Source organism: Brevundimonas sp. TWP1-3 (genome assembly GCF_049896085.1).
Lineage (GTDB): Bacteria > Pseudomonadota > Alphaproteobacteria > Caulobacterales > Caulobacteraceae > Brevundimonas.
Genome location: NZ_JAFCTP010000001.1, coordinates 998724 through 1223634, shown reverse-complemented (window position 1 = coordinate 1223634; position 224911 = coordinate 998724). Strand labels below are relative to the sequence as shown.

Here is a 224911-nt window from a genome sequence, read left to right as displayed (position 1 = left end):
GGACCAGCGGCTGCGGATGTCGCTGATTAAGGCGATGAGCGCGGCGACCTGGCCCTCGGGAAAGGCGCGATAGCCGAATTCGTGGCCCGGATTGACGATCTCGATCCCGATGGAGGCGGCGTTGCAGTCGTCCTCGCCCTGCCAGACGCCGCGACCGGCGTGCCAGGCGCGACGTTCCTCGGGGACAAGCTGGAAGATGCGGCCGTCTTCCTCGACCAGATAGTGGGCCGAGACCTTGGCGTCGGGGTCGCGCAGGCGCGCCAGAGCGGCCTCGCCCGTCTGCATGCCCGTATAGTGCAGCACCAGCATGTCGGGCAGCGCACGACGCGCGTCAAAGTTAGGCGAAGGCGCGTCGATGTAGGAGGTCATGGCAAGGGCTGGCTCAGCGGCCGTTGCGTTCCCAGCCATAGGCGACCCAGGCGCCGTCCACCTTGTGCGCCTCGATCAGGTCTGGATCGCCGTTGCGGCGACGCGGCGTCATGTTGCGGCGGGTCCGCATGACCAGTCCGACCAGGAAGACCAGAACGCCCGCGAACAGGGCGATCACCGCCACGGCAGCGGCGGTGAAGATGGCCAGGACCGCACCCACGGCCATGGCGCAGACGGCGGCGATCATGCCGGCGACCCACATCACGGAGGCAACGATCCCATTGGGACGGCGGCGCGCGGCGAAACCGATGGTGGCGAGACGTTCAGGCTGGAACATGGATCATCCTTTCAGGCGATCCGAGGAACGCCTGACACGCAATGTCGGTCCATCGGGGCCTGCGGTCAATGGACCGCGACGCACGGTCGCGTGTGTCGCGGTCCCTCAGAAGATCGGCTGATCGGCCAGCACCACCGCGCCCTCGCCGCGCATCCGGTCGCTTTCGACGCGGCGCATCACGGCCTGGGCCTGGGGATCGGCCATGACGCCGCCCAGCATGACCAGGGCCTTGGCCGCCTCGGTCTGGACGCCGAACATTTCCGACAGGGCCTCGAAGGGCGACTGCTGCTTGGGGAAATGCTTGAAGCGCACGGGCTCGTTGGACGGGATCTTGGCCAATTCGCGGGCCTTGTTCACCGCCTCGGTGACGCCGCCCAGCTGATCGACCAGGCCCAGAGGCAGGGCCTGGGCCCCGGTCCAGACGCGGCCCTTGGCGATCTCGCGCACGCGGTCGGGCGACAGTTTGCGGCCCGTCGACACGCGGGCGATGAAGTCGTCGTAGATCCGGTCCATCGAGCCGGCGAAGGCCGCGCGCTGTTCCGGGGTGAACTCCTGCGTCGGCGAGAAGGCGTCGGCGTACTGGCCCCCCACCGTCAGTTCGCGCATGTCGACGCCGAATCGGCCCAGCGCATCGGCCAGCACGAACTTGCCGCCGAACACGCCGATCGAGCCGGTCAGGGTCGAGGGCTGGGCCACGATCCAATCGGCTTCCGAACTCACCCAGTAACCGCCCGAGGCGGCGTAGGCGCCCATGGAGACTACCACCGGCTTGCCCGCCGCGCGCGCCGCGCGCACGGCGGCCAGGATCTGTTCCGAGGCTTCCGGCGAGCCGCCGGGCGAAGAGACGCGGAAGACGATGGCCTTGACGCTCTTGTCCTCGATGGCGTCGTAGATGGCCTCGGCCGTGTCGTCGGAGTGGATCGACGAACCGCCGCCGAAGCTGCCCCCGCCGCCACGGCCGGTGACGATGGCCCCCTCCCCGCCGACGATGGCGATGGCGTTCTTGCCCGAGCCGGCGCGTTCGCCCTTCTGGTCGGCGTATTTGCCGAACTCGACGATCTCGGCGCCCTTGCCCGCGCGGGTCTTGATGGCGGCCTCGGCCTCCTCGACCTGGCCTACCTTGTCGATCAGACGGTTGGCCAGGGCCTGGGGCGCCGAATAGGGGCCGGCCTCAATGATCGTCTTCAGCGCCGGAGCGGTCGTCTTGCGATCCCTGGCGGCGTTGGCCAGGGCGCTGTCGTAGATGGACGTCATCCAGGCCGTCATGGCCTCGCGGTGCGGGCCGGTATAATCGCTCTGGGTGTATTCGTTGACGGCGTTCTTGTACTCATAGCGCTGTTCGAAGTCGGGTTTGACGCCGTATTTCTCGAAGGCGCGGCCCAGGAACAGACTGTCGGCCGAGAAGCCCGTGGCCTGGAAGCCGGCGGTGTTCTGCATCCACAGTTCCGACGCCGAGGCCCCGACCATATAGGTGGACATCACTGCGCCGACGGGCGCGAAGCCCTGGCTGTGGGCGATGACCGGCTTGCCCGAGTTGCGGAAGCGGTGGATGGCCTGGCGCAGTTCGTCGGCGGTCGCGGGCGTCATGCCGCTTTCCGGCAGGCGGACCAGCAGGGCCTTGACGCTGTTGTCGCCCTGGGCCTGATGCAGGCCGTCCACGACCTGAGTAAGGGCCAGACCCGAACCGCCGAAGGCCGCGAACGGATTGGACGACGGCTGGTCGCTGATCCCCTCGCGCAGGTCCAGTTCCAGCACCGTGTTCGCCGGCGTCGTCGGCTTGGACGAGGAGGCGACGGCGACGGTCAGCAGCACCACGGGAATGACGACGAGGAAGAGGATCAACCCGGTGAAGACACCAAGGACCGTCAGGAAGAATTGCTTCATCGGTGGGGAAACGCGCGCTCGCAGGCCGGAAATGGCCGAGCCAGCATAGGCGGACGCGGGCCGTCGTCAAATGAAGGCCGCGCAATATCCGACGGGCCTTGGCGTTCGCACCCGCAAACCGTTTGCTGCGGCGCGGCGCCCCGATTGATGCGGACGACGAAAATCCCTATATGAGCCGCCTGAGAGCGAGGGCCTGCGCCCCGCGTATATTTGGAGACCGCGCCATGCTGGTCACCCTGATGAAGTCCAAGCTGCACCGTGCGACGGTGACCCAGGCCGATCTCGATTACGAGGGATCGATCGCCATCGACATGGACCTGCTGGATGCGGCGGGCATCTATCCGCACGAACAGGTCGATGTGCTGAACATCACCAACGGCGCGCGCTTCACCACCTACGCCATTGAGGCCCCGCGCGGCTCACGCGTGATCGGCGTCAACGGCGCCGCCGCCCGTCTGGTCCAGAAGAACGACAAGGTCATCGTGGTCACCTATGGCCAGATGCCCCAGGAAGAAGCCCGCCAGTGGAACCCCAATGTGGTCCTGCTGGACGACGCCAACGAGATCAAACACTGAAGTCGTCTCCTCCCCGCTCTGCGGGGAGGGGGACCGCGAAGCGGTGGAGGGGCTCTCAACACCCCACAGAATGCAAAAAGGCCCGCCGTCGCCGGCGGGCCTTTCTTCGTTTCGGCCGATGCGATCAGCGGGCGATGTCGTAGACGCCCGTGATGTCGATCCGCACCGTCAGTTCGCCGGCGGCGACCGGGGTGCTTTCGGCGCGGTCCATCGACATGGCGCGGGCGGCGAACATCGGCATCGGCGGCTGGGGCGTATAGCCGCCGCCTTCGGTCAGGTTGCGGATGCCCGACAGCTGAACGTTCAGCGACTGGGCGTACAGCTGGGCCTTGGCCTGCAGGTTGCGTACGGCCAGCTGACGAGCCTGGTTCTCGGCCGCCGTCGGATCCTTCAGGCCAAAGCTGATGCCGTCGATCTGGTTGACGCCGGCGGCGACCACGGCGTCGGCCGTCGTGCCGACCTTGGTCAGGTCATTGATGACCACCGTCACGCGGTTGACCGCCTGATAGCCGCGCAGCTTGGGCGGTTCGTTCTGCACATAGTCATATTGCGCCGACAGGTTCAGCCCCGAGGTCTGGATGTCGCGCTCGGCGATGCCGGCGCGGCGCAGGGCGGCGACGACACGCGTCATCTGCGCGGCGTTGTCCCGCATGGCTTCTTGGGCGGTGACCGCCTCGGTCTGGACGCCGAAGGTGATTGTGGCCATGTCGGGCGCGGCCTTGACCTCGCCATAGGCCGACAGGTTCAGCGACGGCGCGGGCTGCATCATGTGCATGGCTCCCATGGCGGGTTCAGCTGTTTGGGCCATGGCGCGCGGCGTGGCGGCGGCCAGGAAGGCGGCGGCGGCGACGGCTCCACCCATTGCCAGGGTCTTGAAGGACACGGCTTTCATCGGGGCGGCCAGGGTGCGGGTCATGCGGTCTTCTCCGTAAGCGATCCAGGACGGCGCGTTCGCCGATCCGTTGCAACGACCTTGGCCGTTCTCGCCTGAATGAACGCCCGTGAGGCTTGGCAGTTTCCGTTCATCTTCGTGAAATCGCCGAAACATCGCCTTCTTGCCCGCCCCCGCTTGGCAAGCCGCGCCCGCGCCTGCTAGGCGAGACCCCTTCCGCCGAGGCGCGCCTTGGGGGCCTGTAGCTCAATGGTTAGAGCCGACCGCTCATAACGGTCTGGTTGGGGGTTCGAGTCCCTCCGGGCCTACCAACTTTCTATCGGGACCATCCATAAAGTGGCTCAACCAATCCCTGAATAACCATAACACCTTGGGCCAACGGATTGATCACGCTAGAGTCGGACCTCCCTGCCGGCGCACGCAAGCGAATCCTGGCCATGCCCCGGCAACTCGCAATGCCAGACCTTCCTGCAGCCTAGCCCACAAGACGTGGCGGCGCTCTGCCGGTGTCCGGGCAGGAAAGACCGAGAACCGAGACATCGGCTTCTCCCAGCTTGAGGCCTAGGACGTCGAGGATGGGCGAGATTGCGCTGTCCAGAACCGGTCCCAAGGGGGTGAGGAGGTGGCCGACGGCCGATGCGACGCCGCCAAGGGGCAGGCCGACGACGTCGAGCTCAAGGCGTTGCAGGAGGCTGGTCACAAGGCCCGTCGCCAGGTTCCGGCTCTTCACGGTCTTGATCCGGCGCGCGGCGATGTCATCGGCGTTGAAGGCGACGGACTGGGGCGCGACATCCGCAACCTCGACATCCGCCTTGCCCTTCACCGTCACAACACCCAACACGGCCGCGAGGGTCGCCTTCGCCGGCGCGATGGGCGCCTTGAAATCGTCCAGACGGTTTTCATCGACGGCGCCCACCGTGGCGTGGGCCAATCCCGGCCGGACGGCGACGCGCACGGCGCGCTCCGGCGCGCAGCTCAGCCTTTCGAGGCGGGCTTCGGCGGAGGCCAGTTCGACCAGGATCGGCAGATTGATCTGGACCAGACCCGACAATGACTGCGCCGTTCGCGCACGAAGATAGAGCCGCGCCTGCGCCGTGTGCAGGACGGGTTCACCCCGCGCGGTCACGGCGATCCACGGCGAGGTATTCGGCCGCTCGCCGATCGCCAGCGTCACCTTGAGATCCGCGACACCGGCCTGGGCGCCGAGCTTGAGATCGATCTGTCGGTCGCCGCCCGCGATCTCCGCGATGGCCATGACCAGATCCAGCGCGCTGACCTGAGCGTCCAGGCCATCACGCAAGCCCTGCTGGGCATCGACTTCGGCGCCGATCAGGCGATCGACCTTGAGGTCCAGGCCGGCCGCCGCTGCGGTCAACCGTCCCAGGGCGCCGCCGTCGCGTCCGCCCGCCAGCGCCTTCACCACGCCGAGCGCCTCTCCGGCGTCCACTTCCGTCGCCAGAAGGCGATCGTAGTCGCCCACCGTCACGCCCGCCTTGGTCGACAGGGCGTCCGAAAACTGAAGCAGATTGACGTCCAGATCCGCCAAGTTGCGGTAATCCATCACGCTCAACGAGACCTCGCTGCCCAGCAGACCGCTCAGCACCTGATTGGCGACGCCTCCATCCAGCCGAGCCAGTCGCGAGCCGAGGCTGATCATCGCCTTTGGCGTCTGCGGCGCAGCGGCCGTCGCCTGGCGGGTGACCAGCACCTCGTCGCGGCCGAGGAGCCACCGGCTGAAAAAGACCGGCGCCTTGGCCGTGACGGTCACGCGCGCCGCATCGACTTCGGGTGCGCCAGCTTCGAAGCGGTCCGCCGGCTCTCGCGCCGGATCCGGCACATACCGGCCTGTTTCAGTCCCGATTACGCGGACGTTCGTGAGATTGAGCGCGACCGTTGTCCGGGCGGCGGCGTCAGCGCCGTCCAGCCGCTGGGCGGCGGCCAGGGCTGCGAGATCCGCAGCGCCCTGGACCTTGCGGGTGTGGAGCGCCAAGGCTCCGAGATCGACGGCGACCGCCGCCGCGATGCAGGCCAGGGCCGCGCCAACCGCACTGATGACCGCAACGCCGCCGTCGCGGTCGGCCCACAGCGGATCGCGAGCCATCTTACTGATCCCCGATCTGGATCGCAGCAGAGCGCGCGATCGTCTTGGGGGGCTGAGGCAGAAATCCCCCGATGAGGAGCAGGGGGTGATCGCTGAGATCATAGGCGACCACGACACGCAATGAGGAGTGATCGGTCTGCACCTGCGAGGAGAGCCGGTCGGGCTGAAGTCCCATGTCGCGGCCTCGGGCCATCACCACGGCCTGGCTCAGTCGTGTCTGCTCCGCCGCATCCAGGCCGGCGATCCCCGCTCGGGCGCCCTCTGCGGCCAGGGATTGAACGGACTGTGCGCTGAGGAACCAGAACCCATAAACGACGATGGCGATGAGGATACCGATGAACAACGGGCCGACGAGCGCGAACTCCACGGCGGCGGCGCCTTGGCGCTCAGGACGACGACGGATTGAACGTTCCATTTGACGCGCTCCTCACACGTCAAAATAGTATCACGCGCCTGGATAACGACTCGTTACTCGCCATAGTTGCTCGTTGTGCTTGCCGTTTGCGCGGCAAGGCGCGTCAGGAAAACGCGCACGTCACCAAGATCTTGGTCCAGGGATACTCGTCTGACACGGACGCCTTCAGGCGCGTCATCCGAAGCGAAGCCAGCCTCAGGATTGAACAGGGTCCAGCGGCTTTCGATTCTGCGCGATGTTCTGAATGATCGCCTCAAGCCCGCGCTCAAGATCTTGGTCGTCCGGAAGTGCGACGTTGTACAGCCAGTCATCGATCGCTTTGCTGACGTCGCCAGGATCAACCTCGTCGGTCCACTGGACGCAAACCGGAGGGCGCTCGTCTTCATACTGGGGGTATCGCCGCCGAAAGGCCTCGACGTTGGCGCGATGAAGCGCCTGCGCAAAGGCTTCCGGGGACGAGTGTGACTGGAGGACCTCGGGATGAACCCTCGCATAAGATGCGATCAGGCTAAACGCGCGATCGTCCAGAATCACGACCGACATCGTCAGCCCGTCGCTTGAAGCGCCGGTATCGACTGCCGCTCGATCCATTCGATCACGCGCTCGACAGCGTGGACGTCCAACTCGTCGGGTCGCCCTCCGTTGCGGAGGTTGCCCAAAGCGGTGAACAGGACGATTCCGGCATCCTCGGCGCCGAGAGGTTTGTGTTTGAGGATCAATTGTTCGAGTCGTTCGATATGATCCATATCGTCGCCCTCGGTAGCGTGGCGGCAGGCGTTGAAGGCAGCATCGATCATCTGAAGTCTAGCGGCCATGGGTCTCTCCTATGGAAACAGCCGGGACTAGTAAGACGCGTATCTACGCACGCTCAGTTTGCTGGCGGACTGGTTAATTCGAGGTTTAAGGCGAAACAGACCATCCTGCTCCCTTCCCATAGAACTTTGCTCCAATCTGCCTTTCGAAACGATACTTGGACGTTCGGGCGAAGCGTTCCAGCGTAAGCAGGTACGGCGATCCTATGGATGATCGCGACTGCCCCCTCCCCTTCGCTCCAAGCCCCTCCTATATCGCCAACCTGTTCCCTCTCGGAGTTCCCCACATGGCCTATGTCGCCCGCACCGATCGTCCCTCGGACAAGGCCGCGCGGTATCTGGAGGTCGAGGAGGAGATCCTGGCCGTGCTGGAGGGGGAGCCGAACGTGACGGCGCGGATGGCGACCGCAGCCTCGATGCTGGCGGACGCGTTCGAGCATTATTTCTGGACCGGCTTCTATGTCGTGGCGCCGGACAAGGAAGACGAGCTGGTGGTCGGGCCGTATCAGGGGACGCTGGGGTGTCTGCGGATCGCGTTCGGGCGCGGGGTGTGCGGGACGGCGGCGGCGACGCGCCAGACGCAACTGGTCGAGGACGTTCACGCCTTTCCGGGCCACATCGCCTGCGACAGCCGCTCGGCCAGCGAAATCGTGGTGCCGGTGCTGGATGCGTCCGGCGCGCTGATCGCGGTGCTGGACGTGGATGCGACGACGCCCGCCGCCTTCGATACCGAGGATCAGGTCGCGCTGGAGCGGTTGATGGCGAAGGTGTTCTCCGCCGCTTGATCGGGGCCGGTTGATCCCGCCGCCCCCGGCTCTATGGTCCCCGGCGACATGGAGGATCGGATGACACAGCGGACAGTCGCAATCACGGGCGGGCATGGCGTCCTGGGCCGGGCGGTGCTGGAGGCGGCGCTGAAGGCCGGCTGGCAGGTCGCCGTCATCGATCATGCGGCGGGCCATGCGGTGCCGCAGGGCGTGCTGGAGGTCGGCGGGGTCGATCTGACCGACGCGGGCCAGGCGCAGGGCGCGATCGATACGGTCATCGCGCGGTTCGGGCGGCTGGACGCCCTATTGAACATCGCCGGAGGCTTCGTCTGGCAGACGACTGACGACGCCGAACCTGCCTGGGCGCGGATGCAGGCGCTGAACGTCACGACGGCCGTCAATGCCAGCCGGGCGGCTCTGGATGCGCTGAAGGCGTCGCCCGAGGGACGGATCGTCAATGTGGGATCGGCCGCGGCGTTGAAAGCCGGCGCCGGCATGGGGCCCTATGGGGCGGCCAAGGCCGGGGTCCACGCCCTGACCCAAGCGCTGGCGGAAGAGCTGAAGACCACCTCCGTCACGGTCAACGCCGTCCTGCCCTCCATCATCGACACGCCCGCCAACCGCGAGGACATGCCCGACGCCGATCCGGCGACCTGGGTCGCGCCGGCCGATCTGGCGGCGGTGATCCTGTTCCTCGCCTCGCCCGAGAGCCGCGCCATGACCGGCGCCCTGGTGCCCGTGACAGGCCGCGTCTGATGCGCAGCGACCGGGTCCGCAGCGTCCTTTACCTGCCGGCCTCCAATGCGCGAGCGATCGAGAAGGCGCGGACGCTGGATTGCGATGTCGCCGTGCTGGACCTGGAGGATGCGGTGGCGCCCCAGGCCAAGGCTGCCGCGCGCGCCGCCGCCGTCGAGGCGGTTCGGGGCGGCGGGTTCGGGCCGCGCCTGGGCGTGCGGATCAATGGCTTGGACACCGAGTGGGGGCTGGACGACCTGGCGGCGATGAAGGCGGCGGGGGCCAGGCTGGTGGTCGCGCCCAAGGTGGAGACGCCCGAGGCGGTCCACGCCCTGTCCGCCGGCCTGGCCAGGGGTTGCGCCTTGTGGGCCATGATCGAGACCCCGCGCGCCCTGATGGCCCTGGGCGACATCGCCACGGCGGACGGGGCGCTGGATGGGCTGATGCTGGGGGTCAACGACCTGGCCAAGGCGTTGGGCACCGGGGCGTCTGCGGATCGCGAGCCGTTCAAGCCTTGGCTGGCCCTGCTGGTCGCCGCCGCGCGGGCCAATGGCTTGCTGGCCATCGACGGGGTGTTCAACCGGATCGACGATGCGGACGGCCTGGCGGCCGAGGCATTGCAGGGACGGCTGTACGGGTTCGACGGCAAGAGCCTGATCCACCCGTCCCAGATCGCCGGGGCCAACGCCGCCTTCTCGCCGTCGGAGGCCGAGATCGACCAGGCGCGCGCCGTCGTCGCCGCATTTGCAGAGCCGCAGGCCGAGGGACAGGGCGCGATCCGCGTGGACGGCGCCATGGTCGAGCGGCTGCATCTGGACCAGGCGCAGGCGCTGCTGGCGCGGGCGCAAGGGGCCTAGCCGCCTTCACGCAACCGCCCTAAAGCTCGCGTCGAAACTCAGCGGACCCGCCTTGACCCTACCTGCCGACACGCCTTCGAAAATTCCCGCCTGGGTCTGTGCGCCCGGCGTGCTGAAGGTCCCGTTTCTCGACGTCTTCCTGCCCGACTACGACCTGCGTCGCCTGCCGGGGGACGAGGTGCAGGCGGTGCTGGGCTGGGGGATGAAGCCGACGGCGGCTGCGGGGCGGCGGTGGGCGCAGAAGAACGGGCGGCCCTATGTGGCGCTGGAGGACGGGTTCCTGCGGTCGGTCGGGATCGGCGAGGCGGGGGCGACCAGCCTGAGCCTGATCGTCGACGATCGGGGCGTCTATTACGATGCGACGCGGCCCAGCCGTCTGGAGCATCTGATCCAGACGGCCGACGACTGGTGCGACGCGGCCATGAGCGCCCGAGCGCGCGGGCTGATCGACCGGATCGTCGCGTCGGGTGTGTCCAAGACAAACATGGGCGGGCCCCTGGATCCGGGCCTGCTGAAGCTCGGTCGGCGTGTGTTGATCGTGGACCAGACGTTCGGCGACGCCTCCATCGGCTATGGCCTGGCGACGACGCAGAGCTTCGACGAGATGATCGCCGCCGCCCGCCGCGACGAACCCGACGCCCAGCTGATCGTCAAACGCCACCCGGCGGTGGCGGCGGGCAAGAAGCGGGGCTGCGTGACCGACCTGACCGGCGTGACCCTGGTCGATACGGACGTGCGGCCCGCCGACCTGCTGGCGGCGGTGGACGCGGTCTATTGCGTCACCTCGGCGTTTGGGTTCGAGGCCCTGCTGCGCGGCCTGCCGGTGCGGTGTTTCGGGGCGCCCTTCTATTCCGGTTGGGGCCTGACGACCGATGCGGTTCAGACCGGACGGCGCGGGCTGACGCGCTCCATCGAACAGGTCGCCGCCGCCGCCCTGATCGCCTACAGCCGCTATGTCGATCCCGTCACCGGCGAGCGGTGCGAGGCCGAACAGGCGCTGGAGCGGCTGATTGCGCTGCGCGACCGGGCCGACCGTCTGGCGGGGCCCTGGTCAGCGGTGGGGTTTGCGCCGGCCAAGCGTCCGCCCGTGCGCCGCCTGCTGAACTCGCCCAAGGCGATCATGCGATATTTCATGTCGCCGTCGCGCGCCGCGGCCCATGCGACCGCGACGAACGGCCGGCTGATCTGGTGGGCGGGCAAGGAGAGCGAGGCGACGCGTCAGGCGGCCGCCGATTTCGCCGGTCCGACCGTCCGCATGGAGGACGGCTTCATCCGCTCACGCGGCCTGGGGTCCGATTTCGTCGGCGCCCTGTCGGTCGCCCTGGACGATCAGGGCGTCTATTACGACCCGAGCCGTCCGTCGCGTTTGGAGACCCTGATCGAGACGACGGACGCGACGCCGCAGCAGCTGGCGCGCGCGGAAGCGTTGGGCGCGCGCATCGTCCAGGCCGGCCTGTCGAAATACAATCTGAAGGGCCAGGCGCCCGCGGATTGGCCTGCGGATCGCGAGATCCTGCTGGTCGTCGGCCAGGTCGAGAACGACAAGTCGATCCTGCTGGGCTGCGAGCCGGACCTGGCCACCAACTCCGCCCTGGTCGAGGCCGCACGCGCGGATCATCCCGACGCCTTCCTGATCTATCGCAACCACCCCGACGTTCTGGCGGGCAATCGGCCGGGTCGGCTGGACGCCTCGGCCATGGCCTCGGTGGACGCCAGCGCCGATGGGCTGGACATCGTGGACTGCCTGAACGCCTGCCGACGCGTGGCGACCCTGACCTCGTTGACCGGGTTCGAGGCCCTGATGCGGGGCAAGGCTGTGTCGGTCTATGGCCGGCCCTTCTACGCCGGCTGGGGCCTGACCGACGACCGGCTGGGGTTCGAGCGCCGCACCCGGCGCGCGACGGTCGATCATCTGATCCTGGCGGCCCTGATCCACTATCCCCTCTATGTCACGCCGACGGGCTGGCCCTGCGAGGCCGAGGATCTGGTCCAGGCCCTGATCGCCGCCCGCGACCAGCCGCCGCCCAAGGCGCCGCGCGGTCAGATCCAGCGCTGGGCTGCCGGGATCATCGCCAGTCTCGACCGCAGGCCGCCGCCGTCCTATTGACGCGTTCTGATAGGAAACGGACTGTCCTCAAGCAGACCAAGACATCCTCAAGCAGCGAGACGCCGCGCGTCGAGCGATAGGACAAGAACAAAGTGACCCACGCCGTCATCGCCGCCACCGGCCTCTTCACCCCCGAACAGTCGGTCTCCAACGCCGAGTTGGTCGACAGCTACAACGCCTGGGCCGACGGCTGGAACGCCCGCCACGCCGCCCAGATCGAGGCCGGCGAACTGGAGGCCAAGGCCCACTCCTCGCCCGAGTTCATCGAAAAGGCCTCGGGCATCAAGAGCCGGTTCGTGCTGGACAAGGCCGGGATCATCGATCCCGAGCGGATGGCCCCCAACCTGGCCGAACGCTCCAACGACGAGATCTCGATCCTGGCCGAGATGGCGGTCAAGGCCGCGCGTCAGGCCATCGAGGCCTGGGGCAAACCGGTCTCGGAGATCGGCGCTGTCCTGTGCGCCGCCTCCAACATGCAGCGCGCCTATCCCGCCATGGCCATCGAGGTTCAGCAGGCCCTGGGCATCGAGGGCTTCGCCTTCGACATGAACGTGGCCTGCAGCTCGGCGACCTTCGGCATCAAGACGGCGGCGGACTTCATCGTCGGCGGCTCGGTCAAGGCCGTGCTGATGGTGAACCCGGAGGTCTGTTCGGCCCACCTGAACTTCACCGACCGCGACAGCCATTTCATCTTCGGCGACGTGGCCACGGCGGTGATCGTGGAGTCCTCAGAGACGGCCGGACCGGGCGGCTGGGACGTGCTGGGCACGCGGCTGAAGACGGTCTTCTCGAACAATATCCGCAATAATTTCGGTTTCCTGAACCGCAACGCCCGCGACACCGACCATCTGGATTCGCCGATCGCCGACGACAGCGCCCAGAACGACAAGCTGTTCATCCAGCAGGGCCGCAAGGTCTTCCGAGACGTGGTGCCGATGGTGTCGGACATGATCGTCGATCACGCCGGCGAACTGGGCCTGGATCCGCACGAATTGAAACGGCTGTGGCTGCACCAGGCCAACATCAATATGAACACGATGATCGGCAAGAAGGTTCTGGGCCGCGAGCCGTCGTCGGACGAGAACGTCATCATCCTGGACGACTACGCCAACACCTCCTCGGCCGGCTCGATCATCGCCTTCCACCTGCACAACGACGGGTTCGAGCCGGGCGACACGGGCCTGATCTGCAGCTTCGGCGCCGGCTATTCCGCCGGGACGGTCTTCGTCAGGAAGCGCGCCTAAGACCTAGAGCCGGGGCAGGAACAGGACGAAGTCCAGGCTCCACAGCCCCGGCCCGTTGGCGATCAGCCAGATCAGGATCACCATCAGCAAGGTCTCCGGCAGGTCGAAATAGCTGGAGAGGCGATAGCCGAGACTGGTCCCCTCGACCGACTTGGACGCCACGGTCACAAGGGCGACCAGGCTGATGATCAGCAGCACCAGCGCCGCCAGGCTGGTGAACAGGCCCATGATCAGCAGGGCGCCGAAGGCGAACTCGCACACCGACACGAACCGGGCGGTCTGGCGCGGCGCGGCGATGCCGGCCTCGACCATCGTCTTCTGCATCTTCTCGGCCTGGGCCGGGGTGAACAGTTTGTAGAAGCCGGACAGGAAGAACATCCCCCCGACCACGACTCGCGCGATCAGGGGCGCGATGTCCATCAGAGCCGGGATGCCCAGGCCGAAGCCGCGATAGAGGTCGATCATCAGACAAGGGCTCCGCTGGATGGCGGAGCCTTCAATGCCTTACGGACGCGTCGGTTGCTGGGGCGGATGCGCCGCCTTCCATTCCATCGCCCGGCGGATGCGGTTCTCGACGCTGGGGTGATCGTAGAACAGGAACTCCTCCACCGCCGAGGGCGACGGGGCGCGGTATTCGGCCGTCTTGATCAGGGCCTTGGCCAGGCCGTCAGGCTCATTGGCGTGGACCAGCGAGAAGTGGTCGGCGTCTTCCTCCGTCGTCCGCGTCATGGTGGCGAAGACTGGGGTGCCGAGCACGCCCAAAAAGGCCAGGACCAGGAAGAGGATCGGAAGACCGGTGGGATCGGCGATGTCGCCAACGCGGTCCGCCCTCAGCAGCCTGTGCGCCAGCGGATAAAGCCGATCCGTCAGCCAGAAGGCCAGGGCCGACAGCAGCACCAGCACCCCGACCATCCAAAGGATGTGGGCGTGAACATAGTGACCCATTTCATGGCCGACGACGCCGCGCACCTCTGCCAGGTCCGCGCCCTGCTTGAACATGGTGTCGCTCATCGCCACGCGCGCCGTGCCGAACAGGCCCGAGACATTGGCGGTGTAGCGGTCGGACTGTTTGGAGCCGTCGTAGATGAAGATCTTGTCCGACGGCGTGCCGGTCTGTTTGGCCAGCGCCACGACGGCGTCGCGCACCGGCCCGTTCGGCGCGGGCGTATAGGTGTTGAAAATCGGCTCGATCACCAGGGGCGAGATCACCAGGCCGATGACGATGAAGGCCGCCGTCACCCCCGACGCCCAGGCCCACCAGAACCGTCGCGCGCGCCGGATCAGGGCGTAGATCGCCATCAGCAGTAGCGCGGTGACGACGACCGAGATGGCCGCCCCGATGACCGCCTCGCCCAGCCAGCCGCCCAGCGCCTGACTGCTCAGGCCATACTGTTTCTCGCGATACCAGCTTTCATAGATCGACCACGGCAGGGTCAGCACCCAGCTCATGATCGAATAGACCAGGGCGACGGCGAAACTGGCCATCAGCGGCCGGCGACGGCGGCGCTCGATCCGGCTGCGAATGGCGACCAGCAGGCCGGTGCGCACGATGATCCAGGCGACCAGGGCCGAAACCACGAAACTCCACAGGATCAGCCAGTGCGATCCGTGGGTATAGGCGACGGCGCGGGCCGTCTCTTGGGGCGACAGGGTCGCGAGCCACTGGGCCGTGGCGATGGCTGGATCGAAATTCTTCATGGTTTCTCCCTTAAGAGAACCAAAGCGCGTGACCCGCGTTATGTCAGGTTAATTCCCATCCATGATGATTCTTGCGCCGCCACGCTTGAAACTGTCACAGTATTTTGCAACGCATTCGATTGTCGAGAACAGGGGGTTTCCCAGATGGCTCACATGACACCGAAGCAGGTGCTGGAAAGCTTGGCTAACGATATCGCCGCCGTGCTGAAGAGCATGGGCGGTTCGGCCCACCAGAATATGGTGGTCGATTGCGTCGCGGCGATGAAACGTCAGCGCGGCGAGGCGGTGAATCCGCCCGATCTGCGCCAGAAGATCATCGAGACCTTCGAACAGTACCGCGACTGGTTCGTGCGTCCGTTCGGCGAAGGCTCGCAGCGCTGGGCCCTCGCAGGCGACTTCGCCTGACATCACTGTCCTGAACGCGAAAGGCGCGCCCCTCACGGAGCGCGCCTTCGTCGTTCTGGCTGACCCTAAAGATCAGAAGCGACGGATGTAGCTGACCGAATAGGCGTCGGCCTTGCCCGCATCGTCACGGTAGTCGCGACGGGTCCAGTCGGCCCGCACGCCGTTCACGCCATCCAGGTAGTAGTTGGCGCCGGCGCCGTAGTTCCAGCTGTCGCCGCCCACGTCGGTGTTGGCGCCGGGGAACTCCTGCTTCAGTTCGGTGTGGCCGTAGCCGCCGCGCGCGAACAGCTCCAACTTTTCGCCGACCGGATATTTGCCGACCACATAACCGGCGGCGTCCCACTCGTGCTTGATCGAGCCATCGACGCCCGCGACGGTGAAGTCGTCGTCCTTGACGCCGACCGAGGCTTCGGTTTCCAGCGCGATGTAACGGTTGAGGTTTACGCCCAGACGACCGGTGACGGCGCCCGTCGTTGCATTGTCGCCTTCAAGATGAGTGTAGCCCAGCGATCCGTAACCGCGCGGCTCAGGATTGGTTTGAGCAAAGGCCGGAGCGGCGATTGCGGAAACGGCGACGGCGGCGAGAAGAATGTTACGCATTGTTTCTTACTAACTCCTAGATGTGATGACCGAATCGATCATCAGCCCCATCCAGCGAGAGCTTAAATAGGTGACGCGTTCGTCTGTTCCAGAGGTTCAGAAACACTACGAATACCTGTGGACCCAATGACACATACGGCGTTCCGTCAAGGTTGTCGGTTTTGTGACAAAGAAAAAGGGCGGCCTCGTCAGAGACCGCCCTTTTCATGATCCGATGAGGAGAGGGACTAGCGGTCCTTCTCGCGCTCCACGTTCAGCGCCGCCTGCGCCGCCGCCAGTCGGGCGATGGGCACGCGGTAGGGCGAGCAGGAGACGTAATCCAGCCCGGCCTTCTCGCAGAAGGCGATCGACGACGGATCGCCGCCGTGCTCGCCGCAGATGCCCAGCTTGACCTCGGGCCGCACCGCGCGACCGCGCTCGGCGGCGATCTCGATCAGACCGCCGACGCCGTCTTGGTCCAGACGCACGAAGGGATCGGTCTCGAAGATGCCCTTGTCCAGATAGGCCTGCAGGAAGCGCCCCGAGTCGTCGCGGCTGATGCCGAACGTCGTCTGGGTCAGGTCGTTGGTGCCGAAGCTGAAGAACTGGGCGTATTCGGCCAGGTCCCCCGCGCGGATGGCGGCGCGCGGCAGCTCGATCATGGTGCCGACCAGATAGTCGATGGTCTCGCCCGTCTCCTCGAACACGGCCTTGGCGGTGCGGTCGGTCAGTTCGCGCAGGAACTTCATTTCCAGACCCAGGGCGACCAGCGGGTGCATGATCTCCGGCAGCGGGGCCTGACCCGACGTCTTCTGAACCTCCAGCGCCGCCTCGATGATGGCGCGGACCTGCATCTCGTAGATCTCGGGATAGGCCACGCCCAGGCGGCAGCCGCGGTGGCCCAGCATGGGGTTGGTCTCGTGCAGCTCCTTGGCGCGGCGCTTCAGCTTGTCGGCGTCGATGCCGGACGAGGCCGCCAGGGCGTCGATGTCTTCCTCGGTATGGGGAATGAACTCGTGCAACGGCGGGTCCAGCAGGCGCACCGTGACCGGCAGACCGGCCATGATCTCGAACAGCTCGACGAAGTCCGACTTCTGGAACGGCGCGATCTTGGCCAGGGCCGTGCGGCGGCCGGCCTCGTCGTCGGCCAGGATCATCTCGCGCACGGCGGCGATCCGGGTGTCGTCGAAGAACATATGCTCGGTCCGGCACAGGCCGATGCCCTCGGCGCCGAAACCGCGCGCGGTCTTGGCGTCCAGCGGCGTCTCGGCGTTGGCGCGCACCTTCAGGCGACGCACCTTGTCGGCCCAGGCCATCAGGGTCTGGAAATCGCCGGTCAGTTCCGGCTCGATCATCGGCACGGCGCCGTCCAGCACCTCGCCCTTCGACCCGTCGATAGTGATGATCTCGCCGGCCTTGAAGGTGCGGCCGCGCGCGGTGAAGGTGCCCTTGGCCTCGTCGATGTGGATCTCGCCGGCGCCGGAGACGCAGGCGCGCCCCATGCCGCGCGCCACGACGGCGGCGTGGCTGGTCATGCCGCCGCGCGCCGTGACGATGCCGCGGGCCGCGTGCATGCCGTGGATGTCCTCAGGCGAGGTTTCCTCGCGCACCAGGATGACCGCCTCGCCCAGGCCGGACATGCGTTCGGCCTCGTCGGCGTCGAAGACGATCTTGCCGGTGGCGGCGCCGGGCGAGGCCGGCAGGCCGGCGGCGACCACGGTGCGGGCGGCGTCGGGGTCCAGGGTCGGGTGCAGCAGCTGGTCCAGAGCCGACGGCTCGACCCGGCTGATGGCCTCCTCCTGGGTGATCACGCCCTCGGCGGCTAAATCCACGGCGATCTTCAGCGCCGACTTGGCCGTGCGCTTGCCGTTACGGGTCTGCAGCATCCAGAGACGGCCCTGTTCGACCGTGAACTCGATGTCCTGCATGTCGCGATAGTGGCTCTCCAGTTTGTTCACCACCGTGACGAACTGGCCGAAGACTTCCGGCATGGCCTCTTCCATCGAGGGGGCGGTCTCGCCCATCTCCTCGCGGCCGATCTTGGTCAGCGATTGCGGCGTGCGGATGCCCGCGACCACGTCCTCGCCCTGGGCGTTGATCAGGAACTCGCCGTACAGGCGCGCCTCGCCGGTCGAGGGGTTGCGGGTGAAGGCGACGCCCGTCGCCGAGGTCTCGCCCATATTGCCGAACACCATCGACTGGACGCTGACGGCCGTGCCCCAGCTTTCGGGGATGTCGTGCATGCGGCGATAGAATTTGGCCCGGTCGTTCATCCAGCTGGCGAAGACGGCGCCCACGGCGCCCCACAGCTGGTCCTTGGGATCCTGCGGGAAGGGATGGCCCAGTTCACGCTCGACCACGGCTTTGTAGTCGGCGACCACCTTCTGCCAGTCCTCGGCCTTCAGGTCGGTGTCGACGGTGACGCCCAGCCGGTCCTTGTGCTGGTCCAGCACCTCTTCGAAATCGTCGTGGCTGAGGCCCAGCACCACGTTCGAATACATGGTGATGAAGCGGCGATAGCTGTCGAAGGCGAAGCGGCGGTCGCCTGACAGTTGGGCCAGACCCTCGACCGTCTGATCGTTCAGACCCAGGTTCAGGACGGTGTCCATCATGCCCGGCATGGAGGCCCGCGCGCCCGAGCGCACCGAGACCAGCAGCGGGTTGTTCACGTCGCCGAACGTCTTGCCGACGATGCCCTCGACCTGATCCAGGGCGGCCTTCACCTGGGCTTCCAGATCGGCGGGATAAGTCTCGCCATTGGCGTAATAGTGGGTGCAGACCTCGGTGGTGACGGTGAAGCCCGGCGGGACCGGCAGACCCAGCGACGACATTTCCGCCAGGTTCGCGCCCTTGCCCCCGAGAAGGTTCTTCATCGACGCGTCGCCGTCGGCGGAGCCTCCGCCGAAGCCGTACACCCACTTGGTCATCTTGCAGTCCCTGAGCTTTTCGGATCGTCCGACGGGTTGGCCCCGCTCGCACATGCAGCACGATCTAGCGCGGAGGAACCGGCTTGACCATGGCGGATGTAACAATGCGTGAGCAGGTAACCGGTTTCCTCAATCGCCCAGCGCGTTGCGATGATGACAAGGCGGCGAAGCAAACCAAAAAGGGCCGGGCGATACGCCGCCCGGCCCTTCGGTCTTGTCGCTAAGGCGAACCGATCAGCTGTCGGCCTGCCAGCCGCCGGCCAGGGCGCGGAACAGGGCGATCTGGTAGGTGGTGACCAGGGCGTCCGATTGGGCCAGAGCGGCGTCGGCCGCCGCCTGAGTGCGTTCGGCGTCCAGCACCAACAGGAAGCTGTCGGCGCCGGCGTTGAAGCGCAGGCGCGACAGGTCGGCGGCGCGGGCCGCCTGGTCGCGCGCCTCGGTCAGGGCCGCACGGCGGTCCAGTTCGTTGGCGTAGTTGGACAGAGCGGTTTCCGTCTCCTGCAGCGCCGTCAGCACCGTCTGATCGAAGGTGGCCAGGGCGGCGTCCGAACGGGCGCCGGCGGCCTTGATCTGGGCGCGGGCGGCGAAGACGTTGGGGAACGACCAGCTGATCAGCGGACCGAAGCTGAAGCGGAAGTTCTGGTCGTCGCTGAGTTCGCCCGATTCCAGCGCCGTGGAGCCGATGGAGCCCCCCAGGCTGATCTGCGGGAAGAGGTTGGCGGTGGCCACGTTCACACGGGCGGCGGCGGCGGCCAGTTCAGCCTCGGCCTGACGGACGTCGGGGCGACGCGCCAGCAGGGCCGCGCCGTCGCCGACCGGGATCGGCTGGGTCAGTTGCGGCGGACGCACGCAGGCGGCGGCGGCCTGGCTGGCCTCGGCGGGAGTGACCCCGGTCAAGGTGGCCAGACGGAATAGCGCCTCGTTGCGGGCCGCGCGCAGGGTCGGCAGGGTCGAGGCCGTCTGAGCCAAGGCCGCGCGGGCGCTGGCCACGTCCAGCCCGGTGCCGGCCCCGCCGTCGAGCAGGGTCTGCGTCAGGTTGGCGGTATTGCGTTGCAGCTCCAGCGTCCGTTCAGCCACCGCGATCTGCGCATTGGCCGAGCAGGTGTCGGCATAGGCGCGTGTCGTCTCGGCGGCGACCGTCACCTGGACCGTGGCCAGGGCGGCCTCGGCGGCGCGGGCGTCGGCGCGGGCGGCGCGGATGGTAGATTCCACCCGGCCGAACAGGTCGATCTCGTACGACGCCTGAAGACCGACGTCGTAGGTGTCGATCTCTGGCGCTTTACCGTCAGTGCCTAGCGACGCAGGCGAAGTCGTAGAGGCCGAGGCGCGGCTGCGCTGGGCCTGGGCGCTGGTCGCTGTGGTCGGGAAGCGGCCCACGCGGGCCTCCGACAGCGACGCCCGGACGGCGCGCAGGTTGGCGAAGGCGGCTTCGAGCTCGTTGTTCTCGGCGAAGGCCTGCTGGATCAGGGCGTCCAGCGTTGGGTCTTCATACAGTCGCCACCAGTCGTCGCGCGCCGCAGCGGTCGAGACGGTGGGGCTGGCCGAGCCGATGAAGCCCCCCGTCCCGGCGACGGGCAGGTCGGCAGGCGGCGCCTTGGGCCCGACCGCGCAGGCGGCGAGCAGGGCGCTCGACGCTGCGGCGGTCAGGAAGCTGAGGGTCTTGTTGCGGGTCATCAGATGTCCCCTCCCCGGCCGGTCGCGGGCGCCGGAGCGTTCGGATCGGTCAGGTCGCTGGTTTCGTCGTAACGCACGGCCGTATCAGGGGTCGTGGCGGGTTTGGGCTTTTTGCCTTGCGGCAGTTTCGAGGACAGCCAGCGGCTGACCACATAGAAGACCGGCGTGAAGATCAGGCCGAAGAAGGTCACGCCCAGCATGCCCGAGAAGACGGACGTGCCCAGCGATTGCCTCATCTCGGCGCCCGGCCCCGTCGCCAGCATCAGCGGCACGACGCCGAGGATGAAGGCGAACGAGGTCATCAGGATCGGACGCAGACGGGTCTTGGCGGCGGCGACCGCAGCCTCGAACCGGTTCATGCCCTGGTCTTCTTCGGCTTGCTTGGCGAACTCGACGATCAGGATGGCGTTCTTGGCCGCGAGCGCGATCAGAACCACGAGCCCGATCTGGACCAGGATGTTGTTGTCCAGACCCCGCAGGTTCACCCCGATGATGGCCGCCAGCAGACACATCGGCACGATCAGGATGACCGCCAGAGGAAGCGTGAACGCCTCGTACTGAGCCGCCAGCACCAGGAAGACGAACACCACCGCCATCATGAAGATGGCCGTCGCGCCCGAACCGGCCGCCTTCTGCTGATAGGCCAGACCCGTCCATTCGTAGGAGAAGCCTTGAGGCAGGGTCTGCGCGGCCATGTTTTCCATGATCTGCAGCGCCTCGCCCGACGACACTCCTGCTGCGGCGTTGCCCTGAAGCTCGGCCGCCGGGAACAGGTTGTAGCGCACGATTCGGGCCGGACCCGAGTCGTTCACCAGGTTCGCCACCGAACCGATCGGCACCATGGCCCCCGACGACGACTTGGTCTTCAAGTTGGCGATGTCGGCGATGTCGTCGCGCGCCGTCGGCTCCGCCTGCGCCGTCACCCGGAAGGTGCGGCCCAGCATGTTGAAGTCGTTGACGTAGGACGAGCCGAGATAGACCCCCAGCGTGTCGAACACGGCGCTGGGCTGGACACCCATCATCAGCGCCTTGTTGCGATCGACGTCGGCGGTGATGCGCGGCGAGGCGGTGTTGTAGGTCGAGAAGACCTGGCTGACCTCGGTCGGGGCCTGGGCGGCGGCGCCCATCATGGCGAAGGTCGCGCCTTCCAACGGACGATAGCCGGCGCCTTCGCGATCCTGGATCATCATCGAGAAGCCGTTGCCGGTGCCCAGACCCTGAACCGCCGGGGGGGCGATGACGAAGATCTGCGCGTCCTCGATCTGACCCGTGGCCTGGGTGATGGCCCCGGCCAGGGCCGTGGCGGCCTCTTCCTTGGTGCGATCCTCGAACGCGTTCAGACGCACGAAGATGGTGGCGGCGTTGGAGCCGAACGAGAAGCTGGAGCCGTCCAGGCCGGCGAAGGCCACGGTGCCGTCTACCCCGGGCGTGTCCTGGATGATCTTGCTGGCGCGTTCCATCACCGCCTGGGTGCGATCCAGCGAAGCGCCGGCCGGCAGTTGGATGACGCCGATCAGGAAGCCCTGATCCTGCTCGGGAATGAAGCCCGAAGGCGTGTCGATCAGGCGCCAGGCCGTCAGACCCAGCAGACCGGCATAGATGATCAGCACCAGACCGACCGTGCGCACCAGACGCGCCGTCAGGCGGCCGTAACGGTCCGACAGCCAGTCGAAGCCTTCGTTGAACTTACGCCCGGCCCAGCCGGCGTAATAGACGACCGTGCCCAGGACGCCCGGCTTGCGGGCATGCTCGTGGTCCTTCTTGTGCGGCTTCAGCAGCAGGGCGGCCATGGCCGGCGAAAGCGTCAGGGATATGAACAGCGAGATGATCGAGGCCGAGGCGATGACCACCGCGAACTGACGGTAAAAGATGCCCGGAATGCCCGGCACGAACATGGTGGGCACGAACACCGACACCAGCACCAGGCCGATGGCGATCAGGGCGCCAGAGACCTCCTGCATCGATCGATAGGCGGCCTCCTTGGGAGTCAGGCCTTCGCTGATGGCCCGCTCCACGTTCTCGACCACGACGATGGCGTCATCGACGACGATGCCGACGGCGAGGACCAAGGCGAACAGGGACAGGGAGTTGATCGAATAACCCAGGGCCAGCTGCACCGCGAAGGCGCCGACCAGGGACACGGGAATGGCGATGATCGGGATGATCGCCGCGCGCCAGCTTTGCAGGAAGACCAGGACGACGATCACGACCAGAATGATGGCTTCCAGCACGGTATGCTGAACGGATTCCACCGAGGAGGCGACGAATTCGGTCGGGTTGTAAGGCACAGAGATGGCCATGCCGGCCGGCAGTTCGGCTTTGACGGCCTCGACCTCGGCCAGGACCCGATCAGCGGTGCCCAGCGCATTGGCGCCCGGCTGCTGCACGATGGCCAGACCGACGCCGCGTTGCCCGTCGAAGAAGCCGCGGATGCCGTAGTCCTGGGCGCCCAGTTCGATCCGCGCCACGTCGCGCAGATAGGTGACGCGCCCTTCGGCGTCGGTCTTGAGGATGACCTTGGAGAATTCTTCGGGGTCGGTCAGACGGCCCTGAACCTGGACCGGCAGCTGGAAGGAGGCGGCGCTGTTGGGGAACGGCGGCTGGCCGATGGAGCCGGCGGCGGCCTGGACGTTTTGGGCGCGCAGGGCGGCGACGATCTCGGAACCCGTCAGACCGCGCTCGGCCGCCTTGGCCGGGTCGATCCAGACGCGCATCGAATAGTTGCCGCCGCCGAACACCTGAACCGCGCCCACGCCTTCGATGCGCAGCAGGCGGTCCCGCAGTGTCGAGTTGCCGTAGTTGCCGACATAGTCGTTATCCAGAGTGCCGTCAGGCGACGTCAGCCCCAGGATCATCAGGAAGCCGCTCTCGGCCTTGTTGACCACGACGCCCGTCTGTCGAACCGCCTCGGGAAGGCGGGGTTCGGCCAGAGCCACCCGGTTCTGGACCAACACCTGAGCGGAATCGAGGTCCGTTCCGGGCTGGAAGGTCACGGTGATCGCCACCGCCCCGTCCGAGGTGGATGAGGAGGTGATGTAGAGCATGTTCTCGACGCCGTTCACCTCCTGCTCGATGGGGGCGGCGACGGTTTCAGCCAGGGTCTCGGCCGAGGCGCCGGGATAGGCGGCGTTGATGGTGATCGTCGGCGGCGCGATCTCCGGATACTGCGACAGGGGCAGCAGCGGATAGGCGGCGATGCCGATGATCGTGATCACCACCGCGATCACGGCCGCGAAGATCGGCCGGTCGATGAAGAAGCGGGAGATGTTCATGGCTTAGCCGGCGGGAATGGAGTTGGCGAACGAGGCGCTGGACGCCGGGGCCGCCTGGGTGACCGGGGCTTGCGACGCATCGGCCGCGACCGGCTGGATCTGACCGTTCTTGGGCGTGACCTTGGAGCCCGGCTGGGCCGCGCGTTGCAGGCCGGCGATGATGACGCGGTCGGTGGGGGCCAGGCCCGAACGGACGACGCGCAGACCCTGGACGATCGGGCCCAGCTGGACGGCCTTGTTCGTCACGGTGCCGTCGGCGTTGACCACGGCGACGGTGCGGCGGGCCTGATCCGTGCCGATGGCCGAATCCGGCACCAGCAGGGCGTCGTAGGCGCCCGCGCCGGCGACCTGGGCGCTGCCGAACATGCCGGGGCGGAGGAAGCCGTCGGCGTTCGGAAGGATGGCGCGCAGGCGGATGACGCCCGAGGCGGTGTCTACGGCGTTGTCCGAGAAGTCGAGACGGCCGGTGTGCTTGTAGGTGCTCTCGTCCTGCAGGCGGACGTTGACGGTCGCGCCCTGATTGGCGCCGCCCTCACGCAGATACTTCAGCAGCACCGCTTCCGAACCGTCGAAGACGAAGTGGATCGGGCCGCCCGAGATGATGGTGGTCAGGACGTCGCCTGCCGACGAACCGCCGGCGATGACATTGCCCGGATCAACGCGACGGTCGGATACGCGGCCCGAGGTCGGCGCGGTGACGCGGGTGTATTCAACGTTCAGACGTGCGTTGCGGACGGCCGCGTTTCCGGCGGCCAGATTGGCCTGCGCCGCATCGACGGCGGCCTTGTTGGAATCATATTCGGCCTTGGACACCGCCTGCGAGGCCAGAAGGGTCTCGCTGCGGGCCAGGTTGGCGCGGGCCAGCGACAGCTGCGACTGGGCCTGAGCGACCTGGGCCTGAGCCTGGGCCAGGGCGGCCTGGGCCGGGCGCGGATCCAGGGTGAAGAGCAGTTGGCCGCGCTGGACCATCTGGCCGTCGCGGAAGTGAACTGCCTGAATATAGCCGCCGACGCGGGCGCGCACGTCCACGCTCTCGACCGCCTCAAAGCGGCCCGTGAACTCGTCCCAGTCCCGGACCTGCTGCTTCAGCGGCGTCGCCACTGTCACCGGTGGCGCGCCTTGCGCCGGAGCTTCCGCCTTGGGGGAACAACCATAAAGCGCACCCGTCGCCATGACGGATACGGCCGCAATCTTCAGCCCGCGCATCTGCGCAATCTCCCTGTCGGAGGTAAAATCCCAGTCGTGCGGACAGAGGCCGATGGGGAGTCGGCCTTGTCAACGCGTGGTGACTTAATGGTCGGAGCCGTGGCGCTTGTCAACAGGCGTTGACAAAGCCATATGTGATCTACGGTTATTCACCTGTGGAGTGTCATCACCTTGTTATGTCCCGGCCCACGCCCGAGAAACGCCGCCGCAACCCGCACGGCCATTCTCGATGCTGCGCGTGAGAGATTCGCGGCGGACAGCTATGACGACGTGGGGATGCGCGACATCGCGCGAGACGTGGGCGTCGATGCTGCGCTGATCAGCCGATACTTCGGCTCCAAGGACGACCTGTTCCTGGCCGCGCTGGACAGCTGCGGCGACGGCAGCGCCCTGATGCAGGGCGAGAAGGCCGACTTCGGTCGGCGCGTCGCGCACGAGATCGTCTTCGAACCCAAGAAGGCGGAAAAGCTGAAGGGCATGTCGATCATGCTGCGCTCCATCGGCTCGGCCAAGGCTGCGGAGATGGTTCAGACCACTTGCACCCAGCGTTTCTTCGGCCCGCTGGAGGACTGGCTCAGCGGACCCGACGCCACGGTGCGCGCGCGTTTGCTGGCCGGCTTCATCATGGGCATGTCGGTCAGCCGCGAGCTGGGCGGCGGCAGCTTCAACATCGAACCGGCCCAGTGTGAAGAGATGCGCGACCGGCTGGCGCCGATCCTTCAAGCCCTGATCGACGGCTGATCACGTTCCGGAAATGAAGAAGGGCGCGGAGGTTTTCCTCCGCGCCCTTTGTCTTGTCCGGCGACCGGTCTCAGTGCGAGGCGGTCGTGGTCACCTCGGCCCGCGGCTTGGTGCGGATGCAGGCGATGGCGAAGACCGTCAGACCGACATAGCCCAGCATCGGCACGATGAAGGCCGGCTGAATTCTGCCCGCCGCATCGGCGATGTGCGCCGCGACCTGAGGTAGAAGCGCGCCGCCGATGATGCCGAAGACCAGCAGACCCGAGGTCGCCGACGTCGGCGCGGTCGAACGCTCCAGCGTCAAGGTGAAGATGGTCGGGAACATGATCGAGTTGAACAGGCCGATCGACAGGACGGCGTATGCCGCCGTGGGGCCGCCGATCTGGCTCACCATCAGACATAGGACGGCCGCCGCGACGGTGCAGCAGGCCAGAACGACGCCAGGGCGAACCTTGGTCAGGACGGCCGAACCGATGAAGCGGCCGACCATGGCGCCGCCCCAATACAGGGCGACCATCTTGCCCGCCGTCTCGATGGGCGCGTTCAGGATGTCGGGGCTTTCCAGGAAGTTGGTCAGCATGCCGCCGATGGCGACTTCCGAGCCTACATAAAGGAAGATGGCCAGGGCGCCGAAGACGGCCCAGGGCGAAGACAGGGCCTTCAGCGGCGACACGGCGTTGGTCGTGGCGGGGGCGGCGGCGTTGATCTTCTTGCGCGCCGTGAAGATGAAGACGGCGACCAGGGCGAAGAACGAGCCCATGCCCAGGAAGGCCATGTCGATGCTGCGCAGCGACTGGGTGCGGGTGGCGGCCGTGACCACTGCGCCCGCAGCGAAGACGCCGCCGGTCAGCAGGACGTGCGAGCCCAGCCACGGGCCGACCGTGGTGCCCAGCGAGTTGAAGGCCTGCGACAGGTTCAGACGGCTGGACGCGCCCTTGCGGCTGCCCAATTCGGCGACCAACGGATTGGCCGCGACCTGCAACAGGGTTACGCCCGAGGCGATGACGAACAGGGCGATCAGGACGCCCGGATACCAGTCGGCGGCCGTGGCGGCCGGCACGATCAAACACCCCGCGACCATCACGATCAGGGCGCCGATGATCGAGCGGCTATACCCCAGCTTGCTCAGCACCGAGGCGGCCGGCAGCGACATCAGCCCATAGGCGATGAACCAGGCGAATGTGGTCAGGAAGGCCTCGGCGTTGTTCAGGTCGAACACGCGCTTCACCGCCGCGATCAGCGGATCGATCAGCGAGGTGGCGAAGCCCCAGGCGAAGAACAGCGTGGTGACATAGGCAAAGGCCAAGCCTACGCCCTGGCGTTTTCCGGCGTCCGGAACGGTCATGGATGTGATCCCCCAGTGAACAAAAACGGCCGCGCTGTGCTCGCGCGGTTCTCGCAATGCGCTTGGTTCCGACATCACGGGATGCGCGTCCAGCCGAAAAGCGCGCTCTGTAACGAAACTTTTCCGCCCCGCTTCGGCTTCGGCAAAGAAAAGGGCCGCCTCGCGAACGCGGCGGCCCAAGTTTGCTCAGAAGAGAGGGGTAGAAATCAGAACCGGTAGTTCATGCCGACAGCGAAGGTCCGGCCGTAGCTCTGATAGTCGATGGTCCGGCGCTCATCGCCGTTTTCGAAGGTCTTGAACGGCTCGTCGGTCAGGTTGTTGACCTGGGCCAGGATCGACAGCCCCTCCAGAGGACCGGCCTGGAACTCGTAGCCGATCTGGGCGTCGACGACGGTCTCCGCCGCGACCGAACGCAGGGTGCGGCCGTTGCCGAAGCCGGCGACCTCGCCCAGGTAGTCCGACCGGTGACGGGCAGAGACCCGCGACTGGAAGCCGTAACGCTCATAGTAGAGCGAGCCGTTGATGACGTTCTCCGACAGACCCGGCAAGGCGGTCGGGGGCTGGGTCGGATCGGGCTGGACCTCGCTGTCGGTCGTCGAGGCGCTGAACTGGGCGCCGAAGCCTTCGAGCGCCGGGTGGAAGATGTCGAACGGCGCCGAGATCGAGAACTCCAGCCCCTTGATCCAGCCGCCTTCGCCGTTGTCGGGCGCGCCGACCAGGCCCTGCCGCAGAGCCGGTTCGGGGTTGGTCGGCGAGATCACACCAATGGGGTAGCCGGTGAAATCGACGATCTGGTTGCGGTTATAAACGTAGCTTTCCAGGTGCTTGTAGAAGGCCGCCAGCGAGACATACCCCTTGCGGTTGGCGAAATACTTCTCGAACGACAGGTCGATCACGTCGGCAATGAAAGGCTTGAGTTCGGGATTGCCGCCGCCGCCGCCCCACGGGGACTGATTGATGTCGGTCGATTGAGCCAGGCCGGCGTTGTAGCTGAAGTTCCGCGAAGCGCGCATGTCGTCCATACGCGGACGCGCCAGGGTGCGCGCCACGGCCATACGCGCGAACATGTCGTCGCCGACTTCCAGGATGAAGTTCGAGCTGGGCAGGATTTCCAGATATTCTGCACCGCCGTTGACGGCGATGGTCTCCGACACGCCAGGCCCGACCTGCCGCGCCGAGAAACCGTTCGAGCTCTGGTCGGTATAGACGAACTGCATGCCGACGTTGCCGGTCAGGGCGCGACCGAACAGGTTGTGATCGATGTTGGCGCGGACGTATGCCGTCGAGACCTTTTCGGTGACTTCCCAGTTGCCGGCGGTGACATCGGCGTTCGGGTTACGGATGCGGTTCAGGGCGCCGCTGTTGACCAGGCCGAGCGCGTCGTAGCTCAGCACCTGCGAAATACCGAGGTAGCCGAGATCAGTCGGATCCAGCAGGAAGGCCGTGGGCACGGTCAGGTCCCCGCCGCCGGGGACGCCGAGATAGAACTGGTCGTTGACGAAGCTCTTCTGGCGTTCGGTGTAGTTGGCGCCGAAATCGATCGACTTGAACGGGCTCTGGTGCAGTTCGCGTGTGACGGAGAAGCGAGCGGCCTTGATCTCGTCCTCGACGGACGGTGTGTTCATATAGCCGGCCTGGCCCTCGGGGATCACGTCGCCGCCCCAGCCTTGCGGGCTGGTGATCTTGATCAGGGCCGGATCGGCGTAGTTCAGGCGGCTGGTGAAACGGGTCACGCCGTCGTCGGTCAGCTCGAAGCCCAGGCTATCCAGGACGCCGTTGATGTTGCGGCCCGTGCCGGCGTTGGTTTCCAGGATGATGTCGTTACGCTCGACCTTGGAGTAGCTGAGGTCCAGGTTCATCGACCAATCGTCGTTCAGAACGAACTCGGTGTTCCAGCCCAGCGACGTGATGTTGCTGTCGCGCTTGTTTAGGTCGTTGCGGACGACACCCTTGATGTTGTCCCAGGTGCCGGCGACGATCAGACCGTCCTCGACCGTATAACCGGGACGCAGCGCCGGCGCCGGACGGCAGAGCGCGGATTGGACGTTGACCGTACAGTCGCCCGACGAACCGCCCCAGGCCAGCGGGAACTCGATGCCACGCAGGACCTGGGTGTTCTTGAACTCGGAATAGAAGGCGTCGATCGTGGAGTGGATGCGGTCGTTCGGGCGCCATTCCAGCACGCCCATATAGCCGTCGCGCTCCAGCTCCGACGACATGACATAGGGCTTCACGCCCCCGGTAATCAGATTGCCGTCGGTGTAGTTCGGATAGCCCCAGGCGTTGAACCGTTCGGACTGATAGGGCGAGCTCATGTGGGCGTAACCCAGCGCCACGCCCAGCGTGCCGTCCAGGAACTGGTCGATGTAGGAGATGGTGTAGCGGTCGCCCTTGTCGGTCGTGCCCGAGTTCAGGGCGCCGATGTCGTTCCACTCGTGGCGGTAGTTCAGGGCGATGGCCTGACGACCGTAGGCCAGCGGGCGCACGGTGCGCAGATCGACGGTGCCGCCCAGGCCCTGGCCGATAAGGGACGCATCCGGGGTCTTGTAGACGACGACGCTCGACAGCAATTCGGCCGGGAACTGATCGAACTCGACGCCGCGGTTGTCGCCGGTGGTGACCAGCTCGCGCCCGTTCAGCAGGGCGGTGGTGAAGTCGGGACCCAGGCCCCGGATCGAGATCGCCTGACTGCGGCCGTCCAGGCGCTGCATCGTCACGCCGGGCAGGCGCGCCAGGGATTCGGCGATGGAGACGTCCGGCAGCTTGCCGATGTCTTCCGACGAGATGACCTCGACGATCGAAGTGTTGTTGGCCTTGGCGTTGATCGACGCCTCGATGGAGCGACGGATGCCGGTGACGACGATCTCGCCGACCTCGGTCGCCTGATCGTCGGCCTGGGCCGTCGTGGCGGCGGTCTGGGCGTGCGCGGCGCCGACCGACATCATGGCGGCTGCGCCGAAGGCGACGCCGGATAGCAGGCGCGCGCGCCGGTTGAGACGTTGGAACATGGTCATCCTCCCTGGGGCTGATCGCGATTCTGAGCGTCGCAATCTGAAACCGTCGCAAAAATATGCAAATCTTTGGCAAGGTTGCAAGCAGTTAATGTGAGCGCCTGATCTCGGCCCTCCCCCGGCGTCGCTTCAAGCCCTTACAGACTGGACAGGCGGCAACGAACGGCGACGCTTGCGCTGCATTGCAGCAAATTAAACCCGCGTTGACAGGCCCGGCCATTGCTGCAAAATCTTGCAAATAGATCTGGAAAGCTTTGCACTTTCCAGACAGCAGGGAGCCAGCGTTATGAGGAAGAGGACCGCCGTCCGAAACGGACTGCACGCCATGGCGGCCGCAGCGAGCCTGCTGGTCGCCTCCAACGCCAGCGCCGACAGCCTCACCGACCTGCGCCAGCGCCTGCCTCAGGACGAGGTGATCTATTTCCTGTTGCCGGATCGGTTCGCCAACGGCGATCCATCGAACGACCACGGCGGCTATCCGGCCGAGCCGCTGAAGAGCGGCTTCGACCCGGCCGACACCGACTTTTATCATGGCGGCGACCTGGCGGGTGTGACCCAGCGGCTGGACTATATCCAGGGCCTGGGCGCCACGGCGGTCTGGCTAGCGCCCGTGTTCAAGAACAAGCCGGTCCAGTCGCATGGAAACTACACCGGCGCGGCCCACCACGGCTATTGGATCACCGACTTCACGGCGGTCGACCCGCATTTCGGCGACGAGGTGGCGATGCGCGCCCTGGTCGAGGCCGCCCATGCGAGGGGCATGAAGGTCTATCTGGACATCGTCGCCAACCACACGGCCGACGTGATCCAGTACCGCGAATGCCCCGAGGGGCGCTGCGCCTATCGCAGCCGCGCCGACTATCCCTACACCCGCCGGGGCGGCGTCGATGGGGTGACGATCAACGAAGGCTTCGACGGCCGCGACTTCTCCCGTCTGACCCGGCCCGACTACGCCTATACGCCCTATGTCCCGGCGGGCGAGGAGAACGCCAAGGTTCCGGCCTGGCTGAACGACCCGATCCACTATCATAATCGGGGCGAGAGCACGTTTTCGGGTGAAAGCTCGCTGGACGGCGACTTCGCCGGTCTGGACGATTTGCTGACCGAGGATCCGGTCGTGATCCAGGGCATGATCGACGTCTTCGGCGGCTGGATCGACAAATACGGCATCGACGGCTTTCGCATCGACACCGCCCGCCATGTGAACCCCGCGTTTTGGCAGGCCTTCATCCCCGCCATGATCGCCCGCGCCGAGGCCAAGGGCATTCCGAACTTCCACATCTTCGGCGAGGTCTATGACCCCGATCCGGCCGTGACGGCGCGGTTCACGCGGGTCGACGGCTATCCGGCCGTGCTGGACTTCCCATTCCAGAAACAGGCGGTGGACGCCGCCTCGGGCAAGGTCGGGACCGACGCCCTGGCCAAGCTGTTCGACGCCGACACGATTTACGACAAGGGCGCCGACACGGCCGCCATCCTGCCGACCTTCCTGGGCAACCACGACATGGGCCGGGTCGGCTTCTTCGTGAAACAGGCCAACCCAAACGCCGACGACGCGGAAGTGCTGGCGCGCATCAAGATGGCCCACGCCCTGATGATGTTCAGCCGGGGCGTGCCCACCCTCTATTACGGCGACGAACAGGGCTTCGCCGGCGCCGGCGGATACGGAAACTCGCGCCAGGACATGTGGGCTAGCCAGACTCCGGTCTATGCCAGCGAGACGCCGGTCGGCGGTCGCCAGCCGGCCTATTCCACTGACGCGCCCCTGTATCGCGCCATCTCCGAAATGGCCCGCATCCGCGCCGCCGAACCGGCCCTGCGACGCGGCCGTCAGTTGGTGCGCGCCTATGGCGACAAGCCGGGCCTGTTCGCCATTTCGCGCATCGACCAGGACGGGGGCGAAGACGGGAGTGAAATCCTGGTCCTGTTCAACACCTCGACCACGCCCGTTGACGCCCAGGTCGAGGTGGAGCCCGGCTCGCTTCGGTGGCAGGGTCTGCGTGGTGATTGCGCTGTCCAATCCTCTGCGCCCGCCAGTGTCGCCGTCCGCGTCCCTCCCCTCGATTACCTCGTCTGCAAGAGCGTCCCGTGACTGCCCAGCCTCTCGATCTTTCCACGGCTGACGCCGCCCCCGTTCTCGGCCAGGCCCTCGCCCACGACTGGTGGCGGGGTGCGGTCCTGTACCAGATCTATCCGCGCAGTTTCGCGGACTCCAATGACGACGGCGTCGGCGACCTGAAGGGGATCACCGAGCATCTGGATCATGTGGCCTCGCTGGGCGTGGACGGGATCTGGCTGTCGCCCTTCTTCACCTCGCCGATGAAGGACTTCGGCTATGACGTCTCGGACTATTGCGACGTCGATCCGATCTTCGGCGACCTCGCCGACTTCGACGCCCTGATCGCGCGCGCCCACGCGCTGGGCCTGAAGGTCGTCATTGATCAGGTCTTCTCCCACACCTCCGACGAACACCCCTGGTTCATCGACAGCCGCGCCAGCCGAAACGGCCCACATGCCGACTGGTATGTCTGGGCCGACGCCAAGCCGGACGGATCGCCGCCTTCGAACTGGCAGTCGGTGTTCGGCGGCCCGGCCTGGACCTGGGATGCGCGGCGCGGCCAATACTACATGCACAACTTCCTGGCCTCCCAGCCTCAGCTGAACGTCAGGAACCCAACGGTGCAAGACGCCCTGATCGCGGCGGCCCGCTTCTGGCTGGACAAGGGGGTGGACGGCTTCCGCCTGGACGCCATCAACTTCGCCATCCACGACCCGTCTCTGCGCGACAACCCGCCCATCGCCGACGGCAAGAAGCGGACCCGCCCGTTCGACTTCCAGGACAAGATCTACAACCAGTCCCACCCGGATATCATCGGCTTCCTGAACCGCGTTCGCGCCCTGACCGACAGTTACGAAGGCCGGTTCACGGTAGCGGAGGTCGGCGGCGATCACGCCGACCGCGAGATGAAGGAATTCACCGCCGGGAACGACCGCCTGCACTCGGCCTACGGCTTCCTCTACCTGTATGCCGATGCGCTGAAGAGCGAACTGATCGGCCTGGGCGACAGCATGTGGCCGGATCAGCAGGGCGAAGGCTGGCCGTCCTGGACCTTCTCGAACCACGATGCCCCGCGCGCGGTGTCCCGCTGGGCGCAAGGGCGCGACGAGAAGGCCTTTTCGGAAATGGCCCTGCTGCTGCTGATGTGCCTGCGCGGCAATGTCTTCGTCTATCAGGGCGAGGAGCTGGGCCTGCCCCAGGCGCAGGTGCCGTTCGAACGGCTGGTCGATCCCGAGGCCATCGCCAACTGGCCCCTGACCCTGGGCCGCGACGGCGCCCGCACCCCGATCCCCTGGGTGGCGTCGGCGCCCAACGCCGGCTTCTCGACGGTCGAGCCCTGGCTGCCGGTCGATCCGCGCCATCTGCCGCTGGCGGTGGACGCGCAGGAGGCGGACCCGACCTCGGTCCTGCACATTGCGAGACGCATCATCGCGCTGCGGCATGCGCACCCGGCGCTGCGCACCGGCGGGCTGGAGCTGGTCGAAGGACCGCAAGATCTGCTTGTCTTCCACCGCTTCGAACGCGTCGATGGCGGTGAACGCCTGTTGTGCGTCTTCAACCTCAGCCACGCCCCCATCGACTGGTCCCCGCCTGCGGGTGCGCGTCGCCTTGAGGCCATCAACTGGACCGAGGCGGACGGACAGGCCCTGCCGCCCCTCGCCGGCCTGTTGTTCGCGGTCTGAGGATGGGTTCAGCCGCCGCAGGTCTCGCGTACGATCAGCTCGGTGGGCACCCGCTCCGACCGGCCGGCGCCGACGTCGGCGCCGCCGTGGTCCAGCAGTTTGGACACCATCAGTCGTCCGGCCTTCATCGTGTCCTGGGCGATGGTGGACAGGGCCGGGCGCGAGTAGCGGCTGAACGGCACATTGTCGAAACCGATGACAGAGACCTGGCCCGGCACGTCGATACCGGCGTGCAACAGGGCGCGCACGGCGCCCAGGGCGATCTGGTCGGAGGCGGCCACCACCCCGTCGAAGGCGACGCCGCGTCGAATCAGGGCGTCAACCGTGGCCTCGGCCGACTCGACCTCGAAATGGGCCGATACGATCAGGTCCGGTTCGACCGCCAGCCCGGCCTGGGCCAGGGCGTCCAGATAGCCGCGATGCCGTTGCATCGACTCGGGCGGATCAAGGTCGCCAAGGAAGACGATGCGCTTTCGCCCCAGCCGCGCCAGATGCAGGGTCGCGCGCCGTCCGCCCGAGATATTGTCCGAGCCGATGGAGCAATAGTCCTGATCCGGCAGTTCGGCGCCCCAGACGACGAAGCGATGGTCGGCGTCCACCAGCCGGTTGAAGGCCGAATGCAGGCTGGACTGCCCCAGGAAGATCACCCCGTCCGCGCGGCTGGTGTTGAGCGCGCCCGACAGCTCGTCATAGTTGGCGGGCGAGATATGGCTCATCAGCAGATCGCAGCCGCGTTCGCGCGCAGCCTCGCCTACCCCAGCCAGCAGTTCCAGGAAGAAGGGATCGCTGAGGCGCCCTTCGCGCCCCTGCGGACGCGGCACGACCAGGGCGATGGTGCCCTGGGCGCCGATGGGGCCGGCGGGCATGTGGCGGCGGAACGGATAGTCGTGTTCCTTCGCCAGCTTCCAGATCGTCTGTTTGGTGCGGTCGTTGACGGCGGGGCTGTCGTTCAGCGCGCGCGAGGCGGTGGCGATGGACACCCCCGCCAGGCGGGCGATGTCTTCCAGACGGGTTGTCTTGCGGCTCAAGGTCGCGGGTCCTCACAGCAGCATGGCGACGCTGCAAATTTTTCTGCAAATATTTCAGCCACCGTTCGCGGCGGTTGGCAAGAGGCGGCGTAACGGAGTTCCCATGATGCAACGCAGATCCTTCCTGGCCCTTGGCGGCGTCTCGATCCTGGCTTTCGGAGCGACCGGCGTGCGCGCCCAGACCACGCCGACCCATGCCCGCGCCAGCTCGCCCGGCGGCATGCTGACGGTAGAGGCCTTCACCGACAACGACGGCCGGCCGATGTATTCGGTCCTGCGCCAGGGCCGGGTCGTGGTGGCCCCGTCCAAGCTGGGCTTCCTGCTGGCCGACGCCCCCGCCATCGAGCGCGGCTTGGCCATCAGCGCTGGCCAGCCGGTCACCGTGGACGAAACCTGGGAGCAGCCCTGGGGCGAGCGCCGCCTGATCCGCAACCACTACAATGAGTGGCGCGTGTCCTATGCCGAGCGTTCGGGTCTGCAACGCCGCGTGGACGTGGTGTTCCGCCTGTACGACGACGGCCTGGGCTTCCGCTACGAGTTCCCGGACCAGGCCGCGCTGAAAACCGTCCGCATCGGGTCGGAAATCACCGAGTTCAACTTGGCCGAAAACGGCGAGGCCCTGTGGTGCCCGGCCTGGGAATGGAACCGCGAGGAATACCTCTACAGCCGCACGCCGATCGACGCGGTGGGCAGCGCCCAGACCCCGATGACGGTCAAGGGCCAGTCCGGCCTGCACGTCTCGATCCACGAGGCCGCCTGCATCGACTACGCCGGCATGAACCTGCGCCGCTCCGAGGGCACGAACTTCCGCGCCCAGCTGACGCCCGGCCTGACCAACGCCGCCGTGGTGCGTGAGGCCCCGTTCAACACCCCCTGGCGCACGCTGCAGATCAGCGACACAGCCGCTGGCCTGATCGACTCCAGCCTGATCCTGAACCTGAACGAGCCGAACAAACTGGGCGATGTCAGCTGGTTCAAACCAATGAAATACGTCGGCGTCTGGTGGGAGATGCACCTGGAGCTGAAGAGCTGGAACGCCGGCCCCAAGCACGGGGCGACCACCGAAAACACCATCAAGCACATCGACTTCGCAGCTCAGCACGGCTTCGGCGGCGTCCTGGTCGAGGGCTGGAACAAGGGTTGGGACGGCCAGTGGTTCGCCAATGGTTCGGACTTCAGCTTCACCGAGGCCTACCCCGATTTCGACATCGAGGCGGTCTGCGCCCATGCCCGGTCCAAGGGCGTGCAACTGATCGGCCACCACGAGACCGGGGGCAACGCCTTCCATTATGAGCAGCAGCTAGAACCGGCGATGGCCCTGTATGAACGCCTCGGGGTCCATTCGGTGAAGACCGGCTATGTGGCGGATGCGCAGGGCGCGCGCGTCGCCGGGCCGGACGGCCAGATGGTCATGGCCTGGCACGAGAGCCAGGCGATGGCCCAGCACCATATGAAGGTCGTCGAGGCCGGCGCCCGTCACAAGGTGGCGATCAACGCCCACGAGCCGTTCAAGGACACGGGCCTGCGCCGGACCTATCCGAACATCATCAGCCGCGAGGGCCAGCGCGGCATGGAGTATTCGGCCTGGGGCAACCCGTCGAACCCGCCCGAGCACGTGCCGAACCTAGTCTTCACCCGCCTTCTGGCCGGGCCGATGGACTATACGCCCGGCATCTTCGGCATGGAGACGCGCAGCCCGCAGGGCATCCAGACCACCTGGGCCAAGCAGCTGGCCTATTACGTCGTCATCTACAGCCCGATCCAGATGGCCGCCGACCTGCTGGTCAACTACGAGAACAATCCCGGCCCGTTCCAATTCATCAAGGACGTGCCGGTCGACTGGGACGAGAGCCGCACCCTGGCCGCCGAAATGGGCGACTATGTCGTCACCGCCCGCAAGGAACGCGGCACGGACATCTGGGCCCTGGGGGCCGTCACCGACGAGCATCCGCGCGTCCTGTCCGCACCGCTGGACTTCCTGGACGCCGGCCGTCGCTATCGGGCCGAAATCTATCGCGACGGCCCCGACGCCGACTACAAGGGCAAGCGCGAGGACATCGTCATCGAACAGCGCGAGGTCACCTCGGCCGACGTCCTGACCCTGGCCCTGGCCCCCGGCGGCGGCCAGGCCATCCGGTTCGTGCCGCTGGGCCGGAGCCGTCGGTGATGAGCATCGCCACTGATCTCCTTCTCCCCTCGGGGGAGAAGGTGGCTCGCGGAGCGAGACGGATGAGGGGGTTGGTTCATCGCCCAGATCGTCCGACGCGAAATCCGCATCCGGCAGCCCCCACATCCGAGCGGCTTCGCCGCCCACCTTCTCCCCCGAGGGGAGAAGGATCGGGTGTCTGTCTATGACCCTGCTCGCCCACCGCCCGCGCCTGTCCGGCCTGGCGATCTGGAACATGTGCGTCGGCTTCTTCGGCATCCAGATCGGCTTCGGCCTGCAGAACGCCAATACCAGCCGGATATTCCAGACCCTGGGCGCCGAGGTGGATTCGCTGGCCATCCTGTGGATCGCCGCGCCCCTGACCGGCCTGCTGGTCCAGCCGATCATCGGCCATTTCAGCGACAAGACCTGGACCCGGTTCGGGCGACGTCGCCCCTATTTCCTGGTCGGGGCCATACTGACCACCCTGGCCCTGATCGCCATGCCCAACAGCCCCAGCCTGTGGTTCGCCGCGGCCATGCTGTGGATCATGGACGCCTCGATCAACATCACCATGGAGCCGTTCCGCGCCTTCGTCGGCGACAATCTGCCGGAGGAGCAGCGCACCGCCGGCTATGCGATGCAGAGCTTCTTCATCGGCGCGGGTGCGGTGTTCGCCTCGACCCTACCGTGGCTGCTGTCCAACGTCTTCAACATCGCCTCGACGGCCGAGGCCGGCGTCGTGCCCTTGTCGGTCAAGATCGCCTTCTATGTCGGCGCGGTGGGCCTGTTCGCAGCCGTGCTGTGGACCGTGCTGTCCACCAGGGAATACAGCCCCGAACAGATCGCCGCCTTCGAACGCGCCAAACAGGCGGCCCTGGGCGCCCCCGCCGATAACGGCCCCGAGGCCCCAGCCCGCAGCGTCCAGGGCTGGATGACCTCCGGTTTGGTCTGCGCCGTCTTGGGCGGACTAGGCTTTGTCCTGATCGGCGCGCTGAACCTGGAAAAGGAGCTGCTGATCCTGGCCGGCTTCTTCGCCGGTTTCGGCCTGCTGCAGATCGCGGTCGGCATGATGCAGCGCCGCCAGATCGTCAACGCCGCGACCGAGATCCTGAACGACATCTTCCGTATGCCCGAGACGATGCGGGGTCTCGCGGTCGTCCAGTTCTTCAGCTGGTTCGCCCTGTTCGCCATGTGGATCTACACCACCGCCGCCGTCACCCGTGTCCACTACGGCACGACCGACACGACCTCGGCCGCCTATGCCGCCGGGGCCGACTGGGTCGGGGTTCTGTTCGGGGTCTATAACGGCGTGGCGGCCCTGGCGGCCTTCACCCTGCCGGTCCTGGCCAAGCGCATCGGCCGCAAGGCGACCCACGCCCTGATGCTGCTGCTGGGGGCGGCGGGGCTGTTCGGGATCTTCGTCATCCGCGAGCCGGGCCTGCTGTGGCTGCCGATGATCGGCGTCGGCTTCGCCTGGGCCTCGATCGTCTCCATGCCCTATGCCATCCTGTCGGCGGCGGTGCCGGACCGGAAGATGGGCGTCTATATGGGCGTCTTCAACATCTTCATCGTCGTGCCGCAGTTGCTGGCCGCCACCGTCCTGGGCCTGATCCTGAAGACCCTGTTCGACGGCCAGGCCATCTGGGCTCTGGTGCTCGGCGCCGTCTCCTTCGTGCTGGCTGCGGTCAGCGCGCTGTTCGTCCGCGAGTCCCGCTCGCTTCCCCCCACGCGCAATCCGTGAGGACCTCCATGCGTATGTCAAAGACCCTCTGCCTCGCCGGCGTCGCCAGCCTGGCCCTCGCCTCGGCCGCTTCCGCCCAGTCCGTAGCCCCCGGCGCACCGGGCGCCCCACCCGTCTGGTCCAGCGCCGCCAAGACCGGCGCGGGCGCCTCCTATGAAGCCTATGTGGACGGCCAGTACCGCGACGGCGGTCCAACCGGGGCGGTGTCCAAGGTCTGGTTCTCCATCGCCGACGGCGTCCTGACCGAAACCATGTACGGCCTGATCCACGAGGCCCAGATCAAGGCCCTGCGCTTCGCCGTCGTCACGCCGGAAGGCCCGGCGCTGGAAGGCGACGACACGACGGCCAAGACCGAATATCTGCACGTGGACGCCGAGGGTCGCCCCCTCTCGCCCGCCTACAAGATCACGACCCGCGACAAGGCCGGCCGGTTCGAGATCGAGAAGCGCATCTTCACCGACCCCGACCGCAACGCCCTGGTTCTGCGCGTCAAGATCACGGCCCTGAGCGGCGAGGCCACGCCCTATCTGCTGCTGGAGCCGCACATCGCCAACACCGGCGTCGAGGATCGCGGCGCCGTCACGGCCCAGGGCTTCCACGCCTGGGAAGGCGACACGCACCTGGTGCTGAAGCCCAGCGAGGCCTTCGCCTCTGCCAGCGTCGGCTTCGTCGGCGCCTCCGATGGTCTGACCGACCTGAAGGACGGCAAGCTGGACTGGACCTACGCCTCTACCGGCGAGACGGCCGGCAACACGATGATGACCGGCGCCCTGCCGACCATCCGTATGGGCCAGAGCGTCAGCCGCGACTTCGTCATCGGCTTCGGCGACAGCGAGGCGGCGGCCCAGGCGGCGGCGGACGGCGCCTTTGCGACCGGACTGGACGAGGTGCTGGCGCGCTTCAACGGCGAAGGCGAGCGCGCCGGTTGGGAGGACTATGTCTCCTCGCTCACCGAACTGCCGCGCATCGCCCAACAGGCGACCGACGGCGGCAAGCTGGCCTATGCCTCGGCCCTGATGCTGAAGGTGCAGGAAGACCGCACCCACGCCGGCGCCCTGATCGCCTCGCTGTCCAACCCCTGGGGCGATACGGTGGACGCGTCGAAATCCTCGACCGGCTACAAGGCCGTCTGGCCGCGCGACTTCTATCAGGTGGCCATGGCCCTGGCGGCCCTGGGCGACAAGGAGACGCCGCTGGCGGCCTTCAACTATCTGCCACAGGTCCAGGTCGGACCGAACACGCCGGGCAATACCGGCGTCGGCGGCTGGTTCCTGCAGAAGACCCATGTGGACGGCGAGCTGGAATGGGTCGCCGTCCAGTTGGACCAGACAGCCATGCCGATCATGCTGGGCTACCGTCTGTGGAAGATGGGCTGGCTGTCCGACGCCCAGATGACCGAACACTATCAGTCCATGCTGAAACCGGCCGCCGACTTCCTGGTCGATGGCGGCAAGATCGGCCTGTTGTGGAACGATTCCGAGGTCAAGCCGCCCTTCACCCAGCAGGAACGCTGGGAAGAGCAGCAGGGCTATTCACCGTCCAGCACCGCCGCCGTGGTCGCCGGCCTGACGGTCGCCGCTGAAATGGCGCGCGCCTCGGGCGATGCGACGGGCGCCACGCGGTATCAGATCGCCGCCGACAGCTATGCGTCCAAGATCGAAGAGCGGATGTTCACCACCAACGGCGACTTCGGCGACGGCCGCTACTTCATCCGCATCACCCAGAACGAGAACCCGAACGACAAGGCCCCCATCGGGGTCGCCAACGGCCAGATCGCTCCGGCCGAGGACAGGGTCGTGGACGGCGGCTTCCTGGAATTGGTCCGCTATGGCGTGCGCAAGGCCGACGATCCGCACATCCTGTCCACCCTGCCCGTCTATGACGACCAGTCGCTGGAGCCGCTCTATCGCGTTCGCTACGACTTCGGCCCTGAGGGCGACAAGACGCCGGGCTGGCGCCGTTACGGCGTCGACGGCTATGGCGAGGATCATCTGACGGGCGCCAACTACGGCGTCGGCGGGGAGATGAGCCCTGGTCAGCGCGGCCGGGTCTGGCCCTTCTTCACCGGCGAGCGCGGTCACTATGAGCTGGCCCGCGTCAGCGTGAACGGCGCACCGTCGCCCGCCGACATCGCCGCCATCCGCCAGACCTACGTGCGCGGCATGGAGCGGTTCGCCAATGACGGCCTGATGCTGGCCGAACAGGTCTGGGATGGCGTGGGCGATCCGACGAGCAAGGACTACGCCCTGGGCCAGAACACGGATTCGGCCACACCCCTTGCCTGGACCCACGCGGAATATCTGAAGCTGCTGCGGTCGTTGGCCGACGGCAAGGTCTGGGACAGCTACGACCCCGTCCACGACCGTTACGCCCGCTGAATCAAAAAGGCCCCGGAGATCGCTCTCCGGGGCCTTTCTCTTTTAAGTCGGTCGCTGGATCAGAAGGCGAGCTTGATGGCCCCCACGATCCGGTCTTCGGCGCCCGGCACGCCATCGACGTCGGTGTCGTAGTAGCGGACGTCCAGACCCACCTTGTCGGTCAGGGCATAGCCCACACCGGCGTTCCAGGTGGTGTAGTCGTCTGTCACGTTCAGCCACTGCTTGCCGACGGCGCCCGAGACCGTCCACTTGTCGGCCGGGCTGAAGGCGGCGTTGACCTCCGCATAGGTCGCCTCGTCGTCGATGCCGAAGAAGTCCGGCGAGTAATAGACGGCGGCGCCGAAGGTGGCGGGTCCGACCGCGCGCGACGCTGCAGCCTTGAACTCGGCATAGTTATAGTCGGCGCCGTCCGGCTCTCCGACGTAGAGGTAGCCGATCACGCCGAAATCGAGCGCGAAACCGCCGGCTTCGGTGCGATAGCCGCCGTACAGATCGACTTCCGCGTCAGTGTCGTCGCCGAAATCGACGTTCGAGGCCCAGGCGCCGCCGTAGAAATTGCCCGAGGTCAGATCGACGCCGCCCTGGATGGCGGGATCCTCGCCGGTCTGGCTGAAGCCGCGGAACACATAGTCGCTGACGACGCCGACATTCCAGGCGACATCGACGGTGCTCTGGGCCGAGGCCGGCGCAGCGAGGCCGATCAGACCCAGGGCGAGCGTTGCGGCGGCGGCCGCGTGGATGGTGGTCTTCTTCATAGTCTATCCCCTTGTTGTGCTTGTTTCTGTTCGAGGTCGGAAAAGTCGGGCGCGGGGTTTGGGAGCCGCGCCCGATCTCAGCTCAGTGTTCCAGCGCTTCGCCGTGAAGCGAGGTGTCCAGACCGGCGGCTTCTTCCGCCTCGCTCACGCGCAGGCCCGTGGTGAACTTGCAGATGAACAGGATGATCAGGGTGCCGACGGCGCTGTAGACGATGGTCCACAGCAGACCCAGCGCCTGGGCGCCGACGTTGGCGCCTTCCGACAGGCTGTTGATCGCGGTCGTGGCGAACACGCCGGTCAGCAAGGCGCCGATCAGGCCGCCCGCGCCGTGGATGCCAAAGGCGTCCAGGCTGTCGTCGTAGCGGAGCAGCTTCTTGATCCACACCGACGAGGCGTAGCAGACCGGGCCGGCGATCAGGCCGATGATGACCGCGCCCTTGGGATCGACGAAGCCGGCCGCCGGCGTGATGGCGACCAGACCCGCGACGACGCCCGACAGCATGCCGACCAGCGAGACCTTCTTCTTCTCGATATATTCGACGATCTTCCAGGTCAGAGCGCCTGCGGCCGCGGCCAGGATGGTGTTCAGCAGCGCCACGCCCATCAGGTCGTTGGCGGCGCCTGCCGAACCGGCGTTGAAACCGATCCAGCCCACCAGCAGCAGCGAGGCGCCGATCATGGTCAGGACCGGATTGTGCGCCAGGATCGGCTCGATGCCATAGCCTTTGCGACGACCCAGGAAGATGGCGCAGACCAGACCCGCGACGCCCGAGTTGACGTGAACGACGGCGCCGCCCGCGAAGTCCAGCACGCCGGCGCTACCCAGGAAACCGCCGCCCCAGACCCAGTGACAGATGGGTGCATAGACCAGCAGCGACCACAGGGCGGTGAACAGCAGCAAAGCCGAATATTTCATCCGCTCGGCGAAGGCGCCGGTCACCAGCGCAGGCGTGATGATGGCGAAGGTCATCTGGAAGGAGATGAACAGGAACTCTGGAATACCCGGCAGCAGGGCGTTGGCCGTTTGCAGCGACACGCCGTTCAGGAACAGCATGTCCAGGCTGCCGATATAGGGCTGAAGCCCCGCATTGCCGTTGGCGCCGAAGGCCAGGCTGTAGCCGGCGATGAACCACACCAGCGAAACCACGGCGAACACGCCGACGGACTGGGTGATGGTGGCGATGACGTTCTTCTTGCGCACCATGCCGCCGTAGAACAGCGCCAGACCGGGGAGGGTCATCAGCAGAACCAGGGCGGTGGATGTGCCCAGCCAGGACGTGCCTGCGCTATCCAGTTCAAGCGCGGCCTGGTGGCCCAGCAGAGCCGGCGCGGCGTCCTGCGCATTGGCCGCTCCGGCGGCCATCAGACAGAGTGTTGGAAGAAGGAGCCCTGCGGCCCCCACAAGTCGGTTCGTTGTCCGCGACATGAGCTAGTACCCCCTATGCAATCTCGCAGTTGCGAAGGTTTTACTGCAATCGCGAAACACGCAAGGGGATTCACCGCAGGCGGTGCAACTTTCTTGCAACGGTTACACATTAAAAAGCATGAGGCGCATGAACCGTGCAGCTCATGCGCCTCTTAGATCAGTTTCGTGTCTTCACAGCCAAGGTTGTGAGGCAGGAAATTCGCCGGTCGTTTGGGCCCATTTCCGCCCGACGGGCTTTAGGCCCAGTGCATCTGCACCCGGTGCGCCGCCGCCCAGTGGATGGCGCGAATGGCGTCGATCACCGCCTCCGTCGCAGCCCGCGTGCCTAGAGCCCCGCCCAGATCGGCGGTGACGGCTCCGGCCGCCAGCACGGCGGCGACGGCGGCCTCGATCGAATCGGCCTCGTCTTCCAGCTTCAGGCTGTGCCGCAGCAGCAGGGCCGCCGACAGGATCGTCCCGACCGGATTGGCCAGATCCTGGCCCGCGATATCCGGCGCCGACCCGTGGATCGGCTCGAACAGGCCCGGACCACCCGCGCCCAGCGACGCCGACGGCAACAGGCCGATGGAGCCGCCCAGCACCGAAATCTCGTCCGACAGGATGTCGCCGAACATGTTCTCGGTCAGGATGACGTCGTATTCGCGCGGCTTCCTGATCAGGTGCATGGCCATGGAATCGACCAGGGCGTGCTCCAGCTCGATCTCGGGGAACTCCTCGGCGTGGATGCGGGTGACCACCTCGCGCCACAGGCGGCTGGTCTCCATGACATTGGCCTTGTCGACCGAGGTCACCTTGCCGCGACGCTGGCGGGCGGTCTGGAAGGCGGCGCGGGTGACGCGCTCGATCTCCGGCACAGTGTATTCACACAGGTCGGTGGCCCGGTCGGCGGTGCGGGTCTTCTCGCCGAAATAGACGCCGCCCGTCAGTTCGCGGAAGACGATCAGATCGACGCCCTCGACGATCTCCTTCTTCAGCGGCGAGCGATGCGCCAGCACCGGCGAAACCTGCAGCGGACGCAGGTTGGCGAACAGGCCCATGGCCTTGCGGATCGCCAGCAGGCCCTCCTCCGGCCGACGCTTGCCGCCGTCCCATTTCGGCCCGCCCACGGCGCCCAGTAGCACCGCGTCGGACGCGACGCAGGCGGCGCGCGTGGCCTCGGGCAAAGGCTCGCCCGTCTCGTCGATGGCCGCGCCGCCGATCAGATGTTCGGAGAACTGGAAGTCATGGCCGTAAAAGTCGCCGATGACGGCCAGCACGTCGCGCGCGGCCCGCGTCACTTCCGGTCCGACGCCGTCGCCGGGCAGCAGGACGATGTTGTAGGTCTTGGGGGCGGGGTTGGTCATCAGACGGTCTCTCTCGAACGCTCGTAGGCTTCGATCTCAGGCATGTTTGCTTGCAGCCAGCCCAGGGTGTCCACCCCGTCCAGCAGGCATTGGCGGGCGAAGGATTCGACCCCGAACGGCACGGGTTCGGCATTGCCGCGCTGGATCTGATTGGCTTGGAGGTCGATCGTGACCGGCTGATCCGGCTGCGACGCCAGATCGTCCCACACGGCCTGGCTAACGACGATCGGCAGCAGGCCGTTTTTCAGCGCATTCGATGTAAAAATGTCAGCGATTTCGGTCGAGATGACCGCCTTGAACCCATAATCCAGCAAGGCCCAGGGCGCGTGTTCGCGCGACGAACCGCAGGCGAAGTTCTTGCCCGCCAGCAGGATGCGATGCTCGCTAGGATCGATCCGGTTCAGAATGGCCTCGGGCTTTTCCGATCCGTCCGTCTCATAGCGCCAGTCATAGAAGGCCGCCTTGCCCAAGCCCTCGCGCGAGGTGGTGGTCAGGAAGCGCGCCGGAATGATCTGGTCGGTGTCGATATTGGCCTGACTGAGCGTCACGGTTTTCGATGTCAGCACCTGGAACGGTTCAGACATGCTCGACCTCATTCAGATAGACGCGCGGATCGGTCAGCACCCCGGCCACAGCCGTCGCCGCCGCTGTCGCCGGACTGGCCAGAATGGTGCGGGCGTCCTTGCCCTGACGCCCTTCGAAGTTGCGGTTGGAGGTCGAGACGGCCAGCTGACCCGGCGCGACGAAATCCCCGTTCATGGCGATACACATCGAACAGCCCGGAATGCGCCATTCGGCCCCTGCGGCGATGAAGACCTGATCCAGACCTTCCGCCTCGGCGTCGCGACGCACGGCCTCGGAACCCGGCACCACCAGCATGCGCAGGCCCGGCTTGACCTTGCGGCCCCGCAGCACCTCGGCAGCGGCGCGCAGGTCGGGCAGACGCCCGTTGGTGCAGGAGCCGATGAAGACCACGTCCACCGGCTGGCTGGTCGTCGCCTCGCCGGCGGTGAAACCCATATAGGCGATGGCTTTGCGGTCGGAGTCCGACTGGGGTTGCGGCACGGGCGTGCCGATGGGCGCGCCCGCATCTGGCGTCGTGCCCCAGGTCGCCATCGGACGGATGGCCGCGCCGTCCAGCACGACCTCCTTGTCGAAGACCGCGCCCGGATCGCTGGACAGTTTCAGCCATTCGGCCGTCGCCGCCTCATAGTCGGCGGGGACGTGCTTACGGCCGCGCAGCCAGTCGATGGTGGTCTGGTCCGGGGCGATCATGCCCGCGCGGGCGCCGGCCTCGATCGACATGTTGCACAGGGTCATCCGCCCTTCCATGTCCAGCGACCGCACCGCCTCGCCGGCGTATTCAATGACATAGCCGGTGCCGCCGCCGAAGCCGATGGCGGCGATGACGGCCAGGGCGACATCCTTGCCCGAGACGCCGGGCTGCAGCCGCCCGTCCACCGTCACCCGCATGGCCTTGGCCTTGCGCTGCAACAGGCATTGGGTCGCCAGCACATGGCCGACCTCAGACGTGCCGATGCCGAAGGCCAAGGCCCCGAAGGCGCCGTGGGTCGCCGTGTGGCTGTCGCCGCAGACCACGGTCATGCCCGGCTGGGTCAGACCCAGTTCCGGCCCCATCACATGAACCACGCCGCGGTCGTCGGAGTCCCAACCCGCCAAGGGCACGCCGTGGGCGGCGCAGTTCTTCTCCAGCCGATGCACCTGGGCCTCAGCCTGGGCTGTGACATAGGGTTTCAGGCCGTTCAGCCCCGCCGGCAGGGTCGGGGTCGAATGGTCCAGGGTCGCATAGGTCCGGTCGGGGCGGCGAACCTTTAGTCCGCGCGCCTCGATCTCGCTAAAGGCCTGGGGGCTGGTGACCTCGTGGACCAGGTGCAGGTCGATATACAGCACGCCCGGCGTATGGGCCGTTTCCGGCCGCACGACGTGGGCGTCCCAGACCTTGTCGAACAGGGTCCGAGGGTTCGGCCCGATCTCACGCATACTGGGCCACCGCCACGCCGTCGACCTGGTCGATAATGGCGATCAGTTCCGCATCGTTGATCTCGCCGATCTGATCCGCGCGCTGCTTGAATCCGACGACCACGGCCGCCAGGCGTTCGCCCTCGATGGGCCGGCCGATGGTCTCGGCCCGCTTGGCGATGGCGTGACGGCCGGAATGTTTGCCCAGCACGAACCAGCTGCCCTCGAACCCGACGTCCTGGGGCCGCATGATCTCATAGGTGCGGCTGTCGGCCAGCATGCCGTGCTGGTGGATGCCCGCCTCGTGGGCGAAGGCGTTGATGCCGACCACCGACTTGTTGCGGGCGATGACGGTCTCGGTGATCTCGCACAGGATCTTGGAGGCGCGCACCAGATGGCGGCTGTCGGCGCCGGTCGTGACGCCGTAACGGTCCTCGCGGACCTTCAGGGCCATGATGACTTCTTCGATCGAGGCGTTGCCGGCCCGTTCGCCGATGCCGTTGATGGCGCCCTCGACCTGACGCGCGCCACCCTCAACGGCGGCCAGGGAGTTGGCGACAGCCATGCCCAGGTCGTCGTGGCAGTGGGCCGAGAAGATCACATGCGGATGACGCTTATGGATCCGCGCCGCCAAGGCGCGGAAGGTCTCACGCACTTCTTCAGGCGTCGCATAGCCGACGGTGTCGGGCACGTTCAGGGTCCGGGCGCCGGCGTCCGCGGCCGCCTCCATCACATCGGCCAGGAACTCGGGCTCGGTGCGGAAGGCGTCTTCGGCCGAGAACTCGACGTCGTCGAACAGGGTCGCGGCGTATTCCACCGAACGCACCGCCGTCGACAGCACCTCATTGGTCGACATCTTCAGCTTGGCGGTGCGGTGAATCGGGCTGGTGCCGATGAAGACGTGGCACCGGCGATGCGACTTCGGCGCCGGCTGCAGGGCGCGGAAGCTGGCGTCGATGTCCTTCTCGTTCGAGCGCGACAGCGAGCAGAAGATCGGCCCCTCGACCTCACCCGCCACGCGGCGGATACACTCCTCGTCGCCCGGCGAGGCGGCGGCGAAGCCGGCCTCGATAACGTCGACGCCCAGGTCCTTCAGGACCTGGGCCATCTTCACCTTGGCTTGGGCGCTCATCGAGAAGCCCGGAGCCTGTTCTCCGTCCCGCATCGTCGTGTCGAACATGATGACGCGGTTGGGATCGGCGGCGATCTGCGCCGTTCGGGATACGCCCGATACTCGTACGTCTTCGGGGGTAATCATTACGCGGCCTCGGATTGAATAATGTCGTTGCCGATGCGGCGGACGCCGAACAGGCGGTCGATCTGGCGGCCCAGATTGTCCATGCAACGCCCGGCGTCGCGGCCGCGAACGGTCAGGGCGATATGGCGGAACGCCCCTTCATCGGCCATGTTGATGCCGTCGATGTGGAAGCCGCGGCGCTCCACCAGGCCGATGAGACGCTGAAGCGAGCCGTCCGCACGGTCGATCTGGATGTGGATCGTGTCGCTCATCTCAGGAGCCCTCCATCATTTCGGCGTTGCTCTTGCCCGGCGGAACCAGCGGCCAGACATTGTCTCGGGAATCGATGACCACATGGGCCAGGCAGGGGCCGTCGGCGGCCAGCAGGCGCTGGATGCCGTCGGACACCTGATCGCGGCGATCGATACGGAAGGCCTCGATGCCAAAGGCCTCGGCCACCTTCACGAAGTCCGGGTTGTCGGACAGGTCGATCTCGGAATAGTTCTCGGCGAAGAACAGCTCCTGCCACTGGCGCACCAGGCCCAGGCTGGAGTTGTCGATCAGCACGATCTTCAGCGGGATGCCGTAACGCTTCAGCGTCGCCAGCTCCTGGATGTTCATCATGAAGCCGCCGTCGCCGGCGATGGTGACGACGGTCGCCGACGGATCAGCCAGCTTGGCGCCGATGCCGGCGGGCAGGCCGAAGCCCATGGCGCCCAGGCCGCCCGAGGTGATGTGGGCTTCGGGCCGCGAGAAGCGGCAGTGCATGGCCGCCCACATCTGATGCTGGCCGACGTCGCAGGCGGCGACGAAATCATCGCCCGCCGCTTCGGACACTTCCTTCAGCAGGGCCGGGGCATAGACCCCCTCGCCCGGAGCGTCATAGCGATACGCGTGGGTCGCGGCGGCCTGGGCGCACTCGACAACCCAAGGCTGGATGTCCAGGGCAGGGCCGCCGGCCATCGGCGCCGTCAAGGCCTCGACCCCGTCTTTCAGCTCGCCGACGACAGCGACATTGGCCGCCCGCAGCTTGCCGACTTCCGAGGCGTCGATGTCGAAATGGACGATGCGGGCGTTCGGCGCGAACTCGGCCAGCTTGCCCGTGGCGCGGTCGTCGAACCGGGCGCCGACGACGATCAGCAGGTCGCTGTCCTGCACCGCATGATTGGCGGCGCGCGTCCCGTGCATGCCCAGCATGCCCAGCATGCCCGGCGCGTCGGTCGGGATCGTGCCCAGGGCGTTCAGGGTCGAGACCTGGGGGATGCCGGTCGCCGCGACGAAGGCGCGCAGGGCCTCGGTCGCACGGCCGATCTTCACCCCGCCGCCGATATAGACCAACGGCTTCTTCGCCGCCCGGATCGCGGCCTCGGCGGCGGCGATGGCGTCGTGATCGATGCGCGGCGTCTCGTTGGGAATGTGGAAGCCGTAGTCCTCGCTGGTCGTGGCGAACTGCACGTCCTTGGGCAGATCGACCAGGACCGGACCGGGGCGCCCCGAGGCGGCGATATGGAAGGCCTCCTCGATGGCGGCCGGAACATCGGCGGCGGACCGGACCAGGATCGAGTGTTTCACGATCGGCAGGGTGACGCCTAGGATGTCGATCTCCTGGAAGGCGTCGGTGCCCATCAACCCTTGCGCGACATTGCCGGTGATGCAGACGATGGGCACGGAATCCATCAGCGCATTGGCGATGCCGGTGATCAGATTGGTGGCGCCGGGGCCGGAGGTGGCGATGCAGACCCCGACCTTGCCGCTCTTGCGCGCATAGGCGTCGGCGGCGAAGGCCGCGCCCTGCTCGTGGCGGACCAGGATGTGCTTCAGCTTGGATCCGGCCAGGGCGTCATAGACCGGCATGATGGCGCCGCCCGGATAACCGAACACCACCTCCACGCCCAGCCGCTCCAGGGTGGAGACCAGCAGGCGCGCCCCCGATTGCGGGGCGGCCTCGGCTGAGGTTTTGAAGGCGGCGGCGGTCATCAGGGTCATCCAGTCTTTCGCTTGCGGCTCAGGCCGCTTCGGACTTGGGCGTGTTCAGCCAGGCCATGCGCTCGCGCAGACGCGCGCCGACCTGTTCGATCTGGCTTTCGCGGTCCGCCTTCAGCCAGGCTTCGTACTGCGGCTTGCCAGCCTCGTTCTCGGCGATCCAGTTGCGCGCGAAGGTGCCGTCCTGGATCTCGTCCAGAATGGTCTTCATGCGGGCCTTGGTCTCTTCGTTGACGACGCGCGGGCCGCTGGCGACGGCGCCGTACTTGGCGGTTTCCGAGATGAAGTGGTGCATCTTCGAGATGCCGCCTTCGTAGAACAGGTCCACGATCAGCTTCAGCTCGTGCAGGCATTCGAAATAGGCGATCTCGGGCTGGTAACCGGCCTCGACCAAGGTGTTGAAGCCTTGCATGACCAGTTCCTTGGCGCCGCCGCACAGAACGGCCTGTTCGCCGAACAGATCGGTCTCGGTCTCCTCGCGGAAGGTGGTTTCCAGCAGGCCGCCGGTCGCGCCGCCGTTGCCCTTGGCGTAGCCCATGGCCCGGTCGCGGGCCTTGCCGGTCACGTCCTTCTCGATGGCGAACAGGCTGGGCACGCCTCGGCCGCGCTGGAACTCGCGGCGAACCAGATCGCCCGGTCCCTTGGGCGCGACCAGGATCACGTCCATGTCGGCGCGCGGGGTGATCCGCTCATAGATGATCGAGAAGCCGTGGGCGAACAGCAGGGCCGAGCCCTCCTTGGCGTTCGGCTCGATGATGTCGCGATAGACGTCGCCCTGGACCATGTCCGGGGTCAGGATGGCGATGATGTCGGCGCCCTTGACGGCTTCAGCCGGCTCGGCGGTCGCGACGCCGTCCTCGGTCGCGTGCTTCCAGCCCGTGCCGCCGTGACGGACGCCGGCGACCACGTCATGGCCGCTGTCCTTCAGGTTCTGAGCGTGGGCGCGACCCTGAGAGCCATAGCCGATGATGGCGATGCGCTGGCCGGCGATGGCGCCGGGGCGGATGTCTTCGTTGGTGTAGATGGTGATGGCCATGAGAATTCAGGCGTCCTGAGCAGCAGTGGATTTGTGAGACGCCTGGCCAAAATCGGGAACTTGGGCCGGCGGCGGGTTGGGAATGGTGACCGCGCCCTGGGCCGCCGAGGCGACCGAAGCGCGGTATTTGGCGAAGACACCTCGCGCCGGGCGGACCACGTGGGGCGTAAAGCCCGCCCGGCGCGTCGCCAGATCGACATTGACGTCGATCCGACGGTTGGTGACGTCGATGGTGATGCGGTCACCATCGCGAATGAGAGCAATCGGGCCGCCGACCGCGGCTTCCGGCGAGACGTGACCGGCGACGAAGCCGTAGCTGGCGCCCGAGAAACGGCCGTCGGTCAGCAGGGCGACGTTGTCGATCTGGCGGCCCTTCAGGGCGGCCGTGACCTGCAGCATCTCGCGCATGCCGGGCCCGCCCTTGGGGCCTTCGTAGCGGATGATGATGACGTCGCCCTCGCCGACCGAACCGTCCTGAACGGCGTGGAAGGCGTCTTCCTCGCTGTCGAACACACAGGCCGGACCCTCGAACTTATCGACCTTGTGGCCTGTCAGCTTGATGACCGCGCCCTCGGGGGCAACGTCGCCATAGATGACGGCGAAGCTGCCGCGGTCCATGACCGGCGCGTCGAAGGTCGTGACCACCACCTGGCCGGGCGTTTCCTCGGCGTCGCCGGCCTCGGCGAACAGGCTGCGGCCGCTGACGGTGGGAGTGTTCACGACCTTGCCGGCCTCGGCCATCCGTTGCGTGACCAGGCGGGTGCCGCCGGCGGCGAACAGGTGCGAGGCCAGGAAGCGGCCGCCCGGCTTCAGGTCGCAGATGACCGGCGCCTCGACGCAGGCCTGGTGGCAGTCCTCGACGCCGAACTCGACGCCGGCTTCCGCAGCAATGGCCGTCAGGTGCATGACCGCATTGGTCGATCCGCCCGAGGCCGAGACCGCGACGGCGGCGTTCTTCAGGCTGGCGCGGGTGATGTATTTGCGCGCCGTGTCGCCGGCGAAGACCCGTTCGACGATCAGCCGGCCGCAGCGCAGCCCTTCCGCCGCCTTGTTCGGATCGACGGCCGGCACGTCGTTGGCGCCCATGGGCGAGATGCCCATGACCGACAGGGCCATGGCCATGGTGTTGGCCGTGAACTGACCGCCGCAGGCGCCCGCGCCGGGGCAGACGGCCTTTTCAACCACCTTCAGGCCGGCGTCGTCCAGCGCGCCCGCCGAATGGGCGCCGATGGCCTCGAACACTTCCTGGACCGAGACCTCCTTGGCGCCGATCACGCCGGGCATGATCGTGCCGCCGTAATAGACCAGGCCGGGGATATCCATCCGCGCCAGGGCCATGGCCGCCGCCGGGATCGTCTTGTCGCAGCCGACGATGCAGACCACGCCGTCCAGCTGATGGCCCTCGATGGCCAGTTCGATGCTGTCGGCGACGACCTCGCGGCTGATCAGCGAGGCCTTCATGCCCGCCGTGCCCATCGAGATGCCGTCGGTGACGACGATGGTGTTGAAATCGACCGGATAGCCGCCCGCCGCGACGATGCCGGCGCGCACGTCCTTGGCCAGGCGATCCAGGTGCATGTTGCACGGCGTGACCGTCGACCAGGTGTTGACGATGCCGATCATCGGCTTGTCGAAGTCGGCGTCCTGCATGCCGGCGGCGCGCAGATACGAACGCGCGGCGGCCCGGCTCGGGCCGGCCGTAACCGCCGCGCTGCGCGCGTTGGGCTTTCTCGGCTCTGAGGTAGAATCTTGCGTCATCGGTCCGGTTCTTTTTGAACCGCCGCGCACTAAAAACCCCGCTTCCTTTCGGAGGCGGGGTGGTGCGAGGCGATCCTGAGTGCGTTTAGGTCAGGTCGCGTGCATCCACGCCGCTTGCGTAAGCAGGCCGAGAAGTACGAGGAGAATGAGGAATACGGGGCTTTCCAGGCCGACAGGCGCACGAACGGCCGCAACCGCCTTCGCGGTGCGTCCCTTCATCATGTCGCGCGTCATCGTGGCCACGGGTGGCTCCCTGTTCTGACGCCAAGAAACCATAGCCGCCGATCACGCACAACCCCTGTCGCAAAAATTTTGCGCGGAGGGTCGAAAACGATCGCCTGAAGGGTGTTTCTTGCCGGAGATCAACAGGCGCGGCTCTGGAAGCGTAACCGTCCATCACATCATGTTACGTGCGCGGGGTTGAAACCCGTCCGCGACCGCTCCATTGAGACGCGCACCTATATAACGCTCGTCATACCGATCACAGGAGCTTCCCCATGACCGTTCGCGTCGCCATCAATGGTTTTGGCCGCATTGGCCGCCTTGTCCTGCGCTCGATCATCGAACACGGCCGCACGGACATTGAAGTCGTGGCGATCAACGATCTGGGCCCCGTCGAGACCAACGCCCACCTGTTCCGCTACGATTCGGTCCACGGTCGCTTCCCCGGCACGGTGACGACCGGCGAAGACTGGATCGACGTCGGCACCGGCAAGATCAAGGTCACGGCCGAGCGTGATCCGGCCAACCTGCCGCATGCCGAATTGAAGGTGGACATCGCCTTCGAATGCACCGGTATCTTCACCTCCAAGGACAAGGCCAGCGCCCACCTGAAGGCCGGCGCCAAGCGCGTCCTGGTCTCGGCCCCCGCCGATGGCGCCGACAAGACCATCGTCTACAAGGTCAACCATGAGACCCTGACCGCCGACGACATCGTGGTGTCGAACGGTTCGTGCACCACCAACGCCCTGGCGCCGGTGGCCAAGGTGCTGAACGACCTGTTCGGCATCGAGCGCGGCTATATGACGACCATCCACTCCTACACCGGCGACCAGCCGACGCTGGATACGATGCACAAGGATCTGTACCGCGGCCGCGCCGCCGCCCTGTCGATGATCCCGACCTCGACCGGCGCCGCCAAGGCCCTGGGACTGGTCCTGCCTGAGCTGAAGGGCAAGCTGGACGGCTCGTCGATCCGCGTCCCGACCCCGAACGTCTCGGTCGTCGATCTGAAGGTCGTCGCCGGCCGCGACGTGACGGTGGATGAGATCAACGCCGCGCTTCAGGCCGCCGCCGACGGCCCGATGAAGGGCGTCCTGTTCACGACGACCGAGCCGCTGGTTTCGCACGACATGAACCACATCGCCGCCTCCTCCACCGCCGCCCTGCCCCAGACCCAGGTCGTCGACGGCAAGCTGGCGCGCGTGCTCAGCTGGTACGACAACGAATGGGGCTTCGCGACCCGCATGGCCGACACGGCCCTGGTGATGGCGAAGTTCCTCTGATGAAATGGCCTGCGACCACTACACTGGCTATGTCAGCAGTGGTCGCGGGCTGCCTCGACGCGATCGCAGTTGGCGCTCTTTTTTGGTCTGCCCGACTTCCAAAATTTGGTGATCGTGTCGGCAGCATATTCGTCATCCATCCAGTAGCCGCGTCGCCTGAAGTTTTGGTCATGCTTTGCGGGGCAGGCTTGCTGGCCACTCTGGCCTGTGGTGCGCTCGCCTACCGGCTGCGGCAGCAGCTAGGGATTAGGCTGGCGTTTGTTATGCCCCTCGTTTTGATGGCGGCCTCGTTTTCATTGGCCGTGTGGGCCAGCATCTCCTCTCCCCCCTTCTAAAGGCCGATCATGACCTTCCGCACCCTCGACGACGCCAAGGATCTCGCAGGCAAGACAGCCCTAATCCGCGTGGACTTCAACGTCCCGATGGAGGACGGCAAGGTCACGGACGACACCCGGCTGCGGGTCGCGCTGCCGACGATCCAGCGCCTGCGCGACGCCGGCGCCAAGGTCGCCCTGCTGGCCCACTTCGACCGTCCCAAGGGCCAGCGCGTCACGTCGATGAGCCTGAAGCCGGTCGTCCTGCCGTTGGAAGAATTGCTCGGCGCCCCGGTCCGCTTCGCCGACGACTGCATCGGCCCAGACGCCGTGGACGCCATCCGCGACCTGGACGCCGGCGGCGTGGTCCTGCTGGAGAACGTGCGCTTCCACGCGGCGGAAGAGGCCAATGATCCGGTCTTCGCCCAGAAGCTGGCGGACCTGGGCGACCTCTATGTCAACGACGCCTTCTCGGCCGCCCACCGCGCCCACGCCTCGACCGAAGGCATCGCCCACCACCTGCCCGCCTACGCGGGTGAATCCATGCGCCGCGAACTCGATGCGCTCGACGCCGCCCTCGGCAACCCGCAAAAGCCGGTTCTGGGTATCGTCGGCGGGGCCAAGGTCTCGACCAAGCTGGACCTGCTGAAGAACCTGGTCGGCAAGCTGGATCGGCTGGCCATCGGCGGCGGCATGGCCAACACCTTCCTGTTCGCCCAGGGCATCGACATCGGCGGCTCGCTGGCCGAACGCGACATGGCCGACACGGCGCGCGAGATCATGGCTGAGGCCGAGGCGCAGGGCTGCAAACTGCTGCTGCCCGTCGATTTCGTGGTCGCGACGGAGGTCAAGCCCGGCGCCGCCTCCCGCCCCGTCATCGCCGGTGCCGCCCTGTCGGCCGACGACAAGATCCTGGACGCCGGCCCGGCCACCGTCGCCCGACTGCTGGAAGCCCTGACGCTTTCCAAGACCCTCATCTGGAACGGTCCGCTCGGCGTGTTCGAGGTGCCGCCCTTCGACGCCGCCACCGTGACCGTCGCCCGTCATGCGGCCGCCCTTGCCAAGGCCGGTGTGCTGGTCGCGGTAGGCGGCGGCGGCGACACGGTCTCGGCCCTGAACCACGCGGGCGTGTCGGACGACATGACTTTCGTCTCCACCGCCGGCGGCGCCTTCCTGGAATGGATGGAGGGCAAGCCCCTGCCCGGCGTCGAGGCGCTGCGCGTCTGATCGACGGCGATGCATACGGATCACGCGTGCGTCCCGGCCTTCCAATTTCACGCTGAAACGGCTGTAACGCGGCGTGACTTCGTCACGCCTCGCGGCTAGTCTCTCGCCCAATCAAAAAAGACTATTCGGCTCAGGAGACTACCCCATGGCGCGCATAACGCTGCGACAGCTGCTCGACCACGCGGCAGAGAACGACTACGGCCTGCCCGCCTACAACATCAACAATATGGAACAGGGTCTGGCGATCATGGAGGCGGCCCACGAGGTAAACGCCCCCGTCATCATCCAGGCCTCACGCGGCGCCCGCAACTACGCCAACGATATCGTCCTGGCCAAGCTGATCGACGCCCTGGCCGAGCTCTATCCGCACATCCCGGTCTGCATGCACCAGGACCACGGCAACGGCCCGGCGACCTGCGCCACCGCCATCCAGTACGGCTTCACCTCGGTGATGATGGACGGCTCGCTGGAAGAGGACGCCAAGACCCCCGCCTCCTACGACTACAACGTCGATGTCACCCGCCGCGTCACCGAAATGGCCCATGCCTGCGGCGTCTCGGTCGAGGGTGAACTGGGCGTGCTGGGCTCGCTGGAGACCGGCATGGGCGAGGCCGAAGACGGCCACGGCTTCGAGGGCAAGCTGGATCATTCGCAGCTGCTGACCGACCCGGACCAGGCCGTCGATTTCGTCGCCGCCACCAAGGTCGATGCGCTCGCCATCGCCATGGGCACCAGCCACGGCGCCTACAAGTTCTCGCGCCAGCCGGACGGCGAAGTCCTGGCCATGAATGTGATCGAGGAAATCCACCGCCGCCTGCCCAACACCCATTTGGTGATGCACGGCAGTTCTTCTGTGCCTCAGGACCTGCAAGACATCATCAACCAGTACGGCGGCGAAATGCCCCAGACCTGGGGCGTGCCGGTCGAGGAAATCCAGCGCGGCATCAAGCACGGCGTGCGCAAGGTCAACATCGACACCGACAATCGCATGGCCATCACCGGCGCTATTCGTAAAGCGTTGATGGAAAAGCCGGGCGAGTTCGATCCGCGCTACTATCTGAAGCCCGCCAAGGAGGCGATGAAGAAGCTCTGCATGGAGCGCTACATCCAGTTCGGCTGCGAAGGCCAGGCCTCGACGATCCGGCCGCTGTCCACGGCCCATATGGCCAAACGCTACGCCTCAGGCGACCTGGATCCGTCCTTCCGCGGCGCATCCGTCAAGGCCGCCTAAGCCACGTCTAAACCGGGTAGCGGCAACTCAGTTCGCGCCGCACCCGGCGAACGTCCGCCCCTCGCGCAAGCGGCCGGTCGTGCTAGGGAGGCCCAGTGTCCGACCCTGACCTGATAGACGACGACGACCTGTCCCCCGCCTCCGCCCCTGCCGAGGTGCTGGAGGCGCGCATCGACGCGTCCGGCGTCCGCCTGGACAAGGCTCTGGCCGACGCCTTTCCGACCCTGTCGCGCGCCCGGCTGCAGGCCCTGCTGGGCGAGGGCGCCGTCACCCGCGACGGCGCGGTCCTGACCGGCGGGTCGGCCAAGGCCCAGCCCGGCCTGTACGTCGTCGCCCTGCCGCCCGTCGCGCCCGCCACGCCCCAGCCGCAGGCCATCCCCCTGACCGTCCTCTACGAGGACGCCGACCTGATCATCATCGACAAGCCCGCAGGCATGGCCGCCCATCCGGCGCCCGGCACGCCCGACGGCACCCTGGTCAACGCCCTGCTGGCGCATTGCGGAGACAGCCTGTCAGGCATCGGCGGCGTCGCCCGCCCCGGCATCGTCCACCGGCTGGACAAGGACACCTCCGGCGTCATGGTCGCCGCCAAGACCGACCGCGCCCACCAGGGCCTGTCGGCCCTGTTCGCCACCCATGACATCGAGCGCACCTACATCGCCCTGACCCGCGGCGCCCCGTCGCCGTCCCGGGCCCGGATCGTAACCCGCATCGGCCGCTCCAGCGGCGACCGCAAGAAGATGGCAGTGCTCAAGGCCGGCGGACGCGAGGCGATCACCGACTATGTCGTCCAGACGACCTTCGGCGAACCGGCCAAGTCGGGGGGCGCACCGCTTGCCGCCCGCGTCGCCTGCACCCTGCACACCGGCCGCACCCACCAGATCCGCGTTCACCTGTCGGCCAAGGGCTCGCCCATACTCGGCGACGCGACCTATGGCTCGGGCAGTCCGGCCATCCCCGTCCGCGCCGCCATCGCTGAGGCGGAGTTGTCGCGCCAAGCCCTCCACGCCGCCGTCCTGGGCTTCGTCCATCCCGTTACCGGCGAACAGATGCGCTTCGAAACCGCGCCCCCGACTGATATGTTGCGCCTCGAAGCCCTGCTCTCCGACCTGTGAGGCCGCCATGCTCGATCCCGAAATCCACGACAATGCCGAGCTGAAACGCTATGAGCTTCCGGTCGATGGCGAACTGGCGGTCGTCACTTACAACCTCTCGCCGCCCAATCTGATGATCACCGAAACCTTGGTCCCGGAGCGGCTTGAGGGCCAGGGGATCGCCAGTCGCCTGGCCAAACATGTGCTGGCCGACGCCAGGGCGCGAGACCTGCTGATCCTGCCGGTCTGCCCTTTCTTTTCTGCCTATCTGCAGAAACACCCCGAACACGCCGAGGCGGTTCACCCGACCTATCGCGGCATCCTGGGAATCTAGAATCCGGCGCCGAACACCCCGGCCATGGCCATCACGAACAGGCCCACGATCGCGATGGCCGACACGCCCGCGGCGACCGCCCCCACAGCGAGGACGACAATCAAGACCTGTTCGCGCACGCTCTTTTTCATTGTCGCGTTTTAAACTCCCGGCTTGCATCTCGTCCAATACGCACATCTTGAATAGCAACTGACAAAGTTCTATATAGAACTTCGAACGGCGCGAGTGGAGCCAGGGTCACGGTCACGCTTTCGTGTGACGATCCGCCTCTAAAAATGGCGGCAACCCATCGCTACTTCACCGGTTGAGGGGTGAGACTTCGGCGCACGCACCGTGGCCGATGACGAAGAGCCCGCTCGTTTAGACGGTCGGAGGGACCTGTATATGGCTGCCAATAGTACGCTCGCGGTGATGTCGCCTGAACAAGGCCTGTCGCGTTATCTGACGGAAATCCGCAAGTTTCCGATGCTGACCAAGGACGAGGAGTTCATGCTGGCGAAGCGCTGGTCTGAGCACCAGGACGCCGAGAGCGCCCACCGTCTCGTGACCTCGCACCTTCGTCTCGTGGCCAAGATCGCCATGGGGTATCGCGGCTACGGCCTGCCGATCGGCGAAGTGATTTCCGAGGGCAATGTCGGCCTGATGCAGGCCGTCAAGAAGTTCGACCCGGACAAGGGCTTCCGCCTGGCGACCTACGCCATGTGGTGGATCCGCGCCTCGATCCAGGAATACATCCTGCGCAGCTGGTCGCTGGTGAAGATGGGCACCACCGCGGCGCAGAAGAAACTGTTTTTCAACCTGCGTAAGGCCAAGAGCCAGATCTCGGCCTTCGAGGAAGGCGACCTGCATCCCGAACACCTCGCCGCCATCGCCACAAAGTTGGGCGTCAGCGAGGAAGAGGTCACCAACATGAACCGTCGCCTCGGCGGCGACGCCTCGCTGAACGCGCCGCTGCGCGCCGACGGTGAAAGCGAATGGCAGGACTGGCTGGCCGACGACACGGCCGTGTCTCAGGAAACCCAACTCGCCGAAGACGAGGAAAAGGGCATCCGCATGAGCCTCCTGCAAGAGGCCATGGAAGAGTTGACCGACCGCGAGAAGCACATCCTCACGGAACGCCGCCTCAAGGACGACCCCGTCACCCTGGAAGAACTCGCCGGCCAATATGGCGTGTCGCGCGAACGCGTGCGCCAGATCGAGGTCCGCGCCTTCGAGAAGCTGCAAAAGGCCATGCGCGCCGCCGCCGAAGAGCGGAACCTCGTCGACGCCTGATCGAGAATAACCTGTCGCGCTCTATCGGCGCGATAGGCCTCTATCGGTTCAAGACGCCCGCGCCATCGGGACCGCCTGCTCTGCAGCCTTCGCCGCCGCAACCACGGCGCCTATCGGCTGGGCCAGCCCGACCTTGGTCACCTGCCCTCCGGCCAGATAGGCCTGCAGCGTCGCCACGACCATCGCCAGCTTGGCGTCCGCCGTTTTGATCGCTAGCCCGTTCAGCGTTTCCGCCTGCTGCCGAATGGCGCGCGTCGCCTGCGACGGATCCTGATCGAACTGCGCCAGTGCCGAAATCAGGATGCGGATCGCCTGATCCTTTACCTCGGCTGGCCCTCCGCCTGCCGTACCATCGCTGCGCCGCTTGCGCGCACCGGAATATTCGCCCGAGTTGAACCGCCGTCGATCCGGCCCGACATAGCCGACCGCCTCGATCCAGGGCCGGGGCTTCAACGCCACGTTCTCGACCCGCTTGAACAGGTCGCCGGTCGTGAAGGGTTTTCTCAGAAACTCGTGGATGCCGGAATCGCGCGCGCCCTTGATGGCGACGGCCGTCGCCTCGCCCGTCACCATGATGATCGGCGACATGCGGCACGCCATGCTCGACCGGCGTATCCGGCGCGCCAGCGTCTCGCCGTTCAGCGCCTCGCCGGACCGCTCGGTGAAGATCACGCCCGGCTCGACGTCGCGCAGCAGCTCTAGCGCCCGCTCTTCGTCGGTCTCGGCATAGACCTCGCGCGCACCCATCCCCTTCATGATGTCCGTCAGCAGTCGTGCGGACGACAGGTTGGGATCGACGATCACCACCCGCCTGACGGCAGGTTCGATGCGGCTCAAGGTTCTGGCGTTTGCGGCGAACACGTCCGTCTCCGGGTTGCAGCCGTTATCCTTACCGCGGGCTGGTTAAAGCCTGTTGAATCAAGGAAACCACCGCCTCAGCCCTGGAACGGGTCCCGCATCAAAATTGTGTCGTCGCGTTCCGGGCTGGTCGACAGCAGGGCCACCGGCGCGCCGATCAGTTCCTCGATCCGACGCACATATTTGATGGCGTTGGCGTTGATGTCCTTGAAGCTGCGGACCCCGGCGGTGCTTTCGCTCCAGCCTTCCAGCTCCTCGAACACCGGCTCGGCGGCGGCCTGGGCCTTAAGGCTGGACGGCAGATAGTCCAGCACCTCGCCATCGACCTTGTAGCCGACGCAGATCTTCAGCGTCTTCAACCCGTCCAGCACGTCCAGCTTGGTCAAGGCGATGCCGTCGATGCCGTTGATCGCCACCGACTGGCGCACCAGCACAGCATCGAACCAGCCGCAGCGTCGCGCCCGGCCCGTATTCACCCCGACCTCGCGGCCGACAGTCGCCAGATGCTGTCCGACCTCATCATCCAGCTCGCAGGCGAACGGGCCTTCACCGACGCGGGTCGTATAGGCCTTCACGATGCCCAGCACATAGCCGACGCCGCGCGGCCCGATGCCCGATCCGGCGGCCGCCTGGCCCGCCACGGTGTTCGAACTGGTCACGTAAGGGTAGGTGCCGTGATCCACGTCCAGGAAGGCGCCCTGCGCCCCTTCGAACAGCACGCGCTTGCCGTCCTTCTGCGCCTGATCCAGCACCCGCCACGCCGGCTTCACATAGGGCAGGATCTTAGGCGCGATCTCCAGCAGTTGCGCCAGCAGCGCCGCTGGGTCGATCGGCTCCAGCCCCAGGCCCGCGCGCAGCGGATCGTGGTGCGAGCGCAGGCGGTCGATCTTGACCTTCAGATCGTCTTCATTGGCCAGGTCGCACACCCGGATGGCGCGCCGACCGACCTTGTCCTCATAGGCCGGACCGATCCCCCGCCCCGTCGTGCCGATCTTGGCGCCGGGCGCGCTCGCCGCCGCCTCGCGCGCCACGTCCAGCGCGGGGTGGATGGGCAGGATCAGACAGGCGTTGTCCGCGATGGTCAGTATCTCGGGGCTGATCGACACGCCCTGAGCCTGGATCTTCTCGATCTCGCCGACCAGATGCCAGGGGTCCACGACCACGCCGTTGCCGATGATCGACGGCTTGCCCTGAACCACGCCCGACGGCAGCAGGGCCAGCTTGTAGACCTTGCCGTCCACGACCAGCGTATGGCCCGCATTGTGCCCGCCCTGGAACCGCACGACCATGTCGGCGCGGTTGGACAGCCAGTCCACGATCTTGCCCTTGCCCTCGTCGCCCCACTGGGCGCCGACCACCGCTACGTTCGCCAAGGTCCGTACTCCGCCTTAGCGTTCTCCTTGGAGAACGCGTCAAAACCAGCAGGCGCCGCGTCATCGCGGCGATCTGAATGCGGGCGCAGCCTATAGCGGGGGAATCATCCGATGTCGTCCCTCTAATCCTCTCCCGCGCAGCGGGGGAGGGGGACCACGAAGTGGTGGAGGGGGCGAACGCAGACTCTGCCCCATCCCCAGGTCGCAAGAAACCAATCTGAAAGGCCGGGCGCGCTGTCCGCCCCCTCCACCATGCTGCGCATGGTCCCCCTCCCCCGTTACGCTACGCTTCTCGGGTGAGGATCAATTCCGAGACCGCCGTTTCGAACGCCCATTCGAGACACGGCGTCGCCGCGACCACATCCGCCGTCTCGACCGTGCAACCGCACCACAGCCGCAGTCCCGGCGGGGCGTTGCGGTGCGGCTCCATGTCGAACACCGCCGCCTCGTCTTCCAGCAAGGCCTTGAACCGCGTGACGAAGGCCTTCTGCGCCTTGGCGTCCAGCGCGGCGATCCGCGCGTCGGTGAACTTCAGGCAGACCGACGTCGTCGATCGGATCTCCGGCCGATCCGGCAGGAAGGCGATCCAGTCGGTCTTGTCGACCCATGCCTCCAACGCCGCATAGTTGGCGTCCGTCCGACGGATCAGCTCCGTCAAGCCGCCAACGCCCTTCGCCCAGTCCAGGGCGTCGATCCAGTCCTCGATGGTCAGGATCGAGAAGGTGTTGATCGCGACCCCGTCCGCCAGCGCCCGGTCGAACCGACCGTTACCGTTCGTCAGCCGCAGCAGCTTGGGAATGGCCCGATCCGGCCGATACCCATCCAGCCGCGCCACCGCACGCGGGGACAGCACCATCACGCCGATGCCCGCCTCGCCGCCCAGCGCCTTCTGGAAACTGAAGGTCACCACATCCAGTTTGTCCCACGGCAGGGGCATGGCGAAGGCGGCCGAGGTCGCGTCGCAGATCGCCAGCCCCTCGCGGTCGTCGTCGATCCAGTCGGCGTCCGGCACACGCACGCCCGAGGTCGTGCCGTTCCACGGAAACACCACGTCCTTGGACCAGTCGGCCCGGCTCAGGTCCGGCAGCTCGCCCCACGGCGCCGTCAGGGCCTCGGGCTCCAGCCCCAGATGATCCTTCACGTCGGTCAGCCAGGTCAGGCCGAAGTTCTCGAACGCCACGACCTGCACCGGCCGCTGCCCCAGCATCCCCCACAGCGCCGCCTCGACCGCGCCCGTGTCCGACCCCGGCGTATAGAGCATCACATGGCTCTCGGGGACTTCCAGCACCTCGCGCGTCAACCGCAGGCCATGCGCAAACCGCTCCACGACCTCCGGCGCGCGGATGCCGCGTCCCAGCAGATCGGACGGCAGGCCCGCCAGGCTGTAGCCCGGCCGTTTCGCCGTCGGCCCCGCCGAAAACCACGGCCGCGCCGGCTTCACATCAGGCTTCGAAGTCATGCTCTTTCCCCTTGGCGCTACCGCGCTTCGCGCTGCTTGAGCGCGCTCAACGTCCCGGCGTATAGGGCCGCTTGGCCCGCCATTCCTCAGCGAACCGGGTCAGGGCCTCGTCCGGCTCGTCCGGCAGCGTCACCACCAGCCGCGCCAGCAGATCCCCGCGCTTGCCCGCCGCATAGGCCCCGCGCGCCTTCAGCCGCAGGATCTTGCCCGAGTTCGACCCCGCCGGGATCGTCATCTGCACCACGCCCTCGGGCGTCGGCACCCGCACCTTGGCGCCCAGCACCGCGTCGGGAACCGACACCGGCAAGTCCATCGTCAGGTCCGCCCCGTCGCGCTTGTAGATCGGATGCGCCTCGATCTTCAGCTCGATCAGGGCGTCGCCGTTCTCGGCCCCGCGCCCCGGCGACCCCTGTCCACGCAGGCGGATGGTCTGGCCCTCCGACGCCCCCTTGGGAATGGTCACGTCCAGCGTGCGGCCGTCCGAGAACTGGATCCGTCGCGTCGCCCCCGCGATGGCGTCTTCCAAACTGATGTCCAGCGTCGCCTTCACGTCCTGCCCGCGCGAGGTGAAGTCGCGGGCGCCACGCTGACGTCCGCCCCCGCCGAACATGCCGAACAGGTCGTCCAGATCGACGCCCTCGAAGTTGCCGCGACCTCCGGGTCCGCCAGCCCCCGCAAAGCCGCCACCCTGACCGAACGGACTGCCGCCCGCGCGACCGCCCCCGCCGAAGCCGCGATATTGTTCGTTGCCGTCGTTGTCGATCTGGCCGGCGTCGTATTTGGCGCGCTTCTCGGCGTCGCCCAGGATGTCGAAGGCCGCCGTCACCCGCTTGAACTTGTCCTCGGTGATCTTGTCGCCAGGGTTCTTGTCGGGGTGCAGTTCCTTGGCGAGCTTGCGATACGCCTTCTTGACCTCGTCCGCGCTCGCGCCCTTCGAAACGCCCAGTTCCTTGTAGGGGTCGCCTGCCACGTGCGTTGTCGCTCCAACTGAAAAACCGAGAGGCCGTCAGTTAAGCCATGCCCCGCCCCACGCAAAGGGCCGGACCCGTCATTTGCTCAGATCAGCCCGATTTCCGCTTCCACACCCCAGCCGAAGCCCTCGCCCCACTGCGCCACGGCGATCCGCGCCGTCGCCGTCACGCCATCGGGAAAGTCCGCCGCCAGGGCGGCCGCCGGATAGAAGGCGGACAAACTCTCCGTCTCCGTCGTCCGAACCCCGACCCCGCCGTCCAGCACCCGCACACGGAACCGAATCGGATCGACCGCCGCAGGCTCCCCGTCCCAGCCGTCGCCGAACAGCCGCACACGCGGCGTCCACCGGATCGTCAGCCCGTCCCCATCCGCAGCGACCGCCAGTCCACACGGCGACCACGGTCGGTCATGCATGCCCCTCGACTGAAACACCGTCTCGGTGAACCCCGCCTCGCCCGGCGCCGCCCCGGCCGGTCCCGCGCGACAGACCAGAGGCAGGCCACGCTCCCCCCGCCCGATCTCCGCCCGCGCCAGCCGGTCGTCCAGGAACACCACGACCGATCCCGCCCCGGCTCCGGCCCGCATCTCGACCTCGGTCCCCTGCTGTCCGCGCAACAGACCCTCCAGCCGCCACGTCCCCGGCCCGACCAGCACCGCCGACCGATACTGCACCACCTCCCAGCCCGCCGCCGTCTCGACCGCCAGCGCATTGCCGCCGCCCAGCACCGCCGTCTCGACCGCGCTCTCGGGCGCCGCCCCCTCGACCCGCACCACGACCGCATGGACCTCGTCCCAGCGATGCCGCACGCCTGGCCCCAACGCCTCGACCAGCACCCCGACCGTCGCCGGCGTTTCCACATCCGCACGCGGCGTCAGCGTCTCGGCCGACGCCCCCGCATGCAGCCGCATCGTCCGCCAGGGCTCGGCCGCAACGGCCACGACCGGCCGCCCATCCTCCTCGCGCCCCATCAGGGGCGGCAGATCCATCACCCTCACGAAGGGCGCCCCGACCACCGCCGGCGTCTCGCCCCCGCGCCAGACGCCATCGTCCTCGACGACCCGCCGCGAGGCTACCGGCTCCAGCACCGCCGACGGCGTCTCATCCGCCGTCGTCCGCGTCACCCGCCAGTCGCCCGCGACGCCGTCCAGCCGCACCCCATCCCCCGGCTCCAGCCGCAAGGCCTCCAGCGGCCCCAGCGCCAGGGTCTTGACCTCCACGCCCTCCCCGGCCAGCGCCCGCTCCGCCGCCGCCCTGGCCAACCCGCCACCGCACACCAGCGGCAAGTCCAGATCGACCCCGCCGCCCGTCGCCGCTCCATCGTCCGACCGCACCACCACAGCTCCGGTCTGATAGTCCGCCGTCTCGTCGATGAACCGCACCCGCGCCTCGCCCGCCCGCGCCTCCAGCGTCCGCGTCGTCGCCTCCGCAGCGCCACTGTCAGGCAAGGCCAGCGCCTCGCCCGCGATCTCGACCACCGTCTCCACACGCCCCAGCACAGCCACCCGTCCGTCACGCTCCGCCGCCACGGCGTCGAACGCCGCCAGCAGCGGCTCCAGCGCATCGCGCGTCCGCATCGGCCGATCGATCACATAGCCGGCCGCCGCCCCCTCGACGCCCTCGACCGCCATCTCCTGCGGCGTCAGCCCGCCCCGCGCCAGCACCGCCTCGATCAGGTCGCGCCCGTCCCCCGCCAACCTTCCGTTCAGCCAGTGCCCGGCCCGCCACGCCCCGGCGTCCGCCCAGACATCCCCCCTTGCCGGAAACGCCGGATACGGCCGCGCATCCCAGCACCAGGCGTCCGCCCCCTCCAGCATCCGCCCGCCATAGACCGCCGAAACCGGATTGTTCGCAGAGTCCACATAGTGCCCCAGCACCGCCTCCAGCGCCCCTCGCTGCACCGCATCGTCGCGTGCGCCGGTCGATCCCGGCGGCAGATGGCTCTCGCTGCTCTTGGGGTCCTGGAACAGGTTCGGCGCATTGCCGCCACGGTCCACCGCCGCACAGCCGAACTCCGACAACCGCACCGGTTTCATCCCCGGAACCCAGGCCGTCGGCGTCGCGCTCCGCACCCCGCCCGGCCGGTCATGGTGCAGGTTCGACCACCAGCCCTTCAGGTCCTTGGGCCGGAACACCCAGTCCTCGCCATACGCCCCATCGACGATGGGCGTGCGCACCTGCGCCGCCCGATCCGCCTCGTCCGCATAGAACCAGTCGAACCCGTCCCCACCCGCGACGCCTGCCGCCAGATAGGCCGGGTCCGCCGCCCCGCCGAACGACGCCGCATCCACCCCGCCATCGCCCGCACGCCAGTCGCTCAGCGGCTGATACCAGTCGATCGACACATGATCGATATTCGCATCGGCCCACAGCGGATCGAGGTGAAACACCACCTCCCCGCCCGTCTGCCGCCCGAAATATTCGCTCCAGTCCGCCGCATAGGACAGGGCCACGCCCGGCCCCACCACCGCCCGACATTCCCCCGCCAGCGCCCGGAATTGTTCGACCGCCGGAAAGCCCCCGGCCGCATCCCGCGTCCAGGTCACGCCCCGCATCTCCGACCCGATCAACAGGCCGTCCGCGCCCTCCTCGGCCGCGATCCACGCATAGTGCAGCGCCATCCGACGCAGACCCCAATCGCCCGCCCCGCCGAACAGAGTCGCGATCTCGCCCGTCGCCCCCGCGCCATCCATGCCCGCCACACGCCCCCGCCACGGATAGCCGGCGCAGTCCATGAAGACGAACGGATACAGGGTCACCTCCAGCCCCCGCGACTTCAGCTCGCGGATCGCCTGCCGCACGCTCTCGTCCGACGGCGTCCCGCCATAGGCCGGCGCCCCGTCCAACCGACTGACCTCATAGGCGTCTTCGCGCGCCACCCCCGCCACGGACCAAGCCATCGGCTCGGTCGGCTTGTCGCGCCGCTCCACCCCCGGCCGCACACGGCATTCCCCAGCCCTCAAATCGCTGCCGAACCACCCCACAACCAGACTGACCCGCTTCAGGTTCGGCAGTTGCGCCTGCAACTGATCCAGCGATGCGATCAGATCCGCCCGACCCTCGCCATTGTGCACATTCTCCACCGTCGTCCGCGTCAAACCCTCGCGCCGCACCACCGCCTCGGTCGCCAGGGCGAACTCCCCCGCGCCGGGGATCAGGCAGACGCCTTCCAACAAATCCTCCAGCCGCGCCGCCTGCCCGCGCGGTCGCCGGAACACCTCGAAACTCAGCTGCGGAACCCGGTCCCCGAACGGCCCCAACGGCAGATCCTCGAACACCACATAGGCCGTGCCGCGATAGGCGGGCGCCGCCCCCTCCACCGCCTCGATCAATGGATCCGGCGTCTGCGCCTCGCCCCCGCGATACACCCGCATCGCCACGCCGTTCAGGTCCATCAGCCGCCCGTCGGCCCAGACCCGGCCGATCCCGTCGATCTCCCCCTCGCACAAAGCCACGGCGAAGCTCAGCGAATAGACATAGTCGATCGTCTTCGGCCCGCCCTTGCCCGCCCGTCCCTTGGCCTTGTCCTCCAGGAACCGCGCCGCCCAGATCACCTGCCCCGTCACCCGCGCCCGCCCGAACACACAGGCCATCGGCGCCCCTTCCGCCGTCCCCTGCACCTTCAGGGCCTCCAGCCTCGGCCCCACCTGCCGCGCCGGCGACAGCGACCCGACCACCCGATTGTCGATCGTCCGCCCGATCGTCGCCCCGATCACCCGTCCGACCGGCCCTCCGATCGACTGCCCCACCGCGCTCAGTACGACTTGCGCCATCTATGCCTCCTCAAATCGTCTCCCTCCCCCGCGGGGGAGGGGGGCCGCGCAGCGGCCGGGTGGGGGCGGCCCAGCAAGGCCGCACGGACCGAGCGTGTATCGCCTTGCCCGCCCCACCCGGTCTCGCCTACGGCTCGCCCTGCCCTCCCCGGTCGGGGAGGGAGATATTCAATCCGGAAACCGGAACACCGCCGCCAAACGCCTACGCCACCACGTCCCCATCCAGCTTTCCACCACCGCCCGTCCCCAATAGGCGTGGATCATCCTCGGCTCCGGCCCGCCGCAGTCGCTCAGGATGGCGCAGTGTTTCACCGCCGCCCCCGGCGACATCCGGAACAACAGCACGTCCCCCGCCCGCATCGCCTGGACCGGAACCGGCCTCAGCCACCGCCCCGCCGCCTCCATCAGAGTCTTTTGCCCGCCGACCTCGGCCCAGTCCGGCGAATAGGCCGGCAGCCCCTCCGGCTCCGCCCCGACCACCTCGCGCCACACCCCGCGCACCAGCCCCAGACAATCCGCGCCCACGCCCTTCACGCTGGCCTGATGCCGATAAGGCGTGCCGAGCCAGGACCAGGCCGAAGCGACGATCGCCGCCGCACACGCTTCTCCCTCCCCCTGCGGGGGAGGGGCGTCGAGCCGGAGTCGAGACTGGGTGGGAAGGGCCAGGCGACCCGCTCTTGCTCCCCCTGCCGTCCCCACCCCGTCATCGCTGCGCGCTGACGACCCTCCCCGTTCCGGGGAGGGAGAAATCATCGCCCCGCCCCTCACCGCCGGCTCCCGCCGTCGTTCCGCGCGCTCCCCGCCGGATATGCCGTCAGGAAGTCATCCCCCGGCACATCCGGGAACCCGCGAAAGTTCGCCCCATTCCCGAACGTCCCGACGCAGGTCTCCCACCGCTTGTCGCAGACCCGCCCCTGCGCATCCGCGACCCCGCACCGCTGGTCCCCCAGCCGCGCATCGCACATCCGCCCATAGGTCCGCCCGACCACCCGCTCCAGCTTCGCCAACGGCCCCTCAAGCTCGGCGACAAACCCACCCCCTTCGCGCCGAATCTTCGCCAGCGTCCCCGCCCACAACCGCACCCTCAAATCCGGCCGCGCCCAGTCCACCCGCCACAACTCGACCGTCGCGGCATCGAACAGACCCGCCGCCACATCCGCTTCACTGATGGCCTCGTCATCCAGCGCCCCCGCCGCCGAGACCGATCCCGCCGCTAGCCCCACGGCGCTCTCGCCCGCCCCCGCCGTCCAGCCGCTCGCGGCCCGACAGACTGCGCCGTCCACCACCAGGTCCCGGTCGTGATCGGTGAACCCCATCACCACTCCATCGGCCCGCTTCAGCCGCCAGACATGACACAGCGTCGCCGCCCCGCTCTCGATGCGGGCGGCCATGTCTTCCGGTATGTTTCTCATGTTCGCTTTCGCTCAGTGGTCAGTGGCGGGTGGCGAGTGGCGAGTGGCGAGTGGCGAGTGGCGAGTGGCGAGTGGCGAGTAAGTAGGCTGGACATTCGATCCGACGATCAAGTCCCGGTGCTCCTGCATCCCGAACCTCCTCGCCACTCGCCACTCGCCACTCGGCTTCAGACCCGAACCTCGATCAGCGGCACGGCCGCCATCCGCCCGGCCTCGAAACTCTCCAGCGTCGTCTCGATCCGGTCGCTGTCGAACCGCACGGGCGTGTCAAACGCGAACCCCGCCGTCACCACGGCGCCCGCCGCCGGCGCGCTCGCCAGAGTCATCACCGCCGTCGCCTCATCCACGGTGAAATCCGCGACCTCGACGCCCCCGACCGCCACGCGCACCGACCCCGCGACCGGCTTTGAGATCGGCCGCTCCACATCGCCGTATCGCTTGACCAGGCCGAACGCCGTCCGCACCCCGTCCCCGACGCCCAGCACCTGATCCTCCGCCGAGACCGTCCCACCCGGCGCGCACGACTTGAAGTCGGCGAAGTCCTTGAACCGAAACCCGTACAGCCGCCCTCGCCGCGCCTCGAAGAAGGCGACCAGCTCGGCCATGTCGTCCAGCGATCTCAGATTGGCCCCGATCAGATACCGCCTGCGCCCCAGCGCCCAGGGCGTCGACCGCCGCTCGAACCCCGACGCCAGGGTCGTGATCTCCGTCCGACGCTCCACCCCGCCGGTCGAACCGAACGCCAGCCGCGCGGGCAGGCGCACCTCGTGAAAGGCGCCCATGATCACTCTCCTGTTGTGCAAGGCCGCCCGCCCGGTCCAAACCTTGGCGGCGGCGCTTCGGGCCGCGCCTTTTCGAGGGGCACGGCCTTGCGCGGCGAAATTCTCAGCTACGATCCCCTGACCGGCGAAGGCCTGATCAGCGGCGACGATCTTCAGCGCTACGCCTTCACCTCGACCACGGCCGGTCTCGAACCCGGTCGTCGCGTCGATTTCGTTGTCGAGGAAGATCGCGCCCTCAGCCTGATGGTGCTGCGCGACGGCCCCCTGCCCACGGCTGTCTATGCGCCGGAACCCGACCTCGGCCTGTGGGGCTATTTCGTCCGCTGCGTCACCGACCTTTACGTCGATGGGAACGGCCGCGCTCGACGCAAGGAATACTGGTCTTTCGCCTTGTTCCAGTTCCTGATCCTGATGCTCGCCTTCATGCCGATCATCGGCCTGGCCATCGCCGACGCCGAGACCGGCTATGACATGGAGGCCTGGGGCGTCGCCTGGATCTGCATCGTCGTTCTGATCTACTTCGCGCTCACCATTCCCTATGTCGCCGTCGCCATCCGCCGCTTTCACGATGTCGGCCTCAGCGGCTGGCTGATCCTGATCGGCCTCGTTCCCTACGTCGGCGGCCTGTTCGTGTTCATCGTCAGCCTCCTGCCCTCGCAGCCGGCCGTGAATGTTCACGGCGCGCCGCCGAAGGACACGGGCCAAATCGCTATTTGAGAGAAATTCTCAGGAACCGTTCGCCAAGCTTGACCTTTCAGTCTTGTCCGGCGCACGTCGTCCGGCGAAGTTCGCAAACTGCCGCTCGGCGGCGACAACCCAGGAGACCTCCGTGCGCGGTGAAATTCTCAGCTACGACGCCACGACCGGCGCCGGCCTGATCAGCGGCGACGACGGCGCCCGTTACGACTTCACCTCGGCCGCGCTTCAGTCGCCGGCCGTTCCCGCCGCCGGCGTTCGCATCGACTTCGTGCCCGAAGGCGCCGTCGCCACCCAGATCCTGATCCTCGCCGGCGCGGCGACCACCACCGGCGTCGCCGGCGGTTACGCCGCTTCGGCCGCCTCGGCCGCCGTCGGCGCGCCCGGCTCGGGCTTCGACTTCCAGTCCGCCATGCTGTCGTTCAATGGCCGCCTGCGCCGTTCGCACTTCTGGATCGGTTTCCTGATCATCTTCGGCGCCAGCCTGGTGCTGGGTTGGATTCCCTTCCTGGGCGGGCTGATCTCTCTGGCCCTGATCTGGCCCAACCTCGCCATTTCGGTGAAGCGCCTTCATGACATGGGCAAGACCGGCTGGCTTGTCGCCATTCCCTGGGCGATCTCCACGATACTGGTCATCACCGGCTTCGTGATGATGTTCGCCGGCATCGCCGCCAGCGGCATGGACGAGAGCTATTACGAGGATAACCCGATGGCGGCGCTGTCCATCATGGGTCCGGCCTTCGGCGCCTTCACCATCGCCACGCTCGTCAACTTGGCCTTCCTGCTTTGGATCGGCATCACGGACAGCCAGAAGGGTGAAAACCGCTTCGGCCCGAACCCCAAGGGCGAATAGGCCTCATCGCCTGAACGACTTCCGCGCCGCCCCGTCCTCGACGGGGCGGCGTTTCTACATCCGCCGCGCACCCAGACTGACGGCCCGCGCCAGCATCTGGGCGATCTGCGCCTCGGACCTCAACAGGCCCGGCGCCCCGCCGTCCACCGCCACATTGACCGTCACCCCGCTGCTTGAAAGCGGCCCGATCTCGCCGCCCGTCGCGGGTCGAAACACCTCCGGCCCGCGCTCTCCGACCAGATAGGCCCCGCCGCCCAGCACCGGCCCGCCGTCCGCCCGCGCCCCGCCGAAACTGGACATCGTCGCCTGGATCGCGCCGCTCAGCCCGCCGCCCTGCGAACCCCCTGCAGCATTCACCGCATTCAGCACCGCCCGCGCCAGTTCGGCCAGCGACACCTCACCATCCGCCGCCGCCCGCGCCAGCGACCGCGTCAGGCTGTCGCCCGCACGCCCGAACGCCTCTTCGATGGCGTCAGCCGCATCCCGCGCCGGCGCCTTCAGCGCCTCCAGCGCAGCCCCGGCCTCCGCCGCTCTCAGCGCGACCTGATCGATCCCGTCCCGCCCGAACTCATCCGCCATCCGGCCAACCCTCCATCAATCGCGCCAGCCCCTCGCGCCCCAGCGGCGCCGTGCCCCGTGGCGTTTGCATCAACATCCGCCATTCCTTCAGCGACAGCCGCCAGAACGCTTCCGGCGCCACGCCCATCGCGGCCGCCAGCCTCAACATCTCGCCCCAGGGCGTCACGCCGCAGCCGCCGCAAACGCCTGCGCCACCGCGACCGCCGCCTCGCGCGGATCGACGCCAGCCACATCCGGCTCGACCTCCCCGCCCCCGCGCAACACCGCCGCCAACACCACCATCAGATCCCTCGCCGACAGCGATTTCATCCGCTCCGCCACGGCCGCCAGCCCATCGACGCCCAGCCCCGTCTCGATCTCCGCCAGCGCCCCCAGCGTCAGACACGCCCGGCGGCGCGCGCCGCCCAGCATCACGGCCGCCTCGCCCCGCGCCCCGTTCATATCGCGCTGAATCCGATGGCCCCCGCGCTGGCCAGGCTCAGCGCAAAGGTCGCCTCCCCCTCGTGCTCGCCGGCGTATTCCAGCGCCGCCACCAGGAACGGCCCCTCCAGCACGCCGAAGTCCGGCACGATCAGCCGCCACCGTTTCGCCGCCTGATCGAAGAAGGCCTCGCGCACCAGGGCGTCCGACGCCGCGTCGCGAAAGATGCCCTGTCCCGACACCGCCGCCGACTTGACGCCCGCCCCCGCCAGCAGCTCGCGCCACCGCCCGGCGCTGTCGCCGTCCGTTGCATCGACCGTCTTCGCGTTCAGCGAAATCGTCCGCGCCCTCAACCCCGCCACCGTCGTGAACACGCCCGGCGCGCCCTCGATCTTCAGCAGCATGTCCTTGCCCGCCTGTGCCGTCATCGCTCAATCCTCCCTCGTGAAGCGCAGCGAAACGGGGGAGGGGGACCACGAAGTGGTGGAGGGGGCGGACACGCGCTCCGTCGCCTGATTTCCACACCCGCTCCGCTTTTCGCCCCCTCCACCATGCTGCGCATGGTCCCCTCCCCCGCTGACGCGAGGGAGGATCAAATCTCTTCCGTCACCGCCCTCAGCCGCACCACCGCATAGGTCCGCCGCCCGTCGCCCGCCCGGAACACGTCCGCGAACGTCGCCCTCAGCGTCGCCGTCCGCACCCCGTGGGCCTCCAGCACCGCCTCGTGCAGACACGCCCGCACCGCCGCCGCCACCGCCTTGGCCTCTTCCGATCCCGCGAACCGCGACACGCCCGTCAGCGTCAACCTCTGCTCGACCCCGCCCCCGTCCGCCGCGACCGGCCGGCTCTCGCATCGCCCGATCACCAGATGCGGAAACGCGGCCTCATCCGGCGCCTGATCCCACACCCGCCCGCCCAGCAGAGCCTGCACCGCCACATCCCCCTTCAGCGCCGCCAGCACCGCCTTCTGCAGCGCGCTCTCGTGATCCCTCATCGCACCCGCTCCAGATCCAGCCTGACCCGCCCCGGCCGCACATCCTGCGTCGCCACGATCCGCCAGTCCGCCCCGCCGAACCGCAGCACCCGACCGTTCATCAACCGAGGATCCGCCCGCGCCTCCGCCCCCATCGTCTCGACCGCCCGCCTCTGATCCCCCTCGCCGCGTTCGATCCGCCGACGCGCCCCGCACTTCAGCCAGGCCGACCCGACCGCCTCGAACGTCACGCTGCGCCCGCCGTAAAGCGTCTCGGCCTCCACCGGCTGAAACAGCCCCGCAAGAACTCTCACAACCGCACCACGCGATAGGGCGCCAACCAGCCCTCGACCGGCTCGACCGCCACCGGCTCCCCCCGCTCATAGGCCCGCAGCACCAGCATCAGGATCGCCAGCCGCAACGGCGCCGGCGAGGTCGATGTCAGCCCCAACCCCACATCCCCCTCGACCTTCGCCTGCGCCGCCTCGATCAAGGTCTGGATCAGCCCGTCCTCGGCCTCATGCTCGACCCTCAGAAACAGCTTCGCCTCCGCCACCGTCACCGGCTGCGCCATGGCAATCTCCATTGAAAAAACCAGACCTCTCCCTCCCCGCTCCGGGGAGGGTGGTCGAGCCGCAGGCGAGACCGGGTGGGGAGGGCCAGGCAATCCGTATCCGGTCGCCCTGCCGCCCCCACCCGGCCGCTACGCGGCCTGCCCTCCCCCGCAGGGGGAGGGAGAAACGAGCGCCGTCACATCAGCTCGCGGCGAACTTCATCACCTTGATCGCGTCGAAGTTCTGCACCCCGCCGCCGACCCGCTTGGTCGTGTAGGGCTTGGCCGAATAGGGATCGCGCAACACCCGCACCCCCGCCCGATCCACGATCAGATACCCGCGCTGAAAATCCCCGAACGCGATCGACAGACTGTTGGCCGCCACGTCCGGCATGGTCTCGATCTCGGTCACCGGATAGCCCAGCAGCGACGCCGTCTCGCCCAGCCGCGTCGCCGGCTGCCAGATGTAGTTGCCGTCCGCGTCCTTGAACTTGCGCACGGCCGAGACCGTCTTGCGGTTCATCACGAACCGCCCGTTCGGCCGGTACTGGGCCTTGGGCGCATAGACCAGGTCGATCAGTCGATCCGCCGGACTGGTCGGCGCAAAACCGCCCGCCGCCCCGGACGCCACAGAACCGATCTGACCCCAGCCCTGGCCCGCGTCGGCAACGGTCGGATAGGTCAGGAAGCCCTTGGGCTTGTTCACCCCGTCGCCGCCTACGAAGGCCTGGGTCTCCTGCGCCGCGAAGGCGTCCTCGACCTCGGCCGCCAGCCATTCGTCCAGATCGACCATGGCGTCGTCCAGCAACGCCTGGGTCGCCGCCGGATTGGCGTACAGATCCGCCGACGGGAACTCCAGCAGGGCTAGGGTCGCCGGGTCCGTCTCCGGCCGCGCCGCCGTCTCCGCCACCCAGCCGCAGGCCACGCCCGCCGTCGACACCGGCTTACGGAATACCCCCGCCGCCACCGTCCGCACCGTGGCGATCTCGCGCATCGGCGACGCCGCCATCAGCCGTCGCTCGATGGCCCGCTCGGTCTCATACGGCACGACATAGCCGCCCGAGGTCGCGCCGCCCGACAGGCCGGCCTTGACTTCCAGACCGCCCGACTGACCGGTCTTCAGATAGCCGTCCCACGCCGCCTTCGCCTCGGGCGCAGACACCGGCTCCATCGGCTCGCCGCCGATAGCCGGACGCCTGTTCTGGCTCATCACCCGATCCAGTCGCGCCTGCGCCGCCGCCACCGCCTGGTCGATGCGCGCCACCTTCTCCTCCAGCAGCACATCGGCCGCCGCCTTCTTCTCGATCTCGTCCAGCCGGACGTCGTTCGCCCCTTTGAACGCCTCGAACGCCGCCATCATCTCGCGCACGACAGCGCGCGCCTCGGGAGTGCCCGAAGCCTGTTTGATCTCTTTCATGATATCTCCGGTTGAAGAACCGCGGGTTGCGGTTAGGGTCGAGGCGTGACCGACACGACCTCGAAATTATTGGACGACTTGCAGCGATCCTGGCTGCTCAAGCTCATATGGGTGTGGGCGCCGTTCGTACCGCTGACGGCCGTCGCGATCCTGAACCACCACGAAGGGCCGGTCCCCGAACTCTTCTATGCTTTGCCTGTGCTGGCCGTATTCGGCGCCTTGGGCCTTCAATATGGCCTCGCCTTCATCGCACGTCGCAAAAGGCGCGCTCTTGCGCGTCGCCTGTCGCCGCTACAGCGTCTTCAGACTTCGCACGAACTCGACACGATTCCTCTTGGCGAATTCCTGCTCGTCACCAAACAACCGCCTATCGAAACCGTGCCCCGCGCCATGCAATCGGTGATCGCGCGCTGGGGAGCTCCGCCGTTCAAAAAGACCGAAAACATCATCAACGCGGTGTCCATTTCCGTATGGATCATGTTCTGTGCGGTGGCGGGCTTGCGCGACCCGTTTGGTTTCCTGAGCCGCCACTTGGGGATACCGACCACCCCTTACTGGCCCGCCTTCATGATCTTGTTTTTACTGTCTTTTCTGTTCTTTCTTCGAGCACAGTTGCGCAGAATGAACGATCACTACGTCGCTGAGGCGAAAGCCTCGGGCAATCGTCCCTTCCCCGCTCTGTGACCGACGCCTGATGTCCCACCTCACGCCACTCGAAAGCGCCGTCATGGACGCCATGGTCTGGCAGATGGGCGAGCGTTCCCGATCTGGCGGCCCAGGCGGCGTCCAGCTCGCCGGGCCTGCGTCGCAACACCGGCGCCGGCCTCTATTCCCGGATGATCGTCGATGCGAACCGCGCGACCCGCAATCCGGACGCCACCGGCCTGTTCGGCACGGTCCATGTCATGGTCGGCGACCTGCCCGATCCCATCGGCTTCCAGATCGAGATGCGCCAGGGAAGGCTAATGGCCCTGCACGGCCAGAGCTATGGCCAGGACACCCGCGCCGTCGACTTCTCCAGTACACCCTTCGGCGAGGTCTTCACCGTCGACGCCCGTGGCCAGTCCGTCCTCTACCGCCCCGCCTGGCGCGCGCCCGACCCCGTCGCCCCCAGGCCGAAACCCGCGGCTCCACATGCACAGGCCCCGACCAAAGCCCCTGTCTCCGCCGCCCAGCCTGCGGACCCCGCCCCCACGCCAGATGCCACGCCCAGCATCAGCGAAATCCTCGCCAGCGCCTCCAACCCCACCGCCTCTCGCGCCGGAAAGCTGGCCCTGGTCTATCTCGGCGCCTATGCGCTGGCGGTGATGTTCGTCCTGTTCGCCGAGCTCGTCCTGCATCTCGGCCGGGTATTCGCCGCCATCGTCGCCGCCTGGGCGATCCGCTACATCCACGGCCAGAAGGGCCGCGCCCAGATGGCCGACCTCACTGACCTCCTCGACCAAAACGGCGCCTTCGAAGCCCTCAAGCCAAACTGAACCCACAGTTGTGACATCATACCAAAGACGCTTGAAAGCCCGACTTCGCTCCCCAACTCAAGCTTGCAAACGGGGAGGCTGTTGTGTTCGGGCTGTTCTTTCATCCAAGACGCTCCGACCCCGGCGGGGCGGTCGCGGTGCGTGTCGTTGCTGGCCACCATTGCGGTGAGACCACCGATGCGCCTCCAATCGTTGTCGCCCATGATCCTGCTCAAACCAAACTGAACCGCGCGCCCGGCAGCATGGGAAACGTCACCAGCGACACCTCCCACAGCTCGACCGCGCTCAGCACCCTCAGCCGCCCCTGACGCCGGGCCCGCGCCGTGCGGTATCCGATCGACAGTCCGTCCATCGCCCCCGCCCGGCTCAGCGCCCCGGCGAACCGCGCCTCGGCCGACCAGTCCTCGATCCGGCCGCGCACGAACAGCCCCCGCGCGTCCTCAATAATCTGCTCCCAGACCCCGACCGGCGCCCGCGCGTCATGCTGGTTCAGCATCCGCACGCCCTCGGGCCCCGTCTTGGCCAGACTGTCCGCAAAGGCCCCCGCCTGCACGACATCCCCGTTCAGATCCGCCACGCCCCACAGCGAGGCGTAGCCCTGAATTTCGACGCTCCCTCTCCCCTTGCGGGAGAGGGAGACCGCGCACGGCGGCGCAGCCGTCGTCCTGGCGCGGTCGGGTGAGGGGTCGAACAGCCCCTTGCGCCCACCGCCTGAAACCCCCTCATCGCACCCTTCGGGCCACCTTCTCCCACAAGGGGAGAAGGAAGATGTTTCGCCTCTCATCTCGCCCCCTCCAACCGCCGCTCGATCCGCTCCACCGCCGCCGCCGTCGCCTCGCCCTGGACCTCCAGCCGCGCCAGCCGTTCGGCGACCAGCCTCTGCTCCCCGACCCGCTGCTCCAGCGTCGCGATCCGCGCCGCCGCGCCCCCGGCCCAGACCAGGCCGCCGACCGTCTGCACGACCACGGCGATCAGCAGCGCCGTCGGCACGCGCCGGATTTGATGTTCGGTCATCCCCCCACCCCCGCCATCCGTCGTCGCTCCTCGTCCGTCAGGAAGCTCGCCGCCTCCAGCCGCGCCCACAGCGCGTCCCGCTCGGGCTGCAAGGCCGCCACCGCCTCCAGGTCCGCCCGCACCTCACACCCCGCGAACCGCTCGCCCAGCCAGCCCGTCATCGCCCCCGCCGCCTTCCTGACCAGCGGGATCACCGTCTGTCGCCAGAAGGCCGCATTGGCCTCGCAATAATTGGCGTAGGTCGCGTCCCCAGGGATCCCCAGCAGCTGCGGCGGCACCCCGAAGGCCAAGGCGATCTCTCGCGCCGCCGCATGTTTGCCGGCGGTGAAATCCATCTCCGCCGGCGTCAGGCTTAAGGGCTTCCATTCCATCCCGCCTTCCAGCAGGATCGGCCGCCCGGCGTTCGTCGCCCCGGCGTAGACGTTCGACAACTGATCCTTCAGCGCCTCGAACTGCCCGTCCGTCAGCCGCTCGCCGTTCCTCGCGCCATAGACCAGCGCCCCCGACGGCCGCGCCGCATTGTCCAGCAGGGCCTTGTTCCAGGTCCCGGCCGCATTGTGCGCATCCACACCTTGCGCCGCCGCCTCCATCGGCGACAGCCCGTACCAGTCGTCCAGCGGATGCCACAGCTTCAGGTGCATCACCGGCGCCCAGCCGTCCGCCGCCCGCCCGATCCGCACCGAGCGTCCGTCCACGGAATAATCCCACGCCTCGGGCCAGCCTGACCGGCCGGGCACCACCTTCACCCGGTCCGACCTCAGCGCCCATAGCTCGTCCGGCGCCCCGTCCCCGTCCGCATCGCCGGTCGCCTCGACATAGGCGTTGCCCGACACCTGCAGCGCCCCATAGACCGCCTCCATCAGCTCGGCTCCCGACTGTTCGGGATTGGGCCGGCGGATCAGTTTGGCCAGCGGATGCGCCTCGTCGCGCACCCCGTCCACGAACACCGCGAACGGCGCCGCAGCCGCCGCCTCGGCGATCATGCGGATGCAGCGATAGGCCACCGCATTCTTCTGATACCCCTCGCGCGCCAGGCTGGCGTAGTCGTTGGGCGTCCAGCGCGGCCGCCCCACGCCCGACAGGGCGATCACCCCGCCCGCCCGGCTCTCCTTAGCCTCAGGCGCACGCACGCGCCCCGCCTGGCCGAACGGCCACCGGATCGAAACCATCGCAATCTCCTCAGAATTTTCTTCCCTTCTCCCAGTGGGAGAAGGTGGCTCGAAGAGCCGGATGAGGGTCGTCCGGTGGGCTAGGTCGCACACTCGACCCTCACCCTTTCGCGCAAGTCCGACCGCTACGCGCTCGGGCGCTCAAGCCCTCTCCCAACGGGAGAGGGTCGCATCATTTTCAACACCCGCCGCTCCACCCACAGATGCACCGCAACCCCCGCCGCCAAACTCGCGAGCACCGTCAGCACCACCACCGCATCCCCCGGGATGGCGACCATCCCACTCTCGAACAGCCGCCCCAGCGCCCGGATCACCAGCACATGCGTCAGATAGATCGAATACGACGCATCCCCCATGAAAGCCGCCGCCCGCTCCAACCGTCCCGGCGCAACATCCGTCCGCTCCATTCGCACCACGCCGAACACCAGCAAGGCGCTGGGCAGACCCCAGACCGCTGCCCGCCTCAACCCGTTCCACGGATCGTTCAGCGCCCGCACATCGTCGATCCCGCCATAACCGACCACCAGCGTCAGCCCGAACCCGACCAACGCCAGCCCGACCGCCCAAAGCCCCAGCCGACGCGGCGTCCTCCGCCACACCGACGCGATCCCCACGCCCAGCAAGAACTCCAGCACGATCGGCGCGCCCCAGAACCTCAGCACCGGCGCCGCTACGACCAACCCGGCCGCCAGCATCGCCGCATAGGCCCCGACCAGCCCCCAGCCGACCCGCTTGCCGCCCGCCATCGCCAACCCGAACCCGGCGTAGAACAGCATCTCGAAACACAGGGTCCACCCTGGCCCCAGGGCCGGAAACGTCATCTCCAGTCCGCTGAACGGCCAGAACAGAAACGTCGCCACCGCCACGTCGGGTGTCAGCGTCCCGCCCCGCGCCATCCCGATCAGGATCGGCAGCGACAGCAGCCAGTAGATCGGCGCCACCCGACGAAACCGTCGCCACAGGAAGTCGCCGGCGGCCGCTAGACCCGCCTGCCCCCGCGTCGTCGTGGCGATGATGAAGCCGCTGATGACGAAGAACACGTCCACGCCCACCGCGCCGAAATCTTCCAGCGCACTTCCCGCCAACGCCGTCTCCAGCCCCAGCCGCGTCCCCGCCAGGTCCAGCGCATGGGCGACGACTACCGCCGTCGCCGCCGCGAACCGCAGCGCCTGCACCCCGTAGAACCGCTCCCCCATCCGCCACGGTTAACACCGCGCGCGCAGACCAGACAACCTCAGATCATCACCCGCGCCCGCACCGCCTCGGCGATCCTGGCCTGACCCGCCGCATTGGGATGGACGGCGTCGAACATCAATCCGCCGGGGAACCCGCCGCCGAACAGGGCCGTCCCGTCGATGGGCGTCGCCAGTCCCCGCCGCCGCAACCTCGAATACGGCATCCCGGATCGCGCCCTGGGTCGCATAGCTCGCCTTGCCCTGCGCCGGATCGGACGGACATCCCGTCATCAGAAGCACGTCCCCCGTCGTCAGGCACCGATCCACCAGCAGCCCCAGCCCGGCCTTGTAGGTCGCGACCGCCGTCCCCGCGTTCCAGTCGTTGATCGTCAGGCAGACGACCGACAGATCGGGCGCCGCCGCCGGGATCGATCCATAGGCCCGGTACGGCTGGTCGGTCGTGATCCAGTCCGCAACCTTGGCACCGCCCCATCCCGCATTGATCACCCGCGCCCGCCGCACATCCGACCGCCACGCGACCCCGCCGGCGATGAACACCGCCCCGCCCGAGGCCCAGCGCACCGTCACAGGCCCGCTGGTCTCGGGAAAGGCGACGGTCGCGACCTCCATCGACGCCGGCTTGGTCGTGTTCACACTCGCGCGCACCACGCCGTCCGTCTCGACAGTCATCACGCCCAGCGCCGTATTGGTCACGGCCCACAGGTCGAACCGATCGACCTGCCCGTCGGGTTGAAAGCTCCAGCCCCCGCTGGACGACGCCGCGCCCGAGAACAGCTTGCCGCCCATCCCCGTCAGCGCATTGACGCCCCACCCCGCGCCCATCGTCACGCGCGGATCATAGGCCGAATAGCCCCCACCCGCCCCGTCCGCCGCACCCGCCCCGGCCACCGACGCCGCCGAGGCCGGCAGCCCGCGCCCGCTCATCATCGCCGCCAGCCGCTCGGGCCAGGCGCCCGCCCGACCGTTCGGCGTCCAGCCGCCGCCGACCCCGCCAAACCCTTGCGTCACGCTGTCGCCGATGCACAGCAGCCGCGCCTCGCGCCCGCCCGCCTGCATCGTCCGCACCGCCGCCGACCAGACCGGCAGGTCGCTCACGGAAAACCCAGGCCGCCCCAACACCCCGCCCGGCGCCGCCGTCGTCGCCCCGATCTCGACGCCCGACATCAGTTGAAGGCCGCCACGATCTGCGTCGCCGTCGTCCCGGTCGCCAGCACGCGCCGCACCTGCACCGGCAACCAGCCCACCGGATGGTTGGCGAACGTCACTGCGTCGGAATCCTCGCCGCCAACCGTCAGCACACGGACATTGCCCGCCGCCCCGACATACAGCGCCTTGGCATAGGTCGTCAGATCGACCGTATCGCTGGGCGTCACCGCTTGCGCGCGCCTTGCCGGGCCGCTCGCGTCGCGCCCATGGTTCAGCAATCCGTCCCGCTCGGGAATGGCCGGCATGTCTTTCTCCTGTTCAAACAAATTCTCCCTCCCCCTGCGGGGGAGGGTGGCTGAGCCGCAGGCGAAGCCGGGTGGGGGCGGCAGAGCGCCCCATCACCAATCCTGCGCGATCAATCCGCGCGCCCCTGCCGGGCCGGCCCCACCCGGTCGCTTCGCGCCCCCCCTCCCCGTTCCGGGGAGGGAAAAGCCCTAGAGCCTTCTTATCGACGGCCCCGCCGACTGCGGTCCCAGCATCAGCCGCGTGATCGCCCACACCAGGGCATCGGCCCGGTCGGGGCTGGGCCCGCCCTCGCACCCCATGGCCAGCATCTCTTCCTCCAGCGCGGGAAGGGCCTCGCAATGGACCACCCGCCCCTGTTCGTAGAGCAGGGCCACCGGCTCGGCCCGCGCCGCCTTGGACCGCGAGGCGTGCACCATCTCGACCGGCGCGGGACAGTCGTTGGTCCTCAAGACCGCGCGCACCATGTCCCCGCCCTGATTGCCCTCGGCGACCACCTCGTGCGCCCCATAATCCCGCGCGGCCTGGCACGCCGCCGAGGCCCAGCCGCCCGGCGACAATCCTCGCACCGTCCGGTCCGCCAGCACGAAGGCCTGTCGACCCTTGCGACCGACCACCACGATCCCGCAGGCGTCGCCGCCCGCCGTCGCCGGCGGATCGACCGCCACCACGATCCGCTCCAGCTCGACCGGCCGCGCGCCCCTGGCCCGTTTCAGATCCTCGATGCGGAACAGGGCCCCTTCGCCCTCGACCACCAGACCTTCCAGCTCCTGCGCCGCCAGCCGCGTCCCGCCATAGACGTCGTGCAGATGCGCCAGAAATCCGGGCGACAGGTTCTGCGCATTCAACGCCGTCGCCGCCCGTTCCGTGACCGTCCCCGCCTCGGCCATCAGCCGCCTCAGCGCCGGGATCGGCCGGGGCGTCGTCGTCACCGCCAGCAGCGGCTCGTCCCCCAGCCGCAACCCGAAGCGCAGGTTCGACAGCACCATCTCCGGCTTGCGCCAGGCGCAGAATTCGTCGGCCCAGGCCGCGTGGAACTGCGGCCCCCTCAGACTGTCCGGATCTTCCGCCGAAAACGCATAGGCCGCCGACTGATTGCCCCAAACCAACCGACGCCGCCCCGCCTCCCAGCGCGGCCGGTCGCCCGGTTCCGCCAGCGCCTTGATCCCCGACGCCCCCTCCACCATCACCTCGCGCACGTCGTGCAAGGCAGGTCCGACCAGGGCCAGCGTGATGCCGGAGAACTCTCTCGCCAACACGTCGATCCACACCGACCCGGCGAAGGTCTTGCCCGACCCACGCCCGCCCAGCAGCAGCCAGGTCTTCAGGCTCAAGTCAGTCGGCTGATACTGATGCCTCAACAGCTGAAGATGATTGATCTCCAGCCTTAGCTCTTGCCCGTCCGGCTGCTTCGGCCTGCTTTTCCTCCAGAATCCGATCAAGCCGTTCGTATTCGACGACCAGCTTTCGTCGGAGCAATTCGTCTTCTGCGGGGTCGTAGGTTCGTCCACCCATCTCGTCCTCTTCGTTGTCGCTCAGGCACAGCAGCCTCATCGCCTCGACCGCCTTGGCCGAGCGCGCGATCACGCCGATCTGGCGCGCGACCTTTTCGGCTGCGGCCGCGTCCTCGATCTCTGTCTTGCAAACCTTCTGCGCGGCCTCTTCCATCTTGGCCTTCAGCATCAGGAACATCGGCTCCAGCCACCCGGCGCAGGACGCAGCCGTTGCGCCACCAGCACCGCCGCCGCCCTCTCCGTCATCCCGATTTCCCGTCATGCCCAAACCATAGCGCAGCAGCGTCCTCAGGCCGGAAGAACGCCCACATAATTCGCCAACAGCTTGTTTTCTAACGACTTGAACCAGCGTCATTGCGCTGGCTAGCGTGGCCTACCCTAGCAGCCTCAGCCCCGCTCCAGCATCCATTCCGGCGCCTCGAAGTCCAGCGCATCCTCCGGCTGGGCCAGCGACAGCTCCGAGATCGTCTGCCCCCGCACCGACACCCCGGCCGTATGCACCGTCTCGCGACTGCCCGAGATCAGATGATGCCACCCCGCCAACGGCCGCCCCTCGTGCAGCCGGCGATAGGCGCACGACAGGGGCATCCACCCCAGCGCCTGGATGTTTCCGGGCGTCAGCTTGATGCAGTCCGGCACCTGCGCATTGCGGTTCGCATAGTCCGAGCACGAACAAGCCTGGGAATCGAACAGCTTGCAGTGCACCCGCGTCGGAACGACGTCGCCCGTATCCTCGTCCTCGAACCGGATCACGCAGCACAGCCCGCACCCGTCGCACAGCCCCTCCCATTCGGAAGGCGACATCTCGGCCAGGGTCTTGGTTTCCCAGTAGGGCTGCATGGCGCGCCTCATACGCGCCGCGTCGCCGCTTGTCACAGCCTCAATGCCCCACCGTCTTGGAGAAGAGGTTGATCACCACTACCCCGCCGACGATCATCGTCAGGCCCGCGATGGCCGGCAGGTCCAGCCGCTGGCGAAACGCCACCGTCCCGATCACAGAGATCAGCACCACCCCCAGCCCGCTCCAGATCGCATAGGCGATCCCCACCGGCATCTGTTTCAGCGCGATCGACAACAGATAGAAGGCCAGGCCGTAGCAGGCCGCCATCCCCGCCGTCGGCCAGATCCTGGTGAACTGCTGCGAGGCCTGAAGCAGCGTCGTCCCCGCCACCTCCAGCGCGATGGCGCCCAGCAGCGCCGCCCAGGTCACGGGGCTCATGTCAGCGGGCTCATGCGTCGTTCGCGGTGATCGGATGGCCGGGCGTCAGCAGCGACAGCAGCGCCTGCCGCTGCTCCGGGGAGACCTCATGGATGCCGAACAGGTCCGAAACCCACAGACCGTCGGCCAGCAACCGCAACATCAGGGCGTCGTCCGCCCCGACCGGATCGCTGGGATCGTCCACCTTCACCTTGTCGATCCAGCCGCTCCACCGCTGGGCCAGGGTCGGTTCGATGGCGCAGGCGGCCATGATGACCCGTCCGATGCTGACGTCGTGCGGCGTCACAGGCTCGATCACCGTGGCCCGCAGATAGGCCCGCGCATTGCGTCCATACGGCTCGGGATCCCGCGCGGCCTCGGCTAAGATGGTGTCGGTGTGCATCCGTCCCAGATGATCGACCATCCCCTCCAGCAGAGCGAGCTTGCTGGGGAAATGATGCAGCAGCGCCCCCTTGCTGACGCTCGTCCGGGCCGCCACCGCATCCAGTGTAAAGCCCGACGCCCCCAGTTCGGCGGCGACCTCCAGGGCCTTTTCGATGATCTCGGCGCGGGTGTCGTCGGGCGCGCGGCGGCGTGTGGTCGTGTCCATGAACGCTACATACCAACCAGACGGTAACTGTCAATATCGGCGCATATCCTCCCCCGCCTGCGGGGGAGGGGGACAGCGAAGCGGTGGAGGGGGCGAATGCCCCACCGATCTTTACGCCTAAAACCGCTCCCTTTCGGACGCCTGAGATGCGTCCGCCCCCTCCACCACGCTGCGCGCGGCCCCCTCCCCCGCTTCTCGGTGGAGGATCAGACTGGCGTCCCGACGCTGAACCCCTTAAATCCCCCGTTTCCGCCCCTCCCCGCGTCCCGCGCGATCTCCTCCCCATAGGGAGGATCGAAAGTCACATGGCAGCCAGACCCCCCCTCGCCGCACTCAAGGACGTCCGTCTTCAGGATGGCCAGCGCCCCCTCTTCGACGGCGTCGACCTCGCGGTCGAGCCGCGCAGCCGCGCCGCTCTCGTCGGCCGCAACGGCGCCGGCAAGTCCACCCTGATGAAGGTGGTCATGGGCATGATCGAGCCCGACAGCGGCGACCGCTCGGTCCAGTCCGCCGTCCGGTTCGCCTATGTGCCGCAGGAGCCGGTCATCACCGGCGAGACCCTGCTGGACTACGCCTCCTCCGGCGAGGCCGAGAGCTGGACCGCCGAGAGCTGGCTGGCGACATTCGGCCTGAACCCCGAGAAGTCGACGCAAGGCCTGTCCGGCGGCGAGACCCGCCGCGCTGCGCTCGCCAAGGCCTTCGCCGAAGAGCCCGACCTGCTGCTGCTGGACGAGCCGACCAACCACCTCGACATCCTGGCCATCGAACTGCTGGAGGACGAGCTGATCCAGGCCCGGTTCGCCCTCTTGGTCGTCAGCCACGACCGCGCCTTCCTGAATCGCGTCACCAACACCGTCCACTGGCTGGAAGGCCGCCGCGTCCGCACCCTCAGCAAGGGCTTCGTCGAGTTCGACGAATGGTCCTCCAAGGTCATGGAGGAGGAGGCCGAATCCCTGCGCCGCCTGACCAAGACCATCGAGCGCGAGACCGCCACCTTCTACTCCTCCATCACTGCCCGCCGCAGCCGCAACGAGGGCCGCGCCCGCTCGCTGAACGCCCTTCGCGCCGAACGCGCCGAAAAGATGAAGGACGCCCCGCGCGAGCTGTATCTTGGCGTCGATTCCGGCGGCACCTCGGGCAAGCTGGTCGCCGAGATCAAGGGCGTGTCCAAGGGCTTCAACGGCCGCACCCTGTTCAAGGACCTGACCACCCGCATCATCCGCGGCGACCGTCTGGGCATCGTCGGCCCCAACGGCGCGGGCAAGACCACCCTGGTCAAGACCCTGCTGGGCGAGCTGCCGCCTGACGAGGGCACGGTTCGCATGGGCTCCAACCTGGAGTCCGTCTATCTGGACCAGTCGCGCGAGGGGCTGAAGTCGGACATGACCCTGTGGGACGCCCTGACGCCGGGCGGCGGGGACTCGATCCTGGTGCGCGGCGTGTCCAAACACGTCGCCGCCTACGCCAAGGACTTCCTGTTTTCAGAGGCCCAACTGCGCCAGCCGATCTCGACCCTGTCGGGCGGCGAGCGCAACCGCCTGCTTCTGGCCCGCGCGCTGGCCAAGCCCGCCAACCTGCTGATCCTCGACGAACCGACCAACGACCTGGACATGGACACGTTGGACAAGCTGGAAGAGCTGCTGGAAGGCTATGACGGCACCCTGATCCTGGTCTCCCACGACCGCGATTTCATCGACCGTCTGTCCACTTCCACCCTCGCCCTGAACGGGCGCGGCGACATCGTCGAGACCCCCGGCGGCTGGACCGACTTCATCCGCCAGAACCCCGGCTTCCTCCAGCCGGGCTCGAACCCCCGCCCCCAGGACAAGGCCGCCGCCCAGCGCGCCGCCGAGGCCGCCCCAGCCGCCGTCGCCCCCAAGAAAGCCGGCAAGCTGACCTTCAAGGACGCCCACCGCCTGAAGGAGTTGGAAGCCCTGATCGACGCCCTGCCCGCCACCATCGCAAAACATGATGCTGCGCTGGCCGACCCCGCCCTCTACGCCCGCGACCCCAAGACCTTCGACGCCACGATGAAGGCCGCCGACAAGGCCCGCGCCGATCTGGAATCCGCCGAACTGGAATGGCTGGAACTGGAAGAGAAGAAGGCGGCCCTGGCCGGGTGATCAGGCGGTCTGGCCCGTTCTTTCGTCGGCCCAGACCTTGAACGCCTGATCGGCGGCGCTCACCGAGCCGCCCATCTGGCGGCCGGCGGGATCCTGGGCGAACCACGGCTCCACGTCCCCGCCTTGGCGGAGATGGATCGTCAACCGGATCAGCGCCGCATGATCGCCCGTCTTGGCCTCCATGAAGTCCAGGAAGGCGCGCACCCGCGTATAGAAGGCGGACGCCGCATTGATGTCGGTGCCCGTGCGACGCTGGAACTCCTCGCCGCTCATCGTCATGACGCGCGGCCCCGCCCCCGTCGCCGCCCACGTCGCCGCCCCGTCCGTCAGGGCGGCGGCAGACGCACCCGACGCAAAGGCGGGATGGGTCTCCGCCAACAGCGAGGAGACGGCGTCGGCACGCGGATTCTCGTTCCACACCTTCTGGAAGGCGGCCCGCCGCGCCTGGGTCAGCCCCTCGCCCTCCATCAGGACGGCCGCCGCCTCGTCCAGCCAGTCGGGCGCGGCGCTTCCATAGGCGTCGCCGCCTTGAGCCACCGCGGTCCAATAGGTCTCGATATACCAGAGATGCCCCAGCTCGTGCGCCATCACGCCCGGCTGAGAGGCCTTGGCCACGCTGGCCGCGATCTGCGGCGCCGCGCGCTGGACGGCGGCGGTCATCAGGGCCTCGGCCTGACCGGCCGGCGCCTGTTTCGCCACGGCGTCGCGCACCGCCTGCTCCATCGCGCCGCGACGCGCCGATGCGCTGATCCAGGGCAGGACACGCGAGGCTCCGACGGCGCGCACGTCCTCGACGGGATGCGCCCCGTCCAGCACCACGGCATAGGCCGGCGGCCTTGCGCCGAACGCCTCGGCCCATGTCGTCTCGGCCACGGTCGCCTCGTCGGCGGCCTGCGTCACGGCTTCTGCGGTCGGCCCGACCACCAGGCCGTTCGGCGTCTCGCGACAGGGGGCGGTCGTCGCCAGGGCGGTGCACCGCAGCCTGGGCGACCCTGGCTCTTCAGCCGGCGCCGCGCCCAGAGGCGCGATCAGGGATAAGGTCAGGACAAGGTCTAGCAACGGCATGAACGGTCTCTCTTTTTTTGCGAGCATCTCTGCGCGCCCCGGCGCGTGCAACTTAACTTCCGGTCATGTCCGCCGATCGAACAGGGCCGGCGTCGTCCGGCGCTTCGCCGCAACCCGGCTTTGCCGTAAGCGTTTCGTCTTCCAATCTCGTCACCGTAATCGGCCGTTCGTCATCCCATGACCCTGCGCACCCACCTCGTCGAGTTCGCCCCGCCCCAGCAGGCGGCGGTGCGGCGGATCAACGCCGTCCTGGCCCGCGCCCCGCGCCTGCGCACCGACGGCTGGCGGATCGATGCGGGGCAACGTCTGTCGTTGTGGCTGGACGCCGCCGCCGGGCGGGTCACGGTGCCCCGCCTTCGCAAGCGCGGCGTCACGGTCGAGATCATCCAGACCGACGGCGACCATCCCGTCCCCTTGCGCATCCTGCATCCCACGGGCACGCCCCGCGCCGTCATCCTGGACATCCACGGCGGCGGCTGGGTGCTGGGCAGCGCGGGGCTGAACGACCGGCTGAACGCCCACCTGGCGCACCACGGCTTCTGCGTCGTCTCGGTCGATTACCGCCTGCTGTCCGAGCGTCGCCAAATCTACATCGACGCCGCCATCGCCGATTGTCTGGCCGCCGCCTACTGGACCGTGACCAACGTCGATCGGCTGGGGGCCTCGACCCTGTTCCTGACGGGCGAATCCGCTGGCGGCCATCTGGCGGCTCTGACGGCGGTGGCCCTGCGCGACCAGGGTCTGATCGACCTGGTGAAGGGCTGCGTCTTCACCTACGGCGTCTTCGATCTGTCAGGCACCGAGAGCGTCCGTTCGGCCGGGCCCGAGACCCTGCTGTTCAACGGCCCGACAATGCGCGCCGACCTGGCCCGGCTGGCGCCCGACCGCGACGAAGCCGGCCTTCGCCAACCCGACGTCTCGCCCCTCTATGCCGACCTGACCAGCCTGCCGCCCGCCCTGTTCATCGCCGGCGAGGACGACCCCCTGTTCGAGGACAGCCTCTTGATGGCCACCCGCTGGGGCGAGGCGTCGCAGGCCGACCTGATCCGCGTGCCCGAGACCCCGCACGGCTTCCTGCATTTCGGCGGCCCGGCGGCTCGGGGCGCGCGCGCCGCCATCCGCCATTGGCTGGGCGCCCGGCTCTAGCTGGCCTCGATCAGCTCGCGGATCCGGCTGCCCAGGGCCTCCATCCCGAAGGGCTTGGTCATCACGTGCATGCCGGGGTCCAGGTGCCCGTTGCCGACCACCGCATTCTCGGCATAGCCGGTGATGAACAACACCTTCAGGTCCGGCCGCTCAAGCCGCGCGGCGTCCGCCATCTGACGCCCGTTCATTCCGCCGGGCAGGCCCACGTCGGTGACCAGCAGGTCGATCCGCGCCTCGGACTGCAGCAGCTTCAGCCCCGCCGCCCCGTCCGAGGCCTCGATGCACTGATAGCCCAGTTCGTGCAGGATTTCGGCGACCAGCATCCGCACCGTCGGCTCGTCGTCCACGACCATGACCGTCTCGCCGGCCTGGGCGCGCGGAGCCTGTTCGACCTCGGCGAGCGTCTCGCCCTCGTCCACCGCGCCGTGGTGGCGGGGCAGATACAGGCAGACCATCGCCCCCTGATCCGGCTCGGAATAGATCCGCACCTGGCCGCCCGACTGGCGCACGAAGCCATAGATCATCGACAGCCCCAGCCCCGTCCCCTCGCCCAGCGGCTTGGTGGTGAAAAAGGGCTCGAACGCGCGCGCTGCGACGTCCGGCGCCATGCCGCCGCCGGTGTCGCTGACGCAGATGGAGACATACTGGCCGGGGTCCAGGTCCTGGGCCTTGGCCGTGCGTGCGTCGATCCAGCGGTTGCCGGTCTCGATGGTCAGCCGCCCGCCGTCCGGCATGGCGTCGCGCGCATTGATGCAAAGGTTCAGCACGGCGTTTTCCAGCTGGTGCGCATCGATCAGGACGGGCCAAAGGCCGGTGCTGGCGACCACTTCCAGATGGACGCTCGGCCCCGTCGTGCGCCGGATCAGGTCTTCCATCCCGCGGATCAGCCGGTTGGGATCGGTCGGCTTGGGATCCAGCGTCTGACGCCGCGAGAAGGCCAGCAGCCGGTGCGTCAGGGACGCCGCCCGCTTCGCCGCCCCCTGGGCCGCTGCGGTGAACCGTTCGACATCGCCATACCGACCCTGGGCGATCCGGTTGGTGATCAGCTCCAGACTGCCGCTGATTCCCGCCAGCAGATTGTTGAAGTCGTGGGCGATGCCGCCGGTCAGTTGACCCACAGCCTCCATCTTCTGGCTCTGACGCAGCGCCTCCTCGGCCTTCATCAGGGCGCTGCTGCGTTCGGCGACCTGGTCTTCAAGCGTCTCGTTGAACCGGGCCAGTTCGGCCGACTGGCGACGCAGTTCCTCGATGTCGATATTGGAGCCGACCCAGCGGGTGATCCGGCCCTCCTCGTCATGGACCGGCTCGGCCCGCACCATGAAGGTGCGATAGACCCCGTCGTGGCGAAGGATGCGGAACTCCGCCTCATAGACCTGACCGCTCGCCAGGGCCTGCGACCAGCGCACAGCCGCCTTCTCCAGGTCATCGGGATGGACGATCTGGCCCCACCCGTCCGTCCCGTCCAGCGCGCCCTCGATCAACCCGGTATAGGCATAGACCTGGGGGTTGAACCAATACAGCGACCCGTCGGCCCAGCTGGCCCAGATCTGGTTCGGCGTCGCCTGGGCGAAGACCCGGAATTGGGCCTCGCTGTCGCGCAGGGCGGCCTCGCTGCGGGCGCGCTCGGTCGCCATCCGCACCCGTTCGGCCACGTCGCGCATCAGCTGAAGATCGCTGTCGGTATAGTGGCGCGCCGTCGCGTGATTGACGAACACCAGAGCCACGACCCGACCCTGTTCCATCAGCGGCATGTTGACGAACGACCCGGCGCTGATGGCCTTCAAGGCTTCGGCCGTGTCAGCCGTGCGGGGATCTCGCGTGACGTCGTCGATCGCCACCGTCTCCCCGCGCTTGATGTTCTCGATGTAGGATCCATAGTCGCGGAAGGACAGGACGCCGGCCAGGCTGGTCACCCCCGGCTGGTTGAAATCGCGTGCGATGGTGATGGTCTCGGCGACCGCATCTATCGTGCCGTATCCGGCGCGACTGACGCCCATCGTTCGCGCCAGCACCTCGGTGGACGCCTGTGCGATTTCCTCGGCGTCGGTCAGGTCGCGGATGGCGTCGTTCAGCTCCAGCAGGGCGTTCTGGCGCGCCTCGCTCTGTTTGCGCTCGGTGATGTTGTTGAACAGGATTGCGACCTGATAGGCGCCCGGCTGACCGATCCTCAGCGCCTGCACATCGTACCAGCGGCCGAAGATGTCGGCGGGGTTTTCAAACCGCGCCGGCTCGCCCGTGCGCGCGACGCGGCCGTACAGGTCGAACCAGTGCTGCTCCAATCCCGGCGCGATCTCGCTGACCCATTTGCCGTAAGGATCGACCAGGCCCGTCATCTCCTCGAAGGCCTGGTTGCCCTCGACGATACAATAGTCGATGGGGCGATCCGCCTCGTCGAACTTCATCTCGATGACGCAGAACCCCGTCGCCATGGCCGCGAACAGGGCGCCGTATCGCGACTCGCTGGCCGCCAGGGCCTGGTCGGCGCGGTGGCGATCGGTGACGTCCATGCCCTGGATGAAGATGCCCCAAACCTGACCGTCCTCCTTCAGGGGCTGGAAGACGAAATCGACGTAGCGGTCGACGACCTCGCCGCTGGGTTCGGCCTGAACGGCGTAAAGCGCGCTGTCGGCCCGGTGCGCCTCGCCGGTGCGATAGACCTGATCCAGCAGGTCCAGATAGCCCTGCGCCACGGCGTCGGTCAGCATCTCGGCGACCGTCCGCCCGATCACCTCGCGATGGCCGATCACCTTCTGATAGTTCGGATTGGTCAGCTCGAACCGATGCTCGGGTCCCGTGACCAGCGCCATGAACCCCGGCGCATGGGCGAACATATGGGCCAGCTGCCCGCGATTGATACCGTTAGACAAGGCGTGGCCAAACCCGGTGATGGACAAACATTTCCCCAAGGACTCTCATCCGCTGATCACAGAACCCAAAGCGCGCCGGGCGGTTGCAGCGCAATGTGTCCGCCGCCGAACATAAGCCCGCATCGTCGTCTTCTTGTGGACAAGACAAACCGCTGATCCGCCAAAGCGAATTTGATCCGTCCACCGATGTTCACAGGCTTGTCCACCGCCGCCGGGCCAGTCGTGCACATCGGGGCGAGATAGGGCGCTTGCCTCATAGCCGCTTTCGTCCGAACGTCAACAGGCCAAGGGACACGGCGGCGCGGAAATCCAGGGGAGACCCCGGACATCAAGCGAACCGGCCCGGCTCTCCGACCCGGCGCGATCGGGCGATCTCCGGATCGTAACGTGCAACAGGCGGGATCCAGGCTCCAGTCCTCGACGGTCTCCGGATCGACGAGGAACGGGAGAACCGGATCGGGATCGACGGACGACGCGGACGCAATGCCGTGGGACGCCCAAGACCAGGAGCGCGACAGGACACAGCCGACCGCCCTTTCGGGTTCGCTCGAAACGGCGCTGACGCCGAGGCCCTGACCCGAACGGCCAAGTCCAACCCGGACTTGGCGAGGGGACGAAGAGCACGGGCTTGCCCGCACGCTTCGTCCCCTCGCTCAATTGGGGTTCGATTTCATGAAATCACGCTAGACAGCCGCCGCTCCAGATGCACCCATGAAGTACAGACGGAGACACCCATGCGCTCAGCCCTGTTCGGCCTCGGCCTCGCCCTGACGACGACACCCGCCTTGGCCGAAGGCTCGATCATCAGGCGGCAATCTGCGCCATCGCCCGAACAGGCCTTGCTGCAGATTCCCTCGACCGACATCCGTTGCGACGGCCAGGAGGTTCAGCCGACCTATGCCGATGACCTGCGCGTGGAAACCTCCGGGCCGTCTCGACCGGATCGTGCGCCTGTATCTCTATCCTTCAGTGTGGATGACACCGGCCGCACCCAAGATATTAGCCCGCCTCAAACGGCGACGCCGAGCGACAATCCTGTGATCATCGCCACAGGGATCGCCTCGGAGCAGGAGCAGGCCGCCCTCGCCGCCTGGCGCTTCGACGGCCCTCGTCGTGACTGCACCCTGACCATTGGCTACGCCGCCAAGCCTCTTGTCGAAGCGACGAGGGGCGATCTGCTGCGCTATTTTGCGGTCACGCGCACGCGCGGTCCGATCCGCGACGCCGTCGCCTCACGCCTGGCCGGGCCAGACGCCAATTGCGGCGGCGATCGGCGCGGTGGTCGCTCGCCCCGCGTCGTCAGCTACCCGGACTACAAGATCGGACAACGTCCACCGCCAGGCGGCCGATCCTGGACCGTCGTGCGCTGGGGCGTGGATGGCGACGGGCGATCCGTCGATGTCGAAACCCTGGGCTCGTCCGGCGACACGGCATTCGACGCCGAGACGAGGCGCGCCATCTCGGAAACCGTTCTCGAGGGCGGGGTTCCTCTGAAGGGCTGCGTGTTCAACTTCTACCGCACCGGCGAAAATCTACCCGCGCCAGTGATGGAGCAGACCAGCGACGATCCGCTGCAGAACTGTCCTGCTGAAATCGGCGCGCGGTTCCATGCGCGCGCGGCGCCGGAAACCTACCCGCAAGCCTTCAGGGATCGCGGGATCGAAGGCTGGGCCCGCGTGCGGTTCGACCTCGCCACCTGGGGTCAGGTGGGTAATGTAGGGGTGATCGACGCCCAGCCCGCCGGCGCCTTCGGCGACGGCGGTATTCGTCTGGTTCAGACCAGTCGGGCCGACCCCGCCTTCGAGGCAGGCGTTCGCTGCGTCGTGCCCGTCCGTTACGTCCTTTCCGAAAGCCCGACCGAAACGGCGTCTTCGCCTCCCGACATCGCAGCCGACTGACACCGCGCCTTCCCAAGGCCCCTATCCCCCCGTAAGTCAGGCGCATGACTATGCTGGGGAATCGCCTGCTGACCCGCCGCCGCGCCTTGATCGCGGGCGGTGCGGCCGTGGCGGCGGGGGCTGTGGGGCTTCGGGCCTGCGGGCGGGTCGAGGCGCCGGTGGACGAGCAGGGTCGGGTTCGCTTGCGTTTCGCCACCGACTGGCGCGCCCAGGCCGAGCAGGGCGGCTTCTATCAGGCCCTGGCCAGCGGGGCCTATGAGAAGCGCGGGCTGAACGTCCAGATCGTCCAGGGCGGTCCCGGCGTGAATGTGCCGCAACTGCTGGCCTCGGGCGCCGTCGAACTGGGCATGGGCTCCAACAGCTTCATCCCCCTGAACCTGGTCGCGGCCGGCGCCCCGGTGAAGGCCGTCGCCGCCTTCTTCCAGAAGGACCCCCAGGTTCTAATGGCCCATCCCGATCCGGCGCTGGAGACCATCGCCGACCTGACCGGCCGGCCCTTCCTGCTGGCCGACACGGCGATCGCCACCTTCTGGGTCTGGCTGAAGGCCCGCTACGGCTTCACCGACGAGCAGTTGCGCCCCTTCGCCTATGACCCCGCCGCCTTCATCGCCAACACGCGGGCGGTGCAGCAGGGCTATCTGACCAGCGACCCCTACGCCATCGAACAGGCGGCCGATTTCGACCCGCGCGTCTTCCTGATGGCGGACGAGGGCTATCCCTCCTACGCCGCCATGGTCCTGGCGCCGAACGCCTTCGCCCGCGACAATGCGGCCGCCCTGCGCAGCTTCATCGCCGCCTCGGCCGAGGGCTGGCGCGACTACATCCGGGGCGACGCCTCGGCCGCCGACGCCCTGATCCGCAAGGACAACCCGGACATGACGCAAGCCGTGCTGGACCAGGCCCGCGAGAAGCTGCGCGACTACGCCATCGTCGACGGGGGCGACGCCGCCCTCTACGGCCTGGGCGCCCTGACCGAGGAGCGCTGGCGGGCCTTCTTCGACGTGACCTCCCAGGCCGGCGTCTATGAGGCGGACCTGAACTGGCGCGACGCCTTCACCGACAACTATCTGCCCGGTCGCGGCTGACACGCCTTCGTTGTCGCAACCGACCGTGGCGTTAGCGCGGGATTAAGTGGTCGAACCCTAGTGTGCGGGCTGCAATTCCTTACCGGAGAGCCGCCTTGCGCCGCGCCCTCGCTTTCACGACCCTCCTGACCGCCGCCAGCCTCGTGGCCAGCAGCGCCGTCGCCCAGCAGGCGTCGACCAATCCGTCCGGCCTGCGCTACCTGTCATGGCCGGGCAAGCCGCCGGTCGCCGCCCGATCCGCCCAGAGCCCCGCGCCGAGGCCCGCCGTAACGCAGCCCGAGGCGCCGCAACCGACCGTCGTCGCCGCCAGCCGCACGATCCCCGGCGCCATTCCCCTGGCCCGCCTGTCGCCCGCGCCCTCCGCCGCCACACCGCGCAGCAACGGCCTGACGCCCGCCAGCGCCTGGATGGGCCAACCTGCCCCCGCTCCCGTGCAGTCCGCCCCCGTGCAGTCCGCCCCTGCGCCCTACACCCCCGCGCCTCAGCCGCAGGCGCCCGAGCCGGTCCAGAGCCAACCTCAACCGCAAGCCGAGGTCTCGCCCGCCCCCGCCCCGCAGCAGACGGTCCAGGCGCCCCCCGAACCCCAGCCGGAAGCCCAGCCGCAACCGGCCGAAGCCGCCGCCGTCGCCGACCCCATGGCCCCGCGTCGCGACGCCCCCATCTATCGCCTGCAACGGCCCCAGGCCGGCGTCCCCCTCGACGGCGCCGCCGTCGCAGCCAATCAACAGGCGGCCCAGATGGCCCCGACCGGCGACAACAGCGCCCGCTACTATTCGGTCCACCGCCAGGCCGGCCGTCACCCCGACGCCATCCAGGCCCCGCAGCAGACCTATCTGGACGCCCTGCCGGTCGAGATGACCCAGACGCCGCGCTCGAACGATCTGGCCCAGCCGGACGGCCCGCCCGCCCTGATCCGCAACGCCAACGGCTCCCTGCGCGCCGTGCCCCAGACCGAAGCCGACGACCTGCCATGAACGATCAAGTCGTGATCGAACCTGCCGTGATCGAGGGCTCGCGCCTGCCGCAGCTGATCGCCCTGGCCGGTGAGGAATCCAGCGAGAAACGCCGCCTGCTGCTGCGCGAACTGACCGACCACTTCTTCGGCGTTCCCGACCACAACGCCAACGAGACCGACCTCTATGGCTCGGTCCTGGCCAAGCTGTCCGACGAGATGGAGGTCGCGGTCCGCGCCGAACTGGCCGCCCGTTTCGCCGAGGCGCCCAACGCCCCCCACAACCTGATCCGCCGCTTCGCCGACGACGAGCTGGAGGTCGCCGAACAGGTGCTGCGCGCCTCCAGCGTCCTGACCGACGAAGACCTGATCCACGTCGTGCGCCGGCGCGGTCAGGGTCACCTGCGCGCTGTGTCAGAGCGGGCCACCGTTTCCGAAGCCGTGTCCGACATCATCGTGGAACGCGGCGACGACGACACCCTGGACGCCCTGCTGCGCAACGACGGCGCCCGCCTGTCGCGCGCGGCGTCCGAGACCGCCGTCGAACGCGCCAAGGCCAATCCGGCCCTGCACGCCGCCACGGTCGAGCGCCAGAGCCTGCCCGCCGACCTGCTGAACGAGATGTATTTCGTCGTCGAGGCCCGGCTGCGTCACCAGATCCTGGAACAGAACGCCCGCATGGATCCCGACCTGCTGGAGGCGGCCTTGGCCGCCGGTCGCACCCGGGTCGCCACCGACGACGGCGCCCTGCCCGCCGACTATGCCGAGAACCTGGCCTATGTGGACGAGCTGAAGGCCGCCGGCCAGCTGACGCCCCAGGTGCTGATCCGCTTCCTGCGCTCGAACGGCCGCACGCCCTTCCTGATCGCCCTGTCGAAACTGGCCGACATCGACTTCCACACCGCGCGCGGCATCGTCGAGCGCAAGGACCTGGACGCCCTGTCGGTGGTCTGCAAGGCGGCCGACATGGACCGCGCCGTCTATCTGACCTACGCCGTCGCCGTCTTGGGCTCGGAAGACAATCCGATGGGCAAGGCTGCCGCCTATGGCCGGATGTACGGCGAACTGACCCGCGACGCCGCCCTTCGCACCCTGCGCTTCTGGCGCATGAGACGCACGGCGCAGGCGGCCTGACTGGAATTCTCCCTCCCCTTCATGGGGAGGGACGGCGAGGACATAGTCCGAGCCAGGGTGGGGCAGTCAAAAGCCCGCTCTCGCCTACTCGACCCCACCCCGATCGCTGCGCGATCACCCCTCCCCATAAAGGGGAGGGAGAAAGCAAAAACGCCCGCCTCCTTTCGGAAGCGGGCGTTTTCACACCGAATATATCCGGCTTATTTCTTGGCGCGCGCCGTCGTGGCGGCGCGGGCGGGCTTGCGGCCGCCCTGGCCCAGGCCCATCGACTTGGCCAGTTCCGAACGCGCCTTGGCGTAGTTCGGGGCGACCATCGGATAGTCTTTCGGCAGACCCCATTTGGCGCGGTAATCTTCGGGGCTCATGTCGTATTTGGTGCGCAGGTGGCGCTTCAACGACTTGAACTTGCGACCGTCTTCCAGACAGATCAGGAAATCGGGCGCGATCGACTTGCGGATCGGCACCGCCGGCTCCTTGGGCTCGGGCTCGACCTCGACCGGACCATTGGAAACGCCCGACAGGGCGGCGTGAATATTGGAGATAAGCGCCGGCAGAGCGTCTGCCGAGACGGAGTTGTTGCCGACATAGGCCGACACGATGTCCGCGGTCATCTCCAGCAGTTCGGGCTTATCTTCCATTATCGACATCGCTTTCATGATCCATGTGCGCTCGACTGATTCTCCAGTCGAGTCATCCTCACATCCTGATAGAGTTGTTTTGGCCTGAAAGCAAACACGCGCCAAGGCGGTGCGATATGCACGTAGATGCGCGTATCTCTAGTGGTTAGGATCAGCGGCCGAAGTCTTCGGCCAGCACCATCATCGCCGCGCGCTCGGGCGCCGAATATTCGTCGACAGCATCGTCCTCGCCGTCGCGGATCGCCCGCAACAGGCTGGGCGTCAAAGCCGAAGACAAAGACCAGTTCCAGTATCGCAACACCGTCTGCGCCCGGTCGACCGCCAGCATCTCATAGGTGATCTGCACCCGCTCCCAGTCAGGATGGATCTTGCCGTCCGCCAAGGTCTCTGGCCGACGCATCGAGCGCCACAGATTGGTCAGGTCCACGCGCGACATCCCCGTCGCCTTGCACAGGATCGCCAGCGGCTCCCCGCCCGGATCGCCCAGCAGCTTGGCCCCCGTCAGCGGCTTGACCCCCGCCAGGAAGGCGATCTCCGACGCCGTCTCGCGCGTCAGCCCGTCGCGCGCGGCGACCATGACGGCCTGTTCCAGACTGTCGAACGGGCTCTTTTCAATGGCGGCGCGGTTGCGCTGGCGCCGCTCGATGAACTGCAGCGCCTTGCGCGCCACCGGATCGGCCCAGCCCTCTTCGGCGGCCATGGAGAAGACGTCCTCGGACGCCTCCTGCATGACTTCGCGCGACACGGCGAACCGCTGCAGGATGGTGCGACGATCCTCGGATGCGCACCACCAGAACATGACATAGGCGCCCGACGGCCGAAGCTCTGGCCGTTTCAGCAACAGGCCGCACAAACCCGGCGACTGACGGCTCAGGCCCACCACCGTCTCGATCCCGACCTGCGACAGCCGCGCGGTCCTGTTGCGCAGCACCGCCTCGATCACCTCCATCTCGCCGAAAGAGAACAGGGTCTCGGTGGCGATCTCGGACAGATTGCGCCGCGCCGCGATCAGCAGGCGATGCTCGAAACTGGCGTCCCGCGCACAGCCGACGATGTCGGCGTCGCTCAACGACGCGCATTGTTCGATCAGCAGACCGGAGATCTCCGGCTCGTCGCGCAACAGGATGCGCGCCACGCTGTTGGGCAGTTCAGCCAGCGGCGCCAGCCGCGACGCCACGCGACGCCGCTCCTCGCGCGACGCCAGACGCAGCATCTCGACCAGCAGGTCGCCCGTCACCGCCCGTTCGAAGGCGTTGATCCGGCTGGCGGGAAGCGACACGACATCGGCCAGCCGCTTCAGCAGCGCACGGCGTGCGCGCAGCGGCGTCTCCGGCGTCGCCTCTTCCTCCATCGTGGCTGACAGTTCGCCCATTCGCCCAGTTTAGGCGCCAGCGGTTAACCGGGCGTGAGCCGCCTAAAGTCCTTCGAAAAGCGCCGTCGACAGATAGCGTTCGGCGAAGGACGGGATGATGACCACGATGGTCTTGCCCGCATTCTCGTCCATAGCGGCAAGCCTGAACGCTGCGGTCAGGGCCGCGCCCGAGCTGATGCCGACGGGGATGCCTTCGACGCGGGCGGCCTTGCGCGCCATGTCGAAACTGTCGTCGTTCGAGACCTGCTCGACCCCATCGACCACCGACGGATCATAGATGGCGGGCGTGAAGCCGGCGCCGATGCCCTGGATCTTGTGCGGGCCGGGCGCGCCGCCCGACAGTACGGGCGAGGCCTCCGGCTCGACCGCGATCATCTTGACCGAGGCCTTCTTCGCCTTCAGCGCCTGACCGACGCCCGAGATGGTGCCGCCCGTGCCGACCCCGGCGATGACGATGTCCACCGCCCCGTCCGTGTCGTTCCAGATTTCCTCGGCCGTCGTGACCCGGTGGATGGCGGGGTTGGCCAGGTTCTCGAACTGCGACGGGCTGACCGAGTTCGGCGTCGTCTCCAGCAGTTCCTGAGCGCGCGCAATCGCGCCCTTCATGCCCTTCTCGGCCGGGGTCAGCTCAAGCTGGGCGCCCAGCAGGGCCAGCATCTTGCGCCGTTCGATGGACATGCTCTCGGGCATGCACAGGATCAGCTTCAGCCCCTTGGCGGCGGCGACGAAGGCCAGGGCGATGCCGGTGTTGCCGCTGGTCGGCTCAACCAGGACCGTGTCCGCGTTGATTTTGCCCGCGTCCTGCAACGCCTCGACCATGGCGACCCCGATCCGGTCCTTGACCGAGGCGATGGGGTTGAAGAACTCCAGCTTGGCCAGCACCGTGGCCTTGGCTCCATACTCCGCCGACAGACGCGGCAGCCGCACGATGGGGGTGTCGCCGATGGTGTCGATGATCGAGTCATAGACCTTGCCCCGGCCCTTCTTCAGGTGGCGGGACGCGTCGTAGCTGAAGTCGGTCATGGGGAAGGTCTCCGTGAATCTGTGGCCCGCAAAAGATAAGGCCTCGCTCCACCGCGCAAGGGGGCGAACGCGATCATTTCTGCGCGATCCTTTCAGAGCGGCTAAGTAGGGCTATATGACGCGGTCGCGCGAACCGAGATTTATTCCTTGCCCCACACCCGCCCGCCTTCAGACACTGGCCTGACGCCAGAGATCGCCGAACTGGTCGCGGAGGTGTGGGCCGACACGGCCGCAGAGACCCAGATCCGCATGGACGATCCGGTCGCGCCAAAGGTCGAGGAGACCCCGGCGCCCGAGACCCGATCCACCGCCGACGAGCTGCGCTATCGCCTCAAGCAGCAGTCGCTGCTGGCGCGGTTCGGCGAGGTGGCCCTGCGCGAGCGGGATCGCCAGGCCCTGCTCGACGCCGCCTGCGAGGTTTGCGCCGACGGCCTTGAGACCCCGCTGTCCAAGGTGCTGATCCACAACGAGACCCGCGACCGCCTGGTCCTGGTCGCCGGCGTGGGCTGGAGCGGCGAGGTCGAGGGCCGCGCCTCGCTGGGCGTCGAGCTGGATTCCCCGGCCGGCTACGCCTTCCAGACCGGCAAGCCCCTGATCTCCAACCATCTGGACATCGAAGACCGGTTCAAAACGCCCAAACTGCTGGCCGACCACGGGGTGCGGCGCGCCATCAACGTGCTGATCCGGCCCGAACTGGACGGCGAACCCTGGGGCGTGCTTGAGGTCGACAGCCCCGACGAGGGTCAGTTCGACGCCCGCGACGCCCTGTTCCTGGACGCCTTCGCCGCCGTCGTCGGCGCCGCCATCGCCCGCCAGCAGACCGAGCAGCGGCTTCTGGCCGCCATCGAGCACCAAGCCCTGCTGACGCGCGAGGTCAGCCACCGCGTCAAGAACAGCCTGTCCCTGGTCTCCAGCCTGCTGTCGATGCAGGCGCGCGGCGCCGCGTCCGACGACGTGCGCGCCGCCCTGGCCACGGCCGGCGCGCGCATCCAGGCCATCAGCCAGGTCCACGACCAGCTGTGGCGCGGAGCCGACGTCCAGACCGTGATCCTGTCCGACTTCCTGTGCCAACTGTGCGCGGCCATCGACACCGGCAGCGATCGTCACGTCATCACCTGCGAGGCCTCCGACGCGCCGCTGGGCGCCGACATCGCCATTCCGCTGGGCCTGATCGTCAACGAACTGGTCACCAACGCCATCAAATACGCCTATGGTCCCGACGGCGGAGCCATCGCCGTGACCGGCCGGATCGCGGACGGTCGCCTGACCGTGACGGTGGCGGACCAGGGCAAGGGCTTCGACCTGATCGCCGCCCGCAGCGACCGCAGCCTGGGCATGCGCGTGATCGACAGCCTGGTGCGCCAGATCAGCGGGACCATCGTGAACCAGGCTCAAGGCGAGGGCGTCGGCGCGATCCTGGTGGTCGAGGCCTCGGCGACCTAGGGTCCGGCCCTAGAACTCTTCCCAGCCGTCGGCCTGCACCGTCGGCGCCGGGGCTGCGCCGCCGCGACCGACCGTCTTCATCGCCGTGACCGTGCGCTGTGCGGCGGGTCTCGCGGGGGCCGGGCGCGCGGCCTGGCCTGGAGGCGCCCCGACCTGGAAGCGCGCGACCGCCGCATTCAGGCTGTCGGCCTCCTGCGACAGGGAATGGCTGGCGGCGGTGGATTGCTCGACCATGGCCGCATTCTGCTGGGTCATCTGGTCCATCTGGTTGACGGCCGTATTGACCTCCTGAAGGCCTGTCGCCTGTTCGGCGGCCGAACCCGAGATGTCTGTCACCAGGGTTTCGATCTGGGCGACATGGGCTGCGATCCGCTCCAGGCTGGCCCCGGTTTCGCCGACCAGCCGCACGCCCGATCCCACCTGGTTCGCAGACTGGGTGATCAGGGACTTGATCTCCTTGGCGGCCTGGGCCGACCGTTCCGCCAACGCCCGGACTTCGGAGGCGACGACGGCGAAGCCGCGACCGCTGTCGCCCGCCCGCGCGGCCTCGACCCCGGCGTTCAGGGCCAGGAGGTTGGTCTGGAAGGCGATCTCGTCGATGACGCCGATGATCTGGCCGATCTCGTTAGACGACCGTTCGATCTCGCCCATGGCCGTGATGGCGTCGCGAACGATGTCCCCGCTCTTGTCGGCGTCGCCCCGCGCCGCCTGGACGGCGCCCGCGGCCTGAACGGCGCCGGAAGCGGTCGCCCGCACGGTGGCGGTGATCTGGTCCAAGGCGGCGGCGGTCTCTTCCAGAGACGCAGCCTGCTGCTCGGTGCGGCGCGACAGGTCGTCGGCGGCCTGGGCGATCTCTCCGGCGCCGGCGTTGATGGCCCCGGCGTTGAAGGCGATCGAGCCGATGGCGTCCTGAAGCCCGTCCAGGGCGGCGTTGAAGTTCGACCGCAACTGCTCATAGGCGGCGGGGAATGGCTGGACGATCCGGTAGGTCAGGTCGGCGGCGGCCAGCGCCTCCAGACCCTGGCTCAGGCCGGTCACGACCGTGGTCTGCTCGCGGGCGGTGGCCTGACGCGAGTGCTCGCCGGCGATCCGGTCCTCGTCTTCCTTCAGGCGCTGCTGTTCGGCCTGGGCCGCTTCGGCCTCGGCGCGTTTGACGATCAGGGCCTGAATATCGACCACGGCGCGGGCGATATCGCCGACCTCGTCCTTGCGCCGCGCCTCGCTCAGTTGCACCTCGGTCTTGCCCTGGGCCATGGCGCGCAGGTCTGCGGTCAACCGCCGGATCGGCGCGACCACGCCGCGCGTCCCGCCCAGGATCAGGCCCAGGCTGATCAGCAGGCTCAGGATCATGGCCCCGATCATGACCATTCGCCCTCTGGCCGCCGACGCCTCTGCGGCATCGTGGTTGCGCAGGGCCTCGGCCTCGATCTTGTCGGCCGCCGCGCCCATCGCGGTCTCCAGCGTCGTGAACTGCGTCAGAAAGTCGGGCATCAGCCGCTGCGCCTCGGCGGTATCTCGCCCGGCGGCGTCGATCACATTGCCCGCCGCCTCGACATAGATCGCCAAGGGCGCGTCCACCGACTCCAGGGCCGCCTTGATATCCGGGTCCGTCACCAGGGCGGTGTTTTCCGCCACCGACTTTTCGAAGATCGCGCGGTGTTCGACCAGGGCTGCTCGAACATCGTCCAGCGCGACGCCGTTGGCCGGATCGGACGACAGCAAGGCCGCGAACGCGTCCGCCCGCAAGGCGTCGTGCATCATGTCGGCCTGCATGTGATTGCGCAGAATGTTGGAAGACGTCGAAGCCCGGTCCAGGGCCGCGCCCAACTGGGTGTTCATCATCAGACCGACCCCGGCCGTGCCGACGGAAAGCAGCAAAACGCCGATGCCGGTCGCCGTCACCTTCTTGCCGATCGTCCAGATCATCGTCTTTATCCCCAACGCCCCATCGCGAAACACTGGTACATGAATTCTGGTTAACGGATTCTTTGCCTTGGTATTCAGCGCGTAAGCGCGATATTCATCTTCTCGCATTACACCGGTCTGCAACATAGAACGGATGTATGGCCATGCAGAACGCTAAGCCCAGGATCACCACCCCCCTTTTCGCAGCGGCCGCCCTTGGCGCCTTCTGCATCGCCGGACCGGCCGCCGCCCGCGTCGCCGATCCAGCCTGGACGGTGTCGGCGGAGTACACGGCCGACGTTTCCGGCGTGGTCTCGGGCGGCGTCTCGCGCGCCGGCCGCTATCTGGACAATCTGTTGGTCGCGCTGGACGGCGACCTGGAACAGGCCGTCGGCTGGCGCGGCGCGCGGCTCCATATGTCGGGCCTCTACAACGGCGGCGGCGAGCCGAACGCTCTCGCCGGGACCCTGCAGGGCGTCGACAATATCGAGGTGGGCGCCCAGGGCGCGCGACTGTTCGAGGCCTGGATCGAACAGGACCTGGGCGGATCGGCCTCGCTGTTGGCGGGCCTGTATGACCTCAACAGCGAATTCTACGCCACCGAGGCGTCCGGCCTGCTGATCGCACCGCCGTTCGGGATCGGGTCGGAACTGGCCTCGACCGGCCCCAACGGCCCGGCCATCTTCCCGTCGTCATCGCTGGCGGCGCGGCTTCGCGTGGGCGACAGCGACGCGCTGTATGGCCAGGTCGCGGTCGTCAACGCCGACGCCCGGACCCTGGGCGACCACGGCGGGGTGGACACCACCCTTGATCAAGGCGTGCTGGGCATCGCCGAGGCAGGCGTGGGCGGCCCCGTCCGCTATGCGCTCGGCGTCTGGCGCTACGACCAGCGTCAGGAGGACATCCGCGACCTGACCCCCGCCGGCGACCCCGACCACAGCCGGGCCCAGGGCGCCTATGCGCTCGCCGAGGGCCGCCTCTACGGCGCCGCCGCCCCGGACGGACCCCAGATCGACGCCTTCGCCCGCCTGGGCCTTTCGGACGGCGACACGACGGATTTCAAGGGCGGCTGGCAGGCCGGCGTCCTGATTCGCCAAATCTTCGCGTCACGGCCTGAGGGTCAACTGTCTTTCGGCCTCCACCAGGGATGGCTGTCGGACAAGGCCCGCGCCAATTTCGCCGACGCCGGCCTGGATCCCGCCCGCCACGAAGAGGGACTGGAACTGACCTATGCCGACACCATCGGCCGGTTCGGCATCCAGCCCGACATCCAGTTGATCCGCAATCCCGGCGGTCTGCGCGACGCCGACGATGTCGTGGTCGTGTCGTTGCGCGTCACCGTGCCCCTGTTCTGAGGCCTCAACGCTCCAGCACGGCGCGCGCGGGATCGAAGCCGACCACCTCGCGGATCACGATCATGCTCTTGAAGCCGCGCACGCCCTTTTCGGGGATCAGTTCGCGGATGCCGAAGGCCTCGTAGTCCTGCATCGAGCGGACGGCGACGGTCAGCAGATAGTCGGTCTCGCCCGTCACGTCCCAGGCGCCCTGGACCTCGGGACTGGCCTTCATGGCGCGCTGAAAGTCGTCCATCACCTTGCGGTCCTGGGTGTTCATCTCGACCTGGACATGCAGGACGATGCGCGGCTCGACCCTGGCCGGATCGATCACGGCGACGTCAGCGGCGATGACCCCTTCCGCCCGTAGACGACGCAGCCGACGCAGCACGGCGGATTCCGACAGGCCCACCGCCTCGGCCGTCACCCGCGCCGGTTCCAGATTGTTGCGCCGGACCCGCACCAGCAGCCGATGGTCGAAATCGTCGAGAGTGACGAAATTCGTCATTGCATGGCCTTTCGTGACGATTTCCGGCGCATTCAAGCGGAAAATCGCCGGGAAGCGCAAGCGGGATTCGGCTACTCATCGGACATGACTTCCGTGGCCCTGAAATCGCACCTGACCTCGCCCTTCGCGATGCGCGTCATCCCCTATCTGGCGCTGTTCGCGGGCATGGTGACGCTGGCGGGCGGCACCTCCTTCGCCAAGACCCTGTTCCCGATCATCGGGGCGGAGGGGACGTCGGCCTATCGCGTCGGCGTCTCGGCCCTGGTGCTGGTCGCTGTGTTCCGGCCGTGGCGGTTCCGTCTGGGCCGCGCGGACCTGGGGGCCATCGCCCTGTATGGCGTCGTTCTGGGGGCGATGAACCTCAGCTTCTACATGTCGCTGCGCACCATTCCGCTGGGCCTGGCCATCGCCATCGAGTTCATGGGGCCGCTGACCCTGGCCCTGATCCATTCGCGCAAGCCCATCCATTTCGTCTGCATCGGCTTTGCGGTCGTGGGCCTGGGCCTGCTGCTGCCACTGAAGGCGGGGGCCGGGGCGCTGGACCCGGTCGGCATGGCCCTGGCGGCCTTCGCCGGCCTGTGCTGGGCGCTGTACATCGTGTTCGGCAAGCGGCTGTCGCACATCCATGCGGGCCAGTCGGTGGCGCTCGGCATGACGGTCGCGGCGTTCGTCGTCGTGCCGTTCGGCGTGGCCCATGCGGGTGCGGCCCTGTTAAACCCGGCCATCATCCTGGCCGGCGTGGCGGTCGCGATCTTCTCCAGCGCCCTGCCCTATTCGCTGGAGATGGTCGCCCTGCGCAGCATCCCCAAACGCACCTTCGGCGTGGTGCTCAGCGCCGAACCGGCGGTCGGCGCCCTGGCCGGCCTGCTGATCCTGCACGAACACCTGACCGGCCAGCAATGGCTCGCCATCGCCGCCATCGTCGTGGCCTCGGTCGGGGCCATCGCGACGACGCGCGAACCGAAGGTGGGGCCGGAGCCGGTTTAGGCCGTCACTCACACCGCTCGCTCCCCCACACCCCTCACCGTCATCCTAGGGCTTGTCCCTAGGATCCAGACTCCCGGTATTCGAACGGGGCGCACACTGGGCACGCACCGGGAGTCTGGATCCTCGCCACAAGGGCGAGGATGACGGGAGTGAGAGGGGCGCGGGCCCCCCCTCAGAACTCTTCCCAGTCCTGGGCCGGCGCCGACGCAGCCGCCCCGCCTCCCGCATAGGCGCGGATGCGGGCCCGTTCGCGGGCCAGGGGAACCGGGCCAGCTGCCTGCGACAGGTCGTGGACCCGCGTCTGCGCCGGCGCCTCGCCCGTGTCGAACCGTTCGACCAGCTGGGCCAGTTGCTCGGTCTCGGTCTTCAGGCTCATGGCGGCGGCCGTGGTTTGCTCGACCATCGCCGCATTCTGTTGCGTCACCTGGTCCATCTGGTTGACGGCGCTGTTGACCTCGCCGAGGCCGGTCGCCTGTTCCTGGGCCGAGGCCGCGATCTCGCTGATCAGGGCGTCCATCTCCGCCACCTTGACCGCGATGGCCGACAGGGCCGACCCCGTCTCGTTGACCAGGTTCACCCCTTGCGCCACCTCCTGGCCCGAGGTGGTGATCAGGGTCTTGATCTGTTTCGCGGCCTCGGCGGACCGCTGCGCCAGCGCCCGCACCTCGGACGCGACCACCGCGAAACCGCGTCCCATTTCGCCCGCCCGCGCCGCCTCGACCCCGGCGTTCAGGGCCAGCAGATTGGTCTGGAAGGCGATCTCGTCGATCACGCCGATGATGTCGCTGATCTGGGTCGAGCTGCGCTTGATGCCGTCCATTGCGGCGATGGCCTGACGCACCACCTCGCCCGAGCGGTCGGCCTCCGCCCGTGCGCCGACGGCGGCCGATGAGGCCTGTCTGGCGCCGTCCGCGCTGCGTTTCACCGTGGCGGTGATCTGGTCCAGAGCCGCAGCCGTCTCTTCCAGGCTGGCGGCCTGCTGTTCGGTGCGGCGCGACAGGTCGTCGGACGCACTGGAGATTTCGCTGACCCCGCCCCTCAGGCCTGCGACGGCCTGCAACGCCTGACCCAGGGTCTGACGCAGGCTTTCGACGGCCGCGTTATAGTCGTCGCGCACCCGGATATGCGCGCCCTGCACCGGCGCATCGATCCGCGCCGTCAGGTCGCCCGCCGACAGCCGCGCCAGGGCGCCGGCCAGGGCCTCGACCAACAGGTTCTGCGCCTGCTCCGCCTCGATCCGTTGCGTCTCTCGGCGCGCGGCCTCCTGCTCCTCGGCGGTGATGTCGATGGCCAGCTTGATCACTTTTACGGGCCGTCCGTCGGGACCGAAGACCGGGTTGTAGGAGGCCTGCAGCCAGACCTCGCGCCCGCCCTTGGCCAGCCGCCGGAATTTGCGCGCCAGAAACTGGCCCGCGTTCAACTCGCGCCAGAAGGCCGCGTAGTCAGGCGACGCCACCCTTTCCGGGTCCACGAACAGACGGTGATGGACGCCGCGGATTTCCTCCAGCGTGTACCCCATCGTTTCCGTAAAGTTCTGGTTGGCGTCGATGATGGTGCCGTCCAGATTGAACTCGATCACCGCTTGGGACCGGCCGATGGCGGCCATCTTGCTGTCCAGATCGATCAGCCGGTTCTGCAAATCCGATGATTTAGGTTTACGCGCGAACATAGGCACAACCTCTTCGCAATCGGCCGGCCCCCGCCCGCCTCGGTTGCAAGATTAACATCCTAATTGGTTGCCAAACCGTTTCTCGCCTGAGTTGCAAGCGAGACGCAAAAACCACCCTTTTGTGCACTGCATTCAAAGCCGGCTTCACCGCTCGTTAACCACGATGGCGCATCTCTCAACGCCTGTTCGTGGGGTCTGTTTTTGCGCAATCTCGTCGCCGCCGTCGAAGCGATCGATCCGCTGGTCGTGACCGGCAAGGTCGCGGGCGTGTCGGGCCTGCTGATCGAGTCGCGCGGCGGCCTGTCGCGCCTCGCCGTCGGCGCCCGCGCCGAGATCAGCCGACGCGGCCATTCCTCCCTGCCGGCCGAGGTCGTCGGGTTCCGCGATTCCAAAGCCCTGCTGATGCCCTTCGGCCAGGTCGAGGGCGTGGCCCCCGGCGCCGACATCCGCATCATCGACCAGGCCGCCAGCGTGCGCCCCACCACCGCCTGGCTGGGCCGGATCATCGACGCCTTCGGCCAGCCCATCGACGGCAAGGGACCGCTGCCGCAAGGCCCCGCCCCCTATCCCCTGCGCGCCCCGCCGCCGCCGGCCCATTCGCGCGGTCGGGTGGGCGAGCGTCTGGACCTGGGCGTGCGGGCCATGGATGTCTTCACCACCACCTGCCGGGGCCAGCGCCTGGGCATCTTCGCCGGGTCCGGCGTGGGCAAGTCGGTGCTGCTGTCCATGCTGGCTAAACAGGCGACCTGCGACGCCGTCGTGGTGGGCCTGATCGGCGAACGGGGCCGTGAGGTGCGCGAGTTCGTCGAGGAAACCCTGGGCGAAGAGGGGCTGAAACGCGCCGTCGTCGTGGTCGCCACCTCGGACGAGCCGGCCCTGAAACGCAGGCAGTCGGCCTATATGACCATGGCCATCGCCGAATATCTGCGCGACCAGGATCTGGAGGTGCTGTGCCTGATGGACAGCGTCACCCGCTTCGCCATGGCCCAGCGCGAGATCGGCCTGGCGGCGGGCGAACCGCCGACCACCAAGGGCTACACCCCCACCGTCTTCACCGAACTGCCCAAGCTGCTGGAGCGAGCGGGACCGGGACCGGTGCGGCCCGACGGCACCACGGCGGCGCCGATCACCGCCCTGTTCACCGTCCTGGTGGACGGCGGCGACCATGACGAGCCCATCGCCGACGCCGTGCGAGGCATCCTGGACGGACACATCGTGATGGACCGAAAGATCGCCGAACGCGGGCGCTTCCCCGCCATCGACGTGCTGAAGTCGGTCAGCCGCACCATGCCCGCCTGTCAGACCCCGCCCGAGCGCGAGCTGAACAAGCGCGCCCGCCAGTGCCTGTCGGCCTATGCCAATATGGAAGAGCTGATCAAGATCGGCGCCTATCGCACCGGCGCCGACCCCATCGTGGACCGCGCCATCGCGCTGAACCCCGCGCTGGAAGATTTCCTGGGACAGGACAAGGACGATCACACCCGTCTTTCCGATTCCTTTACCCGGCTGGAGCACATCCTCAATCAAGGCATGATCAGGGAGTAATGATTTAAATGACCGCTTGGGCCCAATCCCTGATCCGCATCTCCAACTACGAGGTCGAAACGCTGCAGAAGCGCCTCGCCGAGATCACCGAACGCCGCGCCAACGCCGAGATCCGCATCGCCGTCCTGGACGCCGAGGCTCAGAACGAACGCGACCGCGCCCGCATGGACGCCGAGGCCGGCATGATGCTGGGCGCCTATCTGAACGGCTGGAAGTCCCGCAAGGCCAAGGCCGAAGGCGACCTGACCGTGCTGGACGCCGAGGAGGCCGGCGCCCGCGACGCCCTGACCGGCGCCTTCGAAGAGCTGAAAAAATTCGAACACGTCGCCGAAACCACCCGCCTGACCCAACTGGTCGCCATCGCCAAACGCGAAACCGCCGCCTTCGACGAACTGGGCCTGCGGAAACGTGCGGTCTGACATGCAAGAATCTCCCTCCCCTTCATGGGGAGGGGTGATCGCGCAGCGATCGGGGTGGGGCCCGAAAGGGCGCGAGCGCGGTTCTGACCGCCCCACCCTGGCTTCGCTCCGCTTCGCCGTCCCTCCCCATGAAGGGGAGGGAGAGGCATGACGCCGACCCGCCGCACCGTCCTCGCCGCCCCCATCGCACTTTCCTTGAGCAATCTCGCCGCCTGCGACCGCTTCGCTTCGGCCGAAGCCACCCCGCCCAACGTCCCTCCGCTGAAATCCATCGCCCCCGCCCCGTTCGGCACGGCGATCAAGGCGATGCAGATCGACGACCCCGACTGGGTCACGCTTGCCCGCGCCAACGTCTCCCAGCTCACGCCCGAGTGGGAGATGAAGATGGAATACATCCTGGCCAACGGCCTGGACCGCCCCAACTTCGACCGCACCGACCGCATCGCCGCCTTCGCCCAGGCCCAGGGCATGGCGATGCACGGCCACACCCTGATCTGGTATTCGCAAGGCCAGGAAGCGTTCGCCGGCCTGGACGACGCCGCCTTCGACCGCGCCTTCGACGGCTATATCGCCACGGTCGCCGGTCGCTATCGCGGCAAGGTCCGCAGCTGGGACGTGGTCAACGAGCCGATCCTGGACGACGGTTCGGCCATGCGCGACTGCCACTGGTCACAGCGCTACGGTCACGACGGCTATATCCTGCGCGCCTTCGAAAAGGCCCGGATCGCCGATCCCGAGGCCGTCCTGTTCCTGAACGAATACAATCAGGAAAGCGTGCCGGCCAAGGGCGCCCAGTTCCTGAAACTGGTCGAGCGTCTGCTCAAGGCCGGCTGTCCGCTGCAGGGGCTGGGCCTGCAATCCCACCTGTGGATCGACATCCCCGAAGGCGTCATCGCCGCCTATATGCGCGAGGTGGCCCAGTTCGGCCTGCCGATCCATGTCTCCGAGCTGGACTGCACCCTGCGCACCGAAAACCGGCTGGATCTGCGCAGCCAAGCCGACCGCCTCGCCGCCCAGGGCGCGCGCGTCACCGAACTGGCCTCGGCCTTCGCCGCCCTGCCCAAGGCCCAGCAGTTCGCCTTCACCACCTGGGGCCTGCGCGACACCGACAGCTGGTATCGTCAGGGCGAAAAGGACGACGGCAAGGACAAACCCCTGCCCTTCGACAGCTTCGGCCGCCCCAATCCGATGGCGGCGGCCCTGGCGGCGGGGTTCGCGGGATAATCTCCCTCCCCTTCATGGGGAGGGACGGCGAGGCGCAGCCGAGCCCGGGTGGGGCTGTCAGATCCTTACTCAGGCCCCTTCGGGCCCCACCCCGATCGCTGCGCGATCGCCCCTCCCCATGAAGGGGAGGGAGAAAACGCAAAACGCCCGCCGTTTCCGGCGGGCGTTTCGATATCGGCGTATCGAGGATCTATCAGGCGGCGACGGTGACGACGCTCTCGGACGGGTCGCGCAGGACGTAGCCGCGGCCCCAGACGGTTTCGATATAGTGTTTGCCGTCGGCGGCGGTGGCCAGCTTCTTGCGCAGCTTGCAGATGAAGACGTCGATGATCTTCAGCTCGGGCTCGTCCATGCCGCCGTACAGGTGGTTCAGGAACATTTCCTTGGTCAGGGTGGTGCCCTTGCGGAGCGAGAGCAGCTCCAGCATCTGGTATTCCTTGCCCGTCAGGTGGACGCGGTGACCGTTCACCTCGACCGTCTTGGCGTCCAGGTTCACGGCGATCTCGCCGGTGTGGATGATCGCCTGGGCGTGACCCTTGGAGCGACGGACCACGGCGTGGGTGCGCGCGATCAGCTCGTCCTTGTGGAAGGGCTTGGTCATGTAGTCGTCGGCGCCGCCGCCGAAGGTCTTGACCTTGGTTTCGATCTCGTGGCTGCCCGACAGGATCATGACCGGGGTGTTGACCTTGCCGACGCGCAGCTGGCGCAGGACTTCCAGGCCGCTCATGTCCGGCAGGTTCAGGTCAAGCAGAATGAGGTCGTAGTCATAGATCTTGCCCAGATCGATGCCTTCTTCGCCCAGGTCCGTCGTATAGACGTTGAAGCCTTCCGACTTCAGCATCAGTTCGATGCTTTGGGCGGTTGCGTGATCGTCTTCAATCAACAGGACGCGCATACGTGCCCCTCCAGGCAAAAGCTTTGCGGTAACCACCCCGACGAACGTCTGGGTAACCTTGTTCGCAAGTTAAGACGTGAAAACCTTAAGAAGGGTTAACGCCATCCGATTGAGTCGAATCTAGGCTGATTTGCGAATCGCCGTCGAGTGGCCGGAGTCAACGATTCGAAATTTATTAACCATGTTGCGCCAGCCGACGTCGCCCCGCCTCGCCGCTTCCTCCCCTGCGCTCGCCGACATCCGACATAGGGTCGCCTGCACAACCTCAAGGCAGGCAAGGCGTCACGTCCGGCTTTGACGCGCAGTAGGACTTTATTCCTATCTCAAGGTCGGCGGCCCTCTATGGTGTCGTCATCGATTTCGAGAGCGGGAGGGTTTCGCCATGGAGGACTACAGGGTGCCGGTCAGCGAGGAGGACCGGGTCAAGGCGGGCCTGGCCATCCATCTGGTCGCGGCGCGCACGGGCGCGCAGCCGTCGCAGATGATCGGCGGGGGTCGGATGCACCCGCGCGCCGCCCGGCCGCGCTGGCTGGCCATGTATCTGTCGCACGTGGCCTTCGGCTGGACCCTGGAGAGGGTCAGCCACGTCTTCGGCGTCAATCGCGCCAGCGTCGGGACTGCCTGCCGCTGGGTCGAGGACGAGCGCGAACGCCGTCCCGTCGATGACCTGCTGAACGAGTTGGAGACCTGTATCCAGGGCCTGTACCAGACCCCGCGCCTGGACCTGGTCCAATGAGCCGGCTGCTGGAACGCGCGCGCGGGCTGATGGCGCGGCCCGGCGCCTGGCTGGGGGCCGACAACCCGGGGAGTGTGGGCGTCTATGCGCTGCGCCTGTCGGCGGATCGGCGCAGCCGCATTAGCCTGACCCTGACCGATGCCGAATTCCGCGCCCTGGTCGATCAGCCGGGCCTGCGGGCGCGCCCCGGCGGCGGCTGGATCGCCCGAACCACGGCGGACGAAACCGCGCCCCCTCCCCCCGGCCGCCCCGGCTTCGTCGCGGGCGAGCGCGACCTGATCCAGGCCGACGGCCGCATCGTGCGCCACCGCGCCAACCTGGGCGAAAGCCCCATCGCCTGGCTTGTGCGGCGCAAGGACGCCTCGGGCCGTCCCTGGCTGACCCCGGCCGAGGCCGCCGCCGGCGAGCGGCTGCGTCGCGAGGCCGAACAGGCGATGAAGGGCCCGTCCCTGACCATGCGCTGGGACGCCCTGCCCCACAGCGGATCGGGCACCGCCGCCCGGATGGAGCCCACCGACCGCGCCCTGTTGGCCGCCCGCCGGGTCGAGGGCGCGCTCGCCGCCGTCGGCCCGCGCCTGCGTCCCATCCTGACCCGCATCTGCATCCACGGCGACAGCCTGCAACTGGCCGAAACCGGCCTAGGCCTGCGTCGCCGCCAGGGCAAGACGGTCCTGAAACAAGCGCTCCAGGCCCTGGCCGACCACTATGGGATCGGCTGATTTGAGACGAAGTGCACAGATTGCACCCTGTTTTTTGCGCCTTAACCATAACGATGATTTTCGAAACCAAAACGGTCGTGGCATCGTTTGCGGCATGTCCTGACAATCGGAGATCGTCCCATGTCCCGTCCCCTGGCCTGCGCCCTGTCCACCCTGATGCTGGCGACGGCCCTGCCGGCGTCGGCCCAGACGCCCTCTGCGCTCAGAGACCTCGTCGGCGCCCGCGCGGGCCAGGCCGAGGGCGAGCTGAACCGTCGCGGCTATCAGGCCACGGATCGGTCCGAGGTCGTCGGCGACGGGCGCATGACTTATTGGCGCAATGGCAACGACTGCGTGTCGATCATGACGCGTGACGGCCGCTACGCCTCGATCAACCAGGCGGGTCGCAGCGAGTGCGGATCGGGCGGATCGGATCGCTCGAACGCCACGGCCATCGCGGCAGGGGTCGCCATCGTGGGCCTCGCCGCCGCGATCGCCGCCCACAACAGCCGCCACCGCGACGCCGACGCCGACCACGACCGGGAATATCAGCGCGGCTATGAGGCCGCCCTTCACGGCGCCGACTATGACGCCAATCACGAGACCGAGGGCTATCACGAAGGCTTCCTGGCCGGCGAGGACGAGGGTCAGAACCGCCGCCACGCCAACAGCGGCTGGGTTCAGAACGCCCCATACGCCGCGCGCCAGGCCTGCTCGCGTCGCGCCGACGAGTTCCAGAGCCGCCCCTATGGCTCCAGCGTGCCCATCGGCGTGCGCGACCTGGGACGCGGCGATTTCGAGCTGACGATGGCGACCGGATCGTATCGTTCGCGCTGCACCGTCTCGGCCTCGGGCGACGTGCGCTCGATGGACCCCGGCTGAGGCCTCAGATCAAGGCGACCGGGATCAGGACCGCGAACAGATAGATCACCGCCCGCACGGCGGCCGAGACCGCTATGCCGGCGCCCTTGGCCGTTGAGACGTTCAGTCGCCTGGCGAACCAGTGCGACTGGATGAACAGGAACCAGGCCGCGCCGCCGATCATAATCGTCGCGCCGACGGCGTTGGGCAGTTCGGGCCGCTGGAAGATGGCCCCGCCCACCGAGACGCAGGCGGCGCAGACGGCGGCGAGGTAGCATTGCGCATAGAAGGGCGCGCGCAGGGTCTCGCGGCTGATCCGCTTCTTCTCGTGACGCAGCAGGGTCACGGCGGCGACCAGGGGGATCAGGCTGAAGGCCAGGGAGCGGAACAGGACCAGGTTCTGCTGCGAGGCGAGCAGGATGTGGGTCGTCTCCGACGTCTCTTGCGGCGGCGGCACATGCAGGGCCAGAGCGATCAGATTGCCGATGACGATGGTGGCCAACAGGAACAGGGGCGGGCTGAGCGCATCATCGTAGCGATGCTCCTCGCTGTCGCTCTGCTCGCGGTCCGAATAGTCCATCGCCGCCAGCGGCCCGCGCAGGATCCGCCACAGAGTCAGGGGATAGAAGACCAGCCAGCTGACCGCCTCGAAGAGAAACTCCTCGAAACTGCGCAGGATCTTCAGCAGGTCCATTCCGCGTCCCTCGTCCACATCCCGCGATGGTGGGTCGTCGGGCCGCCGGTGGCAAGCGCCTTAGGCTATCAGACCGCTGACGTCGCGCTCTGGGCCGCCTGGCGAATGCGGCCGACCATATTGTAGAGGCCGTTAGCTCGCTGGGGGATGAGTGCAGACGGAAGTCCAAGGCGGTCCAATGCTGTGCGCGCATCGAAGCCTAAAATTTCGGATGGAGCTCGGCCAGAATACAGCTTCAGGAGCAAAGCGATGTTGCCCTTTGACATGGGACTGTCGCTGTCGGCGGCGAACCACAGCCGATCCTCGGTCGGCTTCACGGCCAGCCAGACCTGGGCGGCGCAGCCCGGCACCTTGTTGGTCTCGATCCGGTCGGCATCGTCCAGCGGGGCCAGCCCCTTGCCCAGTTCGATCACATATTCGATCCGCTGCTCCCAATCGCCCAGCAGGTCGAAATCGTCGGCCAGTTCGGCCAGGGTCTGGTCAATGGTCTCGGTCGGAGGGGTGCGCGCGCTCATGGCCCGCCAGATAGGCCGCCGGGCCGTTAACGACAACCGGCCGTTTTGTCCCCCGATATTCATGGTGAACGCCGCCATGGGGTTCGCCTTACGGGGGAGCGGCCTCGCTCCGACTCAAGGCGGAGACTAGTCTGGATGCAGACAGAACAACGGCCCGCCGCTTGAAATCCGACGCCCACACCAGATTACAGGACGACCGACGCCCCCACGAGCAAAGTGGCGCGCCGCTGGTCGCCCTGTGGCATGCGATCTGGGCCGTGGCGATCAGCCTGACGGCCCTGGCGGCCCAGATGCTGGACGGGTTGAAGGACGCGCCTCTGGCGGCTCTGTTGATCATGGCCTTCCCCGGCATCTTCGGCGTGGTGCTGATGGTGCGCGACACCGCGGGTCTGCGGTTCGCAACCATGGCGGGCTGGCTGCTGGCCGCCACGGCGTTGGCGGGGCTGACGGGCGGCGCGACCGGGGCCTTGCCGGGGCTGATCCTGATGCCTCTGGCCGCTGGCATCGCCCTGGATCACGGCAGGACAGGCGCCGACCGGCTGACGCGGCTGGGCGCCTTCGCGGTCATCCTGCCGCTGCTGTCGGGCCTGATCTCGACCTGGCTGAACGGGCCGGAGGCGCAAGGCCCCCTGCTGGCGGCCGTGTCCGGCCTGCTGGCCATGGGCGCGATCATCGCCGCCATGCGCCTGACCTGGAGCGACCGCCAGCGGCGTCTGGGCGACGCCGAAGACGAGGCCGCCCGCATCGCCGCCCTCTTGGAAGACCAGCCGGCCCTGACCCTGTTGCTCGATCCGTCCGGCCGCGCCGTGGCGACCTGGGGCAATCCGCCGCCCGCCCTGTCGGTGCTGGCCCTCAGCGAACAGGGGCTGATCTCGGCCGTCCATGCGCCCGACCGCCCGGCCGTGTCCGCTGCGCTTGCCCGCGCCCTGTCGGGCCAGCAGGTCGAGGTCCAGTTCACCCCGCGCATCGCCCTGGACCGGCGCGTGGTCATGATCCTGGGGCCGTTCCAGCACGATGCGGATCACCCCCGCCTGATCGCCCAGGCCTTCGACGGCACGGCCCAGTTCGCCCGCGAGCTGGGGCTGGAGACCGCCCGCGTCGAGGCCGAGGCCCAGTCCGCCGGCAAGACCCGCTTCCTGGCGAACATGAGCCACGAGCTGCGCACCCCCCTGAACGCCGTCATCGGTTTCGCGGACATCATGCGCCAGAAGCTGTTCGGCCCCCTGCCCGACCGCTACGCCGGATACGCCGACGCCATCCACCAGGCGGGCGGCCACCTGCTGGACCTGATCAACGACGTGCTGGACCTGTCCAAGATCGAGGCCGAACGCTACCAGCTGGTCATGGAGGCCTTTGACGCCCGCGACGCCGTGTCCGCCGCCGTCGCCCTGGTCCGGCTCCAGGCCGACGACAAGGGGGTGGACCTCGCCGCCGTCCTGCCGTCCGAGCCGGTCAAGGTCCGCGCCGACGCCCGCGCCCTGAAGCAGATGGCGCTGAACCTGCTGTCCAATGCGGTCAAGTTCACCCCCGCCGGCGGCTCGGTCACCATCACCCTGGACGCCGACGGCCCGGACCTGGACCTGGTCGTGTCCGACACCGGCGTCGGCATCGCGCCGCAAGACCTCAAACGCCTGGGCCGCCCCTTCGAACAGGCCGGCGGCGCGGATCAGAAGGCCCAAGGCACGGGCCTGGGCCTGTCCCTGGTCCGCTCCCTCACCGAACTGCACGGCGGCCGCATGACCATCGACAGCACCCTGGGCGAAGGCGCGGCCGTAATGATCCGGTTGCCGGTGATGGTGGTGGGGGAGGCGAGCGAGGCTGCCGCTGAAGCGACGCCGGTCACGGTCGGGGCTTGATACCTGCTAGACATTTAAGCTGCGGGGTATTGGCTTAGATACGCCCTCGACGAGCCTAGTTAGCGCCACTTGGTATCAGGACTCGAAAGTGTCAGTCTGACATCGAGGGGGCATCTGATGTCTGAAAAGAACGACACGCTCGTTTATGGCTTCAAACCTGAAGCTTGGGAGCGCTTGCCAGAATGGCTCCAGACGTTCGTCACGGAGTCCAATGAGCGCAACGCGCATGCGCACCACAGCGCTCATCGTCACGCATCGCAGACGCTTCAAGATCAAGCATGGAAAGCCAGCGACTTTGTCTTGAAGACATTGGTGACCGTCCAAGGCGGTTCGCTGGTCGCAATCTTAGCGTTTCTGGGCTCGCTCACTCAGCGCCGATCACAGTTAGATGTTGCTCCCCTCCTCGCCTCACTTGGCGGTCTAGGATTGGGTCTGCTGTTCGCAATAGCCGCAGCATTCTGCGCTTATTTCGTTGCAGTGTATTACGCAGCCGGACACGACCGTCGGGAAACGTCCTTTTCCTACCCGTTTGTTCAAACGACCCCAGAAGGCGAAGCACACGATAGAACTGGCGAAACTTTTCGATCGTGGGGCATCGGGTTCGCAGTCGCGAGCTTGGTTTCAGCAGTTATCGGTATTGCAGCATTTGGCTTATTCACAATTAAGGCGCTGACTGCCCCGGAGCGGGTCGCACATACGTCTCCGATGGAGACGGTGCCGGTACCTCAGATCTCAGAAAAGCGCGCCGTTCCAGAGGACGCGCGAGCGTTGAACCCGGAAGCGAGCAGCCCCAAAGATCGCTAAGGACGAACGCCTCGCGCCCGCCTAAACCTGCCCCATCGCCAGGAACGCCCGGCCCGCCGCAAAATCCCCGGCCTCGAATGTCGAGCGGGCGATACTGCCGTCGCGGAACAGGAATTCGACGGTGAAGACCTCGCGCGGGTCCAGCGCCGACAGGGCGTCGGCGGCGGCGGCGGGGAACAGCCAGGCCTGACCGGCCGGGCTGCCTTCGGACAGCAGCATGGCGTCGGCGCTGGTCACCCCGGCGGCCCAGAAGGCACGGCGCTGGACGACCGGCGGCAGGTCGTGCGCCAGCCACGGACGCGGCGCCACCGTGTGGTCGCGCATCACCACCCGCACCCCGGTCGGCCGCGACCGCCCCTGCCAGGACACCACGGCCGCCAGTTGATCGGGCCGGTCCATGCCGCCCACCACGCCGAACCGCACCGGCGAGGCGCCGGTCACGGTCGCCTGCATCAGCCGCCAGGTCGGGCGGGCGTAGGCCGCGCGGTCCGCGCTCCAGCGCCGACGCTCGCCGGGAAACTCCATCTTAGTCACGCGCGACCAGCCGGAAAAGGCGGTCTGGACCCGGCCGCTGACCGTCTTCAGATCGGCGGAACCGCACGGCGTCGATCCCGCCCGCGCCCGCGCCCGCTGCGCCGTCTCGGCCAGCTGACGGTCGTTGGCGCCCGCGCGCAGGGCCGCGCCCCGGGCCTGATAGGCGGCGGCGGTCAGGGCGGCGGTCAGTTGCGGTTCGAACAGGCCGCAACGGTCGTTGGCAGCCAGCACGAAGCTGCGCTCATAGAAGCGGTCCTGCGGCGCGGCGAGCGCGACCACGGGGGTCGCGGCGATCAGCACGGCCGATATCAGGGCTTGGGTCCGCCGGGGGGAAAGGCCTATCCTCATGCCGCCACCCTAGCCCGCTAGGGTTGGGGTTCCGTGTTCGAGCAGGGTTAGCGAATTGCTTCTTTCCAGCGACCTGTGGGTCAGCGCCCTGATCCGCCGCGCCCAGATCGAGGGCGCCTATGCGACCGTGGTCGCCAAGGGCGACGACCGCGCCGGCTCGGTCATCGTCAAGGCCTATGACACCTCCACCCGCACCGCCCGTCTCTACACCGAGGCCTTCGGAACCGACGGCGACCGCCTGTGGATCCAGCCGGTGACAAGCGACAGCGAAAGCGAACTGGACGCCTACATCGCCCGCCAGCGGGGGTATGATCCCGACCTGTGGGTGGTCGAGATCGAGGACAAACAGGGCCGGCACTTCATCACGGAGAAGGTGCAGGGGTAGGTGGCCCTCCCACCAAGCTGTCCAAAAATTCACGTGCCAATCGTCGGTTATCGTTCGATGCATCCGTGGAGGGACGTTTGGAGGATGGCATGGTCAAACAGAATTGGATCGTCGCCGCCGTTTTGGCGTCGGCGCTTATCGGTAGCGCCGCACTGGCTCAAACCGCCGCACCGATCACCAGCCGCGACGTGATCGGCGAATGGTCTCTTCGAATGACGCCCGTCCAGGGACAGGGCCGCACCCTCACCTTCCAGTCCAAGGACGGCGGGCCGCTGGTTCAGCCGCTCACGATCACGGCCCGATCCGGCGACCGGCTGACCTGCGTCGTCGACAGCGAACCCGCGCAATGCCGGATACGCGACGGCAGGCTGGTCGTCACATCAGGCTCAGGCGGCATGAGGATGATCTTCACCCTGGCGAGCCGCATACGTCAGGGGTTTGCGGGTTCGCTCGACTTGAGGGTTCGATTCACCCCGATCGGCGGCGCCATCGGCACGGTCGAAATGCTGCGACGCTGAGGAGAGCGGGTCTGCTTTCGTTCAGGTGCAGCCCTAGGTGGCCAGGCGTGCGGGATTGACCTGGAGCGTCACGATCAGCCCCTCCTCCGCCCAGTCATAGTCGATGGATCCGCGAAGGTGGCCGGTGACGCTGCGCTCCACCAGTTTGCTGCCGTAGCCCATCGTCCCCGTCGGCGCCGCGACCTTGGGTCCGCCGCATTCGGTCCACACCAGAGTGACCGCCTCGTCCTGGGCCGAGCAGGAGACGTCCAGCGTGCCTGCATCGGACGACAGCGCCCCGTATTTCAGCGAGTTGGTCGCCAGTTCGTGCACCACCAGCGCCACGATGGTGATGGAGGTTTCGCCGACGCTCGTGCGCGGCACGGACACCCGTATGCGCCCGGTGAAGGCGCCCAGATCGTCGTAGGGCGCCAGCAGCACGGACAGCAGGTCGCCCAGCAGGGCCGAGGGGGCTTCGGTCTGGCCCGGCACCGGTCGGACCAGGTCGTGCGCGCGCCCCAGGGCGGTCAGCCTCAGGGTCAGTTCGTCGGCCATCTCCTTCGTGCTCGTGGTCGAGCGGGAGGTGATCTTGGCCAGGCCCGAGGCGATAGTGAGCAGGTTCTTGACCCGATGGCTCATTTCACCGGCCAGAAGCTCGCGGCCTTCCTCGGCCTGTTTGCGATCGGTGACGTCGATGAAGATGCCGAACATCAGCCGGTTGACGATGCCGAAATCGTCGCCCTGACCGCGGGCCGAAATCCACTTCAGTTCGTCGCCGATCATGATCCGGAAGTCGATCTCATAGGGACCGATCAGCGAGCGGGTCGCACTGAAGGCCGCACGCACCCTGTCGCGATCCGCCGGGTGGATATGGGCGGACAGATCTTCGAAACACACATCCTTGCGGTGAGGAATGCCCCACAGGTCATAGGCGGCGTCGTCCATCGCTAGGGCGTCGGTATCGACATTCCAGGACCAGAGCGTAACCCCGGCGGCCTTGATGGCGCGCACCAGGTTCCGGGGCTCCCAAAGAAGCGGCTTCAGATCGTCGGCGGTCTTGGTCATGGCGTGTCGAGAGCCTTCAAAACGCGCGCCCGACGCTGCGGACGCACTTGCCGCGAGCCACGCGACGTTGGGCCCATTAGGGGGTGCGCCGAGCTTATGGCAAGGCTGCCGGGTTCAGCGGCGGCGGCGTTTACACCTTGCGCCCATCGAACGCGGCCCGCGCCGTCTCGATGCGGTCGATGTTCTTTTCGGCCCAGGTCCAGACGCCGCAGAAGGCTTCGGCCAGGGTGACGCCCAGGTCGGTCAGGCGGTATTCGACCCTGGGCGGGATGACCGGGTGGACGGTGCGGATCACCAGGCCGTCGCGCTCCATCTGACGCAGGGTCTGGGTCAGCATCTTCTGGCTGATGCCGCCGACCAGCTCGCCGACGCGGGTGAAGCGCTGCTCGCCGTGTTCGGCCAGGACCTCCAGGATCAGCATCGTCCACTTGTCCGCCACCCGGCCGATCACGTCGTTGACCAGGGCCTCGACGCGGGGATCGGCGGTCTCGCCAGTCTCGGGATGAGAAATTCTTGCGGGCGGAACGGCCGTCATGTCCAAATCTTTCGCTTGGGTAAGTATGGCAGTTCCTGGTGCCTACTTTCTAATGGAGAGCGTAAGCCATAGTTCATCGCCATCGCTAACGCACCCCTGAAAGGCGCCCGAATGAACATCACCGGCAACACCATTCTGATCACCGGCGGCGGCACCGGCATCGGCCGGGCCCTGGCCGAAACCCTGCATGCGCGCGGCAATCAGGTCATCATCACCGGCCGCCGCGAGGGCGTGCTGAAGGAAACGGCCGCCGCCAATCCCGGCATGGCGTGGGCGACGCTGGATGTGGATGACGCCGCCGCCATCGCCGCCTTCGGCGTCCAGGTGGTCAAGGATCACCCGGCACTGAACGCCGTCATCCTGAACGCCGGCATCATGAAGCTGGAGGACATCAAGGCCCGGCCCTTCGACCTGGCGACCGCCGAGGCGACCATCACCACCAATCTGCTGGGGCCGATCCGCATGACCGCCGCGCTCCTGCCGCACCTGACGGCGCAAGCCGAGGCGACGATCATGACGGTGACCTCGGGCCTGGCCTTCATTCCGCTGACGGCGACACCGACCTACAATGCGACCAAGGCGGCGATCCATTCCTGGACCCAGTCGCTGCGTCATCAGTTGCGCGACACCGGCGTCGAGGTGCTGGAACTGGCGCCGCCCGGCGTGGCCACCGACCTGATGCCCGGCCATGCCGACAACCCCGCCTACATGCCCCTCGCCGACTTCACCGCCGAGGTGATCGGCCTGATCGAACGCGGCGAAACCCCGCGCGGCGAGATCCTGGTCGAACGGGTCAAGCCCCTGCGCTTCGCCGAAGCGAAGGGCTATGAGGCCGTGTTCGAGCAGTTGAACGGGGCGTACTGAGGCGGCGCTAAAACCTCTCCCTCCCCCTGCGGGGGAGGGTGGCTGAGCCGCAGGCGAAGCCGGGTGGGGGCGGCAGGCGACCGCGCACCGATCTGACTTCAAACGAGGTCCGTGAGGCTTTACCGGGCCGCCCCCACCCGGTCGCTACGCGACCACCCTCCCCCGCAGGGGGAGGGAGAAGATTGTCGCTAGACGATCAATCGTCGTCCATCTTCAGAGCCGCGATGAAGGCTTCCTGCGGGATTTCAACCTTGCCGAACTGACGCATCTTCTTCTTGCCGGCCTTCTGCTTCTCCAGCAGCTTCTTCTTGCGGGTGGCGTCGCCGCCGTAGCATTTGGAGGTCACGTCCTTGCGGAGCGCGCGCACGGTCTCGCGGGCGATGATCTTGCCGCCGATGGCCGCCTGGATCGGGATGACGAACAGGTGGGGCGGGATCAGCTCCTTCATCTTCTCGACCATGCCCCGGCCGCGCGTCTCGGCGCGGGCGCGGTGGACCAGCATGGACAGGGCGTCCACCGGTTCCGCGTTGACCAGGATGGACATCTTCACCAGGTCGCCGACCTTGTATTCGGTGATCTCGTAATCGAACGAGGCGTAGCCCTTCGAGATCGACTTCAGCCGGTCGTAGAAGTCGAACACCACCTCGTTCAGCGGCAGTTCGTAGACCACCATGGCGCGGCTGCCGACGTAAGACAGTTCGACCTGCGAGCCGCGGCGGTCCTGGCACAGCTTGATGACGCTGCCGAGGTATTCGTCGGGCGTCAGGATGGTGGCCTTGATCCAGGGCTCGGAAATGGTCTCGATCTGCATCACGTCGGGCAGGTCGGCCGGGTTGTGCAGGTCGATCTCGGAGCCGTCGCGCAGGCCGATCTTGTAGACCACCGACGGCGCCGTCGCGATCAGGTCGAGGTTGAACTCGCGGCTCAGACGCTCCTGAATGATCTCCAGGTGCAGCAAACCGAGGAAGCCGCAGCGGAAGCCGAAGCCAAGCGCGGCGCTGGATTCCATCTCATAGGTGAAGGAGGCGTCGTTGAGCCGCAGCTTGCCGATGGCGGCGCGCAGGTCCTCGAAATCGGCGGCGTCCACCGGGAACAGGCCGCAGAAGACCACCGACTGGACCTCCTTGAACCCCTTCAGCGGTTCGGCGGTCGGCTTCTTTTCATCCGTGATGGTGTCGCCAACGGCGGCGTGGGCCACTTCCTTGATCTGGGCGGTGATGAAGCCGACCTCGCCGGGGCCGAGTTGCTCCACAGGGGTGTTCTTGGGCAGGAAGACGCCGACGCGGTCGATCAGGTGGGTCGACCCGTTGCGCATCATCTTGACCCGCATGCCGGTCTTCAGAACCCCGTCGAAGACGCGGACCAGGACGACGACGCCGAGGTAGGGGTCGTACCAGGCGTCGACCAGCATGGCCTTCAGCGGGGCGTTCGGGTCGCCCTTGGGCGCCGGAAGCTTAGTGACGATAGCCTCCAGCACGTCCTCGATGCCGATGCCGGACTTGGCGCTGCACAGGACGGCTTCGGAGGCGTCGATGCCGATGACGTCCTCGATCTGGGCCCGGACCCGCTCGGGCTCGGCCGCCGGCAGATCGACCTTGTTCAGGACGGGGACGATCTCGTGGTTGTTGTCGATGGCCTGATAGACGTTGGCCAGGGTCTGGGCCTCGACCCCTTGCGAGGCGTCCACCACCAGCAGCGAGCCCTCGCACGCCGCCAGAGACCGGCTGACCTCATAGGCGAAGTCCACGTGGCCGGGCGTGTCCATCAGGTTCAGGACATAGTCCTGGCCGTCCTTGGCCTTGTAGTTCAGGCGCACGGTCTGTGCCTTGATGGTGATGCCCCGTTCCTTTTCGATGTCCATGTTGTCGAGCACTTGCTCGGACATCTCGCGCGCGGTCAGGCCGCCGGTGTGCTGGATCAGTCGGTCGGACAGGGTCGACTTGCCGTGGTCGATGTGCGCGACCACGCTGAAGTTACGAATGTTCGAGATAGGGGGAGTCGTCATCCGCGCGCCCCTATCACGCGTAGAGGGCGGGGACCAGTCGCACGGCCGATCCAGCCCGCGCCTTACGTCACATTAAGCCTTCGCAATAAACGCCTTCGCCGTTTGAGAAGGTTTCGCGGACGCGGTATGGGACAGACCTCTCGATAACCGGCGCGAGCCGGCGATCCGCTTCGCCTGCAACCGAGGATTCCCCCCGTGTCCAAGACGACCCGAACCGCCCCCAGCTTCGGAAAGCTGAACGTCGGCGCCATGGCCCTGTCGGCCTTCCTGCTGGCGAGCTGCGGCGGAAATGGCGACGAAAAGACGGGCGAAAAGGCCGCAGGCGGCTCGCGCCAGACCGTCAGCGCCGCGACCGTCTCGCAGACCAGCCTGAACCGCACCGTGACCGCATCGGGCACCGTCTCGGCCTGGGAAGAGGTGCCGGTGGCGGCCGAGACCGGCGGCCTGACCGCCGTCGCCGTCTATGTGGACGAAGGCTCCTACGTCCGTCAGGGCCAGCCCCTGGTGCAGATGAACGACGTCCTGCTGCGCGCCCAGCTGCAGCAGCAGCAGGCGCAGGTCCAGCTGGCCCAGGCCAATGTGTCGCGTGACGACGCCGCCCTGGATCGCGCCCAGCAGCTGAAGGAACGCGGCTTCCTCAGCCAGGCGTCGCTGGACACGGCCCTGGCCAACCAGCGCGCCTCCAACGCCAATCTGGCGGCCGCCCGCGCGACCCTGGCCCAGACCCAGACGCAGCTTTCCCAAGCGACCATCCGCGCGCCCGTTGGCGGCCTGATCATCAGCCGCAGCGTGACCAAGGGCCAGATCATCGCCGCCGGGACAGAACTGTTCCGCATGGTCCGCGACGGCCGGCTGGAGCTGGACGCCCAGGTGCCCGAGACCGAACTGGGCCTGATCCGCGCCGGCCAGTCGGCGACCGTGACCTCCAGCGAGGCGGGTCAGACCACCGGATCGGTCCGCATCGTCACGCCCGAGGTCAACGCCACCACCCGCCTGGGTCTGGCGCGCATCTCGCTGTCGCCCGGCGCCCAGCTGCGTCCCGGCATGTTCGCCCGCGCCGACATCGCCGTCGGCGACCAGCCCGCGACCACCGTGCCGACTGGCGCGGTGCTGTATCGCGAGAACAAGCCCGGCGTCTTCGTCGTGAACGGCGACAGCACGGTCCACTTCCAGCCGGTGACCATCCTGTCGCGCACCGAGACCCAGACGGCGGTCAGCGGCGTCAACGTCGGCGTCCGCGTCGCCGTGGACGGGGCCGGCTTCCTGAACGAAGGCGACCGCGTCAACGTGGCCCAGGCCGTGGGCGCAGCGCCGGCCGCCGCGCCCGCCCAACCTGCCACCAAGTAGGACCGACGACCATGAATCAGATGTCGTCCTGGGCGATCAAGAACCCGATCCCGATCATCCTGCTGTTCCTGCTGCTGACGCTCGGCGGCGTGGTCGGCTTCATGGGGATGCGGATCAATCAAAACCCCGACATCGACTTCCCCCTGGTCGCCGTCACGGCCGCCCGCCCCGGCTCGGCCCCGGCGGAGATGGAGGTCCAGGTCACGCGCCTGATCGAGGATTCGCTGGCCGGCCTGTCGGGCGTGCGTCACATAACGTCCAACATCACCGACGGTGTGTCCTCCACGACGATCGAGTTCGAGCTGGGCACAGACACCGACCGCGCCACCAACGACGTGCGCAACGCCATGACGGGCCTGCGCGCGTCCTTGCCACAGGACATGCAGGAACCGGCGGTTCAGCGCATCGACATCACCGGCGACGCCCTGATCACCTATGTGGTCCGCTCGCCGACCATGACGCCGGAAGAGATCAGCTGGTTCATCGACAACGAGGTCAGCCGCGGCCTGCTGGCCCTGGGCGGCGTGGGCGAGGTCAACCGCTCGGGCGGGGTGGATCGCGAGATCCGCGTCGAGCTGGATCCACAACGGCTGTCCGCCTACGGCGTCACCGCCGCCGAGGTCAGCCAGGCGCTGAACAACGTCAACAACAACCTGCCGGGCGGCCGCGTCACCATCGCCGGGTCCGAGCGCGCCGTGCGCACCCTGGGCGCCGCGACCTCGGTCGAGCAGCTGAGCGGCACCCTGATCCCGCTGGGCGACGGCAAGACGGTGCGTCTGGATAATCTGGGCAAGGTCGAGGACAAGTGGAGCGAGCCGCGCCGCCTGGCCCGCTACAACGGCCAGGAGGCCGTGACCTTCAACTTCCTGCGCTCGCGCACCGCGTCCGAGGTCAAGGTCGCCGAACGGGTCCGCGAAGAGGTCAAGAAACTCGACGACGCCCACCCCGAACTGACGATCAGCCAGGTCACCGCCAGCGTCGAACAGATCGAGGAATCCTATCTGGCCTCGCTGGAGGCCCTGCTGCTGGGCGCCGTGCTGGCCGTCATCATCGTCTTCATCTTCCTGCGCGACTGGCGGGCCACCTTCATCGCGGCGACGGCCATGCCGATGTCGCTGATCCCGACCTTCGCCATCCTGGGCCCGCTGGACCAGTCGCTGAACGTGGTGACCCTGCTGGCCCTGTCGCTGACCATCGGCATCCTGGTCGACGACGCCATCGTGGAGATCGAGAACATCGTCCGCCACATGCGCGACGGCAAACCGCCCTATGACGCCTCGCTGGAGGCGGCCGACGAGATCGGCCTGGCGGTCGTGGCCACCACCGCCACCATCATCGCCGTCTTCGCGCCCGTCGGCTTCATGCCGGGCATCATCGGCCAGTTCTTCAAGGCCTTCGCCTTGGCGGCCTGTGTCTCCGTGGCCTTCTCGCTGCTGGTCGCGCGGACCCTGACGCCGCTGATGGCGGCCTTCATCCTCAAGCACAGCCATCACGAGGACAAGGATCCGTTCTGGATGGGCGGCTATCTGAAGGCGCTGCGCTGGTCGCTGGGCAACCGGTGGAAGGTGTTCGTCATCGGCATCCTGTTCCTGGTTGGATCGGTCGGCACGGCCATCGTGGCCAAGATGTCGTTCGAGTTCATGTCGCCCGGCGACACGGCCCGCGCCGCCTTCCAGGTCGAACTGCCGCCCGGCTCGACCCTGCGCCAGACCGACGCCGTGGTTCAGCAGGTGACCCGCAGGCTGGAGGCCCGGCCCGAGGTGACCTCCGTCTACGCCGCCATCGGCGGTCAGGACGTGACCCAGGCCAATGTCTATGCCGACATGGTGCCCAAGGGCGATCGCGACCTGAGCCAACAGGCCTTCGCCCGCGCCATGGTGGACGAGCTGAAACAGATCCCCGGCGCCCGCATCCGTGCGGGCATCGCCCAGCAGGGCGGCGGCCCCGGCGACGGCACCAGCTACACCTTCTCGATCCTGAGCGATAATCCCGACGCCCTGAACGCCGCAGCGCGCAAGGTCGAAGAGGAGATGCGCGGCGTCCCCGGCCTGGCCAATGTCGTCAACTCGGCCGCCATCGCCCGTCCCGAAATCCTGGTCACGCCGCGTCCCGACGAGGCGGCCCTGGCCGGCGTTTCGGCCGGCGCCATCTCTCAGGCCGTGCGGGTCGCCACCATCGGCGACGTGGATCAGAACCTGCCCAAATATAACCTGGGCGACCGCCAGATCCCGATCCGTCTGCAACTGACCGAGGAAGCCCGCGAGGATCTGAGCGTGCTGGAGAACCTGCGCGTTCCGGGCAACGGCGGAAACTCCGTGCCGCTGAGCGCCGTCGCAGACATCCAGTTCGGGGCCGGTCCCGCCACCGTCACCCGCCAGGACCGGTCGCGGATCGCCTCGATCAGCGCCGAGCTGGACGGCATCGCCACCGGCGCGGCAGGCGCAGCCGTCAACCGCCTGCCCTCGGTCCAGAACCTGCCCGCCGGCGTGCGCCAGGTGCCGGCCGGCGACGCCGAGTTCATCCAGGAGATGCTGACCGGCTTCGCCATCGCCTTCGCCTCGGGCATCCTGCTGATGTATGCGGTTCTGACGCTGCTGTTCAAAAGCTTCGCCTATCCGATCACCATCATGGCGGCCCTGCCGCTGGCTATCGGCGGCGCCTTCATCGCCCTGGCCATCGGGGGCGCCAACTTCTCCATGTCGGCCCTGATCGGGGTGCTGATGCTGATGGGGATCGCGGCCAAGAACTCCATCCTGCTGGTCGATTACGTCATCATGGCCGAGCGGGACGGCATGCCGCGCCACGAGGCCATCATGGACGCGGCGCACAAGCGCGCCCGCCCCATCCTGATGACCACCTTCGCCATGGGGGCGGGCATGGTGCCCATCGCCATGGGTGTGGGCGCCGACGTCCAGTTCCGCTCGCCCATGGCCATCGCCGTGCTGGGCGGCCTGATTTCCTCGACCTTCCTGTCCTTGCTCTACATCCCGGCCATCTTCACCATCGTCGACGACATCGCCGGCTGGGGCCGCCGCATCCTGAGCCGCTCAACGGCGGGACAACGGGAGTTGGCCAAGCCGAAGCCGGGGACCGTGGTGGAGTGAGGTCAGTGAGCCCTTTGCGGACCCTCGGCGGGTCCGCAAAGGGTCGTTAGCGGAACTTCAATCGCGTGCCCCCGAAGTTCTATGACGGCTTATGGGAATCGCGAGATGGGATGACGCTCAGGTGGACCCCCACAGCCGCGCACGGGCGTCGTCTCATCGTCAAGAGCGAGATAGGCGACACTCGTCTCGGAGGCGCCTGGTCCGGACTCGCAGGGCAAAAACTCGACATCCATTCGGAAGGAAATAACCTCCTTCTGAGCGTTCCCCTGAACAATGAAGGTTCGATGGGCCGACCCCTCATAGCGGTTACCGGTTTGACCGTAGAGCGCCGTCGGCGTGCCACTGTAGAAGGTGATGTCAGTCCCTTCGCGCAGGGTGACGCCGTCCTCTCTCACTTCGACAACCCAGTTTGGAAACCGCGCGGCGTAGAGGATCGAGCCTGTTCCAAATTTTGGGTCGAACTGCGGATCGGGCTCGAGCATCATGCAGGCTGATACTTGGAAGCCGACCACCAGGAAGCAAAGGGTCCGCATCACCCTGCTGCGCTCGCCATACCCGAAGATTGCTCGGCTTGAATGCCGCCGGCCTTGCGCACTAACGCTCATAGCTTGGAGTCCGCGCGCGGGAATTCGCCGCCGCAGCCGGCCGCTTGATGAGCGGCTGGCCCGAAAGCCCAATCGACGCTCGTGGGAGAAACACGACCCTCCTCGTCGACGCACGGTCGCTCCGTGATTGTGAGCACGTAAGGCAGAACGTCTTGCTCCACGAGCCCAGCGACAACATACTCCCTGACGAGTTCACCTTCATACCAGATTCCCGATTCTAACACACGGGGTTCGGGTACAGGACCCGCATATTCCAAGTGGCCTTCTCCCACCTGGTCCCGCAAAAAGATAGCGTCTTGGGTAACAACCAACGTCCAGTTATGGCCGCGCGCCTCATACCGGCCGGCTGCCGAACCATAACGATAGGGATCCATCGCGGGCAGAGCCGTGACGCATCCGCAGAGCACCAAACATACAGACCGGCCCGAGCGCTCGCATATCCACAGCCTCCCTCAACGGACGCTGACACTCCCGCATGACGTCCGCATTGGGTCGAAAGCCGAATCTGGCAACGCTTCTGAGAGCGGACATTCCCACACTCGCCTGAACACACGCCCAAAGAAAAAGGGCCGACCGGTCGCCCGGTCGGCCCTTCGTCGTTCAGCCTTGGGGGCTGACGATCAGTATCTGACCTTCAGCGTCACGCCGTAGGTGCGCGGGGCGCCGAGGTAGGCGTTGTAGGTCGCCGTGTCGGTGGCGATATTGTAGAAGGTGCCGTCGGCCTGAGGCGTGGCGACGTTGGCGAAGGCCGTGCCTTGCAGCGGGGCGGCGAAGCCGACCTGGGTGTATTCTTCTTCCAGCAGGTTCTGGCCCCAGACTTCCAGCGTCCAACGCTCATCCGCCGAACCGATCGAGACCCGGCCGTTGACGACGGTGAAGGCGTCTTGGTTCTTGTAGGGCAGCAGGTCCGAGCCGGTGTTGTATTCGGTCGAATATTTGGCCGACAGGTTGAACCCGCCGCGCAGACCACCGCCCAGTTCGCGGTCGAAGGCCAGGGCGCCGGTGACCGACCATTCCGGAGCGAACGAGGCGCGCGCGCCTGGCAGCAGCGACAACTGCGGGAAGCGGCCGGGGCTGGACAGGTCGCCGGCGCCGAACACACCGTATTTGGCGTCGGTGTAGGTGACGCCGCCCTGGAACGACAGGCCCTCGACCGGGGTGAACCAGACCATGTCCGCATCGACGCCGCGCGAGGTCAGTTCGGGGATCGACTCCACCACGAAGGCGGTGCCCAGGAAGGTGTTGAGCTGGAAGTTCTCGAACTTCTGATCGAAGTAGGTCAGGTTCAGCAGCATGGTGCGGTTGAACAGGGTCGTCTTGACCCCCGCCTCATAGCTGTCGACCGTCTCGGCGGCGAAGAACAGCGAGGCGTCCGGCGTCACGCCCGTCTGCACCCGATCCATGTTGTAGCCCGCGCCCTTGTAGCCGCGCGCATACGAACCATAGACCATGATCGACGGGTTGAACCGGTAGGACGCCTTGATGGTGCCCGACAGGTCGGTGTCGCTGAACTTCTCCTGGATCCGGCGATTGTCGTAGAGCGGGTTGGACCAGGGCAGGCACAGCAGGCCCAGGGCGGCGGCCGGGGTGGCGACGTTGGCGGTGCCGGGGATCGGCGAGACCGTGCGGTTCGCCGGGTTCTGGTTGGCCAGGGCGCCGCCGCAGGCCGCGCCGTTGCTGCCCAGATTGTCCTGAACACCCAGCAGACGCTTGCTGTCGTAGGTGTAGCGCAGGCCCAGGTTGATATCGAAGGCCTCGGTCACCCGGTAGGTGTTGTTGGTGAACAGGGCCACCGATTCCGAGCGCTGCGAATAGTGGTCCTGATACGCCTTGCCGGCCGAGAAGGTCGGGGCGGCGGCGCTGGGGGGCACGGCGCCGATGACGCACAGCGGCTGGCCCGCAGCCGCGCCGGCGGTGCCGACGAGGAAGCCGTTCGGATTGGTGAAGCAGCCAACGCGCGATGGGCTGGGACCGCCCACCGACGCCGGCAGTGTCGCCGTCAGAAGGAAGGAGGCGAAGGCGTTGTAGTCCGCGCCATAGACGTAGCTGTCGTCGCGATAGACGCCTTCCTTGGTGGCGAACAGGCCGACCAGCCAGTCGAACTTGTCCGTCGTGCCCGCCAGGCGGAACTCTTGCGTCAGGTTGTCGACGCCGTAGCCGTTGGAGCCGTCGTTGGCGCGGTACAGGATGTCGGCGCCGGTATAGTCCAGGTCCATCCCCTGCTGGAACGACCAGTCGCGGAACGAGGTCTGGGACGTCAGGGTGGCGTTGATGCTGGGGAAGTCGATGGTGGCTTCCGCCGACAGACCCATGTCCTCGATCTCTTGCGGGGTCTCGCGGTTGGAATAGGCCAGACGCGAGAAGGGCACCGTGCCGAAGCCGGCGACGGGCGGGCGCTGGCCGGGGCCGTTGGGCGCCGTCAGGGCGGCGATGAAGGCCTGGGAGGGACCGACGCGCGTCTGCACGGCGGAGCAGCAGAACTCGTCCCGCTTGGTGTAGTCGGCGATCAGGCGGACCGACACGTCGTCGCTGGGCAGGATCAGAAGCTGACCGCGCCCGGTCCAGTAGTTCTGGGTGTTGTCTTCGGTCTTGGAGTTGGGGCCGTCGCCGGTGTTGACGTCGTAGAAGCCGTCACGCTCGCGGTGGGCGACGAACAGGCGACCGGCGATCTGGTCGGTCAGGCCGCCCGTGACGGAGACCGAACCGCCGATGGCGCCGAAGTTGCCGCCGGTCAGTTCCGCCGAGATCGACGGATCGAACGACGGGCGTTCGGTGATGATGTTGATGACGCCGGCCGAGGTGTTCTTGCCGAACAGGGTGCCTTGGGGCCCCTTCAGGACCTCGATGCGGCTCAGTTCGCCCAGGTCGCCGAAGCCGACCGAGTTGCGCGAGCGATAGACGCCGTCGATGACCACGCCGACCGAGCTTTCCAGGCCGGGGTTGTCGCCCACGGTGCCGGCGCCGCGGATGCGGACGGTGGTCGAGGCTTCGGACTGGGTCGATGTGACGGTCAGGCCGGGCGTCAGGATCTGTAGATCCTTGATATCGCGCACGCCGGCGCCGTCCAGCAGTTCCTGCGACAGGGTGGTGACCACGATCGGCACGTCCTGCAGGCTCTGTTCGCGCTTCTGGGCGGTGACGATGATGTCGTCGACGGTCGCCGGGGCGTCCTGCGCGGCGGCGACGCCGGCGAAGCCAAAGACGACGGCGCCCACGACGGCGGCGGACACGGTTGTTCTGAGTTGAAGATTGCGGCGCATAGGCGTCCTCCCGGCTGAAGCCACGTTCGCACAGAGCGATCGCGGCGTTTCCTGTCCCAATCGACGTCCCCTTCTTGGGGGATCGTTCGTTATCGCTAGGCTAAGCGCGCTTCGGCCCCACGGACAAGCGAGCGTTGTTACCCGCGACGATTTTTCGCCGCGGATTGGCCTTTGTGTGTCAGGGAAGAGACATAAAACGCTGACGTTAGGTCAGTTTTTGCCCGCTTTTCGGCCCCAGAGGCTCGACGTCAGGCTGCAAGGCGACCGGGTCGGTCTGGCGGCGACGACCGGCGAAACCCAGCACGACGGCCGCCGCGATCGCCGACAGGATCGAGCCGCCGATGACGCCCAGCTTGACCTCGACCTGTTCAGGCGAATCGACCGCGCCGGGGAAGGCCAGCACCCCGATGAACAGGCTCATGGTGAAGCCGACGCCGCACAGCAGCGAGACGCCGTAAACCTGAAGCCAACTGGCGCCCGTCGGCCGCGCCCCGATCTTCAGCGCCGAGGCCAGCCAGGCCGCGCCCATGACGCCGATCTGCTTGCCGAAGAACAGGCCCAGCGCGATGGCGATGACCAGTGGCGCGAACGCCTGTTCCATCGACAGGCCGGCGAAGGACACGCCCGCCTTGGCGAAGGCGAACAGCGGCAGGACCAGGAAGGCGTTCCACGGATGCAGGTCGTGCATCGCCTCCTTCAGCGGGCTCTGGCGATCTTCCTTGCGCGCTGCGATCGGCACGATCATGGCGAAGGCCACGGCGGTCAGCGAGGTGCTGAGGCCCGACAGAACCGTCAGATACCAGACGGCGGCGAAGCCCAGCACCCAGAACGGCGTCGGAATACGCATCAGGCGCGCGCCCGCCCCCCCGACGGCGATCAGGCCCAAAGCCCAGAACAGCGGCGTCCAGTTGGCGCCCTCGCTGAACAGCACGGCGATCAGAGCGATGGCGCCCAGGTCATCGACGATGGCGAGGGTCAGCAAGAAGACCCGCAGCGACGACGGCAGCCCCTTGCCGACGAAGCCGAAGATGGCGAGCGCAAAGGCGATGTCGGTCGCCAGCGGAATGGGCCAGCCGGCGTGCGGCGCCCCCATGGTCGCGGACAACAGCAGATAGACCGCCGCCGGTCCCGCCATCCCGCCCAGGGCCGCCAGCACGGGCGTCGCCAGCTTGCGCGGATCGCTGAGTTCGCCGCGCACGATCTCGTATTTGATCTCCAGCCCCACCACGAGGAAGAAGATCGCCATCAGACCTTCCTTGATCCAGTCGGAGATCGACTCCTCCAGCCGGATCGGACCGATCTGAAGCACGTGATAGCTCTTCAGCCAGGTGAAATAGTCCCCCGCCCACGGCGAGTTGGCCACAAACACGGCGGCGATGGCGGCGAGCGCCAGGGCCGAGCCGGATGCGGCCTCGGTCTTGAGGAAATCGAGTGTCAGTTTGCGCGCCACGGCGGCCTCCATCGGAATACTGAAGCTGTCGTGACGCCAGGTTATCGACGGGCGTCGGACCGGATTCGCCGCCCCTTTCAGAGCGCGCCGGCCTGGCCGCGCGGAGCGACCTGATGGCTGAGGTCAGGATAGAGGATGCGGCCTGCCAAGCCAACCATCCGCCCCTGCCTTTCGTCATTCTCCGGCGAGCGCAGCGAGACCGGGGAACCCAGCGGCGCCGAAGGCGATGCGTCCGCCGCACCATGCTGGGACATCCACTCCGCGACAGGTTCGCGCTCACGCGCGCCGCTGGGTCCCCCGGTCGCTTCGCGCCGGAGGATGACGAAAGAAGAACGAGGCGGTTGCGCTTGAGGGCCTCGACACGCACCTAGCGGCCATGCCCGTCTCCCCCGCCTACCGCCCCGAACCGCGCTTCTTCGACCTGGGCGCCGACTACGCCGATGCGGTTCAGGCCGCCGACTTCCCTCAGACGATCCTGCGGTTCCGCAACGACCGCGCCGCCGCCGAGGTCGGGCTGGAGGGGCTGAGCGAGGTGGAATGGATCGCCGCCTTCGGCCGGTTCGAGCCCCTGCCCGGCCAGCCCGGCCCGATCGCCATGCGCTATCACGGGCATCAGTTCCGTCACTACAATCCCGACCTGGGCGACGGGCGCGGGTTCCTGGCGGCGCAGATGCGCGACGCCTCCAACCGCTTGATGGACCTAGGCACCAAGGGGTCGGGCCGGACGCCCTGGTCGCGCAGCGGCGACGGGCGGCTGACGTTGAAGGGCGGAGTGCGCGAGGTGTTGGCGGCGACGATGCTGGAGGCGCAAGGCGTTCCCACCAGCCGCGCCTTTTCCCTGATCGAGACCGGCGAGGCGCTGGAGCGCGGGGACGAGCCGTCGCCGACGCGGTCCGCCGTTCTGGTGCGGCTGTCGCACTCCCATGTGCGGTTCGGGACGTTCCAGCGCGCGGCCTATCTGGGTCGCCGCGATCAGATCGAGGCGCTGATCGAACATGTCCGCACCCTGTATCACCCCGGCGTCGCCGCCGGGGACGCGCCCGGCCTGCTGACCGCCATCGTCGAGGCCTCGGCGAAACTGACGGCGCGCTGGATCGCGGCGGGCTTCGTTCACGGCGTGCTGAACACTGACAATCTGAACGTCACGGGCGAGAGCTTCGACTACGGCCCCTGGCGGTTCCTGCCCGAATACGACCCGGCCTTCACCGCCGCCTATTTCGACCAGACCGGCCTCTATGCCTTCGCGCGTCAGCCGGAGGCGGTGTTCTGGAGTCTTACTCAGTTGGCCGGGTGTCTGAAACTGGTCGCCGATGTGGAGCCGTTGACGGCGGCGTTGAACGGGTTCGGCCAGGCCTATATCCGCGAACTGCGCGCCGCCTTCCTGATGCGGCTGGGTGTGCTCAGCCTGGGCGAGGCGGCGGATCAGCGGCTGGTCGATGCGACCCTGGCCGTGTTGCGGGAAGGCGGCGCGGCGATGCGGTGGGAGCCGCTGTTCTTCGACTGGTTCGGCGGCTTCGCCTCCTCGGCCCGCGCCCTGTCGGGACCCCGCGCGAAACTGTATCAGGGCGAGGCCTTCGACGCCTTCCGCTTCGCCTTGATGGAACATGAACCCGACCGGATCGAACGGCTGGAACATCCGATGTTCGCGCCCCGCGAGCCGGAGGAGATGCTGATCGACGAGGTCGAGGCCATCTGGGCCGCCATCGCGACCGCCGACGACTGGGCGCCGTTCCACGCCAAGCTGGCCCGGCTGGAGGCCGCCCGCGTCGCTTGGGGCTTCAGCGCCTGACGCCGAACCTTACGAAAGCTTCATCTCGTTTATCGATAATGTTATTGCTCGTTTATCGATAAATCCATATCGACAGTCACCAAGGCGGTCGCGGAGGGCGACCCGATTGGAGTGACGAAAAATGAAAATGATCGGTAAGCGATCCATCGCCAGCGCAGTGCGTCTGGTCCTGGGTTTTGGAAACGTCTTCGTGATGATCGGTGCCATCGCGGTCGGGGGCGCCTTGGTCGTCAGCCTGATCTTTCCAAGCTTCGGCGCAGGGCTGATGGACGGGTTGAGAGGCGTCGACGTCGATCCCCATACCAGTTTCGAAATGACGGGCAGGCTGACCCTGCTGGGCGCTTTCCTGGCCTGCGGCTTCACCTGGTGGATCATCAACCGGCTGCGGCGCATCCTGCTGTCGGTCAATCAGGGCGACGCCTTCGAGTTCGCCAACGTCAAACGGCTTCAGGCCGTGGGCCTAGGCCTGATCGGGATCCAGTTGACGGCGCTTCTGCTGGTCTTCGTGGCGCCGCAGAGCATCGGGCAGTCGCCGTCCGACTATGACTTCGACCTGGGGTCCTGGCTGGGCATCCTGGTGGTCTTCATCCTGGCCGAGGTGTTCCGGCAGGGGTCGGCCATGCGCGACGAACAGATGACCACGGTCTGAGAGGGGCGCGCCATGATCATGATCCAGCTGGACCGCCTGCTGCTCGAACGCCGCATGTCCCTGACCGAACTGTCCGACCGCGTCGGCGTCACCCTGGCCAATCTGTCGATCCTCAAGACCGGCAAGGCCCGCGCCGTCCGCTTCTCCACCCTGGACGCCCTGTGCCGCGAACTGGACTGCCAGCCCGGCGACCTGATCGTCCAGACGCCGGGGGTGCATCCCGACACCTGAAAATAGCAAGCGTCATTGTCGCGATGTAAATGACGCTTGACTTACCATTGATGCAGATCGTAAAGCTCCCTTGTCACAACGACAGGGGAGCTTGTCATGAAACATCTCGAACGCACCGAATACACACACGACCAGAAGACCGTCATTTCCATCGCCGCGGCCCTGGCCGCCGTCAGCCTGACCGCCAAGGTCGACACGCCCTTGTGGCCCAGCAGCCTCGGCGCCCCGCCCCCGCTGGGTCTGGTCGTCCTGCTGATCGGCCTGACGCTGGCGATGATCCATTATAATGGCGTCTGGTGGCGCGGGCTGGACGAGACGGCGCGACACGCGCACCGCAAGGCCTGGTGGATAGGCGGCAATCTGGGCGTCTTCGCCGGCGCCGCCGCACTGGTCGCCCTGCTGAGCAACGGCGTGACCTTGGCGGAACCGCTGTTGCACGGCCCCGCCGCCTGGGCCGCCACCGGTTTTCTCTGCCTGCTGGGGGGACAGGCGGTCGGCTATGGTCTGGCCCTGCTGCTGAACCGGCGGGCCGGATGAGCCGGGTCGCCAACCGCGTGCGCGACCTGCGCAACCAGCAGCAGATGTCGCTGGGTCAGCTCAGCCGAAGCCTCGGCGTCTCTCGCCTGACCCTGCGCGCCATCGAGACCGGCCTCTATGCGCCGTCCCTGATCCTGGCGGTCCGTCTGGCCCGCACCCTGAACCATCCGGTCGAAGACCTTTTCGCCGCCTGACCCGGCGGCGGCGCCTGTCGCGCCGCGCCACACCCAAACCTGAAACCAAGGATACGACCATGAATCTCCAGATCGCTCTGGGGCGCGCGGCCTCGCGCGTCCAATCCCTCGGCGCCGGCATGGCGCTGGGCCTCGCCGCCTGGGCCGCCATCTTCGCCGGCGAAGCCTACGCCGAGACGCCCGTCGCCCCTGCACCCATCGCCCGCGCCGCCGGCGACGGCCCGCCTCTGTGGGTCGTCCGGGACGCGGACTCCACCGTCTATCTGTTCGGCACGGTGCATCTGCTGAAGCCCGGCACGGCCTGGGGGTCGGACAAGGTGGACGCCGCCTTCGACAGCGCCTCGGACGTCTGGTTCGAGGTCACCAACCCGGATGACCAGGCCGCGCTCGTGCCGGTGTTCCAGCAATATGGCCTGTCGCCGGATCGCCCCCTGTCCAGTTGGCTGACGGCCGACGAACAGGCGACCCTGGCCAAGGCCGCTCCGGCTGCCGGTCTGACCGCGCAACAGATCGATCCCTTCCGTCCCTGGTTCGCCGCCCTGATGGTTGCGACCGGTCCGCTGACGGCCGCCGGATACGATCCGGCCCTGGGCGTCGAGATGAACCTGCGCGCCCGAGCCCTGGCGGCCGGCAAGCCGATCCATGGGCTGGAGACCATCGACCAGCAGATCGGCGCCCTGGCGCGGATGAGCGACGCGGGCCAGATGACCTATCTGCGGCATTACCTGAAGACCTACGGCACGGCCGCCGCCGAACTGGACCACGCCGTCGCCGGCTGGATCGCAAGCGACCAGGCCGCCCTGTCGAAGTATGCGCACGAGAACGGACGCGCCATTTCCGAAGAGACGCACCAGATCTTCATGGCGCGCCGCAACGCCGACTGGGCCGACCAGATCGAGACCCTGCTGAAGGGGTCCGGCACGACGTTCATCGCCGTGGGCGTCGGCCATCTCGCCGGGGACGACACCGTGCAGGATGTGCTGGCGGCGCGCGGAATATCGGTGATCCAGCAATAGGTCGCCGAACGTATCGGGGTTGTGGGGCGTCGGGAATCGGACCAGACGCCCCGGCCCGTAACACAAAGTCATCGATTGATGTCATCAGTTGATGTCATCGCTTGATGACAAATATCGAAAGCGCCGCTACATCCCCTCTTGCGAACGGCGACCCCCAATCCGATATCGCGACTGTTACGAAATCAGGTTCCTCCCCCGATGACCACCTCAACCTTCACCACCGCCCCCTCGCGCAGCCGCGCCGCCTACGCCAACATCGCCCTTTGGACGCTGCAGGGCTGGATCGCGATGTTCTTCATCGCCGCCGGCTACGCCAAGCTGACCGAGCCGATGACCAACCTCATCAATCTGATGGGCTGGCCGGCGATGGCGCCCGAGAACATGGTGCGCGGCCTGGGCGTGGTCGAGATCGTGCTGGCCATGGGCGTGCTCAGCCCGCTGATCTCGTGGCGCATCGGACGCCCGCTGCTGATGACGGCGGCGACCGGCCTGATCGTGCTGGAAGCGACCATGCTGGCCGTTCACGCCCTGAGCCAGGACGTGGGTCTGGCCGTGGTCAACGCCATCCTGCTGGCCTTCACCGTCCCGGTCCTGCTGGGTCGTCGCAAGGCCTTCTGAGCAAGGCCTTCTGAAAGAGATCGAACGTCGGACCCCTCTCCCCCTGCTGTCCGGCGTTTGCGCCCGGAGCCTCCCCCCAGGCTCCGGGCTTTTTCATGCCTGAAAACCGGCCTCGCAAAAAGCTTACCCTTACGTGCGCGTAAAGCGCTTCCCTTTACGCGCACGTCAAGTTATGTTGGGTCATGGCCACCGCCGACGACCACCGCACCTATTCCATCCGCCAGCTCTGCCGCGAGTTCGGGGCCACGGCGCGCGCCCTTCGATTCTATGAGGACAAGGGCCTGCTGACCCCTGCGCGCAAGGGCCAGACCCGCGTCTATGACGCCCGCGACCGCGCCCGGCTGAAACTGATCCTGAGGGGCCGCCGCATCGGCTTCACCCTTCAGGAGATCCAGGACATGATGGATCTCTATGATCAGAAGGATCACAACGTCCATCAGATGGCGGTGGCCCTGGTGCGGCACCGCGCCCAGATCGCGGCGCTGAAGCAGCAGCTGGAAGACATCGAAGGCGCCATCGAGACGGCCGAACAGGCCTGCAACTGGATGGAATCCAAACTATCCGAACACCGCCCTGACCTGCTGCCGGGCGCCGAAGACTATGAGAAGCTGCTGCGCGCGCGTCTCAACCACGACCATCACCACCCCTTCAAAGCAAGAGCGTAATCCATGGCCTACAAGGCGCCTGTCCGCGACTTCACCTTCATCCTGAATGAAGTGCTGGAGATCGACCGCTACACCAACCAGCCGGGCTTCCAGGACGTCTCTTCGGATCTGGTCAGCCAGATCCTGGAAGAGGGCGCCAAGTTCGCCGACGAGGTGATCGCCCCGATCAACAATCCGGGCGACAAGGAAGGCTGCCACTGGTCCGAGGGCGGCGTGGTGACCGGTCCCAAGGGCTGGAAGGAAGCCTACAAGGCCATGTCCGAAGCCGGCTGGATGGCGCTGGCCGCCGACCCGGCCTACGGCGGTCAGGGCATGCCCAGCGTCGTCGCCTCGGCCTTCGGTCAGATGACGGCCGGCGCCTCCGCAGCCTTCTCGATGTATCCGGGCCTGACGGCCGGCGCCTATGCCGGCATCCACGCCAACGCCTCGGACGAGCTGAAGGCGAAATACCTGCCCAAGATGGCGACCGGCGAATGGTCCGGCACGATGAACCTGACCGAGCCCCAGTGCGGCACGGACCTGGGCATGGTGCGCACCAAGGCCGTGCCGAACGGCGACGGCTCCTATTCGATCACCGGCCAGAAGATCTGGATCTCGGCCGGCGAGCACGACTTCGCCGACAACATCATCCACACCGTCCTGGCCCGCGTCGAGGGCGCGGTTCCGGGCATCAAGGGCCTGTCCCTGTTCGTCGTGCCCAAGTTCCTGGTCAATGAAGACGGGTCGCTGGGCGAGCGCAACACGCTGGAATGCGCCGGGCTTGAGCACAAGATGGGCATCCACGGCAACGCCACCGCCGTGATGCAATACGACGGCGCCAAGGGCTGGCTGATCGGCGAAGAAGGCCGCGGCATGAACAACATGTTCGTGGTGATGAACGAGGCCCGCCTGGGCACCGGCCTGCAAGGCCTGGCCATCGGCAACGCCGCCTATCAGGCCGCCGTCGAGTTCGCCAAGGATCGTCTGCAGGGCCGCAGCCTGACCGGACCCAAGAACCCGGACGGCCCGGCCGATTCGATCATGGTCCACCCCGACGTGCGCCGCATGCTGCTGGAGGCCCGCGCCTTCGTCGAAGGCGGCCAGGCCTTCATCCTGTGGACCGCCCTGCACGCCGACCTTGAGAAGTCCGAAGACGAGGCCGTCGCCACCAAGGCCAAGGATTACATGGGCCTGCTGACGCCCGTGCTGAAGGCCTATCTGACCGACAAGGGCTTCCACGTCGCCTCGCTGGGCATGCAGGTGCACGGCGGTTCGGGCTACACCGAACACTTCCCCGCCTCGCAGTATCTGCGTGATGCCCGGATCACCATGATCTATGAGGGCACCAACGGCATCCAGGCGCTGGACCTGGTCGGGCGCAAACTGCCGGCGGCCGGCGGTCGGGCCATCATGACCTGGTTCGGCGAGATCGACGCCTTCGTCGCCAAGAACGGCGGCGCCGAGGCCATCAAGCCCTTCGTCGATGGCCTGGCCGACACCAAGGCCAAGCTGCAGGACGGCACCATGTGGCTGATGCAGAACGGCATGGCAAACCCTGACAACGCCGGCGCCGCCTCGACCGACTATCTGAACCTCTTCGGCCTGACGGCGATGGCCTATATGTGGGCGCAGATGGCCAAGGTGGCGCAAGCCCAGGTCGAGGCCGGTTCGACCGACCCCTACTACGCCACCAAGCTTCAGACCGGCCGCTACTTCGTCGAGCGGATCCTGCCCGACGCCGGCGCTCACTTGGCCAAGATGAAGACCGGCGCGGACGTGCTGATGGCCATGCCGGCCGAGGCGTTCTGATCAGTCTCTAGACCCGTCACCCTCGGGCTTGTCCCGAGGGCCCACGGTTCCGCCGCACGAGAGGAGCCGTGAGCACGACGACCTGAACTTCGCACCCTTCCGCTCGTGCGGCGGAGGGGTGGGTCCTCGGGACAAGCCCGAGGATGACGACCATAAAAAACTTCAGGGACGAAACCGATGAACGTGCTGGGCAGCCCCGACCCCGATTTCATGCGCGAAGAAGAGATCACCCTCTTCTCCGACAGCGTCGGCAAATGGATCGACGAGCACGCGCCGCCGGAGAAGGTCCAGTCCTGGATCGCCAACTCCAGCGTGCCCCGCGACCTGTGGACCCAGGCCGGGACCGACGGCCTGCTGGGCCTGTCCATGCCCGAGGAAGACGGCGGCATGGGCGGCGATTACCGGCATGAGGTCGTGCTGATGCGCCAGCTGGGCTGGAAGGGCGCGGACCATTTCGGCATCTCGCTGCACAACGCCATCGTCGCCCCCTACATCTGGCATTATGGCACCGAAGAGCAGAAGGCGCGCTGGCTGCCGCGGCTCCAGTCCGGCGAACTGGTCGGCGCCATCGCCATGACCGAACCGGGCGCGGGTTCCGACCTGCAAGGGGTCAAGACCACGGCGGTCAAGTCCGGCAACGGCTATGTCGTCAACGGCTCCAAGACCTTCATCACCAACGGCCAACTGGCCAACTTCATTATCGTCGTGGCCAAGACCGACCCGGCCGAGGGCGCCAAGGGCACGTCCCTGATCGTGGTCGAGACGGACGGGGCGGAAGGTTTCGAACGCGGTCGGAACCTGCACAAGATCGGCATGGAGGGGAACGACACTTCCGAGCTGTTCTTCAATGAGGTGAAGGTCCCCGGCGACAACATCATCGGCGGCGGCGAGGGCCAGGGCTTCGTCCAGCTGATGCAGCAACTGCCCCAGGAACGGCTGAACATCGCCGTCCAGGGCGTCGCCGCCGCCGAGCGCGGGCTTGAGGCGACGCTGGCCTACGTCAAGGAACGCAAGGCCTTCGGCAAACGGGTCATCGACTTCCAGAACACCCAGTTCAAACTGGCCGAGGTGAAGACCAAGCTGACCGTCGCCAAGGTGTTCGTCGACCACTGCATCGGCCTGCACCTGAAGGGCCAGCTCGACGCCGCCACGGCCTCGATGGCCAAATACTGGGTCACCGACATCCAGGGCGAGACCATCGACGAGATGCTGCAACTGCACGGCGGCTATGGCTATATGAACGAATACGCCATCGCCCAGCTGTACAAGGACGCGCGGGTCCAGCGCATCTACGGCGGCACCAACGAGATCATGAAGCTGCTGATCGCGCGGACGCTGTAAGGCGCACCCATCCTTGTCATCCCCGACGAAGCGCAGCGAAGATCGGGGACGGAGCCAGCATCGACTTGACCACTCCCGGACAACCCGCAAGGGTTGAGCCGGGAGAAGGGGTCATGGCCATCAGCTTCTATGTCTATCTGCTCGCCAGCGGCCCTTGCGGCTATCTTTACGTCGGCGTGACGAACGATATCGTGCGTCGTGTGGCTGAGCATAAGTCGGGGTTGATCCCCGGTTACACGGCGGACCGCGGCATCGACCAACTGGTCTGGTACGAAACGCATCAATACGTCGACCAGGCGATCCTGCGGGAAAAGCGCATCAAGCGCTGGTTGCGAGAATGGAAGTTCGCCCTGATCGAGAAAGACAATCCCCGCTGGCTGGATCTCTACGGCGAAGTGCGGGCGAAGGCTGAGCCCGGTTCGGCTACGCCGACCGGGCTTGGGTAGGTGGTCAATGGTGTCCGTCCCGGCTCTTCGCTTCGCTGCGGCCGGGATGACAAGTGATTGCCCACGCGTCATGTAGAGCGATGATCCGCCTTTACGTCACCGCGGCCCTTTCCGCCGCCGCCCCCGTCGCCCCCACCCTCGACCAGTCCCGCTATCTGACCCAGGTCATGCGGCTGAAGCTTGGCGATGGCCTGCTGGTCTTCAACGGTCGCGACGGCGAATGGCGCTGCACCATCGCAGAAGTGCTGAAAAAGGGCGTCATCCTGCGCGCCGAGGAACAGGCGCGGCCCCAGACCTATGGTCCCGATCTGGAGCTGATCGTCGCCGTGGTGAAGAAGGCGCGGGTCGAGACCATCGTCGAAAAGGCCGCCGAACTGGGCGTGCGCCGGGTGCGGCTGGTTCTGACGAAACGGACCAACGCCGACCGCATCCGCCTGGATCGGCTGGACGCCATCGCCGAGGAGGCCGCCGAACAGACCGGCCGCATGGATGTCCCCGCGGTCGACGATCCGGTGAAGCTCGACGCCCTGCTGGACGGCTGGGAAGCCGGGCGGCGGCTGATGTTCTGCGACGAAACTGGAGGCGCCCCGGCGATGTCGGCGCTTATTCCTCCCCCGCCGGGGGAGGGGGACCGCGCGAAGCGTGGTGGAGGGGGCCAGCCCCAGACACCCGGCGTGGGTCAGGCCCCCTCCACCCCTTCGGGGTCCCCCTCCCCCAACGGGGGAGGACTTTCCGGTGAGAAATGGTCCATCCTGATCGGGCCGGAGGGCGGTTTCTCGCCCGAAGAAGGCGAACGCCTGCGGTCCCTGCCCTTCACCACTGCGGTGTCTCTGGGTCCGCGCATCCTGCGCGCCGACACCGCCGCCATCGCCGCCATGACCCTGTGGCAGGCGGCTGTGGGCGATTGGGAACGATAGGTGCGCCCCTCAAGCAGCGAGCCGCCGCGCGACGCGCGTCAGGGAAAGAACAAAGCCCTCTTGAGCCTTGCCGCAATCTTGCCCATCTAGCCGCGACACACGGTCGCTTACGATGCGCCCGAAGGGACTGACGCATGACCGCAAACGCGCCGCTGAGCCGGACCGATCTGATCGAGACCATGTCCAAGGGGATCAAGCCCAAGGACCAGTGGCGGATCGGCGCCGAGCACGAGAAGTTCGGCTTCGACAAGACCACCCTGGCGCGCCCCGGCTACGAAGGCCCGAACGGCATCAAGGCCATGCTGGAGGGTTTGCAACGGTTCGGCTGGTCACCGGTCGAAGAGAACGGTTTCCTGATCGGGCTGGAGCGCCGTAACGCCGAGGGCTTCATCGCCTCGGTCAGCCTGGAGCCCGGCGGACAGTTCGAACTGTCGGGCGCGCCGCTCCTGACCATCCACGACATCTGCAACGAGACCGGCCAGCATCTGATGGAGGTCAAACAGGTCGCCGATCAGCTGGGCGTCGGCTTCCTGGGCGCCGGCTTCGACCCGCTGTGGACGCGCGAGCAGGTGCCGGTCATGCCCAAGGGCCGTTACGACATCATGCGCGCCTATATGCCCAAGGTCGGAACCCTGGGCCTGGACATGATGCTGCGCACCTGCACCATCCAGGCCAACCTCGACTTCGATTCCGAAGCCGACATGGTCGCCAAGTTCCGCACCTCCCTAGCGCTGCAACCGATCGCCACCGCCCTGTTCGCCTGTTCGCCCTTCACCGAGGGGCGTCCGAACGGCTTCCTGTCGGCGCGCGCCAATGTCTGGACCGACACCGACGCCGACCGCACCGGCATGTTGGGCTTTGTGTTTGAAGATGGTTTCGGCTTCGAGCGCTACGCCGACTATGCGCTGGACACGCCGATGTATTTCGCCAAGCGCGACGGCCGATACGTCGACGCCTCGGGCCAGTCGTTCCGAGATTTCCAGGCCGGCAAACTGCCCGCCCTGCCGGGTCAGTTCCCCACGATCAAGGACTGGAACGACCACCTGACCACCCTCTTCCCCGAGGTGCGTCTGAAGGCTTATCTGGAGATGCGTGGCGCCGACGGCGGCCCGTGGAGCCGGATCTGCGCCCTGCCCGCCCTGTGGGCCGGCGTCCTGTACGACGCCCCGTCGCTGGCCGCCGCCTGGGACCTGGTCAAGGACTGGGACATCGCCGACCACGAGCGCCTGCGCCGCGATGTGACCCGGTTAGGTCTCAAGGCGGAAGTCGCCGGCCGCAGCGTGCGCGACATCGCCGTGGACCTGGTCAACATCGCCAAACAGGGGCTGAAGAACCGCGCCAAATTCTCGGGCGGCATGGTGGACGAGCGCGGCTATCTTTCGGAACTGGAAGACATCGCCGACAGCGGGATCACCCCGGCCGAACGCCTGCTCGACCTGTATCACGGCGCCTGGCAGGGCGATGTGAAGCGCATCTACGCCGACTTCGCCTACTAGGGCACGGTGTAGTCGGAGCAATCCGGCAGCGCGCTGTCCGGCCGGTATTCGCCTGCCACTGCGTCGAAGGTGAAGCGGCGGCTGAAGCTGCATTTCGGATTGCGCACCGTGACCAGGTCGGCGGGCTTCAGCGGCGGCTTCTCCAGCGAGTCCTCCGAGCGCGACGCGCCGCGCGGATAGGCGGTCGCCGTGGTGACATAGTCGAACACAGGCATGTCGCCCGCCTCGCCCCCGGCCGTCAGCGTGGCCTCGAACCCGTATTCGTCGTGACAGGCGCCGGCCCGCTGTTTCATGTCCTCTTCGCTGAAACAGGCGCGGATCGACAGCGAACCCCGGATCGGCACGGCCAGGACCGGCGTGGTCCCGGCGTCGCCGCGCGCGTCCAGCCGATACAGCCGCAACTCCGTCGCCTGGCCCCCGCCGCCGGAATACATGCTGCTGGTCTCCACCTGAACTCCGGCCAGGACGCCGCCGTCGGGCAGACGCGCCAGGCGGCTCCAGGGCTTGAAGTGTTCAGCCGCGTCATCCCCGTCGCCCTCTTGCGGGGGCAAGGCGTCGGGGGTTCGCAGAATCGGCCGCACCACCTGTTCGCCGTCGCGCATCTCTTTCACTAGGCCGACGCACCACGCCCCGTCGCCCGTGCACGCGCGGTCCTCGGTGACGGTCAGGGTCTCCAGCCGATCGGCGACGGGCGCAGACTGTAGGGCGGCGATCAGGGCAAGCGCGGAAATCATCAGTTCATCCTATCCAAAGCCGATCAGGGCGCCACCCTGCGCTTTCGCGCTTTGAAAAGGCTAGCTTAACGCCTACCGCCTAACGTCGATCTCAGTTGGAGGGAGCGCGCCATGTCCTGTTCGTCGGTTACTGCCTTGGCCTTCCCCGCAGATGACGTGGACCTGGACACCTTCTTCGACGTGTCCCTGGATTTGCTTGTGGTGCGCGAACTCGATGGGCGCGTGGTGAAGGCCAGCGCCTCGTGGTTCACCACGCTCGGCTATCGCCCTGAAGAGCTCGAAGGCCGCGACCTGCCGCGCCTCATCCACCCCGAAGACATGCCCGCCACGCTCCGGAGCATCGCCGAAGTAGAGAAGCGTCGCCCAGGTGATCCCGTCCTGGGCCAGGTCAACCGCTATCGCCACAAGGCCGGCCACTACGTCTCGCTGGAATGGCGCGCGCACAGGCTGGGCAATCGCGTCTACGGCATCGCCCGCGACGTGACCGAAAAAGTCGCCGCCGAGCAGGCCCTGCGGGAGGCGACCGCCGCCGCCGAGGCCGCAAACGCCGCCAAGTCCGACTTCCTGGCCAATATGAGCCACGAAATCCGCACGCCCCTGAACGGCGTCATCGGCATCGTCGACGCCCTGTCGCGCACCGATCTGACCCCCGAACAGGCCGAGATGGTCTCCCTGATCGCCAGCTCGGGCGTGACGCTGGAACGGCTGGTGTCGGACATTCTGGACGTGTCCAAGATCGAGGCCGGCCATCTGGATCTGGAAAGCCGCCCCTTCGACCTGGACGAGGCCCTGGCCGCGCCGCTGGACGTCATGCGCCTGCGGGCCGAGGCCAAGGGCCTGAGCTTCGACATCCGCCGCGACGCCGATGCGCGCGGCCTGTTCGTCGGCGACAGCACCCGCATTCGCCAGGTGCTGGAAAACCTGTTGTCCAATGCGATCAAGTTCACGCATCAGGGCTCGGTCGCCGTCGCCATCGCCATGGACGAGGATTCCGACGGCCTGACCCAGCTGACGCTGCGGGTCGCGGATACCGGCGTCGGCTTTTCGCCCGACCACGCCGCGCGCCTGTTCGACCGATTCAGCCAGGCGGATGCGACCATCACCCGGCGGTTCGGCGGCACGGGCCTGGGCCTGTCGATCTGCCGGTCTCTGGTCGAGCTGATGGGCGGACGGATTTCTGCCGCCTCGACGCCGGGCGTCGGCAGCCGCTTCACCGTCGAGATTCCGCTGGTGCGTGCCGCCTCCCTGACGGACCACGATGCGCGACAGCGCGCCCGCGCGACCGAGGCCGAACGGCCCATCGGCGCTCTGCGGGTGCTGCTGGCCGAGGACCATCCCGTCAACCAGCGCGTGGTCCAGCTGATTCTGGCGGCCCACGCCATGACGGTCGTCACCGTCGGCGACGGGGCAGAGGCCCTGGCCGCCTTCCAGGCCGAGACCTTCGATCTGGTGCTGATGGACATGCAGATGCCGGGCATGGACGGCCTGACCGCCACCCGCGCCATCCGCCGACTGGAGGCCGAACGCGCCGCCCAGGCCCGCACCCCCATCGTCATGCTCAGCGCCAACGCCATGGCCGAACACCGCGACCAGGCCCAGGCCGCCGGCGCCGACCTCCACGTCCCCAAACCCATCACCGCCGCCAGCCTGCTGGCCGGGATCCAGGCGGCGATGGCGACCTGACCCGAAGGTTGACAAAGCTTGCCAAACGCCCACTCTCCCAGAGAGGAGGCCGACCATGGCGACGATGAACATCTCCCTGCCCGATCCGATGAAGGCCTGGGTCGAGGAACAGGCGAAATCCGGCCGCTATGCCAATACGTCCGACGTGGTGCGCGACCTGATCCGCCGCGAGCAGGTCAAGGCCGACAAGATCGCCAACATGCAAAGGCTGATCGACGAAGGCCGGGCCAGCGGGATCAGCGACATGACCATGGCGGATATTCGCGCCGAAGCCCTATCTCGCATCGCCGCGCGGCGTAAGGCGGGATGAGCGGCTATAGGTTGTCGAAGGAGGCGAGCGAGGATCTCGTCGCCATTTATATTCAAGGTCACGACCAGTTCGGTCCGCGACAGGCCGACCGCTATCAGGACGAACTCGACGCTCTGTTTCGTCGGCTGGCGGCCTCTCCCGGCATGAGCCGACTGCGTCTGGAATACGATCCGCCCGTGCGGGCGCTCGCCTTCAAGGCCCATGTGATAATCTATGATCAGGAACCGGACGGCGTCCTTATCCAGCGGGTTCGTCACGGACACGAGGATTGGCAGGGCGATCCTCATGGAAGCAGCGACGAACGGAGCGAACCATGACCCACCCCATCCATGTCGGCGTCGGCGGCTGGACGTTCGAGCCGTGGCGCGGGGTCTTCTATCCCGAGGGCCTGGTTCAGAAACGCGAGCTGGAATATGCGGCGTCGAAACTGACCTCGATCGAGATCAACGGCACCTATTATTCGACCTTCAAGCCCGACAGCTGGCGCAAGTGGCGCGACGAGACGCCGAATGGGTTCGTGTTCTCGGTCAAGGCCAGCCGCTACTGCACCAATCGCAAGATCCTGTCCGAGGGCGGCGAGAGCTTCGACAAATTTCTGTCCCAGGGCCTGACGGAACTGGGCGACAAGCTGGGGCCGATCAACTGGCAGTTCATGGGCACCAAGAAGTTCGACGCCGACGATTTCGAAGGCTTCCTGAAGCTGTTGCGTATTGAGATGGATGGGACACGACTCCGACACGCCGTCGAGGTCCGTCATCCGTCCTTCGATTGCGACCAGTTTCGGGACCTCGTGGCCAAGTATAACGTGGCCATTGTCTATGCTGAGGATGACGAAGAACCGACCTGGCCCCGCATCGATGCTCCGACAGCGGACTTCACGTATGCTCGGCTAATGTCGAGCCGAGCAGATGAGCCCACGGGTATGACCTCATCGGAGCTCGACACGGTTGCTGACCGTTGCCGGACGTGGGCCAAGCATGGGGATGTCTTCGCCTATTTCATAGCAGGCGCTAAAGTGAAAAATCCGGCGGCAGCGCAGGGGTTGATCAGAAAGCTAGGTTGATCACGATGTCCGTATTCCGGATCGGCAATGAGGTGGTGGACTATGAGATTCACCTTCTGGAGCGCCACCTTCGCCTTCTCGACACAGAGTTGGCCGCGATCCACACAGCCATTGCTCTGTCGGCCGATCCTGACACGGACGGGCTTTTCGACGCTGGCGAGTACTTCATCGGCAGCGGCTTTGTGACGATCCAAAGATACATAACGTCAGTCCGATGCTCAGAAAAAGTCGCACAGGACGTCGCTCTGAAAATCCCGCCCGTACTGTCCAATGGCATGCCATTCGCCCAGGCGCTCCACGTAGGAGCAAACTACTGGAAGCACGTAGAAGAGTGGTTTGAACCTGCATTCAAAGGTAGCGCCCTTAATGGCCTTGCGGCCAAGACACTTGACACGCTGGAGAAATCCACCCCCTGGGCCGAATATACTTGTTCTAATCTGCTCGCGCAGTTTGGGGATTCAAACCAACTCTTGCTAACCCCGCTCATCCCGAAAATCATGCACTGGCGAAACGCTATGATGAAGCTAAGCCCTTGATTTAGAGATAGTCTATTTCTGCTGCTGAAATAACAACTTGGTTGCCCAAGGAGAAGGACGGAGTGGGGCTGCGCCATGCGCTGGAGGTTCGCAACCCGACCTTCGCCACCGAGCAGTTCTATGACCTGGCCCGCAAATACGGCGCGGCCATCGTCTACGCCGTCGATGACGAGGAGCCGACCTGGCCCCAGATCGACGAGGCCACCGCCGACTTCACCTATGCCCGGCTGATGTCCAGTCGCGAGGACGAGCCGACCGGCATGACGGCGGCCGAGCTGGACGCGGTGGCGGATCAGGCCAAAAACTGGGCGAAACGCGGCGAGGTGTTCGCCTATTTCATCTCGGGCGCGAAGGTGCGGAACCCGGCGGCGGCCCAAGCGCTGATCGCCAAGCTGAAATAGCCGTCCGCGCGCTTGCGGACCTGCGCCCGCCGCCTCATCTGAGGCCGGCTCACTGCAAAGCCTGAAGGACTTCCCCATGCCGATCGCCACACGCGCCTTCGCCGCGACCGCCGCCGACAAGCCCCTGACGCCCTATAGTTTCGACCGACGCGATCCCGGCCCGGACGACGTGCTGATCGACATCAAATACTGCGGCGTCTGCCACTCCGACCTGCACGCCGCGCGTGGCGAGACGGGTGGCACGGCCTTCCCCCTGGTGCCGGGTCACGAGATCGCCGGCCTGGTCAAGGCGGTGGGCGCCAACGTCACCCGCTTCAAGGAAGGCGACCGCGTCGGCGTCGGCTGCATGGTCGACAGCTGTCGCGAATGCGCCTCGTGCCAGGAAGGGGTCGAGCAGTACTGCGTCCCCGGCTTCACCGGCACCTATGGCGGCCAGGACAAGAAGGGCGGCACGAGCGAGACCATCACCCAGGGCGGCTATTCCGACCACATCACGGTGGATCAGCATTTCGTCCTGTCCATCCCCGACAGCCTTGCGCTGGACGTCGCGGCCCCCCTGCTGTGCGCCGGCATCACAACCTACTCGCCGCTGAAGGAATGGGGCGTCGGACCGGGCTCGAAGGTGGCGGTGATCGGCCTGGGCGGCTTGGGTCACATGGCGGTCAAGCTGGCGGCGGCCATGGGGGCGGAGGTCACCGTCCTGTCCACCTCGGACCGCAAGAAGGCGGACGCCGAGCGGATGGGCGCCAAACACTTCCTGATCAACTCCGACAAGGACGCCATGAAGGCGGCGGCCGAGAAGTTCGACCTGATCATCAACACCGTCTCGGCCACGCACGAGATCGCCAGCCACGTCCAGCTTCTGGCGCGCGACGGCACCATGATCATGCTGGGCCTGACGACAGAGGGCCTGCCGGTCTTCGCCCTGCCGCTGCTGTGGCGTCGTCGCCGCATCGCCGGCTCGCTGATCGGCGGCATCAAGGAGACGCAGGAAATGCTCGACTTCTGCGCCGAGCACGGCATCGCCTGCGACATCGAGACCATCGCCCCGGACCAGATCAACGACGCCTATGAGCGGATGCTGAAGTCCGACGTGCGCTATCGCTTCGTCATCGACATGGAAAAACTGGCCGCCTGATCGCGTTCTGCGCGACGGAAGCATGAAACTTCCGTCGCGTCAGATTCACGCCTTGCGCGCATCGGCTCCCTCGTTAATCCTGAAACCCGACAAGGCCTTCCAAGGGCCGGCATAGGGACAGGAGACGATATGACGCGCGTAGCTTTCGTGACGGGCGGGACCCGCGGCATCGGCAAGGCCATCGTTCAACGCCTCTCGGAAGACGGCTTCAAGGTCGCCGCCGGCTATTCCGGCAATGACGAGGCGGCCCAGGCCACGGCCAAGGCGCTGGGCGTCATGGTGATCAAGGGCAACGTCGGCAGCTTCGACGACTGCGCCCGCGCGGTGAAGGATGTCGAGACCGAACTGGGTCCGATCGACATCCTGGTCAACAACGCCGGCATCACCCGCGACGGCTTCTTCCACAAGATGAGCCACGACCAGTGGTCCGACGTGATCCGCGTCAACATGGACAGCGTGTTCAACATGACGCGCCAGGTCATCAACGGCATGCGCGAACGGGGCCACGGCCGCATCGTCAACATCTCCTCGATCAACGGTCAGAAGGGCCAGATCGGCCAGACCAACTATTCCGCCGCCAAGGCCGGGATGATCGGCTTCACCAAGGCGCTGGCGTTGGAGAATGCGCGCAAGGGCGTGACCGTGAACTGTATCGCGCCCGGCTATATCGACACCGAAATGGTCGGAGCCATGGACCCCAAGGTGCTGGAAGGCATCATCAGCCACATCCCCGTCGGCCGCCTAGGCAAGGGCGAGGAGATCGCCGACATGGTGTCCTGGCTGGTGGGCGAGCGTGCCGGATATGTCACAGGCTGCACACTCTCGTTGAACGGCGGTCAATACCTGGTCGGTTGAGCCGGTCTTCGCCCAAAATCCGCCGCGCGCGGGTTTCATCAAAACAGTCATGAACTTGTTGGGATCGGTCACGGCGAAAAAATCGCCACGCGTGACTGCGATGGCCGTCGCCGCCATCGCAGTCATCGGCGTGGGCGTCGTCGCGCCTGTGGTCATCCCCACCGAAAGCCACGCCCAGTCGCGCCGCACGGTCCCGCCGACCGCCCGTTACGTCAGCAGCAACGGCCAGGGCTTCATCCTGGATACCTCGGGGTCGCGGCCGCTGATGCGGCTGGAGCGGTCGACCGAGGTCTGGGTGCTGCGCCCCACGCCTGCGCCGCGCGGCGACATCATCTATCGCAACGACAACGGCGATCAGGTGCTGCGCGTCACGCCCGACGGCGGCGTCACCCTGTATACGACCACCGCGCCGCAGGGCTCGCCCGCCTCGCGCGTCGGCGACGCCCAGGGCCTGGCCAGCGCGGCCATGACCGGCGCCCAGCTGGTCGATTATTTCATGCGCCAGAGCTATCGCGCCAGCCAGGCGATGGGGCGGTTGATCGTCATCGACGTGGACATCCAACCCGGCTCGGAACAGGTCGCCGCCGACGCCGTCTCGGCCGCCAGCGACGCCATCGTCCGCATGGCCCGCTCGTCCAACCTGCGCGCCCAGGTCGAGCGGGTTCGCCGCGTCGTCGTGTCCGATCAGGGCCGTCCGTCGGTCACCCTGGTCCAGGGCACCTTGCGGATCGTCATCGACGCCGACGCCGGCATCGCCGGTCGCCCGTCCTCCGCCCGGATCGTGCGGGTCGTGGGCGGGGAAGCCCTGAACCGTTAAGACCTAGAAGGCGTCCTTGGCCGCCCGACGCGCGGCGAACTGATCCGCATCCGTCGCGGTCAGGAAGGGATTGAACCGCTTTTCCACGCCCAGCGTCGTCGGCACGGTCGGTTCGCCACGATCCCGCGCGGCGAATATCGCCTCGGCATGGGCGGCGGTCTCGGGCCGGTCGTCCAGGCTCAGGGTGAAGCGGGCGTTCGACGCCGTATATTCGTGCGCGCACCAGATCACCGTCTGATCGGGCCAGGCCTTCAGGATTTGCAGGCTGGCGAACATCTGCTCCGGCGTGCCTTCGAACAGCCGGCCGCAGCCCAGGGCGAACAGGGTGTCGCCGGTGAAGGCCAGCGCATCCGCCGGCGCATGAAACACCACATGGCCCAGGGTGTGGCCCGGTGTCGCTGTCACCTCGAACCGCGTCTCTCCCACCATCACCACGTCGCCGTCGGCGACCACTCGGTCCAGCGGCGCGACCTTGCGCACCTCCTCCGGCCCGACGATCTCGCAAGCCCACTCGGCCTTCAGCCGTTCGTTGCCCTCGGTGTGATCCGGGTGCCAGTGGGTGTTCAGGATGAGGTCCAGCCGGCCCCAGCCCAGCCCCTCCAGCTCTTCCAGAATCCGCGCCGCATCCGGCGTATCGACCGCCGCGACCACGCCGGTCGCGGCGTCGCGGATCAGGAAGCCGTAGTTGTCGCTGCGGCAGGGGAACAGATGAACGTCCAGGGTCATGCAGCCATCCTAGCAGCAGGGCCGCCGACAGGCCTATAGTGCGCCCATGCGGCGCAGCATCGACGAGCTTCGAACCTTTTACGGCGAGCCGACCGGGGCGCTTGCGCGTCGGCTGGTGGCGCGACGGCTGGACGACGCCTGGGGCGAGGCGGCCGATTGCGACGTCCTGGGCATCGGCTATGCGACGCCCTGGCTGGACGCCTTCGTCGGCGCCCGGCGCGTGGTCGCGGCCATGCCGGGCGGGCAAGGCGTCGAACACTGGCCCACGGTCGGACGCAACCGCACCCTGCTGGTGGACGACCGCCGCCTGCCCTTCCCCGCCGGATCGTTCGACCGCATCCTGCTGGTCCATGCGCTGGAGGAGGCGGACGATCCCGCCGCCCTGCTGCTGGAGGCCGTGCGGGCGCTGTCGCCGACGGGGCGGATCATCCTGGCGGCGGCGGCGCGCGGCGGCCTGTGGGCGCGGGCCGACAACACCCCCTTCGGTCATGGCCGACCCTTCACCCGGCGCCAGCTGGAACGGCTGGTGCGCGACGTGGGGCTGGAGCCCATGGCCTGGTCCCAAACCCTGTATGCGCCGCCTTGGGCGCCGATGCTGAGGCTGGCCGACGGATTCGAACACGTGGGCCGCCACGTCTTTCCCGGAACCGCCGGCCTGATCCTGCTGGAGGCCTCGCGCCAGAACTATGCCCGCATCCGGCCGAGCGGCCATGCCCAGCGTGTCGCCGCCCCGGTTCTGACGCCCCAACCGGCGACCCTGTCGTCGCGACGAAAGCCGCACAGCTGACGCGGAGTTGACCCCCGCGCCATCTGGTCGGCGAGGCGAAACCGCCTTATGGCGAAGATCATGCACCGACTGATCCTGATGCGGCACGCCCAGGCCGAAACCTCCGCCCCGTCCGGCGGCGGCGACGAGGCCCGCCCCCTGTCCGCCGCCGGCCGCGCCGAGGCCCTGCTGATGGGCCGCGCCCTGGCCGAGCGGGGGCTGAAGCCGGACCTGGCCCTGGTCTCCAACGCCGTGCGCACCCGCCAGACCTGGGAGCAGATGCACGACGCCTTCGGCGATGTCGAAGTGCGCGACGAGGCCGCCCTGTACAACGCCCCCTCCGACGTCATCCGCCGCTTCGTCGAGGCCAGCGAGGACGAGGCGGGCTGCCTGCTGATCCTGGCCCACAATCCCGGCGTCCATGTGCTGGCGGCCGAATATCTGATCGAGAGCGCCGCCTCGCCGGCCGTGGTGGACAAGCTGTCGGGCGGTTTCCCGACCGGCGCCGCCGCCCTGTTCACCGTCGATGTCGCAGGGCGCTGCACCTACGAGGGCTTCCTGACGCCGCGTACGCTCGGCGCGCCGTCCGCATGACACCCCCACGCATGCCCGAAGCCGCCTACAAGATCGTCGACGCCGCCGAATGGCGCGCGGCCGTCGCCGAGGGCCGCTATGACGGCGCTCCGGTCGATATAGCCGACGGCTACATCCACATGTCGACCGAGGCGCAGCTGGCCGACACCGCCCGTCGCCATTTCGCCGGGCGCAGCGACCTGCTGCTGCTGACGGTGGACCTGAGCCAGTTCGGCGACGACCTGGTGTGGGAGCCGTCGCGCGGCAGCGACCTGTTCCCTCACCTTTATGCCCCCCTGCCCGTCGCCGCCGTCATGGCGTCGCGCACCTTCTCGGTCACGGCCGACGGCGAGATGGCGTTCGAGGACGACAAATGAGCCTGACAGATATGGGCGCCGCCCTGCTGCGACAGCTAGACCCGGAACAGGCGCACCAGCTGGCGATCAAGGGTTTGGCGCTCGCCCCCCTGCCTTCGCCGCCCGCCGACGATCCGATCCTGCATACGCGTCTGGCGGGTCTGGACCTCCCCAATCCGGTCGGTCTGGCGGCGGGTCTGGACAAGAACGGCGAGGCTCTGCGCGGCCTGTCGCGGCTGGGCTTCGGCTTTGTTGAATGCGGCTCGGTCACCCCGCGCGCCCAGGCCGGCAATCCCAAGCCCCGCCTGTTCCGCCTCAGCGAGGACCGGGCCATCATCAACCGGATGGGGTTCAACAACGCCGGACTGGACGCCTTCGCCGCGCGGCTGGACCACCGTCCCTCGGGCGTGGTCGTCGGCGCCAATCTGGGGGCCAACAAGGACACCGAGGACAAGGCGGCGGACTATGTGGCGGGCCTGGAGCGACTGGCCGGTCGCGCCGCCTATTTCACCGTCAACATCTCCTCGCCCAACACGCCGGGCCTGCGCGCGCTTCAGGGCCGTGAGCAGCTGGACGACCTGTTGGGCCGCATCGACGCCGCCCGCCCCGCCACGGGCCTCGACCGCGTTCCGGTCTTCCTGAAGATCGCACCCGACCTGATCGCCGACGAAATCGGCATGATCGTTGAGGCCTCTCTGGCCCACCGGATCGACGGCTTGATCGTGTCCAACACCACGCTGGAACGGCCCGAAACCCTGCGCTCGCCCGACGCGCACGAGACCGGCGGCCTGTCTGGCGCCCCCATCCGTCCGTTCGCGGAAAAGGCCCTGCGTGCGGCGGCCGAGGCGGTGGTCGGTCGCCTGCCCCTGATCGCGGTCGGCGGCATCGACAGCGGGGCCGAGGCCTATGCCCGTATCCGCCTGGGGGCCACGGCGGTCCAGATCTATTCCGCCCTGATCTACGAAGGCCCCGGACTGGTCACCCGCATCAAGCGCGACTTGGTCGCCCGTCTGCGCGCCGACGGCTTTTCCACAGCGGCGGAGGCGGTCGGCGCGGCTCGTTGACAGAGCGTTAGGCTCGATCGGCGTAATCTCGTGGATGCGAACGACCGGCGTTCGTCATACGAGGGCCTGCATGCAATCGACCGTCGTAGATACGGGTGAAAGCGGCTGGACCGCCGCCGTGCGCCAACGTCGCGGCGCGCTTCTGCAACGCCTCGCCTCGGGCTGCGCGGTCGCCCTGGTCGTCACGCCCATGGTGGGCGTCTGGTTCAGCCTGAGTTGGGTGGTCCTGTATATGGCCTGCCAGGGCGTCGAGCTGGTGGTCTTCGGTCCCGTCGCACGCGGCGACAAGCGAGAAATGTCCACGGCGCGCAAGGTCGTCGGCTGCATCGCCCTGGCGGTCAGCGCGACGGTTTTCGGCGGCCTGTCGCTGGTGATGTGGCAGACCGGCGGCCCTCTGGGTGGGGTCTGCGCCGCCCTGATGTTGCCCGCGATCATGCTGTCGTCGATGACGACCGCCGCGCGCTGCCAGCCGATGATGATCGCCAGCCTGGCGCCGCAGATGCTCTATCTGCTGACGATGCCCTTCTTCGCCTATGCGTTCGGCGCGACAGCGTCGCTGGTCATGACCGCAGCGGCGACGGTCGTCCTCTACGTGTTCTACGTCGTCATCACCTGGCAGCGGATAAGCGACACGACGACCAACCTGATCCGCGCCCATGCCGAGGCCGACGACCTTCGCCTCAGGGCTGAACGCAGCCTGGCCGATCACACCGCCTTCCTGGCCGCCGTGGGACACGACCTGCGCACCCCCATCGGCGCCATCCTGACCGGCGCCGCCGAACTGCGTGCGCCCGATCCCCAGTCCCGCACGAGCGCCAATCTGATCACCGACGCCGGCGTCATGATGAAGGCCTTGCTGGACGACCTGCTGGACCACACCCGCATCGGGGCGGGCCGGATGACGGTCGAGGTTAGCGATTTCGACCTGCGCCAGATGCTGGCCCAGACGCTTCAGCTGTGGCGCGGGCTGGCCGACGCCAAGGGACTGAGGCTGCGTGTCGAGGGCGCGGCCTTCGTCCCGCGCCACGTCAAGGGCGACGTGATGCGCATCCGCCAGGTGCTGAACAACCTGATGTCCAACGCGATGAAGTTCACCGAAGAGGGCCAGATCACCCTGCGGGTCCAAGCCTGGCCGGAAGAGCCGTCAGGCTACGCCCTTCTGTTCGAGATCGCCGACACCGGCCCCGGCATGACGACCGACCAGATGACGCGCCTGTTCACCCCCTTTGATCAGACAGCCGACGGCGTCACCGCCCGCTATGGCGGTTCGGGCCTAGGCCTGGCGATCAGCCGCAATCTGGTCGATCTGATGGGCGGACGGCTGACGGTGCGCAGCGCGCCGGGCCAGGGATCGCGCTTCACCGTCTCCCTGGTCCTGCCCAAGGGCGAGAACGTCGAGCCGATCGCAGAAATCGTCGAGGAAAGCCGTCTGGATATCGCCCGGTCGCTGGCCCCCTTCACACCCGCAGTCCAGCCCGTCGTCACACCTGCGCCCGCACCCACGCCTGAACCTGCGGCGGCCGAAGCTGAAGCGGAACCCGATCACACCGACGACCAGCCCCTGCGCCTGCTGGTCGTGGACGACCACGACATCAACCGCCGCGCCGTGCAGTTGATCCTCCAGCCGCTGGGCTGCGAGATCACCACCGCCGCCGATGGTTTGATCGCCTTGCAGCGCTGCGAGGAAGCCGTCTTCGACGTCATCTTCATGGATGTGCGGATGCCCGAGCTGGACGGGCGCGAGACCACGCGTCGCCTGCGCGCCGGCGGCGGACCCAATGCCAGCACGCCCGTCGTCGCCGTCACCGCAGACACCGCACCCGAGGATGTCGCCGCCTGTCAGGCGGCCGGCATGGCCTATTTCGTCTCCAAGCCCCTGACGCCCACGGCCCTGATCGGCGCCCTGCAGCACGTCCTGAACGACACCGCCGCTCAGGCCCGGACCGAAGCCGCCTGATCCCTGACCGCAGCGACCAGGGTCGTCGCAAAGTCGGGGCGCCGCATCTCGCACTCCCACACCGTTACCACCCGCCAGTGCGCGGCCTCCAGCGCCTGAACGCTTGCGGCGTCGCGGGCGCGGTTGCGGGCGATCTTGGCGATCCAGTAGTCGGCGTTGGTCTTGGGCTGGCGTGATCCGCGCGCGCAGGCATGGCCGTGCCAGAAACAGCCGTGGACGAACAGGGCGACGCGGCGGCCCTTCATCACGACATCCGGCCGACCGGGCAGACCCGCCCCGCCCAGCCGATAACCGATCCCGGCCGCGCGCAGGATGCTGCGCACGGCCAGTTCCGGCGACGTATCCTTGCCCTTCACGCGACGCATCACGGCGCTGCGTTTCTCGGGGCTGAAGACGTCGGTCATAACTAGCGTCGATCCAGGCTCAAGTAGCGAAGCGATAGCCTGGATCGACAAACATCAAAGCTGCGCCAGCAGATGCTCGGCCGAGGACACCTTGAACTCGCCGCCCTGTTCGATGTTCAGCTGGGTGACGGTGCCGTCCTTGACCAGCATCGAATAGCGCTGCGAACGCTCGCCCAGGCCGAAGCCCGAACCGTCCAGCACCAGGCCCAGGGCCTTGGTCAGTTCGCCGTTGCCGTCGGCCAGCATGACGATGCTGTCATCGGTGATGTCCTGGCTGTCGGCCCACGCCTTCATGACGAAGGCGTCGTTGACCGAGATGCAGGCGACCGTATCGACGCCCTTGCCCTTGATGTCGGCCAGATGATCCTTGAAGCCCGGCAGGTGGCGCGCCGAGCAGGTCGGGGTGAAGGCGCCGGGCACGGCGAACAGGGCCACGGTCTTGCCGCCGAAGATGTCGGCGGTGCTGACGGGCTTGGGCCCTTCGGCGGTCGCCTGGGCGAGGGTCGCGTTCGGGATGCGATCGCCGATCTGGATGGTCATGTCTGTCTCGCTGAGTTTGGGGCTGACGGGGTAAGAAACACCGTCTGCGACACATAGAGAGCGCCGCCGGGACCGCAAGCGCCTGTGCGGCTTGCTTGCGCCGCTTTCACGACCGATGATGGGCGGATCATGAGCCAAGCCTCCACCCTGACCGGCCGACTGCTGGTCGCCATGCCCGGTATCGACGACCCCCGGTTCGAACACGCGGTCATCCTGATCTGCGCCCACGGGCCGGATCATGCCATGGGTCTGCGGCTGGACCGACCGGCGCCGGGTGTGGATCTGAAGACGGTGCTGGACAAGCTGGAGGCCCCGGCCCCGGATCAGTCGATCGGCCGCGCTGTCCTGATGGGCGGTCCCGTCGAGCGCGAGCGCGGCTTCGTACTGCACACCGACGACTGGATGATCGGGGACGACAGCATGCCATTCGGCGACGGCCTGGCCATGACCGGCACCCGCGAGGCCCTGGCGGCGATGACCGATGCGGTCTCGGGGCCGAGCCGTTCGGCCCTGCTGCTGGGCTATGCCGGATGGGGCGAGGGGCAGTTGGAGGAGGAGTTGGCCGAGAACGTCTGGCTGACCGCCGACGCCGATCTCGATCTGATCTTCGACGGCGAACACACGTCGAAATGGACGCGCGCCCTGGCCCAGATGGGCGTGGATGCGGCCAAACTGTCCAGCAAGGGCGGCCGGGCCTGAGCCCAGCCGCCCGCTTTGAGGCCTAGAAGCGGTAGTTCATGCCGATGCGGAACATGTGGGTTCCGAACTTGCCGTTGCCGCGCACCATGTCCGTACCCGTGGTGTTCGGGGCCAGGATGAACGGGTTGGCGGCGGGCGTCGTGCCGGTGTTGCCGACGCGGATCACCGGGCTGTCGACGTCCAGCGAGGTGTAGAGGTATTCGCCGTTGACGGTCAGGCCGCGACCCAGGGCGTATTCCACGCCGCCGCCGGCCTGCCAGCCGTCGCCGTCATCGCCTTCGCTGGTTTCGGTGAAGCTGTTGGCCAGGTTCGAGGTGCGGAACCTGTTTTCGAACTTGCCGTAGGCGTAACCGCCGGTGCCGTAGATCATCGCCGGGCCATAGGCGTAGCCCAGCTTCAGACGGGCGGCCGCCGTGCTCTCCAGCTCGCGCGTGAAGGTGTAGAAGGCCGGGGTGGTCGAGAAGCCCGTCACCGAGTCCTGGACGTTGTTGACGCTGTATTCCGCCAGGGCGCCGACGACGAAGTTGCCGAACTGCATGTCGTAGCCTGCGCGCACGCCCGCCTCGACGCCGTCGTTGTCGTCACGGCAGCCGGTGCCCGGCGCGGTGCTGGTCGCCATGCCGCCGCAGAAGCCGGGGCTGAAGGCGTTGGCGCCCACCGTGGCACCGGCGGGCGGGGCGGTCGTGACCGGGTCGCCGTAGTTGCCGTCCAGATTGCGGTCGAAGCGCAGGATCTCGTCGCCGTCGTCGTTCGACTGGTTGTAGCCGCCGAAGATGCCGATGTAGGGGCCGGACCAGTCGGGAGCCACGGACTGGGCCAGGGCGGGGGTGGAGACCATGGCGAGTGCCAGGGCGCTGGAAGCGAGAGTCTTGATCATGGGGAGGCTTTCGTGCCGAAGTGCGGGCGCGACGTCCCCGCTCGCCGTGACAAAAGCCAAAGGCGGCCACAGGTTCCCGCCGTTTGCGCCGCTAAATGCCGCACATCCAAAGGCTTGGTTTGGACGTATGGGAGCCTATCGAGTCGTCATTGAGACTAGCAATGCGAGCAGAAGCAGCAGGCTGACCCCCTGCCAGAATCGCACCGGATCGCGCTCGATCAGGGACAGCTGGCGGGGCGGCGGGGCGGCGACGGCGCTGCCGGTTTCCAGCACATGGATCAGCTCCTCCACATCCTCGAAACGCTCGTTCGGATCGACGGCTGCGGCGCGCATGATGGCCGCCTCCAGCCAGGCGGGCATATCCGGCCGATGCCGCGTCGGCGGCACGGGCGCCCGGTCGAAGCGCGGCGCATCGGCCGGATCGACCTCGCCCCACGGATAGGCGCCAGTGAACAGGCGATAAAGGGTCACCCCCAGGGCGAACTGGTCGGTGGCGGTGTTCCCGCTCTCGCCCGCATACATCTCGGGCGCCTCGTAGCCGGCGGTGCCGGGCGCCTCGGCCTCGGCGAATTCCTCGGCCTGACGCAGACGCGCCACCCCCAGATCGACCAGTTTCAGCCCGCCGTTGGTTTCCAGGATCACATTGTCCGGCTTGATGTCGCGGTGGGTCACCCCCGCCCGGTGCAGGGCCGAGACGGCGCGCGACAGGCGCAAGGCCACGCCGATCCCCTCGGCGATCTCGAACGGTCCTTCTTCCGCCAGCCGCGCATGCAGGGTCTGGCCAGCATGGAAGGGCTGGGCGATATACAACCGGCTCTGACGGCCAGCATCCAGGCTCAGCACCTTGCCGACGAACGGGCTGTCGATGCGCCGCCCGATGAAGGCCTCGCGCAGGAAGGCGGTGCGCGCCCCGCGCTCGGACACCACGGCGGGCTTGGGAAACTTCAGCACCACCATGCTCCCGTCGCCCTGCGCATCCTTCGCCAGGAACAGCCGCGTATAGCGCCCGTCCGCGACGATCCGCTGCAGGGCGAAGCCATCGACATTGTCGCCCACGGCGGGCGGCGGCAGGATGGCCAGCCCTTCCGCCTCGGCCGTGATCGCCTCCCAGTCGGGCGCGCCGGTGCGAACCACGTCGATGACGATGGCGGTGGCGTTGTCGCGGGCGCCCGCCGCCTCGACCTCGCCCAGGATCGCGTGTGCGTCCGCATCGGGCGAGCTTCGCCGCCCCAGCAGGCCCGCGATCACCGCATCGGTCAGCACCCCATGCACCCCGTCGGTGGTCAGCAGCAGCCGGTCGTGCGGCTCCAGCCGGACCTGACGCACGTCCAGCTTCACGTCCGCCTCAATGCCTACGGCCCGGTACAGCACATGGCTGAGCCCCTGCTGGGCGCGTGTGTGATCCTCGGTCAGCCGCGTCAGCACCCCGTCGCGGAAATGCCAGGCCCGGCTGTCGCCGACATGCAGGGCCGTCGCCTCGCGCCCGCGCAGGATGACCGCCGTGAATGTGGTCGCCGCCCCCTCCATCGCCGGATCGATCTTGCCGCGCGAATGGAGCCAGCGGTTGAAGCCCCTCAGCGCCTTGATCCCATTGGCGGCGATGCCGTTCAGCGGGTTCTGGTCCAGATAGCCGTCGATGAAGCTGCGCGTCGTCAGCTCCGCCGCCATCCGCCCAGCCTTCGACCCCGACACCCCGTCGGCGATCACCGCCACGACCCCGTGCTCGCGCTGCTCGGCCGCCGTGCCGATATGGACGCCGCCGAAATCCTGATTGTCCGCCTTGGGCCCCTGCAAGGTCGCAAAGCCGGCGGCGATCTCCAGTCTGGCGTCGGTCATGGCGGGGAGTGTCCGGGATTTATGGCCCTATGGCTAGACGCCTCACGGACGATGCGTCGGCCTCAAAGCGCCAGGACCGCGCGAACCGCGACATAGGCGGCGACCACCAGGATGAGCCCGGCGAACAGGGCGCGGCCCAGCGCCACATTGGTGCCCAGTCGGCGCGCCAGCGGCAGGCCGGCCGCCGTGCCCGCCACCCCGCCCACGGTCATGGCCGCGACCAGACCCGGATCGATCCAGCCGGACAGGGCGTAGTTGCCGGCCGTCGTGGCCCCGAAGGCCGCCACGCTGAGCAGGGACGTCGCCTGGGCGGTCGCTAGGCTCATGCCCGTGGACGCCATCAAGCCGGGCACGATCAGAAAACCGCCGCCGATGCCGAAGAAACCCGCCGCCGATCCGACCCCCGCCCCGGACAGGCCGACCCTGGGCGACATGGCCCAGTTGAGTCGGGGCTCGGGTCGCACGATCACGGGCTTGGGCCGCAGCATGGACACACCCACCGCCGCCATGGCGACCGCGAAGATCAGCAGCAACTGATGGCCGTCGATCATCTTGGCCAGGGACGATCCGAACCAGGCGCCCGCCGCCCCGGTGACGGCGAACAGGATGGCGCAGGGCCACCTCACCCGCCCAGCCTTGGCCTGGCCGGCGAGCGCGGTCAGGGCGTTCAGCGCCACCCCCGCCGCCGAGACGCCGATGGCGACATGCGGGTCTTTGACGCCGACGAGATAGAGCAGCAGGGGCACCGCCAGCACCGACCCGCCGCCGCCGAACAGCGTCAGCAACAGGGCGACGACGCCGCCGCTGAAGGTGGCCAGGCTAAGGGACAGCAGATCGGTCGTCATGGCGTCAGGCGACCCCAGCCGCGCTTCGGTTCCAGGGCATGACGGCCAGCAGACGCGCCATGCCGCAGAAGCCCGTGGCCCCCGCGAAGAACAGACCCGCGCCGACGAAGGCGGACAGGCCCCAGAAGGCGGGATGCACCAAGAGGCCGAGCGCCGCCCCGGTCAGAACCAAACCGCCGGCCGTCATCTGGACCTGCCGCATCAACTCGATGGGCTTGGACCGGTCGGTGCGGGTCGCCAGGCCGTGCTTCTTCCAGGCGTCCAGACCGCCGTCCAGGACGAAGGCCTGACCCGGAACCTGGGCCGCCAGGCGGTCGCAGTTGACGCCCGTCCGGTTTCCGGTCCGGCAGGTGAAGATCACGTCGCGCCCGTCCGCAAGGGTGCGCGCGGACTCATCGAAACTGGACAGGGGGGCATGGACCGCGCCCGCGACATGTTCGCGGACGAACTCGTCCTGTTCGCGAATATCGATCAGGACGGCGCTGTTTTCCATCAGGCGGCGCGAGACCTCGGCGGGGGACAAGGGGGTCAGGACGGTCATCGGAATCATTCCTTTTCGGGAGCAAGAGGGGGGCAGTAGATTTCAGCCAGGACGGCGATCACCTTCAGGACGGCCGGGTCGGCGATGCGGTAGAACACCGCCGTGCCGTCGCGCCGCGTGGCGACCAGGGCCTCGTCCCGCAGCTTGGCCAGATGCTGGGACAGGGCCGATTGCGACAGGGCGACCATCGGCAGCAGCTGGCCGACCGACAGTTCGCCCTCGCCCAGCTGGCACAGGATCATCAGCCGTTTCTCGTTGGACAGGGCGCGCAGTAAGGCCGCCGCCTCGCCCGCGCTGGCCTGGAAACGCTCAAGTCCGATGGTGTGAAGGTCGATCATGAGCCGCAATATATGAACACTTGCTAAATTAGCAATACCTAATATGTTGAAGCGCGAAAGGAGCCTTCCCCATGGCCCAACACCCCGACGTTCGCGGCTTCTTCGACCCCGCGACCCATACCGTGACCTATCTGGTCAGCGACCCGGCCAGCGGCATGGCCGCCATCATCGATCCGGTGCTTGATTTCGACGCCGCGTCTGCGCGCACCTCCACCCGATCCATCGACGCGGTGATGGCGGCGCTGGAAGGCGCGGGCCTGACCCTTGCCCTGACGCTGGAGACCCACGCCCATGCCGACCACCTGACGGCCGCCGCCCATCTTCGGCGCGCGACGGGCGTCTCCATCGGCATCGGCGCCCATATCACCGAGGTCCAGTCGACCTTCGCCCCCCTGTTCGGCGCCGATGACGTGCGCAGCGACGGTCGGGTATTCGACCATCTCTATGGCGACGGCGACTCCTTCGCCTTGGGCGACCTGTCGGTTCAGGTGATCCACACGCCGGGCCATACCCCCGCTTGCGTCAGCTACAGGATCGGCGATGCGGTCTTCACCGGCGACACCCTGTTCATGCCGGACTACGGCACGGCCCGCACGGACTTCCCCGGCGGCGACGCGCGCACGCTCTATCGGTCGATCCAGCGCCTGCTGTCCCTGCCCGACGACACCCGCGTCTTCGTCGGCCACGACTATCTGCCGCAGGGCCGCACCGACTACCGGTTCGAAACCACCGTCGCCGATCAGCGCGCCCATAACATCCACGTCGGCGGCGGCGTTTTGGAAGAGGATTTCGTGGCCATGCGCGAAACCCGTGACGCCACATTAGGCGCGCCCCAGCTGATCCTGCCGTCGCTCCAGGTCAACATCCGAGCCGGCGACCTCCCGCCGCCCGACGCTGGCGGACAGCGCTATCTGCGCCTGCCCCTGAACGCGATCTGACGGCTTACGCCGACCGCTGCTTCAGCGGCGCCGTGCCGTCCGCCAGGCTCTCGGCTAAATAGACCTCGGCCTCCTGGGCCGGGAGCGCGGGGGCGTAGCCGAAGCCCTGGCCGTAGTGGCACTGGGCTTCCAGCAGCAGGGCGGCCAGTTCGGCGTTCTCGACCCCTTCGGCGACGACCTCCAGTTCCAGGTCGCGGCCCAGGTTGACCACCGACTTGACGATCTTGGCCGACCCCTCGTCCTTGTTCATCGTCAGCACGAAATAGCGGTCGATCTTCAGCGTATCGAACGGCAGGCGCGCCAGATAGGACAGGGACGAGAAGCCGGTGCCGAAGTCGTCGAGCGCCAGGGACGCCCCGACATCCTTCAGCGACTGCAGCACCTCGGCGGCGCGCGCGGTGTCGCGCATGATGTCGCCCTCGGTGACTTCCAGCTTCAGCGCGCCCCGGGGCAGGCCGCTTTCCTTGATGATGCGCGCCACGTCCTCGCACAGGTGCGGGCGTTCGATCTCGCCGACCGACAGATTGACGCTGCAGAACATCTTGCCCGCCAGCGGATGGCGTTCGATCCATTCCGCCAGTTGCCGCGCCGACTGGGTCATCATCAGCAGGCCCAGGTCGTTCATCATGCCCAGGTCGGCGGTCAGGCCCAGGAACTCGTCCGGCGGCACCAGGCCGCGGCGCGGGTGACGCCAGCGCGCTAGGGCCTCGAATCCCGCCACCGCTCCGGTGTTCAGGTTCACGATGGGCTGGAAGAAGGGCACGATCTCGCCGCGCACGAAGGCGTTCCGCAGATCCGCCTCCAGCGCCAGGCGGCTCAAGGAGTCGCTCTCCAACGCCCGGCCATAGGCGGCCGATCCGCCGCGCCCGGCGCCCTTGGCCGATTCCACCGCCAGCTCGACCCGGCGCAACAGTTCGGCGGCGTCGGGCGCATCCGGCCCGCCCTCCACCATCACCGCCCCGATGGAGACGGTCGGATAGATGTCGAAGCCCGCAACCCGCAGCGGCTGTTCCAGCGCGTCGCGCACGCGGTAGCTGGTGTGAGACGCGGTCCGGGGCACGATGATGGCGAACTCGTCCTCGCCGATCCGCGCCGCCGAGGCGTCCTTGTTGAAGGCGGCGGCGAGACGCGAGCCCAGGGCCGACAGCACTAGGTCGGTGCGCTCATGCCCCAGCGCCTCGTTCAGGCGCCGCAGCCGGTCGACGTCGCCGACCACGATCTCGTATTCGCCCGGCTGGGTCAGCACCTCGCCCACGCGCGCGATGAAGGCGCGACGGTCCAGCAGGCCCGTCAGCGTATCCCGATCCGATCCGGCGAACTTGGTCTCCAGCGCCACGACGCCGGCGGCGCGCAGCCCGTCCTCCAGCCAGACGCCGCGCCACAGACAGGTCTCGGACCCGCGCATCCGCAGGCGCACGGCGACCTCGGCCCCCTCGTCCTGCGGTTTCAGCATGCGTTCGGCCAGGCTGCGATCCTGGGGCATGGCCAGGGCGACGAAGCCGGCGGCCGTGCATTCCGGCGCCAGCGGCCCCAGGCCCAGCGACCGGGTCGCGCCGGTGAACCGCAGTTCATCCGTCGCCGGCGTCCAGACCCACAGGGCCGTGTCGGCGGCCGCCAACGCCTCGATGGCGGTCGTGGCGTCCCAGGCCAGCGATCGGGATCGTGGTGTCACGCGTCTCGCCCCTTCAGACGGCCCCCGGCCGTCAACGCTCGTCCTCGACCAGGCCGAACAGCAGATGATCTGCCCACTCGCCGTTAATTTTCAAATAAGCGCGAGCCCGACCTTCGTTGCGAAAGCCCGATTTCTCCAGAACCCGGCGCGATCCGTGGTTGGTGGGCAGGCAGGCCGCCTCCAGCCGGTGCAGCTTCAGCTTGTCGAAGGCGTATCCGACCACGGCCTGCACCGCCGCCGTCGCCACGCCCTGGCCGGAATGGGGCTGGCCGATCCAGTAGCCCAGCGTCCCCGTCTCGGCGACGCCGCGTCGCACGTTCGACAGGGTCACCGCCCCCGCCAGGGTCTTGCCCCCGTCCACCAACACGAAGAAGGGCCAGGCGTGGCCCAGCTCCATCTCGCGCGCATAGATGGACAACCGACGCCGGAACGCCGCCTTGGTCAGGTCGTCCTCGGGCCAGGCCGGCTCCCACGGTTGCAGATAGTCGCGCGACCCGTCACGCAGCGTGGACCATGCGGCATAGTCGCCCGCGCGCGGCGGCCGCAGCAGCACGCCGTCCCCCCGGACCACCGGCCCGGCCACATCGCTCATCCAGTCCAGCAGGGCCATGACGCCTCATACAACAGGAGGATTGTGGCCTGAACTCACGGTTCCGCCAAGACGGTCGCCGTCAACTTCAACGCCAGTTCGCGCCCCAGGCCCTCGGGCGCGCCCAGCATCGGCGTGAGGATGTCGCCGATCAGCCCGTCGGCGAAGGCCATATAGGCCGCCGTCATGACCAGCGACCGCGCCCGTTCGGCCGCCCTGGGATCGTCGGGCGCCATGGCCGCCAGCCGGTCGGCCAGGTCCCGCACTACCCCGCCGAAGCTTTCCGCCCGCCCCTGTTCGCGCGCCAGGGCCAGCCAGGCCGCCATCTTCGACGCCCCGCCCTTGCCGAAGGCGTCGAAGACGACGGTCATCAACCGATCCGGCTCCACTCCCTCGCGCCCTTCGCCCGATCCTTCGTTCAGGCCCGCCTCGATCCGTTCGGCCAGATCGCGCACCATCGCATCCATCAGCGCGCCCTGAAGCCCGGCCGCCGAGCCGAAATGGTGGATCAGATTGGCGTGGCCCACGCCCATCCGCTCGCCCACGGCCTTCAGCGTCACCGCCGCCGGGCCGCCGGACAGCAGCAGGTCGCGCGCCGCTTCCAGCGCCTCTTCGCGCGCCACCGCCCCGCGTCGCCGCTTCACCGGACCATTAGTTGACATTGATGTCAGTTAACTCCATATTCCTCTCGACATCGAGGAGCAGAACCATGGCGAAATCCGCCACCCCCGCCGATCTCCAGATCAAGCCGCGCGACCTGCATATCGACCGCGAGGCCCCGACGCCACGCTGGTGGCTGAACGGCGACCCGTTCGGCACGGCCGTGATGAACGCCCTCAGCCTGACCTTCCCCGACGGCGAGCGGTTCTTCATCCAGTCGGTCAAGCGGTTCGCCAAGGATACGCCCGCCAACCTGGCCGCCGACATCCGCGCCTTCACCGTTCAGGAGGGCGCCCACACGCGCGAACACATGGCCTTCAACGCCATCACCGCCCGCGCCGGCTACGAGACCGCCGAAATCGAGGCCTATGTCACGGCTCGCCTGAATCTCGCCCGCGCGCGCCCGGCCATCGCCCAGCTCGCCGCCACCATGGCGCTGGAGCATTTCACCGCCGCCTTCGCCCATCGGCTGCTGGCCGATCCGGACCTGCTGAAGGGTTCGCCCCCCGACCTGGCCCGGCTGTGGCGCTGGCACTCCATTGAGGAGATCGAGCACAAGGGCGTGGCCTATGACGTCTTCCTGCACGCGACCCGCGACCTCAGCCCGCTGAAGCGCTGGCGTATCCGGCGCTGGGCCATGTTCCTGACGACCCTGCTGTTCACCAAAACGGTGCGCGAGACGACCCTGATGCTGCTGAAACAGGACGGCATTGTCGGCTGGAAGGCGCGCCTGGGCCTGTTCCGCTGGCTGTGGCTGAAGCCGGGCCTCTATCGCCGCATGATCGGCGACTATGTCGCCTTCTACAAACCCGACTTCCACCCGTGGCAGGTGGACGATCGCGACCTGATCGCCGACGCCGAGGCGGGCCTGGCCCAGCCAGCTTGATACGGGCCGCCTGACCCTTTGATCCGATCCCGCGACGGAGTTTTCGAACCGGGTGCGTTACACTCTGCGGGGACGGACGAGGAGAAGGCCATGGCTTCATCACCGACCGACGCCGCCATCGCCCTGACCCGCCTGGGTCTCGGCGCCAGGCCCGGCGAGATCGAACGCGTCGCCGCCGATCCGCGCGGCTGGGCCACGGCCCAGATCCGGCCCCAGGGCGCACCCCAGCCGTCCGGCGCGTTCGCCGACACCGCTCAGCGCGTCGCCCAGTATGTCGATTATCAGAGCGACGCCGGTCTGGTCCGTCGTGATCGACGCTCTGCGCCACAGGCCGGCGCCACGTCCACGCCAATGGCGCAGACCGCGCCCGCCCCCGATACCGATCCAGACGCCGTCGCCCGGCGCGAGGCCCGCCAGGCCGCGCGTCGAGAGATCACCCAGGACACGGCGCAGGAGTTCCTGGCCCGCGCTCAGTTGGGCGCGAGCACCGACGACGGGTTCGCCGAGCGGTGGACCCTGTTCTGGGCCAACGCCGTCACCGTCTCGGCCGTCAAGTTCGCCAGCGGCGCCTTCGTCGGCCAGTACGAGCGCGAGGCCATCCGCCCCCAGGTCTTCGGCCGGTTCGAGGATCTGGTCCTGGCCGCCGAACAGCATCCCGCCATGCTTCTGTATCTGGATCAGGCCCGCTCGGTCGGTCCCGACAGCATGGCCGGCGCCCGCCGCAACGCCGGGCTGAACGAAAACCTGGCTCGCGAGATGATGGAGCTGCACACCGTCGGCGCCGATGGCGGCTACACCCAGGCCGACGTGACCGAACTGGCCCGGGCCCTGACCGGCTGGTCCATCCCAACAGCGCGCGATCAACGTCAGGCCGCCCGCCCAAGAAGGGCGCGCATGGCGGCCGCACAGGCTCAGCCTGAGGCGAACGGCTTCGTCTTCCGCCCCAATGTCCACGAACCGGGCGACCGCACGGTGATGGGCAAGACCTATCCGGCCGCAGGCCTGGCCCAGGGCCAGGCCATCCTGCGCGACCTGGCTCGACATCCGGCGACCGCCAGACGCCTGTCGCGCCGCCTCGCCGCCCATTTCGTCGCCGACGATCCGCCACCCGCCCTAGTCGCCCGGCTGGAAGAGGCCTGGACCCGTTCGGGCGGCGACCTGGCCCAGGTCGCCCGCGCCCTGGTCGAGGCGCCCGAGACCTGGACGCCCCAACCCGCCAAGATCAAGACGCCCTACGACTTCGTCGTCTCCACCCACCGCGCCCTGGGAACCCGGCCACAGCGGATCCAGCCCCTGCGCCAGGCCTTGCTGGACATGGGCCAGCCGCCGTTCGCCGCCCCCTCGCCCGAGGGCTGGCCCGACGCGGCCGCCGACTGGGCCGGTCCCGACGCCTTGGTCAAACGGTTGAACTGGTCGCGCACCGCCGCCGACGCGGCACAGGCGGCCGACCCCGGCGCCGTCGCGGAAGCCGCCCTCGGTGCGCGCCTCAGCGAGCGCACCCGCCTCGCCGTCGCCCGCGCCGAAAGCCGGCCCGAGGCCCTCACCCTTCTCTTCATGTCGCCGGAGTTCCAACGCCGATGACCGCCCTCAATCTGAACCGCCGCCATCTGCTGGCCGCCGCCTCGGCCGGGGTCGGCCTCGCCTTCGCCGGGCGGGTCGCCGCCCAGACCAATGGCCCCGCCAACAAACTGGTCGTCGTCATTGCGCGCGGCGCCATGGACGGCCTGTCCGTCACTGTCCCCTATGGCGACGCCAACTATGTCCCGTTACGCGCCGGGCTGGCCATCCCGGCGCCGGGCGAGGCGAACGGCGCGCTGGCGCTGGGCGAAGGCTTCGGCCTGCATCCGGCGCTGGCGGGCCTGCATGACCTATACGGCCAAGGGCAGATGCGGTTCGCCCCGGCCGTGGCCCTGCCGGTCCGCATCCGCTCCCATTTCGACGCCCAGGACGTGCTGGAGAACGGCGGCGAGGGCCTGCGTCAACAGAGCGACGGCTGGCTGAACCGCGCCATCACAGCAGCGGGCGGCGCGTCGCTGAAGGGGCTGTCGATCGGCGCCCAGACGCCGCTGATCCTGCGCGGCGACGCCCCCGTCTCCAGCTGGGCGCCGGGCGGCCAGGTGCGCGGCGGCGACCGCATCGCCTCCCTTTTGCAAGACCTCTATGTCGAGGATCCGATGCTGGGTCAGAACCTGGCGCGCGGCCTGGCGACCGAGGAACTGGTCGGCCAGGGGCAGACCATGGACGGCGAGGACGGCCGCCTGCGCCGCAACGACGTCCTGGGCCTGGGCCGCGCCGTCGCCCGGCTGATGACCGGCGCCGAGGGGGCAGACATCGTCGCCGTGTCGCTGGACGGCTGGGACACCCATGCGGGCCAGCGCGCACAGCTTCAGACCCGCCTGACCGGTCTGGATCAACTGGTCACGGGTCTGAAGGACGGGCTGGGCGAGGCCTGGTCGCGCACGGTGGTCGTCGTCGCCACCGAGTTCGGCCGCACCGCCCGCGCCAACGGCACCCAGGGCACCGACCACGGCACCGGCTCGTCGCTGTTGCTGGCGGGCGGGGCGATCAAGCGCGGCGGCCCTATCGGCGACTGGCCGACCCTGGCCGACAACCGTCTGTTCGAGAACCGCGACCTGGCGCCGACGCTGGACATCCGGTCCGTGTTCAAGGGCGTGCTGCGCGATCACATGGGCGTCGACCGCGCCGCCCTGGACGCCCGCGTCTTCCCCGGTAGCGCCGCCGAGGCGCCCGCGATGGATGGCTTGGTCTAGCCGCGACACTTGCTTTTTGCGGCGCAACATCGCATCAGGACGCCATCACCTTGGACCCGGCCCTGTTCGCAGGCGACGGGTGGCTATCCCCGCCGCCGATCCGCTGGGAAACCGAGCCCCAAAACCGAAGCATCGGTACGGCTCATCCAGATGAAATCCTGAAATGTCCATCATCGCCTCTGCGCGCCAGCAATGGCTCGCCAACCCTCGCCGCGACCTGCTGGCGGGGACCGTCGTGGCCCTGGCCCTCATCCCGGAAGCCATCGCCTTTTCCATCATCGCCGGCGTCGATCCGGCCGTCGGCCTCTACGCCAGCGTGGTCATCGCCGTGACCATCGCCTTCGTCGGCGGGCGTCCAGCCATGATCTCGGCCGCGACCGGGGCCATGGCCCTGCTGATGGTCACGCTGGTGCGCGACCACGGCCTCGAATATCTGTTCGCCGCCTCCATCCTGTGCGGGGTGTTCCAGATCGTCATCGGCCTGCTTAAACTGGGCCGCTACATCAAGTTCGTCAGCCGCAGCGTCATGACCGGCTTCGTCAACTCCCTGGCGATTCTGATCTTCCTGGCCCAGATGCCCGAGCTGATCGGCAGGGGCTGGATCACCTACGCCCTGGTCGCGGCTGCCCTGGTCGTCATCTACGGCTTTCCCCGCATCACCAAGGCCGTGCCCTCGCCCCTGGTCGCCATCGTCGCCATCAGCGCGGTGGTGATCGTGATGAAGCTGGACGTGCGCACCGTCGGCGACATGGGCCAGATGCCCACGACCCTGCCGATGTTCCACCTGCCCGCCGTGCCGCTGACGTGGGACACCTTCGTCATCATCGCCCCGATCTCGGCGACCCTGGCCTTCGTGGGTTTGCTGGAAAGCCTGCTGACCGCCAATCTGATCGACGACATCACCGACACGCCGTCGGACAAGGACCGCGAGACGCGCGGTCAGGGCATCGCCAACATCCTGTCGCCCCTGTTCGGCGGCATGGCCGGCTGCGCCATGATCGGCCAGTCGATGATCAATGTGGGGTCCGGCGCGCGCGGGCGGCTGTCCACCCTGTGGGCCGGCCTGTTCCTGCTGTTCCTGATGCTGGTGCTTCAGGACTGGGTCGCACAGATCCCGATGGCGGCCCTGGTCGCGGTCATGATCATGGTCTCGGTGGGGACGTTCGACTGGAGCTCGTTGCGGAATCTGCGCAGTCTGCCCTTCCAGTCGTCCCTGGTGATGATCGCCACCACGGTCACGGTCGTCCTCACTCATGACCTGTCCAAGGGGGTGATCCTGGGCGTACTGCTGTCGGCGGTCTTCTTCATGCGCAAGGTCGGCAAGACCATCACGGTCACCGAGATCGAGACGCCGGATGAGGGTGTGCTGCGCTACCGGGTCTCAGGCCAGCTGTTCTTCGCCTCGGCCGACCTGTTCGCCGCCAGCTTCGAGCATCACGGCCATCCCAGGCGCGTCGAGATCGATCTCAGCGACGCCCATCTGTGGGATTTGACCGGCGTCGCCGCCGTGGACAAGGTCGTCTTCCGCTATCGCCGCCAGGGCGCCCAGGTCGAAGTGGTTGGCATGAACGACGCCGCCCGCACCCTGGTCACGCGAGTGGGGCGGTTCGAGAAAATGCACCTGCCGGACGGGGCCGGCGCGCACTGAGCAGGGGTCAGGCAGCGTCTGAAGCCTGCTCCGCGTCGGCGTCGGCGTCGGCGTTGGCGACAGCGTCCGGCTTGGGCATCTTGCAGATGCGGTTCAGGTCGGCGCGGATCGAACTGCCCTGGAAATGCGAGATCTCGGCGCCGGAATAACCCTCGCCGGACAAGGCCTTGACGACATCGCCGGTGTTCAGACAATCGGGCGAACGGGCGAGCTGGTAGGCGCGCTCCACGACGTGTGTGCGGTTCATGATGGGAGCCTTTCGTGATCCTTAACAACGCCCGCCAAGCTAAACCGTTCCGACCGTTGAATTTCCTTCACATGAGTCACTCTTGCATCCGCCGCAAATATCTGCGCACATAGAGCTCGTCGATCTCTCTGCGTAACGCCCACTCTCTCTGCGAACGCACGAGTCAAGGCCGCTCCCATTCAGACCCGACAGGCCGAACGGACGTTCCCTCGGTCAATTTCTAACGGAGGTCTCAAAATGGCTACCGGCACTGTTAAATGGTTCAACCCCACCAAGGGTTATGGCTTCATCCAACCCGACGACGGCGGCAAGGACGTTTTCGTCCACATCTCGGCCGTTGAAGGCGCTGGCCTGCGCGGCCTGGATGAAAACCAAAAGGTTTCCTACGAGCTGGAACGCGACAAGCGTTCGGGCAAGGAATCCGCTGGCCAGCTGCAAACCATCGGCTGATTTCAGCTTCACAGCTGATATGGCGACGGCGGCTCCTCACGGAGCCGCCGTTTTCAATTGTGCCTTCAGGCCGCCTTTAGCTCGGGCTCGTCTTCGAAGGACTGGTCGGCAGGCCCGGTGGTGCAATCCTCAGCCCAAATCTCCTTGAGATCGAGTGTCGGGGCTGGGCGGACGTCATCTCTTCGTTTCAAATGCGCGCCCAGACTTGCGAGCAATGATGACAGGAAGCCGCCGAGTTCTAGAACCTGATGGTCGAAGTGATCTTCATCTTGATAGAGAGGCACATGGGCTCGCGTCCAATAACGCTGTTCCCCATATCAGCGCTCTAGAAAGCATTTCGTTCCATTTTACTTGGATATGGGGAAATAAAAATCTCGGGCCTGTCTGTAATTCCGCGCTCATGTCCTTGATATTGACGACCCAATATCTGCGGCTGAAAGATAAATCGGCATACGATTTGACAAATCTTCCATATAAATACTGCATCAATATCAGGAGATGGACAGGCCCAACCACAAGGATCTTCTGCTTGACCAAGCAGAAGATCGACTTATGCTTAATTGGCGACGACGGCTCCTTACGAAGCCGCCGCCTTGATTTCCGGTTCTGATCCGAAGGACCGCCCGCTTATCGCCCGAAGCAGGTCCGTTCGATGAAGCTCTGCGCGGCAGCCGAGGCTTCGGACGGATTGTGACCGCCGTCGAACTTCAGCGCAGCGAACGGCGCCTTGGCGACGCGCAGGGCCTTGACCAGAGGCGCATAGTGGTTCGCAGAGGGCGCCGCCGGACGCTTGCGGCCGCTGGCGACGAAGATCGGACGATCCGCCAGATCGGGCGCGCGTTGGGCCAAACGGCACAACTTGCCGTTCGTTCATGACAAGATTCTGATGGACTGCGCCGGGCGGCGGCAAAGCTAGCCTTGATGTGGGCTTTGCTCGACAACCATTTTTGGGTCTGGTCGACGTGGATCGAGAAGGGCCTAAGGAGGCCGCTGCTTTCAAAGGAGTTCGGCGCGAGGGCCAAGAATTTTCAGCCATGCACCACAATGCCAGGTTGACAAAAAGAAGTTGTGGTCATGATCACCCAGATGGGGGGCTATGGAGGATCCAATGAAATCTCGTAAACTTCTGCTTGTAACGACCGCCCTGGCTATCTTCTCATCGCTGTCTGCCTGTGCAGCACCCGGCACATCTTCCGCGCTGCACGTCGCCCAAACCGAGTCGATCAAAGCCGAGCGCGGCATACCCAGTTTGCTTCAGCCTTCGTATGGCGCCCTTGGCGATCCCTCTCGACGGGTGGCGCCCGTTCAACGGGTAAATCGAGCAGGCTGAATGCTTTAGAACTCTGTGGTCCCAGACCGCTTCGGCGTGGACTGGTCTGGGATTTCACCGATACAGATCAGGCTTTCGATGCCTTCGTCTTGTCGATCCACTTGGCGAACGCATCCGTGAAGCTCTTCAGGAACGCCCTCGTATCGTCCTTCTTCAGCTTTCCGTCGTCGTCCAGCAGGTCGGCGACATTGCCGATATAGGCCTCGGGCTGCTGCATCGTGGGCATGTTCAGAAAGACCAGGGGCTGGCGCAGGTGGTGGTTGGCGCCGAAGGCGGCCAGGGCGCCGGGCGAGACGCTGACGATGGCGGCGGGCTTGCCCTGCCAGATGCTGTGGCCATAGGGGCGCGAACCGACGTCGAGGGCGTTCTTCAGCGCGCCGGGGATGGAGCGGTTGTATTCCGGCGTCACGAACAGCACGGCCTCGGTCGTCTCGACCTCCTCGCGGAACCGCACCCAGGGGGCCGGCGGCGCGTCAGTCTCCAGATCGGGATTGTAGAGCGGCAGGTCGCCGATCTCGATCAGTTCCAGTTCAAGCCCCGGCGCGGCGAGCGCCTTAATTTCCAGGCCGATGGCGCGGGAATAGGCGCCTTCTCGCAGGCTGCCGACGATCAGGGCGACGCGGACGGGCATGGAAAGTCTCCGGGCTGGACGGGTTCAAGCGCCAGCATAACCGATCCGCGCGCTCGGATGTTCCACCCAGGTTAAATCCGTCACCCTCTGGCTCGTCCCAAGAGCCCAAGGCGGGGCCGGTCGATGATCTCCAACACGTCGCTGCAACGGCGGGCCGCGTCTGATGAAAGGTAGGCCCTCGTGACGAGCCCTAAAATGAGGGGGATACACCAATACTGGCAAACCCGGTCGCCGGCACAGAAAGCGGACATTGCGACGGGCTGTTCGGGGTGGGGAGCCGACCTTCGCTTAGAGGTGGGAAGCCGAAGCTGGCGCGCTGCTCACTAGAGCTCCAATTCCATCTCACTGCGATCGAAAGCCTGATCCCCGATGAAGACCGTCTCGTCGCAGACCACAACGAAGCCAAGCGCGCGGAACGCTGGCTGCGCCATTAGACTGGCGTGCACCCAAAGCCTTCGCTCACTGTTCTCCCGAGCGCGCTGGAGAAGCTGCTCGTACAGCAATCTGAAAAGCCCGGTGCCTTGGGCGCGGGGCCGAATGTAGGCGAAGTCAATGTAGCCGCCCGGCGCCAAGCTCATGAAGCCAACTATGTCACCCTCTGCCTCAGCAAGGATGACGTCTTGCGAGCCGAGCCGCTGATCCCACTCAGGTCCGCTTCGAGGGGCAGGAACCCAAGCGGCACGCTGCTCTTCGGTATAACGGCTTCGACCATTGCGCACGGCATCGAACATGACATCCGCCACAGAGCGGTAGTCGCTCGCGTGCCCCCATCGAAGTAGCCACCGAGGCGTTGTCATTGATGGGCTAGTCCACCGAGGTCAGATCAACTGAGGGGAAGAACCCGTAGGATGATCTGCTTCGCCGCAGGGGATCAAGACCGGCCAGCAACGCAAATGTCCGCAACGGGTCGTGAAGAGAAGTTTGCCCCGCCCCCTGCCCCGAACATTCAGATGGCCACCGGTAGGAATTGTCTGTCCCGCTGAACTACCCGCCCGAGGGGGACGGAAGTTAAGAAAGAAGAGCCAAAAGCCTAACTCCCGAACAGGGCCGCCGCGAACGCCTCGCCCGCCGGTCCGGCCGACTTCGGCCCCAGCACGGCGCTGGCCGCCTGACCCGAGGCAAGCAACCGTCCGCCGACCGCCCGCACGTCCGCGACGGTCTGGTCTTCCAGCTGTTCGGTCATCGACAGGCTGGAGCGCGGAGCGCCGAAGATCAGGGTCTGGGCGGCGTTGCGTCCCGCGCGGCTCATCGGGTTTTCGTCCGACATCCACAGACCCGCCTTCATCACCGCCTTGGCCCGCGACAGTTCCTTTTCGGTCGGACCGGCCTCGGCCATGGCCCGCACCTCGGCCGCCGCCACCTCGGCCAGTTCCTTCGCCCGGTCCGCCGCCGCCCCGGCGTAGATGCCCAGCACGCCCGTATCCTCGTACGGCTCCTGATAGGCGTCGATGGCGTAGGCCAGGCCCCGCTCCTCGCGCGCGCTCTGGAACAGGCGCGAGGCCATGCCCCCGCCCAGGATCTCGCCGAACAGCCGCATCGACGACAAGGCCGGATCGGTCGCCGAAAGCGCCGGCAGTTGGAACACCAGATTGGCCTGTTCGATCTTGCGCGTCAGTTTCGCATGGCCGCCGACGAAGGCCGCCGGCGACGGCGCCTCGACCGGGGTCGCCACCGCATCGCCGAACCAGCGCTCGGCTAACGCCAGCAGCTCGGTCTCATCCACCGCGCCCGACACCGACACCACCATCCGGTCGGGCGAATACAGCCGCGCCCGCCAGGCCTCGACGCTGACCTTGTCCGCCGGCTTCAGGCTGGCGATGGAGCCCAGGATCGGTCGGCCCAGCGGCTGACCGGTGAAGGCGCGGGTCTGGACCATCTCGAACACATGGTCGTCGGGCGTGTCGAAGGCCTCGGCGATCTCCTGGGCCACCACGTCCTTCTCGCGCTCGATCTCGGCGGGGTCCAGGGTCGGGCGGAACACCAGGTCCGACAGAACCTGCATCGCCAGCGGCAGCGAACCGTCCAGGCCGCGCACCTCGAAACTGGTGCGCTCGTATCCGGTGGAGGCGTTGATCGTGCCGCCCTCGGCCTCGATCCGTTCGACGATCTCGCGCGCGGCCATGTCGCCGGCGCCCTTGAACACCAGATGCTCCAGCAGGTGGGACCAGCCGGAGCGCTCTTCCGCCTCCCACCGCGCCCCGCCCTTGACGGTGACGACGACAGCCAGGGTCTTTAGCCCCGGCATGGGGTCGCAGATGACGCGGACGCCGTTGGACAGGGTGTGCAGGGAAGTCAGGACCTTATTCTTTCCTATCGCCTCGCACGCGGTGCGAGGCTGCTTGGGGAGCGTCTTTCTTGGTTCGACGCCGAAGCAGGGCCACATAGAAACCCACAAGCGCGATCGCCAGTCCGAACCATGTCATCGCATAACCCAGATGGTTGTTCGAAAAGGCCGCAGGCGGCGCGGACGGCCTCAGGGCCGCGAACTCGGGATTGACGGCGGTGACGGCGAACACGGCTTCTGGCCGCACTGGCCCGGTGACGTTCAACGCCCTGGCCATGGCGGCGGTGTCGCGGGCGTAGAAGCGGCCGTCCCTCGGGGTGGGGCTCATGGCGCCCGGCTTATCGAAGGTGCGGAACTCCCCGACCATCACCAGCGGCAGGGTGGTCTCGACCACGCGCGGCCGCTCGGTCACCCCGTCGCCGACGAAGCCCCGGTCGATCAGCAGGCTGAAATCGGCCCCCGCCGGTTTGCACGCCGAGATCAGCCGCACCCCAGCCTCGCCGTCATGGATGGACTGAAGCTCGATGAAGGGCGCGCTAGCCAGGCCCGGACAGACCATCAACGCCTTGCGGAACTCCAGATCGCCTTCCACCAGCACCTGATCCAGCGGCGCGGGCGGTTTCGCCGCAGCAGCCTCGGCCGCCGCGATCAGGCCTTCCTTCCACTTCAACCGCTCAACCTGCCATACGCCCAGGCCGATCAGCAGGATCAGGGCCAGGACCGTCAGCACGGTCAGTATCCAGGGAAAACGTCTCATAAATCCTCCTCCGTGGAGCGCAGCGGAACGGGGGAGGGGGACCGCGAAGCGGTGGAGGGGGCGGAACCTCGCACCGGGTTTGGGGTCGCCCCCTCCACCACGCCAGGCGTGGTCCCCCTCCCCCGCTCCGCAGGGGAGGATCCATCCACCTGATTCCGGTATTGCAGCCCGATCATCAGCCCCCGTCCCGGCCGCATCAAGGCCAGCGAAAGGGCGACGACCAAGGGCAGCCAGACGATCAGATGCAGCCACATGGGCGGATGATATTTGATTTCGACGAACAGGGCCGAGAAGCCGACGATAAAGCCGGCGATCTGCATGATGAAGCTGGCCGGGCCGTCGCCTGTCTGGATGGTCGAATAGTCCAGGCCACACGCCTCACAGGCCGGCCGCACCTTCAGAAAGCCCGCGAACAGCGCGCCCTGCCCGCACCGGGGACAGCGCCCGCGCAGGGCCGCGCGAACCGGCGTGTCGGAAACGACGACGGCGCGGGACGATCCCTCGTCCCGCGCCGTCTTGAGGTCTTCAGGACCGTCTTGGATCAACCGAAGACGACATAGACGAAGGCGAACAGGAACAGCCAGACCACGTCCACGAAGTGCCAGTACCAGGCCGCCGCCTCGAAGCCGAAATGCTTCTGCGGGGTGAAGTCGCCGGCCAGCAGGCGGATCAGGCAGACCGCCAGGAAGATGGTGCCGATCAGGACGTGGAAGCCGTGGAAGCCCGTCGCCATGAAGAAGATCGACCCATACAGGCCCGAGTTCACGGCCTCTTCGTTGAAGAACAGGTGCTCGTGCAGGATGTGGTGATACTCATAGGCCTGAACGCAGGTGAAGATCACGCCCAGCGCCACGGTGATGCCCAGGGCGATCTTGGCGCCCTTGCGGTCGCCGACCTGGATCGCGTGGTGCGCCCAGGTGACGGTGCAGCCGCTCAGCAGCAGGGTCACGGTGTTCAGCAGCGGCAGCTGCCAGGGGCTCAGAACCTCGACGCCCTTGGGCGGCCAGGTCGACCAGGCCTTGGCCGTGTCCGCCCAGGTCCCGACTTCCGGCGTCAGCGCCCGCGATTCATGGAACAGGGCCATGTCGAAGAACATCCAGAAGAAGGCGACGAAGAACATCACCTCCGACGCGATGAACAGGATCATGCCGTAGCGCAGGCCGATGGACACGACCGGCGTATGGTCGCCCGCCTTGGATTCCTTGATCACGTCCGCCCACCAGCCGAAGGCCGAGATCAGCACGCCCGCCAGACCGGCGAAGAAGACGCCCGACTTGCCCTCGGCCAGGAAGTTGGCGGCGATCGGACCGTTCTCGGCCGGGGCCAGACCCTTCATCCAGATCACCGCCCCGATGAACATGATGGTCGCCGCAACGGACGACAGCAGCGGCCAGGGGCTGGGCGGCACCAGGTGATAGTCGTGCTGCGGAGTGGCGTGGGCGTCAGCCATGTATCGCGTCTCTTCGTCGGCCAGAGTCGGTTGTTATAGCGGCTATAGCGTCCCCATTTGTCCGACGCCAGAGCCACGCCGTGTTTCGGCCTTGTTCAGGGTCGCGAACGGGGCTCAGGCCTTGCGCGCAGGCGGATCGGCGGGGTCGTCAGGGCTTGAGCCCATACCGCCGCCCATGCCCATTCCTCCGCCCATGCCGCCCCCCATGCCGCCTCCGCCGCCACCGCCTCCCCCGCCGCCGGCCCCGCCGCCCCGGCCTCCGCTCGACGACGGCCGTGTCGGTCCTTGCAGCGGAATGTCCGCCCCGGCCGGAACCGGCGCCAGGTCCAGCGCCTGACGGATGAAGTCTCGCAGCGAGACCACCAGCTCATGCGTCCGCACCGGCCGCCCGGCGACCAGTTCGCGCGCCGCCTGCTGCGCCAGCCGCACCTGCTCTTCGGTGCCCAGCAGGATGATGTCCGCCAGACAGGCCTCCACCGCATCGCGGATGCGCCGGGTGCGGTCGGATCCCGCCGCCGTCTCGGCGCTCAGATCCAGCCCCGCCTCGCCGCCCGACGCATTGCGGCGGCTCAGGTCGCGCTTGTGCGTCGGATCGACCGTCAGGTCGCCGGTGAACGACCCGCCCAGCACCTTGTAGGCCGCGATCAGCGTCTTCAGCCGTTCGTTGATCTGGCGGTTCATCCGCTCGCGCCGCTGCTGGATGGTGAACATCATCACCAGCCGGATCCCCATGCCGATCAGGGTGACCAGCGCCAGCCCCAGCAGGGTCAGCAGCAGACTGTGCCAGTTGGTGAAGTCCAGACCGCGCAAATCCCGTCTCCGTCAGTTCGCCGTGCGGGCCGCACGCTGGAACGGAACGCGCGCCGACGCAAACAGCCCATCCCTCCATTCCGTCACCCTCGGGCTCGTCCCGAGGGCCCACGCCGGATGCAATCTCGTCATTGAACAGATGAGGCGCAGGCCGCGATCCGGCGGCGATGCCGAGACAGATCAACGGTGGGCCCTCGGGACAAGCCCGAGGGTGACGGCGGTGATTATTCGACCGCTGTCGCTTTCAACGCCGCGAACGCCTTGGCCGAAAACGCCGACAGCGGCTGGGGCAGGTCGTTCAGGTCGAACCAGCCGATCTCCGACAGCTTGTCCGGTTCGGTCAATGTCGCCTCGCCAGTGAAGTCGCGCGTGACATAGATCAGCGACACCCAATGCTGGCCGTCCGCGGGAATGACCTCTTCGGCTACACACAGGAAGTCGACCGCGCCGATCTTGAGCCCGCTCTCCTCCTCGGCCTCGCGGCGCGCGGCGATGTCGGACGGCTCCATCAGGTCGACCTTGCCGCCGACGATGTTCCAGAACCCGGCCTCGGGCGCCTTCAGCCGCTTGCACAGCAGCACCCGCCCGTCGGACCGCTGGATCACCAGGCCACAACCGACGCCGGGAAAATCCACGCCGGGCTTGCTCACGCCTTGGGCGCGTCCACGGAGGGATAGAAGGTGTAGCTCAGGGTGATGTCGCGCGCGCCCTTGGCCTCGCGGTCCGTGGCCAGTTCGGGGGCGATGAAATACTGCATCGGGAACTGACGCGTCTCACCCGCCGCCAGCGTCTGGTCGGTGAAGCAGAAGCATTGCAGCTTCTGGAAATACGGCCCCGTCTGTTCCGGCGAGACGTTGTAACTGGCCCGCACCTGGATCGGCTTGTCCGAGGTATTGGTCACGTCGAAATAGGCCAGGCCCGTCTCGCCGATGCGCACGCGCTGCGTCGACTGTTCGGCCTTGAAGGTCATCGGCAGGCCGCGGACATTGGTGTCGAACCGCACCAGCACCGTCTCGTCCAGCACGATGTCCGAGGCCTTGTCGGCCTTCATCGTCGTGCCGCCGAAGCCGGTGACCTGACAGAACATCCGGTACAGCGGCACCGCCGCGAACGCCGCCCCGGTCATCCCCATCACGCCGAAGACGCAGACGATGGCGATCAGGTTCTTGCGGTTCGCGTTCATTGCGCCGTGGTCCCCGTCGCCGCCTCCAGCAGCGCCCGCTCGCTCGCCTGGTTCTGCTGCAGCCGCAGAACGGTGGTGGTGAAGACCAGGACGATGAAGGCGACCAGGGCCGCCGCGATCCAGACGTTGCGACGCTTGCGCGCGCGAAGTTCCTCAGGCGTCAGACGCATGGTTTTACGCTCCCAGACCGGACAAGGCCTCGACCAGAAGGGCCGAGAACAGGGCCATCAGATAGAGGATGGAAAAGGCGAACAGGTCTCGCGCCGGTTTGGCCTGGGCGCGCACATCATACAATGCGGCCTCGCGTCCCACGGCCTCTGCCTTGTCGGGTTCATCGCCGGCGCGCGAACGATAAAGCCGCAGCGCCAGACCCAGGAAGCCCAGGCCGCCGGCCACCGACACCACCAGATAGATCAACCCACCCAGGCCCACGAAGGCCGGGGCGATGGCGACCGGCACGAAGACCAGGGTGTAGAGCAGGATCTGCAACCGCGTGGACTTCGCGCCCTTCGCCACCGGCATCATCGGAATGCCGGCCTTGGCGTAGTCGCCGGCCGAATAGAGCGCCAGGGCCCAGCTGTGCGGCGGGGTCCACAGGAAGATGATGGCGAACAAGAGCCAGGCCTGCCACGGCGCCTGGCCCGTCGCCGCCGCCCAGCCGATCACCGGTGGAAAGGCGCCCGCCGCCCCGCCGATGACGATGTTCTGGGGCGTCCGACGCTTCAGCAGCAGGGTGTAGAAGCCGGCGTAATAGACGATGGTCATGGCCAGCAGACCGGCCGCCAGCCAGTTCGCATTCATCCCCAGCAGCATGACCGAGAACAGGCTCAGGATGACGCCGAACGCCATCGCATCGTTCTTCTTGACCCGTCCGGCCGCGACCGGACGGCCGCGCGTGCGCCGCATCAGGGCGTCGGTCTCGCCTTCCAGCGCCATGTTCAGGGCGCCGGCCGCGCCCGCGCCCACGGCGATGCACAGAACGGCGATGGCTGCGACCAGCGGATTGATCGACCCCGGCGCCACCACCAGGCCCGTCGCGGCGGTGAACACCACCAGCGACATCACGCGTGGCTTGAGCAGCTGGAAGAAATCCTCCGGCTGGGCGGTCGAGATGGCGGGTGTGTTGAGGTCAGTCGGGGTCACGATGGTCATCTTCTACACCGTCACCCTCGGGCTTGTCCCGAGGGTCCACGTCTCCGAGATACGAAAAGGGCCTCGAACATTCCGCCCGAGGCCCTTCGCAGTCTTTTGAATCCGCTTCCGCCGTGGGCCCTCGGGACAGGCCCGAGGGTGACGGAAGGGGTTTAGTGTTCTTCTTCTTTAATCACCGGCAGTTCGTTGAACTGGTGCGTCGGGGGCGGCGAGGACAGGGTCCACTCCAGGGTCGTGGCGCCTTCGCCCCACGGGTTGGCGACGCCCGGACGACGACGGATCGCCGCCTCGGCCAGCATGACCAGGAAGACCAGCACGCCGAAGGCCGTGATCGCATAACCGACCGACGACACTTGGTTCCACAGGGTGTAGGCGTCCGGATAGTCGATGTAGCGACGCGGCATACCCTGCAGACCCAGGAAGTGCTGCGGGAAGAACACCAGGTTCACGCCCACGAACATGATCCAGAAATGGGTCGCGCCCAGGAACTCGTTGTACTTCACGCCGAACATCTTCTCGAACCAGTAGTAGAAGCCCGCAAAGATCGCGAAGACGGCGCCCAGCGACAGGACGTAGTGGAAGTGGGCCACCACGTAATAGGTGTCGTGCAGGCTGTAATCGATGCCCGCATTGGACAGGACCACGCCGGTCACGCCGCCGACGGTGAACAGGAAGATGAAGCCGATCGCCCACAGCATGGGCGTCTTGAAGCTGATGGAACCGCCCCACATCGTGGCGATCCAGCTGAAGATCTTCACGCCCGTCGGCACCGCGATGATCATGGTGGCGGCGATGAAATAGGCGCGCAGATTGATGCTCATGCCGACCGTGTACATGTGGTGCGCCCACACGATGAAGCCGACGAAGCCGATGGCCACCATGGCGTAGGCCATGGCCAGATAGCCGAACACGGGCTTGCGGCTGAAGGTCGAGACGATGTGGCTGATGATGCCGAAGCCCGGCAGGATCAGGATGTACACTTCCGGGTGGCCGAAGAACCAGAACAGGTGCTGGTACATGACCGGATCGCCGCCGCCGGCGGGATCGAAGAAGTGGGTGCCGAAGTTGCGGTCCGTCAGCAGCATGGTGATGGCGCCGGCCAGGACGGGCAGGCTCAGCAGCAGCAGGAAGGCGGTGATCAGAACCGACCAGGCGAACAGCGGCATCCGGTGGATCGTCATGCCCGGCGCGCGCATGTTCAGAATGGTGGTGATGAAGTTGATCGCGCCCAGGATCGAGCTGGCGCCCGCGACGTGCAGGGCGAAGATGGCCAGGTCGAAGGCCGGCCCGACGTGGCCCGTGGTCGACAGTGGCGGATAGGCCGTCCAGCCCCCGCCGAAGCCCTTGCCCGGCCCCCCATCGACGAACATCGACAGGACCAGCAGGCACCAGGCGGCCACCAGCAGCCAGAACGAGATGTTGTTCATGCGCGGGAAGGCCATGTCCGGCGCGCCGATCATGATCGGCACGAACCAGTTGCCGAAGCCGCCGATCATGGCGGGCATGACCATGAAGAAGATCATGATCAGGGCGTGGGCCGTGACGGTGACGTTATAGCCGTGCTTGGACTGCTCCACGAGACCCAAGAGCTGGATCGAAGAGCCTTCCCGGAACAGTTGGATGCCCGGCTCGGCCAGTTCCCAGCGGATCAGGCCCGACAGGGCGCCGCCCACGATGCCCGCCATGATGGCGAACATCAGATACAGGGTGCCGATGTCCTTGTGATTGGTGGACAGGAACCAGCGGGTGAAGAAGCCCACCTTGTGGTCGTCGTGGTGATGGTGGTCGTGAGCGTGACCGAGGTCGGTCGCGTCGCGGGTTACGGTAGCGTCAGCCATATGTCTGTTCGCCTCTTACTGGGCGGCCGGCGCGGCGGGCGCCGCGGCGGGAACGGGTTGGTCGGCGGCAGCGCCGACGGGTGCGGCGGCCGGAGCGGCCTCGGCGGCTTCACCGGCGGCGGGCGCCCCGACGGCCGGAGTGACTGCCGGAGCGGCGGCCGGCGCGGGCTCGGCGACCTTGGGGGTCATCGAGCCGCCCTTGGAGGCGATCCACTGTTCGAACTGGGCCTGGGTCACGACCCGGATTTCCAGCGGCATGAAGGCGTGGTCGACGCCGCACAGTTCCGAGCACTGGCCATAGAAGACGCCGGTGCGCTCGGCCTTGAACCAGGTGGTGTTGATGCGGCCGGGGACGGCGTCGGTCTTCAGGCCGAACGCCGGCAGGGCGACGGCGTGGATGACGTCGGAGGCGGTGATGACCAGCTGCACAGTCTTGCCGACCGGCACGACCATCGGCTCGGTCGCGGCCAGGCGATAGGGCACGCCCTTGGCCTTGGCTTCCTCTTCCGGGAGCATGTTGGAGATGTATTCGGCGACGCCCTGGTCCGGATACTCATAGGCCCAGTTCCACTGGTTGCCGGTCACCTTCACCGTCACGTCCGGCGTCGGCATGTCGTGATAGGCGAACAGCAGGCGGAACGAGAACAGGGAGATGAAGACCAGGATCACCACCGGCAGCACGGTCCAGATGATCTCGACCGTGGTGTTGTGGCTCCAGCGCGCGGGCGTCGGATTGGACTTCTTGTTGTAGCGGAACACGATCCACGCCAGCAGGCCCAGCACCAGCAAGGTGATGGCCGTGATGATCGGCATCAGGATCACATCGTGGAAGAAGTGCGCATCGTGCTTCAGCGGCGACGCGGCCGGCTGCAAGCCGATGCCGCCCGGCGTCGGCTGGCCCATCAGGTCCTGCGCCCACGTCGGCGACGCGGCGAACATCGCCAGTCCGGCGCCCAGAACGATCGAAGACGCAGAAGCCGAAGCCCCTTTGAGCGTCCCTAGGGCTCGCTTGCCCATCCCCATACGAGACTTCCCCATAAAACCGTTTTGCAGCAGATACTTGCGAATGGCTCGCAAGAGATCACGCTGGCGCGATTCCCACGCCCGGCGATGTCGGTCACCTATCGGATCGCTTTCCGCTTGCCAAGCGATCAACGCCACAGAGGCCGCAAAGCCGCCGTCAACCAGCCTCGATTAAATCGCTGTCATGTTTCGACAGCTACCTTGCACCGACAGATACCTTGCCGTAGTCAATGGACATCAACGGGAGAGCCGAGGTGCCTGAAACCATCGAGATACAGCTGAAGAAGGGAGTGCTTGGACTGTGTGTCCTGGCGCTTTTGAACCGGGCGGACAGCTACGCCTACGAGATCGCCAGCCGCCTGTCGGACGCGATCGATATGGGGGAAGGAACCATCTACCCCCTGATGCGCCGCATGCAGTCGGACGGACAGGTGGAGACCTATCTGGTCGAATCCTCGGCCGGGCCTTCACGCAAATACTACCGACTGACCGAAGCGGGCCGGGGGGCCCTTGCCGCCCAGACTGCCGAATGGTCCGCCTTCACCAAGGCCGTCGACGCCGTCGTGGCGAACGACGCCGATCAGGGAGCCGCACAATGACGCGCGCCGAGTTCATCGATCGTCTGAAGGAAGGCCTCGTCGGCCTGCCGACCGCGACCGCCAACGACATCATCGCCGACTATCAGACCCATTTCGACGACGGAATCGCCGCCGGCCGAACCGAGGCCGAGGTCGCATCCGCGCTAGGTGATCCGATCCGCCTGGCCCGCGAGCTGAAGGCCGAGGCCGGCATCCAGCGCTGGCATCAGGAGAAGAACCCCTCCGCCGCCGCCGCCGCCGTCTTCGCGGTCCTGGGCCTGGGGGCGCTCGACATCCTGATCCTGCTGCCCCTGCTGATGGGCGTGGTCGGGACCGTGTTCGGCTTCTTCATCGCCGCCATCGCCCTGTTCATCTGCGGCGGTGTGATCATGGTCGCCGGACCCTTCGCCGGCTTCCCCGGCGGACCGTTCGCGGCGATCCTGATGGGTCTGGGCCTGATGGCCGGCGCCGTCTTCATCGGCGCCCTGCTGGCCATCTTCACCATCTGGCTGGTCAACGGCGTCGTCTGGTTCGCCCGCCTGCACTATCGCCTGCTGAAGCCGGCGCTGGAGTCCTCGCCCACTCAATCCACGCCTGTTTCGGGAGTTTCGGCATGATCCGCACCCTGTTCATCATCGCCGGCGCCGCCCTGGTGCTGTGCCTGGTCACCGTCGGCGGCGCCCTCGCCATCGGCGGCCACGACCTCCAGCGCCACGGCTGGGCCTGGACCTTCAAGGACGACAATGGCGAGAGCGTCCGCTTCGAGCGGGTCAAGGGCGGCGGGACCGACGACCTCGGTCCCCTCACCACCCGCACCCTTCCCTGGACCGGCGGCGAGAGCCTGACCGTCGATTCCAGCATCGACGTCGAATACATCCAGGGCGACGCCAACACCGTCGTCATCACCGGGCCCAAGGGTCTGACCGACCGGGTCCGCCTGGTCGACGGCCGGCTGGACCTGGGCGACGGCGACGAGCGGGTCGTGTTCGGCTGGAGCAGCGGCAACTTCACCGCCCGCTCCGAGCGCGACGAGCTGAAGGTCGTGATCACCGCCCCCAAGGTGAACCGCTTCAACGCCAACGGTTCGGGCGATCTGCTGATCAACGCCTATGACCAGCCGTCGCTGGCGTTGGACATCGCCGGCTCGGCCGAGGTCACGGCCTCGGGTCGCACCGACGATCTGAAGGTGGACATCGCCGGCTCCGGCGACGCCTCCCTGGGCGACCTGACCACCCGCGACGCCTCGGTGGACATCGCCGGCTCCGGCGACGCCCGCATCGCCCCGACCGGCGACGTCCGGGTCACCATCGCCGGCTCCGGCGACGTCGCCCTGGCCACCCGCGCCGCCAATGTGAACAGCACCGTCACCGGCTCGGGCGAGGTCTATCAGGACTGATCGGCGCGACGCCTTCGAACCGAAGGGGGCTGGATCCATCCAGCCCCCTTTTTCTTTCGTCATCCTCCGGCAAGCCGCGTCTTCGCGGCGCAGACCGGGGGACCCAGCGGCGCCGAAGGCGATGCGTCCGCAGCACAGCCGTCGAAAAACGCGTCCGCGACAGTGTCGCGCTCGCGCGCGCCGCTGGGTCCCCCGGTCGCTTCGCGCCGGAGGATGACGAAAGCCAGAGGATGACGAAAGAAGGGGCCACGCCTTCACCCCCCGCCCCATTCCCGCTAAGTCACCCGCATGACTTTCGCCCCCCTTCCCGACGCCGGCGCCAACTGGGTGGACCGCCATGCGCCGGAGGGGCTGAAGCCGTGGCTGAAGCTGGGGCGGTTCGACCGGCCCATCGGCATCTGGTTGCTGCTGCTGCCCGGCTGGCAGGGGATCGCCCTGGCCCTGGCCCAGTATCGCCAGCCGCCCGGCCTGTATGACCTGTGGCTGTTCGTCGGCTTCGCCATCGGCGCCTGTCTGATGCGGGCGGCGGGCTGCGCCTTCAACGACATCGTGGACCGCGACTTCGACGCCAAGGTCGCCCGCACCGCCCAGCGCCCCATTCCCTCGGGCCGCATCTCGGTGAAACAGGCCTGGGCCTTCGTGGTGGCGTGCAGCCTGATCAGCCTGACGATCCTGCTGACCTTGCCGACCGTCGCCATCCTGCTGGGCGTCGGATCGCTGGCCCTGGTCGCCGCCTATCCCTTCATGAAGCGGATCACCTGGTGGCCCCAGGCCTGGTTGGGCCTGACCTTCAACTGGGGCGCCCTGATGGGGTTCGCTTCCGCATATTCGGTTGCGGCCAAGGTGGCGTGGTCACAGACGACGATGGCTATGGCGGGTTTGGATGGCCACGACGTCTATGTGGCTTTCGGCCCCATCGACTATCTGCCGTCGGTGTTTCTCTACCTCGGGGGCGTATTCTGGACCCTCGGCTACGACACCATCTACGCCCTGCAAGACATCGAGGATGACGCCATGATCGGCGTCAAATCCTCGGCCCGCCGCCTGGCCTCGGCCGTGCGGCCCGGCGTGGCGATCTTCTATGGCCTCAGCCTGATATTCGCCGCCTTAGCCGGCCTGAACGCCGGCCTGGGTCCGCTGTTCTGGCTGGGCCTGATCGCCTATGCCGCCCATCTGGCGCGTCAGGTCGCGCGCCTCGACCGCAACGACGGCGCCCTGGCGCTGAAACTGTTCAAGTCCAATCGCGAGGCCGGCTTCGTCCTGCTGGCCGCCATCGCGCTCGGATTCCTGGTTTGATGAAGGAGCCTTTCATGCCTCACCCCGCCCGCATCCTGTTGCTGTCCGTCGCCGTCGCCGCGACCCTGGCCGCCTGCCAGCGCAAGGAAGACAAGGCCCCGGCCCAGGCGCCGCCCGCCGCCGTCGCTACGCCTGCGTCCAACACCCCGGTCGGCTATGACAGCAAGACCCCCTACGCCATCGTCAAACTGACCCTGCCCCAGGCGGTCAAGACCACGCCTGCCCTGCACGCCGCCCTCTATGCCGACATGGTGCGTGACCTGAAGCAGTTCGAGGAAGGCGCCCAGGCCGATCTCAGCGAGGCGGGCGGCGGCCCCAACCCCTATGAGAAGACCATCGCCTTCGCCCCCGGCGCCGAAACCGCGAAACTGGTCAGCCTGGCCCGCACCGATTTCGAGTTCACCGGCGGCGCCCACCCCAACACCAGCTTCGCCTCGGTGATCTGGGACAAGACGACCAACAAGCGGCTGGGCTTCGCCGACCTGTTCCGGCCGGGCGCCGACCTGTCGGTGCTGGACAAGGCCCTGTGCGCCGCCGCCAACGCCGCAAAACAGGCCCGGTCGCCGGGATCGGAGACCGCGACCCTGGACGGCAAGATGTGGACCTGCCCCAAGGCCGTCTCGACCCCGTTCGTCTTGACGCCGGGCACGACGCCGGGCAAGGCGGGGGGCGTCACCTTCCTGATGGGGCCGTATCAGATCGGCCCCTATTCGGACGGCCCCTACTGGATCGCCCTGCCGCAATCCGCCTTCCGCGCCCTGCTCGCCCCCGCCTACGCCGACCAGTTCGACGGCGCCCCCGCCAAGGCCGGCGACGTGACGCCCAAGAACGGCTGAACCAATCCTCCCCCGCCTGCGGGGGAGGGGAACCCCGAAGGGGTGGAGGGGGCGGACGCATCACCGCCCTCCCCGTTTTAGATTCGTGCGGTTTTCGCCCCCTCCACCCCGCTTCGCGCGGTCCCCCTCCCCCGTTTCGCTACGCTGCTCGGGGGAGGACCAGCATCACTCCTCCAGAAACGCCCCCACCAATTCAGCGAACCGCTCGGGCTGGTCGGCCATGATGAAGTGCCGCGATCCATCGACCCGGATCAGCGTCACGCCCGGCAAAGCCGCATACTCCCGCCCCCACATCCCGTCGGCCAGCGCCGGCGGCGGGCCGCCGTCCGCATCGGCGGCGTACAGCGCCGTCACCGGCGTGGTCATGGCCGCCAGCCCCGGCCGCGCATCGGTGGTCATCACATCCTTCATGGCCGACGCCATCGCGCGCCGGTCGGTCGCCATCGACCAAGCCACGATCCGCGCCTGTTCCGACGGCGTCCGCGACAGGGCCTTCGCCGTCGCCTCCTGCTGGGTGCGGAAGCTCGCCTCGTCCGCCCCCAGGATCATGCCCGCCGCCTGGTCCGCAAACGGTCGTGCGCTTTCGGCTGTCGCCGTCGGCCCGAACATGGCGCTGTAGAAGGGCAGCGAATCGACCGTCATCACCCGCCCGACCAGAGCCGGCTGCTGCTGAGCCAGCAACAGGCCGCTCAACCCGCCCATCGAATGGCCGATCACCGCCGGCCGATCCAACCCGGCCTCGCGAATATAGCGCGCCAGTTCCTCGACCTCGGGCTGAACGAAGGCCCCGTCGCCATGCGCCCAGGGCTCGCCGGCGAACCCGGCCAGCTGCACCAGATGCACCTGGTGCGTCGCCTTCAGCCGATCCGCCGTCGCCCGCCACACCTCGCGCGAGGACGCCAGACCAGGGATCAGGATCACGTCGGGCCCCTGGCCCGCCACCTCGACCGACAGCCGGTCCGACACAAAGGGCGCAACCGCAACCGTCTCGGCTCGCGCCGCAGCGACCGTCGCGCCGAACGCCAGGGCGACGGCCGAGGCCAGGAAAAGGGCGCGCAGCATCGGGCGCGCGCCCGAACGGACGTACATCATCGTCAACTCTCCAATTGTAAGGTTATTCTGACTTTTTGGTCAGCCCGCGTGCGGGTTCTCGAAGATCTCTTCCACCGGCCGTTCGAACACCGCGGCGATGCGGTAGGCCAGGTCCAGCGACGGATCGTGCCGCTCGGTCTCCAGGGCGATCACCGCCTGGCGCGACACCCCCAGCGCCTGCCCCATCTGTTCCTGGGTCCAGCCGCGCTCGACCCGCAGAAGCTTCAGACGGTTCTTCATCGGCTGGTCTTTATGAAGGGCGACACGATCCCGTACATCGCCCAGAACAGCGGCACGATCAGCCAGGTCTGCATATGCGGCGCCCCGGCGAAACTCTCGCCAAAGCCCCAGAACGTCGCCACGGCCATCGCCAGGCCCGCCGCCACGATGAACTGTTTGGCGGTCACGCCGCGCACGAACTCGTCGCTCTCGCGCATCAGGGCCAGGGTCGCCCAGATCTGACCGATCACCGGCGCCGACAGCACCGCCGCCAGCCCCCAGGCCGCCGGCGCGCCCACGACCTGATCGAAGGCGTCCGTCGTCATCATCGATATGCAGATCGCGACATAGGGTACAGAAAACGCCATCGTGCGGATGATATAGCGTCGGTGCGCGGGCGTTCCGTTTTTCCAGGCAGCAAACATATTGGCTCTCCTTGTGTAAGGACAACCTGACACCACTTGAATGTCATGTCAACCTGACTTTTTGTCAGGCCTGCCCCACATTCCGCTTGAGCTTTTCCGCCCCTCTTCGGACCCGTAGAATGCGGTCATGACCGTCCTCGATCCCGCCGCCTTCATCCGCGCCAATACACGGCTCCAGCCCGTGCCGCATGCGCCGGAAATCTCGTTGTGGCTGGCCGACGAGATCACGCCGATCTGGCGGCTGACGGAGGAGGAGTTGGGCGAGATGGGGGTGCCGCCGCCCTTCTGGGCCTTCGCCTGGGCGGGTGGACAGGCGCTCAGCCGCTATATCCTGGATCACCCGCATGAAGTCGGCGGAAAGCGTGTGCTGGATTTCGCCGCCGGCTCGGGCCTGGTCGGCGTGGCGGCGATGCACGCCGGTGCGGCCTCGGTCCTGTGCGCCGACATCGATCCCTTCTGCCGGGCGGCGGTGGACGCCAATGCAAGGGCCAACGGGGTGGCGCTGGACTTCACCCAGACCAATCTGCTGGACGCCGCCCCGCCGGATATCGAGGTCATCTGCGCCGGCGACATCTGCTACGAACGCCCGATGACCGACGCCGTCCTGGCTTGGCTGGCCCAGGCCCGCGCCAAGGGAACGCGCGTCCTGATCGGCGATCCGGGGCGCACCTACTTCCCGCGCACAGGCCTGGATTTCTTGGCGGAATACCGCGTCCCGACCTCGCGCGAGTTGGAGGACCAGGAAATCAAGCGGTCCTCCGTCTGGGCCATGCCTTAGGCGTCGTGACGGCCCTCGGCGAATTCCTCGATCATCTTGGCGTTGAAGGCCGGGATGTCGTCGGGCTTGCGGCTGGTGACCAGGCCCTGATCCACCACCACCTCTTCGTCCAAAACGATCGCGCCCGCGTTCTTCAGATCGGTGCGGATGCTTTCGAACGATGTCATCGTGCGCCCCTCGACCACCCCCGCCTCGATCAGCAGCCAGGGCGCGTGACAGATGGCGGCGACCGGCTTGCCCGCATCGAAGAAGGCCCGCACGAACTTCACCGCATCCGCATCGGCCCGCAGCAGGTCCGGGTTCGCCACCCCGCCCGGCAGCAGCAGGGCGGAGTATGACGTCGCATCCACCGCCGCCACCGCCTTGTCCGCCGTCACCTTGTCGCCCGGCGTCAGATGGTCGAAGCCTTGGAAGTCGCCGGCCTGCAGCGACACGATCTCGACCGCCGCGCCTGCATCCTTCAGCGCCTTCATCGGTTCATTCAGTTCGATCAGCTCGACGCCGTCGGTCGCCAGGATGGCGACGGTCTTGCCGGAAAGGGATTGGGCCATGGGAGGGTCTCCGTTCGAGAAAGGGGTTCGGCGCGATGAACCCACAGAAACTCAAAGGGTTGCGGCTCCGCTTGGCGCGGCCGGCCTGCGCCCCCACATCCCTTCCATGCGACGCATCCTGACCCTGACGGCCCTTCTGGCGGCGACCGCGACGCCCGTGCTGGCCCAGACCTACCTCCAACCCGGCCGGCCCTACGGCGCCTATCCGGGCGGCGTCTCTGCGGCCATCGCCGACCAGCATCGCTACGAAAACGACCGCCTGCGCGTTCAATCCCAGTCCAACGCCGACCAGGCCCGCCAGCAGCAAATCGAGACCCAGCTTCGCCTGCGCGCCATCGAATCGGCGCGTGAACCGGTCGCGACTCAGTCCCTTCCGCCTCGCCCCCTCTACAGCCCCGAGCAGGAACGCGCCCTGCGCCAGTCCGCCGCCGAACGCCGCGAGCAGACGGCCCAGGGCATGAGCCAGATCGACGACTGGCTGGCCCGTCCCCAGTAAAGGCCACAATGAAGCGCGCGACCTGACGCATCTCTTCCCTTGCCCCTGCGTTCCGGCCTAGCTTATCGAGGATAGGGCGGAGAACGACACATGCGCTGGCAGGGCGGACGGACAGGCGGCGGCGTCGAGGATCGGCGCGGAATGGGCGGCGGCGCCATCGCGGGCGGCGGTTTGGGCGTCGGCGTCCTGGCCATCATCGGCTATTTGGTTTTCGGCATCGATCCTTCGACCACCACCCAACTGGCCAGCCAGTTTGGCGGCGTGGGTGCGGAACAGCAGCAGGGCCAGGTCGGCACGCCTGAGGACCAAGCTGGACGCTTCGTCGATGTCATCGGCAGCAATATCGATGATGTCTGGACGCAAAAGCTGAACGGCTATCAGCGTCCCAATGTCGTCATTTACGAACAGGGCACATCGACCGGCTGCGGCTATGGCCAATCCGCCATGGGCCCCTTCTATTGCCCGAGCGACAAGACCGTCTATCTGGACCTCGGCTTCTGGCAGGAAATGGAGACGCAACTGGGCGCCTCCGGCGCCGACTTCGCCCGCGCCTACGTCATCGCCCACGAGTTCGGCCATCACGTCCAGACCCTGACGGGCACCTCGGCTCAGGTCCGCGAGGCCCAGCAACGCGCCCAGGGCGAGGCCGAGGCCAATCAGTATTCCGTGGCGCTGGAGCTTCAGGCCGACTGCTACGCCGGCGTCTGGGCCAAGAACGCCGCGGCCGTCTCCAACGGCCAGGTCGCGCTGGAGCCCGGCGATATCGAGGAGGGCATGAAGACCGCCCAAGCCATCGGCGACGACGCCCTGCAACGTCGCGGCGGCGGACGGGTCTCGCCCGAAAGCTTCACCCACGGCTCCTCGGCCCAGCGGGTCGAATGGCTGCAACGCGGCTATCAGTCGGGCGACCCCGCGTCGTGCGATACCTTCGCCGGCGCCTGATCGCCCCTTTTTCCCGACAACGATTGATTGACTGACGATGCATGATCGCGCCGGTACGACCGCTCGCCCCGAAGACCTGATCGACCTCGACGCCCTGCTCGGCGCCTACGAGGCCGTGCGGCCGGACATGACCGACCCGATGCAGCGGGTGGTGTTCGGCACCTCGGGCCACCGGGGCTCCAGCCTGGACGGCGCCTTCAACCGCCCGCACATCTTGGCCATCGCCCAGGCCGTCGCCGAATACCGCGCGGCCCAGGGTATCGACGGGCCTCTGTTTCTCGGTCGTGACACCCACGGCCTGTCCGAGCCCGCCTTCCGCACCACGCTGGAAGTCCTGATCGCCAATGGGGTCGAGGTGCTGATCGACGCGCGCGACGGCTTCACCCCCACCCCCGCCGTCTCCCACGCCATCCTGACGCACAACCGGTCTAACAGCCGCCAGGCCGACGGCGTCCTGATCACCCCGTCGCACAATCCTCCCCGCGACGGCGGCATCAAATACAATCCCCCCTCAGGCGGCCCGGCCGGGGGCGAGGCCACCGCCGCCATCGCCGCCCGCGCCAACCAACTGATCGAGGGCGGCCTGACCGAGGTCCGTCGCGTCCCGTTCGCCCAGGCCCATGCGGCGGCGGGCCGGTTCGACTACCTGTCCGCCTATATCGACGACCTGCCCCACGTTCTGGACCTGGACGCCATCCGCAACGCCGGGGTCCGCATCGGCGCCGATCCGCTGGGCGGCGCGGCCGTCGCTTATTGGGGCGAGATCGCCACGCGCCACCGGCTGAACCTGACGGTGGTCAACGACGCCGTCGATCCGCGCTGGGCCTTCATGCCGCTGGACGCCGACGGCAAGATCCGCATGGACTGTTCGTCCCCCTGCGCCATGGCCGGTCTGATCGGCATGATGAAGGGCGGCTCGGCCTACGACGTCGCCTTCGGCAACGACGCCGACGCCGATCGCCACGGCATCGTCACCCCCGACGCCGGCCTGATGAACCCTAACCACTTCCTGGCCGCCGCCATCGCCTATCTGTTCGCCAATCGGCCCGGCTGGGGCGCGGACGTGGCGGTGGGCAAGACCCTGGTCTCGTCCTCGATGATCGACCGCGTCGTCGCAGGCATGGGCCGCCGCCTGCTGGAAGTCCCCGTCGGCTTCAAGCATTTCGTGCCCGGCCTGTTGGACGGAACCGTCGGCTTCGGCGGAGAGGAATCGGCCGGCGCCGCCTTCCTGCGCCACGACGGCGCGGTCTGGACCACGGACAAGGACGGCATCATCCTGTGCCTGCTGGCCGCCGAGATCCAGGCGCGCACGGGAAGCAGCGCCAGCCAGCTCTACGCCGGCTTGACCGACCAGTTCGGCGCCCCCGCCTACGCCCGCGTCGACGCCCCCGCGACCCGCACAGAAAAAGCCCGCCTCGCCGCCCTCAGCCCCTCGGACATCACCGCCACCGCCCTGGCCGGCCAACCCATCACCGACATCCTGACCCAGGCCCCCGGCAACGGCCAGGCCATCGGCGGCCTTAAGGTCGTCACCGCCGACGCCTGGTTCGCCGCCCGCCCCTCGGGCACCGAGGACGTCTACAAAATCTACGCCGAATCCTTCCTCGGCCCCGACCATCTGGCGACCGTCCAGGCCGAGGCCAGGGCCGTGGTGGCGACGGCTCTGGCGGGCTGACGTCCGTGAGCGTTCGCCGCTTCGAGATTTTCGCGGACTATTTCCAGTTCTACGTCTGCGACGAAACCTACGTCACCGATACCGCGGACCTGTGGAGCCCGGCCGGCGACCCCATGCTGGCCGTCGGCCCCGACCTGATCGCCATAGGCACGGCGCGCAACATGCTGGTGCCGGTCGAACTTGAAATCCTGCCCGCCGCGCCGACGCCCGATCCGGACGCCTGGGATCAGGTTCGCGACTGCGGCCTCCGCCTGTCCAGCGGAACCCTGATCGTGTTCGGCTGCACCGACGATCCCGATCAGGCCGAGCGGATCGACTTGCCCGCCGGCGACTATGCCGCCCGCGTTTCACACGGCGGACTGGACACCCTGTCCGAGGACGGTCTGGACGGCGACGACCGCTATCGCATCCAGCTCTGGCCCGGCGCGGTGCGTCCGGTGACGGTGGTCAAAGGCCCCGCCTAGGCTTCAGATCAGGCCCTCGACCCACGCCCTCAGCGGGTTGGCGGGATCGGACAGCAGCTTGATCACCATGCCGATACAGATCACCACCAGCAGCGGCCGGATCAGCTTGGGTCCGAACCGCATGGCCGCATGCGATCCCAGCCAGCCGCCCAGCACCTGACCCACCGCCATGATCAGGCCGGTGCCCCACAGCACATGGCCGCCGATGGCGAACACCACCACGGACACCAGATTGCTGGAAAAGTTCAGCGCCTTGGTATGGGCCGTGGCGCGGGTCAGCCCCATCCCCATCAGGGTCACAAGGGCCAGGGCGAAGAACGACCCCGCGCCGGGACCGAAGAAGCCGTCATAGAAGCCGATCCCGCCCGCCACGGCGCCAAAGGCGAAGGGTGTCAGACGCGCATGGACATCCTCGTCGCTCGCCTTGGGCCCGACCAGGAAATAGACCGCGATCCCCGCCAGCAGCAGCGGCAACAGCACCATCAGCCAGGTCGCATCGACGAAACTGACCACCACCGCCCCCAGGGCGGCGCCGATGACCGTAAAGATCAGCGGCCATTTCAGCAGGGCGAAGTCGATCCGTCCCTTGCGCCAGAAGGTCCAGGTCGCGGAAGCCGTGCCGAAACTGCCCTGGATCTTGTTGGTGGCGATGGCCGCCACCGGATTGATCCCGACCGCCAGCAGCACGGGCACGGTGATCAGGCCGCCGCCCCCGGCGATGGCGTCCACGAACCCCGCCGCCACGGCTGCGGCGAACAACAGGGCGATGATTTCCGGGGCGAACTCGATCATGGCGCGGACCTAGGCCGTTCCCCGCCGCCGATCCAGCCCCGATGTCTTCAGCCCCCGACCGTGATCTCCATCGGCCTTTCGACGAACAGGCCCGGCCCGCCCAGGTCCAGCGCCAGACGCCGGTTCTCGAACGCCGCCATCCCCACCAGCGCCTTGGGAAAGCCCGGCACGGCGACGTCGTCGTATATGGCCACCGTCGCCTGGCGATACAGTTCGTCGCCGATCGTCAGGGTGCGGACGATGACCGTCTCCGCCCCCACGACGCCGCCCAGGACGATGCTCTGGCCCGGCGTCCGTTCGCGCCCGTCCAGCAGCCCCGCCGCCTGCGCCGTCTCGCGCGTCACGGCCAGCACCGCCGAGGCGCCGGTGTCGATCACCGCATTGACCGTCGCCCCCTCGACCGTGATCGCCGCCTGCAGCGCCTTGCCCGCGCGGGTCACCGAGATGGGCGCCAGCGACGACGGCGGCGTCCAGCCTTCTCGCGCCAGGAACCTGATCCGATGCTCGGCCGTATCCAGCTCCAGCACCAGTTCACGCAGCACGTCCTGGCCCAGGATCAGCGCCGCCCCCAGCCCCTGTTCGCTCGCCAGCGGTCCCAGCCCCAGGATCGCCGCCCGCAATCCGTCCAGTCGCAGGCCGCCAATTGCCACATCCAGCGTCGTCCCGCGCCCGACCTGCGCATCGCCGCCGACGCCGTAAGCCACCATCGGAATATTGAAGACGTTCGTCAGCCCCAGCGTCTCGACCAGCGACCGGTCGATAACCGAATACTGCGCCCCGGAATCGATCAGCGCCCGCACCGGCTTGCCGTTGACCATCACCTCCACCGTCGGCGTCGGCGCGCGCGGCTCGGCATAGGGCAGCCAACCGGTCGATCCGCCCGCCGCAAAGACGACGGACGGCCCCTTCCACACCACATGGTCGCGCAGCCACCAGGCCCCGCCCACACCACCGGCGACCAGCCCCAGCCGGATCAGAAGATCGCGTCGTCTCATACGCCAGACATGGACCGTCGCGACGACCGGCGCCAGCGGGGGAATGGTCGCAACGACGTCGCCCCCATCTCTTTTATTCCGTCATCCTCGCCCTCGTGGCGAGGATCCAGACTCCCGGTCTTCCCGCAGCGTGCTCCACCTTCGCGCACCGGGAGTCTGGATCCCGGGGACAAGCCTTGGGATGACGAACCTGAGCAACGAAGCCAAGGCATGAAATTGTCATCCTCGCCTCCATTTACCGCCCATCGCGCGCCAAGCCCGCCACAACTGCGCAAAACCCGACAAATTCATCCCTGACGCGGGCAGAAACCGGATGACGCCGCCGCCTCGTCTGGCTACGACCTCAACCATCATGACGACATCCAGCGCCCGCTACGTCTCGACCCGAGGCCAATCGCCCGAAACCGATTTCGCCGACGCCCTGCTGCGCGGCATCGCCCCCGACGGCGGCCTCTATATGCCGACCGCCTGGCCGCCGCTGTCGCCCGAAACCTGGACCGGCGCGGCCGACTACAAGTCCATCGCGCTACAGGCCATCGCCCCCTTCATCGGCGACGCCCTGCCCGTCGGCGCGCTGGACCGCGCGCTGGATCGACTGACCGCCGGCTTCGACCATCCGCTGGTCACGCCCCTGGTCGAGCTGGAGCCAGGCCTGTTCGTGCTGGAGCTGTTCCACGGCCCGACCGCCGCCTTCAAAGATCTGGCGATGCAGCTGGTCGCCAGCCTGACGGACGAGGCCTTGGTCGCCTCTGGCGAGCGCCTGACCATCCTGACCGCCACATCGGGCGACACCGGCGCCGCCGCCGTGCGCGCCTTCGCCGGCGCCAAATCCGTCGATCTGGTCGTGCTCCACCCGCTGGACCGCGTCTCGCCGATCCAGCGCAAACAGATGACCACGGTCGAGGCCGACAACGTCCTGAACCTGGCCGTGCGCGGCGATTTCGACGACTGCCAGCGTCTGGTGAAAAGCCTGCTGGCGGACGAAAACCTGCGCGGGCGCGGCCGCCTGTCCTCGGTCAATTCGATCAACTGGGCGCGGCTGGCGGGCCAGATCCCCTACTATGTCTCCGCCACGGCCCAACTCGGCGAGGCGGCGACCTTCATCGTCCCGACGGGCAACTTCGGCGACGCCTTCGCCGGCATCGCGGCGACGAAAATGGGTCTGCCGTCCAACGGCTTCGTCGCCGCCGTGAACCAGAACGACGCCCTGGCCCGCGCCATCAACGACGGCCTCTATTCGCGCCGCGCGGCGGTCGAGAGCGGCAGCGTCTCGATGGACGTCCAGGCGCCGTCAAACTTCGAACGCCTGGTGTTCGAGGCGACCGGCCGCGACGCCAACGCCACTCGCGCCGTGTTCGAGACCTTCGCCCGTGACGGCGCCGTCGCCTTCGATCCCGACCTGCTGGCGGCCTTGCGCGCCCAGGTTTCGGCCGTCTCCATCGACGAGACCGAAACCCGCGCCGAAATCGCCCACGCCTATGAGGCCTGGGCCCGCGTCGTCTGCCCGCACACGGCCGTGGCCCTCGCCGCCGCCCGTCGCCAGGACCGCTCCAAAGGCCCCGTCGTCGCCCTGTCCACCGCCCACCCGTCCAAGTTCGGCGCCTTCGTCTCCGACGTCCTGGGCTTCGAACCTGAGCCCGCAAACGTCATCGCCGCTCTGGGCGACAAGCCCGAGCGGTTGACGGTTATCGATGGAACGATGGAGGCGGCGGCGAACGCCGTGGCGGCCTTTTCAGGCCGCCACTAAACGCTTCTAGCGACGACCGCCGCGGGTCAGCATGCCCAGCAGCATCAGGCCGACGCCAGCGACCGACAGGGTCGTGACCAGCGGACGCTTGCGCGCTTCAGCGGCGACGGTGCGGGCCTTGTCGCGATAATCGGCGGGCACCTTGTCGACCAGGCGATCGACCGAATCCATCGCCTTGCCGAAGGTTTCGAGCGAACGGCCCTTGGCGTCGTTATAGGCGCCTTCGACCTGCATCTTCTGATCGCCGACCAGATTGCCGAAAGCCTTTTGCGTTTTGCCTTGAGCTTGCGAGGCGGCGCCGTTGATTTGTTCGTCGGTCATGGTGTCATCCTTGGGGAGAGAGCGGCGATCTCGCCGTTGCTGCATCAAAAGCCCGGTGACGCTTTCGGTTCCAGCGACTTGCCGACGCAGGCAGCACGATCCTCTCCCTCCCCGTTCGGGGAGGGTGGTCGCGCAGCGACCGGGTGGGGGCGGCCCGGCAGGGACGCAGCTGCTGGATCGGGTCAGATCGGTGCGCGGTTACTTTGCCGCCCCCACCCGACCTCGCCTGCGGCTCGGCCACCCTCCCCGAACGGGGAGGGAAAGGGACGTGCATCCCTCCCATTTCTGGAAACGGAGCATGGTGATTCAATCACTTACCGGTCTCCAGCGACATTCGACCATCCCGCCCCAAAACCGTGAGACACTGCCCCTCCGGTCTTTGACATCGCCGCCGCGCCCAATTGCACTGTCTTGCACATTGCACGCGTTTCCGCGGTGCAGTGCAATTTCCGGATTGAGACGAAGTGCACACATTGCACTGTGTTTTCGCGCCCGTGTCAGACAGGCTCCACCGCGCGCCAGTGGTCCATGCGGCGCAGGAAGACCGCCGGATCCTTGGGCGTCACCAGGTTGGCGGGGTCGTGGAAGATTCGGTCATGCAGCCGCGTCACGGTGAACCGCAGCGCCGCCGCCTCGCCCAGACGCGGCAGGGCCGCCCGCTCGGCCGCACTCAACGGCCGCACCGCCTCATAACCGCGCTGGAAGGCCGCCAGCGCCTCCGGGATCGCCCGCCCCTCGGCGTCGAACCCCCAGGCCGACAGGGCGATGGCCAGGTCATATGCGAAGGCGCCGGTGCAGCCGAAATAGAAGTCGATCACCGCCGAAACGGCATTGTTTTCGAACAGGATGTTGTCGGGGAAATAGTCGGCATGGATCGCCCCGCCTGGCAGATCATCCCTAAACGGATCACCCAACCGTGCCAGCGCCGCCTCGACCCGGTCCAGCAGCGCCCGATCCTCGACTGACGCCCTCGCTGCGCCCCCCGCACAACGATCCGCCAGCCTGCGCCACATGGCCGGTCCGACCGGGTTTTCGCGCCTCAGATCGAAGTCGGCCGCCATTAGATGCAGCCGCGCCAGAACCGCCCCCGCCGCCGCCTGATCGGCCGCAGACGGCGAGCGCAGCCAGGCGCCGGTCTTCCATTCGATCACCGCCGCCGCCCGCCCGTTCAACCGCCCCAGCCAGCCACCTGCCCGATCCTCGATCGGCGTGGGGCACGCAAAGCCCCGCCCCGCCAGATGCGCCGTCAGCCCCAAGCAAAACGGCAGCGACGCCTCGTCCGTCCGCCCCTCGAACAGGGTCAGGACGAACCGCCCCTGCGTCGTGTCCAGCCGATAGTTGGTGTTCTCCACCCCCTCGGCGATGGCCGTCAGTTCGACCACCTCGCCGATGTCGTATGCGGACAGGAACCCACTGGCCTGGGCCAGCGAAACGGGGGTGAAAACGGCCATGGGTCTAGTTTAGGCCCGCATCGGCGCGGCGCGCACGCACGATCTCGGCCAGGTCCGCCATGATGCTCTCGGTCGTGGCCCAGCGCCCGGCGCCCCGGCCCCGGCAACGCCACACCCGGCCGTCGGCGCCGTAGACCTTCAGCGCATTGCCCTCGCCGCGCAGGTTGGAGAACAGCGGATCGCCATGGTCCGCATTCAGCGACACCGACGGGCTGATGACCCCGTCCTTCAGGTGTGCAGCGCCGATCTGGCGCACCCCGCCCTCGGCCGAGGTCGCCTCGGTCAGGTGGTCGCGCGGAACCTCGCCGTCGGGCGAGCGGCCGAACGCCTCGTGGCACAGCAGCCGCACCTTGGCGGCCGCGTCCAGCCCCTCCAGGTCCGACGACGGGTCTTCCTCCGCAAAGCCCGCCGCACGGGCGTCGGCCAGGGCCTCGTTGAAGGCCGCGCCGTCGCCCAGCCGCTCCAGCATGAAGTTGACCGTGCCGTTCAACACCGCCTCGAACCCGACCACCTCGCCGGCCGCGCGGGCGGCGCGCACCGTCTCGATCATCGGCGATCCACCCCCGACCGAGGCCGACCAGAAGATGCGCCGGCCGTGCGCCTGGGCCAGGGCCTGCAGCCCGCCCGGATCGCGAGCGACCGCCTGTTTGTTGGCGCTGGCCACGTCGCAGCCGGCCTCCAATGCGGCGCGGATCACCGCATGACCCGCCTCGCCTTCCGACAGGGCCTCCAGCACGATGTCGGGCTTCTTCGCCCACAGGTCGTCGGCGTTCGCCGTGAACAGTGACGCCGGACAAGCCACGTCGCGCGCCTTCTTGGGATCGCGCACCAGCACCCCGACCACGTCATAGCGGGGATCGCTGAGCAACCGCCCCAGCACCCCGCCGCCGACCACGCCGCATCCCGCGACCGCCACCTTCAGCGGCGGCAGGGCGGGGGCCGGTCCGGGCGGCGCCGACTTCTCGCCGATGGTCGTGCCGTCGGCCCGGTCCAGCGCCGCCACCTCGATCTCGACCCCCCGGCTTTCGCCCAGGTCGATGGCGTCATGTTGCACCAGCGCCCCGCCCAGCTTGCGCGCCACGTCCCAGGACGCGCGGCGATAGCGCAGGGCCGGGGCCGTATTGTCGTTGGGATCGTGGTCGTACAGGCCGTCCACATCCTTGACCAACCGCACCTTCTTCAGCCCCAGCTCGGCCGCCAGGAAGACCGCCGTCAGGTCCGATCCGCCGCGTCCCAAGAGGGCCACCTTGCCGTCCGGCCGCACCGCGCCGAAGCCCGGCACCACCACCACCTCGTGCCGGTCGAGCGCCTGTTTCAGATGATCGGGCCGCAGGCCGCAGGGGCGCGAATGCTCCGGCTCGCCCTCCGCCACGATGCCCAGTTCGCGCACCGACAAGGCGCAGGCGTCCAGGCCGATCCGGTCGCAGGCGATCGCCACCAGGGCCGCCGACTTTTCTTCGCCCAGCGCCACATAGCCGGGCAGCAGGTCGTTGGAATGGGCCAGGCCCAACGCCCGCGCCTCGCCCAGCAGCCGGTCGGTCGCCCCGCCGAAGGCCGAGACCACCGCCACCACCTTCCGCCCGGCCCGCACATGGCCATAGACGGCCGAGGCGACCAGCGGCGCCTCCGCCGGGCTGCGCAGGATGGACGACCCGAACTTCAGCACCACCACTTCGGGGGCGGCCAAGCCTGGTGAGGGCTGACTGCTGGGGTCGAGGCTCTCGGATTTCTCTACGACGGCGAGTGTGGCGGACATTGGGGTTCTCGGAAATGTCGGGATGGGGTGGGGTGAAATAGAAAAACCCCGCCAGGCGGACCGGGCGGGGTTCGGGTTCTGCGGTTGCCGGGGTTCGGCGCGCTAAACTCGTCCCGCCCGTAAGGGCATGGTGGTGGTGGTGGTGGTCGTGCCGCCGATAATCGTGCCGCCGAGGGTCAGCTCGCTGAAGGTCATGCCGAAACGCGTCGCGGCGAGGCCGGCGACGGTGGAAAGTTCGGCGATGAGCGAGCGCTGTTGCACAGGGCAGGTCCGGTTGAAATCTGAGCCTAGGGTGATCGGACCACCCCCATCCTGTCAAGCAGCTATGGATGATTTTTTCGCGACAGGCCGATTTTTGCTCATTTCACACCCGGCCACACCGGCCAACAGCTGCTAATGGCATGAATTTTCCGCTTGACCGGCGCCGCTGGTTTGATCAACGTAAAGTCACTCATCAAGACCAGCCGAGGGATTAGGCCCTTTGACGCTGGGGCAACCATCGGGTCTCACAGCTCGAAACGGTGCCAACTCCTGCGAGATCCTTTGGGATCGCGAGAGATGAGTGGAGCATCGGCGAGACGACGCTCCACGATCTGTCACCGCATCGAGCCTTGCTGAGCGAGAACGATGCGGAACGACGATGACACTGGCTGAGACCTCCCTGTTCGAAGACCCCGACTGTCGCACCACGACAGCCAAGCCGCTCGCTCGTGAACGCGGCGGCGCCCGCGACGTCATCGTGCCCATTCCCGCCGACTTCCGCCTGGCCTCTGGCGAACGGCTGAACCAGCCCAATATCGTCGGCCGCCTGCACGGTCGGATCGGCGCACCCGTGGTCGTCGTCGCCGGCGGCATCTCGGCCGGCCGGTTCGTCCACCGCACCGAGACCAACGGCCTGGGCTGGTGGTCGGGCGCCGTGTCGGTGCGCGGCCCCATCGACCTGAGCCGCTTCCAGGTTCTGGCCGTCGACTTCGCCCCCGGCGCAGAGTTCCTGGAAACCCCTGTCACCATCACCACCCACGACCAGGCCCGTCTGCTGGCCCTGGTTCTGACCCATCTGAAGATCGAGCGGGTCTCCGCCTTCGTCGGCTGCTCCTACGGCGGCATGGTCGGCCTGGCCTTCGCCGAACTGTTCCCCGACTGGGCCGAGCAGCTGATCGTGGTCTCGGCCGCCCACCGCGCCCACCCCCAGGCCACGGCCTGGCGCGGCATACAGCGCCGCATCCTTCAGTTCGCCGTCGCCGCCGGTCGCCCGGAAGAAGGCGTCGCCCTGGCCCGCGAACTGGCCATGACCACCTACCGCACGGCCGAGGAATTCCACGACCGGTTCGAGACCACCGCGCCCCAGGCCGTCGGCGGCGCCTATCCCGTCTGCGACTATCTGACGGCGCGGGGCCAGGCGTATCGCACCCACACCACCCCGGCCCGCTGGCTGTCGATGTCCGACTCGCTGGACCGCCACAGCGTGACGCCCGAGGCCATCACGACCCCCGTCACCCTGATCGGCTTCACCTCCGACCGGCTGGTGCCGATCGACGACATCCGCGAGCTGGCCGCGCGGCTACCGACCCTGTGGCGCTTCGTCGAAGCCCCCTCCCTGTATGGCCACGACGCCTTTCTGAAGGAGGACGCCTTCGTCGGCGACATCCTCCGCGCCGCCTTCAAGGACATCAAAGCATGACCCGCATCGCCAATCCGCACACCATCGCCGCCCGCACGGGCGTGGATACGGACACGGCGCACGGTGCGGTCATGCCGCCCCTGTATCTGTCGTCCAACTATTCCTTCGCCGGCTTCGAGCAGAAGCGGAAATACGACTACAGCCGGTCGGGCAACCCCACGCGCGACGTCCTGGCCGAGACCCTGGCCGAGCTGGAAAGCGGCGCGGGTTGCGTCATCACCGCCACCGGCATGGCGGCGGTCGACCTGCCCCTGGCCCTGCTGGAGCCCGGCGACCTGCTGATCGCGCCGCACGACTGTTACGGCGGCACCTGCCGCCTGCTGAACGCCCGCGCCAGGAAGGGCCATTTCGACCTGCTGCTGGTCGATCAGGGCGATCCCGTCGCCTTCGAGGCGGCCCTGGCGCTGAAGCCCAAACTGGTCCTGGTCGAGACCCCGTCAAACCCGTTGCTGCGGCTGGTGGACGTGGCCGACATCTGCACCCGCGCCCATGCCGCAGGCGCCAAGGTCGTCTGCGACAACACCTTCCTGTCGCCGGCGCTTCAGAACCCGATCAAGCTGGGCGCCGACTTCGTCGTTCACTCGACGACCAAGTTCATCAACGGCCATTCCGACGTGGTCGGCGGCGCCGTCATCTCGGCCGACGCCGAGGATCACCAGACCCTGGCCTGGTGGGCCAACTGCACCGGGGTGACCGGCTCCCCCTTCGACGCCTATCTGACCCTGCGCGGCGTGCGCACCCTGTTCGCCCGCATCGAGCGCCAGCAAGCCACCGCCGGCCGGATCGCCGAACTGCTGGACGCCCACCCGGCGGTCAAGGTGGTCCATTATCCCGGCCTGGCGTCCCACCCCAACCACGCCCTGGTCGCGGCCCAACAGGCCGGCCCCGGCGCCATGCTCAGCTTCGAACTGGAAGGCGGCACGGACGCGGTGCGCGACTTGGTCGAAGCGCTGGAGATCTTCACCCTGGCGGAATCCCTGGGCGGCGTCGAAAGCCTGATCGCCCACCCCGCCACCATGACCCATGCCGCCATGACGCCGGAACAGCGCGCGACCGCCGGCATCGGCGACGGCCTGGTGCGGCTGTCGGTCGGTCTGGAGCATGTCGAGGACCTGATCGCCGACCTCTTCCCTGCCCTGGACGCCGTGATCCCGGCCAAGGCCGAAGCCGCCTGATTTTTTGCTTGCAGAGGGGGCCGAACCGGGGCAAATGCGCCGCCCCGGCCGCGGTCCCTTCGTCTATCGGTTAGGACGTCAGGTTTTCAACCTGAAAAGAGGGGTTCGACTCCCCTAGGGACTGCCACCGGCGATTTCCGATATCATTGGTAGATAGCTGCTTATTTCGCGGCTAGCGTCCCTTTATGTCTAGCTCTCATCCAAAGCTCGTCCCCAACAAATGGCGTGCAGTTGTCAACCCATGGGTTCGCGACCATGAGCTTGCTCACGCCCTCATTCTTCGATCCTCGATCCTGTGGAGCTACAGCCACGTCGAGCAAAAGCTGACCGATTTGGTGATCCGATGTTCGAGCGAGGCCGAATACAGAGACATTGCTGAAAAACCGCCCTTCAGCAGCTCAGCTAGAGTGAAGTACCTCCGAAAGGTTCTAGCCGCGCCGGGCCCACTCCATCGCTTTCAGTCTTTCGGAACTGCAATCCTCGACCGCTACGATGCAAGCCGCACAGTTCGAAACCGTATGGCGCACGCGGATATGGAAGTTCTTCAGAACTGGGGAATCGTTTTTGATGAAATCGTGATCGATGGTGGCGAAATCAGTCACCGTCGCGAGCGCTATTGGGAAGGACGGTTGGAGGACGAAGCGGTGAAGGCGGCACGTTTCAGCAAGGCCGTTCAGAAAATCCACTACGCCCTTTTTTAGAGACTCCGAGGTCTAATCTCACCAGCAGCAACGATCGCTCCGGGCCCGGATTAAGATTTCAGTAATTATTTTGTTCGGAACCGGGCAGTAAGCCCTTCGATTCACGGACTTTTTTCGGACGCACTCAGGAACTATCCACAGGGACTGTGGTTAACCCGTCGTTAGCTCGGCGCAGAAGCGCCTCTCCCTCCTGAACCGAGACACCCATGTTCATCGCCATCGCCCGTCCGGCGGTGGAGCCCCAAGGCCCCGACGCCGTCGCCGTCCCCGGCTCCCCCGCCATCGTCGAACTGTCGCCCCGCGCCCTGCATGCGCGCCTGCTGGAAAACGCCGCCCTGCGCCGGATGCGCGGGCAGGAACGTCGTCGCGAGCATCGGCTCGAAGACGCCGACTACTGGCTGCACGCCGCGCCCATGGCGGTTCGCAAAGCCAGCGCCCTGCGCGAGGAACGCAGCTTCGCGCCCCTGCCCTGAGCAACTGTAGCGATCAGCGCAGTTCGGGCGTGCGGCGGCGCAGAGAGGCCTTCAGCTTCTCCAGCTTCTGGCCCGCCGACTTGGGCCGCACGCGCTTGCGGTGTTCCAGCCCGCCGCCCCACAGGGCATGGACCGGCGCATCCAGATGCGGATGGCGGTCGTGCTGGTGGACGATGGGGCTGACGCTGCCGTCAAGATTGATCACCTTGCCGTCTGCAAAGGTCAGCCCCTCGCCCGGCGTCAGGCCCAGGGTCGCCACGCGGCCGTAGTTGGGTCGGATCGACGCGCCGACCAGCCCCTGATGGATCGCCATGTTGAAGCCCGCCTGATCGGCGCCGAAGGCCCCGCCGAACTCCGAACGCGGCGTCGCCGCCAGCGACAGGATCAGCCGCGACAGGCGCGAGACCTCGGCGCGCGGCCCCAGGATCGTGCCGACGCACAGGCAGGCCTTGTCGGCCAACGACGCCGCGATCCCCTCGCCGAACAGGGCGCGCAGATATTTCATGTTGAAGGCGTGATCGGCCAGCGGCGCCTCGGCCTCGACGAAGGCCTCCAGACCCTCGGGCGCCGGCGAGAACGGCGCGGCTTGGAAGATCACGTCGCGCACGTCGCAGGCCAGGGCCGCGCCGGGACGATCCCCCAGCAGACCGGCGAAGGCCACGAACCGCTGCATCACCGGATGGGGCGCCCAGCCGCGCCACACAGGCGCATCGACGGCGATCACGTCGTGCTGGGCCAGGAAGGCGCGCAGGGCCGGCTCGGCGTCCACGACCAGGGCGACAGGCCCGTCGAACACCGCCCTCAGCGACAGGACGAAAGGCGCGATGTCGGCGGCGTCGTAGCCGGTGGCGTAGCCGACCACCACATCGCCGTCGGGCAGGGGCGCGATCGCGCGTCCGACCTCCAGCGCTTGGGCCAGCCAGTCCAGATAGTCCGACCGGACGGCCCCCTGTTTCATGGCGTCAGCGCGGGCCCATCAGGTCGGCGAACCGGTCGAACAGATACAGGCTGTCGGCCGGGCCGGGAGAGGCCTCGGGGTGGTGCTGGACGCTGAAGATCGGCTTGTCCTTGACGGCGATGCCGCAGTTGGTGCCGTCGAACAGGCTGACGTGGGTTTCGGTCACGGCGTCGGGCAGGCTGTCGCGATCGACGGTGAAGCCGTGGTTCATCGAGACGATCTCAACCTTGCCGGTGGTCAGGTCCTTGACCGGATGGTTGGCGCCGTGGTGGCCCTGTTCCATCTTCACCGTCCTGGCGCCCAGGGCCAGGGCCAGCATCTGGTGGCCCAGGCAGATGCCCATCAGGGGCTTGCCGCTGGCGACCAGCTTCTGAATCTCGGGCACCGCGTATTCGCCGGTCGCGGCCGGATCGCCCGGACCGTTCGACAGGACGACGCCGTCCGGATTGCGGGCCAGAACCTCTTCCGCCGTCGTCGTCGCCGGGACCACGGTGATCTTGGCGCCGGTCGAGGCCAGGGCGCGCAGGATGTTGCGCTTCACCCCATAGTCGATGACGACCACGGACTTGCGGCCTTCAGTCTTCGGATGACCTTCCGGCCATTCCCACAGGCCCTCGTCCCATTCGAACGCCTGAAGCGTCGAGGCGGGCTTGGCCAGGTCCAGACCGACCAGGCCGGTCCAGGCGCGGGCCTGGGCGATCAAAGCGTCCAGGTCGAATTCGCCGTTCGGATCATGGGCGATGACCGCGTGCGGGGCGCCCTTGTCGCGGATGATCTTGGTCAGGGCGCGGGTGTCCACGCCGGCTAAACCCACCACGCCGCGCCGCTTCATCCAGTCGTCGAAACTGGCGTCCGAGCGATAGTTGGCCGGATCGGTCGGCACGTCGCGGAAGATGGCGCCCCGCGCCGAGGTGTCCGAACCGCCGCCGATCTGTTCGATGTCTTCCACGTTCGTGCCGGTGTTGCCGACGTGGGGGAAGGTGAAGGCCAGGATCTGGCTCATGTAGGACGGGTCGGTCAGAATTTCCTGATAGCCGGTCATGGCGGTGTTGAAGACCACCTCGCCCAGGGCCGAACCGACCGCGCCGACGCCGATCCCCTGCAGGACCGTGCCGTCGGCGAGCGCGAGGACGCCCGTGGCGCCCGGAAGAATCTTCGTCGTCATGGGCGCGCTCCTACACACGAATCCGGCCCGAAAGGCGGCCGAACGCAAACGGCGGCGTCGTTAAGCCCTGCAGTCGCCGGGGTCAACGACCATCGGTGATGGAAGCCGGCCCGATCAGCTGGAAAGTCGCCGTCGCCCCGCCCTGGGCGTGCGGCGCCAGCCACACGTCGAACAGGCCCGGCTCGATGCGCCAGGTCTCGTCCGCGCCGATGAAGCCCAGCTGACGCGGGTTCAGGGTGAAGGTTACCTTCTCGCTCTGGCCCGGACGCAGCGACACCCGCTTGAAGTCCTTCAGCAGCCGCCCCGGCTGGGTAAGGCTGGCGACCCGGTCGTGGATATAGAGCTGCACCAGCTCCTCGGCCGCGCGCGATCCGGTGTTGGTCACGGTCACCGCGACATCCAGCGTGCCGGCCCACTGAAGCTTGTCGCTCTGCATCTCGATCGGCCCATAGCTGATCGCGCCATAGGTCAGGCCATAGCCGAACGGATACAGCGCCGTATTGGGCGTCTCGCGATAGCGGGACTTGTATTCCTCGGTCGCCAGATCGGGGTTGGCCGGGCGGCCGGTCGTCTTGCGGTCGTAGGAATAGGGCTGCTGGCCCGACTTGTGCGGGAAACTGATCGGCAGACGCGCCGACGGGCCGTGATCGCCGAACAGGACGTCGGCGACGGCATGGCCCATCTGTTCGCCCAGGAACCAGGTCACGACGATGGCCTGGGCGTTCTTCACATTGCCTTCCAGCGCCAGGGCCCGGCCGTTGCGCAGCAGGATGACGATCGGCTTGCCCAGGGCCGTCATGGCGTCGACCAGCGCCATCTGCGGCGCAGGCACGACGATCTCGGTGCGCGACTGGGCCTCGCCCGACATGTTCGTCGCCTCGCCGATGGCCAGGACGATGACGTCGGCGTCGCGGGCGGCCGCGATGGCCTGTTCGATCCCGCCGGCCAGCGGCGTCTCGACACCCGAACCGCGCGCGATGGTCAGACGCTGGGGATCGCTCATGGCCGCACGGAAGCCGGCCTCCAGCGAGACCCGACGCTCGGGCGCGCCCCAGATGGTCCACGGCCCCCAGACATTGTCCACGTCGTCGGCGAACGGGCCGATCAGGGCGATTTTCTGGCTCTTGTTCAGCGGCAACAGCCCATTGTCGTTCTTCAGCAGCACGACCGACTTGCGGCCCGCCTCGCGCGACAGTTCGATATGTTCGCGCGCGCCCACCACGGCCTTCTCACGCACCGGATCGGTGCCGCGGTAGGGATCGTCGAACAGGCCAAGGGCCGCCTTGGTGTTCAGGACGCGGCGCACCGCCTCGTCCAGACGCGCCATCGACACCTCGCCCGAGGCCACGAGGCCGGGCAGATGCTCCAGATACAGACCCGACACCATGGACACGTCCACCCCGGCGTTGAACGCCAGGCGCGCGGCGTCGCGGCCATCCTCGGCGAACCCGTGGGCCACCAGCTCCTGCTCGGAGGTGTAGTCGGAGACGACGAAGCCCTCGAAGCCCCATTCGCCGCGCAGGATGTCGGTCAGCAGCTTGCGGCTGCCCGACGCCGGCACGCCGTTCACGTCGTTGAAGGCGCTCATGATCGACAGGGCGCCGGCGTCCACCGAGGCCTTGAACGGCGGCAGGAAGACCCCGCGCAGCGTCTGCTCGCTCATGTCGGTGGTGTTGTATTCCATCCCGCCGACGGCGGCGGAATAGGCGGCCATGTGTTTGGCGGTGGCCAGGACGGCGTCACGGTCGTCCAGCCCCTTGTCGCCCTGGAAGCCGCGCACCCGGGCGGCGGCCAGCAGGTTGTTCAGCAGCACGTCCTCGCCGGCGCCCTCGACGTTGCGGCCCCAGCGCTGGTCGCGCGCCACGTCCACCATCGGCGCATAGGTCTGGTGCACGGCCGACGCCGCCGTCTCGACCGCCGCCGCCCGCGCGGTGCGTCGCGCCAGTTCGGTGTCGAAGGCTGCGGCTTCCGCCAGCGGCACGGGGAAGATGGTGGACAGGCCGTGGATCACGTCCGCCGCGAACAGCAGCGGGATCTTCAGCCGGCTCTCCTCCATCGCCACCTGCTGGATGCGGCGGCCCGTCTCGGCGCCGATGCCGTTGAACAGGCTGCCGACCTTGCCTTCGCGGATCAGGGCGGTGACGCGCGCGGGGTCCCCCGTGCCGTCCAGCGGGTTCACCGCCGTGGGCATCCACCGGAACGGATCGGCCAGCAGATTCAGCTGTCCCGCCTTCTCCTCGACCGTCATGGCCGCGATCAGATCCTCGATCTTCTGGCGGTGACGCGCGACGGTGCGGGACGCTTGGGCGGATACAGGCATGGGGAAAACTCCGGCGCCCATCAGGGCCAAAAGCCCCAGGCCAGACAAGAAATTTCTACGGGAAGCCGCAGGCTTGAGAGGTCGCGTCATACGGGTGGCGCTCCTTGCGGGGGACTAATCGAGCAGCGAGAGCGCAGGCCTAGCCTCTCGCCCCCGGCGGCTTCAACCCCCGCCCCCGATGTAAATCGATGTAACGCCTCGGTGCGCGGTCACGCCGCGTTTCATGTAGAGGCGTTGCCCCCGCTTCATCGCCCCGCTTCATCCCAGGGCGATGTCCAGGAACATCATCCCTACCAGGCCGATCATCAGACCGATCATCGAGCCCTCTCCCTTGGACTTCTCGCGGGTCTCGGGAATGATCTCGGCGGTGACGACATAGATCATGGCCCCGGCCGCCAGGCCCAGCCCCCAAGGCAGGGCGCCGGGCAAGACATCGACAACGCTGGCGCCGATCAGGCCCCCGACCGGCTCGACCAGACCAGAGGCCAGGGCCGCGAGAAAGGACGGCCAACGCCCATACCCCAGGGTCGCCATCGCCGCCGAAACCGCCAGCCCCTCGGGCATGTTCTGAATGCCGATGCCCAGCGCCGTGGACAGCCCCTGATGCATGTCGCCGCCGCCGAAGCTGACGCCCACGGCCGCGCCCTCGGGGAAGTTGTGCAGGGTGATGGCGATGATGAACAGCCAGATGCGCCGCGACAGGTCGCGCGATCCCGCCGGGCCGATGGCCAGCATGTCCACCGGTGCGAACCGGTTCATCAGGCCGATCACCGTCGCCCCGATCAGCACCGCCGCCGCCATCACTCCGGCCGCTGCCGCCTGGCTGGCCCCGCCGGCCTGCAACACGTCCACGCCGGGAATGATCAGGGAGAAGAAGGATGCCGCCAGCATGACCCCGGCGGCGAAACCCAACAGCGCGCTCTGGGTCTGCACCCCCGCCTTGCGGAAGAACAGCAGCGGCACGGCGCCGACCGCCGTCATCATGCCCGCCGCCAGACTGCCGAGACCACCCGCCGCAATGGGGGAAAGAGATTCCATCATTCGCCTGCATTGCGGCGCGATGCGGCAAGAGACAAGCCCGAATACTCGCGTTAGAGAAACCGTCATGTCCCAGGCCGTCGCCCTCCCCCCGAGCCCAAGCCCTGGAGCTGACGCTGCGTCGGCCCTGGCGGCCGCGCGGCGCGTCGTGGTCAAGATCGGTTCGTCCCTGCTGATCGACGCGGCCACGCGCCGGCCGACGCGCGACTGGCTGGCCGCCGTCGCCTCCGATCTGGCCACGCTGAAGGCCGAGGGCCGCGAGGTCATCGTCGTCTCGTCCGGCTCCATCGCCCTGGGTCGAGGCCGGCTGCCGGACCTGGGCGCGCGGCTGGAGGACAAGCAGGCGGCCGCCTCGGTCGGTCAGTCCCTGCTGATGGCCGCCTGGTCCGAGGCCCTGGCCCCGCACGGCCTGATCGCCGGGCAGGTGCTGCTTACCCGCGACGACACCGAACGCCGCCGCCGCTGGCTGAACGCCCGCGCGACGGTCGAGGCCCTGCTGGCCCACGGCGTCATCCCCATCGTCAACGAGAACGACACGGTCGCCACCGAAGAGATCCGTTACGGCGACAATGACCGGCTGGCGGCGCGCACGGCCCAGCTGGCGCGGGCGGATCTGCTGATCCTGCTGTCGGACGTGGACGGCCTCTACACCGCCGATCCGCGCCGTGATCCGAGCGCCGCCCACCTGCCCCTGATCGACAGCCTGAGCCCCGACATCCTGGCCATGGGCGGGGGCGCCAACGCCGATGCGGGCGTGGGAACCGGCGGCATGGCGACCAAGCTGGCGGCGGCTCAGATCGCGCGCTCGGCCGGATGCGCCACCATCATCGCCTCGGGTCAGACGCTTGCACCTCTGTCGGCCGTTCGCGACGGCGCCCGCGCCACCCTGATCGCCGCGCCCAACGGACCGATGGCCGCCTATAAACAGTGGATCGCCGGCAGCCTGTCGCCGGCCGGAACCCTGACGCTGGACGCCGGCGCCGTCACGGCGCTGAAGGCGGGCAAGAGCCTGCTGCCCGCCGGGGTCGTCGCGGTGTCCGGCGGCTTCGAGAAGGGCGACTGCGTGCGCCTGATCGACCCGGACGGCCGCTCGGTCGGGGTGGGTCTTGCCGCCTACGCCGCAGACGAGGCCGCGCGCATTCGCGGCCGCCGTTCCGACGAGATCGAGGCCCTGCTGGGCTATCGCGGGGCCTCGGTGCTGATCCACCGCGACGACATGGTGCTGGACGACCGATGAGCGATCTGAAGACCCGAATGCTGGACCCCCAAATGCTGGAGATGGGCCAGCGCGCCCGTACGGCCGCAGCCGCCTTGCGCGAAGCCCCCGCCGCCGCCCGCACCCGCGCGCTGGAAATCCTGTCCGCAAAGCTGGCGGCGGCCGAAACCGCCCTCTTGGCCGCCAACGCCCGCGACGTGGAGGCCGCCCGCGCCAATGGCATGACCGAGGCCCTGATCGACCGGCTGTCGCTGACGCCCGCCCGCGTCGCCGGCATGGCTCAGGCTGTCGCGACCATCGCCGCCGTGCCCGACCCCCTGGGCGTCGAGACCGAACGCTGGACCCCCGCCAACGGCCTGGACATCGCCCGCGTCCGCACCCCCATCGGCGTGCTGGGCGTGATCTACGAAAGCCGCCCCAACGTCACCGCCGACGCCGCCGCCCTGTGCATCCGCTCGGGCAATGCGGCGATCCTGCGCTGCGGTTCGGACTGCCTGCAATCGTCGCTCGCCATCGCCTCCCTGATCGCCGAGGCCCTGGCCGAGGCGGACTTGCCCGCTGACGCGATCCAGTTGGTCGACACCCCCGACCGCGAGGCCGTGGGGCTGATGCTGACCGGGCTGGACGGCGCCATCGACGTGATCATTCCGCGCGGCGGCAAGAGCCTGGTCGCCCGCGTCCAGGCCGAGGCCCGCACGGCGGTGCTCAGCCATCTGGAAGGCCTGAACCACACCTATCTGCACGAAGCCGCCGATCTGGAGGTCGCGCGAGCCGTGGTGGTGAACGCTAAGATGCGGCGGGTTTCGGTCTGCGGCGCGACCGAGACCCTGCTGGTGGATCGGGCGGGGGCGCAACGCCTGCTGCCCCCCGTCGCCGCCGACCTGATCGCCGCCGGCTGCGAACTGCGCGGCGACGCCGAGGCTAGCGCCCTGGTCCCCGAGATGACGCCCGCGACCGAGACCGACTGGGCCACCGAATATCTGGCGCCCATCCTGGCTGTGCGGATCGTGGACGATCTGGACGCCGCGACGGATCACATCGCCCGCTGCGGCTCGGGCCACACCGAGGCCATCGTCACCACCGACACGGCCGCCGCCGAACGGTTCGCGGCGCGGGTGGACAGCGCCATCGTCCTGATCAACGCCTCGACCCAGTTCGCCGACGGCGGCGAGTTCGGCTTCGGCGGCGAAATCGGCATCTCCACCAACCGCCTGCACGCGCGCGGCCCGGTCGGCGCCGAACAGCTGACCACCTACAAATACGTCGTGCGCGGCCAGGGTCAGATCAGGCCGTAAATTTGCAGGCAGAGGGCTTTTCCCTCAACCTCGACGCATGATCACCAGCCGCCTGACATCCAAGGGCAAGACCACCATCCCGCAGCCAGTGCGCGCGGCTCTGAACCTACGAGACGGCGACGAACTGCAGTACGGCCTGCAAGGCGACCACGTTGTGCTCACCAAGGTGCAGCAAACGCCGGAAGTCTTTGCCGTCTTCGACGAATGGCACAGCGAAACTGACCGCAAGGCCTACGCCAAGCTTTGATTTTCATCTCCCTCCCCGTTCGGGGAGGGTGGCTGAGCCGCAGGCGAAGCCGGGTGGGGGCGGCCCAGCAAAGCATCGCTGAACGAAAAGAGGCGGCTCGTTTCCGAGCCGCCCCCACCCGGTCGCTGGCGCGACCACCCTCCCCCGGAGGGGGAGGGAGATTAGTGCGTCACCTCAGCCGCGTTGCGGCAGAGCATAAGCGATGACGTAATCGCCCTCCGGCGTCTCCATGAAGTGGTGGCCGCCGGCCATGATGACCAGATACTGGCGGCCGTTCTGCTCATAGATCATCGGGTTGGCCTGGCCGCCCGCAGGCAGGACGTCGGACCAGACGGTCTTGCCCGTCTCGATGTCGATGGCGCGGATCAGGTCGTCCGTCGCCGCAGCGATGAAGATCAGGCCGCCCGCCGTGACCACCGAGCCGCCGTTGTTCGGCGTGCCGATCTCCAGCGGCAGGTGCGAGGCGATGCCCCATGGACCGTTCTTGCGCGCTGTGCCGAACGGACGGTCCCACAGGGTCTTGCCCGAGCGCATGTCGATGGCGGTGATGCCGCCGTACGGAGGCTCCTTGCACAGCAGGCCGGTCCACTTCACGCGCCAGCCGGCGTTGACGTCGATGGCGTAGGGCACGCCGATCTGCGGATCGCCGGCGCCTTCGCCCTTGGACAGGCTGCCGCCGCGTTCGGCCGCTTCCTTCTGCTGGGCGATGTAGCGGGGGTCGTCGCGCGGGAACCAGCCCTTTTCGTTCGCCTCGGCGCGGGGCACCAGCCGGTTGTAGTTGGGCATGTCGTTATAGTTTGCGACGATCACGCCGCGCGCCGGATCGACCGCCACGCCGCCCCAGTCCGAACCGCCGTTGTAGCCCGGATAGTTGATGTAGTGATTGGTCGAGGGCGGGGTGTAGTAGCCCTGATAGTTCGCCTTCTTGAAGTTGATGCGGCACATCATCTGATCGATCGGCGACATGCCCCACATGTCCGCCTCGACCAGGTTCGGCTTGCGCAGGGTGGCGAACAGCGAGAACGGCTGGGTCGGCGAACGCTGGCCCTGTTCCGTGCCGCCGGAGGTCGGAACGCGGCGCTCCTCGACACCGTGCAGCAGTTGGCCGGTGGCGCGGTTGAACACATAGATATCGCCCTGTTTGGAGGGCAGCAGCACGGCGGGCACGACGCCGTTCGCGGTCGGATAATCGATCAACGTCGCCTGCGAACCGAGGTCGAAGTCCCAGACGTCGTTATGCACCGTCTGATAATGCCATCGCGGCTTGCCGGTGGTCACGTCCAGCGCGACCAGCGAGGTCGAATACTGTTTCTCAAGCGGACGGCGCGAGCTGGACCAGTAGTCGGCGGCCGAGTTGCCCATCGGCAGATAGACCAGGCCCAGGGCCTCGTCGCCTGTCGCCGTCGTCCACATGTTCGGGGTGCCCGGCGTATAGGTCTCGCCCTTGGGCGGCAGGCCGCTGCGGTCGGGGCGCATCATGTCCCAGGCAAACCGAAGCGCGCCGGTCTCGACGTCGAAGCCCTGGATCACGCCGGACGCGTTCCAGCGTTTCTGGCCGTCCAGCACCTGATGCCCGGTTACGATGATCCCGCGCACGATGACGGGGGCCGAGGTGATCGACACCATGCCGGGATAGGGATCGCCCATGCCGGTCTTGATGCTGACGGCGCCGTTCTGACCGAAGGCCGGGCACGGGCGGCCGGTGCGGGCATCGACCGCGACGATGCGGCCGTCCAGCGTGCCTTCGACGATCTTGGTCGCGCAGGGCTCGGCCGGATTGGCGTTGGCCCGCGCATGATAGGTCACGCCGCGGCAGGCGGCGGTATAGGGGATCTGGTCGTCGGCGACCTGGGGGTCATAGGTCCAGATCTGCTTGCCGGTGGAGGCGTCCAGCGCGAACAGCTTGTTCCGCGCCGAGCAGAGATAGACGGTGTCGCCCACCTTCAGCGGCGTGGTCTCCGCCCCCCACCGCTCGCCGGGCAGATCGCCGGTGCGGAAGGTCCAGGCCCGTTCCAGCCGGCCGACATTGTCCTTGTTGATCTGGTTCAGCGGCGAATAGCGCTGGGCGCTGTCGGTGCCGCCATAGGCCGGCCAGTCGGCGCCGGTCTTCAGCAGGGCCGGATCGTTGTAGCCGCCGCGCACGCCGGGAACCGGGCTCATCACCTGCGCCTGATTGGCCTGAGCGACCGCGAAACCGAAGACGACGGTCAGGACTGCAAGCCCCAGGGCGCCGAAGCCCGCCGTCTTGCCCCCGCCGCGCGACCGCAGCACGGGCAGGGTCGCAAGCACCAGGAACATCAGCACCAGCGGGCCGACCAGGCGCGGCACCAGGGCCCAGCCGTTCAGGCCCTTTTCCCACAGCGCCCAGATCACCGTGGCGACGAAGACCGCCCCATAGACCCACGCCCCGCGAACGTCGCGCCAGATAAGCAAAAGGCCTGCTGCGATCAGCGCCAGACCCGCGAGCAGATAGTACCAGGAGCCACCCAACATCACGAGCTGGACACCCCCGACGGTCAGCACCAGACCGATCACGGCCAGCAAAAGACCGAGAAGCAGCGTCAGCCACCCTCCCGGTCCGGTCGGGGTTGTCCATCGCGGCATGATCGCACTCTCTGGCTGCATATTGAGCTTCGGCAACGTTTGGGCGCCACTGAGGTTCCTAATTGTCGCACCCAGGAACCAAAAGCCGTTGCGCTGCACACCGCTCAACAGAGCAACTTTTGACGACGAAACATCCGCAATTAGATGATTTTTTCTTTTTCAGCGGCTGAGAACCGCTCGCGGCAATAATATTTGCCTTGAACCGAGCGTTTGCGGCATATGCGCGTCATGCATAAGACCCTGAAGCAAGGCGGGACTTTCGTCGTCGAACCACGCCGCCTCTCGAAGGCCACAGCCGAACTGCGCGCGCGCGGGTTCGGCGAGATCACGATTCCGCCGTCCACCGAGACGGCCGAGAAACAGGCGTCGCGCTGCACCGACTGCGGCGTGCCGTTCTGCCAGAACGCCTGCCCGCTTCAGAACAACATCCCCGACTGGCTGCGCCTGTCGGCCGAGAACGAGCCGCGCGAGGCCTGGCGAGTCGCCTCCCTGACCTCGACCATGCCCGAAATCTGCGGCCGCATCTGTCCGCAGGACCGGCTGTGCGAGGGCGCCTGCACCCTGAACCAGTCCGGCTGGGACGCCGTGACCATCGGCTCGGTCGAGGCCTGGCTGGGCGATCAGGCCTTCGCCAACGGCTGGGTCGAACCGATCCGCCCGGCGGCCGAACGCGGCGAGACCGTCGGCATCGTCGGCGCCGGCCCGGCCGGCATGGCCGCCGCCGACCGTCTGCGCAGCGAAGGCTATCAGGTCACCGTCTATGACCGCCACGACCGCGCCGGCGGCCTGCTGATCTACGGCATCCCCGGCTTCAAGCTGGAGAAGCACGTGGTCCAGCGGCGCGTGGACCGCCTGGCCGAGGGCGGGGTCCAGTTCGTGCTGGGCTGCGAGGTCGGCAAGGACGTGACCCTGACCGAGCTGCGCCAGCGCCACGACGTCGTCCTGCTCGCCATGGGTGTCTATCAGCCGCGCATCCTGTCGGCGCCGGGCCGGGGTCCGGATTCGACCGTCGCGGCCCTGTCCTATCTGACGCACCAGAACCGCCGCGACCTGGGCGACGCCGAACAGGAAGGCTGGCACGAGGCGCGCGGCAAGCGGGTCGTCGTAATCGGCGGCGGCGACACCGCCATGGACTGCGTCCGCACCGCCGTTCGTCAGGGCGCGGCCTCCGTCACCTGCCTGTATCGTCGCGACCGCGAGAACATGCCAGGCTCGGCCCGCGAGGTCGTCAACGCAGAGGAAGAAGGCGTCGTCTTCGAATGGCTGGGCGCGCCTAAGGCCCTGCTGTCCCAGGGCGACCGCGTCACCGGCGTCCGCGCCGCGCGGATGCAGTTGACAGAAGCGGCCCCCGGCGAGCGGCGCGACATCGTGCCTGTGCCCGGCGCCGACTTCGACATTCCGGCCGACATCGTCATCGAGGCCCTGGGCTTTTCGCCCGAGCCGTTTGCGGCGCATGAGCCCGACCTGCGCCTGCGCGACGACGGCACCATCAAGGTCGGCTCGGTCAGTTTCGCCACCAGCCTGCCCGGCGTCTTCGCCGCCGGCGACGCCGTGCGCGGCGCCTCCCTAGTCGTCTGGGCCGTCCGCGAAGGCCAGGACGCCGCCGCCGAGATCGACCGTTACCTGAAGACCCGCACCGAGGAGGTCGCGGCATGACCGATTGGCTGAACAAGTACGAAGAGACCCGCGATCGCCTGGAAGCCGGCCATGCCTATGACCGCGCCTCCGAGCGTGACGCCTGCGGCGTGGGCCTGGTCTGCTCCATCGACGGCACGCCCCGCCGTGACGTGGTCGAGTATGCGATCCGCAGCCTGAAGGCCGTGGCTCACCGGGGCGCGGTCGATCCTGACGGCCTGTCGGGCGACGGGGCCGGCATCATGGCCGAACTGCCCCAGGGCTTCTTCGCCGACCAGGTGGCCTCCATCGGCCAGTCCCTGCGTCCCGGCCCGATCTGCGTCGGCCAGGTCTTCCTGCCGCGCACCGACCTGGGCGCCCAGGACCGCGCCCGCGCCATCGTCGAGACCGAGGCCCTGCGCGCCGGATTCTGGATCTATGGCTGGCGCCAGACCCCTATCGACCTGTCGGTCGTGGGGACCAAGGCCGGGGCGACCCGGCCCGAGATCGAACAGATCATGCTGGCCCCGCCGCTGGACGACGCCGGCCAGCCGCTGGACGGCGAGGCGCTGGAGCGCGAGCTGTACCTGTGCCGCCGCCGCATCGAGAAGACGGTCAAGACAGAGAACCTGGCCGCCGTCTATATCTGCACCCTGTCCGCGCGCTCCATCGCCTACAAGGGGATGGTGCGGGCCGAGCTGCTGGGCAACTTGTATCCCGACCTGGAGGATCCGCGCTTCGTCTCGGCCTACGCCGTCTTCCACCAGCGCTATTCGACCAACACCTTCCCTGAATGGAAGCTGGCCCAGCCCTTCCGGATGATGGCCCACAACGGCGAGATCAACACGCTGAAGGGCAATCTGAACTGGATGAAGTCGCACGAGATCCGCATGGCCGCCCAGGCCTTCGGGGACCGCGACCGCGAGGTGAAGCCGGTGGTCCAGCCGGGCGGGTCGGACTCGGCCGCCCTGGACAACGTCATGGAGGTGCTGGTCCACGCCGGTCGCCCCGCGCCGATGGCCAAGGCCCTGCTGATCCCCGAGGCCTGGGCCAAGGACGACGTGGTCATGCCGCCCGAACACCGGGCCTTCTACGCCTATTGCAATGCGGTGATGGAGCCGTGGGACGGCCCGGCCGCCATCTGCGCCGCCGACGGCCGCTGGATCGTGGCAGGCAAGGACCGCAACGGCCTGCGCCCCCTGCGCGCGGTCGAGACGGTCGATGGGCTGCTGATGGCCGGGTCGGAAGCCGGCCTGGTGCCGATCCCCGAAAGCCGGGTGAAGCGCCGCCTGCACATCGGCCCCGGCAAGCTGATCGCCGTCGATATGAAGCACGGCCGTCTGTACGACGAGCACGAGGCCATCGACGCCCTGTCCGCCGCCCACCCCTATACCGAGTGGCTGGACAATATGGTCGATCTGGAACCGATCATCGGCCCCGGACCCGAGCCGCGCTCGGCCTCGGGCGAAGCCCTGACCCGCCGTCAGATCGCGGCCGGCTACAGCCGCGAGGACCTGGACCTGCTGCTGGACGCCCTGGTGCGCGACGGCAAGGAGGCGGTCGGCTCGATGGGCGACGACGCCCCTCCCGCCGTCCTGTCGGCCCTGCCGCGCCCGCTAAGCCACTATTTCCGCCAGAACTTCAGCCAGGTCACCAACCCGCCCATCGACCCGCTGCGCGAAGCGGGCGCCATGAGCCTGAAGACCCGGTTCAAGAACCTGGGCAACATTCTGGCCGAGGAAGCGGCCCAGACCGACGTCTTCGTTCTGGACAGCCCCGTCCTGACCAACGGCATGTACGAGCGGATGGTCGAGACGATCGGCGCCGGTTCGACCGTGGTCATCGATTGCAGCTATGACGTGCCGGGCGAAGAGGCCCGCTCGGGCGCCGGCCTGCGCGCGGCGCTGGACCGGATCATGGACGAGGCCGAGGCCGCCGCCCGCGACGGCGCGGCCCTGATCGTGCTGACGGATCAGGCCGGATCGGCCGAGCGTCTGGCCGCGCCGATGATCCTGGCCACCGCCGGGGTCCACGGCCGCCTGACCAAGGCGGGCCTGCGCTCCTACTGCTCCATCGTGGTGCGCACTGCCGAGACGCTGGACCCGCACGGTTTCGCGGTCCTGGTCGGGGTCGGCGCCACCACCGTCAACGCCTGGCTGGCCCAGGATCTGTTCCAAGAGCGTCTGGACCGGGGTCTGTATCCCGGCCTGACGCTGCGCGACGCCTGTCTGAACTACAAGGCCGGCATCGAGGCGGGTCTGCTGAAGACCCTGGCGCGCAAGGGGATCAGCGTCATCTCCGCCTATCGCGGCGGCTGCGAGTTCGAGGTGCTGGGCCTGTCGCGCGCCCTGACAGCCGAGTTCTTCCCCGGCGCCCCGTCACGCATCTCGGGCATCGGCCTGGCCGGTCTGGAGCAGGCGGCGATGAAGCGGCACAAGGTCGCCTGGGGCGAGGCCTTACCCTCCCCCGCCATCGGCGGCTTCTTCAAGATCCGTTCGGGCGGCGAGGCCCACGCCCACGAGGCCAAGACCATCCACCTGCTGCAGGACGCCTGCAACCGGGGCGACTACCGCCGCTTCAAGCAGTTCTCCGAGGCCGTCCGGGCCCAGGCCGACCTGTCCCTGCGCGACCTGCTGGACTTCCGCGAGGGCGTCGCCATTCCGGTGGAGCAGGTCGAGAGCGTGTCGGACATCCGTCGCCGCTTCCTGACCCAGGCCATGTCCCTGGGCGCGCTCGGCCCAGAGGCGCACGAAACGCTGAACATCGCCATGAACCGCATCGGCGCCCGCTCGGTCTCGGGCGAGGGCGGCGAGGATCCCGAACGGTATCACCCGCGCCCCAACGGCGACGACGCCAACTCGGCGGTCAAGCAAGTGGCCTCGGGCCGGTTCGGCGTCACTGCCGAATATCTGAACCAGTGCCG

At 67.5% G+C, this 224911-nt stretch carries 216 protein-coding genes, 2 tRNA genes, 1 pseudogene, 1 riboswitch and 1 other annotated feature (2 of these 221 only partly in view); of the genes and pseudogenes, 101 read left to right on the top strand and 118 right to left on the bottom strand.

Going from position 1 to position 224911, the window contains the following annotated elements; all coding sequences use genetic code 11:
* From ACP693_RS06165 to sppA, 3 genes are all read right to left on the bottom strand, one after another.
* On the bottom strand, positions 1-369 hold the 5' portion of the coding sequence (locus ACP693_RS06165; RefSeq protein WP_426018126.1) for an N-acetylmuramoyl-L-alanine amidase. Its footprint begins 393 nt before the window's first position; 369 of the gene's 762 nt are visible here — the first part of the coding sequence; it begins with the start codon at positions 367-369; its stop codon lies beyond the left edge, outside the window.
* A gap of 13 nt (positions 370-382) precedes the next feature.
* A complete protein-coding gene (locus ACP693_RS06160; protein ID WP_135194959.1) occupies positions 383-706 on the bottom strand; it encodes a hypothetical protein in 324 nt (107 codons plus the stop codon).
* A 105-nt stretch (positions 707-811) separates the two neighbouring features.
* Positions 812-2590 (bottom strand): signal peptide peptidase SppA, encoded by a 1779-nt coding sequence (gene sppA / locus ACP693_RS06155; protein WP_426018129.1) that lies wholly within the window; start codon positions 2588-2590, stop codon positions 812-814.
* Positions 2591-2814: 224 nt separating this feature from the next.
* Here sppA and panD point away from each other — a divergent pair, with 224 nt between their 5' ends.
* A complete protein-coding gene (panD, locus tag ACP693_RS06150; RefSeq protein ID WP_346494009.1) occupies positions 2815-3165 on the top strand; it encodes an aspartate 1-decarboxylase in 351 nt (116 codons plus the stop codon).
* Between the two features lie 124 nt (positions 3166-3289).
* Here the strand turns inward: panD and ACP693_RS06145 are convergent, their stop codons facing one another.
* Positions 3290-4081, bottom strand: a complete 792-nt coding sequence (locus ACP693_RS06145; protein WP_426018130.1) for an SIMPL domain-containing protein — start codon at positions 4079-4081, stop codon at positions 3290-3292.
* Positions 4082-4292: 211 nt separating this feature from the next.
* On the opposite strand from ACP693_RS06145, the gene ACP693_RS06140 reads away from it, so the two are divergent.
* Positions 4293-4368, top strand: a tRNA-Ile gene (locus tag ACP693_RS06140).
* Between the two features lie 164 nt (positions 4369-4532).
* Here ACP693_RS06140 and ACP693_RS06135 read toward each other — a convergent pair.
* From ACP693_RS06135 to ACP693_RS06120, 4 genes are all read right to left on the bottom strand, one after another.
* Complete coding sequence (locus ACP693_RS06135) at positions 4533-6158, bottom strand: TadG family pilus assembly protein (RefSeq protein WP_426018131.1); 1626 nt, start codon at positions 6156-6158, stop codon at positions 4533-4535.
* A 1-nt stretch (position 6159) separates the two neighbouring features.
* Positions 6160-6573 carry a TadE/TadG family type IV pilus assembly protein gene (locus ACP693_RS06130; protein WP_425983506.1) on the bottom strand — a complete coding sequence of 138 codons (414 nt, stop codon included), beginning with the start codon at positions 6571-6573 and terminating at the stop codon, positions 6160-6162.
* 195 nt (positions 6574-6768) lie between these two features.
* Positions 6769-7116 carry a hypothetical protein gene (locus ACP693_RS06125; RefSeq protein WP_426018133.1) on the bottom strand — a complete coding sequence of 116 codons (348 nt, stop codon included), beginning with the start codon at positions 7114-7116 and terminating at the stop codon, positions 6769-6771.
* A 2-nt stretch (positions 7117-7118) separates the two neighbouring features.
* Complete coding sequence (locus ACP693_RS06120; protein WP_346494018.1) at positions 7119-7370, bottom strand: hypothetical protein; 252 nt, start codon at positions 7368-7370, stop codon at positions 7119-7121.
* A 302-nt stretch (positions 7371-7672) separates the two neighbouring features.
* Here ACP693_RS06120 and ACP693_RS06115 point away from each other — a divergent pair, with 302 nt between their 5' ends.
* From ACP693_RS06115 to ACP693_RS06095, 5 genes are all read left to right on the top strand, one after another.
* Positions 7673-8170, top strand: coding sequence for a GAF domain-containing protein (locus ACP693_RS06115; protein ID WP_426018135.1), 498 nt, complete (start codon positions 7673-7675; stop codon positions 8168-8170).
* 60 nt (positions 8171-8230) lie between these two features.
* Positions 8231-8908, top strand: a complete 678-nt coding sequence (locus tag ACP693_RS06110; RefSeq protein WP_426018136.1) for an SDR family NAD(P)-dependent oxidoreductase — start codon at positions 8231-8233, stop codon at positions 8906-8908.
* Positions 8908-9744 (top strand): HpcH/HpaI aldolase/citrate lyase family protein, encoded by an 837-nt coding sequence (locus ACP693_RS06105; protein WP_426018137.1) that lies wholly within the window; start codon positions 8908-8910, stop codon positions 9742-9744. Before ACP693_RS06110 ends, ACP693_RS06105 begins: the two co-directional genes overlap by 1 nt.
* 52 nt (positions 9745-9796) lie before the next feature.
* The gene (locus ACP693_RS06100; protein ID WP_426018139.1) at positions 9797-11851 is read left to right on the top strand and encodes a capsular polysaccharide biosynthesis protein; all 2055 of its coding nucleotides are present in this window, start codon (positions 9797-9799) and stop codon (positions 11849-11851) included.
* 92 nt (positions 11852-11943) lie between these two features.
* Positions 11944-13095 (top strand): beta-ketoacyl-ACP synthase III, encoded by a 1152-nt coding sequence (locus ACP693_RS06095; protein WP_426018141.1) that lies wholly within the window; start codon positions 11944-11946, stop codon positions 13093-13095.
* Between the two features lie 3 nt (positions 13096-13098).
* Here ACP693_RS06095 and ACP693_RS06090 read toward each other — a convergent pair whose 3' ends face one another.
* Positions 13099-13560, bottom strand: coding sequence for a DoxX family protein (locus ACP693_RS06090; protein WP_346494029.1), 462 nt, complete (start codon positions 13558-13560; stop codon positions 13099-13101).
* Positions 13561-13599: 39 nt separating this feature from the next.
* Entirely contained in the window at positions 13600-14793 is a 1194-nt protein-coding gene (locus ACP693_RS06085; RefSeq protein ID WP_426018144.1) for a M48 family metallopeptidase, read from the bottom strand.
* A gap of 153 nt (positions 14794-14946) precedes the next feature.
* On the opposite strand from ACP693_RS06085, the gene ACP693_RS06080 reads away from it, so the two are divergent.
* Positions 14947-15198, top strand: a complete 252-nt coding sequence (locus ACP693_RS06080) for a hypothetical protein (protein ID WP_425982365.1) — start codon at positions 14947-14949, stop codon at positions 15196-15198.
* Positions 15199-15270: 72 nt separating this feature from the next.
* Here ACP693_RS06080 and ACP693_RS06075 read toward each other — a convergent pair whose 3' ends face one another.
* From ACP693_RS06075 to ACP693_RS06055, 5 genes are all read right to left on the bottom strand, one after another.
* Entirely contained in the window at positions 15271-15798 is a 528-nt protein-coding gene (locus ACP693_RS06075) for a porin family protein (protein ID WP_426018147.1), read from the bottom strand.
* A gap of 227 nt (positions 15799-16025) precedes the next feature.
* Positions 16026-18704, bottom strand: coding sequence for a pyruvate, phosphate dikinase (ppdK, locus tag ACP693_RS06070; RefSeq protein WP_426018148.1), 2679 nt, complete (start codon positions 18702-18704; stop codon positions 16026-16028).
* Between the two features lie 234 nt (positions 18705-18938).
* Positions 18939-20378 (bottom strand): efflux transporter outer membrane subunit, encoded by a 1440-nt coding sequence (locus ACP693_RS06065; protein ID WP_426018149.1) that lies wholly within the window; start codon positions 20376-20378, stop codon positions 18939-18941.
* Entirely contained in the window at positions 20378-23650 is a 3273-nt protein-coding gene (locus ACP693_RS06060; RefSeq protein ID WP_426018150.1) for an efflux RND transporter permease subunit, read from the bottom strand. Before ACP693_RS06060 ends, ACP693_RS06065 begins: the two co-directional genes overlap by 1 nt.
* Before the next feature lie 3 nt (positions 23651-23653).
* A complete protein-coding gene (locus ACP693_RS06055) occupies positions 23654-24856 on the bottom strand; it encodes an efflux RND transporter periplasmic adaptor subunit (RefSeq protein ID WP_426018152.1) in 1203 nt (400 codons plus the stop codon).
* Positions 24857-25027: 171 nt separating this feature from the next.
* On the opposite strand from ACP693_RS06055, the gene ACP693_RS06050 reads away from it, so the two are divergent.
* Positions 25028-25597 carry a TetR family transcriptional regulator gene (locus ACP693_RS06050; RefSeq protein ID WP_409714026.1) on the top strand — a complete coding sequence of 190 codons (570 nt, stop codon included), beginning with the start codon at positions 25028-25030 and terminating at the stop codon, positions 25595-25597.
* A gap of 70 nt (positions 25598-25667) precedes the next feature.
* Here the strand turns inward: ACP693_RS06050 and ACP693_RS06045 are convergent, their stop codons facing one another.
* Together ACP693_RS06045 and ACP693_RS06040 are read right to left on the bottom strand one after the other, a co-directional pair.
* Positions 25668-26942: a sugar MFS transporter gene (locus ACP693_RS06045; protein ID WP_426018154.1), complete on the bottom strand. Its 1275-nt coding sequence runs from the start codon at positions 26940-26942 to the stop codon at positions 25668-25670.
* Positions 26943-27148: 206 nt separating this feature from the next.
* The gene (locus ACP693_RS06040; protein ID WP_426018155.1) at positions 27149-29950 is read right to left on the bottom strand and encodes a TonB-dependent receptor; all 2802 of its coding nucleotides are present in this window, start codon (positions 29948-29950) and stop codon (positions 27149-27151) included.
* Between the two features lie 289 nt (positions 29951-30239).
* On the opposite strand from ACP693_RS06040, the gene ACP693_RS06035 reads away from it, so the two are divergent.
* Both ACP693_RS06035 and ACP693_RS06030 read left to right on the top strand, forming a co-directional pair.
* Positions 30240-32045 carry an alpha-amylase family glycosyl hydrolase gene (locus tag ACP693_RS06035; protein WP_426018158.1) on the top strand — a complete coding sequence of 602 codons (1806 nt, stop codon included), beginning with the start codon at positions 30240-30242 and terminating at the stop codon, positions 32043-32045.
* Positions 32042-33694: an alpha-amylase family glycosyl hydrolase gene (locus ACP693_RS06030; protein WP_426018160.1), complete on the top strand. Its 1653-nt coding sequence runs from the start codon at positions 32042-32044 to the stop codon at positions 33692-33694. Before ACP693_RS06035 ends, ACP693_RS06030 begins: the two co-directional genes overlap by 4 nt.
* Positions 33695-33702: 8 nt before the next feature.
* Here the strand turns inward: ACP693_RS06030 and ACP693_RS06025 are convergent, their stop codons facing one another.
* Complete coding sequence (locus ACP693_RS06025; protein ID WP_135193437.1) at positions 33703-34722, bottom strand: LacI family DNA-binding transcriptional regulator; 1020 nt, start codon at positions 34720-34722, stop codon at positions 33703-33705.
* Between the two features lie 103 nt (positions 34723-34825).
* Between ACP693_RS06025 and ACP693_RS06020 the strand changes: the two genes are divergently transcribed.
* The 3 genes from ACP693_RS06020 to ACP693_RS06010 all read left to right on the top strand — a co-directional run bounded on the left by ACP693_RS06020 (position 34826) and on the right by ACP693_RS06010 (position 40990).
* Positions 34826-36889, top strand: a complete 2064-nt coding sequence (locus ACP693_RS06020; RefSeq protein WP_426018162.1) for a glycoside hydrolase family 97 protein — start codon at positions 34826-34828, stop codon at positions 36887-36889.
* A 184-nt stretch (positions 36890-37073) separates the two neighbouring features.
* A complete protein-coding gene (locus ACP693_RS06015; protein ID WP_426018164.1) occupies positions 37074-38612 on the top strand; it encodes an MFS transporter in 1539 nt (512 codons plus the stop codon).
* 8 nt (positions 38613-38620) lie between these two features.
* Positions 38621-40990 carry a glucan 1,4-alpha-glucosidase gene (locus ACP693_RS06010; protein ID WP_426018165.1) on the top strand — a complete coding sequence of 790 codons (2370 nt, stop codon included), beginning with the start codon at positions 38621-38623 and terminating at the stop codon, positions 40988-40990.
* A gap of 59 nt (positions 40991-41049) precedes the next feature.
* On the opposite strand, the gene ACP693_RS06005 is transcribed toward ACP693_RS06010, so the two are convergent.
* From ACP693_RS06005 to ACP693_RS05955, 11 genes are all read right to left on the bottom strand, one after another.
* The gene (locus tag ACP693_RS06005) at positions 41050-41745 is read right to left on the bottom strand and encodes a TorF family putative porin (RefSeq protein ID WP_426018167.1); all 696 of its coding nucleotides are present in this window, start codon (positions 41743-41745) and stop codon (positions 41050-41052) included.
* 82 nt (positions 41746-41827) lie between these two features.
* On the bottom strand, positions 41828-43171 hold the full coding sequence (locus ACP693_RS06000) for an ammonium transporter (RefSeq protein ID WP_135193442.1): 1344 nt from the start codon (positions 43169-43171) through the stop codon (positions 41828-41830).
* A 236-nt stretch (positions 43172-43407) separates the two neighbouring features.
* A complete protein-coding gene (gene leuB / locus ACP693_RS05995) occupies positions 43408-44514 on the bottom strand; it encodes a 3-isopropylmalate dehydrogenase (protein WP_426018169.1) in 1107 nt (368 codons plus the stop codon).
* Positions 44514-45098 carry a 3-isopropylmalate dehydratase small subunit gene (gene leuD / locus ACP693_RS05990; protein WP_346494978.1) on the bottom strand — a complete coding sequence of 195 codons (585 nt, stop codon included), beginning with the start codon at positions 45096-45098 and terminating at the stop codon, positions 44514-44516. The genes leuB and leuD overlap by 1 nt, the downstream gene beginning before the upstream one ends.
* The gene (gene leuC, locus ACP693_RS05985) at positions 45091-46515 is read right to left on the bottom strand and encodes a 3-isopropylmalate dehydratase large subunit (protein ID WP_426018172.1); all 1425 of its coding nucleotides are present in this window, start codon (positions 46513-46515) and stop codon (positions 45091-45093) included. Before leuC ends, leuD begins: the two co-directional genes overlap by 8 nt.
* Positions 46508-47752, bottom strand: coding sequence for a 2-isopropylmalate synthase (locus ACP693_RS05980; RefSeq protein WP_426018174.1), 1245 nt, complete (start codon positions 47750-47752; stop codon positions 46508-46510). The genes leuC and ACP693_RS05980 overlap by 8 nt, the downstream gene beginning before the upstream one ends.
* Entirely contained in the window at positions 47752-48003 is a 252-nt protein-coding gene (locus ACP693_RS05975) for an ACT domain-containing protein (RefSeq protein WP_135193447.1), read from the bottom strand. Before ACP693_RS05975 ends, ACP693_RS05980 begins: the two co-directional genes overlap by 1 nt.
* A gap of 1 nt (position 48004) precedes the next feature.
* The gene (ilvG, locus tag ACP693_RS05970; protein WP_426018176.1) at positions 48005-49717 is read right to left on the bottom strand and encodes an acetolactate synthase 2 catalytic subunit; all 1713 of its coding nucleotides are present in this window, start codon (positions 49715-49717) and stop codon (positions 48005-48007) included.
* A gap of 19 nt (positions 49718-49736) precedes the next feature.
* Positions 49737-50750 carry a ketol-acid reductoisomerase gene (ilvC, locus tag ACP693_RS05965; protein WP_426018178.1) on the bottom strand — a complete coding sequence of 338 codons (1014 nt, stop codon included), beginning with the start codon at positions 50748-50750 and terminating at the stop codon, positions 49737-49739.
* A 6-nt stretch (positions 50751-50756) separates the two neighbouring features.
* Complete coding sequence (locus tag ACP693_RS05960) at positions 50757-52508, bottom strand: dihydroxy-acid dehydratase (protein WP_426018179.1); 1752 nt, start codon at positions 52506-52508, stop codon at positions 50757-50759.
* Positions 52509-52598: 90 nt separating this feature from the next.
* Entirely contained in the window at positions 52599-52751 is a 153-nt protein-coding gene (locus ACP693_RS05955; RefSeq protein ID WP_346494971.1) for a hypothetical protein, read from the bottom strand.
* Positions 52752-53005: 254 nt separating this feature from the next.
* Here ACP693_RS05955 and gap point away from each other — a divergent pair, with 254 nt between their 5' ends.
* The 5 genes from gap to ACP693_RS05930 all read left to right on the top strand — a co-directional run bounded on the left by gap (position 53006) and on the right by ACP693_RS05930 (position 58213).
* Positions 53006-54013 carry a type I glyceraldehyde-3-phosphate dehydrogenase gene (gap, locus tag ACP693_RS05950; protein ID WP_426018182.1) on the top strand — a complete coding sequence of 336 codons (1008 nt, stop codon included), beginning with the start codon at positions 53006-53008 and terminating at the stop codon, positions 54011-54013.
* Positions 54014-54357: 344 nt separating this feature from the next.
* Positions 54358-55554: a phosphoglycerate kinase gene (locus ACP693_RS05945; protein WP_426018184.1), complete on the top strand. Its 1197-nt coding sequence runs from the start codon at positions 54358-54360 to the stop codon at positions 55552-55554.
* Positions 55555-55699: 145 nt separating this feature from the next.
* Positions 55700-56785, top strand: a complete 1086-nt coding sequence (gene fba / locus ACP693_RS05940) for a class II fructose-bisphosphate aldolase (protein WP_426018186.1) — start codon at positions 55700-55702, stop codon at positions 56783-56785.
* Between the two features lie 95 nt (positions 56786-56880).
* Positions 56881-57900, top strand: coding sequence for an RluA family pseudouridine synthase (locus ACP693_RS05935; RefSeq protein WP_426018188.1), 1020 nt, complete (start codon positions 56881-56883; stop codon positions 57898-57900).
* Between the two features lie 7 nt (positions 57901-57907).
* Positions 57908-58213 (top strand): GNAT family N-acetyltransferase, encoded by a 306-nt coding sequence (locus tag ACP693_RS05930; RefSeq protein ID WP_426018189.1) that lies wholly within the window; start codon positions 57908-57910, stop codon positions 58211-58213.
* On the opposite strand, the gene ACP693_RS05925 is transcribed toward ACP693_RS05930, so the two are convergent.
* Positions 58210-58344 (bottom strand): hypothetical protein, encoded by a 135-nt coding sequence (locus tag ACP693_RS05925; protein ID WP_426018191.1) that lies wholly within the window; start codon positions 58342-58344, stop codon positions 58210-58212. The genes ACP693_RS05930 and ACP693_RS05925 overlap by 4 nt on opposite strands.
* Before the next feature lie 253 nt (positions 58345-58597).
* Between ACP693_RS05925 and rpoH the strand changes: the two genes are divergently transcribed.
* The gene (gene rpoH, locus ACP693_RS05920) at positions 58598-59485 is read left to right on the top strand and encodes an RNA polymerase sigma factor RpoH (RefSeq protein WP_135193456.1); all 888 of its coding nucleotides are present in this window, start codon (positions 58598-58600) and stop codon (positions 59483-59485) included.
* Positions 59486-59533: 48 nt separating this feature from the next.
* On the opposite strand, the gene ACP693_RS05915 is transcribed toward rpoH, so the two are convergent.
* From ACP693_RS05915 to ACP693_RS05880, 8 genes are all read right to left on the bottom strand, one after another.
* Positions 59534-60346, bottom strand: a complete 813-nt coding sequence (locus ACP693_RS05915) for a response regulator (RefSeq protein WP_426018193.1) — start codon at positions 60344-60346, stop codon at positions 59534-59536.
* Between the two features lie 74 nt (positions 60347-60420).
* The gene (locus ACP693_RS05910) at positions 60421-61716 is read right to left on the bottom strand and encodes an adenylosuccinate synthase (RefSeq protein ID WP_426018194.1); all 1296 of its coding nucleotides are present in this window, start codon (positions 61714-61716) and stop codon (positions 60421-60423) included.
* Positions 61717-61999: 283 nt separating this feature from the next.
* Positions 62000-63175 (bottom strand): phosphoserine transaminase, encoded by a 1176-nt coding sequence (locus ACP693_RS05905; protein WP_426018195.1) that lies wholly within the window; start codon positions 63173-63175, stop codon positions 62000-62002.
* A gap of 46 nt (positions 63176-63221) precedes the next feature.
* Positions 63222-64145, bottom strand: a complete 924-nt coding sequence (locus ACP693_RS05900; protein ID WP_426018197.1) for a DnaJ C-terminal domain-containing protein — start codon at positions 64143-64145, stop codon at positions 63222-63224.
* A gap of 86 nt (positions 64146-64231) precedes the next feature.
* The gene (locus ACP693_RS05895; RefSeq protein WP_426018199.1) at positions 64232-67918 is read right to left on the bottom strand and encodes a baseplate multidomain protein megatron; all 3687 of its coding nucleotides are present in this window, start codon (positions 67916-67918) and stop codon (positions 64232-64234) included.
* 168 nt (positions 67919-68086) lie between these two features.
* The gene (locus tag ACP693_RS05890; RefSeq protein ID WP_426050115.1) at positions 68087-68671 is read right to left on the bottom strand and encodes an NlpC/P60 family protein; all 585 of its coding nucleotides are present in this window, start codon (positions 68669-68671) and stop codon (positions 68087-68089) included.
* Between the two features lie 11 nt (positions 68672-68682).
* Positions 68683-69330 carry a baseplate hub protein gene (locus tag ACP693_RS05885; RefSeq protein WP_426018201.1) on the bottom strand — a complete coding sequence of 216 codons (648 nt, stop codon included), beginning with the start codon at positions 69328-69330 and terminating at the stop codon, positions 68683-68685.
* Positions 69331-69497: 167 nt separating this feature from the next.
* Positions 69498-70112 (bottom strand): phage distal tail protein, Rcc01695 family, encoded by a 615-nt coding sequence (locus tag ACP693_RS05880; RefSeq protein ID WP_426018204.1) that lies wholly within the window; start codon positions 70110-70112, stop codon positions 69498-69500.
* Positions 70113-70199: 87 nt separating this feature from the next.
* Here ACP693_RS05880 and ACP693_RS05875 point away from each other — a divergent pair, with 87 nt between their 5' ends.
* On the top strand, positions 70200-70829 hold the full coding sequence (locus ACP693_RS05875; RefSeq protein WP_426018205.1) for a DUF805 domain-containing protein: 630 nt from the start codon (positions 70200-70202) through the stop codon (positions 70827-70829).
* A 112-nt stretch (positions 70830-70941) separates the two neighbouring features.
* Complete coding sequence (locus ACP693_RS05870; protein ID WP_426018207.1) at positions 70942-71661, top strand: DUF805 domain-containing protein; 720 nt, start codon at positions 70942-70944, stop codon at positions 71659-71661.
* Positions 71662-71715: 54 nt separating this feature from the next.
* On the opposite strand, the gene ACP693_RS05865 is transcribed toward ACP693_RS05870, so the two are convergent.
* The 8 genes from ACP693_RS05865 to ACP693_RS05830 form a co-directional block, all read right to left on the bottom strand.
* On the bottom strand, positions 71716-72240 hold the full coding sequence (locus ACP693_RS05865) for a phage tail tape measure protein (RefSeq protein WP_426018209.1): 525 nt from the start codon (positions 72238-72240) through the stop codon (positions 71716-71718).
* A complete protein-coding gene (locus ACP693_RS05860; protein WP_426018210.1) occupies positions 72230-72406 on the bottom strand; it encodes a phage tail assembly chaperone in 177 nt (58 codons plus the stop codon). The genes ACP693_RS05865 and ACP693_RS05860 overlap by 11 nt, the downstream gene beginning before the upstream one ends.
* Positions 72403-72681: a GTA-gp10 family protein gene (locus tag ACP693_RS05855; protein WP_426018212.1), complete on the bottom strand. Its 279-nt coding sequence runs from the start codon at positions 72679-72681 to the stop codon at positions 72403-72405. The genes ACP693_RS05860 and ACP693_RS05855 overlap by 4 nt, the downstream gene beginning before the upstream one ends.
* A complete protein-coding gene (locus tag ACP693_RS05850; protein ID WP_055753040.1) occupies positions 72678-73088 on the bottom strand; it encodes a phage major tail protein, TP901-1 family in 411 nt (136 codons plus the stop codon). The genes ACP693_RS05855 and ACP693_RS05850 overlap by 4 nt, the downstream gene beginning before the upstream one ends.
* Before the next feature lie 164 nt (positions 73089-73252).
* Positions 73253-73654, bottom strand: coding sequence for a DUF3168 domain-containing protein (locus tag ACP693_RS05845; RefSeq protein WP_426018215.1), 402 nt, complete (start codon positions 73652-73654; stop codon positions 73253-73255).
* Positions 73651-73947 carry a phage head-tail adapter protein gene (locus ACP693_RS05840; protein ID WP_426018216.1) on the bottom strand — a complete coding sequence of 99 codons (297 nt, stop codon included), beginning with the start codon at positions 73945-73947 and terminating at the stop codon, positions 73651-73653. The genes ACP693_RS05845 and ACP693_RS05840 overlap by 4 nt, the downstream gene beginning before the upstream one ends.
* The gene (locus ACP693_RS05835) at positions 73944-74207 is read right to left on the bottom strand and encodes a head-tail connector protein (RefSeq protein ID WP_184278890.1); all 264 of its coding nucleotides are present in this window, start codon (positions 74205-74207) and stop codon (positions 73944-73946) included. The genes ACP693_RS05840 and ACP693_RS05835 overlap by 4 nt, the downstream gene beginning before the upstream one ends.
* A 181-nt stretch (positions 74208-74388) precedes the next feature.
* A complete protein-coding gene (locus ACP693_RS05830; RefSeq protein WP_426018218.1) occupies positions 74389-75603 on the bottom strand; it encodes a phage major capsid protein in 1215 nt (404 codons plus the stop codon).
* 45 nt (positions 75604-75648) lie between these two features.
* Here ACP693_RS05830 and ACP693_RS05825 point away from each other — a divergent pair, with 45 nt between their 5' ends.
* Together ACP693_RS05825 and ACP693_RS05820 are read left to right on the top strand one after the other, a co-directional pair.
* Complete coding sequence (locus ACP693_RS05825) at positions 75649-76287, top strand: hypothetical protein (RefSeq protein WP_426018220.1); 639 nt, start codon at positions 75649-75651, stop codon at positions 76285-76287.
* 152 nt (positions 76288-76439) lie between these two features.
* The gene (locus ACP693_RS05820) at positions 76440-77081 is read left to right on the top strand and encodes a hypothetical protein (RefSeq protein ID WP_426018222.1); all 642 of its coding nucleotides are present in this window, start codon (positions 76440-76442) and stop codon (positions 77079-77081) included.
* 211 nt (positions 77082-77292) lie between these two features.
* Here ACP693_RS05820 and ACP693_RS05815 read toward each other — a convergent pair whose 3' ends face one another.
* From ACP693_RS05815 to ACP693_RS05765, 11 genes are all read right to left on the bottom strand, one after another.
* Positions 77293-77685: an HK97 family phage prohead protease gene (locus tag ACP693_RS05815; protein ID WP_426019623.1), complete on the bottom strand. Its 393-nt coding sequence runs from the start codon at positions 77683-77685 to the stop codon at positions 77293-77295.
* Positions 77686-77861: 176 nt separating this feature from the next.
* The gene (locus ACP693_RS05810) at positions 77862-78095 is read right to left on the bottom strand and encodes a hypothetical protein (RefSeq protein ID WP_295184406.1); all 234 of its coding nucleotides are present in this window, start codon (positions 78093-78095) and stop codon (positions 77862-77864) included.
* Positions 78092-79264, bottom strand: coding sequence for a phage portal protein (locus ACP693_RS05805; RefSeq protein ID WP_426018223.1), 1173 nt, complete (start codon positions 79262-79264; stop codon positions 78092-78094). The genes ACP693_RS05810 and ACP693_RS05805 overlap by 4 nt, the downstream gene beginning before the upstream one ends.
* Before the next feature lie 125 nt (positions 79265-79389).
* The gene (locus tag ACP693_RS05800; protein WP_426018225.1) at positions 79390-80460 is read right to left on the bottom strand and encodes an acyltransferase family protein; all 1071 of its coding nucleotides are present in this window, start codon (positions 80458-80460) and stop codon (positions 79390-79392) included.
* Positions 80461-80469: 9 nt separating this feature from the next.
* The gene (locus tag ACP693_RS05795; RefSeq protein WP_426018227.1) at positions 80470-81624 is read right to left on the bottom strand and encodes a hypothetical protein; all 1155 of its coding nucleotides are present in this window, start codon (positions 81622-81624) and stop codon (positions 80470-80472) included.
* On the bottom strand, positions 81624-81911 hold the full coding sequence (locus ACP693_RS05790) for a spike base protein, RCAP_Rcc01079 family (protein WP_426018229.1): 288 nt from the start codon (positions 81909-81911) through the stop codon (positions 81624-81626). Before ACP693_RS05790 ends, ACP693_RS05795 begins: the two co-directional genes overlap by 1 nt.
* Positions 81912-82100: 189 nt before the next feature.
* The gene (locus ACP693_RS05785; RefSeq protein ID WP_426018232.1) at positions 82101-83243 is read right to left on the bottom strand and encodes a DNA-packaging protein; all 1143 of its coding nucleotides are present in this window, start codon (positions 83241-83243) and stop codon (positions 82101-82103) included.
* Position 83244: 1 nt separating this feature from the next.
* Positions 83245-83778, bottom strand: coding sequence for a hypothetical protein (locus tag ACP693_RS05780; protein WP_426018233.1), 534 nt, complete (start codon positions 83776-83778; stop codon positions 83245-83247).
* 32 nt (positions 83779-83810) lie between these two features.
* The gene (locus ACP693_RS05775; RefSeq protein ID WP_425985698.1) at positions 83811-84263 is read right to left on the bottom strand and encodes a YcgN family cysteine cluster protein; all 453 of its coding nucleotides are present in this window, start codon (positions 84261-84263) and stop codon (positions 83811-83813) included.
* A gap of 40 nt (positions 84264-84303) precedes the next feature.
* Positions 84304-84642 carry a DMT family transporter gene (locus ACP693_RS05770; protein WP_425985700.1) on the bottom strand — a complete coding sequence of 113 codons (339 nt, stop codon included), beginning with the start codon at positions 84640-84642 and terminating at the stop codon, positions 84304-84306.
* Between the two features lie 10 nt (positions 84643-84652).
* Positions 84653-85231, bottom strand: coding sequence for a TetR/AcrR family transcriptional regulator (locus tag ACP693_RS05765; RefSeq protein ID WP_426018234.1), 579 nt, complete (start codon positions 85229-85231; stop codon positions 84653-84655).
* Positions 85232-85536: 305 nt separating this feature from the next.
* Between ACP693_RS05765 and ACP693_RS05760 the strand changes: the two genes are divergently transcribed.
* The gene (locus tag ACP693_RS05760) at positions 85537-87354 is read left to right on the top strand and encodes an ABC-F family ATP-binding cassette domain-containing protein (RefSeq protein WP_426018235.1); all 1818 of its coding nucleotides are present in this window, start codon (positions 85537-85539) and stop codon (positions 87352-87354) included.
* Here ACP693_RS05760 and ACP693_RS05755 read toward each other — a convergent pair whose 3' ends face one another.
* Positions 87355-88419, bottom strand: coding sequence for a hypothetical protein (locus ACP693_RS05755; RefSeq protein WP_426018237.1), 1065 nt, complete (start codon positions 88417-88419; stop codon positions 87355-87357).
* A gap of 177 nt (positions 88420-88596) precedes the next feature.
* On the opposite strand from ACP693_RS05755, the gene ACP693_RS05750 reads away from it, so the two are divergent.
* Positions 88597-89565 carry an alpha/beta hydrolase gene (locus ACP693_RS05750; RefSeq protein WP_426018238.1) on the top strand — a complete coding sequence of 323 codons (969 nt, stop codon included), beginning with the start codon at positions 88597-88599 and terminating at the stop codon, positions 89563-89565.
* On the opposite strand, the gene ACP693_RS05745 is transcribed toward ACP693_RS05750, so the two are convergent.
* Positions 89562-92432, bottom strand: a complete 2871-nt coding sequence (locus tag ACP693_RS05745; RefSeq protein WP_426018239.1) for a PAS domain S-box protein — start codon at positions 92430-92432, stop codon at positions 89562-89564. The genes ACP693_RS05750 and ACP693_RS05745 overlap by 4 nt on opposite strands.
* Before the next feature lie 734 nt (positions 92433-93166).
* On the opposite strand from ACP693_RS05745, the gene ACP693_RS05740 reads away from it, so the two are divergent.
* From ACP693_RS05740 to ACP693_RS05725, 4 genes are all read left to right on the top strand, one after another.
* Positions 93167-94330, top strand: coding sequence for a TonB family protein (locus tag ACP693_RS05740; RefSeq protein WP_426018242.1), 1164 nt, complete (start codon positions 93167-93169; stop codon positions 94328-94330).
* Positions 94331-94374: 44 nt separating this feature from the next.
* Entirely contained in the window at positions 94375-95415 is a 1041-nt protein-coding gene (locus ACP693_RS05735; protein ID WP_426018243.1) for an ABC transporter substrate-binding protein, read from the top strand.
* 95 nt (positions 95416-95510) lie between these two features.
* A complete protein-coding gene (locus ACP693_RS05730) occupies positions 95511-96389 on the top strand; it encodes a hypothetical protein (RefSeq protein WP_426018244.1) in 879 nt (292 codons plus the stop codon).
* Entirely contained in the window at positions 96386-97501 is a 1116-nt protein-coding gene (locus tag ACP693_RS05725) for a DUF2336 domain-containing protein (RefSeq protein ID WP_426018246.1), read from the top strand. The genes ACP693_RS05730 and ACP693_RS05725 overlap by 4 nt, the downstream gene beginning before the upstream one ends.
* Before the next feature lie 200 nt (positions 97502-97701).
* Here ACP693_RS05725 and ACP693_RS05720 read toward each other — a convergent pair whose 3' ends face one another.
* The 3 genes from ACP693_RS05720 to cysK all read right to left on the bottom strand — a co-directional run bounded on the left by ACP693_RS05720 (position 97702) and on the right by cysK (position 100534).
* Entirely contained in the window at positions 97702-98139 is a 438-nt protein-coding gene (locus tag ACP693_RS05720; RefSeq protein WP_425985720.1) for a MucR family transcriptional regulator, read from the bottom strand.
* Between the two features lie 151 nt (positions 98140-98290).
* Positions 98291-99511: a DUF2336 domain-containing protein gene (locus ACP693_RS05715; protein ID WP_426018247.1), complete on the bottom strand. Its 1221-nt coding sequence runs from the start codon at positions 99509-99511 to the stop codon at positions 98291-98293.
* Between the two features lie 42 nt (positions 99512-99553).
* Complete coding sequence (cysK, locus tag ACP693_RS05710) at positions 99554-100534, bottom strand: cysteine synthase A (protein ID WP_426018250.1); 981 nt, start codon at positions 100532-100534, stop codon at positions 99554-99556.
* Positions 100535-100681: 147 nt separating this feature from the next.
* On the opposite strand from cysK, the gene ACP693_RS05705 reads away from it, so the two are divergent.
* On the top strand, positions 100682-101977 hold the full coding sequence (locus ACP693_RS05705; RefSeq protein ID WP_426018253.1) for a sensor histidine kinase: 1296 nt from the start codon (positions 100682-100684) through the stop codon (positions 101975-101977).
* Positions 101978-101986: 9 nt separating this feature from the next.
* Here ACP693_RS05705 and ACP693_RS05700 read toward each other — a convergent pair whose 3' ends face one another.
* Complete coding sequence (locus tag ACP693_RS05700) at positions 101987-103903, bottom strand: methyl-accepting chemotaxis protein (RefSeq protein WP_426018255.1); 1917 nt, start codon at positions 103901-103903, stop codon at positions 101987-101989.
* A 143-nt stretch (positions 103904-104046) separates the two neighbouring features.
* On the opposite strand from ACP693_RS05700, the gene ACP693_RS05695 reads away from it, so the two are divergent.
* Positions 104047-105237, top strand: a complete 1191-nt coding sequence (locus ACP693_RS05695) for a carbohydrate porin (protein WP_426018257.1) — start codon at positions 104047-104049, stop codon at positions 105235-105237.
* Between the two features lie 4 nt (positions 105238-105241).
* Here ACP693_RS05695 and ACP693_RS05690 read toward each other — a convergent pair whose 3' ends face one another.
* A complete protein-coding gene (locus tag ACP693_RS05690; protein WP_426018259.1) occupies positions 105242-105724 on the bottom strand; it encodes an Lrp/AsnC family transcriptional regulator in 483 nt (160 codons plus the stop codon).
* 84 nt (positions 105725-105808) lie between these two features.
* Here ACP693_RS05690 and ACP693_RS05685 point away from each other — a divergent pair, with 84 nt between their 5' ends.
* Positions 105809-106711, top strand: coding sequence for an EamA family transporter (locus ACP693_RS05685; protein WP_426018261.1), 903 nt, complete (start codon positions 105809-105811; stop codon positions 106709-106711).
* 172 nt (positions 106712-106883) lie between these two features.
* Here ACP693_RS05685 and ACP693_RS05680 read toward each other — a convergent pair whose 3' ends face one another.
* Entirely contained in the window at positions 106884-108380 is a 1497-nt protein-coding gene (locus tag ACP693_RS05680) for a methyl-accepting chemotaxis protein (protein WP_426018263.1), read from the bottom strand.
* A gap of 201 nt (positions 108381-108581) precedes the next feature.
* Here ACP693_RS05680 and fliI point away from each other — a divergent pair, with 201 nt between their 5' ends.
* The 3 genes from fliI (at position 108582) to ACP693_RS05665 (ending at position 111568) form a co-directional block, all read left to right on the top strand.
* Positions 108582-109925 (top strand): flagellar protein export ATPase FliI, encoded by a 1344-nt coding sequence (fliI, locus tag ACP693_RS05675; RefSeq protein WP_426018265.1) that lies wholly within the window; start codon positions 108582-108584, stop codon positions 109923-109925.
* An 8-nt stretch (positions 109926-109933) separates the two neighbouring features.
* On the top strand, positions 109934-110344 hold the full coding sequence (locus ACP693_RS05670; RefSeq protein WP_425985740.1) for a flagellar export protein FliJ: 411 nt from the start codon (positions 109934-109936) through the stop codon (positions 110342-110344).
* A gap of 147 nt (positions 110345-110491) precedes the next feature.
* Positions 110492-111568 (top strand): endo-1,4-beta-xylanase, encoded by a 1077-nt coding sequence (locus tag ACP693_RS05665; protein ID WP_426018267.1) that lies wholly within the window; start codon positions 110492-110494, stop codon positions 111566-111568.
* A 193-nt stretch (positions 111569-111761) separates the two neighbouring features.
* Here ACP693_RS05665 and ctrA read toward each other — a convergent pair whose 3' ends face one another.
* Positions 111762-112463: a response regulator transcription factor CtrA gene (gene ctrA, locus ACP693_RS05660; RefSeq protein WP_135193504.1), complete on the bottom strand. Its 702-nt coding sequence runs from the start codon at positions 112461-112463 to the stop codon at positions 111762-111764.
* 382 nt (positions 112464-112845) lie between these two features.
* On the opposite strand from ctrA, the gene ACP693_RS05655 reads away from it, so the two are divergent.
* The 3 genes from ACP693_RS05655 to ACP693_RS05645 all read left to right on the top strand — a co-directional run bounded on the left by ACP693_RS05655 (position 112846) and on the right by ACP693_RS05645 (position 114779).
* The gene (locus ACP693_RS05655; protein ID WP_425985744.1) at positions 112846-113199 is read left to right on the top strand and encodes a chromosomal replication initiator DnaA; all 354 of its coding nucleotides are present in this window, start codon (positions 112846-112848) and stop codon (positions 113197-113199) included.
* The gene (locus tag ACP693_RS05650; protein ID WP_426018269.1) at positions 113196-113918 is read left to right on the top strand and encodes a DUF6456 domain-containing protein; all 723 of its coding nucleotides are present in this window, start codon (positions 113196-113198) and stop codon (positions 113916-113918) included. The genes ACP693_RS05655 and ACP693_RS05650 overlap by 4 nt, the downstream gene beginning before the upstream one ends.
* Positions 113919-114038: 120 nt before the next feature.
* Entirely contained in the window at positions 114039-114779 is a 741-nt protein-coding gene (locus ACP693_RS05645; protein ID WP_426018271.1) for a hypothetical protein, read from the top strand.
* Positions 114780-114783: 4 nt separating this feature from the next.
* Here ACP693_RS05645 and ACP693_RS05640 read toward each other — a convergent pair whose 3' ends face one another.
* Together ACP693_RS05640 and ACP693_RS05635 are read right to left on the bottom strand one after the other, a co-directional pair.
* A complete protein-coding gene (locus ACP693_RS05640; RefSeq protein WP_426018273.1) occupies positions 114784-115452 on the bottom strand; it encodes a hypothetical protein in 669 nt (222 codons plus the stop codon).
* Positions 115453-115520: 68 nt separating this feature from the next.
* Entirely contained in the window at positions 115521-115967 is a 447-nt protein-coding gene (locus ACP693_RS05635; protein ID WP_426018274.1) for a SufE family protein, read from the bottom strand.
* Between the two features lie 161 nt (positions 115968-116128).
* On the opposite strand from ACP693_RS05635, the gene ACP693_RS05630 reads away from it, so the two are divergent.
* Positions 116129-117823 (top strand): sensor histidine kinase, encoded by a 1695-nt coding sequence (locus tag ACP693_RS05630; RefSeq protein ID WP_426018275.1) that lies wholly within the window; start codon positions 116129-116131, stop codon positions 117821-117823.
* Positions 117824-117940: 117 nt separating this feature from the next.
* Positions 117941-118627, top strand: coding sequence for a hypothetical protein (locus ACP693_RS05625; protein ID WP_426018277.1), 687 nt, complete (start codon positions 117941-117943; stop codon positions 118625-118627).
* A 21-nt stretch (positions 118628-118648) separates the two neighbouring features.
* On the opposite strand, the gene ACP693_RS05620 is transcribed toward ACP693_RS05625, so the two are convergent.
* Positions 118649-119461, bottom strand: a complete 813-nt coding sequence (locus ACP693_RS05620) for a hypothetical protein (protein WP_426018279.1) — start codon at positions 119459-119461, stop codon at positions 118649-118651.
* Between the two features lie 103 nt (positions 119462-119564).
* Here ACP693_RS05620 and ACP693_RS05615 point away from each other — a divergent pair, with 103 nt between their 5' ends.
* Positions 119565-119894, top strand: a complete 330-nt coding sequence (locus ACP693_RS05615; protein ID WP_426018280.1) for a DUF1491 family protein — start codon at positions 119565-119567, stop codon at positions 119892-119894.
* An 89-nt stretch (positions 119895-119983) separates the two neighbouring features.
* Positions 119984-120412, top strand: a complete 429-nt coding sequence (locus ACP693_RS05610; RefSeq protein ID WP_426018282.1) for a hypothetical protein — start codon at positions 119984-119986, stop codon at positions 120410-120412.
* A 33-nt stretch (positions 120413-120445) separates the two neighbouring features.
* On the opposite strand, the gene ACP693_RS05605 is transcribed toward ACP693_RS05610, so the two are convergent.
* Positions 120446-121456: a sensor histidine kinase gene (locus ACP693_RS05605; protein WP_426018283.1), complete on the bottom strand. Its 1011-nt coding sequence runs from the start codon at positions 121454-121456 to the stop codon at positions 120446-120448.
* 130 nt (positions 121457-121586) lie between these two features.
* Positions 121587-121991 (bottom strand): winged helix-turn-helix transcriptional regulator, encoded by a 405-nt coding sequence (locus ACP693_RS05600; RefSeq protein WP_426018285.1) that lies wholly within the window; start codon positions 121989-121991, stop codon positions 121587-121589.
* Between the two features lie 111 nt (positions 121992-122102).
* Here ACP693_RS05600 and ACP693_RS05595 point away from each other — a divergent pair, with 111 nt between their 5' ends.
* Positions 122103-122855: an SDR family oxidoreductase gene (locus ACP693_RS05595; RefSeq protein WP_426018287.1), complete on the top strand. Its 753-nt coding sequence runs from the start codon at positions 122103-122105 to the stop codon at positions 122853-122855.
* A gap of 196 nt (positions 122856-123051) precedes the next feature.
* Here ACP693_RS05595 and lepA read toward each other — a convergent pair whose 3' ends face one another.
* Positions 123052-124860, bottom strand: a complete 1809-nt coding sequence (gene lepA, locus ACP693_RS05590; RefSeq protein WP_426018288.1) for a translation elongation factor 4 — start codon at positions 124858-124860, stop codon at positions 123052-123054.
* Between the two features lie 195 nt (positions 124861-125055).
* Here lepA and ACP693_RS05585 point away from each other — a divergent pair, with 195 nt between their 5' ends.
* Complete coding sequence (locus ACP693_RS05585; protein WP_426018289.1) at positions 125056-126207, top strand: efflux RND transporter periplasmic adaptor subunit; 1152 nt, start codon at positions 125056-125058, stop codon at positions 126205-126207.
* Positions 126208-126218: 11 nt separating this feature from the next.
* Positions 126219-129311, top strand: coding sequence for an efflux RND transporter permease subunit (locus ACP693_RS05580; protein WP_426018291.1), 3093 nt, complete (start codon positions 126219-126221; stop codon positions 129309-129311).
* Positions 129312-129400: 89 nt separating this feature from the next.
* Here the strand turns inward: ACP693_RS05580 and ACP693_RS05575 are convergent, their stop codons facing one another.
* From ACP693_RS05575 to nhaA, 3 genes are all read right to left on the bottom strand, one after another.
* Positions 129401-129796, bottom strand: a complete 396-nt coding sequence (locus ACP693_RS05575) for a hypothetical protein (protein WP_426018293.1) — start codon at positions 129794-129796, stop codon at positions 129401-129403.
* A gap of 740 nt (positions 129797-130536) precedes the next feature.
* On the bottom strand, positions 130537-133176 hold the full coding sequence (locus ACP693_RS05570; protein ID WP_426018295.1) for a TonB-dependent receptor: 2640 nt from the start codon (positions 133174-133176) through the stop codon (positions 130537-130539).
* Positions 133177-133381: 205 nt separating this feature from the next.
* Positions 133382-134626, bottom strand: a complete 1245-nt coding sequence (gene nhaA, locus ACP693_RS05565; RefSeq protein WP_426018298.1) for a Na+/H+ antiporter NhaA — start codon at positions 134624-134626, stop codon at positions 133382-133384.
* A gap of 376 nt (positions 134627-135002) precedes the next feature.
* Between nhaA and ACP693_RS05560 the strand changes: the two genes are divergently transcribed.
* The 13 genes from ACP693_RS05560 (at position 135003) to ACP693_RS05500 (ending at position 146313) form a co-directional block, all read left to right on the top strand.
* Entirely contained in the window at positions 135003-136415 is a 1413-nt protein-coding gene (locus ACP693_RS05560; RefSeq protein WP_426018300.1) for a protein adenylyltransferase SelO, read from the top strand.
* Positions 136416-136536: 121 nt separating this feature from the next.
* On the top strand, positions 136537-137064 hold the full coding sequence (locus tag ACP693_RS05555) for a DUF2975 domain-containing protein (protein WP_426018302.1): 528 nt from the start codon (positions 136537-136539) through the stop codon (positions 137062-137064).
* A 12-nt stretch (positions 137065-137076) separates the two neighbouring features.
* A complete protein-coding gene (locus ACP693_RS05550) occupies positions 137077-137295 on the top strand; it encodes a helix-turn-helix domain-containing protein (protein WP_409719844.1) in 219 nt (72 codons plus the stop codon).
* Positions 137296-137391: 96 nt separating this feature from the next.
* On the top strand, positions 137392-137832 hold the full coding sequence (locus ACP693_RS05545) for a hypothetical protein (protein ID WP_426018305.1): 441 nt from the start codon (positions 137392-137394) through the stop codon (positions 137830-137832).
* A complete protein-coding gene (locus ACP693_RS05540) occupies positions 137829-138026 on the top strand; it encodes a helix-turn-helix transcriptional regulator (RefSeq protein ID WP_426018307.1) in 198 nt (65 codons plus the stop codon). The genes ACP693_RS05545 and ACP693_RS05540 overlap by 4 nt, the downstream gene beginning before the upstream one ends.
* Positions 138027-138085: 59 nt before the next feature.
* Positions 138086-139042 (top strand): TraB/GumN family protein, encoded by a 957-nt coding sequence (locus ACP693_RS05535; protein ID WP_426018310.1) that lies wholly within the window; start codon positions 138086-138088, stop codon positions 139040-139042.
* Between the two features lie 198 nt (positions 139043-139240).
* Positions 139241-139660: a DoxX family protein gene (locus tag ACP693_RS05530; protein WP_426018312.1), complete on the top strand. Its 420-nt coding sequence runs from the start codon at positions 139241-139243 to the stop codon at positions 139658-139660.
* Positions 139661-139842: 182 nt separating this feature from the next.
* Positions 139843-140325: a MerR family transcriptional regulator gene (locus ACP693_RS05525; RefSeq protein WP_135193530.1), complete on the top strand. Its 483-nt coding sequence runs from the start codon at positions 139843-139845 to the stop codon at positions 140323-140325.
* Positions 140326-140328: 3 nt separating this feature from the next.
* The gene (locus tag ACP693_RS05520) at positions 140329-142113 is read left to right on the top strand and encodes an acyl-CoA dehydrogenase C-terminal domain-containing protein (RefSeq protein ID WP_426018314.1); all 1785 of its coding nucleotides are present in this window, start codon (positions 140329-140331) and stop codon (positions 142111-142113) included.
* A 177-nt stretch (positions 142114-142290) separates the two neighbouring features.
* A complete protein-coding gene (locus ACP693_RS05515; protein WP_426018316.1) occupies positions 142291-143454 on the top strand; it encodes an acyl-CoA dehydrogenase family protein in 1164 nt (387 codons plus the stop codon).
* A gap of 113 nt (positions 143455-143567) precedes the next feature.
* On the top strand, positions 143568-143900 hold the full coding sequence (locus ACP693_RS05510; protein ID WP_426018317.1) for a GIY-YIG nuclease family protein: 333 nt from the start codon (positions 143568-143570) through the stop codon (positions 143898-143900).
* Between the two features lie 80 nt (positions 143901-143980).
* Positions 143981-144817: a 16S rRNA (uracil(1498)-N(3))-methyltransferase gene (locus tag ACP693_RS05505; protein WP_426018319.1), complete on the top strand. Its 837-nt coding sequence runs from the start codon at positions 143981-143983 to the stop codon at positions 144815-144817.
* A 134-nt stretch (positions 144818-144951) separates the two neighbouring features.
* Entirely contained in the window at positions 144952-146313 is a 1362-nt protein-coding gene (locus ACP693_RS05500) for a glutamate--cysteine ligase (protein WP_426018320.1), read from the top strand.
* On the opposite strand, the gene ACP693_RS05495 is transcribed toward ACP693_RS05500, so the two are convergent.
* Positions 146310-147047, bottom strand: coding sequence for a hypothetical protein (locus ACP693_RS05495; RefSeq protein ID WP_426018321.1), 738 nt, complete (start codon positions 147045-147047; stop codon positions 146310-146312). The two genes, ACP693_RS05500 and ACP693_RS05495, sit on opposite strands and share 4 nt — an antisense overlap.
* 111 nt (positions 147048-147158) lie before the next feature.
* Here ACP693_RS05495 and ACP693_RS05490 point away from each other — a divergent pair, with 111 nt between their 5' ends.
* From ACP693_RS05490 to ACP693_RS05450, 9 genes and pseudogenes are all read left to right on the top strand, one after another.
* A complete protein-coding gene (locus tag ACP693_RS05490; protein WP_426018323.1) occupies positions 147159-148730 on the top strand; it encodes an ATP-binding protein in 1572 nt (523 codons plus the stop codon).
* Positions 148731-148785: 55 nt separating this feature from the next.
* The gene (locus ACP693_RS05485) at positions 148786-149040 is read left to right on the top strand and encodes a type II toxin-antitoxin system ParD family antitoxin (RefSeq protein ID WP_426018326.1); all 255 of its coding nucleotides are present in this window, start codon (positions 148786-148788) and stop codon (positions 149038-149040) included.
* Positions 149037-149357: a type II toxin-antitoxin system RelE/ParE family toxin gene (locus tag ACP693_RS05480; RefSeq protein WP_426018328.1), complete on the top strand. Its 321-nt coding sequence runs from the start codon at positions 149037-149039 to the stop codon at positions 149355-149357. Before ACP693_RS05485 ends, ACP693_RS05480 begins: the two co-directional genes overlap by 4 nt.
* Positions 149354-150103, top strand: coding sequence for a DUF72 domain-containing protein (locus ACP693_RS05475; RefSeq protein ID WP_426018331.1), 750 nt, complete (start codon positions 149354-149356; stop codon positions 150101-150103). Before ACP693_RS05480 ends, ACP693_RS05475 begins: the two co-directional genes overlap by 4 nt.
* On the top strand, positions 150100-150639 hold the full coding sequence (locus ACP693_RS05470) for a hypothetical protein (RefSeq protein WP_426018333.1): 540 nt from the start codon (positions 150100-150102) through the stop codon (positions 150637-150639). The genes ACP693_RS05475 and ACP693_RS05470 overlap by 4 nt, the downstream gene beginning before the upstream one ends.
* 41 nt (positions 150640-150680) lie before the next feature.
* Positions 150681-151040 (top strand): annotated as a pseudogene (locus ACP693_RS05465) (DUF72 domain-containing protein); the annotation flags it as partial.
* Between the two features lie 76 nt (positions 151041-151116).
* Complete coding sequence (locus ACP693_RS05460) at positions 151117-152178, top strand: NAD(P)-dependent alcohol dehydrogenase (protein ID WP_426018335.1); 1062 nt, start codon at positions 151117-151119, stop codon at positions 152176-152178.
* Between the two features lie 129 nt (positions 152179-152307).
* The gene (gene phbB / locus ACP693_RS05455; protein WP_426018337.1) at positions 152308-153033 is read left to right on the top strand and encodes an acetoacetyl-CoA reductase; all 726 of its coding nucleotides are present in this window, start codon (positions 152308-152310) and stop codon (positions 153031-153033) included.
* A 100-nt stretch (positions 153034-153133) separates the two neighbouring features.
* A complete protein-coding gene (locus tag ACP693_RS05450; RefSeq protein ID WP_426019625.1) occupies positions 153134-153850 on the top strand; it encodes a DUF4908 domain-containing protein in 717 nt (238 codons plus the stop codon).
* Positions 153851-153853: 3 nt separating this feature from the next.
* Here the strand turns inward: ACP693_RS05450 and gloB are convergent, their stop codons facing one another.
* A complete protein-coding gene (gene gloB / locus ACP693_RS05445; protein ID WP_426018338.1) occupies positions 153854-154576 on the bottom strand; it encodes a hydroxyacylglutathione hydrolase in 723 nt (240 codons plus the stop codon).
* A gap of 46 nt (positions 154577-154622) precedes the next feature.
* On the opposite strand from gloB, the gene ACP693_RS05440 reads away from it, so the two are divergent.
* The 5 genes from ACP693_RS05440 to ACP693_RS05420 all read left to right on the top strand — a co-directional run bounded on the left by ACP693_RS05440 (position 154623) and on the right by ACP693_RS05420 (position 159292).
* On the top strand, positions 154623-155363 hold the full coding sequence (locus tag ACP693_RS05440; RefSeq protein ID WP_426018340.1) for a methyltransferase domain-containing protein: 741 nt from the start codon (positions 154623-154625) through the stop codon (positions 155361-155363).
* Positions 155364-155423: 60 nt separating this feature from the next.
* Complete coding sequence (locus ACP693_RS05435) at positions 155424-155936, top strand: SixA phosphatase family protein (protein WP_426018342.1); 513 nt, start codon at positions 155424-155426, stop codon at positions 155934-155936.
* An 11-nt stretch (positions 155937-155947) separates the two neighbouring features.
* Positions 155948-156292 (top strand): DUF952 domain-containing protein, encoded by a 345-nt coding sequence (locus ACP693_RS05430; RefSeq protein WP_426018344.1) that lies wholly within the window; start codon positions 155948-155950, stop codon positions 156290-156292.
* The gene (locus ACP693_RS05425; RefSeq protein WP_426018346.1) at positions 156289-157335 is read left to right on the top strand and encodes a quinone-dependent dihydroorotate dehydrogenase; all 1047 of its coding nucleotides are present in this window, start codon (positions 156289-156291) and stop codon (positions 157333-157335) included. The genes ACP693_RS05430 and ACP693_RS05425 overlap by 4 nt, the downstream gene beginning before the upstream one ends.
* Before the next feature lie 70 nt (positions 157336-157405).
* Positions 157406-159292 carry an ATP-binding protein gene (locus tag ACP693_RS05420; protein ID WP_426018348.1) on the top strand — a complete coding sequence of 629 codons (1887 nt, stop codon included), beginning with the start codon at positions 157406-157408 and terminating at the stop codon, positions 159290-159292.
* On the opposite strand, the gene ACP693_RS05415 is transcribed toward ACP693_RS05420, so the two are convergent.
* The gene (locus ACP693_RS05415) at positions 159268-159696 is read right to left on the bottom strand and encodes a very short patch repair endonuclease (protein ID WP_426018350.1); all 429 of its coding nucleotides are present in this window, start codon (positions 159694-159696) and stop codon (positions 159268-159270) included. The two genes, ACP693_RS05420 and ACP693_RS05415, sit on opposite strands and share 25 nt — an antisense overlap.
* 54 nt (positions 159697-159750) lie before the next feature.
* Positions 159751-160236, bottom strand: coding sequence for a peroxiredoxin (locus tag ACP693_RS05410; protein ID WP_426018352.1), 486 nt, complete (start codon positions 160234-160236; stop codon positions 159751-159753).
* A gap of 129 nt (positions 160237-160365) precedes the next feature.
* Between ACP693_RS05410 and ACP693_RS05405 the strand changes: the two genes are divergently transcribed.
* Entirely contained in the window at positions 160366-160935 is a 570-nt protein-coding gene (locus ACP693_RS05405) for a YqgE/AlgH family protein (RefSeq protein WP_426018354.1), read from the top strand.
* Positions 160936-160957: 22 nt separating this feature from the next.
* Here the strand turns inward: ACP693_RS05405 and ACP693_RS05400 are convergent, their stop codons facing one another.
* The 5 genes from ACP693_RS05400 to ACP693_RS05380 form a co-directional block, all read right to left on the bottom strand.
* A complete protein-coding gene (locus ACP693_RS05400; RefSeq protein ID WP_426018355.1) occupies positions 160958-161812 on the bottom strand; it encodes an outer membrane protein in 855 nt (284 codons plus the stop codon).
* A 135-nt stretch (positions 161813-161947) separates the two neighbouring features.
* Positions 161948-163648 (bottom strand): bifunctional protein-serine/threonine kinase/phosphatase, encoded by a 1701-nt coding sequence (locus ACP693_RS05395; RefSeq protein WP_426018357.1) that lies wholly within the window; start codon positions 163646-163648, stop codon positions 161948-161950.
* Between the two features lie 62 nt (positions 163649-163710).
* Positions 163711-164493 (bottom strand): sulfite exporter TauE/SafE family protein, encoded by a 783-nt coding sequence (locus ACP693_RS05390; RefSeq protein ID WP_426018360.1) that lies wholly within the window; start codon positions 164491-164493, stop codon positions 163711-163713.
* A gap of 4 nt (positions 164494-164497) precedes the next feature.
* Positions 164498-165034 carry a rhodanese family protein gene (locus tag ACP693_RS05385; RefSeq protein WP_426018362.1) on the bottom strand — a complete coding sequence of 179 codons (537 nt, stop codon included), beginning with the start codon at positions 165032-165034 and terminating at the stop codon, positions 164498-164500.
* A gap of 5 nt (positions 165035-165039) precedes the next feature.
* Positions 165040-165372 carry an ArsR/SmtB family transcription factor gene (locus tag ACP693_RS05380; protein WP_426018363.1) on the bottom strand — a complete coding sequence of 111 codons (333 nt, stop codon included), beginning with the start codon at positions 165370-165372 and terminating at the stop codon, positions 165040-165042.
* Between the two features lie 71 nt (positions 165373-165443).
* Between ACP693_RS05380 and ACP693_RS05375 the strand changes: the two genes are divergently transcribed.
* The gene (locus ACP693_RS05375) at positions 165444-166310 is read left to right on the top strand and encodes an MBL fold metallo-hydrolase (protein WP_426018365.1); all 867 of its coding nucleotides are present in this window, start codon (positions 165444-165446) and stop codon (positions 166308-166310) included.
* Positions 166311-166314: 4 nt separating this feature from the next.
* On the opposite strand, the gene ACP693_RS05370 is transcribed toward ACP693_RS05375, so the two are convergent.
* Genes ACP693_RS05370 through ACP693_RS05360 form a run of 3 tightly spaced genes read right to left on the bottom strand, consistent with a single transcriptional unit; the run spans position 166315 to position 169233 of the window.
* A complete protein-coding gene (locus tag ACP693_RS05370) occupies positions 166315-167982 on the bottom strand; it encodes a putative bifunctional diguanylate cyclase/phosphodiesterase (RefSeq protein ID WP_135193559.1) in 1668 nt (555 codons plus the stop codon).
* 31 nt (positions 167983-168013) lie between these two features.
* A complete protein-coding gene (locus ACP693_RS05365) occupies positions 168014-168592 on the bottom strand; it encodes a GNAT family N-acetyltransferase (RefSeq protein ID WP_135193560.1) in 579 nt (192 codons plus the stop codon).
* Between the two features lie 35 nt (positions 168593-168627).
* The gene (locus tag ACP693_RS05360; RefSeq protein WP_426018367.1) at positions 168628-169233 is read right to left on the bottom strand and encodes a TetR/AcrR family transcriptional regulator; all 606 of its coding nucleotides are present in this window, start codon (positions 169231-169233) and stop codon (positions 168628-168630) included.
* A 47-nt stretch (positions 169234-169280) separates the two neighbouring features.
* Between ACP693_RS05360 and ACP693_RS05355 the strand changes: the two genes are divergently transcribed.
* The 4 genes from ACP693_RS05355 to ACP693_RS05340 all read left to right on the top strand — a co-directional run bounded on the left by ACP693_RS05355 (position 169281) and on the right by ACP693_RS05340 (position 174536).
* Positions 169281-170117 (top strand): metal-dependent hydrolase, encoded by an 837-nt coding sequence (locus ACP693_RS05355; protein WP_426018369.1) that lies wholly within the window; start codon positions 169281-169283, stop codon positions 170115-170117.
* 90 nt (positions 170118-170207) lie between these two features.
* Complete coding sequence (locus ACP693_RS05350; RefSeq protein WP_426018371.1) at positions 170208-171698, top strand: DUF1800 domain-containing protein; 1491 nt, start codon at positions 170208-170210, stop codon at positions 171696-171698.
* A complete protein-coding gene (locus tag ACP693_RS05345) occupies positions 171695-172888 on the top strand; it encodes a DUF1501 domain-containing protein (RefSeq protein WP_426018372.1) in 1194 nt (397 codons plus the stop codon). The genes ACP693_RS05350 and ACP693_RS05345 overlap by 4 nt, the downstream gene beginning before the upstream one ends.
* 49 nt (positions 172889-172937) lie before the next feature.
* Positions 172938-173001 (top strand) — a sequence feature (sul1 is cis-regulatory element that is thought to sense ions involved in sulfur or methionine metabolism; They are found in Alphaproteobacteria).
* A 50-nt stretch (positions 173002-173051) separates the two neighbouring features.
* On the top strand, positions 173052-174536 hold the full coding sequence (locus ACP693_RS05340) for a SulP family inorganic anion transporter (protein WP_426018373.1): 1485 nt from the start codon (positions 173052-173054) through the stop codon (positions 174534-174536).
* Between the two features lie 7 nt (positions 174537-174543).
* On the opposite strand, the gene ACP693_RS05335 is transcribed toward ACP693_RS05340, so the two are convergent.
* Positions 174544-174783 (bottom strand): hypothetical protein, encoded by a 240-nt coding sequence (locus tag ACP693_RS05335; RefSeq protein WP_426018375.1) that lies wholly within the window; start codon positions 174781-174783, stop codon positions 174544-174546.
* 237 nt (positions 174784-175020) lie between these two features.
* On the opposite strand from ACP693_RS05335, the gene ACP693_RS05330 reads away from it, so the two are divergent.
* Complete coding sequence (locus ACP693_RS05330; RefSeq protein ID WP_008260410.1) at positions 175021-175233, top strand: cold-shock protein; 213 nt, start codon at positions 175021-175023, stop codon at positions 175231-175233.
* Positions 175234-175298: 65 nt separating this feature from the next.
* Here the strand turns inward: ACP693_RS05330 and ACP693_RS05325 are convergent, their stop codons facing one another.
* From ACP693_RS05325 to coxB, 15 genes are all read right to left on the bottom strand, one after another.
* On the bottom strand, positions 175299-175517 hold the full coding sequence (locus ACP693_RS05325; RefSeq protein ID WP_426018376.1) for a hypothetical protein: 219 nt from the start codon (positions 175515-175517) through the stop codon (positions 175299-175301).
* 343 nt (positions 175518-175860) lie between these two features.
* Positions 175861-176091, bottom strand: coding sequence for a hypothetical protein (locus tag ACP693_RS05320; RefSeq protein WP_426050114.1), 231 nt, complete (start codon positions 176089-176091; stop codon positions 175861-175863).
* A gap of 539 nt (positions 176092-176630) precedes the next feature.
* A complete protein-coding gene (locus tag ACP693_RS05315; protein ID WP_426018380.1) occupies positions 176631-177194 on the bottom strand; it encodes an NADPH-dependent FMN reductase in 564 nt (187 codons plus the stop codon).
* Between the two features lie 323 nt (positions 177195-177517).
* Positions 177518-177925, bottom strand: coding sequence for a GNAT family N-acetyltransferase (locus tag ACP693_RS05310; RefSeq protein WP_426018382.1), 408 nt, complete (start codon positions 177923-177925; stop codon positions 177518-177520).
* 299 nt (positions 177926-178224) lie between these two features.
* Complete coding sequence (locus ACP693_RS05305; protein ID WP_426018383.1) at positions 178225-179439, bottom strand: M16 family metallopeptidase; 1215 nt, start codon at positions 179437-179439, stop codon at positions 178225-178227.
* A 55-nt stretch (positions 179440-179494) separates the two neighbouring features.
* Positions 179495-180235, bottom strand: coding sequence for an SURF1 family protein (locus ACP693_RS05300; RefSeq protein ID WP_426018385.1), 741 nt, complete (start codon positions 180233-180235; stop codon positions 179495-179497).
* The gene (locus ACP693_RS05295) at positions 180232-180780 is read right to left on the bottom strand and encodes a DUF983 domain-containing protein (protein WP_426018387.1); all 549 of its coding nucleotides are present in this window, start codon (positions 180778-180780) and stop codon (positions 180232-180234) included. The genes ACP693_RS05300 and ACP693_RS05295 overlap by 4 nt, the downstream gene beginning before the upstream one ends.
* Positions 180777-181685 carry a cytochrome c oxidase subunit 3 gene (locus ACP693_RS05290; RefSeq protein WP_135194798.1) on the bottom strand — a complete coding sequence of 303 codons (909 nt, stop codon included), beginning with the start codon at positions 181683-181685 and terminating at the stop codon, positions 180777-180779. The genes ACP693_RS05295 and ACP693_RS05290 overlap by 4 nt, the downstream gene beginning before the upstream one ends.
* A gap of 114 nt (positions 181686-181799) precedes the next feature.
* Positions 181800-182495, bottom strand: a complete 696-nt coding sequence (locus tag ACP693_RS05285; protein ID WP_426018389.1) for a hypothetical protein — start codon at positions 182493-182495, stop codon at positions 181800-181802.
* Between the two features lie 224 nt (positions 182496-182719).
* A complete protein-coding gene (locus ACP693_RS05280) occupies positions 182720-183145 on the bottom strand; it encodes an NUDIX domain-containing protein (RefSeq protein WP_426018391.1) in 426 nt (141 codons plus the stop codon).
* Positions 183142-183678 (bottom strand): cytochrome c oxidase assembly protein, encoded by a 537-nt coding sequence (locus ACP693_RS05275; protein ID WP_135194795.1) that lies wholly within the window; start codon positions 183676-183678, stop codon positions 183142-183144. Before ACP693_RS05275 ends, ACP693_RS05280 begins: the two co-directional genes overlap by 4 nt.
* Positions 183675-183848: a hypothetical protein gene (locus ACP693_RS05270; RefSeq protein ID WP_409718172.1), complete on the bottom strand. Its 174-nt coding sequence runs from the start codon at positions 183846-183848 to the stop codon at positions 183675-183677. Before ACP693_RS05270 ends, ACP693_RS05275 begins: the two co-directional genes overlap by 4 nt.
* A gap of 4 nt (positions 183849-183852) precedes the next feature.
* On the bottom strand, positions 183853-184830 hold the full coding sequence (gene cyoE, locus ACP693_RS05265) for a heme o synthase (protein WP_426018393.1): 978 nt from the start codon (positions 184828-184830) through the stop codon (positions 183853-183855).
* A gap of 152 nt (positions 184831-184982) precedes the next feature.
* Entirely contained in the window at positions 184983-186668 is a 1686-nt protein-coding gene (ctaD, locus tag ACP693_RS05260; RefSeq protein WP_426018395.1) for a cytochrome c oxidase subunit I, read from the bottom strand.
* Positions 186669-186683: 15 nt separating this feature from the next.
* Positions 186684-187691 (bottom strand): cytochrome c oxidase subunit II, encoded by a 1008-nt coding sequence (gene coxB, locus ACP693_RS05255; protein ID WP_209308072.1) that lies wholly within the window; start codon positions 187689-187691, stop codon positions 186684-186686.
* Positions 187692-187945: 254 nt separating this feature from the next.
* On the opposite strand from coxB, the gene ACP693_RS05250 reads away from it, so the two are divergent.
* The 5 genes from ACP693_RS05250 to ACP693_RS05230 all read left to right on the top strand — a co-directional run bounded on the left by ACP693_RS05250 (position 187946) and on the right by ACP693_RS05230 (position 191797).
* Positions 187946-188290: a PadR family transcriptional regulator gene (locus tag ACP693_RS05250; protein ID WP_409718184.1), complete on the top strand. Its 345-nt coding sequence runs from the start codon at positions 187946-187948 to the stop codon at positions 188288-188290.
* Positions 188287-188886 carry a DUF1700 domain-containing protein gene (locus ACP693_RS05245; RefSeq protein ID WP_426018397.1) on the top strand — a complete coding sequence of 200 codons (600 nt, stop codon included), beginning with the start codon at positions 188287-188289 and terminating at the stop codon, positions 188884-188886. The genes ACP693_RS05250 and ACP693_RS05245 overlap by 4 nt, the downstream gene beginning before the upstream one ends.
* Positions 188883-189665, top strand: coding sequence for a GIN domain-containing protein (locus ACP693_RS05240; protein WP_426018399.1), 783 nt, complete (start codon positions 188883-188885; stop codon positions 189663-189665). Before ACP693_RS05245 ends, ACP693_RS05240 begins: the two co-directional genes overlap by 4 nt.
* Before the next feature lie 288 nt (positions 189666-189953).
* On the top strand, positions 189954-190961 hold the full coding sequence (locus tag ACP693_RS05235; RefSeq protein ID WP_426018401.1) for a UbiA family prenyltransferase: 1008 nt from the start codon (positions 189954-189956) through the stop codon (positions 190959-190961).
* A 14-nt stretch (positions 190962-190975) separates the two neighbouring features.
* Positions 190976-191797: a DUF3298 and DUF4163 domain-containing protein gene (locus tag ACP693_RS05230; protein ID WP_426018402.1), complete on the top strand. Its 822-nt coding sequence runs from the start codon at positions 190976-190978 to the stop codon at positions 191795-191797.
* Between the two features lie 165 nt (positions 191798-191962).
* On the opposite strand, the gene ACP693_RS05225 is transcribed toward ACP693_RS05230, so the two are convergent.
* From ACP693_RS05225 to ACP693_RS05215, 3 genes are read right to left on the bottom strand one after another with little or no spacing between them, the layout of a single operon-like run.
* Positions 191963-192889: an alpha/beta fold hydrolase gene (locus ACP693_RS05225; RefSeq protein ID WP_426018403.1), complete on the bottom strand. Its 927-nt coding sequence runs from the start codon at positions 192887-192889 to the stop codon at positions 191963-191965.
* Positions 192890-192928: 39 nt separating this feature from the next.
* On the bottom strand, positions 192929-193129 hold the full coding sequence (locus ACP693_RS05220; RefSeq protein WP_039244155.1) for a helix-turn-helix transcriptional regulator: 201 nt from the start codon (positions 193127-193129) through the stop codon (positions 192929-192931).
* Complete coding sequence (locus ACP693_RS05215; protein ID WP_426018405.1) at positions 193126-193533, bottom strand: hypothetical protein; 408 nt, start codon at positions 193531-193533, stop codon at positions 193126-193128. Before ACP693_RS05215 ends, ACP693_RS05220 begins: the two co-directional genes overlap by 4 nt.
* Positions 193534-193660: 127 nt before the next feature.
* Here ACP693_RS05215 and ACP693_RS05210 point away from each other — a divergent pair, with 127 nt between their 5' ends.
* Positions 193661-194311 (top strand): class I SAM-dependent methyltransferase, encoded by a 651-nt coding sequence (locus tag ACP693_RS05210; protein ID WP_426018406.1) that lies wholly within the window; start codon positions 193661-193663, stop codon positions 194309-194311.
* On the opposite strand, the gene ACP693_RS05205 is transcribed toward ACP693_RS05210, so the two are convergent.
* Positions 194308-194862: a type 1 glutamine amidotransferase domain-containing protein gene (locus ACP693_RS05205; protein ID WP_426018408.1), complete on the bottom strand. Its 555-nt coding sequence runs from the start codon at positions 194860-194862 to the stop codon at positions 194308-194310. The genes ACP693_RS05210 and ACP693_RS05205 overlap by 4 nt on opposite strands.
* A 106-nt stretch (positions 194863-194968) precedes the next feature.
* Between ACP693_RS05205 and ACP693_RS05200 the strand changes: the two genes are divergently transcribed.
* The 4 genes from ACP693_RS05200 to ACP693_RS05185 all read left to right on the top strand — a co-directional run bounded on the left by ACP693_RS05200 (position 194969) and on the right by ACP693_RS05185 (position 198439).
* On the top strand, positions 194969-195358 hold the full coding sequence (locus ACP693_RS05200; RefSeq protein WP_426018410.1) for a hypothetical protein: 390 nt from the start codon (positions 194969-194971) through the stop codon (positions 195356-195358).
* Between the two features lie 90 nt (positions 195359-195448).
* Positions 195449-196300 (top strand): KPN_02809 family neutral zinc metallopeptidase, encoded by an 852-nt coding sequence (ypfJ, locus tag ACP693_RS05195; RefSeq protein WP_426018411.1) that lies wholly within the window; start codon positions 195449-195451, stop codon positions 196298-196300.
* A 37-nt stretch (positions 196301-196337) separates the two neighbouring features.
* Entirely contained in the window at positions 196338-197975 is a 1638-nt protein-coding gene (pgm, locus tag ACP693_RS05190) for a phosphoglucomutase (alpha-D-glucose-1,6-bisphosphate-dependent) (protein ID WP_426018413.1), read from the top strand.
* 5 nt (positions 197976-197980) lie between these two features.
* Entirely contained in the window at positions 197981-198439 is a 459-nt protein-coding gene (locus ACP693_RS05185; protein ID WP_426018415.1) for a hypothetical protein, read from the top strand.
* Between the two features lie 3 nt (positions 198440-198442).
* Here ACP693_RS05185 and ACP693_RS05180 read toward each other — a convergent pair whose 3' ends face one another.
* Positions 198443-199231, bottom strand: a complete 789-nt coding sequence (locus tag ACP693_RS05180) for a TSUP family transporter (RefSeq protein ID WP_426018417.1) — start codon at positions 199229-199231, stop codon at positions 198443-198445.
* 47 nt (positions 199232-199278) lie between these two features.
* Positions 199279-200226 (bottom strand): retropepsin-like aspartic protease, encoded by a 948-nt coding sequence (locus tag ACP693_RS05175; RefSeq protein ID WP_426018419.1) that lies wholly within the window; start codon positions 200224-200226, stop codon positions 199279-199281.
* A gap of 352 nt (positions 200227-200578) precedes the next feature.
* Between ACP693_RS05175 and thrC the strand changes: the two genes are divergently transcribed.
* The gene (gene thrC / locus ACP693_RS05170; protein WP_426018421.1) at positions 200579-201973 is read left to right on the top strand and encodes a threonine synthase; all 1395 of its coding nucleotides are present in this window, start codon (positions 200579-200581) and stop codon (positions 201971-201973) included.
* 6 nt (positions 201974-201979) lie between these two features.
* On the opposite strand, the gene ACP693_RS05165 is transcribed toward thrC, so the two are convergent.
* The 4 genes from ACP693_RS05165 to ACP693_RS05150 all read right to left on the bottom strand — a co-directional run bounded on the left by ACP693_RS05165 (position 201980) and on the right by ACP693_RS05150 (position 205762).
* Positions 201980-202294, bottom strand: coding sequence for a CsbD family protein (locus ACP693_RS05165; RefSeq protein WP_346494133.1), 315 nt, complete (start codon positions 202292-202294; stop codon positions 201980-201982).
* A gap of 497 nt (positions 202295-202791) precedes the next feature.
* Positions 202792-203745 (bottom strand): homoserine kinase, encoded by a 954-nt coding sequence (thrB, locus tag ACP693_RS05160; protein ID WP_426018423.1) that lies wholly within the window; start codon positions 203743-203745, stop codon positions 202792-202794.
* Positions 203746-203749: 4 nt separating this feature from the next.
* Positions 203750-205501, bottom strand: coding sequence for a homoserine dehydrogenase (locus tag ACP693_RS05155; RefSeq protein WP_426018425.1), 1752 nt, complete (start codon positions 205499-205501; stop codon positions 203750-203752).
* A gap of 102 nt (positions 205502-205603) precedes the next feature.
* Entirely contained in the window at positions 205604-205762 is a 159-nt protein-coding gene (locus ACP693_RS05150) for a hypothetical protein (RefSeq protein ID WP_426018427.1), read from the bottom strand.
* A 187-nt stretch (positions 205763-205949) separates the two neighbouring features.
* Positions 205950-206066: riboswitch (SAM riboswitch) on the top strand.
* A gap of 75 nt (positions 206067-206141) precedes the next feature.
* On the opposite strand from ACP693_RS05150, the gene metX reads away from it, so the two are divergent.
* From metX to ACP693_RS05125, 5 genes are all read left to right on the top strand, one after another.
* On the top strand, positions 206142-207182 hold the full coding sequence (gene metX, locus ACP693_RS05145; protein WP_159846284.1) for a homoserine O-succinyltransferase MetX: 1041 nt from the start codon (positions 206142-206144) through the stop codon (positions 207180-207182).
* Positions 207179-208357, top strand: a complete 1179-nt coding sequence (gene metB, locus ACP693_RS05140; RefSeq protein WP_426018429.1) for a cystathionine gamma-synthase — start codon at positions 207179-207181, stop codon at positions 208355-208357. Before metX ends, metB begins: the two co-directional genes overlap by 4 nt.
* Before the next feature lie 52 nt (positions 208358-208409).
* A tRNA-Glu gene (locus tag ACP693_RS05135) sits at positions 208410-208484 on the top strand.
* Between the two features lie 58 nt (positions 208485-208542).
* Positions 208543-209058, top strand: a complete 516-nt coding sequence (locus tag ACP693_RS05130; RefSeq protein WP_426018431.1) for a hypothetical protein — start codon at positions 208543-208545, stop codon at positions 209056-209058.
* Between the two features lie 206 nt (positions 209059-209264).
* The gene (locus ACP693_RS05125; RefSeq protein ID WP_346494145.1) at positions 209265-209531 is read left to right on the top strand and encodes a hypothetical protein; all 267 of its coding nucleotides are present in this window, start codon (positions 209265-209267) and stop codon (positions 209529-209531) included.
* 13 nt (positions 209532-209544) lie between these two features.
* Here ACP693_RS05125 and ACP693_RS05120 read toward each other — a convergent pair whose 3' ends face one another.
* The 4 genes from ACP693_RS05120 to ACP693_RS05105 all read right to left on the bottom strand — a co-directional run bounded on the left by ACP693_RS05120 (position 209545) and on the right by ACP693_RS05105 (position 215012).
* Entirely contained in the window at positions 209545-210489 is a 945-nt protein-coding gene (locus ACP693_RS05120; protein WP_426018433.1) for a hypothetical protein, read from the bottom strand.
* 4 nt (positions 210490-210493) lie between these two features.
* Positions 210494-211654, bottom strand: a complete 1161-nt coding sequence (gene carA / locus ACP693_RS05115; protein WP_426018435.1) for a glutamine-hydrolyzing carbamoyl-phosphate synthase small subunit — start codon at positions 211652-211654, stop codon at positions 210494-210496.
* Between the two features lie 82 nt (positions 211655-211736).
* Positions 211737-213974, bottom strand: coding sequence for a glycoside hydrolase family 3 N-terminal domain-containing protein (locus ACP693_RS05110; protein ID WP_426018437.1), 2238 nt, complete (start codon positions 213972-213974; stop codon positions 211737-211739).
* Between the two features lie 258 nt (positions 213975-214232).
* The gene (locus ACP693_RS05105; RefSeq protein WP_346494152.1) at positions 214233-215012 is read right to left on the bottom strand and encodes a ZIP family metal transporter; all 780 of its coding nucleotides are present in this window, start codon (positions 215010-215012) and stop codon (positions 214233-214235) included.
* Positions 215013-215079: 67 nt separating this feature from the next.
* On the opposite strand from ACP693_RS05105, the gene proB reads away from it, so the two are divergent.
* Genes proB through ACP693_RS05090 form a run of 3 tightly spaced genes read left to right on the top strand, consistent with a single transcriptional unit; the run spans position 215080 to position 217770 of the window.
* On the top strand, positions 215080-216249 hold the full coding sequence (gene proB / locus ACP693_RS05100) for a glutamate 5-kinase (protein WP_426018439.1): 1170 nt from the start codon (positions 215080-215082) through the stop codon (positions 216247-216249).
* On the top strand, positions 216246-217523 hold the full coding sequence (locus tag ACP693_RS05095; RefSeq protein ID WP_426018441.1) for a glutamate-5-semialdehyde dehydrogenase: 1278 nt from the start codon (positions 216246-216248) through the stop codon (positions 217521-217523). The genes proB and ACP693_RS05095 overlap by 4 nt, the downstream gene beginning before the upstream one ends.
* Positions 217524-217560: 37 nt before the next feature.
* Complete coding sequence (locus ACP693_RS05090; RefSeq protein ID WP_426018443.1) at positions 217561-217770, top strand: AbrB/MazE/SpoVT family DNA-binding domain-containing protein; 210 nt, start codon at positions 217561-217563, stop codon at positions 217768-217770.
* 174 nt (positions 217771-217944) lie between these two features.
* Here the strand turns inward: ACP693_RS05090 and ACP693_RS05085 are convergent, their stop codons facing one another.
* A complete protein-coding gene (locus ACP693_RS05085) occupies positions 217945-220374 on the bottom strand; it encodes a membrane-bound PQQ-dependent dehydrogenase, glucose/quinate/shikimate family (RefSeq protein ID WP_426018445.1) in 2430 nt (809 codons plus the stop codon).
* A 228-nt stretch (positions 220375-220602) separates the two neighbouring features.
* Between ACP693_RS05085 and ACP693_RS05080 the strand changes: the two genes are divergently transcribed.
* Positions 220603-222030 carry an NAD(P)-dependent oxidoreductase gene (locus tag ACP693_RS05080; protein ID WP_426018447.1) on the top strand — a complete coding sequence of 476 codons (1428 nt, stop codon included), beginning with the start codon at positions 220603-220605 and terminating at the stop codon, positions 222028-222030.
* Positions 222027-224911 carry the 5' portion of a glutamate synthase large subunit gene (gene gltB / locus ACP693_RS05075; RefSeq protein WP_426018449.1) on the top strand. The gene runs 1630 nt beyond the window's last position, so 2885 of the gene's 4515 nt are visible here — the first part of the coding sequence; the start codon lies at positions 222027-222029; the stop codon falls past the right edge of the window. The genes ACP693_RS05080 and gltB overlap by 4 nt, the downstream gene beginning before the upstream one ends.

Bases quoted from the DNA above. Each gene is read 5' to 3' on its own strand.
- pgm (WP_426018413.1), top strand. From the start codon at position 196,338: ATGCATGATCGCGCCGGTACGACCGCTCGCCCCGAAGACCTGATCGAC.
- ACP693_RS05155 (WP_426018425.1), bottom strand. From the start codon at position 205,501: ATGTCCGCCACACTCGCCGTCGTAGAGAAATCCGAGAGCCTCGACCCC.
- ACP693_RS05375 (WP_426018365.1), top strand. From the start codon at position 165,444: ATGGCCCAACACCCCGACGTTCGCGGCTTCTTCGACCCCGCGACCCAT.
- ACP693_RS05410 (WP_426018352.1), bottom strand. From the start codon at position 160,236: ATGACCATCCAGATCGGCGATCGCATCCCGAACGCGACCCTCGCCCAG.
- ACP693_RS05800 (WP_426018225.1), bottom strand. From the start codon at position 80,460: ATGGGGGAGCGGTTCTACGGGGTGCAGGCGCTGCGGTTCGCGGCGGCG.
- ACP693_RS05125 (WP_346494145.1), top strand. From the start codon at position 209,265: ATGTTCATCGCCATCGCCCGTCCGGCGGTGGAGCCCCAAGGCCCCGAC.
- ACP693_RS05685 (WP_426018261.1), top strand. From the start codon at position 105,809: ATGACTTCCGTGGCCCTGAAATCGCACCTGACCTCGCCCTTCGCGATG.
- ACP693_RS06105 (WP_426018137.1), top strand. From the start codon at position 8,908: ATGCGCAGCGACCGGGTCCGCAGCGTCCTTTACCTGCCGGCCTCCAAT.
- metX (WP_159846284.1), top strand. From the start codon at position 206,142: ATGACACTGGCTGAGACCTCCCTGTTCGAAGACCCCGACTGTCGCACC.
- ACP693_RS05960 (WP_426018179.1), bottom strand. From the start codon at position 52,508: ATGACGCAAGATTCTACCTCAGAGCCGAGAAAGCCCAACGCGCGCAGC.
- ACP693_RS06060 (WP_426018150.1), bottom strand. From the start codon at position 23,650: ATGAACATCTCCCGCTTCTTCATCGACCGGCCGATCTTCGCGGCCGTG.
- ACP693_RS05880 (WP_426018204.1), bottom strand. From the start codon at position 70,112: ATGGGCGCCTTTCACGAGGTGCGCCTGCCCGCGCGGCTGGCGTTCGGT.
- ACP693_RS06075 (WP_426018147.1), bottom strand. From the start codon at position 15,798: ATGCGTAACATTCTTCTCGCCGCCGTCGCCGTTTCCGCAATCGCCGCT.
- ACP693_RS05780 (WP_426018233.1), bottom strand. From the start codon at position 83,778: ATGACGCTGGTTCAAGTCGTTAGAAAACAAGCTGTTGGCGAATTATGT.
- ACP693_RS05905 (WP_426018195.1), bottom strand. From the start codon at position 63,175: ATGACTTCGAAGCCTGATGTGAAGCCGGCGCGGCCGTGGTTTTCGGCG.
- ACP693_RS05475 (WP_426018331.1), top strand. From the start codon at position 149,354: ATGACCCACCCCATCCATGTCGGCGTCGGCGGCTGGACGTTCGAGCCG.
- ACP693_RS05290 (WP_135194798.1), bottom strand. From the start codon at position 181,685: ATGGCTGACGCCCACGCCACTCCGCAGCACGACTATCACCTGGTGCCG.
- ACP693_RS05420 (WP_426018348.1), top strand. From the start codon at position 157,406: ATGCAATCGACCGTCGTAGATACGGGTGAAAGCGGCTGGACCGCCGCC.
- ACP693_RS06005 (WP_426018167.1), bottom strand. From the start codon at position 41,745: ATGAAGAAGACCACCATCCACGCGGCCGCCGCCGCAACGCTCGCCCTG.
- ACP693_RS05245 (WP_426018397.1), top strand. From the start codon at position 188,287: ATGACGCGCGCCGAGTTCATCGATCGTCTGAAGGAAGGCCTCGTCGGC.
- ACP693_RS05515 (WP_426018316.1), top strand. From the start codon at position 142,291: ATGAACGTGCTGGGCAGCCCCGACCCCGATTTCATGCGCGAAGAAGAG.
- ACP693_RS05305 (WP_426018383.1), bottom strand. From the start codon at position 179,439: ATGCCGGGGCTAAAGACCCTGGCTGTCGTCGTCACCGTCAAGGGCGGG.
- ACP693_RS05650 (WP_426018269.1), top strand. From the start codon at position 113,196: ATGAGCCGGCTGCTGGAACGCGCGCGCGGGCTGATGGCGCGGCCCGGC.
- ACP693_RS05645 (WP_426018271.1), top strand. From the start codon at position 114,039: ATGTCCCGTCCCCTGGCCTGCGCCCTGTCCACCCTGATGCTGGCGACG.
- ACP693_RS05750 (WP_426018238.1), top strand. From the start codon at position 88,597: ATGACCCTGCGCACCCACCTCGTCGAGTTCGCCCCGCCCCAGCAGGCG.
- ACP693_RS05810 (WP_295184406.1), bottom strand. From the start codon at position 78,095: ATGACCGAACATCAAATCCGGCGCGTGCCGACGGCGCTGCTGATCGCC.
- ACP693_RS05340 (WP_426018373.1), top strand. From the start codon at position 173,052: ATGTCCATCATCGCCTCTGCGCGCCAGCAATGGCTCGCCAACCCTCGC.
- ACP693_RS05240 (WP_426018399.1), top strand. From the start codon at position 188,883: ATGATCCGCACCCTGTTCATCATCGCCGGCGCCGCCCTGGTGCTGTGC.
- ACP693_RS05795 (WP_426018227.1), bottom strand. From the start codon at position 81,624: ATGTCGGGCGTCGAGATCGGGGCGACGACGGCGGCGCCGGGCGGGGTG.
- ACP693_RS05980 (WP_426018174.1), bottom strand. From the start codon at position 47,752: ATGATTACCCCCGAAGACGTACGAGTATCGGGCGTATCCCGAACGGCG.
- ACP693_RS05820 (WP_426018222.1), top strand. From the start codon at position 76,440: ATGATCGTCGATGCGAACCGCGCGACCCGCAATCCGGACGCCACCGGC.
- ppdK (WP_426018148.1), bottom strand. From the start codon at position 18,704: ATGACCAAGTGGGTGTACGGCTTCGGCGGAGGCTCCGCCGACGGCGAC.
- ACP693_RS06015 (WP_426018164.1), top strand. From the start codon at position 37,074: ATGACCCTGCTCGCCCACCGCCCGCGCCTGTCCGGCCTGGCGATCTGG.
- ACP693_RS05600 (WP_426018285.1), bottom strand. From the start codon at position 121,991: ATGACGGCCGTTCCGCCCGCAAGAATTTCTCATCCCGAGACTGGCGAG.
- ACP693_RS05435 (WP_426018342.1), top strand. From the start codon at position 155,424: ATGCACCGACTGATCCTGATGCGGCACGCCCAGGCCGAAACCTCCGCC.
- ACP693_RS05330 (WP_008260410.1), top strand. From the start codon at position 175,021: ATGGCTACCGGCACTGTTAAATGGTTCAACCCCACCAAGGGTTATGGC.
- ACP693_RS05220 (WP_039244155.1), bottom strand. From the start codon at position 193,129: ATGAAGAACCGTCTGAAGCTTCTGCGGGTCGAGCGCGGCTGGACCCAG.
- cysK (WP_426018250.1), bottom strand. From the start codon at position 100,534: ATGACCGACTTCAGCTACGACGCGTCCCGCCACCTGAAGAAGGGCCGG.
- ACP693_RS06130 (WP_425983506.1), bottom strand. From the start codon at position 6,573: ATGGAACGTTCAATCCGTCGTCGTCCTGAGCGCCAAGGCGCCGCCGCC.
- ACP693_RS05555 (WP_426018302.1), top strand. From the start codon at position 136,537: ATGAAAATGATCGGTAAGCGATCCATCGCCAGCGCAGTGCGTCTGGTC.
- ACP693_RS06145 (WP_426018130.1), bottom strand. From the start codon at position 4,081: ATGACCCGCACCCTGGCCGCCCCGATGAAAGCCGTGTCCTTCAAGACC.
- phbB (WP_426018337.1), top strand. From the start codon at position 152,308: ATGACGCGCGTAGCTTTCGTGACGGGCGGGACCCGCGGCATCGGCAAG.
- ACP693_RS05480 (WP_426018328.1), top strand. From the start codon at position 149,037: ATGAGCGGCTATAGGTTGTCGAAGGAGGCGAGCGAGGATCTCGTCGCC.
- ilvC (WP_426018178.1), bottom strand. From the start codon at position 50,750: ATGGCCATCACCATCTACACCAACGAAGACATCCGCCCCGGCGCCATC.
- ACP693_RS05835 (WP_184278890.1), bottom strand. From the start codon at position 74,207: ATGGCGCAGCCGGTGACGGTGGCGGAGGCGAAGCTGTTTCTGAGGGTC.
- ACP693_RS05885 (WP_426018201.1), bottom strand. From the start codon at position 69,330: ATGAGAAACATACCGGAAGACATGGCCGCCCGCATCGAGAGCGGGGCG.
- panD (WP_346494009.1), top strand. From the start codon at position 2,815: ATGCTGGTCACCCTGATGAAGTCCAAGCTGCACCGTGCGACGGTGACC.
- ACP693_RS05235 (WP_426018401.1), top strand. From the start codon at position 189,954: ATGACTTTCGCCCCCCTTCCCGACGCCGGCGCCAACTGGGTGGACCGC.
- ACP693_RS05720 (WP_425985720.1), bottom strand. From the start codon at position 98,139: ATGGAAGATAAGCCCGAACTGCTGGAGATGACCGCGGACATCGTGTCG.
- ACP693_RS05395 (WP_426018357.1), bottom strand. From the start codon at position 163,648: ATGACCGACGCCAGACTGGAGATCGCCGCCGGCTTTGCGACCTTGCAG.
- ACP693_RS06035 (WP_426018158.1), top strand. From the start codon at position 30,240: ATGAGGAAGAGGACCGCCGTCCGAAACGGACTGCACGCCATGGCGGCC.
- ACP693_RS05890 (WP_426050115.1), bottom strand. From the start codon at position 68,671: ATGATTTCTCCCTCCCCGGAACGGGGAGGGTCGTCAGCGCGCAGCGAT.
- ACP693_RS06045 (WP_426018154.1), bottom strand. From the start codon at position 26,942: ATGACCGTTCCGGACGCCGGAAAACGCCAGGGCGTAGGCTTGGCCTTT.
- ACP693_RS05355 (WP_426018369.1), top strand. From the start codon at position 169,281: ATGGCGAAATCCGCCACCCCCGCCGATCTCCAGATCAAGCCGCGCGAC.
- ACP693_RS05380 (WP_426018363.1), bottom strand. From the start codon at position 165,372: ATGATCGACCTTCACACCATCGGACTTGAGCGTTTCCAGGCCAGCGCG.
- ACP693_RS05090 (WP_426018443.1), top strand. From the start codon at position 217,561: ATGATCACCAGCCGCCTGACATCCAAGGGCAAGACCACCATCCCGCAG.
- ypfJ (WP_426018411.1), top strand. From the start codon at position 195,449: ATGCGCTGGCAGGGCGGACGGACAGGCGGCGGCGTCGAGGATCGGCGC.
- ACP693_RS05530 (WP_426018312.1), top strand. From the start codon at position 139,241: ATGACCACCTCAACCTTCACCACCGCCCCCTCGCGCAGCCGCGCCGCC.
- ACP693_RS05925 (WP_426018191.1), bottom strand. From the start codon at position 58,344: ATGAAAAAGAGCGTGCGCGAACAGGTCTTGATTGTCGTCCTCGCTGTG.
- ACP693_RS05405 (WP_426018354.1), top strand. From the start codon at position 160,366: ATGAGCCAAGCCTCCACCCTGACCGGCCGACTGCTGGTCGCCATGCCC.
- ACP693_RS05080 (WP_426018447.1), top strand. From the start codon at position 220,603: ATGCATAAGACCCTGAAGCAAGGCGGGACTTTCGTCGTCGAACCACGC.
- fba (WP_426018186.1), top strand. From the start codon at position 55,700: ATGGCGCGCATAACGCTGCGACAGCTGCTCGACCACGCGGCAGAGAAC.
- ACP693_RS05855 (WP_426018212.1), bottom strand. From the start codon at position 72,681: ATGAACGGGGCGCGGGGCGAGGCGGCCGTGATGCTGGGCGGCGCGCGC.
- ACP693_RS05400 (WP_426018355.1), bottom strand. From the start codon at position 161,812: ATGATCAAGACTCTCGCTTCCAGCGCCCTGGCACTCGCCATGGTCTCC.
- ACP693_RS05655 (WP_425985744.1), top strand. From the start codon at position 112,846: ATGGAGGACTACAGGGTGCCGGTCAGCGAGGAGGACCGGGTCAAGGCG.
- ACP693_RS05315 (WP_426018380.1), bottom strand. From the start codon at position 177,194: ATGCCCGTCCGCGTCGCCCTGATCGTCGGCAGCCTGCGAGAAGGCGCC.
- ACP693_RS05345 (WP_426018372.1), top strand. From the start codon at position 171,695: ATGACCGCCCTCAATCTGAACCGCCGCCATCTGCTGGCCGCCGCCTCG.
- ACP693_RS05230 (WP_426018402.1), top strand. From the start codon at position 190,976: ATGCCTCACCCCGCCCGCATCCTGTTGCTGTCCGTCGCCGTCGCCGCG.
- ACP693_RS05105 (WP_346494152.1), bottom strand. From the start codon at position 215,012: ATGGAATCTCTTTCCCCCATTGCGGCGGGTGGTCTCGGCAGTCTGGCG.
- ACP693_RS05805 (WP_426018223.1), bottom strand. From the start codon at position 79,264: ATGGTTTCGATCCGGTGGCCGTTCGGCCAGGCGGGGCGCGTGCGTGCG.
- ACP693_RS05120 (WP_426018433.1), bottom strand. From the start codon at position 210,489: ATGAAACAGGGGGCCGTCCGGTCGGACTATCTGGACTGGCTGGCCCAA.
- ACP693_RS06085 (WP_426018144.1), bottom strand. From the start codon at position 14,793: ATGAAGAATTTCGATCCAGCCATCGCCACGGCCCAGTGGCTCGCGACC.
- ilvG (WP_426018176.1), bottom strand. From the start codon at position 49,717: ATGACCCTGATGACCGCCGCCGCCTTCAAAACCTCAGCCGAGGCCGCC.
- ACP693_RS05365 (WP_135193560.1), bottom strand. From the start codon at position 168,592: ATGGCCCTGCTGGACTGGATGAGCGATGTGGCCGGGCCGGTGGTCCGG.
- ACP693_RS05310 (WP_426018382.1), bottom strand. From the start codon at position 177,925: ATGTTCGATGCCGTGCGCAATGGTCGAAGCCGTTATACCGAAGAGCAG.
- ACP693_RS05845 (WP_426018215.1), bottom strand. From the start codon at position 73,654: ATGAGGGATCACGAGAGCGCGCTGCAGAAGGCGGTGCTGGCGGCGCTG.
- ACP693_RS05690 (WP_426018259.1), bottom strand. From the start codon at position 105,724: ATGACGAATTTCGTCACTCTCGACGATTTCGACCATCGGCTGCTGGTG.
- ctaD (WP_426018395.1), bottom strand. From the start codon at position 186,668: ATGGCTGACGCTACCGTAACCCGCGACGCGACCGACCTCGGTCACGCT.
- gap (WP_426018182.1), top strand. From the start codon at position 53,006: ATGACCGTTCGCGTCGCCATCAATGGTTTTGGCCGCATTGGCCGCCTT.
- ACP693_RS05130 (WP_426018431.1), top strand. From the start codon at position 208,543: ATGTCTAGCTCTCATCCAAAGCTCGTCCCCAACAAATGGCGTGCAGTT.
- thrC (WP_426018421.1), top strand. From the start codon at position 200,579: ATGACGACATCCAGCGCCCGCTACGTCTCGACCCGAGGCCAATCGCCC.
- ACP693_RS06020 (WP_426018162.1), top strand. From the start codon at position 34,826: ATGATGCAACGCAGATCCTTCCTGGCCCTTGGCGGCGTCTCGATCCTG.
- ACP693_RS05545 (WP_426018305.1), top strand. From the start codon at position 137,392: ATGAAACATCTCGAACGCACCGAATACACACACGACCAGAAGACCGTC.
- thrB (WP_426018423.1), bottom strand. From the start codon at position 203,745: ATGGCCGTTTTCACCCCCGTTTCGCTGGCCCAGGCCAGTGGGTTCCTG.
- ACP693_RS05500 (WP_426018320.1), top strand. From the start codon at position 144,952: ATGACCGCAAACGCGCCGCTGAGCCGGACCGATCTGATCGAGACCATG.
- ACP693_RS06010 (WP_426018165.1), top strand. From the start codon at position 38,621: ATGCGTATGTCAAAGACCCTCTGCCTCGCCGGCGTCGCCAGCCTGGCC.
- ACP693_RS05270 (WP_409718172.1), bottom strand. From the start codon at position 183,848: ATGCGTCTGACGCCTGAGGAACTTCGCGCGCGCAAGCGTCGCAACGTC.
- ACP693_RS05715 (WP_426018247.1), bottom strand. From the start codon at position 99,511: ATGGGCGAACTGTCAGCCACGATGGAGGAAGAGGCGACGCCGGAGACG.
- ACP693_RS06110 (WP_426018136.1), top strand. From the start codon at position 8,231: ATGACACAGCGGACAGTCGCAATCACGGGCGGGCATGGCGTCCTGGGC.
- ACP693_RS05580 (WP_426018291.1), top strand. From the start codon at position 126,219: ATGAATCAGATGTCGTCCTGGGCGATCAAGAACCCGATCCCGATCATC.
- ACP693_RS06040 (WP_426018155.1), bottom strand. From the start codon at position 29,950: ATGTTCCAACGTCTCAACCGGCGCGCGCGCCTGCTATCCGGCGTCGCC.
- ACP693_RS05540 (WP_426018307.1), top strand. From the start codon at position 137,829: ATGAGCCGGGTCGCCAACCGCGTGCGCGACCTGCGCAACCAGCAGCAG.
- ACP693_RS06120 (WP_346494018.1), bottom strand. From the start codon at position 7,370: ATGATCGATGCTGCCTTCAACGCCTGCCGCCACGCTACCGAGGGCGAC.
- ACP693_RS05640 (WP_426018273.1), bottom strand. From the start codon at position 115,452: ATGGACCTGCTGAAGATCCTGCGCAGTTTCGAGGAGTTTCTCTTCGAG.
- ACP693_RS05165 (WP_346494133.1), bottom strand. From the start codon at position 202,294: ATGACCGACGAACAAATCAACGGCGCCGCCTCGCAAGCTCAAGGCAAA.
- ACP693_RS05300 (WP_426018385.1), bottom strand. From the start codon at position 180,235: ATGAGACGTTTTCCCTGGATACTGACCGTGCTGACGGTCCTGGCCCTG.
- ACP693_RS05385 (WP_426018362.1), bottom strand. From the start codon at position 165,034: ATGACCGTCCTGACCCCCTTGTCCCCCGCCGAGGTCTCGCGCCGCCTG.
- ACP693_RS05520 (WP_426018314.1), top strand. From the start codon at position 140,329: ATGGCCTACAAGGCGCCTGTCCGCGACTTCACCTTCATCCTGAATGAA.
- ACP693_RS05495 (WP_426018321.1), bottom strand. From the start codon at position 147,047: ATGATTTCCGCGCTTGCCCTGATCGCCGCCCTACAGTCTGCGCCCGTC.
- ACP693_RS05830 (WP_426018218.1), bottom strand. From the start codon at position 75,603: ATGAAAGAGATCAAACAGGCTTCGGGCACTCCCGAGGCGCGCGCTGTC.
- ACP693_RS05450 (WP_426019625.1), top strand. From the start codon at position 153,134: ATGGCCGTCGCCGCCATCGCAGTCATCGGCGTGGGCGTCGTCGCGCCT.
- ACP693_RS05225 (WP_426018403.1), bottom strand. From the start codon at position 192,889: ATGATGTACGTCCGTTCGGGCGCGCGCCCGATGCTGCGCGCCCTTTTC.
- ACP693_RS05510 (WP_426018317.1), top strand. From the start codon at position 143,568: ATGGCCATCAGCTTCTATGTCTATCTGCTCGCCAGCGGCCCTTGCGGC.
- sppA (WP_426018129.1), bottom strand. From the start codon at position 2,590: ATGAAGCAATTCTTCCTGACGGTCCTTGGTGTCTTCACCGGGTTGATC.
- leuC (WP_426018172.1), bottom strand. From the start codon at position 46,515: ATGCGTGAGATCGGGCCGAACCCTCGGACCCTGTTCGACAAGGTCTGG.
- carA (WP_426018435.1), bottom strand. From the start codon at position 211,654: ATGACGACGAAGATTCTTCCGGGCGCCACGGGCGTCCTCGCGCTCGCC.
- ACP693_RS05425 (WP_426018346.1), top strand. From the start codon at position 156,289: ATGAGCCTGACAGATATGGGCGCCGCCCTGCTGCGACAGCTAGACCCG.
- ACP693_RS05175 (WP_426018419.1), bottom strand. From the start codon at position 200,226: ATGAGACGACGCGATCTTCTGATCCGGCTGGGGCTGGTCGCCGGTGGT.
- ACP693_RS05570 (WP_426018295.1), bottom strand. From the start codon at position 133,176: ATGCGCCGCAATCTTCAACTCAGAACAACCGTGTCCGCCGCCGTCGTG.
- ACP693_RS05665 (WP_426018267.1), top strand. From the start codon at position 110,492: ATGACGCCGACCCGCCGCACCGTCCTCGCCGCCCCCATCGCACTTTCC.
- ACP693_RS05610 (WP_426018282.1), top strand. From the start codon at position 119,984: ATGGTCAAACAGAATTGGATCGTCGCCGCCGTTTTGGCGTCGGCGCTT.
- ACP693_RS05110 (WP_426018437.1), bottom strand. From the start codon at position 213,974: ATGCCTGTATCCGCCCAAGCGTCCCGCACCGTCGCGCGTCACCGCCAG.
- ctrA (WP_135193504.1), bottom strand. From the start codon at position 112,463: ATGCGCGTCCTGTTGATTGAAGACGATCACGCAACCGCCCAAAGCATC.
- ACP693_RS05670 (WP_425985740.1), top strand. From the start codon at position 109,934: ATGACCGCTTGGGCCCAATCCCTGATCCGCATCTCCAACTACGAGGTC.
- ACP693_RS05790 (WP_426018229.1), bottom strand. From the start codon at position 81,911: ATGCCGGCCATTCCCGAGCGGGACGGATTGCTGAACCATGGGCGCGAC.
- ACP693_RS05085 (WP_426018445.1), bottom strand. From the start codon at position 220,374: ATGCCGCGATGGACAACCCCGACCGGACCGGGAGGGTGGCTGACGCTG.
- ACP693_RS06115 (WP_426018135.1), top strand. From the start codon at position 7,673: ATGGCCTATGTCGCCCGCACCGATCGTCCCTCGGACAAGGCCGCGCGG.
- ACP693_RS05945 (WP_426018184.1), top strand. From the start codon at position 54,358: ATGACCTTCCGCACCCTCGACGACGCCAAGGATCTCGCAGGCAAGACA.
- ACP693_RS05575 (WP_426018293.1), bottom strand. From the start codon at position 129,796: ATGATGCTCGAGCCCGATCCGCAGTTCGACCCAAAATTTGGAACAGGC.
- ACP693_RS05595 (WP_426018287.1), top strand. From the start codon at position 122,103: ATGAACATCACCGGCAACACCATTCTGATCACCGGCGGCGGCACCGGC.
- ACP693_RS05605 (WP_426018283.1), bottom strand. From the start codon at position 121,456: ATGACCAAGACCGCCGACGATCTGAAGCCGCTTCTTTGGGAGCCCCGG.
- ACP693_RS06090 (WP_346494029.1), bottom strand. From the start codon at position 13,560: ATGATCGACCTCTATCGCGGCTTCGGCCTGGGCATCCCGGCTCTGATG.
- ACP693_RS05430 (WP_426018344.1), top strand. From the start codon at position 155,948: ATGCCCGAAGCCGCCTACAAGATCGTCGACGCCGCCGAATGGCGCGCG.
- ACP693_RS05485 (WP_426018326.1), top strand. From the start codon at position 148,786: ATGGCGACGATGAACATCTCCCTGCCCGATCCGATGAAGGCCTGGGTC.
- ACP693_RS06065 (WP_426018149.1), bottom strand. From the start codon at position 20,378: ATGACCCGCAACAAGACCCTCAGCTTCCTGACCGCCGCAGCGTCGAGC.
- cyoE (WP_426018393.1), bottom strand. From the start codon at position 184,830: ATGACCATCGTGACCCCGACTGACCTCAACACACCCGCCATCTCGACC.
- ACP693_RS06135 (WP_426018131.1), bottom strand. From the start codon at position 6,158: ATGGCTCGCGATCCGCTGTGGGCCGACCGCGACGGCGGCGTTGCGGTC.
- gloB (WP_426018338.1), bottom strand. From the start codon at position 154,576: ATGACCCTGGACGTTCATCTGTTCCCCTGCCGCAGCGACAACTACGGC.
- coxB (WP_209308072.1), bottom strand. From the start codon at position 187,691: ATGGGGATGGGCAAGCGAGCCCTAGGGACGCTCAAAGGGGCTTCGGCT.
- ACP693_RS06160 (WP_135194959.1), bottom strand. From the start codon at position 706: ATGTTCCAGCCTGAACGTCTCGCCACCATCGGTTTCGCCGCGCGCCGC.
- ACP693_RS05625 (WP_426018277.1), top strand. From the start codon at position 117,941: ATGTCTGAAAAGAACGACACGCTCGTTTATGGCTTCAAACCTGAAGCT.
- ACP693_RS05535 (WP_426018310.1), top strand. From the start codon at position 138,086: ATGAATCTCCAGATCGCTCTGGGGCGCGCGGCCTCGCGCGTCCAATCC.
- ACP693_RS05680 (WP_426018263.1), bottom strand. From the start codon at position 108,380: ATGTTCGCGCGTAAACCTAAATCATCGGATTTGCAGAACCGGCTGATC.
- ACP693_RS05440 (WP_426018340.1), top strand. From the start codon at position 154,623: ATGCGGCGCAGCATCGACGAGCTTCGAACCTTTTACGGCGAGCCGACC.
- ACP693_RS05360 (WP_426018367.1), bottom strand. From the start codon at position 169,233: ATGTCAACTAATGGTCCGGTGAAGCGGCGACGCGGGGCGGTGGCGCGC.
- leuB (WP_426018169.1), bottom strand. From the start codon at position 44,514: ATGACCAACCCCGCCCCCAAGACCTACAACATCGTCCTGCTGCCCGGC.
- ACP693_RS05735 (WP_426018243.1), top strand. From the start codon at position 94,375: ATGACTATGCTGGGGAATCGCCTGCTGACCCGCCGCCGCGCCTTGATC.
- ACP693_RS05335 (WP_426018375.1), bottom strand. From the start codon at position 174,783: ATGAACCGCACACACGTCGTGGAGCGCGCCTACCAGCTCGCCCGTTCG.
- ACP693_RS05550 (WP_409719844.1), top strand. From the start codon at position 137,077: ATGATCATGATCCAGCTGGACCGCCTGCTGCTCGAACGCCGCATGTCC.
- ACP693_RS05210 (WP_426018406.1), top strand. From the start codon at position 193,661: ATGACCGTCCTCGATCCCGCCGCCTTCATCCGCGCCAATACACGGCTC.
- ACP693_RS05930 (WP_426018189.1), top strand. From the start codon at position 57,908: ATGCTCGATCCCGAAATCCACGACAATGCCGAGCTGAAACGCTATGAG.
- leuD (WP_346494978.1), bottom strand. From the start codon at position 45,098: ATGTCTGAACCGTTCCAGGTGCTGACATCGAAAACCGTGACGCTCAGT.
- ACP693_RS05865 (WP_426018209.1), bottom strand. From the start codon at position 72,240: ATGGCGGATGAGTTCGGGCGGGACGGGATCGATCAGGTCGCGCTGAGA.
- ACP693_RS05895 (WP_426018199.1), bottom strand. From the start codon at position 67,918: ATGGCGCAAGTCGTACTGAGCGCGGTGGGGCAGTCGATCGGAGGGCCG.
- ACP693_RS05755 (WP_426018237.1), bottom strand. From the start codon at position 88,419: ATGCCGTTGCTAGACCTTGTCCTGACCTTATCCCTGATCGCGCCTCTG.
- ACP693_RS05700 (WP_426018255.1), bottom strand. From the start codon at position 103,903: ATGATCTGGACGATCGGCAAGAAGGTGACGGCGACCGGCATCGGCGTT.
- ACP693_RS05200 (WP_426018410.1), top strand. From the start codon at position 194,969: ATGCGACGCATCCTGACCCTGACGGCCCTTCTGGCGGCGACCGCGACG.
- ACP693_RS05205 (WP_426018408.1), bottom strand. From the start codon at position 194,862: ATGGCCCAATCCCTTTCCGGCAAGACCGTCGCCATCCTGGCGACCGAC.
- ACP693_RS05725 (WP_426018246.1), top strand. From the start codon at position 96,386: ATGAACGATCAAGTCGTGATCGAACCTGCCGTGATCGAGGGCTCGCGC.
- ACP693_RS05415 (WP_426018350.1), bottom strand. From the start codon at position 159,696: ATGACCGACGTCTTCAGCCCCGAGAAACGCAGCGCCGTGATGCGTCGC.
- ACP693_RS05635 (WP_426018274.1), bottom strand. From the start codon at position 115,967: ATGAGCGCGCGCACCCCTCCGACCGAGACCATTGACCAGACCCTGGCC.
- ACP693_RS05390 (WP_426018360.1), bottom strand. From the start codon at position 164,493: ATGACGACCGATCTGCTGTCCCTTAGCCTGGCCACCTTCAGCGGCGGC.
- ACP693_RS05350 (WP_426018371.1), top strand. From the start codon at position 170,208: ATGGCTTCATCACCGACCGACGCCGCCATCGCCCTGACCCGCCTGGGT.
- ACP693_RS05525 (WP_135193530.1), top strand. From the start codon at position 139,843: ATGGCCACCGCCGACGACCACCGCACCTATTCCATCCGCCAGCTCTGC.
- ACP693_RS06080 (WP_425982365.1), top strand. From the start codon at position 14,947: ATGACACCGAAGCAGGTGCTGGAAAGCTTGGCTAACGATATCGCCGCC.
- proB (WP_426018439.1), top strand. From the start codon at position 215,080: ATGTCCCAGGCCGTCGCCCTCCCCCCGAGCCCAAGCCCTGGAGCTGAC.
- ACP693_RS05490 (WP_426018323.1), top strand. From the start codon at position 147,159: ATGTCCTGTTCGTCGGTTACTGCCTTGGCCTTCCCCGCAGATGACGTG.
- ACP693_RS06125 (WP_426018133.1), bottom strand. From the start codon at position 7,116: ATGTCGGTCGTGATTCTGGACGATCGCGCGTTTAGCCTGATCGCATCT.
- ACP693_RS05770 (WP_425985700.1), bottom strand. From the start codon at position 84,642: ATGAGCCCCGTGACCTGGGCGGCGCTGCTGGGCGCCATCGCGCTGGAG.
- ACP693_RS05095 (WP_426018441.1), top strand. From the start codon at position 216,246: ATGAGCGATCTGAAGACCCGAATGCTGGACCCCCAAATGCTGGAGATG.
- ACP693_RS05765 (WP_426018234.1), bottom strand. From the start codon at position 85,231: ATGGACACGACCACACGCCGCCGCGCGCCCGACGACACCCGCGCCGAG.
- ACP693_RS05275 (WP_135194795.1), bottom strand. From the start codon at position 183,678: ATGAACGCGAACCGCAAGAACCTGATCGCCATCGTCTGCGTCTTCGGC.
- ACP693_RS05975 (WP_135193447.1), bottom strand. From the start codon at position 48,003: ATGAGCGACACGATCCACATCCAGATCGACCGTGCGGACGGCTCGCTT.
- ACP693_RS05460 (WP_426018335.1), top strand. From the start codon at position 151,117: ATGCCGATCGCCACACGCGCCTTCGCCGCGACCGCCGCCGACAAGCCC.
- ACP693_RS05740 (WP_426018242.1), top strand. From the start codon at position 93,167: ATGCGCTCAGCCCTGTTCGGCCTCGGCCTCGCCCTGACGACGACACCC.
- ACP693_RS06055 (WP_426018152.1), bottom strand. From the start codon at position 24,856: ATGCGCGGGCTGAAGATTGCGGCCGTATCCGTCATGGCGACGGGTGCG.
- metB (WP_426018429.1), top strand. From the start codon at position 207,179: ATGACCCGCATCGCCAATCCGCACACCATCGCCGCCCGCACGGGCGTG.
- ACP693_RS06000 (WP_135193442.1), bottom strand. From the start codon at position 43,171: ATGTCGCGGACAACGAACCGACTTGTGGGGGCCGCAGGGCTCCTTCTT.
- ACP693_RS05760 (WP_426018235.1), top strand. From the start codon at position 85,537: ATGGCAGCCAGACCCCCCCTCGCCGCACTCAAGGACGTCCGTCTTCAG.
- ACP693_RS05775 (WP_425985698.1), bottom strand. From the start codon at position 84,263: ATGCAGCCCTACTGGGAAACCAAGACCCTGGCCGAGATGTCGCCTTCC.
- rpoH (WP_135193456.1), top strand. From the start codon at position 58,598: ATGGCTGCCAATAGTACGCTCGCGGTGATGTCGCCTGAACAAGGCCTG.
- ACP693_RS05560 (WP_426018300.1), top strand. From the start codon at position 135,003: ATGCCCGTCTCCCCCGCCTACCGCCCCGAACCGCGCTTCTTCGACCTG.
- ACP693_RS05850 (WP_055753040.1), bottom strand. From the start codon at position 73,088: ATGACGGCACAGGCGGGCAAGGACATGCTGCTGAAGATCGAGGGCGCG.
- ACP693_RS05695 (WP_426018257.1), top strand. From the start codon at position 104,047: ATGCAGAACGCTAAGCCCAGGATCACCACCCCCCTTTTCGCAGCGGCC.
- ACP693_RS05180 (WP_426018417.1), bottom strand. From the start codon at position 199,231: ATGATCGAGTTCGCCCCGGAAATCATCGCCCTGTTGTTCGCCGCAGCC.
- ACP693_RS05505 (WP_426018319.1), top strand. From the start codon at position 143,981: ATGATCCGCCTTTACGTCACCGCGGCCCTTTCCGCCGCCGCCCCCGTC.
- ACP693_RS05215 (WP_426018405.1), bottom strand. From the start codon at position 193,533: ATGTTTGCTGCCTGGAAAAACGGAACGCCCGCGCACCGACGCTATATC.
- lepA (WP_426018288.1), bottom strand. From the start codon at position 124,860: ATGACGACTCCCCCTATCTCGAACATTCGTAACTTCAGCGTGGTCGCG.